The sequence below is a fragment of the Streptomyces sp. NPDC104313 genome, assembly GCF_055583985.1.
In genome coordinates, this window is sequence record NZ_JBVJMW010000002.1 from 286,498 (window position 1) to 514,943 (window position 228,446).

General features: G+C 72.1%; 193 protein-coding genes and 9 pseudogenes (2 of these 202 only partly in view). 102 read left to right on the forward strand and 100 right to left on the reverse strand.

The window, feature by feature from the left end:
- Positions 1-538: the 3' portion of a TetR/AcrR family transcriptional regulator gene (locus ACZ60Q_RS05195; RefSeq protein ID WP_469628635.1), read on the forward strand. 104 nt of this gene lie to the left of the window's left edge; only the last 538 of its 642 coding nucleotides appear in the window; its start codon lies off the left edge, out of view; the stop codon is at positions 536-538.
- A gap of 147 nt (positions 539-685) precedes the next feature.
- Here ACZ60Q_RS05195 and ACZ60Q_RS05200 read toward each other — a convergent pair whose 3' ends face one another.
- The 3 genes from ACZ60Q_RS05200 to allB all read right to left on the reverse strand — a co-directional run bounded on the left by ACZ60Q_RS05200 (position 686) and on the right by allB (position 3,698).
- Positions 686-1,009: a putative quinol monooxygenase gene (locus ACZ60Q_RS05200; protein ID WP_469628638.1), complete on the reverse strand. Its 324-nt coding sequence runs from the start codon at positions 1,007-1,009 to the stop codon at positions 686-688.
- 161 nt (positions 1,010-1,170) lie between these two features.
- Entirely contained in the window at positions 1,171-2,292 is a 1,122-nt protein-coding gene (gene alc / locus ACZ60Q_RS05205) for an allantoicase (protein ID WP_469628639.1), read from the reverse strand.
- 62 nt (positions 2,293-2,354) lie between these two features.
- Positions 2,355-3,698: an allantoinase AllB gene (gene allB, locus ACZ60Q_RS05210; protein ID WP_469628642.1), complete on the reverse strand. Its 1,344-nt coding sequence runs from the start codon at positions 3,696-3,698 to the stop codon at positions 2,355-2,357.
- Between the two features lie 350 nt (positions 3,699-4,048).
- Between allB and ACZ60Q_RS05215 the strand changes: the two genes are divergently transcribed.
- Positions 4,049-4,852: an IclR family transcriptional regulator gene (locus tag ACZ60Q_RS05215; protein ID WP_032793662.1), complete on the forward strand. Its 804-nt coding sequence runs from the start codon at positions 4,049-4,051 to the stop codon at positions 4,850-4,852.
- A gap of 48 nt (positions 4,853-4,900) precedes the next feature.
- On the opposite strand, the gene ACZ60Q_RS05220 is transcribed toward ACZ60Q_RS05215, so the two are convergent.
- Both ACZ60Q_RS05220 and ACZ60Q_RS05225 read right to left on the reverse strand, forming a co-directional pair.
- A complete protein-coding gene (locus ACZ60Q_RS05220; protein ID WP_469628645.1) occupies positions 4,901-5,581 on the reverse strand; it encodes an ABC transporter ATP-binding protein in 681 nt (226 codons plus the stop codon).
- Positions 5,578-6,033: pseudogene (locus ACZ60Q_RS05225) on the reverse strand (FtsX-like permease family protein); the annotation flags it as partial. The pseudogene ACZ60Q_RS05225 and the gene ACZ60Q_RS05220, both read right to left, overlap by 4 nt.
- Between ACZ60Q_RS05225 and ACZ60Q_RS05230 the strand changes: the two are divergent.
- Both ACZ60Q_RS05230 and ACZ60Q_RS05235 read left to right on the forward strand, forming a co-directional pair.
- Entirely contained in the window at positions 5,944-7,026 is a 1,083-nt protein-coding gene (locus ACZ60Q_RS05230; RefSeq protein ID WP_469628647.1) for a sensor histidine kinase, read from the forward strand. The pseudogene ACZ60Q_RS05225 and the gene ACZ60Q_RS05230 overlap by 90 nt on opposite strands.
- Entirely contained in the window at positions 7,023-7,682 is a 660-nt protein-coding gene (locus tag ACZ60Q_RS05235) for a response regulator (protein ID WP_469628649.1), read from the forward strand. The genes ACZ60Q_RS05230 and ACZ60Q_RS05235 overlap by 4 nt, the downstream gene beginning before the upstream one ends.
- 22 nt (positions 7,683-7,704) lie before the next feature.
- Here ACZ60Q_RS05235 and ACZ60Q_RS05240 read toward each other — a convergent pair whose 3' ends face one another.
- A complete protein-coding gene (locus ACZ60Q_RS05240; protein ID WP_469628652.1) occupies positions 7,705-8,007 on the reverse strand; it encodes a DUF5955 family protein in 303 nt (100 codons plus the stop codon).
- A gap of 260 nt (positions 8,008-8,267) precedes the next feature.
- Between ACZ60Q_RS05240 and ACZ60Q_RS05245 the strand changes: the two genes are divergently transcribed.
- Together ACZ60Q_RS05245 and aceB are read left to right on the forward strand one after the other, a co-directional pair.
- Entirely contained in the window at positions 8,268-8,873 is a 606-nt protein-coding gene (locus ACZ60Q_RS05245) for a nucleotidyltransferase family protein (protein ID WP_469628654.1), read from the forward strand.
- A 262-nt stretch (positions 8,874-9,135) separates the two neighbouring features.
- A complete protein-coding gene (gene aceB, locus ACZ60Q_RS05250) occupies positions 9,136-10,755 on the forward strand; it encodes a malate synthase A (RefSeq protein ID WP_469628657.1) in 1,620 nt (539 codons plus the stop codon).
- A 253-nt stretch (positions 10,756-11,008) separates the two neighbouring features.
- On the opposite strand, the gene ACZ60Q_RS05255 is transcribed toward aceB, so the two are convergent.
- From ACZ60Q_RS05255 to ACZ60Q_RS05265, 3 genes are all read right to left on the reverse strand, one after another.
- Complete coding sequence (locus tag ACZ60Q_RS05255; protein WP_469628660.1) at positions 11,009-12,541, reverse strand: YfcC family protein; 1,533 nt, start codon at positions 12,539-12,541, stop codon at positions 11,009-11,011.
- Positions 12,538-13,200 (reverse strand): hypothetical protein, encoded by a 663-nt coding sequence (locus ACZ60Q_RS05260; protein WP_469628663.1) that lies wholly within the window; start codon positions 13,198-13,200, stop codon positions 12,538-12,540. The genes ACZ60Q_RS05255 and ACZ60Q_RS05260 overlap by 4 nt, the downstream gene beginning before the upstream one ends.
- A 90-nt stretch (positions 13,201-13,290) precedes the next feature.
- The gene (locus ACZ60Q_RS05265; protein WP_469628665.1) at positions 13,291-14,283 is read right to left on the reverse strand and encodes a fibronectin type III domain-containing protein; all 993 of its coding nucleotides are present in this window, start codon (positions 14,281-14,283) and stop codon (positions 13,291-13,293) included.
- A gap of 142 nt (positions 14,284-14,425) precedes the next feature.
- On the opposite strand from ACZ60Q_RS05265, the pseudogene ACZ60Q_RS05270 reads away from it, so the two are divergent.
- Positions 14,426-14,802: pseudogene (locus ACZ60Q_RS05270) on the forward strand (DinB family protein); the annotation flags it as partial.
- A gap of 234 nt (positions 14,803-15,036) precedes the next feature.
- Positions 15,037-15,651 carry a YdeI/OmpD-associated family protein gene (locus ACZ60Q_RS05275; RefSeq protein ID WP_469628668.1) on the forward strand — a complete coding sequence of 205 codons (615 nt, stop codon included), beginning with the start codon at positions 15,037-15,039 and terminating at the stop codon, positions 15,649-15,651.
- A gap of 72 nt (positions 15,652-15,723) precedes the next feature.
- On the opposite strand, the gene ACZ60Q_RS05280 is transcribed toward ACZ60Q_RS05275, so the two are convergent.
- Positions 15,724-16,704, reverse strand: a complete 981-nt coding sequence (locus ACZ60Q_RS05280; RefSeq protein WP_469628671.1) for a helix-turn-helix transcriptional regulator — start codon at positions 16,702-16,704, stop codon at positions 15,724-15,726.
- 116 nt (positions 16,705-16,820) lie between these two features.
- Here ACZ60Q_RS05280 and ACZ60Q_RS05285 point away from each other — a divergent pair, with 116 nt between their 5' ends.
- Positions 16,821-17,762 carry an alpha/beta fold hydrolase gene (locus tag ACZ60Q_RS05285; RefSeq protein ID WP_469628673.1) on the forward strand — a complete coding sequence of 314 codons (942 nt, stop codon included), beginning with the start codon at positions 16,821-16,823 and terminating at the stop codon, positions 17,760-17,762.
- Positions 17,763-18,087: 325 nt separating this feature from the next.
- Positions 18,088-18,531: a DUF6228 family protein gene (locus ACZ60Q_RS05290; RefSeq protein ID WP_469628676.1), complete on the forward strand. Its 444-nt coding sequence runs from the start codon at positions 18,088-18,090 to the stop codon at positions 18,529-18,531.
- A gap of 37 nt (positions 18,532-18,568) precedes the next feature.
- Here ACZ60Q_RS05290 and ACZ60Q_RS05295 read toward each other — a convergent pair whose 3' ends face one another.
- The 11 genes and pseudogenes from ACZ60Q_RS05295 to ACZ60Q_RS05345 form a co-directional block, all read right to left on the reverse strand.
- Positions 18,569-19,042 carry a site-specific integrase gene (locus ACZ60Q_RS05295; protein WP_469628679.1) on the reverse strand — a complete coding sequence of 158 codons (474 nt, stop codon included), beginning with the start codon at positions 19,040-19,042 and terminating at the stop codon, positions 18,569-18,571.
- A 38-nt stretch (positions 19,043-19,080) separates the two neighbouring features.
- Positions 19,081-19,294: pseudogene (locus ACZ60Q_RS05300) on the reverse strand (Tn3 family transposase); the annotation flags it as partial.
- Complete coding sequence (locus ACZ60Q_RS05305) at positions 19,294-19,977, reverse strand: alpha/beta fold hydrolase (protein WP_469628682.1); 684 nt, start codon at positions 19,975-19,977, stop codon at positions 19,294-19,296. The pseudogene ACZ60Q_RS05300 and the gene ACZ60Q_RS05305, both read right to left, overlap by 1 nt.
- 63 nt (positions 19,978-20,040) lie before the next feature.
- A complete protein-coding gene (locus ACZ60Q_RS05310) occupies positions 20,041-21,498 on the reverse strand; it encodes a nucleobase:cation symporter-2 family protein (RefSeq protein WP_469628685.1) in 1,458 nt (485 codons plus the stop codon).
- Between the two features lie 357 nt (positions 21,499-21,855).
- Positions 21,856-23,244: an 8-oxoguanine deaminase gene (locus tag ACZ60Q_RS05315; protein ID WP_469629521.1), complete on the reverse strand. Its 1,389-nt coding sequence runs from the start codon at positions 23,242-23,244 to the stop codon at positions 21,856-21,858.
- A 48-nt stretch (positions 23,245-23,292) separates the two neighbouring features.
- Positions 23,293-24,109, reverse strand: a pseudogene (locus tag ACZ60Q_RS05320) (solute carrier family 23 protein); the annotation flags it as partial.
- A 68-nt stretch (positions 24,110-24,177) separates the two neighbouring features.
- Positions 24,178-25,110: a factor-independent urate hydroxylase gene (gene pucL, locus ACZ60Q_RS05325; RefSeq protein WP_469628688.1), complete on the reverse strand. Its 933-nt coding sequence runs from the start codon at positions 25,108-25,110 to the stop codon at positions 24,178-24,180.
- Positions 25,111-25,117: 7 nt separating this feature from the next.
- Entirely contained in the window at positions 25,118-25,507 is a 390-nt protein-coding gene (gene uraH, locus ACZ60Q_RS05330; RefSeq protein ID WP_469628691.1) for a hydroxyisourate hydrolase, read from the reverse strand.
- Positions 25,508-25,527: 20 nt separating this feature from the next.
- Positions 25,528-26,064 carry a 2-oxo-4-hydroxy-4-carboxy-5-ureidoimidazoline decarboxylase gene (uraD, locus tag ACZ60Q_RS05335; protein ID WP_469628693.1) on the reverse strand — a complete coding sequence of 179 codons (537 nt, stop codon included), beginning with the start codon at positions 26,062-26,064 and terminating at the stop codon, positions 25,528-25,530.
- A 164-nt stretch (positions 26,065-26,228) separates the two neighbouring features.
- Complete coding sequence (locus ACZ60Q_RS05340; RefSeq protein WP_469629523.1) at positions 26,229-26,549, reverse strand: helix-turn-helix domain-containing protein; 321 nt, start codon at positions 26,547-26,549, stop codon at positions 26,229-26,231.
- Positions 26,550-26,644: 95 nt separating this feature from the next.
- The gene (locus tag ACZ60Q_RS05345) at positions 26,645-26,896 is read right to left on the reverse strand and encodes a YkoF family thiamine-binding protein (protein ID WP_097867580.1); all 252 of its coding nucleotides are present in this window, start codon (positions 26,894-26,896) and stop codon (positions 26,645-26,647) included.
- Between the two features lie 433 nt (positions 26,897-27,329).
- Between ACZ60Q_RS05345 and ACZ60Q_RS05350 the strand changes: the two genes are divergently transcribed.
- From ACZ60Q_RS05350 to ACZ60Q_RS05360, 3 genes are all read left to right on the forward strand, one after another.
- Complete coding sequence (locus tag ACZ60Q_RS05350; protein ID WP_469628697.1) at positions 27,330-28,169, forward strand: TIM barrel protein; 840 nt, start codon at positions 27,330-27,332, stop codon at positions 28,167-28,169.
- A gap of 80 nt (positions 28,170-28,249) precedes the next feature.
- A complete protein-coding gene (locus ACZ60Q_RS05355; RefSeq protein ID WP_469628700.1) occupies positions 28,250-29,143 on the forward strand; it encodes a 2-hydroxy-3-oxopropionate reductase in 894 nt (297 codons plus the stop codon).
- 187 nt (positions 29,144-29,330) lie between these two features.
- Complete coding sequence (locus tag ACZ60Q_RS05360; RefSeq protein ID WP_469628703.1) at positions 29,331-30,788, forward strand: catalase; 1,458 nt, start codon at positions 29,331-29,333, stop codon at positions 30,786-30,788.
- A gap of 385 nt (positions 30,789-31,173) precedes the next feature.
- On the opposite strand, the gene gcl is transcribed toward ACZ60Q_RS05360, so the two are convergent.
- Positions 31,174-32,958, reverse strand: coding sequence for a glyoxylate carboligase (gene gcl / locus ACZ60Q_RS05365; protein WP_469628706.1), 1,785 nt, complete (start codon positions 32,956-32,958; stop codon positions 31,174-31,176).
- 260 nt (positions 32,959-33,218) lie between these two features.
- On the opposite strand from gcl, the gene ACZ60Q_RS05370 reads away from it, so the two are divergent.
- The 3 genes and pseudogenes from ACZ60Q_RS05370 to ACZ60Q_RS05380 all read left to right on the forward strand — a co-directional run bounded on the left by ACZ60Q_RS05370 (position 33,219) and on the right by ACZ60Q_RS05380 (position 35,037).
- Positions 33,219-33,929 carry a hypothetical protein gene (locus ACZ60Q_RS05370; RefSeq protein WP_469628709.1) on the forward strand — a complete coding sequence of 237 codons (711 nt, stop codon included), beginning with the start codon at positions 33,219-33,221 and terminating at the stop codon, positions 33,927-33,929.
- A 142-nt stretch (positions 33,930-34,071) separates the two neighbouring features.
- Positions 34,072-34,689, forward strand: a pseudogene (locus tag ACZ60Q_RS05375) (GNAT family N-acetyltransferase); the annotation flags it as partial.
- 150 nt (positions 34,690-34,839) lie between these two features.
- Entirely contained in the window at positions 34,840-35,037 is a 198-nt protein-coding gene (locus ACZ60Q_RS05380; RefSeq protein ID WP_469628711.1) for a hypothetical protein, read from the forward strand.
- Positions 35,038-35,067: 30 nt separating this feature from the next.
- Here ACZ60Q_RS05380 and ACZ60Q_RS05385 read toward each other — a convergent pair whose 3' ends face one another.
- Both ACZ60Q_RS05385 and ACZ60Q_RS05390 read right to left on the reverse strand, forming a co-directional pair.
- Positions 35,068-36,675, reverse strand: a complete 1,608-nt coding sequence (locus tag ACZ60Q_RS05385) for an AMP-binding protein (RefSeq protein WP_469628713.1) — start codon at positions 36,673-36,675, stop codon at positions 35,068-35,070.
- Positions 36,672-38,348 (reverse strand): AMP-binding protein, encoded by a 1,677-nt coding sequence (locus ACZ60Q_RS05390; RefSeq protein ID WP_469628716.1) that lies wholly within the window; start codon positions 38,346-38,348, stop codon positions 36,672-36,674. The genes ACZ60Q_RS05385 and ACZ60Q_RS05390 overlap by 4 nt, the downstream gene beginning before the upstream one ends.
- 131 nt (positions 38,349-38,479) lie before the next feature.
- Between ACZ60Q_RS05390 and ACZ60Q_RS05395 the strand changes: the two genes are divergently transcribed.
- The gene (locus ACZ60Q_RS05395; protein ID WP_469628718.1) at positions 38,480-39,322 is read left to right on the forward strand and encodes a response regulator transcription factor; all 843 of its coding nucleotides are present in this window, start codon (positions 38,480-38,482) and stop codon (positions 39,320-39,322) included.
- Positions 39,323-39,341: 19 nt separating this feature from the next.
- On the opposite strand, the gene ACZ60Q_RS05400 is transcribed toward ACZ60Q_RS05395, so the two are convergent.
- Complete coding sequence (locus ACZ60Q_RS05400) at positions 39,342-40,493, reverse strand: winged helix DNA-binding domain-containing protein (RefSeq protein ID WP_469628721.1); 1,152 nt, start codon at positions 40,491-40,493, stop codon at positions 39,342-39,344.
- A gap of 154 nt (positions 40,494-40,647) precedes the next feature.
- Here ACZ60Q_RS05400 and ACZ60Q_RS05405 point away from each other — a divergent pair, with 154 nt between their 5' ends.
- Complete coding sequence (locus ACZ60Q_RS05405) at positions 40,648-41,520, forward strand: DMT family transporter (protein WP_469628723.1); 873 nt, start codon at positions 40,648-40,650, stop codon at positions 41,518-41,520.
- A gap of 9 nt (positions 41,521-41,529) precedes the next feature.
- On the opposite strand, the gene ACZ60Q_RS05410 is transcribed toward ACZ60Q_RS05405, so the two are convergent.
- Positions 41,530-42,564 carry a glutathione S-transferase family protein gene (locus ACZ60Q_RS05410; protein ID WP_469628726.1) on the reverse strand — a complete coding sequence of 345 codons (1,035 nt, stop codon included), beginning with the start codon at positions 42,562-42,564 and terminating at the stop codon, positions 41,530-41,532.
- Positions 42,561-44,060 (reverse strand): MFS transporter, encoded by a 1,500-nt coding sequence (locus ACZ60Q_RS05415; protein ID WP_469628729.1) that lies wholly within the window; start codon positions 44,058-44,060, stop codon positions 42,561-42,563. The genes ACZ60Q_RS05410 and ACZ60Q_RS05415 overlap by 4 nt, the downstream gene beginning before the upstream one ends.
- A 128-nt stretch (positions 44,061-44,188) precedes the next feature.
- Between ACZ60Q_RS05415 and ACZ60Q_RS05420 the strand changes: the two genes are divergently transcribed.
- From ACZ60Q_RS05420 to ACZ60Q_RS05430, 3 genes are all read left to right on the forward strand, one after another.
- Entirely contained in the window at positions 44,189-44,584 is a 396-nt protein-coding gene (locus ACZ60Q_RS05420) for a VOC family protein (protein WP_469628732.1), read from the forward strand.
- A 201-nt stretch (positions 44,585-44,785) separates the two neighbouring features.
- Positions 44,786-45,865, forward strand: coding sequence for a glycoside hydrolase family 5 protein (locus ACZ60Q_RS05425; RefSeq protein ID WP_469628734.1), 1,080 nt, complete (start codon positions 44,786-44,788; stop codon positions 45,863-45,865).
- 306 nt (positions 45,866-46,171) lie between these two features.
- Positions 46,172-48,580, forward strand: a complete 2,409-nt coding sequence (locus ACZ60Q_RS05430; protein WP_469628736.1) for an endonuclease/exonuclease/phosphatase family protein — start codon at positions 46,172-46,174, stop codon at positions 48,578-48,580.
- Positions 48,581-48,643: 63 nt separating this feature from the next.
- Here the strand turns inward: ACZ60Q_RS05430 and ACZ60Q_RS05435 are convergent, their stop codons facing one another.
- Genes ACZ60Q_RS05435 through ACZ60Q_RS05445 form a run of 3 tightly spaced genes read right to left on the reverse strand, consistent with a single transcriptional unit; the run spans position 48,644 to position 51,070 of the window.
- Positions 48,644-49,552 (reverse strand): alpha/beta fold hydrolase, encoded by a 909-nt coding sequence (locus ACZ60Q_RS05435; protein WP_469628739.1) that lies wholly within the window; start codon positions 49,550-49,552, stop codon positions 48,644-48,646.
- 22 nt (positions 49,553-49,574) lie between these two features.
- Positions 49,575-50,840, reverse strand: coding sequence for a beta-ketoacyl-[acyl-carrier-protein] synthase family protein (locus ACZ60Q_RS05440; protein WP_469628742.1), 1,266 nt, complete (start codon positions 50,838-50,840; stop codon positions 49,575-49,577).
- Positions 50,837-51,070: an acyl carrier protein gene (locus tag ACZ60Q_RS05445; RefSeq protein ID WP_469628745.1), complete on the reverse strand. Its 234-nt coding sequence runs from the start codon at positions 51,068-51,070 to the stop codon at positions 50,837-50,839. Before ACZ60Q_RS05445 ends, ACZ60Q_RS05440 begins: the two co-directional genes overlap by 4 nt.
- A 248-nt stretch (positions 51,071-51,318) precedes the next feature.
- Between ACZ60Q_RS05445 and ACZ60Q_RS05450 the strand changes: the two genes are divergently transcribed.
- The 3 genes from ACZ60Q_RS05450 (at position 51,319) to ACZ60Q_RS05460 (ending at position 54,437) form a co-directional block, all read left to right on the forward strand.
- Complete coding sequence (locus tag ACZ60Q_RS05450; protein WP_469628747.1) at positions 51,319-51,777, forward strand: nitroreductase family deazaflavin-dependent oxidoreductase; 459 nt, start codon at positions 51,319-51,321, stop codon at positions 51,775-51,777.
- A gap of 129 nt (positions 51,778-51,906) precedes the next feature.
- A complete protein-coding gene (locus ACZ60Q_RS05455) occupies positions 51,907-52,638 on the forward strand; it encodes a nitroreductase family protein (protein ID WP_469628750.1) in 732 nt (243 codons plus the stop codon).
- Positions 52,639-52,883: 245 nt separating this feature from the next.
- Positions 52,884-54,437 carry a peptidoglycan-binding protein gene (locus tag ACZ60Q_RS05460; protein ID WP_469628752.1) on the forward strand — a complete coding sequence of 518 codons (1,554 nt, stop codon included), beginning with the start codon at positions 52,884-52,886 and terminating at the stop codon, positions 54,435-54,437.
- Positions 54,438-54,684: 247 nt separating this feature from the next.
- Here the strand turns inward: ACZ60Q_RS05460 and ACZ60Q_RS05465 are convergent, their stop codons facing one another.
- The 8 genes from ACZ60Q_RS05465 to ACZ60Q_RS05500 form a co-directional block, all read right to left on the reverse strand.
- Entirely contained in the window at positions 54,685-55,356 is a 672-nt protein-coding gene (locus tag ACZ60Q_RS05465; RefSeq protein ID WP_469628754.1) for a hypothetical protein, read from the reverse strand.
- An 89-nt stretch (positions 55,357-55,445) separates the two neighbouring features.
- Complete coding sequence (locus tag ACZ60Q_RS05470; protein ID WP_469628757.1) at positions 55,446-56,144, reverse strand: DUF1326 domain-containing protein; 699 nt, start codon at positions 56,142-56,144, stop codon at positions 55,446-55,448.
- A gap of 165 nt (positions 56,145-56,309) precedes the next feature.
- On the reverse strand, positions 56,310-60,068 hold the full coding sequence (locus tag ACZ60Q_RS05475) for a S8 family peptidase (protein WP_469628760.1): 3,759 nt from the start codon (positions 60,066-60,068) through the stop codon (positions 56,310-56,312).
- Between the two features lie 105 nt (positions 60,069-60,173).
- Positions 60,174-61,316, reverse strand: coding sequence for an XdhC family protein (locus ACZ60Q_RS05480; RefSeq protein ID WP_469628763.1), 1,143 nt, complete (start codon positions 61,314-61,316; stop codon positions 60,174-60,176).
- A gap of 72 nt (positions 61,317-61,388) precedes the next feature.
- Positions 61,389-62,846, reverse strand: coding sequence for an NCS2 family permease (locus tag ACZ60Q_RS05485; RefSeq protein WP_469628766.1), 1,458 nt, complete (start codon positions 62,844-62,846; stop codon positions 61,389-61,391).
- Between the two features lie 316 nt (positions 62,847-63,162).
- The gene (locus ACZ60Q_RS05490) at positions 63,163-65,580 is read right to left on the reverse strand and encodes a xanthine dehydrogenase family protein molybdopterin-binding subunit (protein WP_469628769.1); all 2,418 of its coding nucleotides are present in this window, start codon (positions 65,578-65,580) and stop codon (positions 63,163-63,165) included.
- On the reverse strand, positions 65,577-66,176 hold the full coding sequence (locus ACZ60Q_RS05495) for a (2Fe-2S)-binding protein (RefSeq protein WP_469628772.1): 600 nt from the start codon (positions 66,174-66,176) through the stop codon (positions 65,577-65,579). The genes ACZ60Q_RS05490 and ACZ60Q_RS05495 overlap by 4 nt, the downstream gene beginning before the upstream one ends.
- A gap of 2 nt (positions 66,177-66,178) precedes the next feature.
- Complete coding sequence (locus ACZ60Q_RS05500) at positions 66,179-67,069, reverse strand: FAD binding domain-containing protein (protein ID WP_469628775.1); 891 nt, start codon at positions 67,067-67,069, stop codon at positions 66,179-66,181.
- A gap of 333 nt (positions 67,070-67,402) precedes the next feature.
- On the opposite strand from ACZ60Q_RS05500, the gene ACZ60Q_RS05505 reads away from it, so the two are divergent.
- Complete coding sequence (locus ACZ60Q_RS05505) at positions 67,403-69,148, forward strand: PucR family transcriptional regulator (protein WP_469628778.1); 1,746 nt, start codon at positions 67,403-67,405, stop codon at positions 69,146-69,148.
- 170 nt (positions 69,149-69,318) lie between these two features.
- Positions 69,319-70,101: a hypothetical protein gene (locus ACZ60Q_RS05510; RefSeq protein WP_469628781.1), complete on the forward strand. Its 783-nt coding sequence runs from the start codon at positions 69,319-69,321 to the stop codon at positions 70,099-70,101.
- Positions 70,102-70,146: 45 nt separating this feature from the next.
- Here ACZ60Q_RS05510 and ACZ60Q_RS05515 read toward each other — a convergent pair whose 3' ends face one another.
- The gene (locus ACZ60Q_RS05515; protein ID WP_469628783.1) at positions 70,147-70,983 is read right to left on the reverse strand and encodes a GntR family transcriptional regulator; all 837 of its coding nucleotides are present in this window, start codon (positions 70,981-70,983) and stop codon (positions 70,147-70,149) included.
- 145 nt (positions 70,984-71,128) lie between these two features.
- On the opposite strand from ACZ60Q_RS05515, the gene ACZ60Q_RS05520 reads away from it, so the two are divergent.
- Positions 71,129-71,977 carry a (2Fe-2S)-binding protein gene (locus ACZ60Q_RS05520; protein WP_469628786.1) on the forward strand — a complete coding sequence of 283 codons (849 nt, stop codon included), beginning with the start codon at positions 71,129-71,131 and terminating at the stop codon, positions 71,975-71,977.
- Positions 71,978-72,169: 192 nt separating this feature from the next.
- Positions 72,170-73,270 (forward strand): DUF2637 domain-containing protein, encoded by a 1,101-nt coding sequence (locus ACZ60Q_RS05525; protein ID WP_469628788.1) that lies wholly within the window; start codon positions 72,170-72,172, stop codon positions 73,268-73,270.
- A gap of 23 nt (positions 73,271-73,293) precedes the next feature.
- On the opposite strand, the gene ACZ60Q_RS05530 is transcribed toward ACZ60Q_RS05525, so the two are convergent.
- From ACZ60Q_RS05530 to ACZ60Q_RS05540, 3 genes are all read right to left on the reverse strand, one after another.
- Positions 73,294-73,659: an ATP-binding protein gene (locus tag ACZ60Q_RS05530; RefSeq protein ID WP_469628791.1), complete on the reverse strand. Its 366-nt coding sequence runs from the start codon at positions 73,657-73,659 to the stop codon at positions 73,294-73,296.
- Between the two features lie 523 nt (positions 73,660-74,182).
- On the reverse strand, positions 74,183-75,925 hold the full coding sequence (locus ACZ60Q_RS05535; protein ID WP_469628794.1) for a pyruvate dehydrogenase: 1,743 nt from the start codon (positions 75,923-75,925) through the stop codon (positions 74,183-74,185).
- Between the two features lie 110 nt (positions 75,926-76,035).
- Positions 76,036-77,778, reverse strand: a complete 1,743-nt coding sequence (locus tag ACZ60Q_RS05540; RefSeq protein ID WP_469628796.1) for a protein phosphatase 2C domain-containing protein — start codon at positions 77,776-77,778, stop codon at positions 76,036-76,038.
- Between the two features lie 406 nt (positions 77,779-78,184).
- Between ACZ60Q_RS05540 and ACZ60Q_RS05545 the strand changes: the two genes are divergently transcribed.
- Positions 78,185-79,177, forward strand: coding sequence for a helix-turn-helix domain-containing protein (locus ACZ60Q_RS05545; protein ID WP_469628799.1), 993 nt, complete (start codon positions 78,185-78,187; stop codon positions 79,175-79,177).
- A gap of 80 nt (positions 79,178-79,257) precedes the next feature.
- Positions 79,258-79,740, forward strand: coding sequence for a DUF456 domain-containing protein (locus ACZ60Q_RS05550; protein ID WP_469628802.1), 483 nt, complete (start codon positions 79,258-79,260; stop codon positions 79,738-79,740).
- On the opposite strand, the pseudogene ACZ60Q_RS05555 reads toward ACZ60Q_RS05550, so the two are convergent.
- Both ACZ60Q_RS05555 and rsgA read right to left on the reverse strand, forming a co-directional pair.
- Positions 79,665-81,138, reverse strand: a pseudogene (locus ACZ60Q_RS05555) (DNA-3-methyladenine glycosylase 2 family protein). The gene ACZ60Q_RS05550 and the pseudogene ACZ60Q_RS05555 overlap by 76 nt on opposite strands.
- A 72-nt stretch (positions 81,139-81,210) precedes the next feature.
- A complete protein-coding gene (gene rsgA / locus ACZ60Q_RS05560) occupies positions 81,211-82,362 on the reverse strand; it encodes a ribosome small subunit-dependent GTPase A (protein ID WP_469628805.1) in 1,152 nt (383 codons plus the stop codon).
- 363 nt (positions 82,363-82,725) lie between these two features.
- Between rsgA and ACZ60Q_RS05565 the strand changes: the two genes are divergently transcribed.
- On the forward strand, positions 82,726-83,226 hold the full coding sequence (locus tag ACZ60Q_RS05565; protein WP_469628808.1) for a DUF5949 family protein: 501 nt from the start codon (positions 82,726-82,728) through the stop codon (positions 83,224-83,226).
- A gap of 198 nt (positions 83,227-83,424) precedes the next feature.
- Here ACZ60Q_RS05565 and ACZ60Q_RS05570 read toward each other — a convergent pair whose 3' ends face one another.
- The 6 genes from ACZ60Q_RS05570 to ACZ60Q_RS05595 all read right to left on the reverse strand — a co-directional run bounded on the left by ACZ60Q_RS05570 (position 83,425) and on the right by ACZ60Q_RS05595 (position 86,333).
- The gene (locus ACZ60Q_RS05570; protein WP_469628811.1) at positions 83,425-83,832 is read right to left on the reverse strand and encodes a rodlin; all 408 of its coding nucleotides are present in this window, start codon (positions 83,830-83,832) and stop codon (positions 83,425-83,427) included.
- Positions 83,833-83,950: 118 nt separating this feature from the next.
- The gene (locus ACZ60Q_RS05575) at positions 83,951-84,184 is read right to left on the reverse strand and encodes a hypothetical protein (RefSeq protein WP_469628814.1); all 234 of its coding nucleotides are present in this window, start codon (positions 84,182-84,184) and stop codon (positions 83,951-83,953) included.
- Between the two features lie 188 nt (positions 84,185-84,372).
- Complete coding sequence (locus ACZ60Q_RS05580; protein ID WP_469628817.1) at positions 84,373-84,783, reverse strand: rodlin; 411 nt, start codon at positions 84,781-84,783, stop codon at positions 84,373-84,375.
- Between the two features lie 68 nt (positions 84,784-84,851).
- Positions 84,852-85,142 (reverse strand): hypothetical protein, encoded by a 291-nt coding sequence (locus ACZ60Q_RS05585; protein WP_469628819.1) that lies wholly within the window; start codon positions 85,140-85,142, stop codon positions 84,852-84,854.
- Between the two features lie 254 nt (positions 85,143-85,396).
- Complete coding sequence (locus ACZ60Q_RS05590; RefSeq protein WP_469628821.1) at positions 85,397-85,630, reverse strand: chaplin; 234 nt, start codon at positions 85,628-85,630, stop codon at positions 85,397-85,399.
- A 301-nt stretch (positions 85,631-85,931) separates the two neighbouring features.
- Positions 85,932-86,333 (reverse strand): rodlin, encoded by a 402-nt coding sequence (locus ACZ60Q_RS05595; RefSeq protein ID WP_469628824.1) that lies wholly within the window; start codon positions 86,331-86,333, stop codon positions 85,932-85,934.
- A gap of 545 nt (positions 86,334-86,878) precedes the next feature.
- Between ACZ60Q_RS05595 and ACZ60Q_RS05600 the strand changes: the two genes are divergently transcribed.
- The gene (locus ACZ60Q_RS05600; RefSeq protein ID WP_469628827.1) at positions 86,879-87,559 is read left to right on the forward strand and encodes a chaplin; all 681 of its coding nucleotides are present in this window, start codon (positions 86,879-86,881) and stop codon (positions 87,557-87,559) included.
- A gap of 311 nt (positions 87,560-87,870) precedes the next feature.
- Here ACZ60Q_RS05600 and ACZ60Q_RS05605 read toward each other — a convergent pair whose 3' ends face one another.
- Positions 87,871-89,091, reverse strand: coding sequence for an acetyl-CoA C-acetyltransferase (locus ACZ60Q_RS05605; protein ID WP_469628830.1), 1,221 nt, complete (start codon positions 89,089-89,091; stop codon positions 87,871-87,873).
- A 33-nt stretch (positions 89,092-89,124) separates the two neighbouring features.
- Positions 89,125-90,141 carry a LysR substrate-binding domain-containing protein gene (locus ACZ60Q_RS05610; RefSeq protein ID WP_469628831.1) on the reverse strand — a complete coding sequence of 339 codons (1,017 nt, stop codon included), beginning with the start codon at positions 90,139-90,141 and terminating at the stop codon, positions 89,125-89,127.
- 196 nt (positions 90,142-90,337) lie between these two features.
- Here ACZ60Q_RS05610 and ACZ60Q_RS05615 point away from each other — a divergent pair.
- The 3 genes and pseudogenes from ACZ60Q_RS05615 to ACZ60Q_RS05625 all read left to right on the forward strand — a co-directional run.
- Positions 90,338-90,502, forward strand: a pseudogene (locus ACZ60Q_RS05615) (3-oxoadipate--succinyl-CoA transferase subunit B); the annotation flags it as partial.
- A gap of 63 nt (positions 90,503-90,565) precedes the next feature.
- Positions 90,566-92,116: a 3-hydroxyacyl-CoA dehydrogenase gene (locus tag ACZ60Q_RS05620; protein ID WP_469628834.1), complete on the forward strand. Its 1,551-nt coding sequence runs from the start codon at positions 90,566-90,568 to the stop codon at positions 92,114-92,116.
- A 95-nt stretch (positions 92,117-92,211) separates the two neighbouring features.
- Positions 92,212-92,607 (forward strand): VOC family protein, encoded by a 396-nt coding sequence (locus ACZ60Q_RS05625; protein WP_469628837.1) that lies wholly within the window; start codon positions 92,212-92,214, stop codon positions 92,605-92,607.
- Here the strand turns inward: ACZ60Q_RS05625 and ACZ60Q_RS05630 are convergent.
- Positions 92,544-93,377: a DUF6597 domain-containing transcriptional factor gene (locus ACZ60Q_RS05630; RefSeq protein WP_469628839.1), complete on the reverse strand. Its 834-nt coding sequence runs from the start codon at positions 93,375-93,377 to the stop codon at positions 92,544-92,546. The two genes, ACZ60Q_RS05625 and ACZ60Q_RS05630, sit on opposite strands and share 64 nt — an antisense overlap.
- Positions 93,378-93,395: 18 nt before the next feature.
- Positions 93,396-94,580, reverse strand: a complete 1,185-nt coding sequence (locus tag ACZ60Q_RS05635; protein WP_469629526.1) for a YihY/virulence factor BrkB family protein — start codon at positions 94,578-94,580, stop codon at positions 93,396-93,398.
- 74 nt (positions 94,581-94,654) lie between these two features.
- On the opposite strand from ACZ60Q_RS05635, the gene ACZ60Q_RS05640 reads away from it, so the two are divergent.
- The 15 genes from ACZ60Q_RS05640 (at position 94,655) to ACZ60Q_RS05710 (ending at position 108,831) form a co-directional block, all read left to right on the forward strand.
- Positions 94,655-96,292, forward strand: coding sequence for an acyl-CoA dehydrogenase family protein (locus tag ACZ60Q_RS05640; RefSeq protein WP_469628842.1), 1,638 nt, complete (start codon positions 94,655-94,657; stop codon positions 96,290-96,292).
- Positions 96,293-96,535: 243 nt separating this feature from the next.
- The gene (locus ACZ60Q_RS05645) at positions 96,536-97,831 is read left to right on the forward strand and encodes a helix-turn-helix domain-containing protein (protein WP_469628845.1); all 1,296 of its coding nucleotides are present in this window, start codon (positions 96,536-96,538) and stop codon (positions 97,829-97,831) included.
- A gap of 84 nt (positions 97,832-97,915) precedes the next feature.
- Positions 97,916-98,536, forward strand: a complete 621-nt coding sequence (locus ACZ60Q_RS05650) for a GNAT family N-acetyltransferase (protein ID WP_469628848.1) — start codon at positions 97,916-97,918, stop codon at positions 98,534-98,536.
- 190 nt (positions 98,537-98,726) lie between these two features.
- A complete protein-coding gene (locus ACZ60Q_RS05655) occupies positions 98,727-98,810 on the forward strand; it encodes a putative leader peptide (protein ID WP_316944184.1) in 84 nt (27 codons plus the stop codon).
- Positions 98,811-98,924: 114 nt separating this feature from the next.
- Positions 98,925-100,622 carry a nitrite/sulfite reductase gene (locus tag ACZ60Q_RS05660; RefSeq protein WP_469628850.1) on the forward strand — a complete coding sequence of 566 codons (1,698 nt, stop codon included), beginning with the start codon at positions 98,925-98,927 and terminating at the stop codon, positions 100,620-100,622.
- On the forward strand, positions 100,619-100,798 hold the full coding sequence (locus tag ACZ60Q_RS05665; protein ID WP_469628853.1) for a hypothetical protein: 180 nt from the start codon (positions 100,619-100,621) through the stop codon (positions 100,796-100,798). Before ACZ60Q_RS05660 ends, ACZ60Q_RS05665 begins: the two co-directional genes overlap by 4 nt.
- Positions 100,795-101,511: a phosphoadenylyl-sulfate reductase gene (locus ACZ60Q_RS05670; protein WP_469628856.1), complete on the forward strand. Its 717-nt coding sequence runs from the start codon at positions 100,795-100,797 to the stop codon at positions 101,509-101,511. The genes ACZ60Q_RS05665 and ACZ60Q_RS05670 overlap by 4 nt, the downstream gene beginning before the upstream one ends.
- A complete protein-coding gene (gene cysC / locus ACZ60Q_RS05675) occupies positions 101,511-102,080 on the forward strand; it encodes an adenylyl-sulfate kinase (protein WP_469628858.1) in 570 nt (189 codons plus the stop codon). The genes ACZ60Q_RS05670 and cysC overlap by 1 nt, the downstream gene beginning before the upstream one ends.
- Complete coding sequence (gene cysD, locus ACZ60Q_RS05680; RefSeq protein WP_469628861.1) at positions 102,077-103,012, forward strand: sulfate adenylyltransferase subunit CysD; 936 nt, start codon at positions 102,077-102,079, stop codon at positions 103,010-103,012. The genes cysC and cysD overlap by 4 nt, the downstream gene beginning before the upstream one ends.
- A 2-nt stretch (positions 103,013-103,014) precedes the next feature.
- Positions 103,015-104,352 carry a sulfate adenylyltransferase subunit 1 gene (locus tag ACZ60Q_RS05685; protein ID WP_469628864.1) on the forward strand — a complete coding sequence of 446 codons (1,338 nt, stop codon included), beginning with the start codon at positions 103,015-103,017 and terminating at the stop codon, positions 104,350-104,352.
- A 246-nt stretch (positions 104,353-104,598) separates the two neighbouring features.
- Complete coding sequence (locus ACZ60Q_RS05690; protein ID WP_469628867.1) at positions 104,599-105,714, forward strand: aliphatic sulfonate ABC transporter substrate-binding protein; 1,116 nt, start codon at positions 104,599-104,601, stop codon at positions 105,712-105,714.
- Positions 105,715-105,762: 48 nt separating this feature from the next.
- Positions 105,763-106,554, forward strand: coding sequence for an ABC transporter ATP-binding protein (locus tag ACZ60Q_RS05695; RefSeq protein ID WP_469628870.1), 792 nt, complete (start codon positions 105,763-105,765; stop codon positions 106,552-106,554).
- Positions 106,541-107,467 (forward strand): ABC transporter permease, encoded by a 927-nt coding sequence (locus tag ACZ60Q_RS05700; protein WP_469628873.1) that lies wholly within the window; start codon positions 106,541-106,543, stop codon positions 107,465-107,467. Before ACZ60Q_RS05695 ends, ACZ60Q_RS05700 begins: the two co-directional genes overlap by 14 nt.
- An 8-nt stretch (positions 107,468-107,475) precedes the next feature.
- On the forward strand, positions 107,476-108,240 hold the full coding sequence (locus ACZ60Q_RS05705; protein ID WP_469628876.1) for a sirohydrochlorin chelatase: 765 nt from the start codon (positions 107,476-107,478) through the stop codon (positions 108,238-108,240).
- Positions 108,241-108,354: 114 nt separating this feature from the next.
- Positions 108,355-108,831, forward strand: a complete 477-nt coding sequence (locus tag ACZ60Q_RS05710) for a hypothetical protein (RefSeq protein ID WP_469629529.1) — start codon at positions 108,355-108,357, stop codon at positions 108,829-108,831.
- Positions 108,832-108,942: 111 nt separating this feature from the next.
- Here the strand turns inward: ACZ60Q_RS05710 and ACZ60Q_RS05715 are convergent, their stop codons facing one another.
- From ACZ60Q_RS05715 to ACZ60Q_RS05755, 9 genes and pseudogenes are all read right to left on the reverse strand, one after another.
- Positions 108,943-110,742 (reverse strand): ABC transporter ATP-binding protein, encoded by a 1,800-nt coding sequence (locus ACZ60Q_RS05715; RefSeq protein ID WP_469628879.1) that lies wholly within the window; start codon positions 110,740-110,742, stop codon positions 108,943-108,945.
- Positions 110,739-112,430: an ABC transporter ATP-binding protein gene (locus ACZ60Q_RS05720; RefSeq protein WP_469628882.1), complete on the reverse strand. Its 1,692-nt coding sequence runs from the start codon at positions 112,428-112,430 to the stop codon at positions 110,739-110,741. The genes ACZ60Q_RS05715 and ACZ60Q_RS05720 overlap by 4 nt, the downstream gene beginning before the upstream one ends.
- Positions 112,431-112,875: 445 nt before the next feature.
- Positions 112,876-113,283: a nuclear transport factor 2 family protein gene (locus tag ACZ60Q_RS05725; RefSeq protein ID WP_469628885.1), complete on the reverse strand. Its 408-nt coding sequence runs from the start codon at positions 113,281-113,283 to the stop codon at positions 112,876-112,878.
- Entirely contained in the window at positions 113,276-113,824 is a 549-nt protein-coding gene (locus tag ACZ60Q_RS05730) for a DUF1697 domain-containing protein (RefSeq protein WP_469628887.1), read from the reverse strand. Before ACZ60Q_RS05730 ends, ACZ60Q_RS05725 begins: the two co-directional genes overlap by 8 nt.
- 206 nt (positions 113,825-114,030) lie before the next feature.
- Positions 114,031-115,233 carry a S8 family peptidase gene (locus ACZ60Q_RS05735; RefSeq protein ID WP_469628890.1) on the reverse strand — a complete coding sequence of 401 codons (1,203 nt, stop codon included), beginning with the start codon at positions 115,231-115,233 and terminating at the stop codon, positions 114,031-114,033.
- Positions 115,234-115,808: 575 nt separating this feature from the next.
- Positions 115,809-117,045: pseudogene (mgt, locus tag ACZ60Q_RS05740) on the reverse strand (macrolide-inactivating glycosyltransferase).
- Positions 117,046-117,063: 18 nt separating this feature from the next.
- Entirely contained in the window at positions 117,064-118,377 is a 1,314-nt protein-coding gene (locus ACZ60Q_RS05745) for an ABC transporter substrate-binding protein (RefSeq protein WP_469628893.1), read from the reverse strand.
- A complete protein-coding gene (locus tag ACZ60Q_RS05750; RefSeq protein WP_469628896.1) occupies positions 118,377-119,246 on the reverse strand; it encodes a carbohydrate ABC transporter permease in 870 nt (289 codons plus the stop codon). Before ACZ60Q_RS05750 ends, ACZ60Q_RS05745 begins: the two co-directional genes overlap by 1 nt.
- A gap of 86 nt (positions 119,247-119,332) precedes the next feature.
- Positions 119,333-120,382 (reverse strand): carbohydrate ABC transporter permease, encoded by a 1,050-nt coding sequence (locus ACZ60Q_RS05755; RefSeq protein WP_469628899.1) that lies wholly within the window; start codon positions 120,380-120,382, stop codon positions 119,333-119,335.
- A 142-nt stretch (positions 120,383-120,524) separates the two neighbouring features.
- Here ACZ60Q_RS05755 and ACZ60Q_RS05760 point away from each other — a divergent pair, with 142 nt between their 5' ends.
- The 7 genes from ACZ60Q_RS05760 to ACZ60Q_RS05790 all read left to right on the forward strand — a co-directional run bounded on the left by ACZ60Q_RS05760 (position 120,525) and on the right by ACZ60Q_RS05790 (position 127,352).
- Positions 120,525-121,391, forward strand: a complete 867-nt coding sequence (locus ACZ60Q_RS05760) for a phosphotransferase enzyme family protein (protein WP_469628902.1) — start codon at positions 120,525-120,527, stop codon at positions 121,389-121,391.
- 49 nt (positions 121,392-121,440) lie between these two features.
- A complete protein-coding gene (locus tag ACZ60Q_RS05765; RefSeq protein ID WP_469628904.1) occupies positions 121,441-122,538 on the forward strand; it encodes a CdaR family transcriptional regulator in 1,098 nt (365 codons plus the stop codon).
- Positions 122,539-122,715: 177 nt separating this feature from the next.
- Positions 122,716-123,843, forward strand: coding sequence for a glycerate kinase (locus ACZ60Q_RS05770; RefSeq protein ID WP_469628907.1), 1,128 nt, complete (start codon positions 122,716-122,718; stop codon positions 123,841-123,843).
- A 175-nt stretch (positions 123,844-124,018) separates the two neighbouring features.
- Complete coding sequence (locus ACZ60Q_RS05775; protein ID WP_469628910.1) at positions 124,019-125,446, forward strand: GntP family permease; 1,428 nt, start codon at positions 124,019-124,021, stop codon at positions 125,444-125,446.
- A 50-nt stretch (positions 125,447-125,496) separates the two neighbouring features.
- Positions 125,497-125,703 carry a DUF1214 domain-containing protein gene (locus ACZ60Q_RS05780; protein WP_469628911.1) on the forward strand — a complete coding sequence of 69 codons (207 nt, stop codon included), beginning with the start codon at positions 125,497-125,499 and terminating at the stop codon, positions 125,701-125,703.
- Between the two features lie 330 nt (positions 125,704-126,033).
- On the forward strand, positions 126,034-126,594 hold the full coding sequence (locus tag ACZ60Q_RS05785) for a hypothetical protein (protein WP_469628914.1): 561 nt from the start codon (positions 126,034-126,036) through the stop codon (positions 126,592-126,594).
- 404 nt (positions 126,595-126,998) lie between these two features.
- Entirely contained in the window at positions 126,999-127,352 is a 354-nt protein-coding gene (locus ACZ60Q_RS05790; RefSeq protein ID WP_469628917.1) for a DUF4333 domain-containing protein, read from the forward strand.
- A gap of 79 nt (positions 127,353-127,431) precedes the next feature.
- Here ACZ60Q_RS05790 and ACZ60Q_RS05795 read toward each other — a convergent pair whose 3' ends face one another.
- Together ACZ60Q_RS05795 and ACZ60Q_RS05800 are read right to left on the reverse strand one after the other, a co-directional pair.
- Positions 127,432-128,145 carry an exonuclease domain-containing protein gene (locus ACZ60Q_RS05795; RefSeq protein ID WP_469628920.1) on the reverse strand — a complete coding sequence of 238 codons (714 nt, stop codon included), beginning with the start codon at positions 128,143-128,145 and terminating at the stop codon, positions 127,432-127,434.
- A 77-nt stretch (positions 128,146-128,222) separates the two neighbouring features.
- Positions 128,223-129,458, reverse strand: coding sequence for an SAV2148 family HEPN domain-containing protein (locus ACZ60Q_RS05800; RefSeq protein ID WP_469628923.1), 1,236 nt, complete (start codon positions 129,456-129,458; stop codon positions 128,223-128,225).
- Positions 129,459-129,862: 404 nt separating this feature from the next.
- Between ACZ60Q_RS05800 and glgX the strand changes: the two genes are divergently transcribed.
- On the forward strand, positions 129,863-131,992 hold the full coding sequence (gene glgX, locus ACZ60Q_RS05805) for a glycogen debranching protein GlgX (protein ID WP_469628926.1): 2,130 nt from the start codon (positions 129,863-129,865) through the stop codon (positions 131,990-131,992).
- Between the two features lie 82 nt (positions 131,993-132,074).
- Positions 132,075-134,465 carry a malto-oligosyltrehalose synthase gene (gene treY, locus ACZ60Q_RS05810; protein ID WP_469628929.1) on the forward strand — a complete coding sequence of 797 codons (2,391 nt, stop codon included), beginning with the start codon at positions 132,075-132,077 and terminating at the stop codon, positions 134,463-134,465.
- Positions 134,466-134,495: 30 nt separating this feature from the next.
- On the opposite strand, the gene ACZ60Q_RS05815 is transcribed toward treY, so the two are convergent.
- Complete coding sequence (locus tag ACZ60Q_RS05815; protein WP_469629532.1) at positions 134,496-135,518, reverse strand: cytochrome P450; 1,023 nt, start codon at positions 135,516-135,518, stop codon at positions 134,496-134,498.
- A 46-nt stretch (positions 135,519-135,564) separates the two neighbouring features.
- Positions 135,565-136,527, reverse strand: coding sequence for a LysR family transcriptional regulator (locus tag ACZ60Q_RS05820; RefSeq protein ID WP_469628931.1), 963 nt, complete (start codon positions 136,525-136,527; stop codon positions 135,565-135,567).
- A 112-nt stretch (positions 136,528-136,639) separates the two neighbouring features.
- On the opposite strand from ACZ60Q_RS05820, the gene lpdA reads away from it, so the two are divergent.
- The gene (gene lpdA, locus ACZ60Q_RS05825) at positions 136,640-138,079 is read left to right on the forward strand and encodes a dihydrolipoyl dehydrogenase (protein WP_469628933.1); all 1,440 of its coding nucleotides are present in this window, start codon (positions 136,640-136,642) and stop codon (positions 138,077-138,079) included.
- Between the two features lie 165 nt (positions 138,080-138,244).
- On the opposite strand, the pseudogene ACZ60Q_RS05830 reads toward lpdA, so the two are convergent.
- A pseudogene (locus ACZ60Q_RS05830) lies at positions 138,245-138,805 on the reverse strand (DUF1707 and FHA domain-containing protein); the annotation flags it as partial.
- 511 nt (positions 138,806-139,316) lie between these two features.
- Between ACZ60Q_RS05830 and ACZ60Q_RS05835 the strand changes: the two are divergent.
- Positions 139,317-140,228, forward strand: a complete 912-nt coding sequence (locus ACZ60Q_RS05835) for a GNAT family N-acetyltransferase (protein ID WP_469628936.1) — start codon at positions 139,317-139,319, stop codon at positions 140,226-140,228.
- A gap of 203 nt (positions 140,229-140,431) precedes the next feature.
- Here the strand turns inward: ACZ60Q_RS05835 and ACZ60Q_RS05840 are convergent, their stop codons facing one another.
- Positions 140,432-141,862: a GH1 family beta-glucosidase gene (locus ACZ60Q_RS05840; protein WP_469628939.1), complete on the reverse strand. Its 1,431-nt coding sequence runs from the start codon at positions 141,860-141,862 to the stop codon at positions 140,432-140,434.
- A gap of 195 nt (positions 141,863-142,057) precedes the next feature.
- Here ACZ60Q_RS05840 and treZ point away from each other — a divergent pair, with 195 nt between their 5' ends.
- Positions 142,058-143,818: a malto-oligosyltrehalose trehalohydrolase gene (gene treZ / locus ACZ60Q_RS05845; RefSeq protein WP_469628942.1), complete on the forward strand. Its 1,761-nt coding sequence runs from the start codon at positions 142,058-142,060 to the stop codon at positions 143,816-143,818.
- 152 nt (positions 143,819-143,970) lie between these two features.
- On the opposite strand, the gene ACZ60Q_RS05850 is transcribed toward treZ, so the two are convergent.
- Both ACZ60Q_RS05850 and ACZ60Q_RS05855 read right to left on the reverse strand, forming a co-directional pair.
- Positions 143,971-145,116, reverse strand: coding sequence for a M24 family metallopeptidase (locus tag ACZ60Q_RS05850; RefSeq protein WP_469628945.1), 1,146 nt, complete (start codon positions 145,114-145,116; stop codon positions 143,971-143,973).
- A 212-nt stretch (positions 145,117-145,328) separates the two neighbouring features.
- On the reverse strand, positions 145,329-145,979 hold the full coding sequence (locus tag ACZ60Q_RS05855) for a nucleoside/nucleotide kinase family protein (RefSeq protein ID WP_469628947.1): 651 nt from the start codon (positions 145,977-145,979) through the stop codon (positions 145,329-145,331).
- A 99-nt stretch (positions 145,980-146,078) separates the two neighbouring features.
- On the opposite strand from ACZ60Q_RS05855, the gene ACZ60Q_RS05860 reads away from it, so the two are divergent.
- Positions 146,079-146,507 (forward strand): VOC family protein, encoded by a 429-nt coding sequence (locus ACZ60Q_RS05860; protein WP_469628949.1) that lies wholly within the window; start codon positions 146,079-146,081, stop codon positions 146,505-146,507.
- Here ACZ60Q_RS05860 and ACZ60Q_RS05865 read toward each other — a convergent pair.
- Entirely contained in the window at positions 146,497-147,162 is a 666-nt protein-coding gene (locus ACZ60Q_RS05865; RefSeq protein WP_469628951.1) for a LuxR C-terminal-related transcriptional regulator, read from the reverse strand. The genes ACZ60Q_RS05860 and ACZ60Q_RS05865 overlap by 11 nt on opposite strands.
- Entirely contained in the window at positions 147,150-148,382 is a 1,233-nt protein-coding gene (locus ACZ60Q_RS05870; RefSeq protein WP_469628954.1) for a sensor histidine kinase, read from the reverse strand. The genes ACZ60Q_RS05865 and ACZ60Q_RS05870 overlap by 13 nt, the downstream gene beginning before the upstream one ends.
- Positions 148,383-148,561: 179 nt before the next feature.
- On the opposite strand from ACZ60Q_RS05870, the gene ACZ60Q_RS05875 reads away from it, so the two are divergent.
- Entirely contained in the window at positions 148,562-149,260 is a 699-nt protein-coding gene (locus tag ACZ60Q_RS05875) for an ABC transporter ATP-binding protein (protein ID WP_469629535.1), read from the forward strand.
- 8 nt (positions 149,261-149,268) lie between these two features.
- Positions 149,269-151,989 (forward strand): ABC transporter permease, encoded by a 2,721-nt coding sequence (locus ACZ60Q_RS05880; RefSeq protein WP_469628957.1) that lies wholly within the window; start codon positions 149,269-149,271, stop codon positions 151,987-151,989.
- Between the two features lie 147 nt (positions 151,990-152,136).
- Here the strand turns inward: ACZ60Q_RS05880 and ACZ60Q_RS05885 are convergent, their stop codons facing one another.
- From ACZ60Q_RS05885 to ACZ60Q_RS05915, 7 genes are all read right to left on the reverse strand, one after another.
- A complete protein-coding gene (locus ACZ60Q_RS05885) occupies positions 152,137-153,060 on the reverse strand; it encodes a LysR family transcriptional regulator (protein WP_469628960.1) in 924 nt (307 codons plus the stop codon).
- Positions 153,061-153,106: 46 nt separating this feature from the next.
- The gene (locus tag ACZ60Q_RS05890; RefSeq protein ID WP_469628962.1) at positions 153,107-154,306 is read right to left on the reverse strand and encodes a glycine C-acetyltransferase; all 1,200 of its coding nucleotides are present in this window, start codon (positions 154,304-154,306) and stop codon (positions 153,107-153,109) included.
- A gap of 66 nt (positions 154,307-154,372) precedes the next feature.
- Entirely contained in the window at positions 154,373-155,401 is a 1,029-nt protein-coding gene (gene tdh, locus ACZ60Q_RS05895) for an L-threonine 3-dehydrogenase (protein ID WP_469628965.1), read from the reverse strand.
- Between the two features lie 378 nt (positions 155,402-155,779).
- Complete coding sequence (locus ACZ60Q_RS05900) at positions 155,780-158,002, reverse strand: bifunctional serine/threonine-protein kinase/ABC transporter substrate-binding protein (protein ID WP_469628968.1); 2,223 nt, start codon at positions 158,000-158,002, stop codon at positions 155,780-155,782.
- A gap of 1 nt (position 158,003) precedes the next feature.
- Positions 158,004-160,181, reverse strand: a complete 2,178-nt coding sequence (locus tag ACZ60Q_RS05905) for a bifunctional serine/threonine-protein kinase/ABC transporter substrate-binding protein (protein ID WP_469628971.1) — start codon at positions 160,179-160,181, stop codon at positions 158,004-158,006.
- A gap of 9 nt (positions 160,182-160,190) precedes the next feature.
- Complete coding sequence (locus ACZ60Q_RS05910; RefSeq protein ID WP_469629538.1) at positions 160,191-160,949, reverse strand: hypothetical protein; 759 nt, start codon at positions 160,947-160,949, stop codon at positions 160,191-160,193.
- A gap of 50 nt (positions 160,950-160,999) precedes the next feature.
- The gene (locus tag ACZ60Q_RS05915; RefSeq protein WP_469628973.1) at positions 161,000-161,239 is read right to left on the reverse strand and encodes a hypothetical protein; all 240 of its coding nucleotides are present in this window, start codon (positions 161,237-161,239) and stop codon (positions 161,000-161,002) included.
- A 183-nt stretch (positions 161,240-161,422) separates the two neighbouring features.
- Here ACZ60Q_RS05915 and ACZ60Q_RS05920 point away from each other — a divergent pair, with 183 nt between their 5' ends.
- The 8 genes from ACZ60Q_RS05920 (at position 161,423) to ACZ60Q_RS05955 (ending at position 172,205) form a co-directional block, all read left to right on the forward strand.
- Positions 161,423-163,666 carry a hypothetical protein gene (locus tag ACZ60Q_RS05920; RefSeq protein WP_469628976.1) on the forward strand — a complete coding sequence of 748 codons (2,244 nt, stop codon included), beginning with the start codon at positions 161,423-161,425 and terminating at the stop codon, positions 163,664-163,666.
- A 1-nt stretch (position 163,667) separates the two neighbouring features.
- The gene (locus tag ACZ60Q_RS05925; RefSeq protein ID WP_469628979.1) at positions 163,668-164,927 is read left to right on the forward strand and encodes a TRAFAC clade GTPase domain-containing protein; all 1,260 of its coding nucleotides are present in this window, start codon (positions 163,668-163,670) and stop codon (positions 164,925-164,927) included.
- Positions 164,924-167,389, forward strand: coding sequence for a GTPase-associated protein 1-related protein (locus ACZ60Q_RS05930; RefSeq protein WP_469628982.1), 2,466 nt, complete (start codon positions 164,924-164,926; stop codon positions 167,387-167,389). Before ACZ60Q_RS05925 ends, ACZ60Q_RS05930 begins: the two co-directional genes overlap by 4 nt.
- Positions 167,386-169,020 carry a TRAFAC clade GTPase domain-containing protein gene (locus ACZ60Q_RS05935; protein ID WP_469628985.1) on the forward strand — a complete coding sequence of 545 codons (1,635 nt, stop codon included), beginning with the start codon at positions 167,386-167,388 and terminating at the stop codon, positions 169,018-169,020. Before ACZ60Q_RS05930 ends, ACZ60Q_RS05935 begins: the two co-directional genes overlap by 4 nt.
- Positions 169,021-169,081: 61 nt before the next feature.
- On the forward strand, positions 169,082-169,240 hold the full coding sequence (locus ACZ60Q_RS05940; RefSeq protein ID WP_469628987.1) for a hypothetical protein: 159 nt from the start codon (positions 169,082-169,084) through the stop codon (positions 169,238-169,240).
- 81 nt (positions 169,241-169,321) lie between these two features.
- Entirely contained in the window at positions 169,322-169,984 is a 663-nt protein-coding gene (locus ACZ60Q_RS05945; RefSeq protein ID WP_469629541.1) for a vWA domain-containing protein, read from the forward strand.
- Positions 169,981-170,877, forward strand: a complete 897-nt coding sequence (locus ACZ60Q_RS05950; RefSeq protein ID WP_469628990.1) for a protein phosphatase 2C domain-containing protein — start codon at positions 169,981-169,983, stop codon at positions 170,875-170,877. Before ACZ60Q_RS05945 ends, ACZ60Q_RS05950 begins: the two co-directional genes overlap by 4 nt.
- Positions 170,874-172,205 carry a protein kinase domain-containing protein gene (locus ACZ60Q_RS05955; RefSeq protein WP_469628993.1) on the forward strand — a complete coding sequence of 444 codons (1,332 nt, stop codon included), beginning with the start codon at positions 170,874-170,876 and terminating at the stop codon, positions 172,203-172,205. Before ACZ60Q_RS05950 ends, ACZ60Q_RS05955 begins: the two co-directional genes overlap by 4 nt.
- A 70-nt stretch (positions 172,206-172,275) precedes the next feature.
- Here the strand turns inward: ACZ60Q_RS05955 and ACZ60Q_RS05960 are convergent, their stop codons facing one another.
- Positions 172,276-172,605: a hypothetical protein gene (locus ACZ60Q_RS05960; RefSeq protein ID WP_469628996.1), complete on the reverse strand. Its 330-nt coding sequence runs from the start codon at positions 172,603-172,605 to the stop codon at positions 172,276-172,278.
- Positions 172,606-172,654: 49 nt separating this feature from the next.
- On the reverse strand, positions 172,655-174,172 hold the full coding sequence (locus ACZ60Q_RS05965) for a hypothetical protein (protein ID WP_469628999.1): 1,518 nt from the start codon (positions 174,170-174,172) through the stop codon (positions 172,655-172,657).
- Between the two features lie 191 nt (positions 174,173-174,363).
- On the opposite strand from ACZ60Q_RS05965, the gene ACZ60Q_RS05970 reads away from it, so the two are divergent.
- The 3 genes from ACZ60Q_RS05970 (at position 174,364) to ACZ60Q_RS05980 (ending at position 179,889) form a co-directional block, all read left to right on the forward strand.
- Entirely contained in the window at positions 174,364-176,913 is a 2,550-nt protein-coding gene (locus tag ACZ60Q_RS05970) for a GTPase-associated protein 1-related protein (protein ID WP_469629002.1), read from the forward strand.
- A 134-nt stretch (positions 176,914-177,047) separates the two neighbouring features.
- A complete protein-coding gene (locus ACZ60Q_RS05975; protein WP_469629005.1) occupies positions 177,048-179,327 on the forward strand; it encodes a DUF6571 family protein in 2,280 nt (759 codons plus the stop codon).
- A 13-nt stretch (positions 179,328-179,340) separates the two neighbouring features.
- On the forward strand, positions 179,341-179,889 hold the full coding sequence (locus tag ACZ60Q_RS05980) for a hypothetical protein (RefSeq protein WP_469629007.1): 549 nt from the start codon (positions 179,341-179,343) through the stop codon (positions 179,887-179,889).
- A 189-nt stretch (positions 179,890-180,078) separates the two neighbouring features.
- On the opposite strand, the gene ACZ60Q_RS05985 is transcribed toward ACZ60Q_RS05980, so the two are convergent.
- A complete protein-coding gene (locus ACZ60Q_RS05985; RefSeq protein WP_469629008.1) occupies positions 180,079-180,540 on the reverse strand; it encodes an ATP-binding protein in 462 nt (153 codons plus the stop codon).
- Positions 180,541-180,694: 154 nt separating this feature from the next.
- Here ACZ60Q_RS05985 and ACZ60Q_RS05990 point away from each other — a divergent pair, with 154 nt between their 5' ends.
- The 4 genes from ACZ60Q_RS05990 (at position 180,695) to ACZ60Q_RS06005 (ending at position 183,708) form a co-directional block, all read left to right on the forward strand.
- A complete protein-coding gene (locus ACZ60Q_RS05990; protein ID WP_469629544.1) occupies positions 180,695-181,573 on the forward strand; it encodes a helix-turn-helix domain-containing protein in 879 nt (292 codons plus the stop codon).
- The gene (locus tag ACZ60Q_RS05995; protein WP_469629010.1) at positions 181,570-181,815 is read left to right on the forward strand and encodes a DUF397 domain-containing protein; all 246 of its coding nucleotides are present in this window, start codon (positions 181,570-181,572) and stop codon (positions 181,813-181,815) included. The genes ACZ60Q_RS05990 and ACZ60Q_RS05995 overlap by 4 nt, the downstream gene beginning before the upstream one ends.
- Before the next feature lie 115 nt (positions 181,816-181,930).
- Complete coding sequence (locus tag ACZ60Q_RS06000) at positions 181,931-182,980, forward strand: erythromycin esterase family protein (protein ID WP_469629013.1); 1,050 nt, start codon at positions 181,931-181,933, stop codon at positions 182,978-182,980.
- 245 nt (positions 182,981-183,225) lie between these two features.
- The gene (locus ACZ60Q_RS06005; protein WP_469629016.1) at positions 183,226-183,708 is read left to right on the forward strand and encodes a hypothetical protein; all 483 of its coding nucleotides are present in this window, start codon (positions 183,226-183,228) and stop codon (positions 183,706-183,708) included.
- Positions 183,709-183,809: 101 nt separating this feature from the next.
- Here ACZ60Q_RS06005 and msrB read toward each other — a convergent pair whose 3' ends face one another.
- The 4 genes from msrB to ACZ60Q_RS06025 form a co-directional block, all read right to left on the reverse strand.
- Complete coding sequence (msrB, locus tag ACZ60Q_RS06010; RefSeq protein WP_469629019.1) at positions 183,810-184,217, reverse strand: peptide-methionine (R)-S-oxide reductase MsrB; 408 nt, start codon at positions 184,215-184,217, stop codon at positions 183,810-183,812.
- Positions 184,218-184,267: 50 nt separating this feature from the next.
- Positions 184,268-185,668, reverse strand: a complete 1,401-nt coding sequence (murC, locus tag ACZ60Q_RS06015) for a UDP-N-acetylmuramate--L-alanine ligase (RefSeq protein ID WP_469629022.1) — start codon at positions 185,666-185,668, stop codon at positions 184,268-184,270.
- Positions 185,669-185,731: 63 nt separating this feature from the next.
- Positions 185,732-186,184 (reverse strand): indole-3-glycerol phosphate synthase, encoded by a 453-nt coding sequence (locus ACZ60Q_RS06020; RefSeq protein ID WP_469629025.1) that lies wholly within the window; start codon positions 186,182-186,184, stop codon positions 185,732-185,734.
- Between the two features lie 163 nt (positions 186,185-186,347).
- Positions 186,348-187,166, reverse strand: a complete 819-nt coding sequence (locus ACZ60Q_RS06025; protein ID WP_469629027.1) for a pyrimidine reductase family protein — start codon at positions 187,164-187,166, stop codon at positions 186,348-186,350.
- A gap of 37 nt (positions 187,167-187,203) precedes the next feature.
- Here ACZ60Q_RS06025 and zapE point away from each other — a divergent pair, with 37 nt between their 5' ends.
- From zapE to ACZ60Q_RS06045, 4 genes are all read left to right on the forward strand, one after another.
- On the forward strand, positions 187,204-188,295 hold the full coding sequence (zapE, locus tag ACZ60Q_RS06030) for a cell division protein ZapE (protein ID WP_469629030.1): 1,092 nt from the start codon (positions 187,204-187,206) through the stop codon (positions 188,293-188,295).
- 220 nt (positions 188,296-188,515) lie between these two features.
- Positions 188,516-188,941, forward strand: coding sequence for an OsmC family protein (locus ACZ60Q_RS06035; protein WP_073803852.1), 426 nt, complete (start codon positions 188,516-188,518; stop codon positions 188,939-188,941).
- A gap of 139 nt (positions 188,942-189,080) precedes the next feature.
- Positions 189,081-190,454 carry an alkaline phosphatase PhoX gene (locus ACZ60Q_RS06040; protein WP_469629033.1) on the forward strand — a complete coding sequence of 458 codons (1,374 nt, stop codon included), beginning with the start codon at positions 189,081-189,083 and terminating at the stop codon, positions 190,452-190,454.
- A 242-nt stretch (positions 190,455-190,696) separates the two neighbouring features.
- Positions 190,697-191,413, forward strand: a complete 717-nt coding sequence (locus ACZ60Q_RS06045) for a polysaccharide deacetylase family protein (protein WP_469629036.1) — start codon at positions 190,697-190,699, stop codon at positions 191,411-191,413.
- 220 nt (positions 191,414-191,633) lie between these two features.
- On the opposite strand, the gene ACZ60Q_RS06050 is transcribed toward ACZ60Q_RS06045, so the two are convergent.
- Genes ACZ60Q_RS06050 through ACZ60Q_RS06065 form a run of 4 tightly spaced genes read right to left on the reverse strand, consistent with a single transcriptional unit; the run spans position 191,634 to position 194,180 of the window.
- Positions 191,634-191,837, reverse strand: a complete 204-nt coding sequence (locus tag ACZ60Q_RS06050; protein WP_469629038.1) for a hypothetical protein — start codon at positions 191,835-191,837, stop codon at positions 191,634-191,636.
- 14 nt (positions 191,838-191,851) lie between these two features.
- Positions 191,852-192,520 carry an ABC transporter gene (locus ACZ60Q_RS06055; protein WP_469629041.1) on the reverse strand — a complete coding sequence of 223 codons (669 nt, stop codon included), beginning with the start codon at positions 192,518-192,520 and terminating at the stop codon, positions 191,852-191,854.
- Positions 192,517-193,503, reverse strand: coding sequence for an ATP-binding cassette domain-containing protein (locus ACZ60Q_RS06060; RefSeq protein ID WP_469629044.1), 987 nt, complete (start codon positions 193,501-193,503; stop codon positions 192,517-192,519). Before ACZ60Q_RS06060 ends, ACZ60Q_RS06055 begins: the two co-directional genes overlap by 4 nt.
- A gap of 2 nt (positions 193,504-193,505) precedes the next feature.
- Positions 193,506-194,180 carry an AIM24 family protein gene (locus tag ACZ60Q_RS06065; RefSeq protein ID WP_469629047.1) on the reverse strand — a complete coding sequence of 225 codons (675 nt, stop codon included), beginning with the start codon at positions 194,178-194,180 and terminating at the stop codon, positions 193,506-193,508.
- A 71-nt stretch (positions 194,181-194,251) separates the two neighbouring features.
- Here ACZ60Q_RS06065 and ACZ60Q_RS06070 point away from each other — a divergent pair, with 71 nt between their 5' ends.
- The 4 genes from ACZ60Q_RS06070 to ACZ60Q_RS06085 all read left to right on the forward strand — a co-directional run bounded on the left by ACZ60Q_RS06070 (position 194,252) and on the right by ACZ60Q_RS06085 (position 199,248).
- A complete protein-coding gene (locus ACZ60Q_RS06070) occupies positions 194,252-194,980 on the forward strand; it encodes a peptidyl-tRNA hydrolase (protein WP_469629049.1) in 729 nt (242 codons plus the stop codon).
- A gap of 156 nt (positions 194,981-195,136) precedes the next feature.
- The gene (locus tag ACZ60Q_RS06075; protein ID WP_469629052.1) at positions 195,137-196,477 is read left to right on the forward strand and encodes an MbnB/TglH/ChrH family RiPP precursor modification enzyme; all 1,341 of its coding nucleotides are present in this window, start codon (positions 195,137-195,139) and stop codon (positions 196,475-196,477) included.
- 6 nt (positions 196,478-196,483) lie between these two features.
- The gene (locus ACZ60Q_RS06080; protein ID WP_469629055.1) at positions 196,484-197,557 is read left to right on the forward strand and encodes a TIGR04222 domain-containing membrane protein; all 1,074 of its coding nucleotides are present in this window, start codon (positions 196,484-196,486) and stop codon (positions 197,555-197,557) included.
- Between the two features lie 128 nt (positions 197,558-197,685).
- On the forward strand, positions 197,686-199,248 hold the full coding sequence (locus ACZ60Q_RS06085) for an alpha/beta hydrolase (protein WP_469629057.1): 1,563 nt from the start codon (positions 197,686-197,688) through the stop codon (positions 199,246-199,248).
- 156 nt (positions 199,249-199,404) lie between these two features.
- Here the strand turns inward: ACZ60Q_RS06085 and hemQ are convergent, their stop codons facing one another.
- Positions 199,405-200,133: a hydrogen peroxide-dependent heme synthase gene (gene hemQ / locus ACZ60Q_RS06090; protein ID WP_469629060.1), complete on the reverse strand. Its 729-nt coding sequence runs from the start codon at positions 200,131-200,133 to the stop codon at positions 199,405-199,407.
- Between the two features lie 4 nt (positions 200,134-200,137).
- Positions 200,138-201,625: a protoporphyrinogen oxidase gene (hemG, locus tag ACZ60Q_RS06095; protein WP_469629063.1), complete on the reverse strand. Its 1,488-nt coding sequence runs from the start codon at positions 201,623-201,625 to the stop codon at positions 200,138-200,140.
- 126 nt (positions 201,626-201,751) lie between these two features.
- Here hemG and ACZ60Q_RS06100 point away from each other — a divergent pair, with 126 nt between their 5' ends.
- Positions 201,752-202,741, forward strand: coding sequence for a DUF4349 domain-containing protein (locus tag ACZ60Q_RS06100; protein WP_469629066.1), 990 nt, complete (start codon positions 201,752-201,754; stop codon positions 202,739-202,741).
- A 67-nt stretch (positions 202,742-202,808) separates the two neighbouring features.
- On the forward strand, positions 202,809-204,203 hold the full coding sequence (locus ACZ60Q_RS06105; RefSeq protein ID WP_469629069.1) for an FAD-dependent oxidoreductase: 1,395 nt from the start codon (positions 202,809-202,811) through the stop codon (positions 204,201-204,203).
- A gap of 37 nt (positions 204,204-204,240) precedes the next feature.
- On the opposite strand, the gene hemE is transcribed toward ACZ60Q_RS06105, so the two are convergent.
- Positions 204,241-205,338 (reverse strand): uroporphyrinogen decarboxylase, encoded by a 1,098-nt coding sequence (gene hemE / locus ACZ60Q_RS06110; protein WP_469629072.1) that lies wholly within the window; start codon positions 205,336-205,338, stop codon positions 204,241-204,243.
- Between the two features lie 92 nt (positions 205,339-205,430).
- Here hemE and ACZ60Q_RS06115 point away from each other — a divergent pair, with 92 nt between their 5' ends.
- The 5 genes from ACZ60Q_RS06115 to ACZ60Q_RS06135 all read left to right on the forward strand — a co-directional run bounded on the left by ACZ60Q_RS06115 (position 205,431) and on the right by ACZ60Q_RS06135 (position 211,987).
- Complete coding sequence (locus ACZ60Q_RS06115) at positions 205,431-206,087, forward strand: DUF3000 domain-containing protein (protein ID WP_359617737.1); 657 nt, start codon at positions 205,431-205,433, stop codon at positions 206,085-206,087.
- Positions 206,088-206,300: 213 nt separating this feature from the next.
- On the forward strand, positions 206,301-206,963 hold the full coding sequence (locus ACZ60Q_RS06120; RefSeq protein WP_469629073.1) for a LuxR C-terminal-related transcriptional regulator: 663 nt from the start codon (positions 206,301-206,303) through the stop codon (positions 206,961-206,963).
- 114 nt (positions 206,964-207,077) lie between these two features.
- Positions 207,078-208,349 (forward strand): HRDC domain-containing protein, encoded by a 1,272-nt coding sequence (locus ACZ60Q_RS06125; RefSeq protein ID WP_469629075.1) that lies wholly within the window; start codon positions 207,078-207,080, stop codon positions 208,347-208,349.
- Between the two features lie 285 nt (positions 208,350-208,634).
- Entirely contained in the window at positions 208,635-209,861 is a 1,227-nt protein-coding gene (locus ACZ60Q_RS06130; protein WP_469629078.1) for a thiolase family protein, read from the forward strand.
- Complete coding sequence (locus ACZ60Q_RS06135) at positions 209,858-211,987, forward strand: 3-hydroxyacyl-CoA dehydrogenase NAD-binding domain-containing protein (protein WP_469629080.1); 2,130 nt, start codon at positions 209,858-209,860, stop codon at positions 211,985-211,987. The genes ACZ60Q_RS06130 and ACZ60Q_RS06135 overlap by 4 nt, the downstream gene beginning before the upstream one ends.
- 77 nt (positions 211,988-212,064) lie before the next feature.
- On the opposite strand, the gene ACZ60Q_RS06140 is transcribed toward ACZ60Q_RS06135, so the two are convergent.
- From ACZ60Q_RS06140 to galE, 6 genes are all read right to left on the reverse strand, one after another.
- The gene (locus ACZ60Q_RS06140) at positions 212,065-213,456 is read right to left on the reverse strand and encodes a hypothetical protein (protein WP_469629083.1); all 1,392 of its coding nucleotides are present in this window, start codon (positions 213,454-213,456) and stop codon (positions 212,065-212,067) included.
- 45 nt (positions 213,457-213,501) lie between these two features.
- A complete protein-coding gene (locus tag ACZ60Q_RS06145; protein WP_469629086.1) occupies positions 213,502-216,375 on the reverse strand; it encodes a stealth conserved region 3 domain-containing protein in 2,874 nt (957 codons plus the stop codon).
- The gene (locus ACZ60Q_RS06150) at positions 216,372-217,328 is read right to left on the reverse strand and encodes a hypothetical protein (protein WP_469629089.1); all 957 of its coding nucleotides are present in this window, start codon (positions 217,326-217,328) and stop codon (positions 216,372-216,374) included. The genes ACZ60Q_RS06145 and ACZ60Q_RS06150 overlap by 4 nt, the downstream gene beginning before the upstream one ends.
- Complete coding sequence (locus tag ACZ60Q_RS06155; protein ID WP_469629091.1) at positions 217,325-219,124, reverse strand: stealth family protein; 1,800 nt, start codon at positions 219,122-219,124, stop codon at positions 217,325-217,327. The genes ACZ60Q_RS06150 and ACZ60Q_RS06155 overlap by 4 nt, the downstream gene beginning before the upstream one ends.
- 231 nt (positions 219,125-219,355) lie before the next feature.
- On the reverse strand, positions 219,356-220,471 hold the full coding sequence (locus tag ACZ60Q_RS06160; RefSeq protein ID WP_469629094.1) for a PLL family lectin: 1,116 nt from the start codon (positions 220,469-220,471) through the stop codon (positions 219,356-219,358).
- Positions 220,472-220,675: 204 nt separating this feature from the next.
- Positions 220,676-221,686 carry a UDP-glucose 4-epimerase GalE gene (gene galE, locus ACZ60Q_RS06165; RefSeq protein WP_469629097.1) on the reverse strand — a complete coding sequence of 337 codons (1,011 nt, stop codon included), beginning with the start codon at positions 221,684-221,686 and terminating at the stop codon, positions 220,676-220,678.
- Positions 221,687-221,866: 180 nt separating this feature from the next.
- On the opposite strand from galE, the gene ACZ60Q_RS06170 reads away from it, so the two are divergent.
- The 7 genes from ACZ60Q_RS06170 to ACZ60Q_RS06200 all read left to right on the forward strand — a co-directional run.
- Positions 221,867-222,946: an LCP family protein gene (locus ACZ60Q_RS06170; protein WP_469629099.1), complete on the forward strand. Its 1,080-nt coding sequence runs from the start codon at positions 221,867-221,869 to the stop codon at positions 222,944-222,946.
- Positions 222,947-222,985: 39 nt separating this feature from the next.
- Positions 222,986-223,381: an NYN domain-containing protein gene (locus tag ACZ60Q_RS06175; RefSeq protein ID WP_469629102.1), complete on the forward strand. Its 396-nt coding sequence runs from the start codon at positions 222,986-222,988 to the stop codon at positions 223,379-223,381.
- 387 nt (positions 223,382-223,768) lie between these two features.
- Positions 223,769-223,891 carry a hypothetical protein gene (locus tag ACZ60Q_RS06180; RefSeq protein ID WP_469629105.1) on the forward strand — a complete coding sequence of 41 codons (123 nt, stop codon included), beginning with the start codon at positions 223,769-223,771 and terminating at the stop codon, positions 223,889-223,891.
- 301 nt (positions 223,892-224,192) lie between these two features.
- A complete protein-coding gene (locus ACZ60Q_RS06185) occupies positions 224,193-225,389 on the forward strand; it encodes a glycosyltransferase (protein WP_469629108.1) in 1,197 nt (398 codons plus the stop codon).
- Positions 225,364-226,356: a DUF6895 family protein gene (locus ACZ60Q_RS06190; protein ID WP_469629111.1), complete on the forward strand. Its 993-nt coding sequence runs from the start codon at positions 225,364-225,366 to the stop codon at positions 226,354-226,356. Before ACZ60Q_RS06185 ends, ACZ60Q_RS06190 begins: the two co-directional genes overlap by 26 nt.
- A complete protein-coding gene (locus tag ACZ60Q_RS06195; RefSeq protein WP_469629114.1) occupies positions 226,353-227,543 on the forward strand; it encodes a radical SAM protein in 1,191 nt (396 codons plus the stop codon). The genes ACZ60Q_RS06190 and ACZ60Q_RS06195 overlap by 4 nt, the downstream gene beginning before the upstream one ends.
- Before the next feature lie 2 nt (positions 227,544-227,545).
- Positions 227,546-228,446: the 5' portion of a DUF6895 family protein gene (locus ACZ60Q_RS06200; RefSeq protein WP_469629116.1), read on the forward strand. The gene runs 32 nt beyond the window's last position; the window shows 901 of its 933 coding nt (coding positions 1-901); its start codon is at positions 227,546-227,548; its stop codon lies beyond the right edge, outside the window.

Below are 228,446 nucleotides of genomic sequence, written 5' to 3' on the forward strand. Positions count from 1 at the left end.
CCTGTCGCTGGGGCGGCTGGCCACCGAGCTCGGGCTGAGCAAGAGCGGGGTGTTCGCTCTCTTCGGCTCGAAGGAGGGGCTCCAGCTGGCCACCGTACGGGGGGCGGTGGCCATATACGTCGACCATGTACTGCGACCCACCCGGTCGGTGCCGCCGGGCATCGGGCGGGTCTGGCGGCTGTGCGAGGCGTGGATCGCCTACTCCCGCGAGCGGGTGTTCCGGGGCGGCTGCTTCTTCTACGCCGCCACCGCCGAGTTCGACGCCCGCGGCGGCAGGGTGCACGACGCCCTGGCGTCCGCGCAGACGGGCTGGGTCACCTTCGTGGAGCAGACGATCGAGGATGCCAGGTCCGCCGGGGAGCTGGCCGGGGACACCGACGTGTGCCAGCTTGCCTTCGAGGTGATCGCCCTGTTGGAGCTGGCCAACGCCGAGTCGGTGCTCCAGAACAACAACCTCGGCTACGACAAGGCGGCGCGGGCCATCCAGGTCCGGCTGCGGGCGGCGGCGACGGATCCCACGCTGCTGCCTTCACGGTAGGCGGCCGGGCGGCGCCAGGCCCCGGGCGGCCGTGGCGCCGCGATCGCGCCGCGGCTTGCCCAGAAGGGCGCGGACGTCGCCGTCATCTAGGTCCGGGACGAGGCGGCGACCCGGATTCCCCCAAGGAGTTCCAGCGTGACGTGCCGGTCAGCGCTTGCGCGGGGTGACCTCCGCCATCCGGGACCAGCCGGTGCCCTCCACCTCGACGTTGATGATCTCGGGGACCTCGGCCACCAGCTCCGTCATCGTCGCGATCGCCGCCTTGAAGTGGTCGGAGTTCACGTGCGCCTCGCCCGCCGCCGCGTCGGCGAAGGCCTCCAGCAGGACGAACTCGTCGGGGTTCTCCACACTGTGCGACCAGTCGAAGAAGAGGTTGCCGGGCTCGCCGCGGGTGGCGGCGGTGAAGTCGCCCAGCCGCGTGAGCCATTCCTCGGGGTCGAGGGCGGTGAACTTGACGGCGATGAAGATCATGGGGGCTCCTGGTCGTGGACGTCGGAAGGTGCGGCGCCCGGCCCTCAGGGCTGCTCGCCGCACCTCGACCAGGGTGACACACCCTCACGTAACGGGACTGCCCGGGCACACCGCGGTCCCCCTGCGACCGCGGTGCACCAGGTGCCGGGCGTGTTCGGGGATCAGCCGCCCAGTTCCCGGTGACGGGCCGCCAGGGCGGCGGCGCCCTCGTCGGTGAGCGATCCGAACAGCCGGAGCCGGGAGATGCCGCCGTCCGGGAAGATATCGATCCGTACACGCGTGGCCCGAACGGCCCCGTCCAGGACGAAGCGGTGGTTGGTGTCGGGCTGGAGCCGGGTCCGGGGAAGGGCCTCCGTCCAGTCGCCGTCCTCGCCGTCCCGTACCGAAAGGCTCGCCCAGCCGGCGGAGTTGCCCTTGAGGTAGGCGGTGTCGATTTCGACCGCCCGGATCCCGGACCGTGCGGCGAGACGGTAGCTGATCCAGTCGTTGCCCTTGTCGCGTCGGCGGCGGGTCTCCCAGCCGTCGTCCATCTTCCGCGAGCGGCCCGGCTGGACGGTGTTGGTGGCCGGGGAGTAGAAGCGGTCGGAGGCGTCCTCGACCTGGCCGCCGTTCTCCAGGGCCGCGAGGTCGAACGTACCGAGCGCGGCGAGCCAGGCGGGGTCGGGGGCGACCTCTCCGTACACACGCAGCCGGGCGATCCCGCCGTCCGGGTGCTGGTTGACCCGCAGGTGGGTGAAGCGCTGCTCGGCGTCGACGGCGAACCCGTTGGCCGCGTGGCCGCCGACCGCTGTGCGGGGGACGAGCGTCGTCCACTTCACGTCGGGGGCGAGGAGGTCCTCGGGCGACGGGGAGCCGGGCAGTGCGACCGCCTCGACGGAGACCGCCTGCGGGTAGTTGCCGCGGAAGTGGGCGGTGTCCAGGACGATGCCCCGGATGACGCCGGGCGCACCGAGCCGGATGAGGGCCCAGTCGTGGTCGGCGGCGGTGGGGTGCGGTTCGGTGGCACTGACACCGCGTCGGCGACGGGTCTCCCAGCCGTCCATGATCTTGCCCTTGTGCCCGAAGTGCTCCGGGTCGAAGACGGCGGGCCCGGGCTTGAGAAGGTTCTCGCGCTCGGCGAAGAACTCGTCGTTGGCGGCGATGACCCCCGCCCCGAGTCGGCGGTCGGCCAGGTCGACGAGGTGGGTGAAGGGGAAGCCTGCGGTGCGGTGGTCGGCGTACGGGTCGCCGCCCGTGTAGGGGCTTGCGTCGCCGGTGAAGCGCGGTAGCGCGGCGTCCGTCATGGTCAGGAGTTCCTTTCGGAAACGGTCATGGTCGCGTTCGAGGAGCAGGCCGGTGAGCTCGGTCAGCGGTCGCGTTCGATGAGGCGGCCGACGGGTTCGGCGAGGACGCCGCCGGAGGCGATGCGGACACCGCGCAGCCAGCTGGAGCGGACCACACCGTGCAGGGTCTTCCCCGCGTAGGCGGTGACCTGGTTGCGGTGGAAGAGCTCGGCGGGGTCGACGGTGAAGGTCGCGTCGGGGGCGAGGACCGCGAAGTCGGCGTCGCGTCCGGCCTCGATGGCGCCCTTGCGGGTCAGCCCGGCCAGCGCGGCGGGGGCGGCGGACATCCAGCGGGCGACGTCGTCCAGGCAGTGGCCGCGCTTGCGGGCCTCGGTCCAGATGGCGGGCAGGCCGAGCTGGAGGGAGGAGATGCCGCCCCAGGCGGAGGCGAAGTCCGGGGTCTTCAGGTCGGTGGTGCACGGGGAGTGGTCGCTGACGATGCAGTCGATGGTGCCGTCGGCGAGCCCGGCCCAGAGCGCGTCCCGGTTGGCGGCCTCGCGGATCGGCGGGCAGCACTTGAACTCCGTCGCACCGTCCGGCACTTCCTCGGCGGTGAGGGTGAGGAAGTGCGGGCAGGACTCGACGGTGACGCGGACGCCCTCGCGCTTGGCGGCGGCGATGAGCGGCAGGGCGTCGCTGGAGGAGAGGTGCAGGACGTGGACGCGGGCGTTCAGCCGCTCGGCGTGGGCGATGAGCCGCTGGATCGCGGTGTTCTCGGCGTCGCGCGGCCGGGAGGCGAGGAAGTCCGCGTAGGCGGGTCCGGGCCGCTGCGGGGCCTCGGCCAGGTGGTGCGGGTCCTCGGCGTGCACGATGAGCAGCCCGCCGAATCCGGTGACCTCCGCCATGGTGCGGGCCAGCTGCTCCTGGTCCAGCTCCGGGAACTCCTCGACGCCGGAGGGCGACAGAAAGCACTTGAAGCCGAAGACCCCGGCCTCGTGGAGCGGGCGCAGGTCCTTGACATTGGACGGGATCGCCCCGCCCCAGAAGCCGGTGTCGACGTGCGCCTTGGGGGCGGCGACCTGCTGCTTGATCCGCAGGTGTTCGACGGTGGTGGTCGGCGGGAGGGAGTTGAGGGGCATGTCCAGGAGCGTGGTGATACCGCCCGCGGCGGCCGCGCGGGTGGCGGTGTGGAAGCCTTCCCACGCGGTGCGGCCGGGGTCGTTCACATGGACGTGGGTGTCGACCAGCCCGGGCAGCAGGACATCGTCGCCGAAGTCCTCCAGGCGGGCGCCCGCAGGCGTCCCGGTGGCGTACGGCAGGACCGCGTCGATCGTCCCGCCCGCGACGGCGACCGCCGCCGGGCGGGTCCCCTCCGGGGTGACGACGCGCGTCGAGCGCAGTATCAGGTTCACGTCCGGACCGGGCACCTGTGCTCCTTCACTCCAGGAATGACCACGACAGGAATTCAACGAACTGTTGAAGCTCTGATGGAGTCTTCACTCGGGAATCGCCCTCGTCAAGACCTGACGTCTCGCGCGGGGCCCGCCGGCCCGACGGTCGCCGCCCGACTGGAGGTTTCCACAAAGTAAAAGTCATCTTTCGAATCGCGGAACGTAGCATGGGCCAGGAGGGGCGGCGCCGAGTCGCCCGCACCAACCGTCGGCACTCGGACAAAACAGCCCCTGACCGGCACCGACGCCGCCCGTGGAGCTGTGGGCCGATCGGGAACCGCCCGGTAGGCTGCTGCCTTGCCTTCCGCTTCGAAAGGACCGTTGACGTGCCGCCGTCCCACGCCAGCACAGCCGACTCCAAGCCCTCCGGTTCCAGCGGTGGGGTGCAGTCCCTCGAGCGCGCCTTCGATCTGCTGGAGCGGATGGCCGACGCCGGGGGCGAGGTCGGGCTGAGCGAGCTCTCCGCGAGCAGCGGTCTGCCCCTGCCGACCATTCACCGGCTGATGCGCACCCTGGTCGTCTGCGGTTACGTGCGCCAGCAGCCCAACCGCCGCTACGCGCTGGGCCCCCGGCTGATCCGGCTCGGCGAGTCCGCCTCCCGGCTGCTGGGCACCTGGGCCCGCCCCTACCTCAGCCGACTGGTGGAGGAGACCGGCGAGACGGCGAACATGGCGCTGCTGGACGGGGACGAGATCGTGTACGTCGCCCAGGTGCCGTCCAAGCACTCCATGCGGATGTTCACCGAGGTCGGCCGCCGGGTCCTGCCGCACTCCACCGGCGTGGGCAAGGCGCTCCTCGCGCACACCCCCGCCGACGAGGTCCGCGCGCTCCTGGCCCGAACCGGCATGCCCGCCGCCACGGAGAAGACGATCACCACCCCGGAGGGCTTCCTCGACGCCCTGGAGCTGGTGCGCCGCGCCGGGTACGCGGTGGACGACAACGAGCAGGAGATCGGCGTGCGGTGCCTCGCGGTCTCCGTGCCGAACTCCCCCACCTCCGCCGCGATCTCCATCTCGGGCCCGGCGGGGCGGGTGACGGAGGCGGCGACGGAGCGGATCGTGCCGATCCTCCAGCAGGTCGCGGGAGAGCTGTCCGACGCGCTGGCGAGCAACGGCACGAACGGCGGCTGAGAGGGGGAGCGGCGGGACCCGGTGTTCCGGGCCCCGCCGCTCCCCCTCTCAGACCCCGGCCGGGACGGTCAGCCGCCCGTCGCCCATCGTCACCGTCCGGTCCGTCCGCTCCAGGTGCGCCAGGTCGTGCGTGACCAGCACCGTGGCGGTGGCGCGCTCCCGGGTCAGGGTGACCAGCAGGTCGAGCACGGCCGCGCCGCGCTCGTGGTCGAGCGCACTGGTCGGCTCGTCGACGAGCAGGACCGCCGGCTCGTTCATCAGGGCCCGCGCGATGTTGACGCGCTGGCGCTGACCGCCCGAGAGCTGGTGCGGCCGCCGGTCGGCGCGGTCGGACAGACCGACCGCGTCCAGCAGCTCCAGGGCCCGGCGGCGGGCACCGCGGGCGGAGCCTCCGGACAGATGGCGCATCACCTGGAGCTGTTCGACGGCGGTCAGCGCGGGCAGCAGGCTGGGCTGCTGGAAGATGATGCCGATGTGCTCCCTGCGCAGGGCCGCCCGCTCGGGCCCACCGAGGCCGGCCGTCGGCGTCCCGGCCACCACGACCTCGCCGGAGTCCGGGGTGACCAGGGTGGCGCCGGCCGCGAGGAGGCTCGACTTGCCCGAGCCGGACGGCCCGACGACGGCGGTGAGCGTACCCGGGGGCACCTCCAGCGAGACCCGGTCCAGGGCGGTGAGCCGCCCCTCGCCGTCCGGGTAGGTGAGGGTGACGTCGGTCAGGGTGAGCGTCATCGGGCACTCCCGAGTGCGGTGAGCGGGTCGACGGCGGTGATCCGCCGGATGGACAGGGCGGCCCCGAGCGCGCCGAGGGCGATCATCACGGCGGCCGGGACCAGGACGGTCGCCGCGTCCAGGACGAACGGCACGGCTCCTCCGCCGATCAGGGCTCCGGCCCCGGCGGCGAGCACGGTGCCCAGTCCCGTACCGAGGGCGAGCATCACCACGGCCTGTCCCAGCGCGTCGCGCAGGAGGTACGGGGTCGACGCGCCGAGCGCCTTCAGCACGGCGACGTCGCCGCCGCGCTGGATCGTCCAGACGGTGAAGAACGCGCCGATGACCAGCGCGGAGATGGCGAAGAGGAAGCCGCGCATCAGTTGCAGCGAACCGTTCTCCGCCCGGTAGGAGCCGATGGCCGTAAGGGAGTCGTCGAGCGTGAGCGTGCTGGTGCCCGCCGCCTCGTCCCCCGGGCGCTGTGGCTGGCGGGCCTCGGCGCCCTGTGGGCAGCGCTGCTGGTCCTGTCGCCGGACGCCCTGTGGCTGGCCTTCCCGCTCTACTTCCTCCAGCTCCACATCCTGCCGGTGCGCTGGGCACTGCCCGCCGTCGTGGTCACCGCGGCCGCCGCGATCACCGCTTTCGTCGTGCACCGGCAGGAGATCGAGCCCGGCGCGTTCATCGGGCCGCTGATCGGCGCGGCGGTCGCCGTCGCCACCGTCCTCGGGTACGACGCGCTCTTCCGGGAGAGCGAACGGCGGCGCGAGCTGATCGTGGAGCTGGTCGCCACCCGCGCGGGCCTGGCCGAGGCGGAACGTACGGCCGGGACCCTCGCCGAGCGCGAGCGGCTCGCCCGGGAGATCCACGACACGCTGGCCCAGGGCCTGTCCAGCATTCAGTTGCTGCTGCGCGCCGCCGAGCGCTCGCTGCCCACGGACGCTCCCGCCACCGCGCATGTACGGGCCGCCCGCGAGGCAGCGCAGGCGAATCTCGCCGAAGCCCGGTCCTTCGTCCGCGCGCTGACGCCGCCGGACCTGGAGGAGCGTTCGCTGGCCGCCGCGCTGGAGCGGCTCTGCGCCCGCACGACCGCACCGGACCTGACCGTACGGTTCGCGGTGAGCGGCACCCCGGTGGAGCTGCCGACGCCGTACGAGGTGGCGCTGCTGCGGACCGCGCAGTCGGCGCTGGCCAACACGGTGCGCCACGCACGGGCCGGGCGGGCGGAAATCACCCTGAGCTTCATGGACACCTCGGTGGCGCTGGACGTCGTGGACGACGGGCAGGGCTTCGACCCGTCGGGGGCGCCGGTCCACGAGCGCGGCGACGGCGGCTTCGGCCTGCCGGCGACGCGGGCGCGCGCCGGGTCGCTGGGTGGTGCGCTGAGCGTGGAGTCGGCACCGGGACAGGGCACGGCGGTGGCGGTCACCCTGCCGCTGCCCGTCGCGGAAGCGGAACGTGCGGCATGAGCGGAAGCAAGAGTGGAGGCGGAGGCGGGGACGCGATCCGGCTACTGCTGGCGGACGACCACCCGGTCGTCCGGGCGGGGCTGCGCGCGGTCCTGGACACCGAGCCGGACTTCCGGGTCGCCGGTGAGGCCGCCACCGCCGAAGAGGCCGTCGCCCTGGCCGCGGCGGGCGAGTTCGACGTGGTCCTGATGGACCTCCAGTTCGGTGCGGGCCTGCACGGCTCACAGGCAACGGCGACGATCACCGCCGCGCCGGTCGGCCCCCGGGTCCTGGTCCTCACCACCTACGACTCCGACGCGGACATCCTGGCGGCGATCGAGGCGGGTGCGAGCGGCTATCTGCTCAAGGACGCGCCGCCGCAGGAGCTGGCGACCGCGGTGCGCACGGCGGCCGCGGGCCGCTCCGCGCTCGCGCCGTCGGTGGCGCACCGGCTGATGAGCCGGATGCGCACGCCGGCAGAGGCGCTGACCCGGCTGGAGCTGGAGGTGCTCCAGCTGGTCGGGGAGGGCCTGTCGAACCTGCGGATCAGCAAGAGGCTGTTCCTGAGCCAGGCGACGGTGAAGTCCCACCTGGTGCACATCTACGCGAAGCTGGGCGTCGACTCCCGTACGTCGGCGGTCGCGGCGGCCACGGCCCGCGGGCTCATCCGCCGCTGAAGCCGGGCTCGCGCGCCGCGGGTCAGCCGCGCGGGGGCTCCCCGAAGAGGTCGACCGCGTTGCGCACCTCGCGTAGAGCGGCGGCCACCGCACTGACCGAGCCGATGGCCCCCGCGATCAGCAGCAGGGAACGGCGCATGCGGGGGATCTCCGGCACACCGCTGCCGGCCATCGCGTCCAGGGCCGACAACTCGTCCTCGGCGATCGGCCGGTCCGGGAAATCGCTCCGGACACCGGCCAGTTCACGGCGGAGCCGGGAGACGGCCATCCGCAGCTCGTCCACCCTCGGGTCCTCGTCGCTGCCGGTCAGGCGCTTCTGCCCCACGCTTCGCAACACAGCACTCCCCCTCGCACGTTCTTGTGCCGGTGTGACCCCCGGACCCGGGCTGTGGCCAAGTCTCCGGGTGTGCGCGCAAGTTAACGCCATGACAGGCCGTGTGCGCCAGCCCACGGAAAGAAATCAGGGTTACCCCTGAGGGTGACATGCGTGTCGTGTGTGCGAAGCGCCCGGTGGTATCCAGGCCCCATGGTTGCCCCATGGTTACGGACACGACTACGGGCACGGCTACGGAGAGGACCGCGGACATGGCTTCCGTCGCGAAGAACCCCAAGGTCGCGGGGGTACTCCTGGCCGCCGGAGGGGGCCGCCGGCTCGGCGGCCGCCCGAAGGCGCTGCTGGAGCACCGGGGCCGCCCGCTGATCGAGCACGCGGTGCGCTCCCTGCGCGACGGCGGGTGCGGCCCGCTGCACGTGGTGCTGGGCGCGGCGGCCCGGGAGGTGCGGGCCCACGCGGATCTCGCGGGCTGCGCGGTGACGGTGAACCCCGACTGGGAGGAGGGCATGGGCTCCTCGCTCCGGCTGGGCCTGGCCGCCCTCAGCGCGACGGACGCGGACGCGGCGCTCGTCCTTCTGGTCGATCAGCCCGGGATCGGGGCGGAGGCGGTGGCGCGGGTGCGTCTCGCGCACCGCTCGCGGGCGAGTCTGGCGGCCGCCTCGTACGGCGGGGAGCGGGGCCATCCGGTGCTGTTCGGGGCGGACCGGTGGGCGGACATCGCGGCCGGGGCGGTGGGCGACCGGGGTGCGCGGGCATATCTGCGGGAGCACCGCGCCGCGATCACGCTCGTGGAGTGTTCGGATGTGGCCGAGGCGTACGACATCGACACCTCGCAGGATCTGAGGCACCTGGAGTGACAGGGAGGACCCGCTCACGGGGAACAGTCCGTGGCCGCGCCGGCCCGCCGCGCCGCCATCGGCCCGCTTCTGTCGACCCGGAGAGTCTCGACATCAACAAAACATTGAACTTCCACCATGAGGAAACTACTATCCACTGCTCAGAAGCCCTCTGAACCTCAGACGGCGCCCACAGCCGTATCTCGGAGCCATGGCACGCCGTGCCGTCTCAGGCGACCCGGCGGCCATGAGACGCCGCCGCCCGCTGAAGGAGTGACCGCTCATGTCCGCACCAGCGCCGTCCACGCTGGCCATCGTCGACGCCGAGACCCTGCCCCGGCAGGAAGAGGTCCTGACCGACGCGGCCCTCGCGTTCGTGGCCGAACTGCACCGGCGGTTCACCCCGCGCCGCAATGAGCTTCTCGTCCGGCGCGGTGAGCGCCGCGCCGAGATCGCCCGCACCTCCTCACTGGACTTCCTGCCCGAGACGGCGGCGGTCCGCGCGGACGGCTCCTGGCAGGTCGCACCGGCTCCGGCCGCTCTGCGCGACCGCCGGGTGGAGATCACCGGTCCGACCGACCGCAAGATGACCATCAACGCCCTGAACTCGGGCGCGAAGGTCTGGCTCGCCGACTTCGAGGACGCGTCCGCCCCCACCTGGGAGAACGTGATCCTCGGCCAGCTCAATCTGACCGACGCCTACGAGCGCCGCATCGACTTCACCGACCCGAGGTCGGGCAGGTCGTACGCGCTGAAGCCCGCCGAGGAGCTCGCCACCGTCGTCACCCGCCCCCGCGGCTGGCACCTGGACGAGCGCCACCTCCAGCTGGACGGCACCCCGGTGCCCGGCGCGCTGGTCGACTTCGGCCTCTACTTCTTCCACAACGCCCAGCGCCTGATCGACCTGGGCAAGGGCCCGTACTTCTACCTGCCGAAGACGGAGTCGCACCTGGAGGCCCGCCTCTGGAACGACATCTTCGTCTTCGCCCAGGACTACGTCCGCATCCCGCGGGGCACCGTCCGCGCGACGGTGCTGATCGAGACGATCACCGCCGCCTACGAGATGGAGGAGATCCTCTACGAGCTGCGCGACCACGCCTCCGGGCTCAACGCCGGCCGCTGGGACTACCTCTTCTCCATCATCAAGAACTTCCGTGACGGCGGGCCCAAGTTCGTCCTCCCGGACCGCAACGCGGTGACGATGACCGCACCGTTCATGCGGGCGTACACCGAACTTCTGGTCCGCACCTGCCACAAGCGCGGCGCGCACGCGATCGGCGGCATGGCCGCCTTCATCCCCTCGCGCCGCGACGCCCAGGTCAACAAGGTGGCCTTCGAGAAGGTCAAGGCGGACAAGGACCGCGAGGCGCACGACGGCTTCGACGGCTCCTGGGTCGCCCACCCCGACCTGGTCCCGATCGCCCTGGCCTCCTTCGACGCGGTCCTCGGCCAGAAGCCCCACCAGAAGGACCGGCTGCGGGAGGACGTCTCGGTGGCCCCGGGCGACCTGATCGCCATCGACACCCTCGACGCCGAACCGACCTACGACGGCCTGCGCAACGCCGTCGCGGTCGGCATCCGTTACATCGAGGCCTGGCTGCGCGGCCTGGGCGCGGTCGCCATCTTCAACCTGATGGAGGACGCCGCCACCGCGGAGATCTCCCGCTCGCAGATCTGGCAGTGGATCAACGCGGACGTGGTCTTCGAGAACGGCGAGCACGCCACAGCGGACCTGGCCCGCAAGATCGCCGCCGAGGAACTGGCCGCGATCCGCGAGGAGATCGGCGAGGAGACCTTCACCACCGGCACATGGCAGCAGGCCCACGACCTTCTGCTCCAGGTCTCCCTGGACCAGGACTACGCGGACTTCCTGACCCTGCCGGCGTACGAGCAGCTCCGCTGACCTTCCCGCACGAGCACCGCCCCCGGCACCGCACGGCGCCGGGGGCGGTGGTGTGCCCGAGGTCGTCAGGACCGTCACCCTGACCGGCGCGGTCCGGCGTGCCGAGTGCGCCCGCAGGCGCCGCGGGCTTTCGCCGCGCGGTGACGCCTGTGCGCCTCGCTCATCCGATCGGGGTGCCTCCTGCGGGCACGATGCTGATCCGGCCCGGCCCGCCCTGGAGGCGGCCCTGCCGGTACACCGACGGACCATCCCCCTACGTCAGCACCGCCCCCAGCGCCACGAACCCGCAGATGAGGACGGACAGGATCGCCAGCAGCGGCCAGACGAACCGCAGGTACCTGTCGTAGCCGATCTTCGCCAGGGCCACCCCGCCGATGGTGACCGCTGTCGTCGGGACCCAGAGGTTCATCCAGCCGCTCGCCGCCTGCCACGCCGTGACCACCACGGCGCGGGAGACACCGGCGAAGTCGGCGAGGGGGGCCAGGATCGGCATCGCCAGGGTGGCGTGGCCGGAGGTGGAGGGGATGAGAAAGGCGAGCGGCAGGTTGACGATGAAGACGAAGACCGCGAACAGCGCCGACGAGGTGCCCGAGACCACGCCCTCGATGGAGTGCAGCACGGTGTCGGTGATCTGCGAGTTGTTCATGATGACCGTGACGCCGCGCGCGAGGACGATGACCAGGGCCGGGGAGATGAAGTCCGCCGCGCCCTGGATGATCGTCGCGCTGAGTCTCTGCTCGCCGAACCGGGCGACGACGCCGACCAGGACCGCGGCGACCAGGAACAGTGCGGCCAGATGGGGGAAGGACCAGCCGAGTTCGAAGCCGTACGGGGTGGCGTCGGCGTCGCCCGTGAGGGCGCTGGACCAGGGGACGACCGAGAAGATCATGAAGCTGAAGACCAGGGCGACCAGGACGAGAACGGTCCGGTGGAGCCCGGTCAGCTCCGGGGGTTCCTCCGCGTCCGCCGCGTTGTGCTCGCGGTCGCCGGGCAGGAAGCCGGAGAGCGAGCGGTCGGGGTTCTTGCGGACGCGGCCCGCGTACCGGATGACGTAGGCGATCGTCACCGCCGTCAGGACCACCCACATGATCGCGCGCAGCACGATGCCGTCGCCCAGTGAGATGTCGGCGGCGGAGGACGCGACTCCGGTGGCGAAGGGGTTCACCGTGGAGCAGAGCACGCCGATGCCCGCGCCGAGGATGATCGTGCCGGTGGCCACCATGCGGTCGTAGCCGAGGGCCAGCATCAGCGGGATGATCAGGCCGTAGAAGCCCAGCGTCTCCTCCGCGAACCCCTCGACGGTGCCGAGGAGGGAGAAGACCAGCATCACTCCGGCGATGAGCAGCGCTCCCCGGTCACGCAGTCGGTGCGCGAGGCGGCCGATGCCCCGGTCCAGGGCGCCGGTGGCGAACACCACGGTGATGAACGCGCCGATGGCGAGGACGAAGAGGAACACGCCGGCGCTGCCGTACAGTTCGCCGGCCAGGTCCGGGCCGACCTCGCCCGTCTTCGCGTCCTGGAGACCGTAGAGGCCGTTGACCGGGGAGAGGAAGAGGTCGTTCAGGCGGTCCACGAAGCTCTGGCCGGAGTCGACCCGGTGATACGTGCCCTGGACCGGGGCACCCTCCTTGTCGCGGTCGTACGCCCCGGGCGGGATCAGGAAGGCCAGCCCCCAGACGGCCAGCGTGACGACCGCCAGGATCGTGAGGGCGCTGGGGAAGGTGAACCTCCGCCTCTCCGGGGGCTCTTCCTGCGGGGCGGGTTTCGTGTCGGCCGCGCTGCTCATGCCGTGCTCCCGCCTGTCGCGGTCCCGTACGTCTTCGCGTACTCGAGGGCCGGTTCGCTCCCCCAGCCATCCCGGAGCGTGGTACGGGCGGCGCGGTACGCGGGAGCGCCGGTCGCGGGTTCGCAGCCGGGGCCCCCATCGCCCGACGTGACGGTGAGCGGGACACCGAACGGACGCAGGGACCCCGGATGGGTGACGAGGAGGTCCCGGCCCTCACGCGGCTCCCGCTCGGGGTGCGGGCGCAGGTTCGGTCCGGCACGGGCGTACGGGACGACTGCGGAGGCCGTCCCTTCCTCGCGGCGCGGGCCCTCCACCGCCAGATCGCCGTGGACGTCGTGGAGGGTGGCCAGGGCCTTGAGGAGGACGAGCAGGGCGTCGGGGGCCGCGCCTCCGAACCCGCCGCCGTGCCGGGGTCCGGCGAGGGTGCGAACCTCGACGAAGACCTCCGCCCCACCGCGCGGCCCCGCGGTGGGACCCGGGCTGCCGGAGCGGAGGCCACCCAGGTCCGCGATGACCATCGCGTCGCAGGCGAACCGGTCCGGGTCGGTGGGCGGGTGGTCGTCATGGACGCTCCCGTGCTTCTCCTGGCCCTCCAGGTCGGCGACGAGACCGTCCATCAGAGTGTCGACCCGTGTGCTCAGGTCGTCTCCCAGATCCATGGTTCAGCCCCTTCGGTCCTCCGGCCTTCTGGGACCAAGGGACCATGGGGGGCGGCGCGCCGCACGCCTGGGAACGGCGGTCGGGGGGCCTCAGTCCGTCAGGACGACCGTCCGCTGGGCCGAGAAGTCACCCCACTTGCCGTCCGGAAGCTTGGCCCTGAGCTTCACCGAATAGCGGGTGCCGGCCGGGTCCGAGAGGTCCAGCCGGTAGGTGGCGCGGCCTTGGGGAGGCGTACCGCCCCAGACGATGGTCGTGGTCAGCTTGCCATTCAGATGGAGCTCGTAGGCGGGGATGACTCCCCCTGTGTCGGGCTGATCCCAGGACAGGTCGAGGATGAAGTCGGCGCCCTCCTTGCCGGCCTCGGTGCGCAGACCGGTGGGGGCGGTGCTCGCGGGGGCGCCGGGGGCGGACTCGGTGGTGAGGTCGAGCGTGGTGCTGTCGGCCGAGGACTTGTCGGAGGCGTCCCGGGCCCGGACGGTGAAGGTGTAGACGGTCCCCGGGCGCAGGCCGGTGAGTTTCGCCGTGGTCTCGGAGGCCGGAACGCTGTGGATCCGGGAGTCCTCCTGGTAGATGTCGTACGAGGTGACGCCGACGTCATCCTTGGACGCCCCCCAGGTGAGGGTGGCGGCACGCTTTCCGTCGGCGTTGCCCGTCAGCTTCGCCGGGGCGGTGGGGGGCGTGTCGTCCTTGGGCGGGGTGGCCTGGGTGGTGACGGGTACGGCCTTGCTGGGCGCCGAGAGGTTCCCGGCCGTGTCCTTGGTCCGGACGCTGAAGGTGTAGTCCGTCGAGGCCGTCAGCCCGTCGACGTCGATCATGGTCTTCGTCGCCGGAACGCTCTTGACCTTGGCCTTTCCACGGTAGATCTCGTATCCGGCGACCTTCTTGTTGTCGGAGGCGCCTTCCCACATGACGTGCACCGAGGTGGAGCTGCCGGCCTGGGCGGTCACGCCCCTGGGGGTGCCGGGAGGCTGCGTGTCGGCTTCGGCGGTGCCACCGCAGGCGGAGAGGAGAGGGGTGAGAAGCAGAGCGGAACAGATCAACGCGGCAGATATGTGGGGGCGTTGCACGGTGGTGCCTTCCATCCGGACAGCAATGGTCCAGACCTGTATGCCACGGCGTGGGGGTCGCAGACAAGAGGACGGCGAGGAACCATCCGCTATGTGGCGGTGTGCGCCGCCCGCCCGTTCCGGACAGCGCATGCGGCATGCGGCATGCGGCAGGGGCCTCGGCGACGACTGGCGTGAGGTGCTGCCCCGACGGCTGGACGAGATGGCGGCGGCCTGGTGCTCGCCCGACGCCTGGACGGGCATGACCCGGGCGGGGTGGAGCTGCCGGGCGAGGTGGCGGAGGTCGTCGCGCTCAACGAACTCGTCGCCCACGGCGGGGACCTGGCCCGGTCGACCGGGCAGCCGTACGCGGCGGGCGAGGCCGAACTGCGTTCCTGCGAGGCCGTGCCCGCCCCGGCGGAGGACGGCCCGGAAGATGCCGGCGACTCCGGCCTCTTCGGGCCGCCGGTCCCTGTGCCGGACAAGGGGGTTGATACTGGAGGGCTCGTCTGTTCAACTGTCGCCAGTTCCGCCTGGGGCCCACCCTGCTGGTGACCGTACGTGGTCGTCGGCGTAGCGACTCCAGCCTTCTCCGGCCTCGGATGCGAGGCGGGTCGCGATGACGTCGCTCGTGACCGCCCGTACCCGGCGCCTGCATCGCCGAGCACGGTGATGAGCACGGCTGCCGGTGGGTGGCGTCGGCGAGGGCGAGCCAGGCCGACATCGACGCCGCGCGCTCAACGAGTCACCCCGACAGGTCGCGACACCTGGTTGCGGCACTAACCTGCGGTGGTGACCGGAACCGAGCTGGATGAGTTGATCGTTGCTGATGGCGCGGCGCTGCGCGCGTGGCTGCTGGACAACCACACCGCCTCTCCTGGCGTGTGGCTCGCCCTGACCAGGAAGGGCGGCTCCGTTACCACGCTGACCTGGCAGCAGGCGGTCGACGAGGCACTGTGCTTCGGCTGGATCGACGGGCAGGCCCGCAAGCGCGACGAGGGGAGTTCCTGGAGGCGGCTCACCCCGCGCCGACCGCGCAGCGTCTGGTCCCAGCGCAACGTCGCCAACGTGGCCCGGTTGGAGGCGGCCGGCCTGATGCTGCCCGCCGGCCGCGCCGCGGTGGACGCCGCGAAGGCCGACGGGCGGTGGACGGCCGCCTATGCGCCGTCATCGGAAGCGGAGGTGCCGGCCGACCTGCGCGTCGCGATCGCCGCCGACCCAGCGGCGCAGGCGATGTTCGAGGTACTCACCAAGACCAACCGCTTCGCCCTCATCAGCCGGGTCAATGCCGTCAAGCGGGCCGAGACGCGAACCCGGAAGATCGCCGAGTACGTGGCGATGCTGGTCCGGCACGAGACGATCCACCCGCAGAGAGCCAGGCCGGCGGACCCGCCGGCGTCGTGACCGGGCTCCTGCCGGAACGGACAGACCCAGCCTATTGAGCGGAACTGTTCTCGAAGCCCTGCCTCGTCCGCTTCAAGAAGGGTGGAGGTCTCCGCTGGTACGCGGCCGGCTGTACCGTTCGACGAGGGCGTTGCCGATCGAGGCCAGGTGGTCTCGGACCCCCGGAGGGCCGGTCACCTCGACCCATTCGACCAGCCCGGAGAGCTCGCCGGCGAGGATGTACTCATCGGGGCCGCGGATCACGACCTCGATGCGGCCATCGGTCGTGGAACCTCCCACGTCGAGCCGGTCGCCGAGCGCCATCCGGAGTATGCCTATCCCTTCGGGTGTGCATACCGCCCGGACCTCCAGCGGCGTTCGTTTGCGATCGACCTCTTTGGCGATCTCATTCCAGCTCTCGGCAAGCTCGAAGTCCCCGGGTCGGTGCACAGGGTCGCCGGTCGGGTCGGCGGACGACACGCGGTCGATCCGGAAGATCCGTCGGCCGGTCTCGGTGTTGGAGACGAGGTACCAGACAGGACCTTTGGCGACGATGCCCAGCGGGTGGACGGTTCTCCGGGTTCTGGCGCCTTTGCTGTCGACGTAGCCGAGCGATACCTGGACGCCGCTGATCACCGCGTCCTGGAGTTCGTCGAGGAAGCGAGGCGGCCGGTGCTCGATCCGGCTCGCCCCCCATCGCTGCGGGTCTACGACCAGCGACGCCGCCGCTGCCTCGGCCTGCACCTGGAAGGGCTTCGGTAGAGCATGGACAAGTTTGCGCAGAGCCGCTTTCATCGCCGGCGTCGCATCCGAGGCCGGACCGAGAGCCAGGAACAGGGCGCGTGCCTCGCCGGCGGTCAACCCGGACAGGTCGGTACGAGCGCCGCCCACGAGGCGCCAGCCGCCGCCTCGGCCCTGCACGGAGTACACGGGCACCCCGGCCATGGCCAGGGCGTCGAGGTCACGGCGGGCGGTGCGCTCGGAGACGTCCAGCTCTCGGGCGACCTCTGCGGCTGTCACCTGCTCGCGCCGTTGGAGCAAGAGGAGTATGGCCACCAGTCGATCGGATCGCATGCTGACAAAACTCTCATAAAAACCGGTCATGGGGTGACCGGTTTGGGTAGCAAGGTGGCGGCATGGCCTCATCGAGGAGGTCGACCGCCGGCGAACGCCCCCAGAGAGGAAACGCAGTGTTCAATCAAGCAGAATTTCCCGAGCCCACCCTCATCCAGGTCAACGGTGTGGAGCTCGAAGTCTTCGAGGCAGGCCGGGAAAACAAGGGCAAGCCCATCGTGCTCTGCCACGGCTGGCCGGAGCACGCCTTCTCCTGGCGTCACCAGATGCCCGTCCTCGCAGCGGCCGGCTACCACGTCATCGCACCGAACCAGCGGGGTTATGGCAACTCATCCCGCCCGACCGAGGTGACGAACTACGACATCGAACACCTGACGGGTGACCTCGTCGCGCTCCTGGACCACTACGGCTACGAGGACGCCACCTTCGTCGGCCATGACTGGGGTGCGTTCGTCGTCTGGGGACTGACCCTGTTGCACCCCGACCGGGTGAACAAGCTGATCAACCTGAGCCTGCCTTACCAGGAGCGCGGAGAAACGCCGTGGATCGAGGTCATGGAAACCTTCCTCGGCGGCGACTTCTACTTCGTCCACTTCAACCGGCAGCCGGGCGTCGCGGACGCCGCATTCGATGCCAACACCTCCCAGTTCCTCCGCAACCTCTACCGGAAGAACGTGCCCCCCGCACCCCCTGAGCCGGGCATGGCATTCATCAACCTCGCCAAGGCGGAAACACCACTCGGTGAGCCCATCATGAGCGACAGCGACCTGGCCGTCTACGTCTCCGCGTTCGAGACGTCGGGATTCACGGGCGGCATCAACTGGTACAGGAACCTCGACCGCAACTGGAACCAACTGGCGGACGCGGACCCGATCATCAAGCAGCCCGCCCTCATGATCTACGGCGACCAGGACTTCGCGATCCCGAGGTTCGAAAGACTGGCGGAGTTCGTGCCCAACGTGGAAGTGGTCGGACTGGACTGCGGTCACTGGGTCCAGGAGGAAATGCCAGAAGAGACCAACCAGGTGATTTCTCAATGGCTGGAACGACAGGGCTAGTGTCCTGTGATCCGGTTCGTAACACCTGAAAGCCGAGTTCTCGCATCACACCGATGACAGCCGGACGTGGGGGCGGGCCAGGTCGCGCGGCCTCCTCGTCAGGGCTTCAAGGTCATCTGGTAGCGGGTTTCAAGCTCACCCGGCCTCGGTACTGGTGGGCTCGCGTATTCAACTGTCACCAGTTGATCAATCTGGCTCCGGAATCACTACTGCCCGTGACGCTCCTGGAAGGGATCTGGGTGTGGAGCCCCCAACAACGACGGGACGTAGCACCACGTCGTAAAGGGCGATGACCGGGCCGTGTTGGCGTCCCTATCCTCAGTGGGTGAGTCTGATCGAGGTGGTTCCTGGGCAGGTCGAGCTCGTCGTTCGGGGGGTGGGGTCGCAAGCACCCTCTATCCGGTTGTTCGACTGGTCGCGGACAGATGAGTTCGAGGTCGTATTCGCCGTGGAGGCTGTCGATGACGGCCTGCGCGCACGGATCGGGGCCGTGACCGTGTCTGCCTGGGACGGTGCGGGATACCTGACCGAGTTTCTCGACGGTCTTGCGCGCGACTTCCGCGGTTGGGAGGGCGAGCGGTCCTGGGTCAACAACGAGCTGGTCGTGGCAGCGACGTTCGGTTCGGGCGGTCACGTGTATCTGAGCTGGACCCTGCGAGCCGACGTCTTCTCCAGCGGCTGGGAGTGCACTGTGACGACCGTGATTGACGCCGGCGAAGAGCTGACGACTGTCGCTGCCGACGTGCGGGAATTCTTCCGCCAGGGATAGCCGTCCCAGTGGCCCCGAAGCAAGCACTCATGTGCGCTCAGGCTCTCGGAATTGCAGGGCACCCAACTCCGCTGGTTCCGCGAGGAACCCAGCCTGTTGGTGATCTTGCGTGAACTCCTGGGGCGTATCGGCTCCAGGTTCCTCCGGTCTCGTTGCGGAGGCGGCTGGTGGTTGTCGTGGTAGCGGAGAGCGTCCGCGACGACGGGTGCGGGGAGTTCGAGGAGTTGCCGGCGTGCTCGTGACCGACTTGCTCCTGGACGAGGCGAGGGTCCCAGCCGTCCTCGATCAGGTGGGTGACGTAGGACCTGCGGAAGGAATGGAAGTCGAGCCCGTCGTCCAGGCCGAGGGCCTGGCGGTAGGCGATGAAGCGGGAGTTGAGCCGCCGACAGCCGATCCGCAGCCCCCGCTCGGAGGGCCAGGCCGCTGGGTTGTTGTCGGTGCCGAACAGCGGGCGGACGTCGGTAGCCCACTCATCCAGGACGCCCGGGGTCCAGTCGAAGACGGTCAGCACCCCGCGGCGTTTGGGCGGCGACCCCTTCTTGACTTCGGGGTCTTGGCGGTCCGCCCGTAGTGCGCGATCGCGTCGCCGGGCGGGGCCGGGCGTCCGTCCCGCGACAGCATGCGGATCACGTCGTACGCCCGCACAGCGCCCGTGTGGACGGAGCCGATGATCCGCAGGGACGTCCTCCCACTGCCGCTCGATCCGGTCCAGGTCGACCCGGCCGCGGGCAGCGTCGGTGAAGGCGCCGTGGTGCAGGCGCCTCAGCTGGTGAAGAACTCCGTGATGTGCGCGGCCACCTGGTCCGCCCGGGTCTCGTGCATGCGGTGTCCGCCCGGGACCGTGATCAGCCGACAGTCCGGAATCAGGGAGGCCACGTCGGCCTGGCGGTGCTGTTCCATCGTGCTCTCCGGGCCACCGGTGATGATCAGCGTCGGGGAGACGATGTCGCCGAGGGCCTCGTCGGCGTCCGGGCCGGGGTCGGTGAGCTGGTCGCGTACGGCGGGCACCGCGTTCTCGTCGTAGTCCACCGGGCCCTCGGCCCGGCCCGCCGGGCCCGGGTCGCCGGGGAACGGGGCCGGGGTCTCCACCAGCACCAGCCGCTCCACCCGGTCGGAGTGCTCCTGCGCCACCAGCCGGGCGACGACGCCGCCCATGCCGTGGCCGACGAGGCCGACCCGGTCCAGTTCCAGTTCGTCGAGGAAGCCGACGACGTCCTCGGCCATCAGGTCCAGGGCGTAGTCGTCGGGCCAGTCGCTCTCGCCGTGGCCGCGCAGGTCCAGGGCGAAGACCCGCCACTCCTGGCCCAGCAGGGGGCCGGCCGCCTCCCAGTTCGCGGCCGAACCGCCGAGGCCGTGCAGCAGCACGACGGGCGAGCCGAACGCGTCGCCCCAGGTCCGGTACGCGAGGCGCACATCGCCGACATCCACAACAGACTGATCTTCCATGCCCCTGACGCTACAGGCGACCGGCGCCGACCGACTCCAGGGGCCCGGCCCGGCCGGCCCGGGTCAGTGGACTCCGACCCCGGCGGCGGCCGGCACCACGTGCGCTCCCGGCGTCTGCTCCTCGTCCGCCGTGTCGGACTTGCGGCCGAAGTGGTTGAAGGCGAGGTTCAGCACGATCGCCACCACGCAGCCGGTGGAGATGCCCGAGTCGAGGACGACCAGCAGGCTCTCCGGGAAGGCGTGGTAGAACCGCGGCGCCGCGATCGGGATCAGGCCGATGCCGATGGCCGCCGCCACGATGAGGGCGTTCTCGCCCTTCTCCAGGGCGGCGGTGGCCAGGGTCTGGATGCCGCTGGCCGCGACCGTGCCGAACAGGACGATGCCCGCGCCGCCGAGCACCGGCAGCGGTACGAGGGCGATGACGGAGGCCGCGACGGGGACCAGGCCGAGCACGATGAGGATGCCGCCGCCCGCCGCGACAACAAAGCGGCTGCGGATCCTCGTCATGGCGACGAGGCCGACGTTCTGGGCGAAGGCGCTGCACATGAACCCGTTGAAGATCGGGCTGATGGCGCTGCCGAGGGTGTCGGCGCGCAGGCCGCCCTCGATGATCTTCTCGTCGGCCGGGCGGCCGACGATCCTGCCGAGGGCCAGCATGTCCGCGGTGGACTCGGTCATGCAGACCAGCATCACGATGCACAGGGAGATGATGGCGGCGATCTCGAACTGCGGAGCGCCGAAGGCGAACGGCGTCGGGAAGCCGACCACGTCGGCCTCCTTGATGGCGCCGAAGTCGGTGATGCCGGCCGGGACGGCGATGAGCGTGCCGATGACCAGGCCGAGCAGGATCGCGATCTGCTGGAGGAAGCCGCGCAGGAGTTTACGCAGGGCCAGCACGATGACCAGGGTCACGGCGGCCATGGTGATGTTGATCATCGAACCGTAGTCGTCGGCCGCGGCGTTGCCGCCCTGGGACCAGTTGAAGGCGACCGGGAGGAGCGAGACGCCGATCAGGGTGATCACGGTGCCGGTGACGACGGGCGGGAAGAAGCGCACCAGTTTGCAGAAGTACGGGGCCAGGACGAATCCGAGGATGCTCGCGACGATGATCGCCCCGAATATGACGGCTATCCCGTCGTGTCCCCGGTCCTTGCCTATCGCGATCATCGGGGCGACCCCGGCGAACGAGACGCCGTTGACGAAGGGCAGTCGGGCGCCGACCTTCCAGAAGCCGATGGTCTGGAGCAGGGTGGCGATGCCCGCGGTGAACAGGCTCGCCCCCATCAGGAAGGCGGTCTCCTTGGCGGTGAGGCCGACGGCCGGCCCCACGATGAGCGGCGGGGCCACCACGCCCGCGTACATGGCGGCCACGTGCTGGAGTCCGCTGGTGAACATCTTCAGTGGGGGAAGGGTTTCGTCGACCGGGTGTTTCCGGTCGTCTCCCGTATCTGCGGCGTTGTCGGCCGTCGTGTCGGGGGCGGCGGCATCTGCGTCTTTGCGAAACCTGGGCTTGGCGGCCACGGCGGTTCCTCCGGTCGGTTACACGTCGTCGGCGACGTGGGGTTCAGGGAGGTGATGCGTAAGTGGTGCGGTGGTGCGGCTCTCTCAGGTGGTGCGGGTGGGGCAGGCGATGCAGGTCGGGCAGGAGGGGGGCGGGTGGGCTCGCGCTGGGGGTGTGTGCGGGCAGCGTTCATCACCGGTCCGGCGGGCGCGCACCATGCGCGCGTCCGCCGGACCGGCTGCCGTGGACCCCGCTCGGGTCCACGGCGGCCGGTCTCGGGCCGTCCCCCTCGACCGGCCGGTCGGGGATGTCGCGCGGAGTCGGGCTCCGGCGGGCATGCCGCGCGGAGTCGGACTCCGGCGGGGTACCGCTCGGAATCAGGCTCCGGCGGCGATCCGCGCGAGGCGGCGGGCCTCGTCGCGGGTGACGCGGGCGATCGCTTCCTCGTCCACCGTGGCGAGGTGGTTGCCCTCGACGACCGGCTTGCCGTCGACGAGGGAGAGGGTCACCGGAGCGGCCGCGCCGAAGATGAGCGCGGTCACCGGGTCGGCGATCGAGGAGTGGGCCAGGGTGTCCAGCTTCCACAGGACGAGGTCGGCGAGCTTGCCTGCCTCCAGGGAGCCGATCTGATCGGCGCGGCCGAGCACTTGGGCTCCGCCGAAGGTCCCGAGGCGCAGGGCCTGACGGGCGTTCAGGGCGGACTCGCGGTGGGCGCCGAGGCGATTGATGAGCAGGGCGTTGCGCAGCTCGGTGTGGAGTTCGCCGGACTCGTTGGAGGCGGTGCCGTCCACGCCGAGGCCGACGGGGACGCCGGCGGCGAGCATGTCGGGGACCCGGGCGATGCCCGCGGCGAGGCGGGCGTTGGAGGACGGGCAGTGGGTGACGCCCGTTCCCGTACGGGCGAAGGCGGCGATGTCGGAGTCGTTCATGTGGACGCAGTGGGCCATCCACACATCGCCGCCGAGCCAGCCGGTGGACTCGAAGTAGTCGGTCGGGCCCATCCCGAACAGCTCCTTGCAGAACTGCTCCTCCTCGACGGTCTCCGAGCCGTGGGTGTGCAGCCGTACGCCCTTGCGGCGGGCCGACTCGGCACCCTGACGCATCAGTTCGGTGGAGACGGAGAACGGCGAGCAGGGCGCGACGGCGACCTGGGTCATGGCGTCGAAGGACGCGTCGTGGTGGGCGTCGATGGTCGCCTCGGTGGCGGCGAGCGCGCCCTCCAGGGTCTCGACGGCGAAGTCCGGGGGCAGGCCGCCGTCCTTCTCGCCGCGGTCCATGGAGCCCCGGGCGAGGGTGAACCGTACGCCCATGTCGCGGGCGGCGCCGATGATCGCGCCGGAGAGGTCGCCGGAGCCCCGGGGGTAGACGTAGTGGTGGTCCATGGCGGTGGTGACGCCGCCGCGGGCCATCATGGCGAGCGAGCCCTGCGCGGCGGCGCGGACCATCGGCTCGTCGATGCGCGCCCAGGTCGGGTAGAGGGCGACCAGCCAGTTGAAGAGGTTGTGGTCGGTGGCCAGGCCCCGGGTGATCCACTGGTAGAAGTGGTGGTGGGTGTTGACCAGGCCGGGTGTCGCGAGGTGCCCGGTGGCGTCGATGCGCCGGACGACTCCGGCGAGACCCTGGGGCGCCTTGCCGGCGCCGACGGATTCGATGCGGTTGTCCGCGACGACGATGTGCCCGGACGCGTACTCCGTGTCGTGGGCGTCGACGGTGGCGATCGAACAGTTCTCGATGATGATGCGCTGAGGGTCTGCCGAAGCTGCCATGGTGCTTCCTTCTTCTTTCTCTGGCGATGCGGGCACGGCAGGACCCCAGGAGGATTTGAGTGCCACAGCCGTGCGGCTGTGGGTGCCGAGATGGTGGAAGAACAGATGGAGCACGACCGCGACCAGTGCTCCCGCGCTGATCCCGGAGCCGAGGGCGGTCGGCGCCCAGGCCGGGAATCCGGCGTAGAAGGTGGGCGCGGCGAGCGGGATGACGCCGGCGACGACGTACCGGCCGCGTACCTCGGGAGACGACGTGGACGTTCTGGGCGAAGGCGCTGGTGGGAAAGGAGCCGAGGACCGGGCCGAGGAGGGGCGCGATGCCGTCGGTGCGCGGTCCGCGGTCCGCGGTCCGCGGGTGATGGTGCGGCCGTCGGGTGACCACGCCGGTGACGAGCGGCGGGAAGAAGCGCGGCAGTCTGCCGGAGAAGGGGCCGGCGGTCAGGCAGAGACCTCCGGCGACGATCACCGCCCGGTGGATCGTGGGGAGTTGGCGGCCGGGTGCGCCGGTCTCGGCGATGGCGAGCATCGGCGCGATTCCGGCGGAGGGGGCGGCGTCGACGAAAGGAGGCCGGTCGCCGGCGAAATGGCCGAGACCGGTGGTCTGCGGGATGGTGGCGAGTCCGCCGCTGGGGAGGCTCGCCACGATGGGCCGGGGCATGCCGGCGGTGTCCAGGCCGACGGCCTGGCCGATGATCGGCGCGGGTGGGACGACGCCCGCGTACATGGCGGCCACGTGCTGGAGCGCGGCGGGGACGGGCCGCGCGGGCGGAAGCCTCTCGTCGACCGGGTGAACTGCCGTGTCAGCAGCGGTGATCGTCGAGCTCTTGCCTGGGCCTTCTGCCGGCCCCGTTGCAGGCTGTGCCATGGGTGTTCCCTCCGGGATGACCGACCCCCGCCCGTCGGTGGGCGGGCGGAGGCCGGTTCAGTGCCGCGTCAGAGGTTGGTCATGTCGACCGGGATCTTCGGCTCGACGCCGTCCCGGAGCACGGTGGCCTCGATCAGACCGTAGGGACGGTCCGCCGCGAAGTAGACAGCCCCGTCGGCGGTATCGTTCTTCAGCCCGAACGGTTCGAGGTCCACCAGGAAGTGGTGGTTGTTCGGCAACGAGAAGCGGATCTCGTCGATCTCGCTCCGGCTGTTGATGATGCGCGAGCCCATCTGGTACAAGGTCTGCTGGAGCGAGAGGGAGTACGTCTCGGCGAAGGCGTGGAGCATGTGCTTGCGCGCCTGCTCGTAGGACTTCTCCCAGTTCGGCATGGGCTGCTCGTCGCTGGTCCAGTTGTAGCGCCAGCGGGCCGAGACGTCCGTCGCCAGGATGCGGTCGTACGCCTCCTTGAGCGTCGTGTACTTGTCCTTGACGTAGCCCCAGAACTCGGAGCTGGTCGAGTTCATCACGGTCAGGTCCTTGAGGCCCGAGATGACCTCCCAGTTGTCGCCGTCGTAGGTGATCTGGGAGACGCGGGTCTCCTGGCCCTTGCGGACGAAGGAGTGCTTGACCTCGTCGGCGCCGATGAACCTGGAGTTGCCGTCGGAGGTCGCGATGCGCTCCCAGCTGTACTCCTCGATCCGGATCCGGGCGCGGTGGATCGGCTCCTGCGTGGAGACGAAGTGCCGGGCGAGGTGGATGCCGAACTGCTCGGCGGACTGGATCCCGTGCTCCTTGGCGAACGCGAACACCGTGTTCTTGGTGGTGTCGGTCGGCAGGACGTTGGCGTTGGAGCCGGAGTAGTGGACGTCGTCCATGTCGCCGGAGAGGGCGACCGAGACGTTCAGGTCCTTGATGTGATGGGTGTCGCCCTCCCGCACGATCTTGACGACGCGGTTCTCTGCTTTGCCGTATTGGTTCTGGCCGAGAATCGTGGGCATGTCGGTGCTAGCTCCCTCGGTAAACGGAGTAGCCGAACGGGTTGAGCAGCAGCGGTACGTGATAGTGCTCGCCCGGGGCGACCGCGAACGCGATGGTCACCTCCGGGAAGAACGCGCCGCTGTCCCTTACGCGGGGGGCGTCCTGCTGCGCCTCGGCTTGCTTCTTGGAGAAGTACGTCTCGGTGTCGAAGTCGAGACGCACATGGGTGGTGCCCTCCGGCAGCGCCGGGAGGCCCTCGCAGCGCCCGTCCGCATCGGTCGCGGACGCTCCGAGTGTCACGTACGGCGCGTCCCTTCCGCCTCGGGCGGCGAGCGAGACGGCGACGGACGCGGCGGGGCGGCCGATGCTGGTGTCCAGGATGTGGGTGGACACCGTCGCGGTCGTGTCGGTACTCAAGACCGTCACTCTCCTAGATCTCAGGAGTCCCGTGCGGGAGCGCCCTCCGCGAGGGTCTCCGTCACGAGACGGGTCAGCCGGATGCGGTTGATCCTGCCCAGTTCGGTGCGCACGATCTCCTGCTCCCGCTCGGGCGGGTTCCCGGTCCGGGACTTCACCGCGTCGCGCATCTGCTCACCGGTGGCGCCGGTGGCGCAGATCAGGAAGACGTGTCCGAACCGCTCCTGGTAGGCCAGGTTCAGTTCGAGCATCTCGGCCTTGAGCTCCTCGGAGGCGCCGGTCATCCCCCGCTGTTCGCGGGAGGAAGCCGGGTCGCCGGGGATCGGGCGGCCGATCGGCGGGTGGCCCGCCATGGCCTCGGCCAGGTCCTCCGGGGTGAGCTGCGCGATGGTGGCGTCGCTCGCGGAGAGCAGGGCTTCTTCGGTGGCGTACGGGCGCCCGGCGAGGATGGTGCTTCCCCAGGTCGCACTGGCACACACCTCGTGCAGTGCGGGAGTGGCCGCACCGTCCGTCAGGGTGTTGAACCGGGTGAGGCCCGGTGTGGAGCTCGAAGTCACGGGAGCCTCCGTGGCTGTTTTTCGCTGTGCTTTGTTCGGGCTGCGGATAGCTAACGCCCTCCACAACACGACGTCAACACTTTGTTGAAATCTCGCGAACGAAGAAAGCCGCCGTCCCGGCATACGGACGGCGGCTTGCCTGTTTGTTCGGCGGGTTCGGCCAACTACTCACCCTTGGAAGCATGTTCCCGGTTCAGGTAGTTGTACACAGTGAACCGGGAGACGCCCAGCGCGCCCGCCACCGTCTCCACTCCGTGCCGTACGGAGAAGGCACCGCGCGCCTCCAGCGTCCGGACCACGCTCTGCTTGGTCTTGCGGTCCAGCCCGGCGAGCGGCATCCCGTGCCGTCGTTCCATCGCGGCGAGGATGTGGTCGAGCGAGTCGGAGAGCTGCGGAAGGCGCACGGCTATGACGTTCCGCCCCTCCCAGGCGAGCACGACATCGTCCGGCTGGGCCCGATCCGGGCTCAGCAGCTCCGCGCCCATCGCGTCGACCAGCGGCTTCACCGCGGACACGAGAGGGTGATCGACCGTTGCCGCGAGATCATCGGCCGTCGCCGGTTCGCGATCGACGGGTTCGGTCACGGTGCGTCCCCCTCGACCACGTTCACCTGGAGCGAGACGCGGGTGGCGCCCGAGGCCAGGGCCCGTCGCAGCAGGGAGTCCACGGCGGTGAGCACCTCGTCCGCGCCCCCTTCCGCGGTGTTGCCGAAAGGTCCGACGTCCACGGCGTCGAGCCCGGCGCCCTGGATCACCTCGCGGGCGACCACCGCATGGGTGGGCGCCTCGTCGAGATCGAACGGCTCGGTGGTGAATTCCACCCTCAAGCGCACTGTGCCTCCAAGATGTCCTCGCCCCGGGTGCGGGCTCCCACGGCTCGGCCACGACTGTAACCGCTGGACGGGGCCCCGCTCAGCGCTGGCCGGGACCCCGCTCCGGTGCGCTCGGGACCCCGACCGCCGGGCCCGCGGGAGCGGCAGGACACAGACCGCGACCGGTGCCGGGAAGGGGCGCCCGCACCGGCCGGGGAGCCGTCGGGGCACGGAGAAAGGACGAACCTCCTGGCCACGAGGTCGAGGGCGCGGGGAGGCCCCGTGCGACCCACGGGTCGTCGCGGACGCCCGGAGGCGCCCGTGCCACCGATTCCGCGCACCGCCGACCGGGGCGAGTTTTCCGGCACCCCCTTGACAGCCTCGCAACCCTCCGGGCAATCTTCCGATAAGCAGAAACTAACTTCCGCAATACGGAAGGAGCGTCGACATCCTCATGGGATACCCGGACCAGCGCTTCGATGTGAACCTTTCGATCCTCTTCACGGAACTCCCTCTCCTGGAGCGTCCCGCGGCAGCCGCCGCGGCGGGCTTCACAGCGGTCGAGCTGTGGTGGCCCTGGATCGAGACACCCACCCCGCCGCAAGCGGAGCTCGACGCCCTCAAGAAGGCGCTCGACGACGCCGGCACCCAGCTGGTGGGGCTGAACTTCTACGCCGGACAGCTGCCCGGCCCCGACCGCGGCGCGCTCTCCGTGCCCGGTACGGAGTCGGACCGCTTCCGGGCCAACATCGAGGTGACGGCCGACTTCGCCGCCTCGGTCGGCTGCGCGGCGCTCAACGCGCTGTACGGCAACCGTGTCGAGGGCGAGGACCCGGTGGCGCAGGACGCGCTCGCCCTGGAGAACCTGGTGCTGGCCGCCCACGCGGCGGACCGGGTCGGGGCGATCCTCCTCGTCGAGACCCTCAACAAGCCGGAGTCGCCGCTCTATCCACTGGTCAGCGCACCGGCCGCGATCGAGGTCGTCGACAAGGTCAACGCGGCGACGGGCCTCGGGAACGCCAAGTTCCTGCTGGACCTGTACCACCTCTCGATGAACGGCGAGGACCTGAGCCAGGTGATCAAGGCGTACGCCGCGAAGACCGGCCACGTCCAGATCGCCGACACCCCGGGACGCGGCGCGCCGGGCACCGGCTCGCTGCCGCTGGAGCGACTCCTGGACGAGCTGAAGGACGCCGGATACGCGGGCCGGGTCGGACTGGAGTACAAGCCGGGCGACCGGCCGAGCGCCGAATCCCTCGACTGGCTCCCGGCGTCGGCCCGAGCCGCCCGCTGACCGGCCTCGGGCGGGCCGGGCCGACCTCCGGTCGAGCCCCAACCCCCTTACGTACAAACGTTTCCCAGGAAGGCACCCTCATGAGCAGCACCCTCCCCAAGGTTGCGTGGATCGGCCTCGGCATCATGGGCTCCCCCATGTCCGAGAACCTGGTCAAGGCCGGTTACGACGTCACCGGATACACCCTGGAGCAGGACAAGGTCGACCGGCTGGTCGCGGCCGGCGGCAAGGGCGCCTCCTCGATCGCGGACGCGGTCAGGGACGCGGACGTCGTCATCACGATGGTGCCCGCCTCCCCGCAGGTCGAGGCCATCGCCTACGGCCCCGACGGCATCCTGGAGAACGCCCGACGCGGCGCGCTGCTGGTGGACATGTCCTCCATCACCCCGGGGACCTCCGTGGACCTCGCCAAGAACGCCGCCGAGAAGGGCATCCGGGTCCTGGACGCGCCGGTCTCCGGCGGCGAGGCCGGCGCCATCGAGGCGGTCCTGTCCATCATGGCCGGCGGCGAGCGGGCGGACTTCGACGCCGCGAAGCCGCTGCTGGACGCGCTCGGGAGGACCATCGTGCTCTGTGGTCCGCACGGCTCCGGCCAGACGGTGAAGGCGGCCAACCAGCTGATCGTCGCGGTCAACATCCAGGCCTGCGCCGAGGCCGTGGTCTTCCTGGAGAAGTCCGGCGTCGACCTCGCCGCCGCGCTGGACGTCCTCAACGGCGGCCTGGCCGGCTCGACGGTACTGACCCGCAAGAAGGACAACTTCCTGAAGCGGGACTTCACCCCCGGCTTCCGGATCGACCTGCACCACAAGGACATGGGCATCGTCACGGACGCCGCCCGCGACGTCGGCGCGGCCCTGCCCGTCGGCAGCGTGGTCGCCCAACTGGTCGCCTCGCTGCGCGCCCAGGGTGACGGCGGCCTGGACCACTCCGCACTGCTGCGCTCGGTCGAGCGGCTGTCCGGCTCCCAGGTCTGACCCCCTCGCTCCGCAAGGAGCCCCTGATCTCCGGGCCGCGGTGGCGCTGACACCTGTCCTGTCGCGCCCAGGCGCTGCCGCGGCCCGGAACCACACCCTTCGATTTCAACAAACTGTTGACGCTTCTTCCCGGCGAATCTACGCTCCTCAAGCCGTCAGCAGCTCGTCCGAAAGGTCATCCCGCCACATGGCTAAGCGTGTGCTCACGACCGAGTCAGGCGCCCCGGTCGCCGACAACCAGAACTCCGCCACCGCCGGTGCCGGTGGACCGATCCTCCTCCAGGACCAGCACCTCCTGGAGAAGCTCGCCCGCTTCAACCGTGAGCGCATTCCGGAGCGCGTGGTGCACGCCCGCGGTTCCGGCGCGTACGGCTACTTCGAGGTCACCGACGACGTCACGGGCTTCACCAGCGCCGGCTTCCTCTCCGGGGTGGGCAAGCGCACCGAGACGTTCCTCCGTTTCTCGACCGTCGCCGACTCGCTCGGCGGTGCGGACGCGGTCCGCGACCCGCGCGGCTTCGCCCTCAAGTTCTATACGGACGAGGGCAATTACGACCTGGTCGGGAACAACACCCCGGTGTTCTTCATCAAGGACCCGATCAAGTTCCCCGACTTCATCCACTCGCAGAAGCGCGACCCGTTCACGGGTAGGCAGGAGCCGGACAACGTCTGGGACTTCTGGGCGCACACCCCCGAGGCGACGCACCAGATCACCTGGCTGATGGGCGACCGCGGCATCCCCGCCTCCTACCGTCACATGAACGGCTACGGCTCGCACACCTACCGGTGGACGAACGCCGAGGGCGAGGCCTTCTTCGTCAAGTACCACTTCAAGACGGACCAGGGCGTACGGTCCCTCTCCGCCGACCAGGCCGCCGAGCTCGTCGGCAAGGACGCCAACTCGCACCAGACGGACCTGCTCCAGGCCATCGAGCGCGGCGTCAACCCCTCCTGGACGCTGCACGTCCAGGTGATGCCGGCCGCCGACGCCGCCGACTACCGGTTCAACCCGTTCGACCTCACCAAGGTGTGGCCGCACAGCGACTACCCGCTCCGGCGGGTCGGCCGCCTCGTCCTGAACCGTAACCCGGACAACGTCTTCGCCGAGGTCGAGCAGGCCGCCTTCTCCCCGAACAACTTCGTGCCCGGCATCGGCCCGTCCCCGGACAGGATGCTCCAGGGCCGGCTGTTCGCCTACGCGGACGCGCACCGCTACCGCCTGGGCGTCAACCACACCCAGCTGCCGGTGAACGCCCCGAGGACAGTCGTCGTCGACAACTACGGCCGCGACGGCGTCCACGCGACCCGCAACGGCTCACGCCACGACAAGAACTACGAGCCCAACTCGTACGCCGGTCCGGCGCAGACCGACGCGGCGCTCGCCGCCCCGCTGGCGATCCACGGCTGGACGGGCACGCACGAGGCGCCCGCCCACGCCAAGGACGACGACTTCTTCCAGGCGGGCGAACTCTTCCGGCTCATGTCGCAGGACGAGAAGGTCCGCCTGGTCGCGAACATCGCCGGAGGCCTCTCGCAGGTCACCCGTGACGACGTGATCGAGAAGAACCTCGCCCACTTCCACGCCGCCGACGCCGACTACGGCAAGCGCGTCGAGGCGGCCGTCCGCACCCTGCGCGAGGACTGAGCCTCCCCCTGGACCCTGCCCGTACCGCGCACCCGGATGAGGGGTGCCGCGCGGCACGGGCAGGACGACGAGGCCGCGGCGGTCGAGCGATGCCAGTGCGGTGGTGAAGGACCCGGGGACCGTCTCCTGACCTGAAGGAGACGCCCTCCCCGGGCCGATCGCCGCCGCCGCGGTCCCTGTCACCCCCTCAACGAGGGCGCGGAGTACGGATACGGTCCCGCACTCCGCGCCCTTGCGCGTACCCACGCCCTGACGGGTGCCCGGAGTTCAGCCCGTCCGGCGGCTGAGAACGTCTTCGGCGAGGACAGAAGGGGCCCATCACAGCGACTGGCCCCCGCCCCGGAGAGGAATCCGGGGCGAGGGCCGGTCGCTGTGCGCGGGTGCGTCAGGACGCCGCCAGGAGGCGGATCGCGGTGGGCGCGTGGGACGGATCCGTGGCGATGTCCTCGAACTCGTTGACCGACGCGATGTCACTCCCGCTCATCGCGATGTTCGTGACCCGCTCCAGGATCGCCTCGACGACCACCGGCACCCGGAACTCCGCGGCGAGCTTCTTCGCCTCCTCGAAGGCCGGCAGCAGCTGGTCCGGCTCGGTGACCCGGATCGCCTTGCAGCCGAGCCCCTCGACGACCTTGACGTGGTCGACGCCGTAGACGCCCAGCTCCGGGGAGTTGAGGTTCTCGAACTCCAGGTTGACCTGGAAGTCGATGTCGAAGTTGCGCTGCGCCTGACGGATGAGCCCCAGGTAGGAGTTGTTCACCAGGACGTGGACGTACGGGATGCGGTGCTGCGCGCCGACGGCCAGCTCCTCCAGCATGAACTGGAAGTCGTAGTCGCCGGAGAGTGCGACGACCGTGCCCTCCGGGTCCGCGGTGGCGACGCCCAGCGCGGCCGGGATCGTCCAGCCGAGGGGGCCCGCCTGGCCGCAGTTGATCCAGTGGCGCGGCCTGTAGACGTGCAGCAGCTGCGCGCCGGCGATCTGCGAGAGCCCGATCGTGGTGACGTAACGGGTCTCGGGGCCGAACGCCCGGTTCATCTCCTCGTACACGCGCTGCGGCTTGAGCGGGACGTTGTCGAAGTGGGTCCGCCGCTGGAGGGTCGCCTTGCGCTCCTGTGTGGAGGCGGCCCAGGCCGAGCGGTCCTTCAGCCCGCCCGCGGCCTTCAGCTCGCGCGCCACCTCGACGAAGAGCGTCAGCGCGGCCTTGGCGTCGGAGGCGATGCCGAGGTCCGGGGCGAAGATCCTGCCGAGCTGGGTGGGCTCGATGTCCACGTGGACGAAGGTGCGGCCCCGGGTGTAGACGTCCAGCTTGCCGGTGTGGCGGTTGGCCCAGCGGTTGCCGATGCCGAGGACGAAGTCGGACTCCAGGAAGTTGGCGTTGCCGTAGCGGTGCGAGGTCTGGAGACCGACCATGCCGGCGTTCAGCTCATGGCCGTCGGGGAGGATGCCCCAGCCCATCAGGGTCGGGATGACCGGGACACCGGTCAGCTCGGCGAACTCCACGAGGAGTTCGCAGGCGTCGGCGTTGATGATGCCGCCGCCCGCGACGAGCAGCGGGCGCTCCGAGGCGTTCAGCATCCGGATCGCCCGCTCGATCTGCTTGCGGGAGGCCGCGGGCTTGTGGACCGGGAAGGGCTCGTACAGCTCGGGGTCGAACTCGATCTCGGTGAGCTGGACATCGATCGGCAGGTCGATGAGGACCGGGCCGGGGCGGCCGGTGCGCATCAGGTGGAAGGCCTGCTGGAAGACGCCGGGGACCTGCGCGGCCTCCAGGACGGTCGTCGCCGCCTTGGTGACCGGTCCCGCGATCGACGCGATGTCGACGGCCTGGAAGTCCTCCTTGTGCAGGACGGCGGTCGGGGCCTGGCCGGTGATGCACAGGATCGGGATGGAGTCGGCGATGGCGGAGTACAGACCGGTGATCATGTCGGTGCCCGCCGGACCCGACGTGCCGATGCAGACGCCGATGTTGCCGGCCTTGGCCCGGGTGTAGCCCTCGGCCATGTGGGAGGCGCCCTCGACGTGCCGGGCCAGGGTGTGCCGCACCCCACCGGAGGCCTTGAGGGCCGCGTAGAAGGGGTTGATCGCCGCACCCGGCACACCGAACGCGTTGCTGACGCCTTCGCGCTTGAGGATCTCAACTGCCGCTCGGGCAGCGGTCATACGAGGCATTGAGTGCTCCTGCTCGGGATCGGTGGAGTCGGGCTCTGTCGCGCCACCTGAGAGCACCAATTCCGCATTACGGAAATTGAATTCTGCTATACGGAAGCAATCTAAAACGGGGAGTGACCCCCGTCAAGGGCGCGGACGGTCGCCCGCCCCGGCGAAGTCCGCCAATCCCCTCCCCAGAGCCTTGCTCTTGGTGGACGATGGAGTGACGAGGGAGGCACGGAGCGCAGTCGGCCGCGCAACCGTGCCGGAGGGAGACAATCGTGGAGTCCGTGCCGGTACGGTGCCCTGTCTGCGGCCGGGACCACGCCTACAGCACACCGGCCTACCCCTGCCCGTGCGGGACGCACACCGCCCCACCGCTGCTGCGGGACGCCCCGGCGGTCCAGGTCACCCACCGCAGCTGGAACGACATGTGGGTCACCGTCCGTTGTCCGTACTGCGCCCGGGAGAACCAGTGGCCCCAGCCCGAGCTGTCCTGCCCGTGCGGGACCGTCCTGCGGATTCCGGTGCGCCCGGTGACCGCCGCACCGGCCCCGGCACCGCCGGTCACCCCCGCCCACATCCCCCTCCCGCGCACCGCCGCGCACCCGCGCCCGGCGTTCCGGCCGATGGCGATCCGCACGGGCCACGACGCGGTGGGCGCGGCGGGCCTCTATCTGACCTGGCTGGGCTTCCGCGACGTCGGCCGGCCCGGGGCGGGCCCGGCCTCCGGGATCGACCTGCGGGCCGACGGGCTGATCGCACGGGTCGACTCCAGCACCCGGCCGACGGCACTGCGCGCGGTCGAGACCCTCTGGCTCGACGCGTTGGGCACATCGGCGACCGGGGTGTTCTTCTCGCTCGCGGGATACGCGCCTGACGCCCGGGCCCGCGCGGACGGCGTCGGACTCCCCCTCTTCGTCATGGATCTCACCGGGACCCCGCAACCGGTGAACAGCCCCGCGGAAGAGCTGGTCAGCACGGGCGCCTGACAGGCCGGGCGTGAGGGCCCCGGGGAGGGTGGGGCTCCGGTGACCGCGTGTCCGGTGAGCACGGGTCCGGGGACCATCGGCCGGACATCTTGAAACCGACCACCGCGTACCGGTCCGCCGTCCGGCGCGGCACACTGAGTACATGCGTATCCGCTCCGCCAGACGCTCGGATCTCCCGCTGCTCCAGGACATCGAGCGCACCGCAGGGGAACCGTTCCGGGCCCTGGGCATGGCCTTCGTGGCCGACGACGATCCGCCCCCGCTCGACCTGCTGGAGGACTACCGGCTGGCAGGCCGCTGCTGGGTGGCCTGCGACCCCCTCTCCGCCACCGGCGACCGGCCGCTCGGCTATGTGCTCGCCGATCCCGTCGACGACGCCCTGCACATCGAGCAGGTCTCGGTCGACCCCGCCGCCGCCCGCCGGGGCATCGGCCGGGACCTGATCGCCCACCTCGCCGCCCTGGCCTCGACCCGGGGCATGGCGGCACTCACCCTGACCACCTTCACCGATGTGCCGTGGAACGCCCCGTACTACGCCCGTATCGGCTTCCGGATCCTGACCGATCGGGAACTCACCGACGGATTGCGCGCGATCCGGGCCGAGGAGGCCCAGCACGGCCTGGACCGCTGGCCCCGGGTCTGTATGCGGCGCGAACTGGCATCCGCCGCCCGACCGTCGGATGCCCGGCCGTCCGATGCCGTGGCGTCGGCCATGGCGTCGGATGCCGTGGCGTCGGCCGTGGCGTCGGATGCCGTGGCGTCGGATGCCCGGATGCCTGATGCCGTGCCGTCGGGCGCCCCTCCGTCGAATGCTCCGGGAACCGTGAATCCCCCGCGTATCCGGGATACTTCGGCGGCCTCGGACGCTTCGGAAGCCGTGGCTGTCAGTGGTGGCGCATAGGCTGTGCGCATGGCTTCGCTCCCGGACAGTTCCCTCCCCGCAGACCGCCCCGCCCCCGCCGCCGAGCATGCCAACGAGGCCATCCGCGCCCTCGTCGACGCCTCCGGGCAGGACTGGTCCGAGGTGGAGACGGCGACGTACGAGGTACTGCTCATCGAGTGGGCGGCGGCGACCCGGGGCGACCCCGTCATCATCGAAGCCGCCTGAGCCGGCGCCCCGCCCCTCCACCACACCCGCTCAGTCCGTGTAGGCCTCGCGCAGTTCGATCTTGCGGACCTTTCCGCTCACCGTCATCGGGAAGGTCTCCAGGATGCGCAGTCCGCGCGGGATCTTGTAGTGCGCGAGCCGCTCCCGGCAGTACGCGGAGATCTCCGCCAGGGTGGGTGGGTCGGCGGGGTCCCGGGGGATGACGCAGGCGAGGATCTCCTCGCCGTAGCGCTCGTCCGGCACCCCGACCACCTGGACGTCGGCGACCTTCGGATGGCCGTACAGGAACTCCTCGATCTCCCTCGGGTACACGTTCTCGCCGCCCCGGATGATCACGTCCTTGATCCGGCCGACGACCTGGACGTACCCGTCCTCGCGCATCACCGCGAGGTCCCCCGTGCACATCCACCGCCCGGCGTCGACGACTTCGGCGGTGCGTTCGGGCTGGTCCCAGTAGCCGAGCATCACGCTGTAGCCCCGGGTGCGCAGTTCGCCGACGCCGCCGCGCGGCAGCGTGACGCCGGTGACCGGGTCGACGACCTTGACCTCGATGTGCGGCAGTACGCGGCCCACCGTGCCGGTGCGGCGGTCCAGGTCGTCGTCGCGGCGGGTCTGGGTGGAGACCGGGGACGTCTCCGTCATCCCGTAGCAGATGGACACCTCGGCCATGTGCATCTCGGCGACGACCCGCTTCATCACCTCGGCCGGGCAGGGGGAACCGGCCATGATCCCGGTGCGCAGCGAGGAGAGGTCGTACGCGGCGAAGTCCGGCAGGTTCAGCTCGGCGATGAACATGGTGGGCACGCCGTACAGCGAGGTGCAGCGCTCCTGCTGGACGGCGGTCAGCACGGCCGCGGGCTCGAAGGACGGCCCCGGGATCACGATGCAGGCGCCGTGCGAGGTGCTGGCGAGATTCCCCATCACCATGCCGAAACAGTGATAAAAGGGCACGGGGAGGCAGACCCGGTCGGCCTCCGTGTACGCGATCGTCTCCCCGACGAAGTACCCGTTGTTGAGGATGTTGTGGTGGGAGAGCGTCGCCCCTTTGGGGAAGCCCGTGGTGCCCGAGGTGTACTGGATGTTGACCGGGTCGTCGCAGGACAGCTCCGCCTCGCGGGCGGCCAGTCGCTCCCGGGTGACGGCGGCCGCGGCGGCCATCAGTTCGTCCCAGGACGGGTCGCCGATGTAGTGGACGGCGCGCAGGTCGGGGCAGTCGGCGCGGACCTGTTCGACGAGGGCGCGGTAGTCGCTGGTGCGGTGGGAGAGGGAGGCGACCAGCAGGGAGATGCCGGCCTGCTTGAGGACGAACTCCACCTCGTGCGCGCGGTAGGCGGGGTTGATGGTGACCATGACGGCACCGATCCGGGCCGTGGCGTACTGGACGAGCACCCACTCCGGGCAGTTGACCGCCCAGATGCCGACCCGGTCGCCCTTCGCCACCCCCGATGCCATCAGGGAGCGGGCCAACGCGTCGACGTCCGCGACGAATTCGGTGTACGTCCAGCGTCGGCCCGAGACCACGTCGACCAGCGCCTCGCGGTCGCCGTGCGCCGCGGCCGTCCGGTCGAGGTTGCCGCCGATGGTCTCGCCGAGCAGCGCGGTGTCGCCGACGCCGTGCGCGTAGGACGGTTCGCTCACTTCAGGTCCCCCTCGTCGAACTCGGCTCCTGAGCCCAGGGCGGTGCGTTCGCGCAGCTCGATGCGGCGGATCTTGCCGGACACGGTCTTGGGCAGGTCCGCGAACTCCAGTTTGCGGATGCGTTTGTACGGGGCGAGGACCGCCCGGGAGTGCTCGAAGAGGACCTTCGCGGTGTCCGGCCCCGGCTCCCAGCCCGCCGCGAGCACGACGTACGCCTTCGGGACGGAGAGACGGAGCGGGTCGGGAGCGGGCACGACGGCGGCCTCGGCGACCGCCTCGTGCTCCAGCATGGCGCTCTCCAGCTCGAACGGGGAGATCTTGTAGTCGGAGGCCTTGAACACGTCGTCGGCGCGGCCCACATAGGTGATGTAGCCGTCCGCGTCGCGTGCGCCGATGTCCCCGGTGCGGTAGTAGCCGCCCGCCATCGCCTCGGCGGTGCGGTCCGGGTCGCCGTGGTAGCCGGTCATCAGGCCGACGGGGCGGTCGGCCAGATCGAGGGAGATCTCGCCCTCGGTCGCCCCGGGCCGGCCACTGACCGGGTCGAGCAGTTCGACGGTGAAGCCGGGGCTCGGCCGACCCATGGAGCCGGCCTTGAGGAGCTGGCCGGGGGTGTTGGCGACCTGGACGGCGGTCTCCGTCTGACCGAACCCGTCCCGGATGGTGACGCCCCACTCACGCCGGACCGTCTCGATCACCTCCGGGTTCAGCGGCTCACCGGCCGCGACGACCTCGCGCGGCGGGACCTTCAACCGGCTCAGGTCCGCCTGGATCAGCATGCGCCAGACGGTCGGCGGGGCGCAGAAGCTCGTGATGCCCGAGCGGTCCATCTCGGCCATCAGGCGGCCCGCGTCGAAGCGGGTGTAGTTGAAGATGAAGACGGTGGCCTCGGCGGTCCACGGGGCGAAGAGGTTCGACCAGGCGTGCTTGGCCCAGCCGGGCGAGGAGATGTTCAGATGGACGTCGCCCGGCCTGAGCCCGATCCAGTACATCGTCGACAAGTGGCCCACGGGGTAGGACACATGGGTGTGTTCGACCAGCTTGGGGCTGGCGGTGGTGCCGGAGGTGAAGTAGAGCATCAGTGGCTCGTCCGCGTCCGTCTCCCGGCCCGGTGCGAACGCCGCGGGCGCCTCGGCCACTCCCGCGTACGGCAGCCAGCCCGCCACCTCCTCGCCCACCGCGATCCGGGTGTAGTCCCCGGGGACCTCGTCGAACTTCGCGGTGTCCGCGTCGCGCACCAGCACATGGCGCACCCGGCCGCGCTCCACCCGGTCGCGCAGGTCGGCGGGGCCAAGGAGTGGGGTGGCGGGGATGACGACGGCACGCAGCTTCATCGCGGCGAGCGCGGTCTCCCACAGCTCGACCTGGTTGCCTAGCATCACGAGGACGCGGTCGCCCTCCCGTACTCCCTGTCCCTTCAGCCAGTTGGCGGCCCGGTCGGAGCGCTCCGACATCGCCGCGAAGGACACCTGGGTGCGCCGGCCGTCCTCCTCCACGATGTGCAGGGCGGTGCGGTCGTTGTTCTCGGCGATGACGTCGAACCAGTCCAGGGCCCAGTTGAAGTGGTCCGCCCGGGGCCAGCGGAAGCCCGCGTAGGCCCGCTCGTAGTCCTCACGGTGTTCCAGCAGGAAGTCCCGGGCGGCCCGGAAGGTCTCGGTAGCGCTGGTTGCCGACATTTGTCCTCCTCATTACGGACCGGTCAGCTGACATCATGTAAACAGTGACCCAGGTCTCACCACCCCCGGACGGGGGTGGTCCGCTCCCCCGGTGCGAGGGAGCGGCACGGGCCGGGTGGGAGGACGTCGGAGTGCCGGAACCGGTCGATGCGGTCGAGATGCAGGCAGCGCTGTTGAGGCTGCGCCGCACGAGCGGGCTTCCCGTGGTGTTCGGCGGCCTGCTGTCCGACGCGCGCCATGCGCGGATCGCCGAGCTGAACGGGGCACAGACCAGCGCACTGCGGGGCCTGGTCATCTCCGCCGGGAGCGGCCTGGGCGGCAAGGCGATCGCGCTGTCCCGGCCCTGTGCGGTGACGGACTACGCCTCTTCCCGCCACATCAGTCACGAGTACGACGCGGCGGTGGCGGCGGAGGGGCTGCGCTCGGTCGTCGCGGTACCCGTCGTCGTACGGCGTGCGGTGCGGGGTGTGCTTTACGGGGCGCTGCGTACGCCGGTGACGCTCGGCGACCGGACGTTCGGCGCGATGGTGGCGGCGGCGCGTGATGTGGAGCAGTCGCTCGCGGTACGGGACGAGGTGCGGCAGTTGCTGGCGGCGGGCCGGGACCAGGTGTGCGATCCGGACTTGGCGCCCGGCGTCTGGGAGGACGTGCGCGAGGCCCACCGCGAACTGCGCGCACTGGCCCCGAGGGTCCTCGACCCGGCACTGCGTGACGAGCTCCTGGATGTCTGCGGGCGGCTGGCCTCGGCCGCGGGGGCCAAGGCGCCCGCGGCCCGGGAGGTCCGGCTCGCGCCGCGCGAGGTGGACGTGGTGGCGTGTGTGGCGGCGGGCGCGACGAACGTGTCGGCCGCCGAGCGGCTGGGGCTACGGCCGGAGACGGTGAAGGGGTATCTGCGCTCCGCGATGCGGAAGTTGGGGGCGCACACGCGGCTGGAGGCCGTGGTGGCGGCCCGCCGGGCGGGGCTGCTGCCCTGACCTGCGGGCCTCGGGGGTCTCAGTCCCCGTAGTCCAGGAACGTGCCGAACCGAACGTCGTGGTCGGTCGTGTCCGTCATCGCGGTCAGCATCCGCGCCGCCTCCTCGGTGATCTCCGTACGCTCGTCGCGGACCAGGTTCCGCAGCGGCTGGACGGTCAGGATCGCGGTGTCCCGCTCGCGTTCGACGCGCCAGACCGCGTCGAAGAACCCGTCGATCAGCACGGACCCGTACGACTGGTTGCCCACCCCGTTGCGCCCCTTGTTCACCGCGGGGATCACCCGGCTGCGGTCGGCGTGGCCGAGGAGCAGGTTGTCGAACTCGGGCAGGAATCGCGGCGGGGCCGGGGTGCCGGGGTCGGGGCGCGGGGCGTCCGGGAGGTCGAAGAGCTCGACGCCTCTTTCGTCCCGGAAGGTGAGCAGCCGGGGCCTGAGCCGTTCGAAGACCTCCTTCGTACGGGTGAGTCCCGCCCATGACTGGAAGTCCATCACCGAGGCGGGGCCGAACGCGCCCAGGTAGCGCAGCACGGTGGTGTCGGGTGCGGGCACCGGTTCGGCGGGCCGGCCCAGCCAGTGCTCCACGGTGGTCAGGGCGACCTGACCGCCACGTCCCCACAGGCCACGCGGGGTGACCTGGACCAGGGGCAGGAGACAGCGGGCGGCGACGGTGAGCGCGAGGGGGTCGGCGTCGGGCCAGCGGGAGAGGAGTTCCTCCCGCAGCTCCTTCACCGGGCGCGGGCGCTCCACGACCAGTTCCCCGGCCACCGCCGCGAGCCGGTCCAGGTCCACCCCCTCGAGCCCGCGCCGGAAGCTCTTCAGCTCCCGTTCGCGTGCCGCCTGCACCAGGGGGCGCAGGGTGAGCGCGTCGTCCGCCGTATGGGTGTGGAGAGTGGAGCGGAGGGTGACGATCCGGACCACCTCGCGGGACTCCATCAGGGCGGACAGCTCTTCGGGGTCGAAGTCCGCCAGCCGGGCGTACAGCTGGAAGTACGGGGGCTTGGTGTTCTGGGCCTGGAGCCCGAGGAGGTGGGCGACCGCGTCCTTCGCGGACATCGTCGATCGGCGCAGCAGGAGCTGACGGTCCAGGGTCGCCCGGTTCAGTGCCCGTGCGGAGAGGACGGCGGGTTGTGCGGCGGTGCGGTGTACGGCGGTGCGGTGCGTCTTCGCTGCCATGGTCCGCACGTTACCGGGGGTTGCCGACAGCCGTGGTCCGCACGTCACCGGGGCCCCCGGACAGCCGTGGTCCGCACGGGGCGGCGGGCGCGCGTTGCGCTCACCGGACCCGTGCGCCGAGCGCCCAGGCAGGGGCCGGCTCCATGATGAACCGGTGATCAGTGTCCTGTTCGCCGTCCTCACCGCGCTCAGCAACGGATCCGCCTCGGTGCTCCAGCGCCGGGCGGCGATGAGGGTGCCCGACAGCGAGGCGATGCGGCTCTCCCTGATCGGTCATCTGCTGCGTCAGAAGGTGTGGTCGGCGGGGATCGGACTGGTGATCGTGGCGGCGGTCTGTCAGGCGGTCGCCCTGGCCACCGGGCCGATCGCGGTGGTCCAGCCGATCTTCGTGATCGAGCTGCCGGCGTCGCTGCTGATCGCCGGGTACGTGATGCGGGCCCGGGTGGACCGGGCGGTCCGGTACGGGGTCGGGGCCGTCACGGTCGGCCTGGCGCTCGGCATGGCGTCGGCCGCGCCGGTCGCGGGCAGCGACACGGTGCGGGGCGCGGCGTGGATTCCGGCGCTGGTGCTGACCGGGCTGTTCGAGGCGGGGCTGATCGGGGCCGCGGCGCGGACGCGCGGCAGTCCCCGGGCGGCCCTGCTGGGGCTGGCCGCCGCGTGCGGCTATGCGTTGACGGCCGCTCTGATGAAGGATGCGATGGCGCGCCTCGACGACGGCGGGGCGCTCGCTCTGCTGGCGTCCTGGCAGTTGTACGCCACGGCGGTGGTCGGGGTGGGTGCCCTGTTCCTGCTCCAGAACGCCCTTCAGGCGGGCAGTCTGGTGGCCGTGCAGCCGATGCTCACCCTGGGGGACGCGCTGATCAGCATCCTGTACGGGGTGACGTTGTTCGGCGAGGAGTTGCGGACCGGCTGGTGGCTGCTGCCAGAGCTGGCGGCGCTGGCCCTGATCGCCGCGGGGTGCGTGCGGCTGGCCCGTACGCCGCTGGCGGCGGGCACGCTCGCTCCGCCACCCTCCGCCTCCCGGTGAACGCCCGGGTCAGGCGACCGCGGGGGTGACCCGCTCGCCCGGCGGCACGGGGCCCGGGGGTGTGCCGTCTCCGAACGGGCGCCCGCCGAGCTGTTCGCGGTGGTGCGGGGTCCTCCAGCCGGAGAGGTCGGGGCCGACGGGGACGATGCCGGTGGGATTGATGCCCGTGTGTACCTGGTAGTAGTGCCGCTTGATGTGGTCGAAGTCGACCGTGTCGCCGAATCCGGGCGTCCGGTAGAGGTCGCGGACGTAACCCCACAGGACGGGGTCCTCGGTCAGCTTCGTACGGTTGCACTTGAAGTGGCCGTGGTAGACGGCGTCGAACCGGACCAGCGTGGTGAAGAGGCGGATGTCGGCCTCGGTGATGGTGTCGCCGACCAGGTAGCGGCGGTCCGCGAGGCGGGCGGAGAGCAGGTCGAGGCGGCTGAACAGGGCGGCGTACGCCTCCTCGTACTCTTCCTGGGAGCTGGCGAACCCCGCACGGTACACGCCGTTGTTGACGTCCCGGTAGACGCCCTCCATGACCTCGTCGATCTCGCCGCGCAGCGGTTCGGGGTAGAGGTCCGGCGCCCCGGGCCGGTGCAGGGCGGTCCATTCGGTGGCGAGGTCGAGGGTGATCCGCTGGTAGTCGTTGGTGACCAGCCTCCCGCTCGGTACGTCCACGATCGCGGGCACGCTGACGCCTCCGGGGTAGTCGCGCTCCCGGGCGTCGTAGGCCTCGCTCAGATAGCGGATGCCCAGGACCGGGTCCTTGCCGCCCGGGTCGAGGGTGAAGCGCCAGCTGCGGTCGTCCTGGATCGGGTCGGTGACGGCGAGCGGGAGGGCGTCCTCCAGGCCGAGGAGCCGCCGGGAGACCAGGGCGCGGCTCGCCCAGGGGCAGGCCCGGCTGACGACGAGCCGGTAGCGGCCGGGCTCGACGGGCCAGCCGTCGCGGCCGTCCGCCGTGATCCGGTCGGGGAAGTGGCTGCGGGACCGCTTGAACGGCTTGTGGCCGTAGGAGTCGTTGCCTTCGCTCCCCGCGCTGTCCGCTGTCGTGTCGTTCATGCCGCGCTCCTCGATGCGTCCGTCGGTCTACCCGCTGTACGTCGTCTGCCCCGTCGGCCGGCTCCTACGTCGGCCAGCGCCACGATCAGCGCGGCCAGCACGAAGGCGACGGACACGATGAGCCCGTGGTCGTACGCTCCGGCCCAGCCGTCGGGGCCGACCCGGGCGAAGAAGACCGAGCCCACCGCGGCGATCCCGATCGCGGAGCCGACCCGCTGGCCGGTCTGCAGGGTGCCCCCGGCGCTTCCGGCCCGGTTCACCGGCACCTCCGCGAGGGTCAGCGTCTGGTTCGGGGCGATGACCAGGCCGCTGCCGAGACCGGCGAGCAGCAGTGGGGCGGCCATGGCCCAGCCGGATCCGGCGCCGGGGACCAGATGCACGGCGAGGGCGGTGCCGGCCAGGCCGAGCGCGACCATGGTCAGACCCGCCACCACCAGGGGGCGGCCGAAGCGGCCGACGAGCCGGCCGCCGATGAATGCGGCCAGACCGGAGCCGAGGGCGAAGGGCGTGACCGCCAGGCCGGCCTGGAGGGCGGAGTATCCCAGGCCGGACTGGAGGTAGAGGGTCGTGATGAAGAAGATCGAGGTGAACCCGGAGAAGTAGAGCAGGATCAGCAGGCAGCCCAGCCAGTAGGAGCGCAGCCGGAACAGCGACAGGTCCAGAACGGGGTGGGTGCGTCCGGCCGTGCATCGGGACTCCCAGGCCACGAACGCGGCGAGCAGGGCCGCGGCCAGGACGAGGAGCAGCCACTTGGTGTCGCCCTGCCACTGCTGCGTCTGGACGAACGGCAGGAGCAGGGCCAGCACTCCGGTCCCGAGCAGGGCGACGCCCACCGGGTCCAGGTCGCGTGGGCGGACCCGGCTCGCGGAGGGGGTGTCGGGCAGGAGCCGCCGGGCGAGCAGCAGGCAGACGATGCCGAGCGGAAGGTTGACGTAGAAGACCCAGCGCCAGCCGTGCTCCGGTCCTGCGGCCTGGATGAGGAGGCCACCGAGCAGGGGGCCCACCGCCATGGAGATGCCGACGACCGTGCCGAACATGCCGAAGGCCCGGCCGCGCTCGCGACCGGAGAACATCTGCTGGATCAGGGCGGAGATCTGCGGGGAGATCAGTCCGCCCGCGAGGCCCTGCACCAGACGGGCGATCACCAGCCAGAGGCTGGACTGGGCGGCTCCGCAGGTGGCGGAGGCCAGGGTGAAGAGGACGAGTCCCGCCATGAAGACCGCCCGGCGGCCCCGCGCGTCACCCAGGCGCCCGGCGGGGATGAGGAAGAGGCCGAAGGCGAGGGCATAGCCGGAGAGCACCCATTGGAGGTCGGATTCCGGGGCGTGCAGGCCCTCCCGGATGGAGGGGAGGGCCACCGTGACGATGGAGACGTCCAGCAGGGCCATGAAGCCCGCCACCAGGCAGACGGCGAGCGCCTTCCAACGTCTGGGGTCGGGGGCGCCGGCGGCGGGATCGCCCTCGGCCGGCCCGGGGTGCGCCGCACTCTGTGCCATGGTTCGCACCTTAGGACGCGTGGGGTGTTTCCTCACCCGGGACGCGTCCGCACCGGTGGTCCGGACTCCGGATCGCCGGACGGGTCCATCGCGGCGTGTCCGGGGCCTTCGGGGGTACTCGTTCCCGCATGACTGTGGAGAAGACGAGTGTCCTCGTCCTTGACTGTGCCGAACCCATGGAGCTGGCCGAGTTCTACGCCGGTCTGCTCGATGCGGAGATACGGATCGGCTCCGACCCCGATTTCGTCGAGATCGTCGGCAACGACGGCGTCCGGCTGGCGATCCGCCGCGACCACGGCTACGCCCCGCCGAGCTGGCCGCGCCCGGAGGACTCGCTCCAGGCGCATCTGCGGATCCTGGTCGGCCCCGAGAACATCGACGAGGCCGAGCGGGAGGCGATCGGGCTGGGGGCGCGGCCCGTCGACACCGGCGACAGCAACAGCGGCCCCCGGGACGTGAGGGTGTACGGGGACCCGGCGGGCCACTCGTTCTCGCTGGCGGTCTATCCACTGCCGCAGGTCTGAGCGGTCCGGGAGGGCCGGGCGGCACACCGGCGTACCAACGCACAGGGACGGACGCTTGGTGGAAGGGCACCAACAGGCCCTTCCGCCAAGCGCGTTAATAGGCAGGAAAGTTTCCCAATGCTGTTGACGACAATTGGAAGGAAGCTTTACTTTCAGTTCTGCCGACATGGCGCCTCCCACCCCTCCGAAGGGAGCACCACCATGCACCAGCGCACCACTCCCCCCACCGGCTCCGCCCCCACGACCGGCCGCCGAGGCATGGCCCGCAAGGCCCTGCTGGCCGCGTCGGCGCTCGGTGTCGTCACCGCACTGATGGCTCCCGTCCGGGCGGGAGCCGCACCGGCCCCCGTCTCCCCCACCGCCGCCACCCCGCTCGCCGCCAACGGACAGCTCTCCGTCTGCGGCCGTCAGCTCTGCAACGACTCCGGCCAGGCGGTCGCCCTCAACGGGATGAGCACGCACGGCACCCAGTGGTACGCCCAGTGCGTCACGGACGGATCGCTCAACGCCCTGGCCCAGGACTGGCGCGCCGACGTACTGCGCGTCTCCACCTACGTACAGGAGGGCGGGTACGAGACCGACCCGGCCGGATTCACCGCGCGTGCGCAGAAGTTCGTCGACGCGGCGCACGCACGCGGCATGTACGCGGTCATCGACTGGCACATGCTCTCCCCGGGCGACCCGAACGCGAACCTGTCGCGGGCGAAGACCTTCTTCACGGCGATGGCGAAGAAGTACAAGAACCACCCGGGCGTGCTCTACGAGATCGCCAACGAGCCCTCGGGGGTGAGCTGGTCGGGCATCAAGTCGTACGCCGAGCAGATCATCCCGGTGATCCGGGCCCAGGACCCCGACGCGGTGGTGCTCGTCGGGACGCGCGCCTGGTCCTCCTTCGGGGTGTCCGAGGGCTCCGACGAGAAGGAGGTCGTGAACAACCCCGTCCGCGCCTCGAACATCATGTACACCTTCCACTTCTACGCGGCCTCGCACCGCGAGGAGTATCTGAACACTCTCGACCGGGCATCCGACAAACTGCCCGTGTTCGTCACCGAGTTCGGCACACAGAACTACTCGGGTGAGGGCGCCAACGACTTCACCATGTCGCAGCGCTACCTCGACCTGATGAAGCGCAAGAAGATCTCGTGGACCAACTGGAACTACTCCGACGACCACCGCTCCGGCGCCGTCTTCAAGACCGGCACCTGTAACGGGAGCAACTGGACGGGAACCGGAGTCCTGAAGGAGGCCGGGGTCTGGATCCGCGACCGCATTCGCCAGTGACCCCGGCCCGCTCCCCGCGCCGTCAGGCCGAACGGCGTCGCGGGGAGGCATCGGTGATGACCGCCGGAGTGTAGCCGGGGTCCAGCGTCCTCAGGTTGACGCCGGGCGGGACGGCCGAGCCCTTGGGGCCCGGCGGTCCCCACCCGGCACACGGCGGGCGTGCGAAGCGGGAGCCCGGCGAGCCGTGCGGGGCCCGTAGGCCCGCCCTCCATCCGGACGATGCCGGGAATTAACCGATGATGCCTTGTCACACCCTGTTCTACGCGCATAGTTTCTTCCCCTACTACTCAGTTGGGGGCACCTCCCGTGCAGATACACAGATCCGGTTCCGTTCTGCTGACCGGCGCCGTCGCCGTCGCTCTCGCGGTGACCGCCCTGCCCGCCGCCCAGGCGGCCCCGTCGGCCACCGCCGTCATCTCCGAGGTGTACGGCGGCGGGGGCAACTCCGGCGCGACACTGACCCGGGACTTCGTCGAGCTGGCCAACGCCGGTTCCGCGCCCTTCGAGGTCGGCGGCCTCAGCGTCCAGTACCTTCCGGGCAGCCCGTCGGCCGGCTCGCAGTGGCAGATCTCCGAGCTGTCCGGGTCGATCGCGCCCGGTGGCCGCTATCTGGTCGCCCAGGCCGCGGGCACCGGCGGGACCGTCGCTCTGCCCACCGCCGACGCCACCGGCACGGTCGCCATGGCGGCGGGGAGCGGCACCGTCGCCCTGGTCTCCGGAACGGCCCCGCTCACCTGCAAGTCGGCGGCGGACTGCGCGGCGGACACCCGGATCGTCGACCTGGTCGGCTACGGTTCCGCGGTCGTCCGGGAGGGCGGCGGCCCGGTCCCCGGCGCGTCGGCCACCGCGTCCGTCGCGCGGGCCGCCTCGCTCGCCGACACCGACGACAACGCCGCCGACCTCGCCGCGGGCCCCCCGACGCCGTTCAACACCAAGGGCGAGACGTCCGGCGGCGGACAGGAGCCGGAGGAGCCCGGCCCCACCGAGCCCGGCGACGTACGGATCCACGACATCCAGGGCACCACGCGGGTATCCCCGCTCAACGGCACCGCGGTGACCGGTGTCCCGGGCGTCGTCACCGGTGTGCGGGCCAGTGGCTCGCGGGGCTTCTGGATCCAGGACACGGCCCCCGACGGCGACCCGCGCACCGGCGAGGGCCTGTTCGTCTACACCGGCTCCACCGCGCCGGCCGTGAAGGCCGGCGACGCGGTCCTGGTCAGCGGCAAGGTCGCGGAGTACTACCCGGGCACCAGCACCCAGTCCCTCACCCAGATCACCGCGCCCCGCGTCACCGTGCTGTCCTTTGGCAACGCGCTGCCCGCCCCGGTCGTCCTCGACGCACGTTCGGTGCCCGGCCGTTACGTGCCCTCGGCGGACGGCGGGGCGATCGACGCGCTGCCCCTCGACACGTCCCGGTACGCCCTGGATCTGTACGAGGCGCTGGAGGGCTCCCGGGTCGAGTTCGCCGACACCCGGGTGACCGGGGCCAGCACCGCGTACGACGAGATCTGGGTGACCGTGAAGCCCCGGGAGAACCCGACCCGGCGCGGCGGCACGCTCTACGCGTCGTACGAGGACCAGAACACCGGACGGCTCAAGGTGATGTCGCTGGACCCGGCGCGGCCGGTGCCGACGGCGAACGTCGGGGACGTGCTGAAGGGCCGCACGACCGGCGTACTGGACTACGCTTCGTACGGCGGCTACAACGTGCAGGCCACCGAGCTGGGCACCGTCGTCGACAAGAAGCTGCGGCGCGAGGTGACCCGCAAGCAGAAGAAGGACGAACTGGCGGTCGCCACGTACAACGTGGAGAACCTCGACGCGGGCGACGACCAGGCCAAGTTCGACACCCTGGCCGAGGGCGTCGCGGTCAACCTGTCCTCCCCCGACATCGTGTCGCTGGAGGAGATCCAGGACGACAACGGTGCGGTGAACGACGGCACGACGGGCTCCGAGGCGACGCTGAAGCGGTTCACCGACGCGATCGTCGCGAAGGGCGGACCGCACTACGCCTGGCGCTACATCGCCCCCGAGAACAACAAGGACGGCGGCGAGCCCGGCGGCAACATCCGCAACGTTCTCCTCTTCAACCCGAAGCGGGTCTCCTTCACCGACCGGCCGGGCGGTGACGCCACCACGCCGGTGCGGGCCGTCGACACCTGGAAGGGCGTCCGGCTCTCCGCCTCGCCGGGCCGGATCAACCCGGCGAGCCCGGCGTGGGAGAACAGTCGAAAGCCGCTGGTGGGCGAGTTCGTCTTCCGGGGCCAGCCGGTCTTCGTCATCGGCAACCACTTCGCGTCCAAGGGCGGCGACCAGCCGCTGCACGGCCGCTACCAGGAGCCGGCGCGTTCCTCGGAGACGAAGCGGATCCAGCAGGCCGCCGAGGTCAACACCTTCGTCACCTCGTTGCTGAAGGCGGACAGGTCCGCAAAGGTCGTCGCGCTCGGGGACTTCAACGACTTCGAGTTCTCCCCGACGATGAGCGCCCTGACCAAGGGCAGGGTGCTCGAGCCGCTGATCACGACGCTCCCCTCGTCGGATCGGTACAGCTATGTCTTCGACGGCAACTCGCAGACGCTGGACCACATACTGACGAGCCCCGGTGTCCGGCGCACCGACTACGACGTGGTGCACATCAACGCGGAGTTCGCCGACCAGGCGAGCGACCACGACCCGCAGGTGGTGCGGATCAAGGTCGGCGGCTTCTGGCACTGATGTACTGAGCCACCCACCCGGCGGGGCGGACCGACTCTCCGGTCCGCCCCGTCCATGCCCCCCTCAGCTCCGCCCGGCCGGGGCGCCCGCCTGGCGCGGCAGGGTGACGGCAGCGGCCTCGCCGGCCACCGGCTCCCGCCCGGTGAAGAACCGGGAGACCAGTGCGGCCACTTCGTCGGCCCGCTCCAGGACCACCCAGTGGTCGGACTCCCCGATCGTCAGGAACCGGCTGCCCTCGATCGTCGCGGCGAACTCCCGCTGCCGTGCGGGCGACGTCACCGTGTCGTGCTCACCCGCGAAGACCAGCGCCGGTACGCCGCTGAGGCCGCCGGAGAAGTCGGGCCGGTCGGTCAGCGCCCGGTACAGCGAGTCTGTCGCGTGCGGCGAATGGGTGAGTGCGTGGAGGAAGGAGCGCCGCACATAGCGGCGGGCCAGTTCCCTCCGGTGTACCGGGCGTTCGGGGTCGAGGCACATCAGCGCGTCGGCGGCCGTCGCGGCGAACCCCTCGCGGTCCCCGGCCGCCAACTGCTGTCGGGCCCGCTCCCAGCAGGCGACCTGGACCGCGTCGATGTGGACCGGGACGCCGCCGAGGGCCAGCCGGGCCACCCGCTCCCGATGGCGGCGGGCGAAGCCGAAGGCGATGGCGGTGCCGTAGGAGAAGCCGAACACGTTGAGCCGGGGCGCCCCGAGGTCGTCGGCGATGCCGAGCACGGCCCGGCGGAGCAGATCGGCGCTGGGGCCGGGCGGCAGCGGGTCGGCACTGCCCATGCCGGGCAGGTCGGCGGTGACCACGTCGGTCGCCGGGCCCAGGTGGTCGTCCATCTGGGGCCAGCCGAACATGCCCTGGAGCGCGCCGCCGAGAATGAGCGCCGGTTCGGTGGCCGGGGGCTCGCCGGGGTGGGCGCCCGGCAGGACGCGGTAGCTGTAGCGCACTCCGTCGACCGCCAGGGTCCGGATGATCTCCTCGGGCATGTGCTCCTGCGTTCCCTTCCGCTCAAGCCCTGGTGAGGACGAGTGCCGCGTTGTGGCCGCCGAAGCCGAGCGAGGTCTTGACGGCGCAGTCGAAGGAGGCGCCGCGGGCTTCCTTGGCCACCACGTCGATCGGGATCCGCGGATCGGGTGCGTCCAGATTGACGGTGGGCGGGACCAGTTGCCGCTGGAGGGCGAGCACGGTGAGCGCGGTCTCGATGCCGCCCGCCGCGCCGAGGGTGTGGCCGGTCATCGCCTTGGTGGAGGTCACCAGGGCGCTCTCACCGAGTACCCGGCGGAGCATCGTCGCTTCGATCAGGTCGTTGGAGAGCGTCGAGGTACCGTGCGCGTTGACGTGGCCGACGTCGGCCGGGGAGAGACCCGCGTCGGCGAGCGCGGTGCGCAGGGCATGTTCGATGCCGAGGCCCTCGGGGTCGGGGGCGACGGCGGAGTGGGCGTCGCTGGAGGCCCCGTAGCCACTCACGTGGGCGCGGACGGCGGCGCCCCGGGCGCGGGCGTGGTCCGGGTGTTCCAGGACGATCAGCCCGGCGCCCTCGCCGACGACGAAGCCGTCGCGGTGGGTGTCGAAGGGACGGCAGGCGCTCGCGGGGTCCTCGCGGCGGGTGGAGACGGCCTTGAGACTGCAGGCGCTGGCGATCAGGAGGCGGGTGCAGGTGGATTCCGCGCCGCCCGCGATGACGATGTCGCAGGCCCCGGAGCGGAGCATCTGGTGGGCGGTGCCGATCGCGACGGTGCCGGAGGAGCAGGCGGTGGAGACGGCCTGACTGGGCCCGTGGACGCCGAGGTCGAGGCTGACACTGCTGGCCGCGCCGTTGACGACGCTGAGCGGGGCGAGCTTCGGGGAGACCCGGCGGGGCCCGCGCCCGGCGAGCGCGGCGTGCTGCTCGTCGTAGAAGGGCAGCCCGCCGTGGGCGGAGCCGATGACGACGCCGACGCGACCGCTGTCCCAGACGGCCGGGGCGAGACCGGCGTCGGTGACGGCCTCGCGGGCGGCGATGACGGCGAGCTGGGCGAATCGGTCCATCAGCCGCTGGGCGGCCACCCCGAGAATCGCCCCCGGGTCACAGTCGGTGACGGAGTAGAAGAAGTCGCAGGGCAGACCGTCCAGTTCGGGCCGGCGACCGACGGACGGCACGAGGCCCTCGGTGACGCCGTGCCAGGCGGTGTCCGCTCCCGTACCGGCCGCGGTGACCAGACCGACACCGGTGACGGCGGCGGCGAACGGGGCGAGCGGCGCCCGCCGGTAGGGCCGACCGGTGGCCGCGCTCACGCGGAGACCTTCCCGTGGACGGCCTCGATGAGGCGGCCGACGGTGTCGCGCGAGGTGAGCGCGACGTCCTCCAGGTCCACGTCCAGCCGGTCCTCGATGAGCAGCCGCAGCTCCTCCAGCGCGAGGGAGTCCAGTCGCAGCCGGTGCAGTGGAACATCGGGGCGGATGGCCCCGGGGTCGGTTCCGAACTTCGTCACCAGCAGCGTGCTGATCTCTTCCGATGTGCTCATTCGGCTCTCCTGGGCTCGGTGACGCGGTGACGCCGGCCGCGTTGTGAGGGGAGGTGGGGGGAGGGGCCATCGGAGGACGCCGGCTGCTCCGGAAGGACCCTTTATACGCCTTCCCGGGCGGGTTCCCGGTCCGCGTTCCCCCGTGCGGTGGGAGGGCTGTCCAGGTGTACGAATCCCGGGTGCGGCTCGGGTGGATGCCAGGATGGGGGCGCAGCCCGTACGGGACGGCACGAGAGAGGGAGAAACCCATGACGGCCGCGCAGGACGGCAATCAGGACGGTAATGCGGAGGTCGCGCCGAGCCCCGCCGGCTGGGTCGCCCGGCAGGCCGAGCTGTACGAGTCCTCCGGCGGCACGAAGGGCACCACCCAGCTGGGTGTGCCCTGCCTGCTGATGGACTACGTCGGCCGGCGCAGCGGGACGGTGCGGCGCACGGTGCTGATGTACGGGCGGGACGGCGAGGACTATCTGATCGTGGCGTCCAACGGCGGCTCGGACCGTCCGCCGCTGTGGTATCTGAACCTCCAGGACAACCCGGAGGTCGAACTCCGGGTGAACACCGAGCGGTTCGGGGCCGTCGCGGCGACGCTGACGGCAAAGGAGAAGGCGCGGGTCTGGCCGGGGCTGGTGGAACTGTTCCCGCGCTACGGGCAGTACCAGGCGGGCACCGAGCGGGACATCCCGGTCGTCCGGCTGACGCGGCGCTGAGGCGGCATCGGGCGGGCGCGGCGGCGCCGGGACGAGGGCGCGGCGGCGGTTCACACGGCGGCGAGGGGCCACGGGCCGGCCGCCGGGAGCCCTTCTGGTACGCCGCCGCGGACCGTAAACTCCGCGGCCATGACCACGGAAACGGCACAGGCCGACCCGTCCGCCCCCGGCGGCCCCGCTCTCTTCGACACCATGTCCACGATGCGCGCCATGCGCCGTCTCAAGCCGGACGCGGTGCCGGACGAGATGGTAGAGCAACTGGTGCAGGCCGCCGTCTGGGGGCCCAGCGGCGGCAACATGCAGTGCTACGAGTACGTGGTGGTGACCGACCGCCAGGTGATGGCGCGGCTCGCCCCGCTGTGGAAGCGGTGCGTCGACGCGTATCTGGCGACGATCGGGAAGTACGCCCCCGCCGGCATGGACGAGGCGGCGTACGGCCGGATGGTCGCGGCGATCGGGTATCAACGCGACCACTTCGCCGACACCCCGGTGTTGATCATCCCGTGCTACCGGTTGCCGGAGTCGCGCGTGGACGAGGAGGGTCTCGCCGCCTCGGCGCGGGCGCTCGGCCCCGGGGGCACGCAGCACATGATGGACACACAGACGCGCTTCCGGACGCTGGCGGAGGGCTCCTGCGTCTATCCGGGGGTACAGAACCTGCTGCTCGCGGCCCGGGGGCTGGGACTCGCGGCGAACATCACCATCTGGCATCTGCTGCTGGAGACGGAGTGGAAGCGGGAGCTGGGCGTTCCGGAGGACATGGCGACGTTCGCCGTCGTGCCGGTGGGGTGGCCCGCGGGCAACTTCGGCCCGGTCCGGCGGCGGCCGGTGGCGGACGTCATCCACCGCGACCGCTGGTAGCGCCCGGCCCCGCGTCAACCCATGACGACACCCCGGTCGGGTGACGCTCGACGTCACCCGACAGGGCTAGCCCGGCCGGCAACTCCCCGAGTTCCGCAGGATGTTGCCAGCAGACTCACCCCTGCGACACTTTGTCATGCTCACTTCATATCGATAGCCTGACGGTGCCCGGCATCCCTCTGGCCCACTCCGGGCCCGGGGGCTTCTCCTTCCCCCCACGCCCACCCCGCAGAGCAGGAGCCCTCATGCCCCTACGCACCGCCGCCCGAGACCGGGCCCGTGCCTGCGCCGTGGCGGCCCTCACCGCTACGGCCCTCCTCGCGACCGGGCACCCGGCGACCGCCGCCCCGCGAGCGGACACGCCCGACCCGATGAACCGCGCGTTCGCCGAAGCGGCGCACGAGTACGGCGTACCGCGCGATCTGCTGGCCGCCGTCGGCTACGGCGAGAGCCGTCTCGACGGCCACCCGGGCACACCCAGCCAGGCGAACGGCTACGGCGTGATGCACCTGGCGAGCAATCCGGCCAACCGCTCCCTGGAGAAGGCCTCCGAGCTGACCGGCGAGAGCGCGGCCCGGCTGCGCCGGGACACGACGGCCAACATCCTCGGCGGCGCGGCCGTCCTGCGCGACCACGCCGACACGCTGGGCATGGACGCCTCCGAGCGCCGGGACGTGAACTCCTGGTATCCGGCGGTGGCCCGCTACAGCGCCGCCGAGGGGCCTGCCGCCGCGCTCTACGCGGACACGGTCTTCATGTTCCTCGCCGAGGGGGTGTCCGTCACGACGCCCGGCGGCGAGGAGGTACTCGTGCCCTCCCGGCCGGTCGCCCCGGAGAAGCGCGGGGTGCCGGAGTCCGACGTCTACGTACAGAGCGCGGACTATCCCTCGGCACGCTGGGTGCCCGCGTACTCCGGGAACTTCGTCGTCGGCCGCAAGGCCGCCGTGGACAAGGTGGTCATCCACACCACCCAGGGGTCGTACGCCGGTTCCATCAGCTGGTACCAGAACCCGGCCTCGAAGGTGAGCGCCCACTACACGATCCGCTCCTCGGACGGTGAGGTCACCCAGTCGGTGCTGGAGAAGGACACCGCCTGGCACGCCGGCGGCACCAACTCCTCGTCCGTCGGGATCGAGCACGAGGGCTATGTCGACAACCCGGCCTGGTACACGGAGGCGATGTACCGGTCCTCCGCCGCCCTGACCAAGCACCTCGCGGCGCGGTACGGCATCCCGAAGAACCGGTCGCACATCATCGGGCACAGTGAGGCGCCCGGTGCCGACCACACGGACCCCGGCCCCAACTGGGACTGGAACCACTACATGCGGCTGATCGGCGGCGAGACGGGCAGCGGCGGCGACGGGCTGACCTTCCCCACGTACACGACCCAGCAGCCGGGCTCCACCGGCCCCCAGGTGAAGGCCGTCCAGAGCCTGCTCAACGCACAGGGATACGAGGCGGGCACGGCGGACGGCAGCTTCGGGCCCACCACGAGGAGCGCGGTGCGGACGTTCCAGGGAGCCCGCTCGCTGGAGGCCGACGGCACGGTCGGCCCGAAGACCTGGACGGCCCTGCTGTCGGCCGGCACGACCCCGGCGCTGACGAAAGGCGCCTCGGGCGAGGCGGTGAAGCGGCTCCAGCGGGCCCTGACGGCGGCACTGGGCACCACGGTGAACGCGGACGGCAGCTTCGGCCCGGCCACGGAGACGGCGGTACGCGACTACCAGACCAGCCGCAAGCTCTCGGTCGACGGCAAGATGGGCCCGGCCACCTGGGGGGCCGTGCAGAGCGGGAAGTGAACGCGGACCCGGGGCGGGGCTTCTCCTCGGCGGAGAGGCCCGCCCGGCCCCGGACGTGCCGGGAGGGGGCCGGCCCGCGCCACGAAGGCAGGGAGCCGTGCGGTTGCGGGGAGCACCCCGCGCTCTCACCCGCGCACCGGCACGGAGGTCCGGGCCCACCCGACCGTGGCGACCCGGACCGGGGCGCCGGTGGCCGGGGCGCCCGCCCGCCGCGATCCGGCGGTCCCGGTGGCGGACCGGCCCCGCGTCACTCCACCGCGTCGGCCGGGTACCCGATCTCCTTGATGTCCTCGGCCAGTTCGGCGGGGATCCGCTCGGGGTGGAGGGCCACGACCACCGCGTCGGTCAGTGGTCGCAGCGCGTAGACGTGGCGTACGGCTTCCAGGTCGACGGAGACCTCGAAATAGTCCTCGGCCCACTCCTGGTAGGACTCGGCGGTTCCCGTGACGAGGAGCTGGAAGAGCCAGTCGGCCCCGTCGGAGTCCTCACCGTCCTCCGGGAAGTCGATGGACCCCGCCCGCCAGCGGTCGTCGTCGCTCGCTCGCCAGAGGCAGGCGGTGACGACGGGCAAGCCGAACTCGTCGGTGAACGAGGGCTCGTCGACGTAACGGCGGAACACGGCGGGCACCTCGTCGAGCACCCCGGGCCAGGGAGCGTCGTCCACGTACGGGCTCATCGGCGACTCGTGGTCGAAGCCGCGCGCGTACGCCCCGGCGGCGGAGAAGACCACGGAGTACTCCCCGCCCGACCCGTCCCGCATCGAGGCCATCGCCTCCGTCGGCGACCACTGCGCGTCGAAGCTGTGCCAGCGGTGGTCCCACTCGGGACACAGAATCGCGTCGAGCATCGCCAGGGAACGGCAGAGATCGGTGAGGGCGGATATGCCCGGCAGCCCGCGGGCCACGTCGTGAACGCTCATGGGCATATCCAACCGCACGGGCCCGGCGGGATCGTCCACGCGCTCCCCCCGAACGCCCGCCGGGCGGACGGTGGCCCCTCGCCCCGCGGTCAGGGTCGCCAGTCGAAGGGGAAGTGCTTGCTGGATCCACCGCGGTACTCATGCGAGAAGTCGAAACCTTCCGCGTGATCGCTCTCGACGACGCCCCACGTGGCGATCTGGCCGGGGCCGACCTCGGCGCCCGGAGCGTTGACCAGCTGGACGCGGCGGGTGGGGTCGGCCGTGGGGCCGGTGAGGGCGGTCGCGCCGACCTCGACCCTGCCCTCGACCCGGGCCCGCCAGTACGAGAGATCCTCGGCGGCGTCGAAGTGGATCGGTGCGTGCCGCACCTCGCGCAGTTCGCTGATGAGCGAGCCGAACTGGCCCGGCCAGCCGCCGGCATGGCCGACGAAGATCTGCTCCAGCGCGTCACGCTGGGCCCGGTCGCCCTTGGCGTCGATGTAGAGCATCGCCTTCATCGTGGCCTCCGGGTCGCCGACCCACATGTTCCCGGCGAACTCGCCCAGCGCCACCACGCCCAGGCCGTCCAGGGACACCTCCCCGAAGTGCCCCTCGTGAACCTGCCAGACCAGCGTGAAGAGGCAGTCTCCGTGCGTCGGCGTCTGGGCGAACGTACAGGGGCAGGGCAACGCACAGCTGCACACGTCGAACCACTCACCCCGCAGGTGCCAGTCGGGCAGCGTGCCGTCGTTCGTTCCCGCCCGGACGACGACGGGGGTGCTCTGCGATGCGGCGGAAGTGGTGCACATGGAAGACCTCCGGGATTCGTATACCCCTTGGGGGTATCTTGCCTACAGGAGGAGACTAGAGCCCGGCCGACCTCTGGGTCAACTACCCCTACGGGGTATACAGATCGACTCGCCGACGCACGTGGTCCCGCACCCCCGAGGGAGTGCGGGACCACGTGCGTCAGGTCACTTCAGGCCGAAGGCCCGGATGATCTCCTGGTCGACGACGAGCCCGCCGGGGCCCTCCGCGTGCGCCTTGAGCGAGACCGAGGTCGCGCCCTTCGACGGAGTGCGGAACGTGGCGGCCCACTCGCCGGTGTTCTTCTTACGGAGGTCCACCTTCGACCAGTGCTCTCCGTCGTCGTAACTGACCGACAGCGAGGCCTTGTTCGCCTTCACCGCGCCCGCCAGCCATTCCTGGGTGGTGGAGGAGAGGCCGATCTCCGTCCACCGGCCGGCCCGGACGTCGCCGGCCAGGTCGGTGTCGACGTCGTAGTCCAGCTGGAGCATCGGGATGTCGGCCTGCTCGGGGCCGCCCTGCTCCAGCGCGCCGGAGACGAAGCCCCACTCGGAGTGGGTGCGGGTCGACGTCTTCCAGGTCTCCGCGTCCCGCTCCGAGTCGATGACCAGGCGGTACGGGAGCTTCTCGGCGGCGAGGTCACCGAGGTAACCGGCCCTGCCCGCGCCCTTCTTCAGCTCCGTGTCGCCCTGGTAGAAGGCGTAGGAGGTGGTGTCGTACTCGTTCTCGGGCATCGAGCCGGAGTGGCCCGCGCCCGCGTCCGTCCACGGGGTGATGTTGAACTGGACGTCGTTGTTCACGGTGCGGAACGGACCCCAGTAGCCGGTGCCGAGCCGGGGGCGGGTCACCGGGGCGAACCACTCGGCGCGGTAGTCCTCGCCCGCCCGGTAGTCCAGTTCGGCGCTGCGCATCTCGTGCGCCCGGTCGGACTGCTCCGCGTTGAGAACCGAGTGGTTCTCGTACCAGAACGAGTCGCCCGGCAGCGGATTGACCCATTCCGTGCGGACGCCGGGGAACTGCTCGTACTCCTCGAAGCCGAGGCCGGGCCCGTATTCGGGGATGTCGTAGCGGTAGCCGCCGCCGAGCGTCTTCTTGTGGCCGTAGAAGGTGTTCTCCACCTTCGCGAGCCGGCGGGTCGAGGGGGCGAACGCCAGCGAGCGGTCCGGGATCGTGCCGTCGTGGCGGTCCACCAGGTCGTACAGGTAGTCCGCGAACCTCTTCTGGTCTACCTGGACCTTCTCGCCGCGCTGCGCGGCCCGGGTCAGCGTCCTGCCCGCGGAGGCCTGGACGGAGGCGACCGGGATGGTGGTCTCCTCGCCGTACGGGGTGTAGTTCTCCATCGCCACGCCGCGCTCGTCGTTGACGACGAACAGGGCCTTTGCCCCGGCCGCCAGCGCCGCCGCGAGGCGTTCGGCGGGGGCGACATCGGCGCTGCGGGTGATGACGACCGCCTTGCCGCGCGCGTTCACACCCCGGTAGTCCCCCGGCGCGCCCTTGCCCGCGTACACCGCCCTCAGCTTCTGCCTGCTGTCCTCGGCGACCGCCGTGCCGCCCTGGACGAAGACCGGCACGTCACGGCCGTCGGCCTCGACGTCGATCAGCTCCTCGCCCTGTCGCCAGCGGGTCAGGAAGCTGAAGCCGCCCCGGGTGACCTTCTTGGTGGGGCTCGCCCACAACTGGTCGTAGGTGAGGGGTATCTGATACGCGTCACGCTGGACGGTGCCGTCCGGGGCGGTGCGCGCCATGTCGTAGCGGAGCTGGCGGGTCTCGGTCTCCTTCGGAGTGCGCACGTCGACCTTGCGGGCCTTGGAGGCGTCGAGGGTCACGGTGGCGGCGCCGGTCAGGATCGTCTCGGGGGCCGCGAGGAACGCGAGGGCCCTGGAGTCGGGGCGGTCGCCGTCGATGTCCACGGAGGCCCAGGAGGTGTAGTTTCCGGGCGGCAGGCGCAGCGTCCTCTCGCCTCCGCTGACCTGGACGAGGCCGAGCTGTGGGTCGCCCAGTTCGGCGAGGACGACCAGGCCGTCCATCGGCTTGCCCGACCGGTCCCGGAGCTTCAGCGTCAGGTCGTGGAGCTCCTTCTCCTTGGTGAGCGCGAAGCCGGTGTGCGCGACGATCGTTCCCGCCGCGTCGGTGGCGACGACCTGGCCGGAGAAGGTGGTGTCGTTGGCGACCTTCGCCGGGTCCAGGGACAGGACCGCCTCGGCGGTGCCCCCGGCCGGGACGGTCAGGGTGTCGGTGGAGAGCGTGTACGCCGCCTCGTCCGTGTCGGTGGCCAGGCTCAGGGTGACGTCCGTGTCACCCGAGTTGCGGTAGGTGACAGCACGCTCGGCGACCTGGTCGGACGGGCTGTGCGGCCAGTCGTAGGAGGCCACCCGGACCGAGCCGGTGGCCTCGATCGTCGTGTCGATCGCCGTCTTCACGTCGAGCCGGCCGGTGCCCTGCTCGTACGGGGTGTACGCGTCGAGCTTCGTGGACGAGGTCATCAGCGCGTCCTTGACGCGCTGACCGGACCAGTCGGGGTGACGCTGCTTCAGGATCGCCGCCGCGCCCGCGACATGCGGCGTGGCCATCGACGTACCGGACATCGACTGGTACATGCCCTCGATGCCGGGGACGGACTGCGAGGCCGCGGCGTTGATGGCGACGCCGGGGGCCGACAGATCGGGCTTCAGACCGTGCGAGCGGACCAGCGGGCCCATCGAGGAGAAGGCCGCACGGCCGTCCCGCTTGTCGACGGCGGCGATGGTGAGCGCCTGCTCCGCCGAGCCGGGCGAGCCGATGGTGCCCGCCCCGTACGCGTTGCCCGCGGCGATCACGAAGAGCGGACCGCCGTTGGCCGAGAGGGAGTTCACCGCCTGGGACATCGGGTCGCTACCGTCGTCGGGCACCGGGGAGCCGAGGCTCATCGAGACGACGTCGGCGCCTTCGGCCTTGGCCCACTCCATGGCCTCGATGATCCCGGAGTCCGCGCCCGATCCCTCGTCGCTGAGGACCTTGCCGACGAGCAGGCCGGCCGCCGGGGCGACGCCCTTGTTGGCGCCCCCGGAGGCGGCGCCGGATCCGGCGATGGTGGAGGCGACGTGCGTGCCGTGACCGTTCCTGTCGTCGACCTCCTCGCCCGGGACGAAGCTGCGGGCGCCGACGATACGGTCCTTGACGTCCGGGTGGCCGGCGTCGATGCCGGTGTCCAGGACGGCGACCTTGGTGCCCTTGCCGTCGAAACCGCTCGCCCACGCCCGCGGGGCGCCCACCTGCGGCACCGACTCGCTCAGCAGCGCCTCGGAACGGCCGTCCAGCCAGAGCTTCGCGATCCCGCCGTCGAGTGAACGGGCCTTCCCGGTACGGGTGATGGCGCTCCAGAACGTCCGCGCCTCGTCCTTGTCGGCCGCCAGGGCCGCCCCGTTGACGGATTCGAGGGTGCGGACCCTCTTCGCGCCGCGCGGGGCGGCGGGCAGCGCCTCGGCACGCGCGGGCGGGTAGGTGGCGATGAGCGGGACGGAGCCGCTGCTCCCGTCGTCATAGCCCATCCGCACCAGGGCCGAGACGTTGAACAGCCGCCGGTCCAGGACGCCCGCCGCGATCAGCCCGGTGGCCTCGTCGGGCAGGACGTACACGTCCTCGCCCGCCTGCTGGATGCGGACGCCGCCGCTCGCGCCGTCGGGGCGGTCCACGGTGACGGTGTCCCGGTCGCCGGGGCCGTCCACGTAGCGCACGACGTCGCCGGTGACCAGGGTGACGGTGTGGCTCTCGGTGCGTACGTCGGAGCGCGGGGTCTCGGCGCGCGGTGCGGGGGCGGCGCCGGCGGTGCCCGCGAAGGGGACCAGCACGCCGCCCATCAGGGCCGCCGAGGTCGCCAGGATCAGTGCTCCGCGTCCGGGGCGAGCGGATCTCGCCCGGCCGGGAACGGAGAAGGGGGAAGAAGTCATGCAGCTGATCTACCGGTAAATCCGGGGCGACCGCGGCGTTCCAGCCGGGCGGGAAACCGCCGTGGCGGCAACCCGCCCGGGGTGGACGGGGTGTTGACGGACGTCTCAGGCCACCGAGGCGAGCGGCGTGCCGCCACTGTCGTGATGAATGGGGGTATGGGCCCCGGTGAGCGGTACGCCGCTGCCACCGCGCCGGACCGCGACGATCTCCGCGGCGATGGACAGGGCCGTCTCCTCCGGCGTACGGGCGCCGAGGTCGAGGCCGATCGGCGAGTGCAGCCGGGCCAGTTCGCGGTCGGTGAGGCCGGCCTCGCGCAGCCGGTCGTCGCGGTCCAGGTGGGTGCGGCGGGAGCCCATCGCGCCGACGTAGGCGACCGGGAGGCGCAGGGCGGCCTCCAGCAGCGGAATGTCGAACTTGGCGTCGTGGGTGAGGACGCAGAGCACCGTACGCGCGTCGGTCACCGCCCCCGCGAGGTAGCGGTGGGGCCAGTCGACGACGATCTCGTCGGCCTCGGGGAAGCGTGCCGCGGTGGCGAAGACCGGCCGGGCGTCGCAGACGGTGACCCGGTAGCCGAGGAACTTCCCGGCGCGGACCAGCGCGGCGGCGAAGTCGATGGCGCCGAACACGATCATGCGGGGCGGCGGAACGCTGGACTCGACCAGCAGCTCGATGGGCCGGCCGCAGCGGGAGCCCTCCGCGCCGATGGCGAGCGGCCCGGTGCGGCCCGCGTCCAGCAGGGCGCGGGTCTCGGCTGCGGCGGTCCGGTCGAGCGCCGGGTGGCCGCCGAGCCCGCCCTCGTGACTGCCGTCGGCGCGGACCAGGAGCGGGAGTCCGAGCAGCTCACCGGGCCCGTCCGTGACGCGTGCCAGCGCGGCCGCCGTCCCCTCGGCGGCGGCCGCGAGCGCGGCGGCGAACACCGGACGGGCGGGGTCGTCCGTCCGGACCGGTGTCACCAGGATGTCGATGACACCGCCGCAGGTCAGACCGACCGCGAAGGCGTCCTCGTCGCTCCAGCCAAAGCGCTCGCGGACGGATTTCCCGTCGTCCAGGGCCTGTTGGCACAGTTCGTAGACGGCACCCTCCACGCATCCGCCGGACACCGAACCGATGGCCGTGCCGTCGCGGTCGACCGCGAGGGCGGCTCCTGGCTGCCGGGGCGCGCTGCCGCCGACCGCTACCACGGTGGCGACGGCGAAGTCGCGTCCCTGGGAGACCCACCGGTGCAGCTCTTCGGCGATGTCCAGCATGGCGTATCTCCTCAGGTGTGAAGGGGGTCCGGGGGCGGACCCGGCCATGATCGCGAGACCGCCCCCCGGGCGTCAGTGGACGCCCAGCCAGCTCTCGATCGGGTTGAGGGCGAAGAAGACGATGAAGATCACCGTCAGCCCCCACATGAAGGCCCCGACCTCGCGGGCCCGGCCCTGGGCCAGTTTGATGGCGCTGTACGCGATGACACCCGCGGCGACACCGGTGGTGATGGTGTACGTGAAGGGCATCAGGACCACGGTCAGGAAGACCGGGATCGCGACCGAGCGGTCGCTCCAGTCCACGTGCCGGGCGTTCTGCATCATCATCGCGCCGATGACGACGAGGGCGGCGGAGGCCACCTCGGTCGGCACGATCGCGGTGAGCGGGGTGAAGAAGAGGCAGGCGGCGAAGAAGAGGCCGGTGACGGCGGAGGCGAGCCCGGTCCGGGCCCCTTCGCCGACGCCGGTGGCCGACTCCACGAAGACCGTCTGGCCGGAGCCCGAGGCGACACCGCCGATGACGCCGCCGACGCCGTCGATGAACAGCGCCTTGGACAGGCCCGGCATGCGGCCCTTGTCGTCGGCGAGCCCGGCCTCGGTGCCGACGCCGATGATGGTGGCCATCGCGTCGAAGAAGCCGGCCAGCACCAGCGTGAAGACGATCATGCCGACCGTCATCACGCCGACGTCTGCCCAGCCGCCGAACTCGACGTTCCCGAAGAGCGAGAAGTCGGGGGTGGCGACCGCGCCGCCCTCCAGTTCCGGGGGGCCGCTGCTCCAGGTCCTGGGGTCGATGTCGACGATCGCGTTGATGACGATCGCGACCACGGTGCCGACGGCGATGCCGATGAGGATCGCGCCGGGGATGTCGCGCGCCTGGAGCATGAAGATGAGGAGCAGGGTCACGCAGAAGATGAGGACGGGCCAGCCGGCGAGTTCACCGGCCGGGCCGAGGGAGACGGGGGTCGCCTTGCCCTGGTGGACGAATCCGGCCTTGTAGAGGCCGATGAGGGCGATGAAGAGCCCGATGCCCATGGTGATGCCGTGCTTGAGCGCGAGCGGGATCGCGTTCATGATCATTTCGCGGAGGCCGGTGACCACCAGGAGGCAGATCACCACACCGTAGATCACACACATGCCCATGGCCTGCGGCCAGGTCATGCTGGGCGCGACCTGCGAGGCGAGCACACCGGAGACGCTGAGCCCGGCGGCGAGCGCCAGGGGCACCTTCCCGACGAAGCCCATGAGCAGAGTCGTCGCGGCGGCCGCGAAGGCGGTCGCGGTGATCAGACCGGGCTGGCTGAGGAGGTTGCCGTCGACGTCCTCCCCGCCGAGGATCAGCGGGTTGAGCAGGAGGATGTACGCCATGGCCATGAAGGTCGTGACACCGCCGCGCAGTTCGCGCGCGAGGGTGGATCCTCGTTCGGATATGTGGAAGTACCGGTCGAGCCATGATCTTCCGGCGGGGACGTGCGAGCCGGGGCCCGCGGCCTCCGGGCTGGTCGTCGGTTCCACTGACTGCTGGGTCATGATGCCTGACTCCCAAGGTTCACAGGGGCACCCGCTTGGAGATTCCTGCATGCGGGATTTGGGATGACTGCGTCGGCCGCACGACCCGGGGACGGCCGGGACGGACTGGAGAAGCAGAACGGATGTGCCGGCGGCACGGAGGGTCCGTGATGCGATGCCGTGCGCTCGGCACGGCGAAGAACCGCGAGCGGTGCGGTACTCAGTGCCTCCGGACGGTGCGGGGTGGGGAACGTGTGACGTTCTCGGCTCCGCACACCGCCCGGAGAGTTCGGGGAGCGCCTGGGCGAGGACCGGTGGGACATCGCCCGGCGGACTCTCAGGTGCCGGTGAGGTGTTCGGGCCGCACCGGTGTCCTGTTGAGCTCAAGACCCGTCGCGTTCCGGATCGCCGCGAGGACGGCCGGGGTGGACGACAGGGTGGGGGCCTCGCCGACGCCGCGCAGCCCGTACGGGGCGTTCTCGTCGGCGAGTTCGAGCACGTCGACGGGGATGGTCGGCGTGTCGAGGATGGTGGGCAGGAGGTAGTCCGTGAAGGACGGGTTGCGCACCTTCGCGGTCTTCGGGTCGACGATGATCTCCTCCATCACGGCGACGCCCATGCCCTGGAGGGTGCCGCCCTGGATCTGGCCGAGGACGGAGAGCGGGTTGAGCGCTTTGCCGACGTCCTGGGCGCAGGCCAGTTCGATGACCTTGACCAGGCCCAGTTCGGTGTCGACCTCGACGACCGCGCGGTGCGCGGCGAAGGAGTACTGGACATGGCCGTTGCCCTGTCCGGTGCGCAGGTCGAACGCCTCGGTGGGCCGGTGGCGCCACTCCAGCTCGATGTCGATCGCCTCGTCCTCCAGGACATCGGCGAGATCGGCCAGCACCTCGCCGCCGTCGGTGACGACCTTGCCGCTCTCCAGGAGGAGTTCGGCGGTGGCCCAGGCCGGGTGGTAGGTGCCGAACTTGGTTCGGCCCAGCTCCAGGACCTTCTCCCGTACGGCTTCGCAGGAGTTCTTGATCGCGCCGCCGGTGACGTACGTCTGGCGGGAGGCGGAGGTCGATCCGGCGGAGCCGACCCTGGTGTCGGCGGGGTGGATGGTGACCTGGTTGACGCCGAGTTCGGTACGGGCGATCTGGGCGTGGACGGTGACGCCGCCCTGGCCGACCTCGGCCATCGCGGTGTGCACGGTCGCGACGGGTTGCCCGTTGATGACCTCCATCCGGACCCGTGCGGTGGAGTAGTCGTCGAAGCCTTCGGAGAAGCCGACGTTCTTCAGGCCGACCGCGTACCCGACACCCCGCACGACGCCTTCGCCGTGGGTGGTGTTGGAGAGCCCGCCGGGCAGTGCGCGGACGTCGACGGAGGTGCCCTCGCTGCCCGCGGTCAGCCACTGCTGCTCGGGCGGCAGCGGCCGGGACTTGACCCGGCGCAGCAGTTCGGCGACCGGGGCCGGCGAGTCACAGGGTTGTCCGGTGGGCAGCAGGGTGCCCTGTTCCATGGCATTGAGCTGCCGGAACTCCACCGGGTCCATGTCCAGCTTCGCGGCCAGCTTGTCCATCTGCGCCTCGTAGGCGAAACACGCCTGGACCGCACCGAAGCCGCGCATCGCGCCGCAGGGCGGGTTGTTGGTGTAGAGCGCGATCGCCTCGATGTCGACGTCCTCGATGACGTACGGGCCGACCGAGAGCGAGGAGGCGTTGCCGACGACCGCCGGGGAGGCGGAGGCATAGGCCCCGCCGTCCAGGACGATACGGCACTTCATGTGGGTGAGCTTGCCGTCCTTGGTGGCGCCGTGCTCGTAGTGGAGCTTCGCCGGGTGCCGGTGGACGTGTCCGAAGAAGGACTCGAACCGGTTGTAGACGATCTTGACCGGCTTACCGGTGCGGAGCGCCAGCAGGCAGGCGTGGATCTGCATCGAGATGTCCTCGCGGCCGCCGAAGGCCCCGCCGACGCCGGAGAGCGTCATGCGGACCTTCTCCTCGGGCAGGCCGAGGACGGGGGCGATCTGGCGGAGGTCCGAGTGCAGCCACTGGGTGGCGACGTACAGTTCGACGCCGCCGTCCTCGGAGGGCACCGCGAGACCGGACTCGGGGCCGAGGAAGGCCTGGTCCTGCATGCCGAAGGTGTAATCGCCGGTGACGATGGTGTCGGCCCGCTTCGCGGCCTCGTCGGCGTCGCCGCGGATGATCGGCTGGCGGTGCACGATATTGGGGTGCGGGACGTGACCGATGTGGTGGTCGTCGCGGCCCTCGTGGACGAGTACGGCGTCGGGAGCGGTCGCCGAGACCTCGTCGGTGACGATCGGCAGCTCGCGGTACTCGATCCTGATCCTGGCGGCGGCGCGCCGCGCGGTCTCCGGGTGGTCGGCGGCCACGATGGCGACCGGCTCACCGTGGTGACGGACCTTGCCGTGGGCGAGAACCGGGGTGTCCTGGATCTCCAGACCGTAGTTCTTCATCGCGGCGGGCAGGTCGTCGTAGGTCAGCACCGCGTAGACGCCGGGCGTCGCGAGCGCCTCGGAGGTGTCGATGGAGACGATCTCGGCGTGCGCGACGGTGGAGCGCAGCGTCTGGCCCCACAGCATGTCCTCGTGCCACATGTCGGAGGAGTACGCGAACTCACCGGTGACCTTGAGCGTGCCGTCGGGGCGGAGCGTGGACTCGCCGACGCCGCCCCTGGTGGGCGAAGCCTGGGTGATCCTGGTAGGCGTGCCGGCCGGTGCGGTCCGGGCCCTGGGGGTCGTCGTCATGACTGGGCCGCCTCTTCCTGACGGGCGGCCGCGAGGCGGACCGCGTCGAGGATCTTCTCGTAGCCGGTGCAGCGGCACAGATTGCCGGAGAGTGCCTCACGGATGTCCTGGTCGGACGGCGAGGGGGTGTTCTCCAGCAGCTCGTCGGCGGCGACCAGCAGGCCGGGGGTGCAGAAGCCGCACTGGACGGCTCCGGCGTCGATGAACGCCTGCTGGACCGGGGAGAGTTCGACGGCCTCGCCGGTCTTGCCGTCAGCGGGTTTGGACTGCCAGTGCTTGGCGGCGTCCAGGGTGGTGCCGCAGGCGCCGGAGGCACAGCCGCCGCCGGGGTGGGCGTCCTCGCGGTGCTTGGCGTAGTTCGCCAGGCCCTCGACGGTGACGACCTCGCGGTCCTGGACCTGGCCCGCGGCGACGAGGCAAGCGCAGACCGGGACGCCGTCCAGGCGGACGGTGCAGGAACCGCACTCGCCCTGCTCACAGGCGTTCTTGGAGCCGGGCAGGCCCATGCGCTCACGCAGGACGTACAGGAGGGACTCGCCCTCCCACACGTCGTCGGCTTCCTGCTGACGGCCGTTGACCGTGAAATTGACTCGCATGGTTACGCGGCTCCTTCCAGCGTGCGGCCCGCGCCGCGGTACTGCTCCCAGGTCCAGCCGAGCGTGCGGCGGGCCATGATGCCGACGGCGTGCCTGCGGTACTTCGCCGTGCCGCGCACGTCGTCGATCGGGTTGCAGGCGCCGGACGCGAGGGCGGCGAACTGCTGGGCGATCGCAGGGGTGATGATCTTGCCGTTCTCCCAGAACCCGCCCTCTTCGAGCGCGGCGTTCAGGAACTCCTCGGCCACCCTGGCCCGGACGGGCGTCGGGGCGGCGGAGCCGATGCCGGTGCGCACGGTGCGGGTCTCGGGGTGCAGCGCGATACCGAACGCGCAGACGGCGATGACCATGGCGTTGCGGGTGCCGACCTTGGAGTACTGCTGGGGTCCGTCGGCCTTCTTGATGTGCACGGCGCGGATCAGCTCGTCCGGCTCCAGGGCGTTGCGCTTGACCCCGGTGTAGAACGCGTCGATGGGAATCAGCCGCGTGCCGCGTAGGGATGCGGCCTCGACCTCGCAGTCGGCCGCGAGGAGGGCCGGGTGGGCGTCACCGGCCGGCGAGGCGGTGCCGAGGTTGCCGCCGACGCCGCCGCGGTTGCGGATCTGCGGGGAGGCGACGGTGTGCGAGGCGAGCGCCAGACCGGGCAGCTCGGTGCGCAGGTGCTCCATGATGCTGCTGTACGGCACGGAGGCGCCGAGCCGCACGCTCTCCTGGCCCACCTCCCACTCGGACAGCTCACCGATGCGGTTCAGGTCCAGGAGGTGCTCGGGCCGCCGGTGGTCGAAGTTGATCTCGACCATCACATCGGTGCCGCCCGCGATGGGCACAGCCGTGGGGTGCTCGGCCTTGGCCGCGAGCGCCTCCTCCCAGCTGGCGGGGCGAAGGAAGTCCATGAGTGGCTCTCTTCTCCTCAAGGGGGTCGTTCGCCGGGGCTGGGGACGGCCGGCCCTCGACTGGCTCGTTCCTATGGCGTTCACGTGGTGTGGCCCAGTACACAAGCCGCGCTCCTACCGGTGCAGTCACCGAAACACTGAAGGAGTTGGCTGGTGTCCGTCCTCGTCTTGTAGATTCGAACGAATAGCGGGAACCAGTGACCTCGCCTCCCTTCACCGATACCCGTTCGCCTCACGACTCCCCCGCCCCACGACCTCCTTCACCCACTTCCACCCCACCTGCTCCTTCACGACCTTCACCTGCTCCCCTACGGAAAGATCGGCGGCGACGAGATGCGGCTGCGCGCACTGCTGGAAAATGACGCGCTGGGCCTGCGGCTGCTCGGCGGCGCGGACGAGCTGGACCGCTCGGTCCGGGGCGTCATGACGACCGACCTGCGCGACCCCAGCCGCTATCTCTCCGGCGGAGAGCTGGTGCTCACAGGCCTTGCCTGGCGCCGGGACGCGACGGACACCGAGCCGTTCGTCCGGATCCTGGCGGGCGCCGGGGTGGTCGGTCTCGCGGCCGGCGAGGCGGAGCTCGGCGACATCCCCGCCGATCTGGTCGAGGCGTGCCGGCACCACCGCCTCCCCCTCTTCGCCGTGAACGAGACCGTGGCATTCGCAACGATCACCGAGTACGTCGTACGCCAGGTCTCCGGCGAGCGGGCGGGCGATCTGGCGGCCGTGGTGGACCGGCACCGGCGGCTGATGACCTCGGGCCCGGCGGGCGGCGGCCCCGAGGTGGTCCTGGACCTCCTCACGTCCGACCTGGACCTGCGGGCCTGGGTCCTGTCCCCCACCGGCCGCCGGATCGCCGGGGCGGGCGCCCCGCTGCCCGGACCGCTGGGGACGGCGCTGGCCGGGCACCACCTGGCCGCGACCCGCACCGGCCGTCGGGGCCCGCACCGGGCGGTGGTGGCCGGCACGACGTATTCGCTCTTCCCGATCCGGAACACCGGCCGGGGCGCGGGACCGGCCGCCCGCGACATACGCGAGTCGGTGCTCTCCGACTGGCTGCTGGCGGTCGAGGCCGACGCCTCGGACTGGCCCGCCGCCCGGCTCGATCTGCTCCAGGGCGTCACCCAGCTGATCGCGGTCGAACGCGACCGCCGCGACGCGGCCCGTACCGTACGCCGCAGGCTCGCCCAGGAGGTGCTGGAGCTGGTCCAGGCGGGCGCCGCACCGGCCGAGATCGCGGCCAGGCTGCGGGTCGCCGCACCGGTCCTGCTGCCCGGCCTCGGGGTGGCCCCGCAGTGGCAGGTCGTGGTGGCCCGGGTCGACTGGAGCGTCGCGGGCCGGGCGGCCGACGCGGGCGACATCGCGAGCGGCCCGGTGGCCCAGGCGCTGCTGGAGGAGATCCTCGTCGACCCGGTGGTCGGCGGCCCCGACTCGGCCGACCGGATCGCCGTCGCCCACACGGGCGAGGAGGCCGTCGCGCTGGTGCCGCTGCCCGCGCTCACCACCGCGGCCGCGGAGGCCGGGGAGAGCGCTGCGAGCGATGCCGCGCGGGCGGGCGGCGAGGACACCCTCGACGCGGATCCCGGGCTGCACGCCGACGCGCTGCTCGCCTCCGTGCGCGAACCGCTCTCCGCGGGACTCGCCGACGATGGCCGGCTGACACTGGGTGTCAGCGCGGCCGTGCATTCCGCCGAAGGACTGCGCGGCGCGCTGGAAGAGGCCCGGCACGCCCGCCGGGTGGCCGCGGCCCGTCCGGGGCGGGTCTGCGCGGCCGGTCACCACGAGCTGGCCTCGCACGTGCTGCTGCTGCCGTTCGTTCCCGACGACGTCCGGCGGGCGTTCACCGCCCGGCTGCTGGACCCGCTGCGGGACTACGACCGGCGTCACCGGGCGGAGCTGATCGAGACGCTGGAGGCCTTCCTGGACTGCGACGGGTCCTGGACCCGCTGCGCGGCCCGGCTGCACCTGCACGTCAACACGTTGCGCTATCGCGTGGGGCGAATCGAGCAGTTGACGGGGCGTGATCTCTCGCGCCTGGAGGACAAGCTCGACTTCTTCCTCGCCCTGCGCATGAGCTGATCTTCGGCCGCGCACGGGGCCCGGCGGGCCCCGTCGTACTCCGGTCGATTGTGAAATCTTTCACCTGACATTGCCCGGACCCCTTGGCCCGGCGTGCCATTCCGTGCTGAGATGCGCCGTACCAACAGCACAATGGCGCGCTCGGGGAGGGCAATGTGGCGCATACCGCCATGTCTGGTTCCGGAACGACAGCAGATGACGATCCGCCGCTCCAGACCGCGGTATGGCGGCTGCGGTCACGCGCCTGCTGGACGGACGCGGCCGCACTGCTGGAGCATCACGCGAGCACCGATCCGGCCTCCGCCCTCCAGCGCACCGCGTTGCTGACCGAGCGGTGTCTCTACACCGGACAGGGCTGGACCGACGCCGAGGACGCCCTGCGCACGGCGGAGGCCATCGCCCGCAGCGACGACGAACGCGGTTCGGCCGCTTCCGAGCGAGGCCATCTGGCCTACGCCTCGACCCTCCTGGCGGTACGGGACCGGGCCGACGAGGCGAGCGTGGCGCTGAGCCGGTCGGCGGCGCTGCTGGCGCCCGCCTCCCCGGCCCGGCCGCTGCTGGACTTCCGGCGCGGGCTGATCGCCCAGAACATCGCCGAGTCGCCACAGTCGGCGCGCGCCGCGTTCCGCCGGGCGCACGCCGGTGCGTCAGCCCGGGGAGACGAGCTGCTGCTGTCGTCCACCTGGCGGCATCTGGCGGCGCTCGCCCTGCGCGAGGGGGAACTGGCCGAGGCCCGGCACGGCTTCGCGGAGTCGCTGCGGATCAGGGAGGAGCTGGGGTTCCTGGTCGGCACGGCCCCGGCGCTGATCTCCCTCGCGGAGGCGGAGGAGGAGCCGAAGGCTGAGCGGCTGCGCGCCGAGGCCGGCCGGCTCTTCCGTCTGCTGGGCGGCGTGCCCACCTGGCTGGCCCCCTACCTGGGGCCCCCGGCCCCGCGCACCGCCGAGGCGAACTGAGGCGGGGTGTCCGCGGCCCCCTGGGGGTCGCGGACACCGCCCCGCTCAGCCGTCGGCGCCGGCGAAGTGTTCGAGGACCAGGGCCTTGACGACGGCCAGGTCCTGGGAGATCAGGGCGTCCAGCAGGGCGGTGTGCTCGGAGGCGTCGGCCAGCAGGTCGGCCCGGCGGATGGCGGGGCCCGCGACCAGCGGCCACTGGGAACGCCGGTGCAGTTCGTCGGCGACGGTCACGAGCTGCTCGTTGCCCGACAGCATGAGGACCGCGCGGTGGAAGGCCCGGTCCGACTCGGCGTAGCCGGCCCGGTCGCCGACGGCCGCCGCCGTGACCGTGGCCTCCGCCAGCGGGCGCAGGCCGCTCCAGCGGTGAGCCGGGACCGTACGGGCCAGGCTCAGCATCACCGGGACCTCGATCAGCGCCCGCACCTCGGCCAGTTCGGCCAGCTCGCGGGGGCCGCGTTCACTGACCCGGAAGCCGCGGTTCGGCACGACCTGGACCGCGCCCTCGACGGCCAGCCTCTGCATGGCCTCGCGCACCGGCGTGGCGGAGACCCCGAAGCGGGCGCCGAGCGCGGGGGCGGAGTACACCTGGCCGGGCACCAGCTCGCCTTCGACGAGGGCGGCGCGCAGGGCGTCCAGGATCTGGCCACGGACGGAGTGGCGCCGGACGGCACGCGGCGCGGGCGGCTCACTGTGGGTGTGCTCGCCCCGAGCGGCCTGGTCCCCCTCGGCCGGTCGCCCCCCGGCCCGCTCGAACCCGGCCCGCTCGAACCGGGCCTGTTCCGGCACCCGGTATCCGGGCATCCGGCCTTCCGCCGGAGTACGCGGGAACGCTCCCAGGGCGTACGCCGCACGTGCGTCCTCATGCGCGCTGCCCTGCTCCACCCGGACCTCCTCCGCCAGCCGCGGGCCGACTCGCGTGCGCCGGACCTCCTGTGCACGATAGAGGCAGGAGGCTGCGGTTCAAACATCGATGACATCGGGTAAGGTAAACCTTACCTGCGACGATCCCGATTCGGTGGTCCCCTGCATGACCCTCTCCCCGCCGTTCACCGGCACCGCGACGTCCCCCGTGACCGCCGCGTACGCCCGCCTGACCGAGGTGTTCCCCGGTCTGCGGGCCGACGTGCTCGACGGCGACGCCGTAGCCCCGTCCGGAGCGGGCTGGGTCGGCGCGGCGGAGCTGGCCGCCGGCGATCACGCCCTGGACGCCTTCCTCGCCTGGGACAACGCCCAGGTGCTGCGCGACTACGGGCAGCAGGCCCGTCCCGACGTGGTGGCGAGCTTCGGTCTGCACCGGTACGCCTGGCCCGCCTGCCTGCTGGTGACGGTGCCGTGGTTCCTGCACCGCCGGGTGCCGAGGATCCCGGTCGAGGACGTGGCCTTCCAGCGGGCACTGGGGCATCTGACCGTGCGGGTCCGGGAATTCGCCTGTCTGCCGGACGACCCGGCCGCCGCGCTGCCCGGGGCCCGGGTCGTCGCGGACGAGGCGGCGCTGCGGGCCGAGGTCCTGGCCTCCCTGACCGAGCACCTCGGTCCGGTGCTGGAGGGTTTCGGGCCGCGCATGCGGCGCGGGAAGCGGGCCCTGTGGGGAATGGCGACGGACGAGATCGTCGAGGGCCTCTGGTACATCGCGCATCTGCTGGGCGAGGAGCGCCGTGCGATGGCCGAGTTGGAGCTGCTGCTCCCCGGCACGACGAAGCCGTACGCCGGCGGGGCCGGTTTCCGCGAGCTGACCGGACCCGACGGCCGGTCGCTGCCGACCCGGGACCGGGCGAGCTGCTGCCTCTTCTACACCCTGCGCCCCGAGGACACCTGCGTGACCTGCCCGCGTACCGGTGACGCGGACCGGGTGCGGAAGCTCGCGGCAGCTTCCTGATCCACACCGCCCGTCCGGATGACGTGGAATCGAACGCGACTCGGCTTGACCGGGCGTTCGTTCGAGAAGATTCCACCCATCGATAGCCTCTCCCACCCCCATGGCGTGCTCTTGTCCCGAAACCACCGGAGCGGGACGGGAACTCCGTCACGATGGCGCACGAAACGCCCTACGTGACGCAAGGGACCGCGCATGAGACTGACCGACATATCGCTTGACTGGCTGCTTCCGGGCGCCGTACTGCTCGCGGGAGTCATGGCGGCGGTGACGGTGGTCGCACGCGGCAAGCGTGCCGCCGGCAAGGCCGCGGCCGACGACTCCTGGGAACGCAGCGAGGATCGCCGCAGACGCAAGGAGGCGCTGTACGCCACCGCCAGTTACGTCCTGCTGTTCTGCTGCGCGGCGGTCGCCGCCGCGCTCTCCTTCCACGGCCTCGTCGGCTTCGGCCGACAGAACCTGAACCTCACCGGAGGCTGGGAGTATCTGGTCCCGTTCGGACTGGACGGGGCCGCGATGTTCTGTTCCGTACTGGCCGTACGGGAGGCGAGCCACGGAGACGCGGCGCTCGGCTCCCGGCTGCTGGTGTGGACGTTCGCCGGGGCCGCCGCCTGGTTCAACTGGGTGCACGCCCCCCGGGGCATGGACCACGCGGGCGCACCGCACTTCTTCGCGGGGATGTCCCTCTCGGCCGCGGTGCTCTTCGACCGCGCGCTGAAGCAGACCCGCCGCGCCGCGCTGCGCGAACAGGGCCTGGTGCCGCGCCCGTTGCCGCAGATCCGGATCGTCCGCTGGCTTCGGGCGCCCAGGGAGACGTTCGGCGCCTGGTCGCTGATGCTCCTGGAGGGCGTCCGCACCCTGGACGAGGCGGTGGACGAGGTGCGGGAGGACCGCAAGGAACGTGAGCAGGACCGGCTGCGCCGACGCGACCAGGAGAAGCTGGACCGGGCCCGCATCAAGGCCCTGAACCGGCAGAGCCGGGCCTGGGGACGCGGTGGACGGGGCGAGCGGCAGGTGGATGTGCCCGCCCTCGCCCCGGCATCGGGCGGCACGGCGCCGGCCGTCGCGGAGCCCGCCATAGCAGAGCCGGGTCAGCTGCCCCTGCGACCCCGGCCATCCCTGCAAGCGGTCGGCCCGAAGCAGGCGGACGGTTCGAGCTCGAAGAGCCTGGACGCTTCGAGCCGGGGAAGTGACCCGCGGACCGTCGACCTCACAGCCGAGGACGATACGCAGACGCTGCCCCGGCTCGACTCGCTGGAACAGAAACTGAAGGATCTTGAGCGGCAGTTCGGCTGAGCGCGCCTCGCGGCGGAGGGCCCTCAGGGTCCTCCGCCATGCAGCTCGAACCAGACGACCTTGCCCAAGGACTGCGCCTCCACGCCCCAGGCGTCGGCCAGGCTCCGGACCAGGATCAGGCCCCTGCCATGCGTACCGTCGTCGGCGTTCGGTACGTACGGTGCGGGCAGATCCTCCGACGCGAAGTCCTGGACCTCCACACGCAGTCGGGCGGGCGTCGCCGTGGCGGTGACCACGGCCCCGTGCCGGGTGTGGATGAGAGCGTTGGTCACCAGCTCGCTCACCAGCAGCTCCGCCGCCTCGGTCTGCTCCTCGTCGGAGCGATGCCGGAGGAACTCCCTGAGCTCCCGGCGCACTTCGCGCACCGCTGACCGTTCGGTGTGGCCCACCCTCCGGCGCATTCGGGCCGGCGGTGGCGGCTCGCCCGGTCTCCGGCCCCGGGGGCCACGCCCCTCGATGACCGCGGTCTTTCTCTGGCGCTTCGTCATTTCCCCCGCCCGCACAGTGAACCGACCTCCTTGGATCCGGCCGCCCGTCGAACAGCCTCACGGGATGCATGCCCCTGTACGTACACGGTCACGCTTGTCGGCCCATCACTGGATGAACGGTCAGAAGCGGCGAGGGGCGCACGGAACAAGCCACCCGCGCACGCCATCACCACATAGGCGCAGCTCCGGTTGACGTCCGGCGGGAACACCTGAGTCCCGCGTTGACGACCCGACTTCTCCGCGCGTCATCATGACGGCATGCGCATCCCCCCACGCACTACTCGGCTCGGCTCCTCGGCCGCCCTCCTGTCCGTCGTCCTTGGTCGACCGAGGCTGCTGAGCCTCCGCACGATGGGCGGGCGGGCACGGACCGGCCGACGGTGCGCCTGACCCCGGCGTGAGAGTGGCAGGCGCGCCCGCGGACTCAAGGACGGGGCACGTTGCGGAGGTTGGAGCGGGCCATCTGGAGCATCCGGCCCACTCCGCCGTCGAGCACGATCTTGCTGGCGGAGAGCGCGAAGCCGGTGACCATGTCGGCGCTGATCCTCGGCGGGATGGAGAGCGCGTTCGGGTCGGTGACCACGTCGACGAGCACGGGCCCCTTGTGCTTGAAGGCCTCCTTGAGCGCACCCTGCAACTGCTTGGGCTTCTCCACGCGCACGCCGTAGGCGCCGGCCGCACGGGCGATGGCGGCGTAGTCGGTGTTCCCGTTGGTCGTCCCGTACGACGGCAGGCCCGCCACCAGCATCTCCAACTCCACCATGCTGAGCGAGGAGTTGTTGAACAGCACGACCTTCACCGGCAGGTCGTGCTGGACCAGGGTGAGGAAGTCGCCCATCAGCATGGAGAATCCGCCGTCGCCGGACATCGCGACGACCTGCCGGCTCAGATCGGTGAACTGGGCGCCGATCGCCTGCGGCAGAGCGTTGGCCATCGAGCCATGGCTGAAAGAACCGATCACCCGCCGCTTGCCGTTGGGTGTCAGATAGCGGGCCGCCCACACGTTGTTCATGCCGGTGTCGACGGTGAACACGGCGTCCTCGTCGGCCATCTCGTCCAGCACGGAGGCAACGTACTCGGGGTGGATCGGGATGTGCTTCTCGACCTTTCGGGTGTAGGCCTTGACCACGCCCTCCAGGGCGTTCGCGTGCTTCTTCAGCATCCGGTCGAGGAACTTGCGGTCGGACTTGGGCTTCACCCGGGGCGTCAGGCAGCGCAGCGTCTCGCGCACACCGCCCCAGACCGCGAGGTCGAGCTTGGAGCGGCGGCCAAGGTGCTCGGGGCGCACATCGACCTGGACGATCTTCACATCGTCCGGGAGGAAGGCGTTGTACGGGAAGTCCGTACCGAGCAGGACGAGGAGGTCGCACTCGTGGGTCGCCTCGTACGCGGCGCCGTAGCCGAGCAGCCCGCTCATCCCGACGTCGTACGGATTGTCGTACTGGATCCACTCCTTGCCGCGCAGCGCGTGCCCGACCGGGGACTTGATCTTCTCGGCGAACTCCATGACCTCTGCGTGCGCCCCGGCCGTGCCGCTGCCGCAGAACAGCGTCACCCGTTTGGCCTCGTCCACCATGCGGCAGAGCTTGTCGATCTCATCGTCGCCGGGCCGTACCGTCGGCCGGGCGGTGACAAGGGCGTGCTCGATGCTCTTCTCGGGGGCGGGCTTGGAGGCGATGTCGCCCGGCATCGAGACGACACTGACGCCGCCGCGCCCGATGGCGTGCTGGATCGCCGTCTGGAGCAGCCTCGGCATCTGCTCCGGGTTGGAGATCATCTCGTTGTAGTGGCTGCACTCCTGGAACAGCAGCTCCGGATGGGTCTCCTGGAAGTAGCCGAGGCCGATCTCGCTGGAGGGGATGTGCGAGGCGAGGGCCAGCACCGGGGCCATCGAGCGGTGTGCGTCGTACAGGCCGTTGATGAGGTGCAGGTTGCCCGGACCGCAGGAGCCGGCGCAGGCCGCGAGTGAGCCGGTGACCTGTGCTTCCGCACCGGCCGCGAAGGCTGCGGTCTCCTCGTGGCGGACGTGGATCCAGTCGATGGCCGGGTTACGCCGGATGGCGTCCACGACGGGGTTCAGGCTGTCGCCGACGACGCCGTACAGGCGTTTGACGCCTGCCCTGGCGAGGATGTCGACGAACTGCTCCGCCACGTTCTGCTTGGCCATGGGTGCGCACCCTTCCTTGCCCGTGCTCCGTGTACTTCGGCTGTCCGGACTCCGGGCCCGAGACACCGTTTCGCCGGGCTCCGCAGTCCATCAACCCACGGCGTGCGCGGTCACGCCTCCCAGACGGCGGCGCACGTGCGGTCGTCGGCGTACCCCTTGATCCGGAGCTGGGTGTCGGCGAGGAAGGCGGGCAGTCCTGGCGGTCCGGCGCTCCCCCAGCGCTCGGCGAGCTCGCCGGGGAGCGCCGCCTCGCCGCGCATCGGCTCGGCGAGTCCGTTGCTGCACAGCAGCAGCGTGTCGCCGGGGAGCGCCACGGAGGCCCGGAAGCGGAAGGGCTCGGCGGGCTGCCGGGCCGGGCCCTCGGCGTTCGGGGACGGCGGCGCGGCGATCCGGAGGTCCGTCGTCAGCCGGTCCCCGTCCGTTGCCTCCTCCTGGTCGTCGCCCGTCAGCGGATCGCCGCCCTCCGGGACGAAGGGCTCCAGGTCCTGCCAGTGTCCGTCGCGGAGGCGGAAGAGGCCGCCGCTGCCGACGCCGAAGAAGACCCGCGTGCGGCAGCCGGGGTCGGCGGACAGCAGCAGGCACCGGAGGCTCACGGTGTACGCGTCCGGTGTGATGCCGAGTTCGGCGGCGCGGGCGCGCAGCTTGCCGTACGTACGGTCGGTGAGCCGGTGCAGCCCGGCCTTCAGGTCGCCCCGGCGGCCCGCCCTTATGTCCTCGGAGAGCCGGATGTGGCTGCGGGCGACGGCCCCGCCGATCCAGCGGCAGGCGTCGGCCGCGGCGAGGTGCGCCGCTTCGCCGGCCCGGTTGCCGCCCGCCACGGCGACGAGGACGAGGGCGCTCTCGGCGGCCCCGAAGCGAGCGGTGAGCAGCCCGTCGCGCCGGGGTTCTCCGCGGAAGCGGGCGGAGTCGCCGCGTACGGAGGCGGTGCGCAGGGTGTACGTCCCGTACCGCGCGCCGTCCAGGACGGTGTCGGGGGCGAGGCCGTCCAGATTCTCCGAGGTGGCGGAGGGCAGGGCCGCGGGCTCGGCGTCGTAGGTGGGCGGCCGGTCCCCGAGGTGCCCGACGGACGGCCGCCCGTCGGCCGCGTCGGCGGCGAGGTCCGGCGGAGGCGCGTGCGCGGCGGTGAGGTCGGGCGCGAGGTCGGGCTCAGGCACTTCCGGCACGCGCGGCGCGGCGAACGTCCGGGGCCCCCGCTGCCCGGCGGGCGCCTCCCAGGGGGCGGGAAAGACGGTGGTGCGGAGAGCGACCGAAGGGGAGGACGGGGGCGGCGGCGCTACGGGCGGTGCCGACGGAGGTACGGGCGGGGCGGCCGACGCCCCCGGTCCGGGCGGCTCGGGGCGGACAGCCCGTTCGGGACCGGCCTGGGGCTCCGGCTCCGGCTCCGGCTCCGGCTCCGGCTCCGGCTCCGGCAAGGCGTAAGCAGCTTGCTCCGGCGGCCGGTCGCGCTTCGCGTACGGGTCCCGGGCCGGCCGCGGGATCGGCATGACGTCCGGAGCCGTTGCCGGATCCGGGACGGGACCCGGGACCGGCTCCCGCTGGGTCACCACGGACCGGCTCTGCCCGGGCGGCCGGTACGCATGCGCGTACGGATCCTCGTAGCGGTCGGCGTCCGGCTCCTCGTACCGGTCGGCGTAGGGGTCCTCGAACGCGTCCCCGTACGGGTCCCGGACACTCTCGCGCACGGTGTCCCGCCGGTCACCCACCGGGGTGCTCACCGTGTCCGACACGGAGTCGAAGCGGTCGTCGAGGCTGTCGGCCGCACGGCCGGGACCGGTGTCCGGCACGGTCTCGTCGTACAGCTTGCGCCACCAGTCGTCCTCATGGGCGGCGGGCTTCTCCCCCTGCTGACTCATGCCCATATTGTCCACCGCCGGGGCGGCCCGAGAACGGGACATCGGGAAAATGTGGTCCGCCCGGCGACCGCGCTCCCGGTGATCGGTCCCTTCGGGTCCCGCTCGTCCGATGGCACGGCCACCGACGGCGCGATCACGGTGGCGGCGAGCACGGAGACGGTCACCGCTCCGCGTGCCGTATGCGATATCGGGCGCATCACTCTCCTCAGGTCAATCCGGAATGAAGCAACCCAAGACGCCGCACCCCGGGCGTTGTTGGTACTGCGGTGGCGCCACCGTGGCAGAGGCGTCGGGGGTACGGGGGATGATGGGGGCGGCAGGTATACGCCGTGGCCTCTTCCCGCCACCGGGGACCCGCCGCAGGTGCGCCTCGATGCGCGATCACCACACCCGGGGAGGTCGGAGAATGCTGGGCGCCATAGGTCTCGACGAGAGACAGGAAACCGCATACCGCGCGCTCGTCGCGGCGGGAGCCGCGGAGCTCGCGGATCTCGCGCACCGGCTGGTACTTCCCGAGGCGGACACCGAACGGGTCCTGCGGCGGCTGGAGCAGCAGGGCCTGGCCGCGCAGTCCTCGGCCCGGCCGGGCCGCTGGGTGGCGGCGCCGCCCGGCGTGGCGCTCGGGGCGCTGCTGATCCAGCAGCGGCACGAGCTGGAGCAGGCGGAGCTGGCGTCCGCGCTGCTCGCCGAGGAGTACCGGGCCGAGGCGAGCGAACCGGCGGTGCATGACCTGGTGGAGGTGGTGACGGGGGCGAGCGCCGTCGCCCAGCGCTTCCACCAGCTACAGCTGGGCGCGGTGTCGGAGGTGTGTGCCCTGGTGACGGGCAAGCCGATCGCGGTGACCGGGATGGAGAACGAGTCCGAGGAGCGGGCGGCCTCGCGCGGGGTGAGCTACCGGGTGGTGGTCGAGCGTGAGGTGCTGTCGACGCCGTTCGGGATCCTGGAGCTGTCGGCGGCGCTGAGCCGGGACGAGCAGTGCCGGGTGGTGGACCGGGTGCCGACGAAGCTGGTGGTGGCCGACGGGAGCCTCGCGATGGTTCCCCTGACCGGGCGGGGCGCGGAGCCCGCCGCTCTGGTCGTGCACGCCAGCGGTCTGCTGGAGTCGCTGATGGGCCTCTTCGAGGCGGTGTGGCGGGATGCGATGCCACTGCGGCTGGGCGAGGGCGGCGGCGGGGTCCGCGAGTACGGGGTCGGGCCGGATCCGACGGATCTGGAGATCCTGTCGTTGCTGCTGGCGGGGCTGACGGACGCCAGCGTGGCCAAGAACCTGGATCTGGGGCTGCGGACCGTGCAGCGCCGCGTCAAGGGCCTGATGGAGCTGACCGGGGTCTCGACGCGGCTCCAGCTGGGCTGGCAGGCGTACGAGCGTGGCTGGGTGGCCCGTACCGAGCCGGCCTGAGGCGGCGTCGGCGCAGGTCGACGCGGGTGGGAGGGGTGCGCTGACGGGCGGAGTGGGGCACTCTCCGGCAGGCTGGTCAGATGAGTGTGTGGCAGCTCGTCGCCGTGGGCCTGGTCATGCTGCTGGGTCTGGTCGGGGTGCTGGTGCCGGGTGTGCCGGGTCAGGCGATCGTCTGGGCGGCGGTGCTGTGGTGGGCGCTGACGGACATGACGACGGCCGCCTGGGTCGTCCTGATCGGCGCGACGGCGCTGATGCTGCTGAACCAGGCCCTCAAACCGCTGCTGCCACCGCGTCGCCCGGGCGATTCCGGGGCACCGGTCAGGACCTTGATGATCGGCGGGGTCGCGGGGATCGTGGGCTTCTTCGTCGTGCCCGTGGTCGGCGGGATCCTCGGGTACGTGGGGGCCATCTTCGGCGCGGAGCGGCTGCGGCTGGGGAGCCGCGGCGCGGGCTGGGCGTCGGTGCGCTCGGTCATGCGGGCGACGGGCTACGCGGTACTCGTGGAGCTGTTCTGCTGCCTGCTGGTGACGGGCGCCTGGCTGGGCGCGGTGCTCCGGGGCTGACCGGAGCGCCCTCGGCGGCCGGAGTCAGCTCAGGACCGCCGCCCCCACCGCTTCCAGATGGCGTACGGCGTAGGAGCGCCAGGGCCGCCACCGCTCCGCGCCCGGCGTTCCGTACGGATCCACGTCGGGGTCGCCGAGCGCCCGCATCCGGATCAGGGCGGCGGTGCGCCGACCGACCCCGGGCAGCGTCAGCAGCGTCCGTTCCGCCTCGTCGCGGTCGGCCCCGGCGTCCAGCCGCAGCCCGCCGTCGGCGAGCGCGGCGGCCAGCGCCGCGAGGGCCGGGTCCTCGGCAAAACCGGCGAGCACCTCCGGCTCCGGGAACACATGGGTGAGCCCGCCGCACGGCACGTCCAGCGCCTTCCCGTACCGCTCGACCAGCTCCCCGGCGGCCTCGCACCCCACCAGGGTCCGCACCGCGGCCTCCTCCGGGTCGGCCGCGCCCGGCGACCGCAGCCCGGGGCGGGCGGCGACCAGCGGGGCGAGCCGGGGGTCGGCGGCCAGCGCCTCGTCCACGGCGTAGGGGTCGGCGTCCAGGTCGAACAGACGGCGCACCCGCTGGACGGCGGTGGTCAGGTCGCGGAGGTCGGTGAGCTGGATCCGGGCCTCCAGCCAGGGGCCGCCGGTCGGGGCCTCGTCGACCGCGACGAGTCCGGCCCCGTACGGCAGTCGCAGGGTGCGCCCATAGATGCGGCGGCCGAGCGGGCCCGTCACCTCCTCGACCCGGGCGACCGCTCCCGCGGCCAGCAGGTCGAACAGGGCGGCGGTGGCGTACGGGCCCCGATGGGCGAGCCGCAGCGGAACCCCGGCCCGAGTGCCCTCGCGGTGTCCGCCGCCGAGCCCCGTGCCGGCCTCGGCGCGCAGGGCGCTGGGCGTGCGGGCGTAGACCTGCCGGATGGTGTCGTTGAACTGCCGGACGCTGGCGAACCCCGCGGCGAAGGCGATCTCGGTGACCGGGAGCCCGGTGGTCTGGAGGAGCACCCGGGCGGTGTGGGAGCGCTGGGCCCGGGCGAGCGCGACGGGTCCCGCGCCCAGCTCGGCGTTGAGCTGGCGCTGGACCTGCCGGGCGCTGTAGCCGAGCCGCCCGGCGAGTCCGGGAACGCCTTCGCGGTCCACCACGCCGTCGCCGATCAGGCGCATGGCCCGGCCGACGACGTCCGCGCGGACGTTCCAGTCGGCGGAGCCGGGCACGGCGTCCGGCCGACAGCGGCGGCAGGCCCGGAAGCCGCCGGCCTGGGCCGCCGCCGCGGTCGGGTAGAAGCGCACATTGGCGCGTTTGGGCGTGACGGCGGGGCAGCTCGGCCGGCAGTAGATGCCGGTGGTCACGACGGCGAAGAAGAACGCGCCGTCGAACCGCGCGTCGCGGCTGCTGACCGCCTCGTACCTGGTTCTTTCGTCCATCACACCGTCCAGTGTGCGGCAGCCGGGACCGCCGCACTCGCGGTTGTCGGACGTCGAACCGGTCGCCCCGGGCTACCGCACCCGGCCGCGCTTGGCCTGCATGGCCGCGCGCCCCTCCGCGCCCTTGCGCTTCCAGTCCCGCAGGATCTCGGAGCGCAACCGGGCGTCGGTCTTGGCGACGATCCGCTGGTTCTCGCGGACCAGCTTGCGGTAGCTGTCCAGCCGTCGTTCGGGCAGGACCCCGTCCTCCAGTGCGCCGAGGACGGCGCACCCCGGTTCGGCCTGGTGGGCGCAGTCGTGGAACCGGCATCGGGTCGCCAGCTCCCCGATCTCGGAGAACACCTCGCCGACCCCGGCCCCCGCGTCGTACAGGCCCACTCCGCGGAGCCCGGGGGTGTCGATGAGGACGCCCCCCTGCGGCAGGACGAGCAGATTGCGGGTCGTCGTGGTGTGCCGCCCCTTGCCGTCGACGTCCCGTGCGGCCCGCACCTCCAGGACATCCATGCCGAGCAGGGTGTTGGCCAGGGTGGACTTGCCCGCTCCGGAGATGCCGAGCAGCACGCTCGTGCCACCGGAGACGACGGCGCCGAAGACGTCGAGCCCCTCACCCGTGGTGGAGCTGACCGGCAGCACCTGGACGCCGGGGGCGATCGCCTCGACGTCCTGGACGAGGTGGGACAGGGTGACCGCGTCGGACACCAGGTCCGCCTTGGTGAGCAGCACGATCGGTTGGGGGGTGTGGGCCGCGTCCCGGCCGCCGCCGAGCAGGGCGGCACCGCTGGAGCTGGACAGGGCGAGCGCGAGGAAGCGCTCGAGGCGGCCGAGGTCCAGTTCGACGGCGAGCGAGACACAGATGGCGATGTGGTCGATGTTGGTGGCGAGCACCTGCCCGTCGGACCGCTGGGAGGAGGTGGAGCGGACGAAGGCGGTGCGGCGGGGCAGGAGCGTACGGACGAAGCGCGGATCGCCGTCCGCGTCGAGCGCCACCCAGTCGCCGGTGCAGACGATCCGCATCGGGTCACGGGGCACGACGAACGCGGTGTCGGCGCGGACGGGGCCGGCGACGGTGATCACGTCGCACTGACCGCGGTCGACCCGCACGACGCGCCCCGGCACGAGCCCCTGCTCGGCATACGGGGAGAAGGCTGCCGCCCAGTCCTCGTCCCAGCCGTACGGAGTCAGCGGGTGCGAGGAGGAGGAAGCGGGAAGGAACGAGAAAGACAAGGGAAACCCTTCACAGGGTGGCCCCGGCACGCGCGCTCGGCGCGGGAATGAGGGAAGTCGGTCAGCCGGTGGCCACGGGGATGAGGACGGTGCTCTTCCGGTTGTGGGCAGTGCCCATCGCAACGACAGCCATCAATGTCCTCACCTCCTGGTTCTCTTCCGTTTCCGTGCCGCACACGTCATCGCGGCGCCCGGAGCAGTGGCCAGATTAGCCGGGCCCCCGGGAGCGACGTCAACAGCTTTTCCGCACACCTCCGATGGAGTCGGCCTGACCGGGGCGTTCGCCGGAGTTGGCAGCAGATCTCCCCCGATCGGGTGATACGCATGCATAGAGCCCGGTCCGGGGCCGTTAGGGTGCCGAGCATGACCACACCCCAGGCCTCCACCGGCACGTTCACCCAAGCCCAGTTGGGCACGCAGATCCTGATCGGCTGGAGCGGCCGGCAGCCCGACGCGGACCAGGACACCGCTTTCCTCCTCGCCTACTCGCTGGGCGACGGGCAGGACGGTCCGGACGTCGGCCGCGAGGCCATGCGCGCCGCGCTGGAGCGCGCGGGGCTCCACGTCGGCGGCCCGATCCAGGACGCGGCCGAGAGCCCGGGCGTCCAGGCGAAGCTCCTCGTCCAGGCGGGGCGGGCCGTCCTGACGCTGCCTCACCTCTCGGCGCAGTATCCCGCCCCCGCGGAGTGGCTGGCCGCCGCGGGGGCCCAGGGCCGGGTGTACGGGATGTTCGCCACCAGCCCGTGGCCGGACGCCGTGCCCGGGCAGCCGGTCAGCGAGGACCGGCTGCGGGCCTTCGCCACCGATGTGGAAGTCGTCCGCACCGCCGCCCACTGCCTGCTCCCGGTCCGCTCCCTGGGCTGAGGAGCGCTTCCGCCGCCCCGGCACGCGACGAGGCCCACCACCCCCCGTGGAGTGGTGGGCCTCGCCCGTGCTGTGCTGCGCGCTGCGCGCTGCGCGCGATGTGCGATGTGCGATGAAGCTGTACCGCGAGAACGAGGACGGGCGGCCCGGAGTGTGATCTCCGGACCGCCCGCACTCAACACCTCAGGCGGTGCTGCGTCAGTTGTTGCCGACGCCGTTGCCCGAGAGGACCGGGATGTCGTCCAGGATGTGCGACAGCGGCTCGTCGCCCTTGGCCTGGGTGGAGTTGTCGGCGCACTGCTGGTTCTGCGGGTTGGACAGGACGTTGATGTCCTGGACCGCGATCGGCACGATGCCGACGAGCGAACCGACATTGGCCTTGAGGGGCAGGCCGACGCAGAGCTTGTTCAGGGTGCCCTGGACGAGCTGGTTCTGCGGGCTCCAGTTGCCCTCCGTCTCGGCGTTGCCGATCTCCGACTCGGCACCGTTGCCGTTGACGGTGGTGGTGCCACCGTCGTTGCCGATCGCCATGGCCGTGGGAGCCGCGACTGCGGACAGACCGAGCAGGGACACGGCCACTGCAGCGCCGGCCATCATCTTCTTCATCAACTTCACCTTTCGGAGCGTCCCGTTGTGGAACGTACTGATCAACTGCCTCCACCCCTGATCGGTTGCGCAGCACCACTCAAATGGGTTCGTTCCGGCGCAAGGTCGACGCCACTCCTCAGTCCTCAGGGGCCTCACCCTCCGGGGCCTCGGGCCCGAATCCCTCGTTGGAGGTGCGTGCCGCCGGCACGAAGCCGCCGCACCGGGGTGCCTGATCCTGGTGCGGTTCCGAGAGGGGGTGACCGCCTCCGGCCGCCTGCCACTCGGCGACGAGCCGGTCGTAGATCGGTGTGCCGCCCGACGCGGGCCACCGCTCTCCGCCCTGCGGGGTCTGACTGTCGTACGGATCCATACAGAGGGCCTACCCAGCCCGGCACGGATCGTCAGCCGGGCCTACGGCATCCGGCCCAACCCGACAACCCGGCCGGAGAGGACCGCACATGACGAAGGGCCAGTCCGGCCGGTCCGGCGAAGAACGATCGCCGTACGGATGGACTGGCCCCACGCGGGTCGGACGGAGCGGACCCGAGCTACCCGGTCTCAGCTGTTGCCGGCGCCGTTGCCGGAGAGGATCGGGATGTCGTTCAGCAGGTGCGACAGGGCCTCGTCACCCTTGGCCTGGGTGGAGTTCTCGGTGCACTGCTGGTTCTGCGGGGAGGACAGGACGTTGAGGTCCTGGACCGAGATCGGCACCAGGCCGACGAGCGAACCGAGGTTCGCCTTGGCCGGGAGAGCGATGCAGGGCTTGTTCAGCGAGCCCTGGATGAGCGCGAACTGCGGGCTCCAGTCACCGTGGGTCTCGGAGTTGCCGTAGGCCTGCGAAGCACCGTTGCCGTTGACCGTGGTGGTGCCGCCGTCGTTGGCGATGGCCATGGCGGACGGGGCGGCAACGGCGGAGACACCGACGACCGAGGCGGCGACGGCAGCCGAGGCCATGATCTTCTTGAACATGAAAGAGCCCTTCTGGGGAGTAATACGGATCGGTGAAAGAACCGGGTGGAACGGTCGCGCTGCGGCGGTCAGCCGCCGAGGGGAACCCCGCCGAGCAGCGGAGCAGCACCCTCCACCGCACCGGTTGCCTGGCCCGCCAGCTTGCCGACCGTGCCGTCCTTCGAGACCGTCTCGGCGGTTTCGGCGACCGCGCCCACCACCGGGTCCACGACCTGCGGGGCACTGGCCATCACCTGGTTGAGGCCGCTGTCGAGGCTGAAGTTGGGGGCCGTGGGCGTAGTAGCGGCGAAGGCGGGAGCGGCCGCTCCGAGGGCAGCCACGGAACCGGCAACAAGGGCGGCGGTCTTCGCGTACTTCACTTTTCTGGTTCCCTTCTGCGCGGCATCTGTTTCGGTCACGTTCCCGTGCCGCACACAAGCGTTCTTTACCTGTGACTTCTGCCGCTTTCTCCCTGATCAACGATCCGGCCGCTTTCGGGAAACTGTGGAGCGGCGTTTTTCTCCGGCGCCCTTCGCGATTCCGGCCTGCGGAGCCGGGCCGCGAAAAGGCCCCGGACGGCATCCGCCGCCCGGGGCCCACCGGTTACGGGCACGCGGCCCGGTCGGTCAGAGGGTCACTTGTTGATGCAGGTGTTGCCGAACGCCGGGTTCAGCAGGCCGATCACGTTGACGGTGTTGCCGCAGACGTTGACCGGAATGTGGATCGGGACCTGGATAACGTTACCGGACAGCACGCCCGGGGAGTGCGCGGCAATGGCCTCGGCACCCGCGTCGGCCATGGCCGGCGCGGCGGAGCCCATCGCCATGAGCGTACCGGCGGCGACTGCGGCAACCTTGGTGAACTTCACTGTTTTTCCCTTTTCTAGGCGGAGTCAGATGCGGTCACGACGATCGTGCCCGCCCGAGCTGGATCCTGATCACTCGTGACTCCGGCACTGTCCTACGTAACGATGAATGTCCGGGATGGGAACTGTTCGACGGGCGGATTCCCGGATGTCCGCCCGAATGCCGCAATTCCCGTGAGGACGGCGGCGGGGAACGCGGGCGAGAAAACCACACACGTGTTCCGGAACAGCCGGGACAGCGACGGGCCCGAGCCGCTCGTTGGAGGAACGCCGAGGGCTCGGGCCCGAGTAGGGCGGCTGCGGATCAGTTGTTGGCGACGCCGTTGCCGGAGAGGATCGGGATGTCCTCCAGGATGTGCGACAGGGCCTCGTCACCCTTGGCCTGGGTGGAGTTCTCGGTGCACTGCTGGTTCTGCGGGGAGGACAGGACGTTGATGTCCTGGACCGAGATCGGCACCAGGCCGACGAGCGAACCGAGGTTCGCCTTGGCCGGGAGAGCGATGCAGGGCTTGTTCAGCGAGCCCTGGATGAGCGCGAACTGCGGGCTCCAGTCACCGTGGGTCTCGGAGTTGCCGTAGGCCTGCGAAGCACCGTTGCCGTTGACCGAGGTGGTGCCGCCGTCGTTGGCGATGGCCATGGCCTGCGTCGAGCCGAGACCGAGGATGGAGGCGGCGACAGCGCCCGTAGCCAGAACCTTCTTGATCACGATTAACCCTTCTCGTACCGATCGCCCCGTAAGCGGAGCCCCCTGGTCAACTCGCTGCCCGGTGTTAGGTTCCGCCCGTTCACCCGAATGCCGGACACGGGGGTCCGGCCCCCCTCTCTGTTCGTACGCCCGCACGTTCGTAAAGGAATGACGCACACCCTTCCGGCGTTCTTCGCCCGAACGGGTGGACGAGGGCGAACGGCTCCGCGGTCGCGTCACATCCCGAGCAGGAAACTCCTCGCCGTCAACTACCTGCGACAGCGAGTTCAGTTGAGGGCGAATCGTTTTTCTCTCTCTGTGAAACGGGGTGCCTGACACTGAACGGCACCACCCGTTCGGGTGATTACACAATTTCCACGCGACTCCGAGTTTCCCGCATGGACCTGAGTCGTTATGGCAGTCGTCCAGCGCGCACGTTTTCACCACTTTCACCATGGCTTCGCCGCAGGGTCCGGCTGTGCCGCGGCTCCGCCCGACGGCTGCCCGTCTCCGCTCGCGAAGCACCCATGCGAAGTCCTCGCGAATGTCCTAAGAAAGGGCAAGTAATGCGACAGGTCTTGAACAAAAGCATTATCGTCATTGCGGCCGCATCGGGCCTCCTGGCGGCGGTCGGCGGCACTGCGCAGGCCGACGCGTCGGCCGAGGGCGCGGCCGTCGGTTCGCCGGGGGTCGGTTCGGGCAACGCGGTGCAGGTGCCGGTGCACGTCCCGGTCAACGTGTGCGGCAACACCGTCAATGTGATCGCTCTGCTGAACCCGGCCTTCGGCAACAAGTGCGTGAACGCCGACGGCCCGAAGCACAACCACCCGCCGGTGGACAAGCCCCCCGTGGACAAGCCCCCCGTGGACAAGCCGCCCGTCGACAAGCCCCCGGTGGACAAGCCGCCCGTGGACAAGCCGCCCGTCGACAAGCCCCCGGTGGACAAGCCGCCCGTGAACGAACCGCCCGTCAACGAGCCCCCGGTCAACGAACCGCCGGTGAACGAGCCGCCCGCCAACGAACCGCCCGTCAACGAACCGCCGGTGGACCAGCCCCCGGTGGACCAGCCGCCCGTCGACGAACCGCCGACCGACACGCCCGGCTCGGGCACGCCCGGGTCCGACACCCCGGACGCGCACCTGGCCGACACCGGTGCCGCCGACCTGGGCCTGGCCGCCGGCGCGAGCGCCGCGCTGCTGCTCGGTGGTGCGGTGCTGATGCGCCGTAGCCGCGACGCGCGGGACTGATAGACCTCCCGCGGGAGAACGAGGTCCGGCCGGACAGCGGGGACTGTCCGGCCGGACCTTTCTGTGTGCGCCTGCGGCCGTCGCACCGACAGATTCGGGCTACGGCCGCGGACTTCGGAGAAGGGCGTGCGACTCGTCGGGGCCGGGCCCCAAGACGCCCTGCACCGGCCGCCGTTCAGCGGTGATCTTCGCGCACCGTACCTGAGGGCCGTCCCGTAATCCCTGGCGGGCGATGACGAAGGATTCCCGCGTACCGCGTGGTGAGCCGCATGACGGCGACCCCTTCGAAGAGGAGGTCCACTCCACCGCCTTCAGGCCGCGATGCGCTCGAAGACCGCGGCGAGGCCCTGGCCGCCCCCGATACACATCGTCTCCAGGCCGTACCGGCCCTCCCGGCGCTGGAGTTCGCGGGTGAGGGTGGCGAGAACACGGGCTCCGGTGGCGCCGACCGGGTGGCCCAGTGAGATACCCGAGCCATTGACGTTGATCCGCTCGTCGTGGTCCTTCTCACCGAGACCCAACTCCCTGGTGCAGGCGAGCACCTGGGCGGCGAACGCCTCGTTCAGCTCGATCAGGTCGAGATCGGCGAGCGTGAGGCCCGCCCGGTCCAGGGCGGTGCGGGTGGCAGCGACGGGGGCGATGCCCATCGTCGTGGCGGGAACCCCCGCGCGGGCGAAGGAGACCAGGCGGACCAGGGGGGTGAGGCCCATGCGTTCGGCGGTTCCGGCGCTGGTGACCAGGCAGGCGGCGGCCGCGTCGTTCTGGCCGCTCGCGTTGCCCGCGGTGACCGTGGCATCCGGGTCGGACTTCGCCATCACCGGTCGGAGTGCGGCGAGTTGTTCCGCGGTGGTGTCGGGGCGGGGGTGCTCGTCGGCGGTGACGACGCTCTCGCCCTTGCGGGTGCGTACGGTCACGGGGACGGTCTCCGCGGCGTAGCGGCCCTCCGCTGCGGCGCGGGCGGCACGCTGCTGGGACCGCAGGGCCAGGGCGTCCTGGTCGGCTCGGCTGATCCCGTACTCCCGGCGCAGGTTCTCCGCCGTCTCGATCATGCCGCCGGGGACCGGGTGGTTGACGCCTCCTGCGGTGACACGGCCCCGGGCGAGCGCGTCGTGGAGTTGGAGGCCGGGGCCCTTGATGCCCCAGCGTCCGTCATGGGTGTAGTAGGGGGCGGCGCTCATCACGTCGACGCCGCCCGCGATCACCACGTCGCTGAATCCGGCCCGGATCTGCATCGCCGCGTCCAGCACCGCCTGGAGTCCGGAGCCGCAGCGGCGGTCGATCTGGGAGCCGGTGACCGTGGTGGGCAGCCCGGCGTCCAGGGCGGCGACCCGGCCGATGGCGGGGGCCTCGCTGGTGGGGTAGGCGTGGCCGAGGATCACCTCGTCGACCCGGGCGGGGTCGATGCCGGTGCGGGCGACGATCTCCGCGATGACACATGCGGCCAGCGCGGCCGGGGTCTGCTGGGCGAAGGCCCCACCGAACCGGCCGATGGGGGTACGCAGGGGTTCGCAGATGACGACGTCGAGCGGCACGGCGGGGCCTTTCCTTCAGGGCGACCAGGGCGATCAGGGCGACGGGCGGGGCGCGGGTGGTGGGGTGACCTTCGCATCCGGTGGCTGAGCGGGTCCAGTACCGGATGTGCCCGCCATGGAGAGGCCCGGCGTCTCGGTCGGCCCTCCGCCCGCTCCACGTACGGGAGTCGGCAGGGCGTCCCGGGCGACGGCGAGCACGGCGTGCAGGGCGGCGGAGGGGTTGTCGGCACGCCAGGCGAGGGCTGCCTGGCGGCGGATGGGCGGTCCGGTGAGGGGCCGGTAGACCAGTCCGCTCTGCTTGATGTGGCGTACGGAGGTGACCGTGAGGGTGATGCCGACCCCGGCGGCCACGAGCGCCATGATCGTGTACGAGTCGGGGGCCTCCTGGACGACGCGTGGGGTGAACCCGGCGCTCTCGCAGGCCTCGGTCATGGCGTCGCGCACGGTGGAGCCGGTGTTGGCGGGGAAGGATACGAACGGTTCGTCCGCCAGCTCGCCGAGCGGCACCGCCTCGTGCCGGGCGAGTGGATGGTCGAACGGCAGGGCGCACAGCAGCTCCTCCTCGTCGATGACCCGGTGGTCCACGCCGGGCCGGGTCACCGGCAGCCGGACGAAGCCCAGGTCGAGAGAGCCGTCGGCGACCCGGGACAGCGCGACGTTGGCGTACGTCTGGCCGGTCATGACCAGTTCGAGGCCGGGGTGTGCGGCGCGCACGGCACGGGTGAGGCGGGGCAGCGTCTCGTGGCTGGAGGCCCCGGCGAAGCCGATGGTCACCCGGCCGTACTCGCCCCGGCCCGCCGAGCGGGCGGCCCGGACGGCGGTGTCGAGGTCCTCCAGGACGGTCCGCACGGGGGCGAGGAAGGTCTCCCCCGCGCCGGTGAGCCGGACGGAGCGCGTGCTGCGGCGGAACAGCTGGACGCCGAGTTCCTTCTCCAGCTGCCGGATCTGCCGGCTCAGCGGTGGCTGTGCCATCTGGAGGCGCTTGGCGGCCCGGCCGAAGTGCAGCTCCTCGGCCACGGCGAGGAAGGCCTTCAGGTGGCGCAGTTCCATCGGGACCCCTCTTCCCTGGGACACCTCTCGCGTCATTGATATGTCCTGTGTCCGGATCCGACCTTAATTCGGTATTGGACAGCCATCAATGGATGCTGACACCGTGGGATCCGCGTATGCGGACGATGAGGAGGACCGTGGACCGGACGGCCGGCAAGGTCATGTCGATGAGGGAGGCCGTCGCCGCCTTCGTCCGCGGCTGGTCGCCGTCCAGCCCGGGGGCACCGTCGAGCAGGTGCGGGCCGCGACCGGCTGGGATCTGAAGACCGCCGGCACGGTGGCGACGACGGCCCCGCCCACCTCCGCCGAGCTGCGGCTCCTGCGGGACGATGTCGACCCCGACCGTGTCCACCTCCGCTGATGAACCGTGTGCGCCGCCGCGTGTACCGGCGTACTCACCTCCGCTGAAAGGGCTTCCACCGCCATGCGTATCAGAATCGTCGGAGCCGGGGCCATGGGCCGCGGCATCGCCCAGTGGGCGGCGAGCGCCGGACACACCGTCGAGCTCGGGGACGTACGGCCCGAGGCGGTGACGGACGCCCTGGACTTCGTCGCCTCGATGCTGGACCGGGCCGTCGCCAAGGGCCGGATGCGGGTCGCCGAGCGGGACGCGACCGTGGCCCGGCTGGTGCCGCTCGCCGAGCCGTGGGCGGCGGGTCCGGAGGTGGAGCTGGTGATCGAGGCCGTACGGGAGGACCTGGCGACCAAGGCCGAGGTGTTCGGGAAGCTGGAGCGGGCGCTGCCCGCCTCCGCCGTCTTCGCGACCAACACCTCCTCGCTGTCGGTGACCCGGATCGCCGCGACGCTGAAGGACCCCGCGCGCCTGGCCGGGCTGCACTTCTTCAACCCGGTGCCGCTGATGCGGATCGTCGAGGTGGTGCCGGGTGCGGCCACCCGCCCGGAGATCCCGGCCCTGCTGACCGAGCTGGTGGAGGGCTGCGGCCACCGGGCGGTGACCGTCGCCGACACCCCCGGCTTCCTGGTCAACCACGCCGGGCGGGGGCTGGTGACCGAGGCTCTCGCGCTGCTGGAGGAGTCGGTGGCGGACCCGGTGGAGATCGACCGGATCGCCCGGGACGTGCTGGGGCTGCGGATGGGACCCTTCGAGCTGATGGACCTGACCGGTCTCGACGTGACGGCCGCGGTGATCGACTCGATCTGGGAGGGCTTCCGGTACGAGGACCGGCTGCGACCGTCCTTCCTGACCCCGAACCGGGTGGTGGCGGGGCTCCACGGCCGTAAGACGGGCCGGGGCTGGTACGCCTACGGCGACGGGGTCTTCGGCCCCGCGCCGGAGAGCGCGGTCACCGGGAACGCGGAGCGCCCGGTGTTCCTGGTCCCGGGCGGGCGCCCGGAGACCGCCTCGTACGAGGAGGCCCTGGCCCGGTCCCTGGAGGCGGCGGGGGTCCGGGTCGAGCGGGGCGCGGGGCCGTCCGCGCGGGCCGTGGTGCTGGTGCCCGTCTGGGGGACGCCGGTGTCGGCGGCGGTCGCGGAGGGCGCGGGGCCCCAGGAGCGTACGTTCGGCGTGGAGGTACTGCCCCCGGCGGGGCGGCGGCGGGTCCTCGCGGTGACGGCGGCCGGTGACCCGGCGGCCGCCCGGGACGCGCGCGCGGTGCTGGCGCGGGCCGCCGAGGGCGATGAGCCGTACGCGGTGTCGGTGGTGCGGGACACCGCGGGCACGGTCGCGCAGCGGCTGCTGTCCTCCGTCGTCGCGGTCGGCTGCTCGATCGCGGAGCGCTCGCTCGCCGCGCCCCCCGATATCGACCTGGCGGTGACCACGGGGCTCGGCTACCCGTACGGGCCGCTGGACTGGGGCGAGCGTGTCGGGGCCGCGAGGATGCTGGAGCTCCAGCGGTCGCTGCACGCGACGACGGGCGACCCGCGCCACCGGCCGACGCGGTGGATCACCGAACGGGCCGCCCTCGGCCTCGCGCTCACCGATCCGGGGACCTCGCCCGCCGACTGCCTGGGCTGAGGGGCGCGCGACTGCCCGGGGCCGAGGGGTCGCCACGGACCCGGGCGTCCGATTCCTGCAAGACGGCCGGGGTGCCGTGTGCCTACGGTCGGAGCATGACTCCACGATTCGACGCCATCAGCATCATCACGACCGACCTGGCCGCCTCGCTCGCCTTCTACCGGCGGCTCGGCCTGGACATTCCCGCGGGGGCGGAATCCGCGCCCCATGTCGAAGTGGCCCTGCCGGGCGGGCAGCGGCTGCTGTGGGACACGGAGGCGGTCATCGCCTCGTTCGATCCGGCGTGGCAGCGGCCCTCGGGCGGCGAGCGGCTCGGGCTGGCGTTCGTCTGCGACAGTCCGGCGGAGGTGGACGCGGTGTACGCGGACCTCGTCGCCGCCGGGTACACGGGCCACGCGAAGCCCTGGGACGCGGTGTGGGGGCAGCGCTACGCCATCGTGCTGGACCCGGACGGCTGCGGGGTGTCGCTGTTCGCGGCGGCGGACGCGTAGGTCCCGTTCGCGGATGCCGGGGTCCAGGTCCCGGTTCCGTTCACGGGCGTCGGGGCCTCGGCCCTGAAGTACGCGCCGAGCGTCGTCCCGGCGAGGGCGCGCATCTCTCGGGCCAGGTGCGCCTGGTCGACGCAGCCCGCCGCGCAGGCCGCCTCGGCGTACGGCAGGCCGGCGCGGACGAGGGCCAGGGCCCGCTGGAGGCGGAGGATCCGGGCCAGGGTCTTGGGGCCGTAGCCGAAGGCGGCCAGGGAGCGGCGGTGCAGTTGTCGGGCGCCGATGCCGACCTCGGCGGCCGTCGCCGCGACGGAGCCGCCGCGCCGCAGCCGGTCGGCGACGGCCGCTGTGAGCGGGTCCGGCGGTCCGGTGTCGGCGGCCAGGCCCAGGGCGAGGTCCTCCAGCGCGGTGGCGGGGTCGGCGGCCCGGTCGACGCGGCCGGTGAGTTCGCGGACGGCGGTACGCGACCAGAGGTCGGCGAGTTCGACCCGGTGGTCGCGCAGTTCGTGCGCCGGTACGCCGAGGAGTACGGGGGCGGTACCGGGCGCGAACCGGATCGCGGCGCAGGAACCGCGGTCGCGGGGGTCGACGTGGAAGGCGCGGGTGTCGGGCCCGGCGACGACCAGGCGTCCGGCGGTCCAGATCAGATCCATGCAGCCGTCCGGCAGGACGGGCCGGGAGGGCTGCCGGGGGCCGGGAGGGGCGTCCAGGGTCCAGACGACGGCCCCGTCCAGCCGGGACGGCCGTTCCTGGTACCGCTGGTGTTCCCGGGGCATGCTTCCACGCTAGCGCGGTCAGCGGGAAGGTGGCTCCTCGGCCGGCCCGGACGCCCTGGGCTCCGTGGTCCTCCCGGTCTCCTTGGGTTTCCTGGGCTCCTTGACGTCCTTGGGGTCCTTCGGGTCCTTGTGGTCCTTCTCCCAGGTCGCGTGCAGCCGGGACTTCACGTCGTCGGGCGGCAGGAAGCGGGACCAGCGCTCGGGGAACTCGGAAGGCATGTACGCGGGGCCGTCGTCCTCATCGTCGTCGTCCGTTCCGGCGTAGGCGGCCGAGCGGGTGCGGGCGACGAACTCGGCGGCCTGCGCGGCCCGGACGCGTTCGGTGGCCTCACGGGCGGCGGCCGTGGCGAGCGAGGGCCACACCCGGTCGATGGCCGCGTTGACCGCGGCGCCGACCAGGACCGCGAAGGCGGAGATGCCGATCCACAGCAGGACGGCGATCGGCGCCGCCAAGGAGCCGTAGATGGTGGGGCCTTCGACCGTGTTGGTCAGATAGATCCGGAGCAGGAAGCTGCCGAGGACCCACATGCCGAGCGCCACCAACGCCCCGGGGACGTCCTCGATCCAGGGCGAACGCACCGGTACGGACACGTGGTAGAGCGTCGTGAGGAACGCGACACTCAGCAGTATCACGAGCGGCCAGTACAGGACGGCTATGAGTTCGGTGCCCCACGGCACCAGCTCGACCACCCGGTCCGGGCCGACGACCAGCAGCGGCAGCACCACCGCACCGAGCAGCAGGGCGACGACGTACAGCAGGAAGGCGAGCAGCCGGGTCTTGACGATGCCGCGGTGGCCGTCGAGTCCGTACATGACGGTGATGGTGTCGATGAAGACGTTCACCGCGCGGGAGCCGGACCACAGGGCGATGGCGAAGCCGATGGAGATGATGTCGGGGCGGGCCCCGGTCGTGACGTCGGCGAGCAGCGGTTCGGCGAAGTCGTTGACCCCGCGTTCGGACAGCACCGTCCGGGCGGCGGAGAGGATGTTGCGCTCGATGGAGGCGACGGTGGTGGTGGTCGTCCACTCGTCGACGTAACCGAGCAGTCCGATCATGCCGAGCAGCAGCGGGGGCAGCGAGAGCAGGGTGAAGAACGCCGCCTCGGCCGCGAGTCCCAGAATGCGGTACTCGATGCACGAGTTGACGGTGTCCTTGAGCAAGTGCCATGCCATCCGTCGTTTGGAGACGTTGCGGTAGAGCACTCGCGCCCGGTGGAGCCGGCCCGGTGGCCGCTCGGGTGTTTCCTTTGCTGCCTGCACCTCCTTACCGTATCGGCATGGCAGCCACCACCCACACAGTGACCAACCAGGTTCCGCCGCTGGTCGGCTATGACGTCTTCGCCGCCGACCGGGCCCTGTCCGAGGCCGTGGAGCGGCATGTCGCGTCCGGGGTCCTGCCCGTGGCGCTGGAGGAGCTCGGCGAGCTCGGCCGGGCCGCGGGCTCCGCCCAGGCCCAGGAGTGGGGTGCGCGGGCGAACACGTATCCGCCCGTACTGCGCACCCATGACCGTTATGGGCATCGCATCGACGAAGTGGAGTTCCATCCGTCCTGGCACCGGCTGCTGGGCCACGCCGTGTCGGCCGGGCTGACGGACGCCTGGGGGCGTCCGGCCGGTCATGTCCGTCGCGCGGCGGGGTTCCTGGTCTGGACGCAGGCCGAGGCGGGGCACGGCTGTCCGTTGTCGATGACGCATGCCGCGGTGCCCGCACTGCGGACCGATCCGGCGCTGGCCGCCGAGTGGGAGCCGCTGCTGACCTCGCACACGTACGAGGAGGGGCTGCGGCCCGCCGGGCAGAAGAGCGGTGTGCTCTTCGGGATGGGCATGACCGAGAAGCAGGGCGGCACCGACGTGCGGTCCAACACGACCCGGGCGGAGCCGCTGTCGGGTGAGGACGAGTATCTGCTCACCGGGCACAAGTGGTTCTGTTCGGCGCCGATGTCGGACGGCTTCTTGGTGCTGGCGCAGGCGCCGGGCGGGCTGACCTGCTTCCTCCTGCCGCGCGTGCTCCCGGACGGCACGCGCAACGTGTTCGCGATCCAGCGGCTGAAGGACAAGCTGGGCAACCGGTCCAACGCCTCCGCCGAGGTCGAGTTCGACGGGACCTGGGCCCGCCGGCTGGGTGAGGAGGGGCGCGGGGTGCGCACCATCATCGAGATGGTGGCGGCCACCCGGCTGGACTGTGTGGTGGGTTCGGCGGCGCTGATGCGGCAGGCGGTGGCGCAGGCGGTCCACCACAGCGCGTACCGCGGTGCGTTCGGCGGGCCGCTGATCGACAAGCCCCTGATGCGCAACGTGCTGGCGGATCTGGCGCTGGAGTCGGAGGCGGCGACGGTGCTGGCGATGCGGCTGGCCGCCGCGTACGACACGGATACGGCCGAGGAGCGGGCCTTCCTGCGGATCGCGGTGCCCGCCGCGAAGTACTGGGTCACCAAGCGCTGCTCCGCCGTGGTGGGCGAGGCGTTGGAGTGCCTGGGCGGCAACGGGTACGTGGAGGAGTCGGGGATGCCCCGGCTGCTGCGCGAGGCACCGCTCAACTCCATCTGGGAGGGCTCGGGCAATGTGCAGGCGCTGGACGTGCTGCGGGCGTTGCGGCGGGAGCCGTTGGCGCTGGAGGCGTATCTGCGCGAGGTCGGCCACGCGCGCGGGGTGGATCACCGGCTGGACGCGGCGATCAAGGGCCTGCTGACGGAACTGGCCGATCTGGAGGGCATCGAGGCGCGGGCACGGCGTGTGGTGGAGCGGATCGCGCTGGTGCTCCAGGGTTCGCTGCTGGTCCGCTGGGCTCCGCCGGAGGTGTCCGACGCGTTCTGCGCCTCGCGGCTCGGCGGGGACTGGGGCTCGGCGTTCGGGACGCTGCCGCACACTCTGGACCTGGCGTCGGTGGTGGCACGGGCCCGGCCGGACGGCGCGTAGCGACAGCGGGCCGGGGAAGCGGCGGAGGGTGATGCTGCGCCGACACGGCACCACCCTCCACGCTTCTGCCACACCGGGCAGCCGGGACAGGCCCGGCGCACAGTGTTCCTGCCACTGTTGTACGGACCCGCGGGACATCGCCAGAGTTGCAAAGGGTTGCAACCCTTGTGTGGACTGATCGCGGTCCGGCCGGGTGAACGGCAGGATGGGCCGGTCGGGAAGCGTTCGGGGGGAACGGGGACCATGACGGACACAGGTTCTGCGGGAGTGGTGCGGGTGACGGGCCAGGGGGCGGGCCGGCAGGAGACCCGGTCGCTCCACCGGGCGCGGGAGGCGCGGCTGGCGGGGACACGGTCCGCGGTCGCGCCCCGGGCGGAGATCGACGCCTCCTGGGACCGGGTGGTGCGCAGCGGCATCGACCCCGACCAGTCGCCGGAGAGCGAGCTGCTGCAGGCGGACGAGATCGAGCACCGGCGCCACAGCACGGCGCTCGGCGAGCTGATGCCGTTGCTGCGGGCGGGGCTGGCCTCGATAGCGGATGCCGCACAGCAGATCATGGTGGTGACCGACACCGAGGGCCGGGTGCTGTGGCGGCAGGGCAACACGGCGGTGCTGCGCCGGGCCCACGACATCTGTCTGGAGGAAGGGGCGGCCTGGGCCGAGTCGGCGACCGGGACGAACGCGATCGGGACGGCGCTCGCCGCCCGGGTCCCCGTCCAGGTCCACTCGGCCGAGCACTTCATCCGGGCGTTGCACGGCTGGACCTGTGCGGCGGCCCCGGTCCGGGATCCGCGCGACGGCCGGCTGATCGGGATCGTGGACATCAGTGGGCCGGCGTCCACGTTCCACCCGGCGACGCTGGCCCTGGTCGACTCGGTGGCCCGGCTCGCCGAGGGTGAGATCCGCACCCGTCACCTGGCGGAGATCGAGCGGCTGCGCGCGGTGGCCGCCCCGATCCTGTGCCGGATCGGCGGGCGGGCGCTGGCGGTGGACGCGCACGGGCGGCTGGCGGCGGTGACCGGGATGGCTCCGGTGGACCGGCTGCCGCTGCCGAAGTCGCTGGAACCGGGTCCGGTGTGGCTGCCCTCGCTCGGCATGTGCCGGGTCGAGCCGCTGCCGGGCGGCTGGCTGGTGCAGGTGGACGACGGCGGTACGGAGGGGGCGCCGCGACGGGTGGTGCTGGATCTGAGCCGGCCCCGGGCGCTCGCGGTGCATCTGACCGGGCCGCTGGGAAGCCGCACCGAGCGGCTCTCGCCGCGCCACGCGGAGCTGCTGTACTCGCTGGCGGTGCACCGGCAGGGGCGGTCGGCCTCGGAGCTGGCGCGGGACCTCTTCGGGGACGCGGCCCGGACCGTGACGGTCCGGGCCGAGGTCTCCCGGCTGCGGCGCCGTCTGGCGGAGGTGCTGGCGCACCGCCCGTACCGCTTCGGCGACGGGGTGGAGGTGGAGGTGATCCACCCGGAGGACCGCGCGGATCTGCTGCCGCACTCCAGGGCGCCGGTGGTGGCGGAAGCCCGCAGGACGGCTCCGCCCGCCTGAGGGGCAGCCGTGCCGTACGTCCTCGGCCGAGCCGAGGAGGGGCCGCCGTGCGCGGGCGGGCGGGCGCATGGTTTTCTGGCCGTCATGAGCGACACCCCGCAGCCCGCAGCCCAGACCGCCGAGGTCACCACCGAGGTGACCAGCGAGGTGACCGTCTGGTCGCTGGAGCAGACCTCGCCCGACGATCTCCGCCCGGCGCACGCGCCGGAGGGGGATGTGCGCATCGTCCGGTCCGGGACCCCGCTGCCGGAGTTCAGCCGGTTCCTCTACACGGCCGTGGGCGGGGACATCCGGTGGACCGACCGGCTGGGCATGACGTACGCCCAGTGGCAGGAGGCTCTGGAGCGGCCCGGGGCGGAGACCTGGGTGGCGTACGAGAACGGCACGCCGGCCGGGTACGTCGAGCTGAACCCGCACGACGACGGCGTGGTCGAGATCATGTACTTCGGGCTGATCCCGGCGTTCCGGGGGCGGCGGATCGGCGGTCACCTCCTCAGCTACGGGGTGGCGCGCGCCTGGGATCTGGCGGAGCGCTGGCCGGAGCGGCCGACGACGAGGAGGGTGTGGCTGCACACCTGCTCGAAGGACGGCCCGCACGCGATGGACAACTATCTCCGTCGCGGCTTCCGGCTCTGCGACACGAGGACCGAGGTGGAGCCGGACGTGGCGACGCCCGGTCCGTGGCCCGGGGCATACGCCTCCTGATCACCCGTGAGCTCTGAGGGCGATGGAGCGGTCGCTCCACCGCCCTCAGGGCTGCCCAGTGGGCGTTTTGTCGCCAATGTCGACGCCGCATTCCATGATGAGCGGGGCATCGTCCCACCCTTCGAGACCGATGCGTCCACATAGCGGATAGTGGTGGACTGCCCCGAGATGCGCGTGACACGCTTCCGCCATGTCTGGAACTGGAATTGCCTTGGTGAGTCGACGCCACGTCGATCTCTGCCGCATGTCCAGCGCCATCTGTCCGGCGAGCTGAGAGTCCCAGCGCCGCCGCCCCCTCTTCCCTCTGAACCGCCCTGCGCACTGCCGCGCCTCAGCGCGAGTGTGCCGCTCAGAGCCGCCCTCCCGCAGTCCCGAAGGACGTATTGTCATGGCCGCTACCCCGGAACAGCCTGCGACCGCCACGCCCCGCCGCAAGGCCGGACGCCACCGTGGTGAAGGTCAGTGGGCCGTGGGCCACCACACGCCCCTGAACGGGAACGAGCAGTTCAAGAAGGACGACGACGGTCTCAACGTACGGACACGTATTGAGACGATCTACTCCCAGCGCGGTTTCGACTCCATCGACCCGAACGACCTGCGTGGACGCATGCGCTGGTGGGGGCTGTACACCCAGCGCAAGCCCGGCATCGACGGCGGCAAGACGGCCGTGCTGGAACCGGAGGAGCTGGACGACAAGTACTTCATGCTGCGCGTCCGCATCGACGGCGGCCGGCTGACCACCGGGCAGCTGCGGGTGATCGGGGAGATCTCGCAGGAGTTCGCGCGCGGCACCGCCGACCTCACCGACCGGCAGAACGTGCAGTACCACTGGATCCGTATCGAGGACGTGCCGGAGATCTGGCGGCGGCTCGAAGAGGTGGGCCTGTCCACCACCGAGGCCTGCGGTGACACGCCCCGCGTGATCCTCGGCTCCCCCGTCGCGGGCGTCGCCGAGAACGAGATCATCGACGGCACGCCCGCGATCGACGAGATCCAGCGCCGGTTCATCGGCAACCCCGACTTCTCCAACCTTCCCCGCAAGTTCAAGTCGGCGGTCTCCGGCTCCCCGCAGCTGGACGTGGCGCACGAGATCAACGACATCGCGTTCGTCGGCGTGAACCACCCGGAGCACGGCCCCGGCTTCGACCTCTGGGTCGGCGGCGGCCTCTCCACCAACCCCAAGCTCGGGGTGCGGCTCGGCGCCTGGGTGCCGCTGGAGGAGGTGCCCGACGTGTACGGCGGGGTCATCGGAATCTTCCGCGACTACGGCTACCGGCGGCTGCGCACCCGCGCCCGGCTGAAGTTCCTGGTCGCGGACTGGGGCCCGGAGAAGTTCCGCCAGGTCCTCCAGGACGAGTACCTCAAGCGTGAGCTGGTCGACGGGCCCGCGCCCGAGCAGCCCGCCCAGACCTGGCGCGACCACCTCGGGGTGCACCGGCAGAAGGACGGCCGCTTCTACGTCGGCTTCGCCGCGCGGGTCGGCCGGGTCGACGGCTCCACGCTCACCAAGATCGCCGAGCTGGCCGACGCGCACGGCTCCGGCCGGGTGCGGACCACCGCCGAGCAGAAGATGATCGTGCTCGACGTGGCCGAGGAGCAGGTGGAGTCCCTGGTCTCCGGGCTGGAGGCGCTCGACCTCAAGGTCACCCCGTCCCCGTTCCGGCGCGGCACGATGGCCTGCACCGGCATCGAGTTCTGCAAGCTGGCCATCGTCGAGACGAAGGCGCGCGGCGCCTCCCTCATCGACGAACTGGAGCGCCGCATACCGGAGTTCGACCACCCGATCACCATCAACATCAACGGCTGCCCGAACGCCTGCGCCCGTATCCAGGTCGCGGACATCGGCCTCAAGGGCCAGCTGATGCTGGACGAGAGCGGCAACCAGGTCGAGGGCTACCAGGTGCACCTCGGCGGGGCGCTCGGCCTGGAGGCCGGCTTCGGCCGCAAGGTCCGCGGCCTGAAGGTCACCTCGGCCGAACTGCCCGACTACGTCGAGCGGGTGCTCGGCCGCTTCCAGGAGGAGCGCGAGGACGGCGAGCGCTTCGCGACCTGGGCGGCCCGCGCCGGTGCGGAGTCGCTGTCATGAGCGAGCGAGCCGCCCCGTTCTACTGCCCCTACTGCGGCGACGAGGACCTGCGCCCCAACGAGACCGGTCACGGCGCCTGGGAATGTGCTTCCTGCAACCGTGCGTTCCAGCTGAAGTTCCTGGGTCTGCTGACCCGGGGCGTTCAGCGCGACAACGGCGAAGGGGGCGGGATATGACGGACACTCTGCTGAGCGGAGAGCTGACCGAGAAGGAGCTTCGGGAGCTGGCCGAGCGAGCCGGACGGGAGCTGGAGGACGCCCCCGCGACCGACATCCTGAAGTGGGCGACCGACACTTTCGGACCACGCTTCTGCGTCACCTCCTCGATGGAGGACGCCGTGGTCGCGCACCTGGCCTCCCGGGTGCTGCCGGGCGTGGACGTGGTCTTCCTGGACACCGGCTACCACTTCCCGGAGACCATCGGGACCCGGGACGCGGTGGACGCGGTGATGGACGTCAACGTCATCACGATCACTCCCCGGCGGACGGTCGCCGAACAGGACGCCGAGCACGGCGAGAAGCTGCACGACCGCGACCCCGACCTGTGCTGCGCGCTGCGCAAGGTGAAGCCGCTGGAGGAGGGCCTGACCGCGTACGCCGCGTGGGCGACGGGACTGCGCCGCGATGATTCGCCGACCCGGGCGAACACCCCGGTCGTCGGCTGGGACGCCAAGCGCCGCAAGGTGAAGGTCTCCCCCATCGCCCGCTGGACCCAGGACGACGTGGACGCGTATGTCGCGGAGCACGGGGTACTCACCAACCCGCTACTGATGGATGGTTACGCCTCCGTCGGCTGCGCGCCCTGCACCCGCCGGGTGCTGGAGGGCGAGGACGCCCGGGCCGGCCGCTGGGCCGGACGCGGCAAGACGGAATGCGGGCTGCACGGCTGATGACGACCGATCAGGAGAGTTCGATGAGCGTGACGGAGACGGGGGCCACGATCTGGCTGACCGGTCTGCCGAGCGCGGGCAAGACCACCCTCGCGTACGAGCTGGCGGGCCGGCTGCGGACCGAGGGACACCGGGTGGAGGTGCTCGACGGCGACGAGATCCGCGAGTTCCTCTCCGCGGGCCTCGGCTTCTCCCGCGAGGACCGGCACACCAACGTGGCCCGGATCGGCTTCGTCGCCGAACTGCTCGCCGCCAACGGCGTGAAGGTGCTGGTCCCCGTCATCGCCCCGTTCGCCGACAGCCGCGAGGCCGTCCGCAAGCGGCACGCCGCCGAGTCCACCGCCTATCTGGAGGTGCACGTCGCGACGCCCGTCGAGGTGTGCTCCCTGCGCGATGTGAAGGGGCTGTACGCCAAGCAGGCGGCCGGCGAGATCAGCGGTCTCACCGGGGTCGACGACCCCTACGAGGCCCCCGAATCGCCCGACCTGCGGATCGAGTCGCACCAGCAGACCGTGCAGGAGTCCGCAGCGGCGCTCCACGCGCTGCTCACCGAGAGGGGCCTGGCGTGAGCACCGTCGCCACCGTGCCGGAAGGCAACGTCAACCCGTACACGCTCAGCCACCTGGACTCCCTGGAGTCGGAGGCGGTCCACATCTTCCGTGAGGTGGCGGGTGAGTTCGAGCGGCCGGTGATCCTGTTCTCCGGCGGCAAGGACTCCATCGTGATGCTGCACCTGGCGCTCAAGGCGTTCGCGCCCGCGCCGGTGCCGTTCACGTTGCTGCACGTGGACACCGGGCACAATTTCCCCGAGGTCCTGGAGTACCGCGACCGCACGGTGAAGAAGTACGGGCTGCGGTTGCACGTCGCCTCCGTGCAGGAGTACATCGACGCCGGGAAGCTCCGCGAGCGCCCCGACGGCACCCGCAACCCCCTCCAGACGGTCCCGCTCACCGAGGCGATCCAGCGGCACCGCTTCGACGCGGTGTTCGGCGGCGGGCGGCGCGACGAGGAGAAGGCACGCGCCAAGGAGCGGGTCTTCTCGCTGCGCGACGAGTTCTCCCAGTGGGACCCGCGGCGTCAGCGCCCCGAACTGTGGCAGCTGTACAACGGCCGGCACGCCCCGGGCGAGCATGTGCGGGTCTTCCCGATCTCCAACTGGACCGAGCTGGACGTCTGGCAGTACATCGAGCGCGAGGGGATCGAGCTTCCGGAGATCTACTTCGCCCACGAGCGTGAGGTCTTCAACCGCGACGGCATGTGGCTGACCGCCGGGCACTGGGGCGGGCCCAAGGAGCACGAGTGGGCCGAGACCCGTCTGGTGCGCTACCGCACGGTCGGCGACATGTCCTGCACCGGGGCCGTCGACTCCGACGCCACCACACTGGACGCCGTGATCACCGAGATCGCCGCCTCCCGGCTCACCGAGCGGGGCGCGACCCGCGCCGACGACAAGATGTCCGAGGCCGCGATGGAAGACCGCAAGCGCGAGGGGTACTTCTAACCATGACCACCACAGCTGAGCAGCTGTCGGCCACCACCCTGCTGCGGTTCGCCACCGCCGGGTCGGTCGACGACGGCAAGTCCACCCTCGTGGGACGCCTGTTGCACGACTCCAAGTCGATCCTCACCGACCAACTGGAGGCCGTCGAGCAGGCCTCGCTGAACCGCGGCCAGGAAGCGCCGGACCTGGCGCTGCTGACCGACGGGCTGCGGGCCGAGCGCGAGCAGGGCATCACCATCGACGTCGCCTACCGCTACTTCGCCACCGCACGCCGCCGGTTCATCCTCGCGGATACCCCGGGCCATGTGCAGTACACCCGCAACATGGTGACCGGCGCCTCCACCGCCGAGCTGGCCGTGGTCCTGGTCGACGCCCGCAACGGGGTCGTCGAGCAGACCCGCCGGCACGCCGCCGTCGCCGCCCTGCTGCGCGTCCCGCACGTGGTGCTGGCGGTCAACAAGATGGACCTGGTCGACTACGCGGAACCCGTGTTCGCCGCGATAGCCCAGGAGTTCACCGCGTACGCCGCGTCGCTCGGCGTCCCGGAGATCACCGCGATCCCGATCTCGGCGCTGGCCGGGGACAACGTGGTGGAGCCGTCCGCGCACATGGACTGGTACGGCGGGCCGACCGTCCTGGAGCACCTGGAGACGGTGCCGGTCAGCCATGACCTCACCGCCTGCCACGCGCGCTTCCCCGTGCAGTACGTGATCCGTCCGCAGAGCGCCGAGCACCCCGACTACCGGGGCTACGCCGGTCAGATCGCGGCCGGGGTGTTCCGGGTCGGCGAGTCCGTCTCCGTGCTCCCCTCGGGGCGCACCACGACGATCACGGGCATCGACGCGCTCGGGGAGAGCGTCGACATCGCCTGGGCCCCGCAGTCGGTGACGCTCCGGCTGGCCGACGACATCGACATCTCGCGCGGTGACCTGATCGCCCCTGTCGACGATTCCCCCGCCGTCACGCAGGACGTCGAGGCGACCGTCTGCCATGTCGCCGACCAACCGCTCTCGGTGGGCCAGCGGGTGCTGATCAAGCACACCACCCGTACGGTCAAGGCGATCGTCAAGGACATCCCGTCGCGGCTCACCCTGGACGACCTCTCCCAGCACCCGGACCCCGGACAGTTGGTCGCCAACGACATCGGCCGGGTCCTCGTGCGCACCGCCGAGCCGCTGGCGCTCGACGCCTACGCGGACTCCCGGCGCACCGGCTCCTTCCTCCTGATAGACCCGGCGGACGGTACGACGCTGAGCGCCGGCATGGCGGGCGCCTCGTTCGCCGCGGTCGCCGAAGCCACCGCCCCGGCCGCCGACGCCGACGCCGCGTGGGACTTCTGATGGCCACCGACTTCTTCTCCACCTTCGCGAAGGAGGGCGGCAGGGTGGGCAGCGGCGCCCTCGGCAGCGGTCAGGGTGGGGTCGGGCGATGTGCGTGATGACGTACGCGCACTGCTCGCGCGCCCTCCCGTACCACCCGCACCACCCGCACCGTCCGCACCGCCGAAGATCTGCCGACCTCCCGGCCGCGCCCCCCTGACCAGACAGCGGGACGTGAGCGCCGGGCCAACGAGAGGAAAGCCTCCCGTGCCTGCCCCCCGTTCCACCGTTCGCCGCTCCATCGCCGCCGTCGCGGCGCTGCCGCTGCTCACCCTGGCGGCCACCGCCTGCGGCTACGGCTCCGAGGCCAAGGACGACGACGCCAAGAAGGCGAACGTCTCCGCCGGAGGGAAGAAGCTCTCCACGGACACCGTGAAGATCGGCTACTTCCCGAACCTCACGCACGCCACCGCCCTGGTCGGTATCCAGGAAGGCACCATCCAGAAGCAACTGGGCGGCACCAAGGTCGAGTCCACGACCTTCAACGCGGGCCCCTCCGAGATCGAGGCGCTGAACGCCGGTTCCATCGACATCGGCTTCATCGGCCCCTCCCCCTCCATCAACGGCTTCAGCAAGTCCCAGGGCAAGGGGCTGCGGATCATCTCCGGTTCGGCCTCCGGCGGGGTGAGGCTGGTCGTCAACCCGGACAGGATCAAGACCCTGGACGACCTCAAGGGCAAGAGGATCGCCACCCCGCAGCTCGGCAACACCCAGGACGTGGCCTTCCTCAACTGGATCTCCGAGAAGGGCTGGAAGGTCGACGCCCAGAGCGGCAAGGGCGACGTCTCCGTCGTCCGCTCGGACAACAAGGTGACGCCCGACGCCTACAAATCCGGTGATCTGGACGGCGCCTGGGTGCCCGAGCCGACCGCGTCCAAGCTGGTGTCCGAGGGCGCGAAGGTGCTCCTCGACGAGAAGGACCTGTGGCCGGACAAGAAGTTCGTGATCACGAACATCATCGTGTCGCAGAAGTTCCTCGACGAGCATCCGGACGTGGTCGAGGCGGTGCTGAAGGGTTCGGTGGCCACCAACAAGTGGATCAACGCCAACCCGGAGGAGGCCAAGGCTTCCGCCAACAAGGCGCTGGAGACCTTGAGCGGCAAGGCGCTGCCCAAGGAGATCCTCGACCCGGCGTGGGAGTCCATCGAGATCACCGACGACCCGCTGGCCGACACACTCAAGACACAGGCCGGATACTCGGTGAAGTCCGGTCTGCTCAAGGAGCCGAACCTTCAGGGCATCTACGACCTGGGCCCGCTGAACAAGATCCTCAAGGCCGAGGGCAGGCCCGGGGTCGCCGACGCCGGTCTCGGCGTCAAGTAGCCCCGCCCATCCGTACCAGGACGTAAGGATCCCCAGGAGGTGACGACCATGGCGACCACCACCCTCACCAAGGCCGAGGACCGTACGACGGTCGGGCACGCCGCCCGTCTCGCGCACGTCTCGAAGTCCTTCGCCGGACCCACCGGTCAGCAGCTCGTCCTGGACGACATCACGCTCGATGTCGCTCCGGGCGAGTTCGTCACCCTCCTGGGAGCCTCCGGGTGCGGAAAGTCGACGCTGCTCAATCTGGTGGCCGGACTCGACCGCCCGTCGAAGGGGTCCATCGAGACCCCCGGCGGGCGGCCGGCCCTGATGTTCCAGGAACACGCCCTCTTCCCCTGGCTCACCGCGGGCAAGAACGTCGAACTGGCCCTGCGGCTGCGCGGGGTGCCGAAGTCCGAGCGCCGCACCGAGGCGGAGCGGCTGCTCGAACTCGTCCGGCTCGGCGGAGCGTACGGCAAGCGGGTGCACGAGCTGTCCGGTGGTATGCGGCAGCGCGTCGCGATGGCCCGCGCGCTCGCCCAGGACAGTCAACTGCTGCTGATGGACGAGCCGTTCGCGGCGCTCGACGCCATCACCCGTGATGTGCTGCACGACGAGCTGACCCGGATCTGGCGGGAGACGAACGCCTCGGTCCTCTTCGTCACGCACAACGTACGCGAGGCCGTACGGCTGGCGCAGCGCGTCGTGCTGCTCTCGTCCCGGCCGGGCCGGATCGCCCGGGAGTGGACGGTCGACATCGAGCAGCCGCGCCGTATCGAGGACACCGCCGTGGCGGAGTTGTCCGTCGAGATCACCGAAGAACTGCGTGGGGAGATCCGCCGACATGGCCAGCACTGACATCACGCCGAGTCGGAGACGGCCGGACGGGACGGCCGGACCGGACGGGGCGAAACCCGACGATCTGGCGGGCCTGGAGGCCGGTCTGGACGCCCTGGACGCCGTACAGATCGACCGCACCCCGGTGCGCGAGGTCCTGCTGCGCAAGGTGCTGCCGCCGGTCGTGGCGGTGGCGCTCGTCCTGGTGATCTGGGAGCTGCTGGTCCGCGCCCAGGTCACGGAGGTCTACAAGCTGCCGCCGCCGTCCGCCGTGTGGGACAGCGCACGGGAGATGTGGCTGGCGGGCACCCTGCTGGAGGTCGTCTGGACCAGCGTCTCGCGCGGTCTGCTCGGCTTCCTGCTCGCGGTCGCCATCGGTACGCCGCTGGGGCTGCTGGTCGCCCGGGTGAAGCTGATCCGGGCCGCGATCGGCCCGATCCTGTCCGGCCTCCAGTCGCTGCCCTCGGTGGCGTGGGTGGCCCCGGCGGTGATCTGGCTCGGGCTGAACGACCAGATGATGTTCGCGGTGATCCTGCTGGGCGCGGTGCCCTCGATCGCCAACGGGCTGGTCTCCGGCGTCGACCAGGTGCCGCCGCTGTTCCTCCGGGCGGGCCGCACGCTGGGCGCGACCGGGCTGCGCGGGACCTGGCACATCGTGCTTCCGGCGGCGCTGCCCGGCTATCTGGCGGGCCTCAAGCAGGGCTGGGCGTTCTCCTGGCGCTCACTGATGGCCGCCGAGATCATCGCCTCCTCCCCGGAACTAGGCCTGGGACTCGGTCAGTTGCTGGAGAACGGTCGCAGCAACTTCGACATGCCCGGGATCTTCCTCTCGATCCTGCTCATCCTGTTCGTCGGCATCGCGATCGAACTGCTCATCTTCAGTCCGCTGGAGCGGTGGGTGCTGCGCAGCCGCGGCCTCCTCGTCAAGAACTGAGCTCTCCCATGACGCACCCCACTCTCCTCGTCATCGCCCACGGCAGCCGCGACCCGCGGCACGCCGCGACCGTGCACGCGCTCACCGAACGGGTCCGGGCCGAGCGGCCGGGGTTGCGCGTGGAGACCGCCTACCTGGAGTTCAACGCCCCTTCCGTGCCCAGGGTGCTGGAGCGCCTGGCGGCGGAAGGGGCGGGCGAGGTCGTCGCCCTGCCCCTGCTGCTCACCCGGGCGTTCCACGCCAAGACCGACATCCCCACGGTCCTGCGCGAGGCCCGCGCCCGGCTGCCTCGGCTGAGCATCCGGCAGGCCGACGTGCTCGGCCCGTCCCCGCTGCTCAATGCCACGCTGGGGCGACGACTGCGAGAGGCCGGGATCCGTCCCGGCGACATCCCCCGGACCGGGCTCGTCCTGGCCTCGGCGGGATCCAGAGACCCGGAGGCGATCGCAGTGATCGCTGAAATCGCGCGGGAGCTGCGGCACACCGGTTGGTGCGCCGTGCGGCCTGCGTTCGCCTCCGCTGTTCATCCCGGTGGTATCCCCCGCACCGAGGACGCTGTACGGGCCCTGCGCGCCGCCGGTGTACACCGGGTGGCGGTGGCCCCGTACGTCATCGCGCCCGGCCGGCTCCCCGACCGCATCGCGGCGGGCGCCGAGGCGGCCGGGGCGGACGTGCTGGCCGATGTACTGGGCCCCGCACCGGAGTTGGCGCGGCTGCTGCTGACCCGCTACGACGATTCGCGGGTGACGGAGCGGGCCTCGCTGTCGGCCTAGAAACGCCCTGCCGAACAGGCGCCGTTGACGGACGCCGGACCGCGTGTCAGCGTCGCTCCGCACGGAGCGACCGTGCGCGGGCCCGCCGGCACAGCGGGCCACCGGGAGGCAATGATGATGAGAAGACGCAGATCCGCGGCGTTACCGGCGATGGCGATCGTGCTGTCCGGAGCGCTTCTGACCGCCGGCGCGGCCGCACCGGCCCTGGCCGTCGGCAACGGGCCCGCCGAAGCACCGGCCTCGGCCCCGCTCCGGGTCCTCGCCGAACCGACGCCCGAGGAGCAGGAACGCCTGCGGGAGATCGCGGGCGTCATCTGGACGCCCCAGCTGGCCGCCGGCTGGAACATGAACGCCGAGGTCGCCGACGTACTCTCGCAGGCCACCGAGCGCATCCTGCGGTGTTCCGAGGCGTTCGCGCTCGTGCCCCGGCCGCCGGGCTTCGTCCCGGGCCTCGGCTATCTCGTCCAGTACTGGAAGAACCTGCGCGACTACTTCCTCGTGGTGAAGGACAACCGCACCTACCGCGCCTGCGTGGTCTCCACCGCGGCCTACTACCGCTCCATCATCGAGATGGCTTCGGCGGGCATCTGAGGCAGGGCCGCTCGGGCGGGCTGCCGTACGACGAAGAGGTACGGCAGCCGTCAGGCGAGGATCCTGCCCGGTTCCTCGGGGCCCGGGAGGTGGCGGGAAGTACCGTGGGGTTCAGGGGTGCGGTGCGGTGCGGCTGCCGGACCAGGCACTCCACAGGGCGGCGTACGGGCCGTCCGCGTCGCGCAGTTCGTCGTGGGGGCCGCTCTCGACGACGCGGCCGGCCTCCAGGACGACGACCCGGTCGGCGGCGACGGCCTGGGTGAGGCGGTGGGCGACGATCAGGGCGGTGCGGCCGGACAGGGCGGCCTCGGCGGAGCGTTCCAGGACCCGGGCGCCCGCGCTGCCCGCCTCGGCGGTCGCCTCGTCGAGCACGGCGAGGGCGGGATCGGCCAGGACGAGCCGGGCGAGGGCCAGTTGCTGGGCGCGGGCCGGGTCGAGGCGGTGGCCGCCTCCGCCGACGACGGTGTCGAGCCCGTCCGGGAGCGCTTCGGCCCAGTCCAAGGCGTGCACCGTGGACAGGGCTCGGCGCAGGTCGGCGTCGGTGGCGTCGGGGCGGGCGAGCCGGAGGTCCTCGGCGAGGGCGCCGGTGAACACATGGACCTCCTGGGTGACCAGGACGACCGACGGTTCTCCGGCGCCGGCCGGTGCGGTGGCCGTGCCGGTGGTGGGCTGCTGGACGCCCGCGACGATCCGGGCGAGGGTCGACTTCCCGGCCCCGCTGGTCCCGACGAGCGCGACGTGTTCGCCGGGCCGCAGGGTGAGGGAGACCTCGTGCAGCACGGGGCGGCCGGGTCCGTAGGCGTGGCTGACGGCGTCCACGGTGACGGCGGCGGCGTCGGACGCGGTGCGCTGGGGCGGTACGGGGGCGGGAGCCGCCTTCCCGGCCACCGGCTCCGGCTGCTCCGCGAGGTCGGTCACCCCGACCAGTCGGGCCAGTCCGGCCGCCGCCGACTGGGCGTCGTCGAGCAGCACCAGGGCCGCGTTGACCGGCCCGAAGAGGCTGTGGAAGTAGAGGGCGGCGGCCGTCGCCGTGCCGATCGACACCGCGCCGTCGCCGACCAGGAGGAATCCGGCGACGAGGACGGCGGCCAGGCCGATGTACTCGGCGATGTGCAGCCGTCCGTAGAAGCCCAGCACCAGGTTGACGCTGCGCATGGTCAGTTCGACGGCCTTGCGCGAGCGTTCGGCGCCGCGCTCGGTGTGCTGCCGCTCCAGCCGGTGGCCGCGTACGGTCACGGCCCCGCCGATGGTCTCCAGGAGCTGTTGCTGTTGTGCCCCGTTGGCGACCCGCTGGTCGGCGTAGAGGGTGAGGGCCCGGCGTACGTACCAGCGGGCGGTGAGCAGTTGGACGGGGACGGCGAGGAGTGCGGCGAGCAGGAACCGTACGTCCAGGAGGGCCAGGGCGATCAGGGTGAGCAGGATCGCGAGGACGGAGCGGGCCATCTCGGGCAGCGCGGAGCGGACGGCCTCGGCGACCCGGGCGACGTCGCCGGTGACGCGGGCGGTGAGGTCCCCGGCCCCGGCGCGTTCCAGCCGGTCGGCGGGGAGGTCCAGGGCGCGTTCGACGAACTGCTCGCGCAGCCGGGCCAGTACGGTCTCGCCGAGCCGGGCGACGCGGGTCAGCCCGATCGTCGTGGTGACGCCCTGGACGGCGGCGACCGCGACGAGCAGGACGACCGGGAGGGTCAGGTCCCCGGCGGGGCGGCCGTCGGCGACGATGTCGACGATCCGGCCCAGCAGCGGCTGGACGAGGAGGCCGACGGCGGTGGCCGCGACCAGGACGCCGATACCGGTCAGGGCGAGGCCCCGGTCGGGGCGGATCAGCGCGCGCAGGGCGGCCCGGGTGCGGGCGGGGGTGGCGATGGGGAGCAGTTCGGCGGCCTCGTCGGCCGTGGGCGTGGGAGTGGTCATGTGAGCACCGCCGTGCGGTAGACGGGATGGTCGCGTACGAGGTCCTCGTGCGGGGCCTCGGCGGTGATCGTGCCGCCGTCGACGAGGACGACCCGGTCGGTCTCGGCGAGCAGGGCGGGGCTGCTGGTGACCAGGACGGTGGTGCGGCCGGTGCGGGCGCGCCGGATTCCGGCGGCGATCCGGGCCTCGGTCGCGGCGTCGACGGCGGTGGTCGGGTCGTGGACGACGAGGACGCCGCGGTCGGCGGCGAGGGCTCGGGCCAGGGCGACGCGCTGGCGCTGGCCGCCGGAGAGCGAGCTGCCGCGCTCGCCGATCCGGCCGTTGGTGCCGCCGGACAGGGCGGAGGCCACCTCGTCGACGGCGGCGGCGTCCATCGCGGGGCGCGGGTCGGCCCCGGCGGGGGCGGCGGCGGTGACGTTCTCCAGGAGGGTGCCGTCGAAGAGCTGGGCGTCGTGCTCGGCGACGAGCAGCGCGGAGCGCAGGGCGGCGGGGGCCAGTTCGGTGAGGGGTACGCCGTCGAGTTCGACGCTCCCCCGGACCGGGTCGCAGCGGCGGGCCAGGCAGTGCAGCAGGGCCTGGGCGTCGGCCGGGTCGGTGACGACGATGCCGATGTGTTCGCCGGGGCGGACGGTCAGGTCGAGGGCGTCGAGTCCGGCGTGGCCGAGTCCGTTGAGGCGCAGTTCGCCGGGGGCGGGGGCGGCCGGTTCGCCGGTGCCGCCGGTGGTCTCGCCCAGGGCGGCCAGCACGTCGGCGATCCGGGCGGCGGAGGCGCGTCCCTTGGCCAGCTCGGCGCCGACCCAGGCCAGGGCGCCGATCGGGCCGGGGAGGAAGAGGGCGAGGCCGACGGCGGAGACGAGGGCGCCGAGGCCGATGGAGCCGCTGAGGACCAGGCGGCCGCCGACGAGGGCGACGAGCGCGATGAACGAGCCGGTCAGGGTGAGCATCAGGCCGGTCTGGAGGGCGGCGGCGCGGGCGGCCCGCACATTGGCCTCGCGGGAGGCCTGGCTGGTGGCGCGGTAGCGGTCGACGGCGGCGCGTTCGGCCCGCAGGCCCTTGAGCACCCGGACCCCGGCGACCAGGTCGGCCGCCACCCCGGAGGCGTGCGCGGCCTGTTCCTGTTCGGCTTCGCTGCGGTGCTCCAGGGGGCGGGCCAGGAAGTGGCCGAGTGCCATCAGGACGGGGGCGCCGATCAGGACGAGGAGCCCGAGGGGCAGGGAGGCGCGGAGCAGGAGCACCGCTCCCGCGACGACGCCGACGACGGCGGCGATGCCGAGGGTCAGTGCCATGTTGACGGCCCCCACCCGGCGGGCGTCCTCGGTGGCCACGTTCACCAGCGCGCCGGGCGGACGGCCCGTCTCCGCCCCGCCGTGCGGGTCGAGGACCCGGCGCAGGACGTCGAGGCGCAGGTGGTGGGCGGCCTGCTCGGCGGCGCGTTCCCCGGCGCGGGCGCCGAAGCGGAAGCCGAGGGAGAGCAGGGTGTAGACGATGGCGAGGACCACCAGCCAGACCGTCAGCGCACCGCCGTCGGGGCGGACCACAGCGCGGTCGACGATCAGTCCGATGAGTACGGGGACGAGCGCCTCGCCGATCTGGTGGCAGGCGCCCAGGAGCGATCCGACGGTGACGTCCCGTCGCTGGCCCGCGACGGCTCGGCGCAGGACGCCGCGCCCGGCGGTATCAGCCCCCATTTCATCTGCTCCTCAGCGTGTCACGGACAGCGGAGGTGGCGACTTCGGGCCACCCATCGCCAGCCAAGCAAAGGCAAGGCTAACCTGCGTCTGCCGAGGCCGGGCGCCCGGCCCCCGGACCGCCGGATCCCGGCGTCGGCGCCCCGGCCCGGGGGTGATTCGGCGGGCGTACGCGTCGACCGCCCCGGGAGGCGTGAGGCGTGACCGGAGGGGCCGGCCGGTTCGAGGAAGCCTCGGCCCCTCCGGACGACGCCCTGAACCTGCCCCGCGCGGCCAACGACCGCACGGGGCAGGCCCGGACCCACACGGAGCCGGCGGCCCCGGCTCGCGTCCACGGGGACGAGGTCGGGCCCGTCGCCGCGAGACCGCCGCCGCTTCGGTGCTCGGGCGGAGCGACGGCACCCGGCTCGGCGGCGCACCGGTGTGTCCGGCCTCCCCGGAAGGCTCAGGTCTCGGAGAGAGGGCCGGCGAAGGGGTCGTCGGGGGGATCGTCGTCGAACGGGGTCCCCTGGTGGAAGTAGAGCCGCCAGCCCTTCGGGGTCAGCCGCCACAGGGAGCTGCGGTGCGAGCGGAGCCCCTTGGACTCCGTGTCGAAGGTGAGGTGCACCAGGTCGGCGCCGAGCCGCGCCCCTCGCATCCGGGAGGCGGTGAGCGGGGCGGGGCGCGGGGCGGCGTCCGCGGTGAGCGAGGCGATGATCGCCTCCCGGGTCCAGAGTCGGCCGCTGGTACCGATCTCCCGGAACTCGGGGTGCAGCAGCGAGGCGAGGAGCTCGGCGGAGGCCCGTACCACCGGGTCCAGCAGGCGCAGCTCGCCCTCGATGGCCGCGGCCACGGCGGGCGACGGCTCAGCCACGGGTCATCTCCACGAGTTTCGCCACGGTGTTCCAGTTGCGGCTGGTGGCGGTGAGGTCCTTGACGTGGCGGGGGCGTCCCAGCGCGACGGCCAGCTTGGAGCGGCCGAGCCCGTCGGGGGCGTACAGGTACAGGCAGCGGTCGCCGAGCCGGAACTCCTCCGGCAGGAAGTCCCCCGCTTCCAGGCCCGCGAAGCGGTCCGCGTCGACGGGCCGGTCGAAGAAGGTGACGTGGAGCTGCTTGCCCTCCAGCTCGGCGGCGGGGAAGGGGCAGGCCGCGGTGACGGCGGCGAGATAGCCGGCGTCACGGACGAGACAGTCGACGGCGAACCCGAACCGTCGGCGCAGGGCCTGTTCCAGGGCGGCGGCCAGCGCGTCCTCGTCGTCACCCTCGCTCCGGAAGACGGCGTTGCCGCTCTGCAGATAGGTGGCGATGCCGGTGTGTCCCAGCTCGGTGAGCACCGTACGCAGTTCGGGCATCGGGACTCTCTTGCTGCCGCTCACGTTGATCCCCCGCAGCAGCGCCGCGTACGTCGTCGTCATGGCCACCCACCCTAGGCCCTCACGCGCGAATCGGGCGGATCGGCCGGATCGGGAGCGGAGCTCGGCGTCCCGGCCGATCCTCGGATCCGGCCGGGAGACGGCACAGCCGCCGCGCCCCGTGGGGGAGAGCGCGGCGGCTGCTGTGCGCGGGGCCGGACGGCGGAGGCATGACCACCACCGCCCGGCGGCCGGTCGGAACCGGGGTACTACTCGATGACCTTGAGGAGCTTGTTGGCCGTGCCCTCGGTGGCGTTGCTGATGGCGTCCGGGGTGGCTCCCTCGGTGAGCGCCGCGGCGACGGCCTCCGGGGTCGCGTCCTGGTTGCCGGCCAGATGGACGGCGGCCGCACCGACGACGTGCGGGGTGGCCATGGAGGTACCGGAGATGGTGTTGGTGCCGGTGTCGCTGTCGTTCCAGGCGGACGTGATGTCCGAACCCGGGGCGTAGATGTCAACGATCGGACCGTAGTTGGAGAACGAGGACTGCTCGTCGGCCTCCGTGGACGAGGCGACGGTGATGGCCTCCGGGACGCGGGAGGGCGAGCCCTGCCCGGCGTCGCTGGACTCGTTGCCGGCGGCCACACCGAAGGTGATGCCCGCGGCGATGGCCTGCTGGACGGCCTCGTCGAGGGCCGGGTCGGCGCCGCCGCCGAGGCTCATGTTGGCGACGGACGGGCCCTTGGCGTGGCCGGCGACCCAGTCGATCCCGGCGATGACCTGCTCGGTGGTGCCCGAGCCGTTGTCGTCCAGGACGCGGACGGCCACGATGTTCGCCTTCTTGGCGACGCCGTGCGCGGCCCCGGCTATGGTACCCGCCACGTGGGTGCCGTGCCCGTTGCCGTCGTCGGCGTCGTCGTCGTTGTCGACGGCGTCGAAACCGGAGGTGGCCCGGGCCTCGAAGTCCTCGTGGGTGACGCGGACACCGGTGTCGATGACGTACGCGGTGACGCCCTCGCCGCCGGCGTCCGGGTAGGTGTAGGCGTTGTCGCCCGCGGTCCCGGTCTGGTCGATCCGGTCCAGACCCCACGACGGCGGGTTGTCCTGGGTGGCGTCGATGCTGAACTTCTTGTTCTGCACCACCTTGGCGACGGCCGGGTCGGCGGCGAGGCGCCCCGCCTCGGTCTCCGAAAGGCCGCTGGCGGAGAAGCCGTTGATGCTGGAGGAGTAGGTGCGCTTGAGCTTGCCGCCGTACTCCTTCGCGAGCTCGGACTTGTCGGCCTTCTTCTCGTCCAGCATCACGATGTAGCTGCCGGACACCGCGGTCGCGGCGTCCGCTCCGTAGACCGTGCCCAGGGGAGCCGGCGCGGCTCCGGCGAACGAGGTTCCGAGAAGGGTGACTCCGGCGGCGGCCGCCACGGCGGTGATCGCGGCGGTCAGCTTGATGCGACGGGTGCGCTGGTGCTTGGCCATGAAGAGGGAGCTCCTCGTCATTCTTTGTGGGGGGATTGGCCCTCGGCCGGAAGATCTCCGGGGGCTGGCTCGAAACCCTGACCGATTGACGAGCGCAGATCAAGGCCTTCATGAGGGTGCGACGTGACCAACACGGTTTCGTCATGAGAAATCGGCCCTGGCCGGTCACAACACCCGCGGAGAGCCGGCCGATGTCCGGCCCGCCCGGATCGATCGGATCGACCGGTAGGGCGCTGTCCCTCGAGAGCACGCTCCCTCACATATCGCCTGCTCAGAGCCGTATTTGAAGGACCGGACACCGCCCGTCGGGCCGCCGCCCGGGCACCCCCGGGGCCGGTGAGGCGGGAGTGACCACAGGTGAAGACCCGTGGAGGCCCGTGGAGGTGCGCGCGCGAGAGGTGAACACCCGGCCCCTGGTGTGAAATCGCGAGGGCGTGCGTGCAGATGCGTCGACCGGACCCGGCGCGACAGGAGCTTCACGGAGCCGGAACACGGACGCCCCGCACCGGGAAGCCGCTGGGCGCGGCACACGGGGCGGGGCGGAGAACGTCCGGATGGCAGTCAGGCGATTTCGCTCAGCGCGGCAGTTCGGCCTCGATGAGGTCGGCGGCCCGCGGGGTGCCGCCCTCCCGTGCCATCTGCTCGCTCAGCCGCTCGCACCGGGCGGCCACTTCGGGGTCGTCCACCAGAGCGAGCACGGCCTCGCGCAGGCTCGCGGCGCCGGCCTCCTCCATCGGGAGGTGCCGGGCCACGCCCAGCGACTGGAGCATGTCCGCGTTGCCGAACTGGTCGACGGCCTGGGGGACGGCGACCATCGGGGTGCCGGTGGCGAGCCCCTCCTGGCTCCCGCCCGCGCCGGCGTGGGTGATGAAGGCGTCGGCCTGCTTGAGAACGGCCAGCTGCGGCACCCAGGTGCGCACCTCCACGTTGCCCGGTACGTCTCCGAGTTCGGCGGGGTCGACGTGCGCGCCGATCTGGAGCACCACATGCCAGCCGGGCAGCCCGCCGAAGGCCTCGACGCACTCCCGGTAGAAGGCGGGCTGCTTGGTGAACGAGGAACCCAGCGACACCAGCAGCACCTTCTCCGCCCCCTTTGGCCGGGTCCACTCCCCCTGGTCGGCGCGGTCGCCCTGACAGGCCCCGACGAAGGTGTACATCTCGCGGTTGACCCGGTCCGCGTTCGGCTGGAGCGCCTCGGGGATCAGAACGAGGCCGAGGCGCGGGCGGGACACGAAGTCGTCGCTGGAGACATCGCCGAGGCCGTTCTCGGCGAGCCAGCCGTCGAAGCGCGCGTAGTACGCCCTGCCGCGCTCGGTCTGCTTCAGCTCGGCGGCCATCGGCTCACCGATCTCCTCCTCGTACCCGTCCCAGGGGACCAGGTTGGGCCAGAGGGAGACGGCGGGGACACCCCAGCGGTGGGCGAGGACCCGGGCGGGATAGGAGGTGATGTCGTGCAGGACGAGGTCGGGCTCGTCGCCCGCGAAGGCCTCGACGAGCTGAGGGAACGCCTGGAGCGCGTCGGCGAGGAAGGGCTCGATGTTGTCGATCAGCTCGGTGCCCCAGGCATCGGGGTCGTCGTCGGTCGGCAGGGTCGAGGTGTAGATCACCGGCCGGGCGCCGGTGGCGGCGACCTTGTCGGCGAAGGAGGCCGGGATGGCGTAGCTGACGCGGTACCCACGGTCGACGAGTTCGCGGATGACGTCGAGGCTCGGGTTCACATGTCCGTGGGCGGCGATGGAGAACATGGCGATGTGGGCACGCGGGGATTCCGTCATGCCGCCCACCGTAGACGAGACGAGACGTCTCGTGCAACTTCTTTCCGGGCCGGGATCAGCGCTGGTAGCGGGCCAGCACCCGGTTCCCGTCGTCCACCAGTCGTTTCCGCAGCTCGGCGGTGTCGATCGCGCCGCTGTAGTACTCCTGGAGCGCGGGGGTCGCCACCTTGTCCTTCCACTCGGGGTAGCCGCGCACCGACTGGGCGGGCGCCGGACGCAGCCCCCGCGCGAGCGCGGTACCGACGGCCCAGCCGTGCTCGGCCGTGCTCAGCGATGGATCGGCCAGGGCCTCCGTACCGGTGGGCAGCATCCAGTCGCCCCGGGCGAGGCGCACCATGTTCGGGGGGCGCAGCAGGAAGTCGATGAACGCGACGGCCTCCTTCTTGTGCGGGCTCTCCTCGGCGACCGACAGCGTCTGCGGGCTCACCCCCTGGACAGCGCCGCCCGCGCCGCCCGCGCCGCCCGCGCCCGCGGGCATCGGCAGAACCGTCCATTCGAACCCCTCGGGGGCCTGCTGGATGATCTGCTGGCGGTAGGAGAAGCCGAGCGGGAGCATCGCGTACTTACCGCCGAAGAACCCGGGCAGCGCGTCCGACCCGCCCATCCCCAGAGCACTGCGGGCCGCACTGCCGTCGGTGTTGACCTGGTCGCGGATGGTGCCGGGCACCACGCCGTCGCCCTGCTCGAAGCGCAGGACCGCCCTGCCGTCACCGTCGCGGTGGAAGAGCTGTCCGCCGCCGGACAGGCCCAGATTGAGGGTGACGGAGACCGGCTCCTTCAGCGGCCAGGCGACCCCGTACCGCCCCTTGACCGTCAGTTCGTCGGTGACCTGCCGGAACTCCTCCCAGCTCCAGGGGTGCTCCGGGGTGGGGATGCGCACGCCCGAGGCCTTCAGCAGCTTCGTGTTGGCGATCAGCACCCGGGGCTCCTGGAGGAAGGGCACCCCGTGGACACCCCCACCGAACGTGGTGGTGCGCCAGGACTGTTCGGGGATGTCGGCCTTGAGCCGGTCGGAGAGGAGGGGGCGCAGATCGGCGAGGTAGCCCCCGTACGCGAAGTCGGCGAGGTCGTCGGAGGCGTCGTGGATGACGTCGGGGGCCTCACCGCCCTCGAAGGAGGTGAGCAGCTGGTCGTGGACGCTGTCCCAGCTGCCCTGGACGTAGTCCACCTGAACGTCGGGGTGGGCCTCGTTCCACTCCTTCACGAGTTGCCTGTTGGCGTCGACGGACTCCTTCTGCCAGGCCAGCGACTGGAACCTGAGCCGGATCGTGCCGTCCGCGTCCCGCCCGTCGCCGCCGCCGGAACACCCGGTGAGCAGCAGGGCCAGCACGACGGCCGCGGTCGCCGCCCGCCGGGCCGAGGCGCGCATCAGCTCTTCACCGCCCCGGCCGTCATCCCGCCGGTGATCCGCCGCTGGATGAGGGCGAAGAGGACGAGGGAGGGGAGCGTGGCGAGGAAGGCGGCGGCGGCGAGCGGGCCGAGGTCGGCCACGCCCTCCGCGCCGAGGAAGTGGGTGAGGACGACCGGCAAGGTCTGCTTCTCCGGGGTCTTGAGCAGGACGAGCGCGAAGAAGAACTCGTTCCATGCGGTGATGAACGCGAACAGCGCGGTGGCGACGATCCCGGGGGCGAGCAGCGGGGCCACGACCGAGACCAGCGTCCGTACCCGGCCCGCCCCGTCGACGGCGGCGGCCTCCTCCAGCTCGGCCGGCACGGCCCGTACGTATCCGGCGAGCATCCACAGCGCGAAGGGCAGCGACCAGACGACATAGACCGTGATCAGCCCCCACAGGGTGTTGATCAGATGCAGGTTCTTCAGGATCAGGAAGAGCGGGATGATCACCAGGACGAACGGGAATGCCTGGCTGACCACCACCCAGCCGGTCGCGGCGGTGGCGAGGCGGCCCCGGTGGCGGGCCATCACATAGGCCATCGGGGTGGCGATCACCACGGCGATCACGGCCGCGCCGACGGCGGCGATCAGGGAGTTGGCCGCAGCCTGGAGCAGCGGCTGCTCGTCGAAGGCCTGCCGGAAGTTGTCCAGGGTGGGCTGCTCGGGGATCCAGGTGGGGTGCAGCGAGCCCAGTTCGCGGGCGGGCTTGAAGGCGGTCGAGATCAGCCAGACGAACGGGAACGCGAGGAAGACCAGGTACGCCAGGAGCGCCAGGTACTGAGCGGCCCGCGCGGGCCTGCTGGTGCGCAGCCCCGTCGATTCGCGCCCCGCCGGCCTTCGCCCCATCGCTCCTCCTCCCCTCCCCCCTCGTCCCCCAGCCCCTCTTGTCCTTCCCCCTCGTCCCCCAGGTCCTTGTCCCACCGGTCCTCGCCTCATCGGTCCTCGCCTCCCCTGAGCCGGCCGACGAGGTAGAGGGCGAGGAGCACGGAGATCACCGCGACCATCACACAGCCCATCGCCGCGGCGTAGCCGAACTGTCCGTAGCGGAAGGCCTCCTCGTAGGCGAAGAGCATCGGCAGCCGGGTCCGGCCACCGGGTCCGCCGCTGGTCAGGACATAGACCAGGGCGAAGGAGTTGAAGTTCCAGATCAGGTTGAGCGCGGAGATCGCGAGCGCGATCGGTTTCAGGGCGGGCCAGGTGACCGTGCGGAAGCGGCGCCACGCGCCCGCTCCGTCCAGGGCGGCCGCCTCGTGGAGTTCGCGCGGGGTGTTCTGGAGTCCGGCGAGCAGGGCCACGGTGGTCTGGGGCATGCCCGCCCAGATGCCGACGAGGATCACGGCGGGCAGCGCGGTGGCGAGGCCGGTCAGCCAGTCCCGGCCGTCGCCGAGTCCGAGGTCGCGGATGGTCTCGTTGAGGATGCCGGCGTCCGGGTTGTAGACGAGCCGCCACATGATGCCGACGACGACCTCGGGCATCGCCCAGGGAATGATCGCCAGCGCCCGGGCCAGCCAGCGTATCCGCAGGTTCTGGTTGAGCAGCAGGGCGAGACCGAGTGCCAGCAGGAACTGCGGGACGGTGACGCCCACGGCCCAGAGCAGGCCGATCCGGAACGAGTCCCAGAACAGCGTGTCGTGCAGCAGGTCCTGGAAGTTCAAGGTGCCGATCCACTGGGTGGAGCGGGTGCGGCCGGACTGCGCGTCGGTGAAGGCGAGAGCGATGCCGTAGAGGAGGGGGCCGACGCTGAGGATCAGGATCGGGATGAGCGCGGGCAGCACCAGGAACCAGGTGTCCCTGTCCCCGAACGCCTTGCGTTCCGGACGGCCCGACCGCCCCGGACGGCCGGATCCCCCCGCGCGCCCGCCCCGCCCGCCCGGTCCGTCGCGCCCGCCCTGCCCGTCCGGTCGGTCCGGTCCGTCCGGTCCGTTACGCCCATGGTGCGGGCCGTCCGGTCCGGACTGCTTCGCCACAGTCACCGATGTCACGAAGAAGACACCTCTGTCCCGTATCTCACTGATGCGCCTGAGACGGACTTCACCCCGTTCCGGCTGCCCGGGAGGCCTCCGTCATCGTGCTGACGGGTCATCGGTTCGTCAAGGTGGCCTGCGGGGATGCAAAATCGCACCCATGGACGAAATGCGAGCGCGCGAGGTGCTGACGGCCGCCGGCTTCCCCGGCGCGGCGGAGCTGCTCGCGCTGGGCGAGAACGCGGTCTTCGCCACCGGCGACCTGGTGATCAAGGTCGGCCGGGACGCCACCGGCCACCCCGAGCTGCGCGAGCGGGCGGAGCGGGAGGTGGCCCTCGCCGACTGGCTCGCCACGTCCGGCGTCCCGGCCGTCCGCGCGGCCGAGCGCCGGCCCCGACTGACCGAGGGCCACCCGGTGACGGTGTGGCACCGGCTTCCCGACCCCGTACGCCCCGCCGAGCCGCGCGACCTCGCCCCCCTGCTCTCCCTGGTGCACGCGCTGCCCGCCCCGGCCGGCTTCACGCTGCCGCGCCGCGAGCTGCTGGGCGGCGTGGAGCGCTGGCTGAGCCTGGCGGGAGACGCGATCGACCCGGCGGACGCCGACTACCTCCGCGAGCGCCGCGACGGCTTCGCGACCGCGGCCGCCGCGCTCGTCCCGCAGCTGCCGCCGGGGCCGATCCACGGCGACGCGCTCCCGCGCAACGTCCACATCGGGCCCGACGGCCCGGTCCTGGTCGACCTGGAGACGTTCTCCGCCGACCTGCGCGAACACGACCTGGTCGTCCTCGCCCTCTCCCGCGACCGCTACGGCCTCGACCCCACGGCCTACGACGCCTTCACCTCCGCGTACGGCTGGGACGTCCGGGAATGGGAGGGATGCGCGGTGCTCCGCGGCGCCCGCGAGACCGCCAGCTGCGCCTGGGTCTCCCAGCACGCCCCGGCCAACCCGAAAGCACTCACCGAATTCCGCCGCCGGGTCGCCTCGCTGCGCGAGGGGGACACGGCGGTTCGGTGGTATCCGTTCTAGGGCCTGGAGGTTCCCGTGGTTCCGGCCGGAGCGGCGATAGGGTGACCAGGTGATTGACGGCGCCGCGGCTCAGGCCATCGTGGACGACATCGTCGATCGGCTCGGCGTCCGGGTGAACGTCATGGACGATCACGGCGTCATCATCGCCAGCAGCGACCGGTCCAGGGTGGGCGGCCTCCACGAGGGCGCGCTGCGTGTGCTGCGGACGGGGCAGCTGTTCGCTGTCACCAGCGAGGAGGCGCACGGCCTGACGGGGACGCTCGCCGGAGTCAATCTGCCACTGCGGCTGGGCGACGAGGTCGTGGGCGTCGTCGGTGTGAGCGGCGAACCCTCGATCGTGGGCGAGATCGCCCAGGCCATCGCGAGGATGGCCGAGCTCATGGTCATACAGCAGGCGTTCCTCGGAGAGGCGAGCTGGCGCCACCGTGTGCGACTGCAGATGATCGAGGATCTCCGGGCCGGAGGTCTGACCGAGGCCGGCTGGCGACAGCGGCAGCAGCTCGCGGGCTGCCGGGTGGAGCCTCCCTACCACCTTTTCGTGGTCGACGGGGTGACGTCACGGCCCGGCCGCGGCCCCCTGGGCGACCCGAAGGACCCCTCGGAGCGATACCGCTGGATGGAGGCGGACGAAGCGGCCACCATCATCGCGCCGGACACGAACGGTGTCCTGTGGGTGGTGGCGGGCGGGTCCACCGGGGTCGGACTGCGGCACCGCATCTCGGTGCTGTGCCAGGCGGAGGGGGACATCGGCTTCCTGGACGCGGGCCGTGCCGACGACTTCCCGACGCTCCTCGAACGGGCCGCGCAGGCCCGGTTCGCACTGCGGCGGCGGCTGCGCGGTGCGGTGCACCTGTCGAATCTGGAGCTGCCGGTCCTCCTCGCCAGGCTCGACCCCGGGACACGACGTGACGCGGCGGCACGCATCGTGGGGGCGCTGCCCGAGGAGCTGCGCCACACCCTGCGGGTGTACTTCTCGCACGACCGGAACGTGGGCGACGCCGCGACCGCGCTGAATGTGCACCGCAACACCCTGGCCTACCGCCTCGGACGCGTGGAGCACCTCACCGGCCGCGACCCGCGCGCCTTCCAGGACGCGGTGGTCCTCCAGGTCGCGCTGCACCTGCAGGAGCTCTCCGAGCCGGAGTGACCCGGCCCTCACGCGGCTTTCCACAGGCGCTTGTGCAGGTGCACAGAGTCGCCCGGCGAAGACCGGGAGAACTTCGTCTGCCGAGCCAATGTCCTTCACGTGCGGCGATTCCTACAGTGCTCTCACGGCTCATTCGTTTCCCGAGTGTTCCGGTTCCCCTCGAAGGGCCTGATCCCCGTGCGTGTCGTCATAGCTCCCGATTCCTTCAAAGGCAGTCTCCCCGCGGCGGCCGTCTGCGCCGCGATCGAGGAAGGCGTACGCCGGGCCCGTCCGGACGCCGAGGTCGTGCGGGTGCCCATGGCTGACGGGGGCGAGGGCACCCTGGACTGTGTCCTGGAGGCCGCCGGTGGCCGCGAGGTGTCCCTGTCGGTGACGGGCCCGCTCGGGCGTACGGTTCCGGCCCGCTACGTACGGTCGGCGGACGGCCGGTCCGCCGTCGTCGAGCTCGCCGCCGCGTCGGGCCTCCCGCTGGTGGAGCCGGATGCTCCCGACCCGCTGCGCGCCCACACCCGTGGCACGGGTGAACTGATCGCCGACGCGATCGGCCGGGGCGCCCGTGACGTACTCGTCTGTGTGGGCGGCAGCGCGAGCACCGACGGCGGTTCCGGGCTGCTCCGTGCGCTGGGCTTCCGCTTCCACGCCGACGACGGGTCCGAACTGGCCGAGGGCGGCGCGGCACTGGCGGGTCTCGCCCGGATCGACGCGAGCGCCGTGCCCGCCGCGGTCCTCTCGACCCGGCTCCGGATCGCCTGCGACGTCACCAATCCGCTGCTCGGAGCGGAAGGCGCGGCCGCGGTCTTCGGACCGCAGAAGGGCGCCTCCGCGGAGCAGGTGCGCCAACTCGACGCCGCGCTGCGCCGGTACGCGGACGTGCTGGCCGACCGGTTCGGCGTACGGGTGCACGACCTGCCCGGCGCCGGGGCGGCGGGCGGCACCTGCGGCGGCCTGGTCGCGGCGCTCGGCGCGGAACCCGTGCGGGGCTGTGACCTGGTGGCGGAGACCGTCGGGCTGGCCGAGGCCCTGAAGGGGGCCGACCTGGTCATCACCGGCGAGGGCCGGCTGGACCGGCAGAGCGCCTCGGGCAAGGTCGTCTCCGTCGTGGCGCGGCTCGCACGCCGGGAGGGCACCGCCGTCGTCGCTCTCGCCGGCCAGGTGGCGCTCCCCGTCGGGGAACTGCACCGGGCCGGACTGACGGCGGCCTTCAGTATCGCCGACGGCCCGCGGACGCTGACCGCGATGACCGAGGCGGCGGAACCTCTCCTGTCGGACGCCGCCGAACAGGCCGTGCGGCTCCGCTTCGGCTGACCGTCCCCGCTCGCACCCCGGCCCGGCCTCTCCGCCCCGGCCTCTCCGCCCCAGGCGCTTTCCGACCATCACGCGCTTCCCCCGTCCCCGCACCATCCGCCCGCACACACCCTGGCGAGGCTCTCCTCGCCCAGGACCTCCCCTCGGGCGGCATGCCCCGCACGCAAGGAGCCCCATGAGCACCGCAGGACCATCCCTGCTCGTCGCACTCGCGATAAGCATCGTCTTGATCGTCGTTCTGTGCGGCCGGTTCCGGCTTCACCCCTTCCTGGCCATCGTCATCGCCACGTACGGCTTCGGTCTCGCGGCGATGGGCATCGGCGCCGCGACCGGTGCGGACAAGCCCTTCGTCGAGGACCTCGGAGCCACCATCGCCGAGGGGTTCGGCTCCATCCTGGCCAGCATCGGCCTGGTGATTCTCTTCGGGACGATCATCGGCAAGGTCCTGGAGCGCACGGGCGCCGCGGTCACTCTCGCCGAGGCCGTGCTCAAGGTCGTCGGCAAACGGCACCCGGCGCTCGCCATGTCGGTCATGGGCTGGGTCGTCTCCATTCCGGTGTTCTGCGACTCCGGCTACGTGGTCCTGTCCCCGCTCCAGCGGTCGATCGCACGCAAGACCGGCAAGAACCCGGTCGTCCTGGGCACGGCGCTGGCCACCGGCCTGTACGCGTCGCACACCTTCGTGCCGCCCACCCCGGGCCCCATCGCCGCCGCGGGGAACGTGGGCATCGGGTCGGACGGCCTGGTGTGGGTCATCCTCTTCAGCATCCCCGTCTCGTTGGTCGCCGCGCTGGCCGGGCTGCTCTGGGCCCTGCGTCGCACCCAGGACCTGCGGAGTTCGCTGCCCGACATCGAGGAGTCCTTCGAGGAGTACAAGGAGCAGTTCGAGCGACTGCCGGGAATCGGCCGGGCGCTGGCGCCGATCCTGGTCCCGATCGTCCTGATGGCCACCGGCTCGGTCGCGGCCTTCCCGTCAGGTGACTCCACCCTGGTCGACGGCGCCCTCGGAGCCCTGCTCACGGACCTGGGCTCCCCGGTGAACGCGCTGCTGATCGGTGTCGTCCTGGCACTCGCCCTGCTGCCGCCCAAGCGGGACGCCAAGGCGCTCACCACCTGGGTCGCGGAGGGGCTGGTCGACGCGGCCCCGATTCTCGTCATCACGGGTGCGGGCGGCGCGTTCGGCGCGGTGATCAAGGGCACTCCGCTGGCCGACTACATCGGCACCCTCATCGGGGACGGCTCGGCGCTGAAGGGAGTGACCGCCCTCCTGGTGCTGTTCGGCATCGCGGCGCTGCTCAAGACCGCCCAGGGCAGCAGTACCGCCGCGCTCATCATCACCTCCACCCTCGCCCAGCCGCTGCTGCCCACGCTGGGCCTGGACGGAACACTCGGTGCCGTTCCCATCGGTCAGGTGATGGCGGTGCTGGCGATCGGCGCCGGTGCCATGGTGGTGAGCCATGTCAACGACTCGTACTTCTGGGTCGTCACCCAGTTCTCCGGAATGGACGTCAAGACCGCGTACCGGGCGCACACGGCGGCCACGTTGGTCCAGGGCCTCAGTGCGCTGGCCGCCGTACTCGTCCTCGGCGCCGTGCTGCTCTAGCCGGAGGCGGTACACCGACGCGCGGAGGCCACCCGCTCACCAGCGGCCCGGTGGCCCCGCGCTCCTTCACCCTGCACATTCACAACGAGAACACCGGTGCCGACATCCCTGCGGGCAACTGGCTCCCTATCGCGACCACCGACGAGTTCTCCGTCACCCTGCGCCTGTACACACCGCAGATGGACAGGATCGCCCCTCCTGAAGGTGACAGCCGGCAGCTCCCCGCCCTTACCCCGGTCACCGCAACCACCAGGTGAACCCCGGCCTGTCCACAGCCGACCTTCTCTCCGGTGCGGTGCCGGCCCGTCACGGCGTATTCCCTCTCATCACCTTCACCCCGTGGACCGCCGTGCTGGACACCGCGAGCAGTTGACGCCGCTCCGACCCATTGATGGTTTTCATCCCGTGTTACAGAGGGATTCTCGTACAAGCGCTCCACGGTGCCCCGGGGCGGGTGAAAACGCCGCAGATGTACTGGACCGACGGGCTGAGACGAGGATCATGTGAGGTGCTCGGCGAAGTCGCCGCGTCCGGTGTGGTTGTTGTCCCGCCGCAGGTTCCTTCCCTCTTGTCTATGGAGCGCCCCCATGCCCCTTTCCTCTCTCTCCGTCCGGCCGCTGCGGGCCGTCGTCGCCGGTGCCGCGGCGGTAGCCGCCGCGTTCGCCGTCCTTCCCGCGTCCGCCTCGGCCGCCGCCGGTGCGGGCACACCGGCGGTCCGCGCCGCCGCCGCGGAGGCGGTCAAGAAGTGCTCGGGTGAGATCTGGAGGTACCCCAAGACGTACGCCGAAGCGGTGTCCGCGGCCTGCCTCTGGGTCGAGGGCGGCAAGGTCTGGGCCCAGCAGTACAGCCGCTGCCGGTTCGACCCCGACGGCAACGGTGCGTTCGTAGCGGCCTACTGCACCGCCTACGACCTGGACTACACCCTCACCGCTCCCAGCGGTCAGCAGTACACCGGCACCCTGCCGAAGAACCGCAACACCGAGTTCACCATCAGCGCGAGCGAATCAGTCACCTGTGAGAAGGGAAGCTGGAAGCTCGACCTGCCCAAGGCCAAGCACGCCATCGAGTTCACCACCTTCTGGGGCAGGAACTACCTGGAGACCGCCGAAAGCCACCAGACCGCGACCATCGACGTCGCGGGCTGCTGACGGCACCTGTATGAGGTCCGGTCACCAGCCCGGACCTCACCCCTGAGGTCCGAGGCATATGCCGGGCCATCCAACGTTGGGTGAAGTCCTCGTCCAGCCGGACCAGGTGCCCCTTCTGGGCCATCGCCCGGCATCGGTGCCGGGGCCAGAGAAAGCGGGGAATTCGGATCGATTCCAGACTGTGGCGGGTTGAGGGAGAGCATGGCGATCCCTGTGGAGCTCGGCGTCGTGGTTGACGGGCCGACCGTCCTCGCTGCCCTTCTTCCTGCGGTTGGCGGCCTGGTCGACCTTCTCTGGAAAGACGGCCTCTGAGTGGCCCGTCGGTACTCTCCGGCGACATACCGGCGGCACGGTGCCGCGTATGCTTCCGCCGACCGTCTCGCATCATTCGAAATGGAGCCTCGATGCCCATAGCCCGCTTGACCGCAGTGACGTGGAGCCTCTCGGCCGTGGCAGCCGGCGCGCTGCTCGCCGGCTGCTCGGGGTCGGTCAGCGTCGGGGACTCGGAGCCGAAGCTGTCTTCGGACGAGCTCGCCACGACAGTCTCCGAGAAGCTCGCGGCCACCATGAACCAGCCGAAGCCGGACATCACCTGTCCCGAGGACCTTGCCGGGAAGGTCGGCACCACCACCCGCTGCACACTCACGGCGAAGGACGGCAGCACGCTGGGCGTGTCGGTCAAGGTCACCTCGGTCAAGGGAAAGCAGATCAACTTCGACATCAAGGCCGACAACACGGCTTCCCCGGCCCCGAACTGACATCCGGGCCTCCTCGGTCACGGTGTCGGATCGCCTCTCCGACACCCAGGCTCTCTCCCGGATGCGCTGACCGATCCGGTCAGCGCATCCGGGGGATGAGCGGCCAGGCCGTCTCGACGATCGCCGCCGGATCGCTGGTGCGCCGCAGATACGCCTGCAAGGACAGCGACTGCTCGGCTGCCGCGTGCACCTGTAGGCCGTGCAGGTCCTCCAGGGACATCACTCCGACGGGCTGGTGCTTCTCCCCCATGCGTCGCACCACGCGCGCGGCGGCCACGGCGTCCGCCCTCGCGTCATGCGCGTCGTCGAGCGAAACCCCGTAGTGGGCGCACAGGGCGTGGAGGGCACGCTTCCCCTTCCGGTACTTGTCGACATGCTTGTCGATCACCAACGGATCGACGACGGGCGAAGGCGCGTTGCCCAGCCGCTCACTGACCGACTCGACCCCGTGACGCCGGCACTCACGGTCCAGCAGGGACAGGTCGTAGCGTGCGTTCATCACCACCAGCGGCATCCCCGAGCGCAGCCCCTCGGCGACCGCGCGGGTGATCTCCTCGATCGCGGAGGCGGCCGGAAGCCCGTGCTCGCGGGCACGTTCCGTCGAGATACCGTGGATCGCCGATGCCTGCTCGGGTATGGCCACACCGGGATTCAGCAGCCAGCTCCGCTCCTCGGACACGAGTCCGTCCGCCTCCAGCCGGACGACCGCCGCCGCCACGATGCGGTCGGACTCGATATCCGTCCCCGTCGTCTCCAGGTCGAACGCCATCAACGACCCGCTGATCCAGCTCATCCCGTACCTCCGTCTGTGGTGCTTACCTCCAAGTGATGAACACCTTCGCACGGACCACTGACAACGGAGGCGGCGCGTCAGGAGACCGGCCTGGAGTCCGTCCAGACCGATTCGAACTCCTCGCGGTAGGTCTCGAAGAGGCCGTGCTCGCTGTCCTGGCCCGCCCGCACCACCGTGCGCCGGCCCCCGCCACGCAGCACCAGCACCGGCGCCTCCATGCCCCGGGCCCGGCGCAGATAGGGCTGGACGACGCCCACCGCGTCCGGGCCGTCGCCGTCCACCAGGTAGGCGGTGAAGCGCGGGGTCTCGTCGAAGACCTGGATCTCGAACGCGCCCGGGTCGCGGAGCTTGGAGCGCACCCGGCGCATATGCAGGATGTTCATCTCCACCGAACGGCTCAGCTCGCCCTTCTTGAGGCCGAGTTCCCGCTCCCGCCGCTTGACCGCGCTGCTGGCCGGGTTGATGAACAGCAGCCGGACCCGGCAGCCCGATTCGGCGAGCCGGACGAGCCGGCGGCCGGAGAAGTTCTGGACCAGCAGGTTGAGGCCTATGCCGATGGCGTCGAGCCGCCGCGCCCCGCCGAACAGGTCCTCGGCCGGCAGCTGGCGCTGGAGCCGCACCCGGTCGGGGTGGACGGAGACCACGTCCGCGTAGCGGTCGCCGACCAGCTCCTCCACCGCGTCCACCGGCAGCCGGTCCGCGGAGGGCGCCCCCGCCCCACTGCCGAGGATGTCCAGGAGCCGGGCGGAGGCGCGTTCCGCCTGGGCGAGGACCGCTTCGTTCAGCGCGCGGTTGCGGGAGACGACGTTGCGCGCGACCTCCAGTTCGTCCAGGGCCAGCTCGACGTCGCGCCGGTCGTCGAAGTACGGCTCGAAACAGGGCCAGTGCTGGACCATCAGCTCACGCAGCTGCGGCAGCGTGAGGAAGCTGAGGACGTTGTCGTCGGCCGGGTCCAGCAGATAGCCCTTGCGGCGCGAGACCTCGCGTACGGCGACGGCGCGCTGGACCCATTCCTGCCCGGCCGGTCCGGCCGCGGCCACCACCCACTCCTCGCCGTGCACCGGCTCGTAGATCGGGCGGAGTACCGCGGCGACGACAGCCCGCAGGCGTTGTTCGACCAGATTCAGCCAGATATAGGCGCGTCCGGCCCGCTGGGCCCGGGTGCGCACCTCGTTCCAGGCCTCCGAGCCCCAGCCCAGCTCGGCGCCGATCTCCATGGGCTGCGCGAGGGACACCGCCCCGGGCGGAGCATCGGTCGATTCCCCCTCGTGACCTGCGTCACCTGGGGGTAGCTCGAACCCTCCCGAGCTCACCCGCGTACCGCCTTCCACTCCCCCACCCAACGATCAAGGAAGGGTACTCCGGGAGCATGATCCGACGCAGCCCGATGCGCAGGCGACTTTCTCAACTCCCCCGCGTCCGAGGCTTGTTCCTTTCGGCGGGATCGGGCGGAGTGAGCGGATTCATAGTGATTAGGCCCTCTGTGGCGGGCGGGAACCGGACGCACACCGGGTGACGGGGGCCGGAAGCACGTCCGGGGCGGCACGGGAGTGTCCGAAGTTGACCGCTGCGGCCCGGACCGGACGACGGGACCCGGCCGCACCGCGCGACGTCCTAGGTGAGCGCCTCGTCTTCGGGGAGTATTCGGGAGGTATTCGAGGACCATCGGGCCGAGGAATGCCACCGCACCCGGATCAGAAGTGGAAGAGTCTTCATCATGCAGGTCTGGCCGGGACACGCTTACCCCCTCGGCGCCACGTACGACGGCGCCGGCACGAACTTCGCGGTCTTCTCCGAGGCCGCACACCGGATCGAACTGTGCCTGTTGCACGAGGACGGCTCGGAGACGGCGGTGGAACTCCGCGAGACCGATGCCTTCGTACGCCACGCCTATCTGCCCGGGGTGATGCCGGGTCAACAGTACGGCTTCCGGGTGCACGGCCCCTACGAACCCCAGCGCGGGCAGCGGTGCAACTCCGCGAAGCTCCTGCTGGACCCGTACGCCCGTGCGGTGGCCGGAAGGATCCAGTGGGGCGAGGAGGTGTACGGCTATCCGTTCGGCAGGCCGGACGCCCGCAACGACCTGGACTCGGCCCCGCACACCGTGAGCTCGGTGGTGGTCAACCCGTACTTCGACTGGGGCGACGACCGCCGCCCCCGGACGGACTACCACCGCACGGTGATCTACGAGGCCCATGTGAAGGGCCTGACGATGCTGCACCCAGGCCTCCCGCCCGAGCTGCGCGGCACGTACGCGGGCCTCGCGCATCCGGAGGTGATCGCCCACCTGACCGAACTGGGCATCACCGCACTTGAGCTGATGCCCGTTCACCAGTTCGTGCAGGACCATCGGCTTGCGGACATGGGGCTCGCCAACTACTGGGGCTACAACACCATCGGCTTCTTCGCCCCCCACAACACCTACGCCTCGTGGGGCGACCGCGGCGAACAGGTGCTGGAGTTCAAACAGGCCGTGAAGGCGCTCCACCAGGCGGGGATCGAGGTCATCCTCGACGTCGTCTACAACCACACGGCCGAGGGCAACCACCTCGGGCCCACGCTCTCCTTCCGCGGACTCGACAACGCCTCCTACTACCGCCTGACCGACGACCAGCGCTACTACATGGACACCACGGGCACCGGGAACTCCCTGCTCATGCGGTCCCCGCACGTCCTCCAGATGATCATGGACTCGCTGCGGTACTGGGTGACCGAGATGCATGTGGACGGCTTCCGCTTCGACCTCGCGGCGACACTCGCCCGGCAGTTCCACGAGGTGGACCGGCTCTCCTCGTTCTTCGACCTGGTGCAGCAGGACCCGGTCGTCAGCCAGGTGAAGCTGATCGCCGAGCCGTGGGACGTCGGCGAGGGCGGCTACCAGGTGGGCAACTTCCCGCCGCTGTGGACCGAGTGGAACGGAAAGTACCGCGACACGGTCCGCGATCTGTGGCGGGGCGAGCCGCGCACGCTGGCGGAGTTCGCCGGGCGGCTCACCGGCTCCTCCGACCTCTACCAGGACGACGGCCGCCGGCCGCTCGCCTCGATCAACTTCACCACCTGCCACGACGGCTTCACCCTGCACGACCTCGTCTCCTACAACGACAAGCGCAACGACGCCAACGGGGAGGACAACCGGGACGGCGAGAGCCACAACCGGTCCTGGAACTGCGGCGCGGAGGGCGACACCGAGGACCCGGAGGTCCTGGAGGTGCGGGCCCGCCAGATGCGGAACTTCATCGCCACGCTGATGCTCTCGCAGGGCGTGCCGATGCTGAGCCACGGTGACGAGTTCGCCCGTACGCAGAACGGCAACAACAACGCCTACTGCCAGGACAACGAACTGGCCTGGGTGCACTGGCCCGATCCTGACGAGGAGGCAGACGCCCCCGCCTCGACGCTGCTGGAGTTCACCCGGGCCATGGTGTGGCTGCGCCGCGACCACCCCGTGTTCCGGCGCCGCCGCTTCTTCCACGGACGGCCGGTGGAGGGCACGCACGACGAGCTCTCCGACATCGCCTGGTTCACCCCGAAGGGCGAGGAGATGACGCAGCAGGACTGGCAGGCGGCCCACGCCAAGGCGATGACCGTGTTCCTGAACGGGCACGCGATCTCGGAGCCGGGGCCGCGCGGCGAGCGGATCTCCGACGACTCGTTCCTCCTGATGTTCAACGCGGGCGCCGAGACACTGGAGTTCGCCGTCCCGGTCGACCACGGGGAGCAGTGGCTGGTCATCGTCGACACCGCGCGTCCTGGCGGGGTGGAGCCGGGGACGGGACCCAAGGTCGCCGAGGGCGAACGGGTCACGCTGATCGGGCGCAGCCTGACCGTGCTGAAGCGGCCCGCCTGAGAGGTGGGCGGGGAGAAGCACGAGGAGTGAGTGTTACGCCCGGGGTGACACGGACCGCCCCGGGCGGGGTACGTAGGAGTCCATGACGCCCACCGCCACGTACCGGCTTCAGCTCCAGCCCGCGTTCCCGTTCGCCGCCGCCGAGAAGGCCGTGCCGTACCTCGCCTCGCTCGGTGTCTCGCACCTCCACCTGTCGCCCGTCCTGGAGGCGGTCCCCGGATCCCCGCACGGCTACGACGTGGTCGACCACAGCAGGGTCCGGGCGGAGCTGGGCGGCGAGGAGGGGCTGCGCTCGCTCGCCTCGGCCGCCCGGGAGCACGGGCTCGGACTGGTCCTGGACATCGTGCCCAACCACATGGCGGCCTCGCCCCGGCACAACCGCCGGCTGTGGGACGTGCTGCGCGAGGGCCCGGCGTCCCCGTACGCCCGATGGTTCGACATCGACTGGGCGGCGGGCGGGAATCAGGTGCTGCTGCCGGTGCTCGCCGGGCCGCTCGGCCAGGAGCTGGAGCACCTCACCGTGGACGGTGAGGTGCTGCGCCACCACGACCTGGAGTTCCCGCTCCGCGCCGGCACGGCGGACCTCCCGCTGCCGGAGCTGCTGGACGCCCAGCACTACCGGCTCGGCTGGTGGCGCCTGGCCCGCACCGAGCTGAACTACCGGCGGTTCTTCACCGTATCGGAGCTGATCGGGGTCCGCGTCGAACACCCGGAGGTCTTCGAGGACACGCACGCCAAGGTCCTCGAACTGCTCCGCGACGGGGTGCTGGACGGGCTGCGCGTCGACCATCCCGACGGGCTCGCCGCCCCCGCCGCCTATCTGGAACGGCTGAACAGGGCCACCGGCGGCCGATGGACGGTGGTGGAGAAGATCCTCACCGGTGACGAGCGCCTCCCTGCCGACTGGGCGGTCGCGGGCACCACCGGGTACGACGCGCTGCACCGGATCGACGGGCTGTTCACCGATCCGTCCGGAGCCGGGGAACTGCTCCGCCGCTACCGGGAGTTCGCGGGCCCGCCCGGCGACCGGGGTGGCGACTGGACGGCGACGGTGCGCCGTGCCGCCTACCGGGTGGCGACGCATGAGCTGGCGGCCGAGACCGCGTGGCTGACCCGGATCGCGGCCGGGATCTGCGGCCGGGACCCCGCGCTGCGCGACCACGCGCCCTGGGCGCTGCGGATCGCGGTCCGGGAGCTGCTGGTGCGGGTCCCGGTCTACCGCCCGTACATCACGGTGGGCGAACCGCCGACCGGGATCGCCGAGGAGACCCTGTCCGACGAGGCGGTACGGGACGCGAAGGCGGTGTTCTCCGTGCCGGAGGAGGCGGCGGCCGTCGACGTCGTACGGGACCTGGCGCTCGGGCGGCTCGGCGTCGGGGAGGAACAGGCGGCGTTCTGCGCCCGGTTCGCGCAGACCGCGTCCGCGCTGCACGCCAAGTCGGTGGAGGACACGGCGTTCTACCGGTACGTCCCGCTGGTCTCGGCGACCGAGGTGGGCGGGGACCCGGGGCGGCCCGCGGTGTCGCCGGAGGAGTTCCACGCCTTCGCCGCCCGGATCGCCCGCGACTGGCCTTCCACGGGCACGGTCCTGACCACGCACGACACCAAGCGCAGCGCGGACGTGCGGGCCCGGATCGCGGTGCTTTCCCAGTGCCCGGAGCGGTGGGCGGCGCTGGTGGCCGAGCTGACGGCGGCGACCGGCGTGGCGGCCCCGGATCCCCAACTGGCGTGGGTGGCCTGGCAGTCGGCGTACGGCTGCGCGGAGCTGTCGGCCGGTGAGCTGTCCGCGCGGCTGGAGCCGGCGCTGCTGAAGGCGGTGCGGGAGGCCGGCCTGTTCACCAGCTGGACGGAGCCGGACCCGGGGTACGAGCGGGCGGTGACGGATTTCGTCGCCGCCGGTCCGGGCAGCGGGGCGGGCGCGGTCCGGGCGTCGGTCGCCGAGTTCGCGGACGCGCTCGCCCCGCATGTGCGGGCCCAGGTGCTGGGGGCGGCGCTGGTGCATCTGACGATGCCGGGGGTGCCGGATGTCTACCAGGGCACGGAGAGCGAGTACCTGGCCCTGGTCGACCCGGACAACCGGCGGCCGTTCCGGCGGCCGGAGGCCCCGGACGAGAAGCAGGCGCTGACGGCGACCGCGCTGGGGCTGCGGCGGGAACTACCGGCCGTGTTCGGGGAGTCGGCCACGTACGCGCCGCTGCCGGCCCGGGGCCCGGCCGCCCCGCATCTGCTGTCCTTCTGCCGGTCGGGCGAGGTGGTCACGGCGGTGACCCGGCTGTCGCTGCGACTGGCCGAGGGCGGGGGCTGGCGGGACACGGTGCTGGAGCTGCCGGGCGGGGGCCCCTGGCGGGACCTGCTGTCGGCCTCGCCGGGCCGGGAGTTCACGGGCGGTGCGGTGGCGGCGGCCGAGCTGTTCGCCGAGCGGCCGGTGGCGCTGCTGCGGCGGGTGCGGGACCGAGGGGCCGCAGGGGTGTGACGGGTGGGTCCTCGGCGGCTGCCCGGGCGCTCAGGACGGGCGTACGAGGAGGGCCCGCGGGCCGCGGGTGAGCAGGCCGCCCGCCGCCGGGCGGAAGCCGTCGGCCCAGCGGATGCGGGGCATCGCCGTCAGCAGGGCGCGCAGGCCGTGTTCGGCCTCCAGTCCGCCGATGACGGCCGCGGGGCAACCGGCCGGACCGATGAGCAGCGGGTCGGCATCGGTGCGCAGCGGGTCGAAGCGGTCGGGCGCGCCGAAGCGGGCCGGGTCGCGGCCCGCCGCGCCGATGAGGCAGGCGACGGGCGCGTCGGCGGGGAGCGTGCCGCCGCTGACGGCCACCTCGGTACGGGTGCGGCGCAGCACGATCTGGACGGGTGGATCGCGGCGCAGCGTCTCGGCCCAGGCCCGCCCGAGCAGCGTCCCGGCCCCCTCGCCGGCGGTCGCGGCGGCCAGCAGGTCGGGGGCGTCGAGCATGTTGGCGAGGAACGAGGCGAGGGCGTGCTCGCGGAGTGCGGTGGACCCGGCGCAGTCACCGGCTCCCCCGCCCGCCCGCCGGTGGAGGGCGCCCCGGGGCAGGGTGCTCAGGTCCGGGTAGGAGAGCCCGGCCGCCGCCGCGGCGGCGCCGGCGGGCAGCCAGCGGCAGAAGTCGGCGACCAGGTCCGCCCGGTCGCGCCGGGCGATCCGGCGGGCGAGGACGTACGCGGTCCGCTCGACGGCGGGTTCGACGGTGCGGTACGGCACGGCCGGCGGTACGCAGACCAGGCGGCCCCGGCAGAGGCCGAGCGGCATGGGGCCCCGGCCGCGCGGGGCCTCGTCGTGCGGGTATCCGGTGAACCGGGGGTCGGTCAGGGCCAGGGCCACATCCGCGTACCGGCTCAGCAGCCAGGCGTCGAGTCCCGGGTCGTAGCCGAGGGGGTAGTCGGTGCGCAGCAGGCGGTAGAGGCGCAGCCGGCACGGATCCGTCGTGGCCCCCGGCGCCAGCAGACCCGGCTGCCCGCCCGTGAGCCGGTACGGACGGCGGGCGGCGGGCAGGGCGTCGGGGCGGTCGGCCGGCATCCCGCGCCCCCTGGAGTCGGTGCGCCGGCTGTCGGCGCGCACCCTCTCAGCGGACCACCGCCGGGGGCGCACCGCAGTCGGCGTACAGCCGTTCGGGTGAGAGTGCGGCGGGGCGGAGGGGCCGGATACCGGCGGTGGGCAGGGAGCCGAGCAGCTCCGTGAAGGCCGCCGCCGCCCCGGTCAGCGCCACTCTGGAGAAGACGCCCATGGGTCGCAGCCAGGGCGGGTCGACGCCGAGCACCGCGCAGTCCTCGCCGATCGCGCTCCGGACCAGGTGGGCGGAGGCCGTGGACACACCGACACCGGCCGCCGCCATCCGGACGGCCGTGGAGGTGTGCTCGGTCCACACCGCCGTACGGGGCACGAAGCCCGCCGCCTCGCAGACCCCGTCCAGGAAGGGGCGGCCCTCGATGACCGGCTCCATGGCGCACCGCACCCAGAACCGGTCGGCGAGCTCGTGGAGACCGACCGAGGAACGCCCGGCCAGCGGGTCGTCGAACGGGACGACGAGGACGATCTCCTCCTCCCCCACCGGGACGACGGGTCCGGTCCAGCACGCCGGCAGCGGTCCGACGGCCAGGTCGGCGACGCCGCGCTCCACCTCGTCCTCCAGTGCCTCGGTGCTCGCGTACTCGTGGAGGACGAGGCGCACGCCCGGGTGGGCAAGCCGCCAGTGGGCGAAGACGTCGGGGAGGATACCGACGGCCACCGAGTGCACGGTGGCGATGTGCAGTTCGCCGCCCTCGGCCCCGGCGGCGGCGCGGGCCGCGCGGCGGGCCTGGGCGGCGCTGCGGACGGAACGTTCGGCGTGCGGCAGAAAGGCCCGGCCCATCGGAGTGAGCAGGACACCGCGCGGCAGCCGTTCCAGCAGCTCGCCCCCGACGGTCCTCTCCAGCGCCTTGATCTGGTGGGAGAGGGCGGGCTGGGTGACGTGAAGCCGTTCGGCGGCCCGGGTGAAGGAGGACTCCTCGACCACCGCGAGGAGGTACTCCATCTGACGCAGGCTCATCCACCGCACCTCCCGCAGGACTTCACGCACCGCGCCCCATGAGCGTTGTGCATCGACTCCACACGCATTCTGCCTTGGACGTATGACCTGGGCCGGGGCGAGGGTGGGGTCCATGAAGCCGACGAACGCGCAGAAGATCCACATAAGCGAGAACACCACGGACGTACTGGTCATCGGCGGCGGTACCGGCGGCTACTCGACGGCGTTGCGCGCGGCGGCCCTGGGGCTGCGCGTCGTGCTCGCCGAGCGGGACGCGGTCGGCGGGACCTGTCTGCACCGCGGCTGCATCCCGAGCAAGGCGATGCTGCACGCCGCCGAACTCGTCGACGGCATCGGCGAGGCCCGGGAGCGGTGGGGGGTGCGGGCGACGCTCGACGCGGTGGACTGGCCGGCCCTGGTGGCGACCCGGGACGACATCGTGGCCCGCAACCACCGCGGGGTCGAGGCGCGGCTCGCGCGGGCCGGAGTCGCGGTGGTGCGCGGCAGCGCCGAGCTGACAGGCCCGCGTTCCGCCCGGATCGACGGGTTCGGGGAGGTCGTCGCCCGGCGTGGCGTGGTGCTGGCGACCGGCTCGCGGCCCCGGATGCTGCCGGGGCCGGCGGCGGACGGGCGGCGGGTGGTGACGAGCGACGACGCACTGTTCGCGCCGGGGCTGCCCGGATCCGTGCTGGTGGTCGGCGGTGGGGCGATCGGAGTCGAGTACGCCTCGTTCCACCGGTCGATGGGGGCCGAGGTCACGCTCGTGGAGGCAGCCGACCGGCTGGTGCCGCTGGAGGACTCGGAGGTGTCGCGGCACCTGGTGCGGGGGCTGAGGAAACGGGGCGTCCGGGTGGAGACGGGGGCGCGGTTGCTGGAGTGGGCGGTGGTGGAGGCGGGGGTGCGGGCCGTCATCCGGACCTCCCGGGGCGAGACGGTCACGGTGGCGGCCGAACGGCTGCTGGTCGCGGTCGGCCGGGACCCGGTGACGGAGGGACTGGGGCTGGCGGCGGCGGGGCTGGCCACGGACGGGCGGGGCCATGTCGTGCCCGCCGACTGGTCGCGGCTGGAGACGGCGGTGCCGGGCATCCACGTGGTCGGCGACCTGCTGCCGCCGCCGTCCTTGGGTCTGGCCCACGCCTCCTTCGCCGAGGGGCTGTTGGTCGCGGAGACGCTGGCCGGGCTGCGTACCTCCCCGATCGACTACGCCACCGTTCCCCGGGTCACGTACTCCTCGCCGCAGACGGCCGCGGTGGGGCTGACCGAGGCGCAGGCCCGGGACGCGGGGTACGACGTGGTGGTGAACACCCTGCCGCTGACCGCCGTCGCCAAGGGCATGGTGCACGGCAGGGGCGGCCTGGTGAAGGTGGTGGCGGAGCGGGCTGGCCGGGTGCTGGGCGTTCATCTGGTCGGCCCGCACGTCTCGGAGATGATCGCCCAGAGTCAGCTCGTGGTCGGCTGGGACGCCGAGCCCGCCGATGTCGCCCACCACATCCATCCGCACCCGACGCTCTCGGAGGCCGTCGGCGAGGCGTTCCTGACGCTGGCCGGGCGCGGGCTGCACCAGCAGCACTGACCGCAGGGCTCAGCCGGGAGGAAGGCCGGCGGTGGGGTTGGGGCCGGGCGGCGAAGGCTCGGGAGTGTCGGGCGGCAGCTCGGGCCGGCGGTGGGCGGGGCCGGGGCCCGGCGGCGGCAGCTCGGGCGGGTGGGCTGAGCGCCGGGGCGCGTGCGGCGGAAGTTCGGGCGGGCGGAGTGCCGGGGCGGTGAGGCGGAAGCTCATCCGGCCGAAGCTCACCTGGTCCCCGTCCCGCACCGGTATGGAGCCGACGAGCCGCTGGCCGTTGACGCAGGTGCCGTTGGTGGAGCCGAGGTCGCGCAGCGCCCAGCGGCCGTTCCGCGCGGAGAGTTCGGCGTGCAGCCGGGAGACCGTCTCATGGTTGAGGCGCAGTCCGTTGGCCGGGTCGCGGCCGATGAGCAGCGGGTGCGGGCCGGGCGCGGGGAGCAGCAGTCTGGGGAGCCGCTCGGTCTGCCAGGCCCGGCGCAGCCGCCCGGGGAAGGCGGAGATCCCGCCCACCGCGCGGACCAGTCCCTGGGACCAGCTGCCGCCGGCTTCCAGGTCGGAGGTGAGGGCCGCCAGCTCCTCCGGGCGCCGGGCGACAAGGGCGAGCTCCATGCGCCGTATGAAGGTGTCGTGCGACAGCTTGCCCTGTGCCGCACCGTCTCTGAGCACACCGAGGACACGGTCTCGCTGGGCGTCCGACAGCCGCGCGGGACTCGTGTGGAACTCGAAGGAGGACGTCACGTTGACGATTGTCGGGCCGAGGGGCCCGGGGTGTCCAGATGAGGCCGCGTTTCCTGCCGCGCTGACCTGCGCCGCTCCCCGGCCGGGCCCTTGGCGGGGTCTGCCGCTCATTCATCACGGGGAGCCCCTGTGACCTCTGTTCGCCCGCGGCTGACGGTCCGTCCGCTGTCCGGACCCGATGAGCTCGACCTGTTCTGCGCCCTTTCGTATGTTCTCGATCACGAGCCGGCCCGGTGACCTCACCTCCGGGCGCCGTGTCCCCGGCGGGCGCTCCTGGTGTTCGGAGGGCGCGCCGGGGAGGGCCCTCCTTTTCGGTGGACGGCGGGCGCGGGGGTCCGCTATGGTCGGCACCGACATCGGCACCGGTCGTGGAAGGAGGCGGGAAACGTGCGCAGGAACAGCCGCAACACCATTCGCAGTACGTCACTTTCGCGCTCCCGCCCCGTCCGCCGGGCGGTGTCGGACCTCGTCTGACCGGGAGCGCGGCATTCCGTCCCCGGAGGACACTTCCATGACCGACACGGTCATCCGCGCGCTCACGCCGAGCGACGCCGCACTCTTCACCACGTTCCAGGGCACTGCCCTCGTCGGCCGTGCCGCCTTCGGCCACGGCTACACGTTGACGGCCGACGGCGGCGAGTACCGCCCCGAATGGTCCTGGGTCGCCCTGCGCGAGAACACCGTGATCGCCAGGGCCGCCTGGTGGGGCGGGCCCGACGACACCGAGCCCGTCGTACTCAACTGGTTCGACTTCGCGGACGGGGAGGCTGAGGCGGGCGCCGAACTCCTGCGCCACGCCCCGTTCGACAAGGAGTACGAGCTGATCGCGCCCGCCGGCTGGCGGGACGACCCGGCGGTGCGGGCCGCCGTCGAAGTGCGGGTCGCCGCCGCGACGGCGGCCGGCATGAAGCCGCTGGTCGAGCGCTACCGCTACCGGTGGACCCCCGGCTGCCCGCTGCCGGAGCGGACCGGGCGGCTCACCTACCGCCCCGAGCCGGACGACGCGGTCATCCTCGATGTGCTGCGCCGCGTGCACTCGGCCACGCTGGATGCCCACGCCCGCAAGGCCATCGAGGGCCCCGGAGGTCTGGAGGCCGCTGCCCGGGAGGAGTTGGACTTCTTCCACTGGTGCCCCTCGCCGAGGGAGTGGTGGCAGCTCGCGTACACGCCGGACGGCGAGGTGGCGGGCATCCATGTGCCCGCGCACAACCCGTCCGGGCCGTGCGTCGGCTTCATCGGGGTGGTTCCCGAGGCGCGCGGGCACGGCTACGGCTACGACCTGCTGGTGGAGTGCACGCGCTTCCTGGTCGAGCAGGGCGCCGAGTTCATCGCGGGTGCGACGGACCAGGGCAACGTGCCGATGGCCGCCGCGTTCGCCCGCGCCGGTTACCCGATCACCCAGGAATGGGTCCATCTGGTGTGAGGGCCCCGGCCTCCTCGGCCGGCCAGTCCAGGCGGAGCCACTGCTCGGCGGGGATCGTCGCGTCCTCGCCGCGCGGCCCCACGTTGAGCAGGACGTTTCCGCCGTCGGCCGCGGTGTCGCGAACCGGTGAGGTGAGGGCTCGCGGCCGATGGAGGCGCCCGGGCCCGGGACCAGCGTGAAGCGACCATGGCGGGAAGCGCCGATCACTCGGGGGGCGTCGCGTCAGGGGGGTGTCCGGTGGATCCACCGGACACCCCCTCGGCCCGCTGCGGGGCCGGATTCCGCTCCTGCCTCTTCTGGGCGCGGATCAGGTCCCGGTACCAGGCGTAGGACTGCTTCGGTGTACGGGTCAGCGTCTCGTAGTCGATGTGGACCAGCCCGAACCGCTGCGACGCGCCCTCCGTCCACTCCACGTTGTCGGTGAGCGACCAGGTGAAGTAGCCGCGCACGTCGACCCCGGCGTCCATCGCCGTTCGCAGGGCGCCCAGATGGCTCTCCAGGTACGCGATGCGGCGGTCGTCCGCGTGGGGTTCCTCCAGGGCGCAGCCGTTCTCGGTGATGTACAGCGGCGGGAGGCGGTCGCCGTAGCGGGTGTGGAGCGCGGTGACGATCTCGGTCAGCCCCTCGGGGACGACGGGCCAGCCGAAGCCGGTCTTCTCGTACCCCTCGATCTCCCTGATGCCGAAGGGGAGTTCGGCGGGCATCGCGAAGCCGGAGAAGGTGTCCAGCGCCTGCGGCCTGGGCGCTCCGACGAGGGTCGGGTTGTAGTAGTTGACGCCGTACCAGTCGAGCGGGGTGGAGATGACCTTGAGGTCGTCGGCGACCGGGCCCGGCATCAGGGCGGCGAGGTTCTCATCCGGGTAGCGGCCGGTGAGAACCGGGTCGGCGAAGAGCCAGTTGGTCAGCGTGTCGTACAGCTCCGCGCCGAGGCGGTCCTCGTCGGTGTCGCCCGCCGTCCAGACCGGGGCGTGCGAGAGGGCGACGCCGATGTTGTCCGCGCCCGCCGCGCGCAGGGCGCGGACGGCGAGGCCGTGGGCGAGGAGTTGGTGGTGGGCGGCGGGCAGGGCGTCGAAGAGGAGGGTGCGGCCGGGGGCGTGCGCGCCCAGCGCGTAGCCGAGCAGTGTGACCTCGGCGGGCTCGTTGACCGTGATCCACATGGGCACGCGGTCGGCGAGGCGTTCGGCGACGATGCCCGCGTACTCGGCGAAGCGGTAGGCGGTGTCCCGGTCGAGCCAGCCGCCGGTCTCCTCCAGGGGGAGCGGGGTGTCCCAGTGGTAGAGGGTCGGGGCGGGGGTGATGCCGTGGGCGCAGAGCTCGTCGACGAGCCGGTCGTAGAAGTCGAGCCCGTCGGCGTTGACGGCTCCGCTGCCGCCGGGCACCACGCGGGGCCAGCTGACGGAGAACCGGAAGGCGTCGGCGCCGAGTCCGGCCAGCAGGGCGACGTCCTCGCGGTAGCGGGCGTGGAAGCCGGTGCCCCGGGTGGTGTCGGTGCCGTCCTTGATCCGGCCGGGCAGGGCGGCGAAGGCGTCCCAGCCGGAGGGGCCCTTGCCGTCCGCGTCCACCGCCCCCTCGGTCTGGAAGGCGGAGGCGGAGGCTCCCCAGAGGAAGCCGGGAGGGAACATCGGCAGGGTCATCGCGGCCTCCAGCAGCCGTACGTATGAGCAGAACCAGTACGTGTGAGCAGAACCTGTATGAGCGGGAACCTCGCCGGGCAATGATCAGGACCAGACCTTAATCGCCGGTGGCGGGCGGCAACAGAGCCTGCGGCGTGGATCGTGGAGCCCGCCCGCGGGCGGTCGCGCGCCCCGCCCAGGGACGAGGAGTGGTGGATGCGGTTCGAGGTGTGGGCCCCCGAGGCGGACTCGGTCGTGCTGGAGGCGGCGGACGTCCGGTGCCCGATGGAGCGCGACGCGGGGCGCGAGGGATGGTGGACGGCCGAGGCGGAGGCCTCGCACGGGGACCGGTACGGCTTCCGGCTGGACGAAGGACCCCTGCTGCCGGACCCCCGTTCACGGCGTCAGCCGGACGGGCCCGACGGCCCGAGCGCGGTCGTCGACCAGGAGGCGTACGCCTGGCGCGACGCGTGGGCGGGCCGGCGGCTGAACCGCGCGGTGCTGTACGAGCTGCATGTGGGGACGTACACGACCGAGGGCACCTTCGACACGGCGGCGGCACGGCTGGGCCATCTGGCCGAGCTGGGCGTCACCCATGTGTCGCTGATGCCCGTCTGCCCGTTCCCGGGCGTCAACGGCTGGGGGTACGAGGGCGTCTCGCTGTGGGCGGTGCACGAGCCGTACGGCGGACCGGAGGGGCTGAAGCGCTTTGTCGACACGGCGCACGGGCTGGGGCTCGGGGTGCTCCTGGACGTCGTCCACAACCACCTGGGCCCGTCCGGGAACCACCTGCCCGCCTTCGGCCCGTACTTCACCGACACCCACCACACCCCGTGGGGTGCGGCGGTCAACCTGGACGCGCCGGGCTCCGACGAGGTGCGGGCCTTCCTGCTGGGCAGCGCGCTGGCCTGGCTGCGTGACTACCGGCTCGACGGGCTGCGGCTCGACGCGGTGCACGCACTGGCCGACACCCGGGCACTCACCTTCCTGGAGGAGCTGTCGACGGCGGTCGACGCGCTGGCCGTCGAGGTGGGCAGGCCGCTCGGGCTGATCGCCGAGTCCGATCTCTGCGACCCGCGCACCACGACCCCGCGTCCGGCCGGCGGCCTCGGTCTGCACGCCCAGTGGAACGACGACTTCCACCACGCACTGCACACCGCGCTCACCGGCGAGTCCCAGGGCTACTACGCCGACTTCGCCCGCGCCCCGCTCGCCGCCCTCGCCAAGACGGTGACGTCCGTGTTCTTCCACAACGGGACCTTCTCCAGTTTCCGGGGCCGCACCCACGGGCGGCCGGTCGACGTGACGCGCAGCCCGGCCCACCGCTTCGTCGGCTACGCGCAGACGCACGACCAGATCGGCAACCGGGCTCTCGGCGACCGGCTGGCCGCCTCCCTGTCCCCCGGCCTCCGGGCGTGCGCCGCCGCCCTCGTACTGACCGGCCCCTTCACCCCGATGCTCTTCATGGGTGAGGAGTGGGGGGCGCGCACCCCCTGGCAGTTCTTCACCGACCACTCGGACCCGGAGCTGGCCGCGGCCGTACGCGACGGCAGGCGGCGGGAGTTCGGCGCGCACGGCTGGGCCCGGGAGGAGATCCCCGACCCCCAGGACCCCGCGACCCGGGACCGTTCCTGTCTCGACTGGTCGGAGCCGGAGCGCGAGCCGCACGCACGGCTGCTCGCCTGGTATCGCGAACTGGTCGCGTTGCGAAGGACGTTGCCAGATCTGCACGACCCCGACCTGGCCTCGGTGAAGACCGCGTTCGACGAGGAGGCGCGGTGGTTCGCCTACCGCAGGGGGGACCTGCGGATCGTGATGAATCTGGCCGAGGAGCCGGCGGCGATCCCGCTCGGCCTCGGGCGTCACCGCCGGTCCGGGGGAAGGACATTGGCGGCCTGGGGGCCGGTCCAGGCCCCTGGGGCGGACGGTGTACTGCGTCTGCCGCCGGAGTCGTGCGTGGTGCTGGCCGACGACTGAGCCTCATCGACGGCACGTCGACCTGCGTGCCTTCCTCCCGCACCGCTTCCGTGACCGGGAGCCGCGCGAGCACCGAGCCGGGCCGGGGGCCGGTGCCCCGGCAGGCCCCGTGGGCCCGGCGGACCCGGCGGACCCGGCGGACCCGGTGAGGTCTACTCGACGACGGCCAGTTCGCGGGCGGTGGTGTTGAGCCGCCGCCCGCCGTCCTCGGTGACGGCCACGATGTCCTCGATCCGGACGCCGAAGCGGCCCGGGAGGTAGATGCCCGGCTCCACGGAGAAGCACATGCCGGGCACCAGTTGCCGCTCCTCGCCCTCGATCATGTAGGGCGGCTCGTGGGTGGTGACGCCGATACCGTGGCCGGTGCGGTGGATGAACCGTTCGCCGTAGCCGAATTCGGTGATCACCGCACGGGCCGCCCGGTCGATCTCCTGGCAGGCGACGCCGGGCCGGACGGCGGCGCAGCCCGCCTGCTGGGCCTCGCGGACGATGTCGTGGACCCGCTGCTCCTCGGCGGTGGGCTCGCCGACGTGGACCGTACGGGAGGTGTCGGAGCCGTAGCCGTGCTTGAGGCCGCCGAAGTCGAGGACGACCATATCGCCGCGCTCGATGGTGCGTGTCCCCGCCTCGTGGTGCGGGTTGGCCCCGTTCGGACCGGAGCCGACGACGGTGAAGTCGACCTGGGAGTGCCCGAACTCGCGGAGCAGGGCGGCCAGATCGGTGGCCAGGTCGACCTCACGGCGGCCGGAGAAGCGCACCTTGAGGATCTCCTCGTACGTGGCGTCCGCGGCTGCCCCGGCGGCGGTGAGCCGTTCCAGTTCGGCGGCGTCCTTCACCGCGCGGAGCATCGGGAGCACCTCGGTGAGCGCGGCGTAGGAGGTGCCGGGCAGCTCCCGCTGGAGGCCGAGCAGATGCATCGCCCAGGCGTTGTCGCTGACGCCGAAGCGGCCCTCGGCGTCCAGCAGCGGGGCGGTCACCGCGTACGGGTCCTTGCCGTCGGTCCAGTCCCGCAGGGTGAGGGCGGGCGCCCCGGTGGCGGCGGCCGCGTCGGGGGCCTCCAGGGTCGGGACCACCAGGACCGGGTCCTGGCCGGCCCGCAGCACGAGGAGCGTGAGGCGTTCGGTGCTCACGGGGCGGTAGCCGGTGAGGTGGACGAGGTCGGGGCCCGGCGCGACGATCACCCCGGCGAGCCCGGCCTCGGCGGCGGACTCGGCGGCACGCGCCATCCGGGCCCGGTAGTCGTCGGCGGTGAAGGGCGGCGGGGCGGACTGCTGGGCGGACGGGCTCGGGCTGGACATCAAGGCCTCCTGGCGGGTGCGACACGGCACACAGCATCCTGCCCGCCCGGCGGGGCGTGCGCGAGCGGCTTGCCGGAGTGTGCCGGGCGTCGGCGACGACCCGGCGGAGCCTCGGAAGCGAGCGGCCGGTCGTCGGGAACGACGGGCCGGCATCGGGAACGACCGGCCGGGCCTCGAGAGCGGGCGGCCGGGCCACGGGAGCGTCCGGCGGGTCAGAGGCGCACGATCAAGTCGGCCCGCTCCCGGCCCCGCTCGACCAGCCGGGCGTTCGCCTCGTCGGACCGGGCCACCCACTCCTCCGCGCGCCGCCGGGGCCGACCGTGGCGGATATGGCGCTCGACAAGCCGGCGCACCCGTACCTCCGGGTCGAGGTCCAGGAACCACACCTCGTCCAGCAGCCCGCGCACCGGGGCCCAGGGCCCGTCGTCGAGCAGCAGGTAGTTCCCCTCGGTGACGACGAGCGGGACATCCGGCGGCACGGGCAGCGCACCCGCGACCGGCTCCTCCAGGGACCGGTCGAAGGCCGGGGCGTAGACCGCGTGCAGCGGGTCCGGGGCGCGCAGCCGCCACAGCAGGGCCACGTACCCGGCCGCGTCGAAGGTGTCGGGCGCGCCTTTGCGGTCGGCGCGGCCGAGGCGTTCCAGTTCGGCGGCGGCCAGGTGGAAGCCGTCCATCGGGACGAGGGCGGCGCGTCCGCCGAGCGCCGCGACCAGCCGTTCCGCCAGAGTGGACTTCCCGGCTCCGGGCGGGCCCGCGATCCCCAGCACCCGTCGTCCTCCGGTCTCCGCGAGGGCGCGGGCCCGGTCCGTCAGCGCGGCCCGGCCGCCGGGGGTCGTACCGTCCAGGATGTCCATGCGGGGCATTGTGCGGGGGCTGGGCCCGAAAGCGTTAGTGTTACGTATAACTTCACCCGAGTGGTGATCGTTCACTACTCGTTCAGTACCCGTGGAAGGGCCCCCGCCATGTCCCACATCGCCCTGGTCACCCTGGTCGTCCGCGACTACGACGAGGCTCTCGCCTACTACCGCGACGCGCTCGGCTTCGAGGTGGTGGAGGACACCGACCGGGGCGACGGCACCCGCTGGGTGGTGGTGCGCCCGCGCGGGTCCGCCCCCGGCACCGGACTGCTGCTGGGCCGCGCGAAGGACGAGTTCCAGAGCAGGGCGGTGGGGGCGCAGACGGGCGGCCGGGTCGGCTTCTTCCTGCACACCGACGACTTCGCGGCCGACCACGCCCGGATGGTGTCGGCCGGGGTGCGGTTCCTGGAGGAGCCCCGGCACGAGACGTACGGCTCGGTCGCGGTCTTCGAGGACCTCTACGGCAATCGCTGGGACCTGCTCCAGCCGGCCGCCCGACCCGCTCGGCCCCGGCGCGGCCCCCTCACGGGGTGAACCCGTCCCGGCCCTCCAGGTAGGCCAGCACCGCGAGGACGCGGCGGTGGACGGTGCCGTCGTCCGGTTCCAGGCCGAGCTTGGCGAAGATCGAGCCGATGTGCTTGCTCACCGCCCGTTCGGAGACGGTGAGTTCGGCGGCGATGGTGGCGTTGGCCTTGCCCTGCGCCATGTGTTCCAGGACCTCGCGCTCGCGGGCGGTGAGGCTCTGGAGCGGGCCCGCCGAGGACCTGCGGGTGAGGAGCTGGGAGACGACTTCCGGGTCGAGCGCGGTACCGCCGGCCACCACCCGGTCCAGGGCCTCCAGGAACTGCTCGACCCGGCCCACCCGGTCCTTGAGCAGGTAGCCGATGCCCCGGGCGCCCCGGGCGAGCAGTTCGGCGGCGTACGTCTCCTCGACGTACTGCGAGAGGACCAGGATCGGCAGGCCGGGCAGTTCGGCGCGGGCGGCGATCGCGGCCCGCAGCCCCTCGTCGCGGAAGGTGGGCGGCAGCCGTACGTCCAGGACGGCGACGTCCGGGCGGTGTTCGAGCAGGGCGGGCAGGATCTCCGGGCCGGCCGCCGCGTCGGCCACCACCTCGTGCCCGGAGCTGGTGAGCAGGAGGACGAGGCCCTCGCGCAGGAGGGCGTTGTCCTCGGCGATCACGATCCGCACGGCAGCTCCACTTCGATGTCCGTCGGCCCCCCGGCGGGGCTGCTGACGCGGGTGGCGCCGTCCAGCGCGGCGACCCGCCGCCGGATGCCCACCAGCCCGCTGCCGGCGCGTTCGTCCGCGCCGCCGCGACCATCGTCGCCGATGGTGACCCGCAGAAGACCGGGGGGCCGGTCGATACGGACCCGGGCGGCGGTGGCGCCGCTGTGCTTGCTGATGTTGGTGAGCGCCTCGGCGACCACGAAGTAGGCGGCGGCCTCGATCGCGGCGGGCAGCCGCCGCCCGTCCTCCACCCCGTCCAGGTCCGCCGTGACGGGTACGGCGACATCGGCGGCCAACGCCCTTACCGCACCGGCCAGTCCACGGTCGGTGAGGACCGGCGGGTGGATGCCGCGCACCACATGCCGCAGCTCGGCGAGCGCGGCTTCGGCCCCGTCCTGCGCCTCGTCCAGACGGGCCCGAGCGGCGGCCGGATCGCGGTCGAGGAGCTGTTTGGCGAGCCCGATCCGCAGGGACAGGGCGACGATCCGGGCCTGGGCGCCGTCGTGCAGGTCCCGTTCGATGCGCCGCAGTTCGGCCCCGTGCGCGGCGACCGCCCCGGCCCGGCTCTCGGTGAGGTGGGCGATCCGCTCGGTGAGTTCGGCGGCGGGCGGCGGGGCGAGCAGGGCCATGGTCCAGCCCGCCGAGAGGTCGGCCAGCACCGGGTGCCAGCGCAGCACCCAGCCCGGCCGCTCGGGCGGTTCGGTGCCGTACTCGTCGGCCCGCCGCCGGTCCACCAGGCCCACGGCGGACAGCGCGATGCCGTCCACCAGCAGAGCGACGGGCCACAGGATCATCGTGAGGTAGCCGAGCCCCATGCCGAACACTGTCTGGAGGGGCAGCCAGAGCGCGAGCCGCCAGGTGGTCCGGTCGGTGAGCGTCCGCCGGACGCGTTCGGGCAACTCGCCGCCGCCCAGCGGCGGATACGAAGCGGGGCGGTGTCCTGGCCCGAGCCGGGCCGCCGCCCTGCGGCTCTGGGCCGAGGCGGCCCGGCGCAGCAGCGTGGCGGCCTCCGGCAGCGCGGGCAGCCCGATGATCGCGACGGCGAACAGGAGGGCCGCCGCCACCATGAAGGCGCCGAGGTAGGTCAGCATCGCGACCCCGATGCCGAGCAGGAGGTAGTGCGAGGCGTCCCAGGAACGCCGGACGGCGACCGTGAGGGGACCGGGCGGTGAGCTGCTCATGGCAGCCCACGGTACGGGGGCGTGCCCACCGCCGGAGGGGGGCGGTCCCCCGGCCGGGGGTGGAGCTGGCTGTACCCCCGGTCCGGTAGTGCGTACCCTCGCCCGGCCGCCTCCCGGCTCATAGCGTCGTAGCAGGTCAAACGGTACGGGGACGGTGGAGGCGAACAGTGGGTACGACGATGGTGGAGCAGGGAGCCGCGCTCGGTCTGGAGGGGGTGAGCCGGAGCTACGGGCGGCGCGGGAGCAGCCGGCGGACGACGGCGCTCGACGCGGTCAGCTGCGCCGTCCCGGCCGGCAGCTTCACCGCGGTCGTCGGGCCTTCGGGTTCGGGCAAGAGCACCTTCCTCCAGGTCGCGGCGGGCCTGGACCGGCCGACCTCGGGGACGGTCAGGATCGCCGGAACGGATCTCGGGGCGCTCTCGGAGGCGGCGCTGACGCGGCTGCGCCGGGACCGGATCGGGTTCGTCTTCCAGTCGCACGCGCTCAACCTGGTGCCGTCGCTGTCCATCGAGGAGAACCTGGTGCTGCCGCTGGTGCTGGGCGGCGCGGACCCGGCCGACCCCGATGTGCTGGCGCGGGGGCGGGAGTTGCTGGCCCGGGTGGGTCTCGCGGGGCGCGGCGGCGACGGGCCCTCGACGCTGTCGGGCGGCCAGCAGCAGCGGGTCGCGGTGGCGCGGGCGCTGGTGACGGAGCCCGAGGTGATCTTCGCGGACGAGCCGACCGCCTCCCTCGACCCGGAGTCCGCGGCGCTGGTGCTGGCGCTGCTGCGGGACGCCGTACGGATCGAGGGCCGCACGGTCGTGATGGTCACCCATGACCCGGTGGCGGCGAGCTGGGCGGACACCGTGCTGACGATGGACGGCGGCCGGCTGCGATGAGGAGACGGATGAGGAAGGGTACGGGCACGGCGGCCCCGGAGTCACCGGACGCACGGAACGGACGTACGAGCACGGCGGCCCCGGCGTCGCCGGACGCGCGGAGTGGACGTACGGGCGCGGCGGCACGGGAGCCGCTGGGGGTACGGCAGGGGTCGCGGCGGGCGTCGGCTTTCCTGGCCCGGCGGTCGCTGGCCACGCACCGGCGTGCCTGGGCGGCGGTGATCGTGGCGACGGGCGCCGCCGCCGCGCTGATCGGCGCGTTCGCGTTCGTGATCGGCTCGCTGCTGGTGGCCGCGCCGCCGGTGCAGCGGTACGCCGGGGCCGACGCGGTGGTGACGGCGGACCAGAAGGTGTCGCACACGGCGAAGCCCTGGGGCAGCGAACCACGGACGGTGACGGCCTACCTCCCCGAACGGGCCCGTCTGGACCGGTCGGTGCTGGCCGCGGTGGCGGGGGCCGACGGGGTGGCGAAGGCCGTCGCGGACGATTCCGTGCCGCTGTCCACGGGCGACGGGCGGCCCGCGGTGGGCCGTTCCTGGCCGTCCGCCGTGCTGACCCGGTACGAGCTGGCCGAGGGCCGGTCCCCGAGGGACGCGACCGAGGTCGTCCTGGACCGCGCGCTCGCGGCACGCGGCCACGCACCGGGCGAGCGGGTCGTGCTACGGGCCGACGGGAGTGCCCGGTCGTACACCGTCAGCGGGATCGCCCGCACCGGACACGGCGGCGACACTCCCCCGGCCGTGTTCTTCACCGAGCCCCGGCTGACCGCCCTGGCCGGGCATCCGGGCCGGATCGACGCGATCGGCGTGGTCGCTGAGGCGGGCGTCTCACGGGACGCGCTGCGGAACGCGATCGGCGCCGTCCTGCCGGAGCGTTCGGGCGTCGCCGGGTCCGACCGGGGGGTGCGCGTGCTGACGGGCACGGAGCGCGGGGAGGCCGAGCGGGTGGACGCGCTCGGCGGACGCGGCGATCAGCTGGCGCTGCTCGGTTCGATCGGCGGGACCGTGCTGATGGTGGCGCTCCTGGTGATCGCCTCGACGTTGTCCCAGGCGATCCACCAGCGGTCCGGGGAGCTGGCGCTGCTCCGGGCGGTGGGGGCCTCGCCCCGTCAGCTCCGGTCCGCGATCGGCCGCGAGGCGGGCCGGGTGTCCGCGGCGGCGGCGCTGCTGGGCGGCATCGGGGCCATGCCCCTGGGTCTCGCGATGCGTTCGCTGCTGACGACCGAGGCCCTGCCGCTGCCGGTGCCGTGGTGGCTGCCGCCCACCGCGGCGCTGGCCGGCGGGCTGCTGGTCGCGCTGCTCGCGCGGCCGGTCGCGATGGTCTCCGCCCGGTCCATCACCCGGCTGCGGCCGGCCGCCGCGCTGGGCGCGGCGACGGCGGACGAGCCGAGCGAGCCGGGACGTTTTCGTACGGTCGCGGGGGTGGTGCTGGCCTTCGCCGGGATCAGCTCGGCGGGTGTGGCGACGACGCAGAGCGGTCAGGCGGCGGGGGCCGCCGCCTCGGGTGCGGCGTTGTCCCTGGTGATCGCGGTCGCCCTGCTGGGTCCCCGGATCGCCCGGACGGTGCTGGGCGTCCTGGGCGCTCCGATGCGCCGGGCGGGCGGGGTCTCGGGGTTCCTGGCCGAGCGGGCGGCCTCGGCGCACACCCGGCGGCTCGCCACCGCGTTCACCCCGATCGTGCTGGTGGTCGCGTTCGTCTGCGTGCAGCTCGCCTCGGGGCCGACGATGGAGCGGGCCTCCGCCCAACAGGCGTCCGGGGCCCTGCGGGCGGACCTGGTGGCGACGGGCGGCGGGGCGGGACTGCCCGCCGGGGCGGCCCGTGCGGTGCGGGAGGCGCCGGGGGTCACGGCGGCGACCGGGGTCCTGCGTTCGGCGGTCGTCCTGGCCGACCGCGAGGCCGGCGAGCCGGTGCTGACCCGGCTGCCCGTACTGGGCGTGGAGGCGGGCGGCCTGTCCGGCACGCTCGACCCCCGCGTCACGGCGGGCGACCTGGACCGGCTCACGGGGCGGGACGCCGTCGCGGTCGGGGCGGACCGGGCGAAGAGCCTGGACATCGGCCCCGGGGACCGGGTCGCGCTGCGGCTCGGCGACGGTACGCGGGTGGAGCCCCGGGTCGTCGCGGTGTACGGACACGAGCTGGGCCTGGGCGAGTTCCTCTTCCCGCGCGAGGCGCTGGCGGGCCATGTCTCGGCCGCGCGGGACCAGGTCGTCCTGATCCGGACCGGGGCCGCGTCCGGTGCGGACCCGGGGGCCGCGGTGCGTCGGGCGCTGGCTCCGTACGGCGGCGGGGTGACGGTGCGGGCCGCCACGGGCGATGACGTGGCGATCGCTCCGCCCGTGTCGGACGAGGACAACGCGATGATCGTCATCGGCGTCGGGGTGATCGGCGGCTTCGCGCTGCTGTCCGTGGTGAGCACCCTTGCCCTGATCACGATCGGCCGCCGGGGCGAGTTCCGGCTGCTGCGGATGGTCGGCACGGGGCGTCGGCAGCTACGGCGGATGCTGGTGCTGGAGACGGGCCTGGTGACGTGTGCCGGGCTGGTGATCGGCACGGCGGTGGCAGCGGTCCCGCTGACCGCGTTCGCCGTCTCGGTGGCGGGCACGGCCCCGTATCTCCCGCCGGCGCACTACGGGGTGATCGCGGGGGCGGTGGCGCTCGCCGCGGCGGCGGGAACGCTGGTCCCGGGCACGGCCGGGGGACGCTTCGTCCTGGGACGCCGGGCTGGGTGAGCGGCGCGGCGGCAGGCCGGGAGGATCGGGGGCGTGCGGGGCGGGTCCGGGCCGGGACCGTCCGGCCGCAGGTGCCCGGACCCCGGCCGCCCCGTCCGGCCGGGGGCCACGTGTCCGGCTCCCGCGCCGTCGTCACGGCGGCGGTGCTCAGCTCCGCGCCAGGCCCGCTTCCCGTACGGCCACGGTCTCCATCGCGTCCAGCACCGGCCGGATCAGCGGATGGCCCTCGGCCCCCTGCCGTACGGCCGCGAAGACGCGGCGGGTGGGGGCGCTCCCCTCGACGGGGCGGACGACCACCCCGGTCAGTTCCATCCCGCGCAGCGCGGACCGGGGGACCAGGGCCACTCCGGCGTCGGCCCCGGCCAGGGCGACCACGGCGCGGAAGTCGTCCGACGAGTGTTCGAGGCGGGGGACGAACCCGGCGAACTCGCAGGCCAGGACCACCACGTCATGGCAGGGGTTGCCGGGGTAGGGCCCGATCCACGGGTCCTTCGCGAGGTCGGCGACCGCCACCTGGTCCTGCTCCGCGAGACGGTGGTCCACCGGGAGCACCGCGTCGAACGGCTCCGAGTACAGGGGGACGCGGGTCAGGCGGCGGTCGTCCTCGGCGGGCGCGCCCCGGTATTCGACGGCCACCGCCACATCGACCTGCCGGTCCAGCACCATCGGCACGCTCGCGTCGCCCTCCGCGTCCTGGACCTTGACCCGGATGCCGGGCGCGGTGCGGGCCAGCTCGGTGAGGGCGGGGGCGAGGACGAGGCCGATGCCGGTGGCGAACGCGGCGACCGTGACCGTACCGGCGACGCCCGCGCTGTAGTCGGCGAGCTCCGCCTCGGCCCGCTCCAGCTGGGCCAGGACCACGTTGGTGTGGCTCAGCAGGATCTCCCCGGCGGCGGTGAGCCGGGCGCCGCGCGCACCGCGTTCGACGAGGCGGTGGCCGGTCTCCTGCTCCAGGGCGGCGAGCTGCTGGGAGACGGCGGAGGGCGTCAGGTACAACGCGGCGGCGGCCGCGGTCACCGTGCGGTGGTCGGCCACCGCACGGAGGATTCGCAGCCGCCGCGCATCGATCATGTGCCCATTGTCCCAGGTCGCGACGTGTGCCCGACCGGGTGAGCGGTTACGCCTGCGCGTCCAGGGCGGCCCGCGCGTCGACGAACGCGTCCACCGCGCGGTTCACGTCGGCGGTGGAGTGCGCGGCGGAGAGCTGGACCCGGATGCGGGCCGCGTCCTGCGGGACGACGGGGAAGGAGAACCCGATCACGTACACCCCGCGCTCCAGGAGCAGTTCCGCCATGCGGCCCGCCTTGCCCGCGTCGCCGATCATGACGGGGGCGATGGCGTGGTCGCCGGGCAGGATGTCGAAGCCCTCCTCGGTCATCCTGGTGCGGAAGAGCGCGGTGTTGGCGCCCAGCTGCTCACGCAGGTCTCCGGCCGACTCCAGCAGGTCGATGACCTTGAGGGAGGCGGCGGCGATGACCGGGGCGAGGGAGTTGGAGAAGAGGTAGGGGCGCGAGCGCTGGCGCAGCAGGGCGACGATCTCCGCGCGGGCCGCGACGTAACCGCCGGAGGCCCCGCCGAGCGCCTTGCCGAGGGTGCCGGTGATGATGTCGACCCGGTCCATGACGCCGTGCAGTTCGGGCGTGCCGCGTCCGCCGGGGCCGACGAAGCCGACGGCGTGCGAGTCGTCGACCATGACCATGGCGTCGTAGCGGTCGGCCAGGTCGCAGATCTCCTGGAGCGGGGCGACGTAGCCGTCCATGGAGAAGACGCCGTCGGTGACGATCAGCCGGCGGCGGGCCCCGGACGCCTCCTTGAGCCGCGTCTCCAGGTCGGCCATGTCCCGGTTGGCGTAGCGGTGGCGCTTGGCCTTGGAGAGCCGGATGCCGTCGATGATGGAGGCGTGGTTGAGGGCGTCGGAGATGACCGCGTCCTCGGGGCCGAGCAGCGTCTCGAAGACGCCGCCGTTGGCGTCGAAGCAGGAGGAGTAGAGGATCGTGTCCTCCTGGCCGAGGAAGGCCGAGAGCCGCTGCTCCAGCTCCTTGTGGACCTCCTGGGTACCGCAGATGAAGCGGACCGAGGCCATGCCGTAGCCCCAGCGGTCCAGCGCCTCGTGGGCGGCGGCGATGACCTCGGGGTGGTCGGCGAGGCCCAGGTAGTTGTTGGCGCAGAAGTTCAGGACCTCGCCGGCGCGGCCGCCGGAGGTGACGGCCACGGTCGCGGACTGCGGGGTGCCGATCACCCGCTCGGGCTTGTGCAGCCCGGCGGCCCGGATCTCGTCGAGGGTGGTGCGCAGGTCGTCGCGTACGGAGTCGAACATGCGGGATTCCTTAAGGGATCAAGACCCACTTCCCTTGCCGGTGGGTCCGGGGATGCGGTCGGAGCGTCAGACGGTCCAGTCGAGGATGACCTTGCCGCCGAGGCCGCTCGCGGCGTCGTCGAAGGCCGTTTCGAAGTCGCGGAAGCCGTACCGGCCGGTGATCACGGGGGCGAGGTCGAGGCCGCCCTCCAGCAGGACGGACATGGCGTACCAGGTCTCGTACATCTCGCGGCCGTAGATCCCCTTGATGGTGATCATCGAGGTGACGATGCGGGACCAGTCGACGGCGAACTCCTCGGCGGGCAGGCCGAGCATCGCGATCCGGCCGCCGTGCGTCATGTTCGCGACCATGTCACGCATCGCCTCGGGGCGGCCGGACATCTCCAGGCCGATGTCGAAGCCCTCGCGCAGGCCGAGTTCCCGCTGGCCGTCCGCGATGGTGCTCTCCGCGACGTTCAGGGCGAGGCTGACGCCGATCTTGCGGGCGAGGGCGAGACGGGCCTCGCTGACGTCGGTGATGACGACGTTGCGGGCCCCGGCGTGCTTGGCGACGGCCGCGGCCATGATGCCGATCGGTCCGGCGCCGGTGATCAGGACGTCCTCGCCGACGAGCGGGAAGGACAGGGCGGTGTGGACGGCGTTGCCGAACGGGTCGAAGATCGCCGCGATGTCGAGGTCGACGGGGACCCGGTGCACCCACACGTTGGAGGCGGGCAGGACCACGTACTCGGCGAACGCCCCGTCCCGGCCGACGCCGAGGCCGACGGTGGAACGGCAGAGGTGGCGGCGGCCGGCGAGACAGTTGCGGCACTTGCCGCAGACGAGGTGGCCCTCGCCGCTGACCAGGTCGCCGACCGCGATGTCCGCGACGTCGGCGCCGGTCGCGGCCACCTCGCCGGCGAACTCGTGGCCGAGGATCAGCGGGGTGGTGACCGCCTGCCGTGCCCAGCCGTCATAGGCGCGGATGTGCAGGTCGGTGCCGCAGATTCCGGTGCGCAGGACCTTGATCAGGACGTCGGTGGGGCCGTACTCCGGCTCCGGCACGTCCATCAGCCACAGTCCGGGTTCGGCCTTCTGCTTGACGAGTGCCTTCACGGCTGCGGCTCCCTGACGTCGGTACGCGAGTGGATACCCCGGGCCTCGGGCCATATCGGAAGAGCCCAGCGGCCCGGGGTGGTTTTCGGATGAGCGCCCCCGAGGCGGGGGCGCGGCGGGACGGGGCGGAGCACGTCGTACGACCGCACGCCGTACGGCTCCACGCGCCATCCTCGGCCGTCACGGAGAAATCTGCCGTACGACGGGGCCCGGGTCCATCGAGGATTTCTTAAGCACGGCCGCAGAAGATCTTCACGCCCGGCCGTGGCCTCACCGACCGCTGGCGTCTCCCAGGCCTCACGGGTCGAACCGCCGTGGCGGTCACACCTCACCGTGGCGGCTACACCTCACCGTGGCCATCGCACCTCGCCGTGGCGGTCACACCTCACCGTACGGGCCCAGGAAGCGGGGGCGGCCCTTCTCGATCCGGTAGAGGAAGATCCCGTCCGCGATCCGCACCTGGCGGGTCGAGGCGTCGAAGGCGAGGGTCCGCACGATCCCCCGGTACTCGGTCCGCACGAGCCGCCGGGCCATACCGCTGCGCACCTCCCCCGAGGCGCTGGTCGTCCCGGCGGCGCGGGCGATCAGACCGACCGCGTCGTACGCCTCGGCGGCCCACGTGGCCGGGGGCTCGCCGAAGCGTTCCCAGTGCGCCGCGATGAACGCCCCCGCCGACGGGAGGGCCGCGGGGTCGGCGTACGCCTCGGCGAAGACCCAGCCATCGGCGGCCCCGCCCGCCCCGTCGAGGAAGGCGGGCCCGAGCGCGGGTCCGACGGCGACCCGGGCTCCGGTGAATCCCTCGCCCGCCAGGGCGGTGGCCAGGCGGGCGGCCCGGGCCGCGTCGCCACCGCCGAGCACCACGGCGTCGGCCCGGCTGGTCACGGCCTTGCGGGCGACCGCGCCGAAGCCCGCGTCGCCCCGGGCGAGGGGGTGTTCGACGAGGGTGACGCCGGCGAGGGGGGCCTCCCGGAAGTCTCCGCCGACCTCCCTCGCGAGCACGGGGTCGGCGGCGTCCTCGACGAGCAGGACACGTTTCACGGGGCGGGTGCGGGTCAGGTAGCTGATGAGGCCGGGCGTGAACATGCGGTCGAAGGGGCGGGTCACGCAGAGGTGGAGGCCGGTGCCGGACTCGACGGTGGTGGAGCCCGCCGCGACGACGACGGTGGCCAGCCGCGCCGTGCCGTACCGCTCGACGACGTCCTCGCGCAGCAGGGCGCCGGTCGGCCCGACGACCGCGATGACCGAGGGGTCCGCCGCCAGCCGCCCGGCCACCCGGAGCGCCGCCGCGGGCTCCCCCGCGTCGTCCTCGGCGCGCAGGGCGAGCCGGAACGCCTTGTCCTCACGGGCGTTGTGGTCGGCGACGGCGAGCCGCATGCCGCGTTGGTGGGCGAGTCCGGTGGCCCGTCCGGGTCCGCCGAGGTCTCCGTGGAGCCCGATCGTGTACGTGGGCGGCTCCCCGGAGCCCGCCGACGGGCCGCCCGCCCCGGCGCCGCTCCCCCGCAGGGCGATCCAGGTCGCGGTGGAGCCGCCGGCGAGGAGGACCGCCCCGGCCGTCCCGGCGAGGAGCAGCCGCCTGCGGGTGGGACCGGACGCGGTGTCGTCCGCGGCCGGGGCGGACGCGGCGGGCAGCGGCTCGGGGTCCGGGAGCGCGAGGGCGGCGGCGGACCGCTCGGCGATCAGCGCGGGGAGCCCGGCGGGCATCCGCCAGGGGGTGGGGGTGGCGGCGGTAGGGGAGGTCTCGTGCGGGTCCGGCCGCACCAGGTACGCGCGCGGGTCCCTCGGCCCGCCCGGGGCCGTCCTCCCCTCCGCCGCAAGGGCCTCGCGGACCCGGCTCGCGGTCGGCCGGCCGGCCGGGTCCTTGGCCAGGCAGGCGCCGATCAGGGGCGCCAGGCCGGGCTCCACTCCCGTCAGGTCCGGCTCCTCGTGGATCGTGCGGAACAGGGCGCCCACCCCGCCGCCCGCGCCGAACGGCGGCCGCCCGGTCGCCGCGTACACGAGAACACAGCCGAGCGCGAACACGTCGCACGGCGGCCCCAGCGGGCCCGCCGACGCCTGCTCGGGGGCCAGATAGCCGGGCGTCCCGATCACCGCGCCGGTGGTGGTCAGCGCGGTGGCGCCCTCATGGCGGGCGATCCCGAAGTCGATGAGGCGGGGGCCGTCGAGGGCGAGGAGCACGTTGCCGGGCTTGACGTCCCGGTGGATCAGCCCTGCCTCATGGACCGCGACGAGGGCCTCGGCGAGCCGGCATCCGAGCGCCCGGACGGTGACCGCGGGCAGGGCCCCGCCGGCGCCCACCACCTCCCCCAGCGAGGGCCCGGGGACGAAGGCGGTCGCCAGCCACGGCTCGCGGTCCTCGGTGTCCGCGCCGAGGACCGGGACCACCCACGGGCCGGTGATCCGGGCGGCGGCCTCGGCCTCACGGCGGAAGCGGGCCCGGAACCCGGGATCGGCGGCGTGCTCGGCCCGGATCACCTTGACGGCGGCGAGCGTCCCGCCCGCCGAGCGCGCCAGGTAGACCACGCCCATGCCGCCCGCGCCGAGCCGCACGAGGGTGCGGTACGGGCCGACAGTGCGGGGGTCCTCGGAGGTGAGGGGCCGCACGTCAGCCCTTCGGCTTCGGGGCCGGGCCGAGATAGCGTTGGCGGCCCTTCTCCACCCGGTACAGGTGGGCGTCCTGGCCGACGAGTTGTCGGCGTTCCCCGTCGAACGCGTAGACGCGGGAGATCCCCTCGTACCGGGCGGCGGCGATCGCGGCGGTGAGCGCGGACCGGGTGGGCCGGCCGTCGCCCCAGGGCGTGGCGCTCGCCGATGCCTTCTTGGCGGCGGCGTCGGTGAGGGCGGCCAGTTCGCGGGCGATGAGCCCCGCCACGTCGTACGCCTCGGCCGACCAGGCGGCGGGCGCGGCGCCGAAGCGTTTGCGGTGGGCGGCGGCGAACGTCGCGGCGGCGGGGGCGCTCGCGTCGGTGAACGGTGCGACGAACTCCCAGCCGTCGGCCGCCGCGCCCGCCTGTCGCAGGAACTCCGGCCCCATGGCGGTGTGCTGGGCCATGCGCGGTCCGGCGAAGGGGAGGCCGGCCAGGACGCGGGCGACCCGGGAGGCGCCGGCCGCGTCACCGGCGTAGAAGAGGGCGTCGCTCCGGTGGGAGAGGAGGTCGGTGACGACCGGGTCAAAGACGGTCGTCCCGGCGGGCACCACCCGGGGGTGGGTGGTGCCGGTGGTGAGTTGGGGCGTCATCAGGTTGGTCGCGTAGCCCGCCTGGTAGGCCGCCTGCCCGCCGGCCCGGTCGATCAGGATGCCCAGCCGCTCGACGTCGGGGCGCAGCAGGAGGCGGTGGACGATGGGGGCGGAGAGCGAGGCGTAGGAGGGGGCGGCCTGGAAGAAGGAGCCGTTGGCCCGGGGCGGAAAGGTGATCTGGAGGGCCGACACCGTCAGGACCGGCAGCACCGCCTCGTCGTACGCCGGCAGGGCCGCCCCGGTCGCTCCGTCGCCCGTGGGGCCGACGACCGCGACGACCTCCGGGTCCTGGGCGAACTCCTCGGCGATCCGGGCGGAGCGATCGGCGTCGCCCTGGTCGTCGAGGACTTTCACGGCGAGCCGGAAGGGCTGGTCGTCGAGGGCGTTGAAGCGGTCGACGGCGAGCCGGACGCCGCGTTCCTGGGCCCGGCCGGCGCCGCTCAGGGGTCCGGTGAGGTCGGCGTGCACGCCGATGATCCAGCGGCGTCCGCCGGGGGCTCCGTCGCCGCCACCGGGTTCGTCGCGGGTGAGGCGTAAGGCGGCGAAGGCGCTCGCGCCGAGGGCCACCGCGCCGCCGGCCGCGAACAGCAGGAAGCGCCGCCGGCCGGGGGCGGGTTCCGCCGGGCCGGGCTGCTCGGCGACGGTGGCGTCGATGTCGGGCAGGGCCAGCACGGCGGCGGACCGGTCCGCGATGATCCGGACGACGTCCTCGGGCAGCCAGTCGGCGGTGGCCCCGGCGGGGACGTCCTCGGCGATCAGGGTGTCGAGGCCGGCGGCGGCCGGACGCTCGCCGGGGTCCTTGGCGAGGCACCGCTCCAGGAGCGCGCGCAGACGGGCGTCGTCGATCCCGTCGAGGTCGGGTGCGTCGTGCACGGTGCGGTAGAGGACGACGTCGACCGCGCCGCCGCCGAAGGGCGGCCGGCCGGTGGCCGCGTACGCCAGGAGGCAGCCGAGCGAGAAGACGTCCCCGGCGGGCCCGGCGGTGTTCCCGGACACCTGCTCGGGCGGGAGGAATCCGGGGGTGCCGACGACGAGTCCGGTGGCGGTGAGGGCGGTGGCGTCGGCGGCACGGGCGATCCCGAAGTCGATCAGCCGGGGGCCGCCCGCCGTCAGCAGGACGTTGCCCGGTTTGACGTCGCGGTGGACGAGCCCGGCGGCGTGCACGGCGGCCAGGGCGCGGGCGAGCAGCCGGCCGAGCACCAGGACACCACGCGCGGGCAGCGGCCCCCGCCGGGCGACGACGTCGAAGAGCGTCGGTCCGGGAACGAACTCCGTGGCGAGCCAGGGGCGTGTCGCCTCGGTGTCGGCGCCGGTGACGGACACGGCCCAGGGGCTGTCGACCCGGCGGGCGGCCTCGGCCTCACGGCGGAAGCGGGTCCGGAAGTCCTCCTCCCCGGCGTGCTCGGGCAGGATCACCTTGATCGCGGCGAGCCCTCCGGTGTCGGAGCGTCCCAGGTAGACGACGCCCATGCCGCCCGCTCCGAGGCGGCCGAGGAGCCGGTGTCCGCCGATCCGGGCGGGGTCGGTGGGTCGCAGATCGTCCATCGCCCGGCCTCAGCTCTGCTTCTCGACGGCGGATTCCAGCCGGACCAGCATGGCGGCCTGCCCCTGGACGACGAGGTCGTCGATCTCCCGCTCGGTGCGCCCCTTCGCCCCCTTGCCGGTCACGGCGACGGTGAACTGCAGGGTCTGCGCCTGCTGCCAGGCGTAGTGGTGCGGTCCGCCGAGTTCGGAGCTCCGGTACTGCCCCGTCTCGCTCAGGAAGTCGTCGGAGGTGATCTGGTCGCCCTCGCCGCCGAACAGCGCCCCCGCGACCAGGGAGCCGATCAGCTCGCCCTCGCGCAACTGCTGGGTGGGGCAGCGCATCGACTCCTCGATCGACTCCGCCACCTCCCAGGCCGCGTCCTCGCGGGTGCGGTGCACGGTCACGACAGCGCTCAGGCGCACCGGCCCCTTTCCCGGCTCGGCGGGCAGTTCGAACGACCGGCTGAGGGTGGCCAGGACGCTGCGGGCGGGTCTGCGCTGCTGCCAGACACAGTCCTCGCCGAGCACGGGCCAGGTCGCGGGGTCACTCTCGTACGGGCTCCGTTTCACCACGCCGGAACCGAAGCTGTCGGTATCGGCGATGACGCGGCCGATGAGGTCGCGTGCCTCGGCGCGGGTCTTCGGGAGCCGGGCGGGGTCGGGCGCGAGCGAGTCCTCGGGGGACGGTTCGGCGCCCGGGTCCGGGCTCCCACTCGCCGAAGCGTCGCGCTTCTCCGCTTTCCCCGGGTCGTCCGCCGTGCCGGAACAGCCGGCGAGCAGCGCGGTCACCAGGGCCAGGGGCAGCGCGTATCGGGCCCCTCCTAACGGCACGTGACAGGTCACAGTGTTTCCCCGTTCCTCCTCGATACCGCGTCGATCATAGGTTCGTCCGGCGTGGTCGGCGGGTGCCGCAGAGGGACTGTTACCTCGTCGGGACCTGCCCGGGGCCGCTCCCGGGCACCGGGCCCGGGTCCTCGGGCGGTCTCGGCCGGGAAGGCGCCGATGTGCTCGACGAGGGCGTCCGGCAGGTCCTGCGGGATCAGCGGGTAGCTGTCGAACGCCTCGCAGGACGTGATCATGAGAGGAAGGCCTCACCTCGCTCATGCGGTCGACGGAGGGCGGGCGTTCGTGGACGTCGTACGGGCCTGTGGCCGACGGTGTGGTGCGGGCCTGTTGCCCGATGAGGGAAAACACCGTCGCCGAGGCCCCGGATCTGCTGGGATGGGGGGTGGCATCATGAGCAGTGAGCACGGGGGCGCACGGTGGGGCTGGAGTTCGGGCACAGACTCGGGCCCCGTCGTGCCCTGCGCGGGCTGCCGCTCGCCCCTCTCGTCCCGGGGTACCGCCACCTCGTCGCCCAGCAGCGAACCTGGGGGCTACGGCACATCGGTGATGCTCTGGTGGAGCGCGGGCAGGTACTGCGGGTGCTCGACGGGGTCTTCGAGGAGCGTGCGGCCCGCCGCTGGCACCACATCGACGCGGATCGGCTCCGTCGGGCGGCCGCCGCACGCGGCGCGACGTACGGGCCGCTCCTCGCCCGGCTGGAGGCGGTGCAACTTCAGGACGCCACCGCCCTGCGCCGCGTCCTTCTGTACCAGCTCGTCGAACTGCTCCAGGCCCACCCGCAGGGCTCCGAGCCCGCGACCGCCGTCTCGCTGGGGGTCTGTCCGCAGGAGGCGAACGCCCTCGTCCGTCGGGCCGCCGCCTGCCACCGGCTGGACGGTGGACAACGGCGCGCGGCAGAGGAGTTGGAGGACGCCTGGGACAGCGGAAGGGTGCGGCGTGCCGCTCGGCTGGCGGCTCTGCTTCCGTCGGAGGGCGACGGCGACGCGCTGCTGCGACGGCGGTTCGCGGACATCGCCGCCCGGGTGAGGGCGGCCGACGACGCCCTCGACGCGGCGCGGGAGGCCGAACGGTCGGGCGACGCGCGCGCGGCCGAGGACCGCTTCCTCCAGGCCGCCCGCCTGGCCTCCGACTGCCCCCGTGCCCGGCTCGCCCTCGTGCGGCTGCGCCGTCCGGCGGACGACGGGAGTGCGGGGTCCGGCGAGGTGCTGACGGCCGGCCACGCGCCCGGGACCGTGGCGGTGTCGCTCGCTGCCTCTCCCCTGTCCGCCGACGCGGCGCTCGACCGTCAGCTCCTCCGGCTGGCCCGGGTGCCGGGCGGACCGACCGGGATCGCCGAGATCGCCGGTGGGTCCACGGAGCTCAGTTGGGTGGACCGGGACCCGCCGTTCGGGCAGGAGGTCCGCTACGCCGTGTTCCCCCTGAGGGACGGTGTGATCGACGGCCCGCCCGTGGTGTCGGACGTCCTGCTCGTCGCCCCGGACGTGTCCGCGGTGCGGTCCACCACGGGTCCGGGCCGGATCGACGCCGCGTGGACCGAACCGTCGAAGGCGCTGGGTGTGCGGGTCGTACTCGAGGGCCCCGGTGGGCAGGTGGAAGGCCACGATGTGCGTACGGGCGCGTTGACCGCGACCGGCCTGGACGTCGGCGTGTACGCGCTCCGCCTCCACTGCCGCTACCGCTCACCGGACGGCGGCGTGATCGAGTCGGAGGGTACGGGCCACCACGTCACCGTCCGCCCCTGGCCGGCCCCCGTGCGCCGGCTCGACGCCACGGCCGGGGAGGGGTCGGTCCGGTTCTCCTGGAGCGGCGGGGAGGGTGCGGAGGTACGCCTGGTCTCCTGGCCGGCCGACCCGCCGGAACCGGGGACGGAACTGCGTCACGACCCGGCTCGGCCCTGGCCCGCGCCGCTGCCCTGGGAGCCGGTGGCGGGCGGCCTCGCGCCGCCCCCGGGTTCGGTCACCCGGGTGTCCGCCCTGTCCGTGCTCGGACCTCATGCGGTGGCGGGGCCCGGCCTCCTGGTCGAGTGCCCGCCCGCGGTGGCCGTGACGCGCGTCGAGCGGGTCGACGGAGGCCGGGCCCGCATCACCTTCGGCTGGCCGGCGGGGACCGGACTGGTCTCGGCCACCGTGGATCAGGACGGCGGCTCCACCGCGCACCGCGTGACCCGCAGCACCTACGTGCGGGAGGGGCTGTACGTGGACGTGACGCCCTCCGTCTTCTCCGTCACCCTCTCCGCCGCACCCCGGGCGACGGACGCGGTGGTCGTCCCTCCGGCCGGGGGCCGGGTCACGGTCCCGGCGGAGATCGCCGTCGGCTACCGCGTCGTCGCCGGCGCCCGCAAGGGCCTGCGCCGAGGGCCCTCGCAGCTGCTGGTCACCCTGTCCTGTCCGGGCGACGTACCGGACGGGCTACCCGAGTTCGTGCTCGTGGCCAGGGCCGGCACGAGGGACGGCCGTGCCCCGGTCCGGCCGCGCACTCCCACGGACGGGACGACCGTGCTGCGGCTCGACGGCGCCGCGCTGCGCGCCGGCCGCCCCGTCGAGCTGCCCGTGCCGTCCGGCCTCCAGCGGCCCTACGTCCTGCGCGGCTTCCTCCTCGGCGACGGGGCGGCCGACGTACGCCTCGACGATCCCTCTCCCACGACCCTGGTGGTGCGCTGATATGACGACCGTCATCTGCCCTTACTGCTTCGACCGCGCACCGGCCGCCCGCCTGCCGTACCGCTGCCTGATGATGGCCACCGGGGTACGCGGCGGCCCCCCGTGCGACGCCGAACCCGACGATCTGTGGGCCGACTTCATGGGACCCGGCCTGCCGCCGTCACGGCGGCTGCGCGGACCGGTCTTCCCCTCGCCCCGCACCCTCGCGACCCTGCGGGGCTCCACCGCCCGGCAGCCGTGCCCCCGGTGCGGGGTGGCCACGTCGGTACGGGTCTGCCGCGGCTGCCACAACGACTTCCCCAGCGAGTACTGCGACCAGGACAGCCGCATCATCGCGCTGGTCGGCGCGAAGGCGTCCGGCAAGAGCACCTATGTGTCGGTGCTCGTCAACGAACTGCGGGGCCGGGTCGGCCGGGAGTACACCGTCTCGCTGCCGGCGATGGGGGCCGGGACCCAGCGCCGCGACCGGGAGATGGAGGAGGATCTGTACGAGCGGCTGCGGCTGCCCGACACGACGCGTCCGGCGGCGATGGGCTTCAACGACCCGCTGCTCTACCGGTTGAGCGTGCCGCGACGGGGCCGGTACGGCATGGGCAGCAGGCACACCACGCTGGTGTTCTTCGACGCGGCGGGCGAGGACCTCAAGAGCGCGGAGGCGATGGCCCGTTACACCCAGTATCTGGCGGCTGCCGACGGGATCATCCTGCTCGTCGATCCGCTGCAGATGGGTTCGGTGCGCGACCGCGGCGCGAGGGCCGACGGTCCGCCGCTCCCCGCGGTCGAGACCTCCCCCCAGCAGATCGCCTCCGACCTGGCCGCCCAACTGCGCTCCCACGGAAGGAGTGTGTCGCGGGGCCGGGTCACCACGCCGATGGCCGTCGCCGTGACGAAGACGGACGCGCTGAGGGAACTGCTCGGCCCGCACTCGCCGTTGCTGCGCAACGCCCCCCACACAGGTGGCGAACTGGACGACGAGGACCGGCTCGCCGTGCACGAGGAGTTGCGGTCCCTGTTGAGCGACTGGGACTCCGGAGTGCTCTGCCGCCAGTTGGAGAACGACTTCGCCGAGCTGTCGTACTTCGGCCTCTCCTCGTTGGGTGCGCCGCCGCCAGCCGACGCACCGGCCGACGCGCCGGAATCGGGCCCGCAGCCGGTGCGGGTGGAGGACCCGCTGCTGTGGCTGCTGGGGCGGCGCGGTCTGATCCCGGTGCGCAAGAGCCAACGGGAGAGCCGGTACCGCACGGGGAAGGCCGACGCATGAGCCTGGGACAGCTGCACTACACCTCGGCGCCGCCCGGCCCGGACGGCTCGGGGTTCCGCTTCACCGCGCTCACCCCGGGGCTTTCGCAGTCGGTGCTCCGGGAGGCGGAGCAGATCATCGGGTACGAGCCGCCGCGGAACGCGCCCTCCCGTCCCTCCGCCGCCGAACTGGACGTGTTTCCACGGGCGTTCAGCTACAGCGAGCTGTCCGACGGAAGCCGCCTGCTGGCCCGTACGGTCTACACGGGCGCCGACTACAGCGGTCGCTGGGGCAACTTCCACGCCCACGCGGTGCACGTGGCCCCGGGGCAGTATCTGCCGGACGGGGCGCTGCCCGTCAGTGCCTGGGAATCCCCCGGGTGGGCCTCGGCCACTCCGGAGGGGAGCGCTCCCGCGGCGCTCGCCGCACTGCCGCCCTCCCCCCTGCTGGACGCGGCCGGGCTGATCTCCTTCGCCGCCGCCCGGGAACCCTGGCTCGCCGCCGTGTTCACCGATCTCCAGCGCCAGATGGAGGACGAGACGGCCCCGCAGGTCGTCCTCGTCGAGCGGGACAGTGCCGATGTGGCCCGCTGGGTGGCCCTGGCGAGCGCGGTGCTGCCCCGGGAAGCCGTGCACCGGCTGACGTTCACCACCTACACCCGGCGCCCGCACCTCGCCGGGCAGCGGATCATCGGCGTCCTGCCGGACGACGCCCATGGGCTCGCCGGTTCGGGGAGCCGCTACCGGATCCACGACTGTGCCGTCCCACCCGCCCCGGACGGGCCGGAGCCGACCCCCTGGGCGGTGGCCGCCGCCCGGATCTGGTCGGCGGGCGCCTTCGAACTTTTCCAGCATGCCCATCGGCTCCCGGGAGAGCCGTTCACCGCAGGGCCCATCTCGGCGCTCGCCCTGTGCGCCGGGATCGACCTGCCGTCGCGGCAGCGGACGGCAGCGGCCCTGTGGGCGTGCGAACACCCCACCGAACTCGACGGGCACGAGCTGGAAGGGCTCGTCACGACGCTGGCGGAGCCCCGGCCAGAAGCGGTCCCGGCGGCGGAGATCGCCGTCCTGGCCGAGCTGTTCGCCCTGGTCGGCGGCGCACTGCGCCCGGAGGCCGCCGCACCGCTCGCCGCCCGGCTCCTGGTCGCCGCCGTCCGCTCGGCCGATCCGGTACGCCCGCCGGGGCGCGAGGCCCTGACCGACCGGCTGGCCCGGCAGCTCGCCGCCGAGCTGGGCCCGGAGCTGCGGGCCGGCATCGAGGAGACGGCGAACGGCTTCGGGCGCCCGCTGCGACTGCTGCGGGTGGCCGGTCTCCTCACGGTGGACTGCTCCGACCTGGTACCGCGGCTCGCCCACCGGCTGGCGTCGGCGCTGCTGGCCGAGCCGTCCCGGTACGGCGGTGAGCTCGACGAGACGCTGACGGACCGGCCCGACCTCCACACCGCTCTGCTGCGGGAGCTCGACGCGGCGGCCCAGGCCGGTCCGGCCGCCGTCACCGTGCTCCTGGAGCGCGCTCCGCTGCCGCTGGAGAGCGGCGAGCCCCTGCCGTATCTGCGCATGAGCGGCTGGGCGGCCCGACGGCCGGCCGGAGGCGGCGGGGACCGCACCGCCGATCTGCGTGCGGTACTGGAGGCGGCGGGGGTCCCCGTCTTCGCACAGCCACCGCTCCTGCGGGTCGCCTTCCGTCTGGTGTGGGGCTCCACCCCACCGACACCGGGGGAGGCCCGGTACGTCCTCGCCGAGCAGGGCCCCGAGCTGCACCGCGCTGCGGAGACCTGGCCCTTCCTCGTCACGGCCGCGTTCAGCGGCCGGCCGGGAGATCCGCAGGCGGACGAGCTGGCGCACGAACTCCTGGCGGCCTTCGGGGAGAAGCTCCCGCCCCGCGACCGGGCGGCGCTCCTGCTGCTGGAGTTGTCGCGCGATGTGCGGGCCGGCGGTGCGCCACCCGGCTGGGTCGACCGGGCCCTCGGGCTGCGGAGGTCCGGCGAACCGGTGGACCCATCGGTGCTGGAACACGTCTTCGGCGCTCTCGCCCGCCGACTGCTGGCCGACCACCGTGAGGGCCGCGAGCTGGACGATCTGACGCGCGCCGGCGACGCCGACCTCTGCGCCGCCTACGAGCGGGCCGCCGGACAGGACGCGGTGCGGAGCCGGCTGCGACGCGACCCGGACTACTTCGCGGACCGTTTCATCGACTGGCACGCCCACCCCCAGGCGGGCGGGGCCTGGGGCAAGGCCCGAGTCGCGCTGCTGGACGGGGTGCTGCGTCCGGCGGTACGGGCGCTGTCCTCCGAGGACCTGGCCGCCGTCGAGTCGTCCCTCTCCCGAAGGGACGCACGGCACGCGGAGGACTTCCGCGCCTGGAACCGGCCCGGCGCGCTGAGCCGGCTCGGGCTGCGGTTCGGCGGGCGGGACGGCCGCCCGGGCAAGGCGCCGCCCCGCCGCGGCTCCGGGGACCGGCACCGGGACGGTGGCGCCCGATGAGCGGGCTGATCACCGCGGCGGCCTGGCTGACGGCGGCCGTCGGGGTGGGGGTGTGCCTGTTCCGTGCCTTCTGGGAGTTCCTCGCCCTGGCACTCGGCGCGTCCGCGAAGGTCCTCGGCCCGCGCACGTCCGGCACACCCGACCCCCGGGTCCTGCCCGTCGGGTCCGAGCCCGCGCAGCGCGCGTACTGGTCGCGGCTCATGTGGGTGGACGCGCACACCTCTACCCGGGCGGCCTTTTCGGCCGTACGGCACCGGCTTCTCGGCCGCTGGATGGCGGTCACCGCACGACGCATGGTGACCGGACGTCAGCCCTCCACCGGCTACGGCGGCCACTGGGTCGCCCGTGGCTTGTTCTTCCTCCTGGCCCCGGGCACAGCGCTGGGCGCTATCGCCGGCGCACTCCTGGCATCGTCCGTCCTGGTGCTGATCCACGGGGTGATGTGGCTGCTGATCGGCCTGGTGGGGCTGGCGGCGGTCGCCGGGGTCGCCGTCCTGCGCGTTGCGGACCGGGTCGGCGCCCTGGTGCGGCGGATCCGGATGAAGTGCCCCTATCCGGGGTGCTACCGCCCCTTTCCGCTCGCCGTGCACCGCTGCCCGGGCTGCGGCGCGGCCCACCGGGAGCTGCGTCCGGGCGGGTTCGGCGTGCTGGGGCACGTCTGCGCGTGTGGACGCCGCGTCGCCACCGTCTCCCTGGCCGGACGCGACCGGCTCGCCGCCGAGTGCCCGCACTGCGACCGGCCGCTCCCGGTCGGGGTCGGCCGGCTGCGCGTGGTGCACGTACCGATCGTCGGCGGGACCTCGTCGGGTAAGACGATGCTGTTGGCGGCGGCGGTCGCCGGGCTGCGCGCGACGGCCGGTACGGGCGCGCTGAAGGTCTCGTTCGCGACGGACGACGACCGGCGTGCCGTCGTGGACCTGAACGGGCAGCTCAAGGGGGCCGGTTGGGTGCGCAAGACCCAGGGCGGCCAGCCCCGGGCCCTGATGCTGCGGGTGTCCCACCGCCGCGGACACCGGCTGCTGTACCTCTACGACCCGATGGGTGAGTCCCTTCACGACGTGGAGTCCACCCGCCGCCAGGAGTATCTGGCCCACGCCGACGGGGTGGTCCTGGCCGTCGACGTCCTGGCCGACCCCCAGGTGCGCCGAAGCCTCTCGGCGGGCGAGCAGGAGCTCGCACGCGCGGCCAGTCCGTCGGATCCCGGGCCGTGGCAGACGTACCAGACGTTCACCGGTGAACTCTCGGCGCTGGCCGGGCGGCGACGGCGCGGCCGGCTGCCGCTGGCGGTGGTGGTCACGAAGCGGGATGTGCTCGACCGCATCGAGCGTCTGCGGGTCCCCGCGACGGGAATCGGCCCCTGGCTGGCCACGATCGGGCTGGACCCGCTGGTCCGGGACCTGGGGCACCGGTTCCGGGTCCGGCGGTTCTGGGCGCTGAGCGCCTATGCCGCCACCGGAACGGGTCCGCTGGTGAGCGAGCAGCAGCGGGCGGCCGAGGCGGTGTTGTGGATTCTCGCCCGGTCGGGACTGCGGGTCGGCAAGCTGCTGCCCAAGGGCTCCGGGGCCGACCCGGCGACCCCGTCCGTGCCGGGTCCGCGCACGGCCCCCGCACAAGATCGTTCAACCCGCTGACGGAGCTGGACCCGGTGGTTAGGGTCGGTCAGGTCCAAGAAGAGAGAGACGGTTCACGGCTGTGCCAGTCGTTACGCCGAACATCGCGCGGGGCCGTCGGCTGCTGCTCACCGTGTTCGTCATCGCCTGCCTGGTGGTCCTCGGCGGGCTGTTGGCCGCGGGTCTGGCCTGGGGCCTGGCGTCCCTCGGCGACCAGCTTGCCCGGTGGTCGAGCAAGTGAGGGCCCTCGCCCACGCACCATACGAAGAGGTGCACAACATGACAAGAAGGGCTTCGAGTGAGTGACATTCCCGGCGGTCCCATGGCGAACCGTCCGGTCCACTTCATCTGGCTGCTGGACTGCTCCTACTCCATGCAGGGCGAGAAGATCGGACAGCTCAACTACGCGATCCGGGAGGCGGTTCCCGAGATGCGGTCCGTCGCCCACGACAACCCCGCGGCCCAGCTCCTGCTGCGTACGCTGACGTTCTCCACCGAGGCGCGGTGGCACCACAAGGACCCGGTGCCGGTCGACGACTTCACCTGGCAGGACGTACAGGTCGACGGCATGACCAACCTCGGTGAGGCACTGGAGGTGGTCTCCCGGGAGCTGCGGACACCGCCGATGCCGCAGCGGGCCCTGAAACCGGTGCTGGCCCTGGTCTCCGACGGGGTGCCGACGGACGACTGGAAGGCCGGGCTGCGGGCCCTGGACGCCACCCCGTGGGGCCGGAAGGCGCTACGGCTGGCCATCGCGATCGGGGCGGACGCCGACCGCGGTGTCCTCCAGGAGTTCCTGGGCAACCCCGAGCTCCAGCCGTTGGACGCCAACAGCCCCAAGCAGTTGGCGGCGGCGATCCGCTGGGCGTCGACCGCTGCGGTCAAGGCCGCTTCGCAGCCGGTGGCGGCGCCGTCCGACACCACGGTCAAGCAGCCGCCGTACGCGCCACCGCAGTTGGACGACGACGATGACGACGTCTGGTGAGCGCTCCTGAGCAACCGCTGTGGGAGACGCTCGAACACAGCGTGCGGGGGGTGAACAAGCGGGTCAACCAGGACTGGTACGCCGCCGAGGGAATCGGCTCGGCAGCTGGTCCGCTGATCCTCTCGGTGGCCGACGGCCACGGCTCGGCCGTCCATGCCCGCAGCCACGTCGGGGCGCGGTGCGCGGTCGACCTGTTCGGCGTCGAGGCCCGTAGGTTCGCCGAACTGGCGCGCACCGACAGGCCGGACGGGACGCACAGCCTCAGTTGGCTGATGAACTACGCGCGCAACGAGCTGCCCAGGCAGCTGGTGGCCGCCTGGCAGGAGAAGGTACTCGCCCACTGGGACCGCTCCCCGGAGACGGTGCGTCCGGCGGCCGAGCCGCCGCGCAAGGGCCAGAAGCTGCTGCTGTACGGGGCCACGCTGGTCGGTGCGGTGCTCACACCTCGGGTGTTCGCGGCCTGGCAGCTCGGCGACGGCGAGCTGACGGTGATCGACGCCGACGGAGCGATCGCGCTGCCGCTGGCTCCGGTGGAGGCTGATCTCGGCGACGAGACGGAGTCCCTGTGCAGCCGCCATGCCTGGAAGATGATCCGGGTCCACTGGGCCCCGGTCGTCGCCCCGGACCGCGCCCCGCGGATGATCGCCCTGTCGACCGACGGCCTGTCCAAGAGCTTCGCGTCCGACGAGGGCTTCGCCCAGTTCATGACCGGTTTCGACGAGCGGCTCTCGAAGGACGGCGGTATCGGCGGCGTACGCGACGCCCTGCCCGGGTGGCTGGCCGAGGCGGCTCGCCACTCCGGTGACGACACGACCCTGGTCGCCGCCCGGCGGCCCCACCTCGTCGCGGCGGACGACAGCGCCGCGGCGGACGAACTACGGAGTGACGCATGACCGGCATGCTCGACGGAGGAACCCGCCTCACCACGGCCGACGGGGAGTCCGTGCACGTCATCGACATGCTCGGCGCCGGTGGCCAGGGGGAGGTCTACCGGGTGGGGACCGACTCCGGTGAACGCGCCTTGAAATGGTACTACCCCGCCTGTGCGACCCCTGAGCAGGACGCGATCGTCAGGGAGTTGGTGGGCCGGGACTTCGACGACGACCGCTTCCTGTGGCCCACGGCCTATGTGCCGTCCGGAGCGGGGGCGTTCGGCTATCTGATGGATCTGCGGCCGGACCGCTTCAAGGGGCTGCCGGACCTCTTCCGCCGCAGGCTGCGGACGACGCCGCGCGCCCTGCTGACCGCCGCCCTCTACACGGTGGAGGCCTACCAGGCCCTTCACTCGCGGGGAATCGCCTACCGGGACATCTCCTGGGGCAACATCTTCTTCGACCCGGCCACCGGTGACGTCCTGGTCTGCGACAACGACAACGCGGTGGTCGAGGGGGACAGCACCGGGATCTCGGGAACCATGGAGTTCATGGCGCCCGAGCTGGTGCGCGGCGACGCGGATGCCCGGCCCGGCACCCAGTCCGACCTGCACTCGCTGTCCGTGCTGCTCTTCATGCTGCTGATGAACCATCATCCGCTGAAGGGGAGAACGGAGTTGGAAATCCACTGCCTCGACGAGGCGGCGGAGAAGCGGCTGTACGGGAAGCAGCCACTGTTCGTCTTCGATCCCGACGACACGGCGAACAGCCCCGACCCCGTGGAGCAGTCCACCGTCCTGCACACCTGGGCGGCGGCTCCCGCGGCCCTCCAGGACCTCTTCACGCACAACTTCACCGTGGGCCTGCGCCAGCCGACCGCCCGGGTGCGCGAATCACAGTGGCGGGACGCGTTGCGGTCCGTCCTGGACGCCGTCGTGGACTGCGCCGACTGCGGCCGACAGAACATGACCCAGCCCGGGGCGACCGCCGCCGGGGCCTGCTGGTCCTGCGGCAGCGCGCTGGTCCTGCCGCCCCGGCTGACCATCATCACGCCCCTGCCCCGGTCCGAGCGCCATGTCCGGCTGCGCCGGGCGGCACGGGTCCACGAACACCATCTGGCGCCGGAGCCGTCCCGCCACGACTACAGCGATGCGACGCTGGTGGCGGAGCTGACCGAACATCCCAGCAAACCGGGGAAGTTCGGGCTGGCGAACCGCTCGTCGACCAGCTGGACCGGCACACGGTCCGACGGCACCTCCCAGGAGATCGCCCCGGGCCAGACCGTCCCGCTCCGCGCGGGCCTGCGCCTCGATCTCGGCGGGGCCCAGGCAGCGGTCCACACGCGGTGAGAGGCGCGGGCACGGCCGCCGGGAAGCCTTCCCTGGCGGCCATGCCCGCACAGACCCGCCGAGAGCGGGCTCAGAGTCCGACCAGCCGCCCGATCTCCTGTGCCAGGGCGACCCCGCCGCTGCCCGCCGCGAGCCCCACCGTCAACGTCTCCAGCGCCTGCCTGATCCGCCCCTGGTCGGCGGGGCGGCCCTCCTGCCCCGCCCGGACCAGCTCGCCGCGCACGGCCTCGGCCTGTGCGGTGAGCTCCGGCCGCGCCGCCTCCTGGCGGACGAGCTGGACGAGATCGGCGGCCAGCTTCAGCGCTTCGGCCGGGGGCGTGCCGTAGGTGACCTGGATCTTTCCGTGGTCGCCGAAGTTACTCGGACCCGAGATGTCGCCGTGGAAGTTGTACGTGCTCATGTCTCTCCTGCTGGTCGGTGGGTGAACGCCGGGCCCCGTGTGCCGCGGCTCAGGGGGTGGGGCCTCCGGCAGCCGCCTGCGTCGGGGCTCCCTGCCCGTAGGCGGCGGAGATCTGCCCGTTGTTGCCGATGTTCGCGGGGCCGGTGATGTCGCCGGAGATGTTGTACGTCTGGGTGTTGATGACCTGCTGGGCCCGGTCGAAGGAACCGGTGTCCACGTTGTGGTCCGTCAGGAACCGCTCGGTCGCGATGAGCACCCCCTGCTGGAGCCGGTGCAGGAAGTCCTGCGAGTCCGTGCGCTCCGAGTGGCCGAGCTGGTCCCATGAGGCGACCCGTTCGCGCAGACTGTCGGTGGCACCGTAGTCGTACAGCGCCTGCTTCTTGGTGATCTCCCTGCGCCACTTCTCCAGCTCACGGGCGCGCCGCTTGTCGGCGGAGTTGCGGCGCGCGATCCGCCCCGGGGCTCCGGTCAGCGCGGACCAGGTGTTCGAGGTGGCGAACCGGAACAGGCTCCACCAGCGTTCGAACCCATCGCGCGGAAGGTAGTCCGCACCGTAGTGGCGGGCGTGCACCGGGGGGATGCAGTAGGCGGCGACCTCCCAGGAGAGGGAGGGGTGCTGGAGCCTGGCCCGCAGGTGCATCGAGACGATGACCCGGCCGCCCTCGCCGACCCGCTCCAGGCTGAGGTAGGTCCGCGCCCCCGCACCGGGCTTGAGCAGACCCGCTCTGACCAGCGGTGGGGGGATCTCGCTGTTGGGCGGGCGCAGCCGGTCCGGCAGCACCTCGTCGCCGAGGTAGTAGACCTGGTGGCCGAGTACGTAGAGCCGGTTCTGCGCCCGCAGCCCTTCGAGGCCGGCGAGGTTCCCCAGCTCCCGGGCCAGATAGGTGTGGAGGTCGACGGCGTCGAAGGGGATCAGGGTCTTCTTGCCGCCGCCCGGGGCGTCCGCGGGGCGGCTGATGTCGATCGGCTGCCAGACCGTCTCCTTGATCCTGCTCCCGCTGCCGACGAAGGGATTGTGCCGCTCGGCGCTCCGCGTGTACGGCATCATGTTCGGGCGCCTCAGCCCGCGCAGCCGCTGCTCGACCTCGTCGGCCACCTCGGGTACGAGGTCCTGGGGGCGGGTGGCGGAGAAGCGTGCTTCGAGGGCCTCGGCACGCCCCTGGGCCTCGGTCCGGCGCACCAGCGACCAGGCACAGCCGAGCACGAGCAGCAGGAAGACCACCGCCCAGGCCGCCCAGGCGGTTGTACCGGCGACCAGGCCGCCGACAGCGGTCAGTACGGCGAGCCACCAGCCCGCGCAGAGCCAGGCCAGTCTGCGTTCGCGCAGCGCCGTCCGCCCGGTCGCGCGGGCCGCGTGGCGTGCCAGCGCCAGCAGGTTCACGCCCAGCGGCAGACCGGTGGCGGTGAGGCGGTCCCCCGAGAGCTCCTGATGCGCGTACCGGGCGAACTCCTCGTCCAGGTGGACGGACGAGCACAGCAGTCTGGTGGTGGCGTCCTTGCCGTACGTCGGCAGATTGGGCACATGCCGCATCTCTTCCCCCTTGCCGGTGCGCACGGTCCGGCGCACCCCACACAGTCTTCTACACGACAGCCGCGCCCACGTCCCGCGACAGCCTTCGGGCCGGCGCCTGACGCAGCGTAGGGATTCGGTCCCCGTCCTTGATAACGTCGCCCCCGCGGCTGCGTACTTCTCCCCCGACCCAGCCGTACGGGGTGGGCACGGGGATTCGGGCGCGGCAGGACGAAGAGGGCCGACAGATGAGCCTTGCACAGGTGCACTACTCCTCCGCCGCGCCGGGGGACGCGGGAACGGCGGGCCGGTTCACGGCGGTCGGCCCCGGGGTGTCGGGGGCTCTGCTGGCGGAGATCGAGCCCTTGGTGCGCTACGAGCTTCCCGGGGGCGTTCCCGATCGGCCGTCCGACGGCGAACTGCGTTCACTGCCGCAGGCGTTCGGGTATTTCGTGCTGTCCGACGGCAGTCGGCTGGTGGCGCGTTCGGCCCCGGTGCGGGACCCGGGCGGCGCGGGAGCGGGCGTCAGGTTCCACGCACACGCGGTGCACCTGCCGCCGGGGGTTCCGCTGCCCGGCGACCGGCTGCCGGTCGAGGCGTGGCGCTCGCCGAACTGGGTGGCGGTGACGCCCGGCGGAGCGATACCGGATCCGCTGGCGCTGCCGCCGGGTCCGGCGGCGGTCTCCGAGGGCCTCGACGACTTCGCCGTCTCACGCGGCCCCTGGCTCGCCGCCGTGCTGGCGGATCTGCGCCGGGCGAGCGACGCGGAGGCGACCGGCGGCCGGCCTGTGGTGCTGATGGAGCGGCAGTGCGCGGACGTGGCCCGGTGGCTGGGGCTCGCGTCGGTCACCTTGCCGAGGGAGAGCGCGGAGCGGCTGACGTTCACCACGTACACCCGGCGGCCGGAGGGTTCGGCGTCGCGGGTGGTGGGGGTGCTGCCCGAGGACGCGGAGGCGGCACGAGCGGCGGGCCTGCGGGTGCACGAGTGCGCGGGGCGGGCCCCGGTGGACGGTACGGGGGACGTGTGGGCGACGACAGCGGCCCGGGTCTGGCGGAGCCGCCTCCCCGAGCTGTTCCGGGAGGCGCGGGAACTGCCCGGGGAGCCGTTCGCCGCTGGCCCGTTGGCGGTGACGGCCCTGTGCGCGGGGGTCGCGCTCGGGCCGGACGGGCGTGCGGCGGCGGCCGGGTGGGCCGCCGAACGGCCCTACGCGCTGGACGCCAGGCGCACGGGCCGGCTGGTGGAGGCTCTCACCTCCCCCGGCATCGATGACCGTACGGGCCCCGAGTTCGACGCCGCGGGACGGCTGTTCGGCGCGCTGGAGGGCCGCTGTCCGGCATCGGTGACCGCCCCGCTCGCGGCGATGCTGGTCACGGAGGCGGTGCGGGGCGGCAACGGCTCGCTGGAACTGCCGCGCCGGGACGCGTTCGCCGGTCCGGAGGGGGCGGAGGTCGCCGAGCGGCTGGGCCCGGAGATCCTGACCGAGCTGGCCGACACGGTCGGATCGCGCTCGGTGGCGCGCACCGTGCAACTGCTGCGGGTGGCCCGGCTGCTGGACGTGGACGGTACGGAGTCTCTGCCGGGGGTTGTGGACCGGCTGGCACCCGCACTGTTGGCGGAGGCGGAGGCGCCTTCGTCTACCTCTTCGTCTGCCTCTGCCTCTGCCTCTGCGTCTGCGTCTGCGTCTGCGTCTGCGTCTGCGTCTGCGGCGCACGAAGGCACCCCGGGCTTCGCACCGGCCCTGCTGGAGCTGCTGGACGAGCAGTTCGAGGTGCGGACGGCGCTGCTCGGCGCGCTGGACCGGCTCGCGCCCGAGGACCCCGGGGCGGTGGCCCGGTTCCTGGAGCGGGTCGCGCTGCCGTTCACGGGCACGCAGGCGCTGCCGCATCTGCGGATGTGCGCCGAGGTACCGGAGGCGATGGCGACCCTGGGCGGTGACCGGTCGGCGGTGTGGCACCGGGTGCTGCGGGCGGCCGGCCTCTCCCCCTTCGCCGAGCCCCTGATCCTGCGCACGGCGGTCGGCCTGGTGTGGGGGGACCGGGCCCCGACGGTCGAGGAGGCCAGGCTGCTGCTGGACGCGGCCACCTCGGACGCGCACCGCGTGGCCGGTACGTGGGCCCGCCTGGTGGACGCGGCGCTCAGCGCGTCGGCCGCCGGGACGCCGGCCGACGGATCGTCCGCTTCGGGCGCCGACGAGGCGGCCTCCCTCGCCCACGACCTCCTGCGCGGCTTCCCCGGGGAGATCGGCGGCCGGGAGCGGGCCGGCCTCCTGCTGCTGGACCTCGTCCGCGAACTACGCACGGGCGCGCCGGAACCCGGCTGGGCGGAGCGGGTCCGCACGCTGTGCGCGCAGGCGGAGCCGGTCGAACCGGCGCTCCGGGAACGGGCGCACGCGGCCCTGGTCGAGCGGCTGCTCGCCCCGGACCGTCCGGGGGCCGAGCTGTACGACTTCGTCCACGGCGAGGACGACGAGCTGATCGCGGCCTACGACCGCACGGCCCGCACCCCGGCGGTGCGAACCCGGCTGCGCACCCAGCCCGCCTACGCGGCGGACTGCTTCACCGTCTGGACGGCCCATCCGCACGCGGGGCGCGCCTGGCCGCCGGTGGCCGCCGCCCTCCTCGACGACGTCCTGCGCCCCGCCGTACGCGGCATGTCGGCCGAGGAGGTCACGGAGGTCGAGGCGACGGTGGGCCGCACGGGCAGCAGCGGCCGGGCCGACGCCTTCCGCGACTGGAACCGGTCGAGCGCCCTGGGACGGCTGGGCCGCCGGATCGCGGGGCGTGTGCGGCGGGGGTGAGCGGGAGCGGAGCGCCAAGCACTCGGCTGGCTCGAAATCGCACATGCATACGTCGCCGCCGCGCGCATTGGATAGGTTGGCGTCTGTGGGGGGTCCGCCTCGCCGCGCTCCGACCAGCCGTTCATGGGGGAACCGTGCTGACTTTTGACGATGTGGTGCACGCGCCCGTCGGCAGGCTGAGGACAGCGGCCGACGACTGGGCGGCGATGGTGACCAAGCTGGAGAGACTCGCGGACGACGCCCGGACCGGCATGAAGGCGAAGGCGGGCAAGGCACGGTGGGAAGGTGTCAACGCCGGGGTCACCAAGAAGTTCATCGGAAGGACGGCGGCGGAGTTCGATGACGCCGTCTCCCAGGCCCGGGGCATCACGTCCCTGTTGGTGGATGCCCACACGTCCTTTGCGTACGCCAAGAAGACGCTGATCAGCATGCGGGACGAAGAGGCCCCCGCGGCAGGCGTGGCGATCAGTGCGCGGGGCAAGGTGTCGGCACGGCACGACCTGGAGGACGACCACGCCGCGCGACGCGATCCGGACTATCCGGAGGCACTGCGCAAGCAGAAGGCCGCGGTCGCGTCCTGGCAGCGGAAGATCGACCGGATCGTCGAGGACTGTTCCGACGCCGACGCATCGTTGAAACGCGCCCTCGAAGCGAACATGAAGAGCAAGCACGACTTCACCGAGCCCGCCTACAAGACCCTCGACGCGGAACAGGCGGGACACGCGGCGGAGCTGCTGAAGACGGTCACCGGAGAGGGCGGCACGGCCCGCAACGTCGAGGCGCTGCGCAAGCTCGAAGAGATCATCGACGACAACCGCGGCGACCCCGAGTTCGCCACGGCCTTCTATCGCGGGCTGGGTGCCGAGGGGACGCTGGAGGCGTACACGCGCATGTCCCTCGACTCCACGTCCCTCGGCCCGGCGGGAGCGGACCGCGTGGGCATGGTCCGCAACATCCAGAGCGACATGGGAGCGATGCTCGGTCTGGCGACGACCCCGTCGGTGCCGCATCACCTGGACGCCGCCTGGACCTCGCAGCTGCTCAAGGCGGGCCGCCAGGAGATCGACGTCTCCGGGTTCGCGGGGGCCGGCGCGAAGGTCTACGGCTACCAGGCCCTCGGGGCGCTGCTGCGGGAAGGAACGTACGACCAGCAGTTCCTGACGTCGGTCGGCCGGGACATGATCGCCATGGACAAGAAGGACCCCGAGATCTGGTCCCGGAACCTGCCGTACAACCAGGCCATGGCGATCAACCTCGACGTGGACGGCGGAAAGGGCTTCAACCCGGTCACCGGTCTCATGGACGCCATGAGCAGGCATCCCCCGGCGGCGGCGGAGTTCTTCAACGAGAACCTGCGGTCGGACACGAACAACGACGGCATCGTCACGCTGCTGGATGTGGAGACCGGCGAGAAGGACGCGCAGAGCGTGGTCGACTACATGCTCGACAAGAAGCCCGCGGACGACTGGTACGACACGACGGCCGGGAGCGGCACCACGCTCGGGCAGTCGGCCATGGGCAACGCCCTGGAGGCAGCGGTCACCGGCCGCGTCCCCGGCGACGACGACGCACCGCCGGTGCGCCACTCCAAGGACATGAGCGGCGTCATGGAGAAGATCGTCGAGAAGATCGGCACGAACCCGGAACTGGTTTCGGCCAAGGCCGGCGACCCGCCCGGCCCGCTGAGCGCCCTGGCCCCGCAGTTCGGCGAGATGGCGGCGGAGTACATGCCGGACCTCCAGGCGACTGCCGAGAACGCGGCGGGCCAGATCAAGCCGTTCGGCGAACCGGCCGAATTCGAGAAGCACCTGATGACCAGATTCCTCGGCTCGGTCGGCCAGGACCCGGACGCCTACGGCGCGATCACCCACGCGCAGCAGGCCTACACGACGGCGCTCGTGGGCGATGCGTTCCGGCATCCCGAGCGCCATGCGGACATGGGTGAGGCGATTCGTAACGCCGTTCATCCGGGCGGGGAGATCGCGGGGATGATGTCCGAGGCGAGGGCACACGCGGTCATCGACCTCAAGACGCACGAGAACGGCGAGTACAACGAAGGCGTCGTGAACAATGCGAAGTGGACGAATCGAATCATCGACCTGGTAGGCGCCAAGTACCTCGAATTGATCCCGGTGGGTGGGGACGTTGTGACCTGGATCCAGGAGGACATCACCGCGACGGTGGTGGAGAAGGCGAACAGGGACAGCACGGACGAGGCCACGCTCGAATCCGGGAGAGGCTACACAGGGGCGGAGGAGGCCGCCAAGGAGGCAGCGGTGGGCGCGGTTTCCGCAGGCGGTAGAGCTGCTGGCCTGACACCCGACGAGTACAGGGACTACCGGGGGTCCGCCTCCGCCGCGACCGCAAGCGCGCACTCCATCGGGCGCGACCTGAATCAAGTCAACCGCCCCTGAGGGAGTTTCAGTCATGCATCGAAGCAGAAGAGTCACCAAATTCCTCGCCCTCTCGACAGCCCTGATGGCCGCTGCGGTCGGATGTTCTCAGGGTGAGAAGAAGACCGCTCCGGAACTTCCCGCGAATTTCTGCTGGAACGCGTTCTCCTCGGAGGACGTACAGCCGCTGCTCCCCCTTGGCGAGACCGTGAAGGAAGATGCCGACCCCTTCCGCTTCTCGGAGCGCAAGCGGTTTGTGAGCTGCTTCCTGTATGTCGATGGGAACAATGGATTTCACGCTTGGGCGAAAACGGAGAACGATGAAACGTTCACCGAACGGAATACGTACGAGTCAGCCGATCCGGACTCGATTCCCATCGGCGAGAGCGGCATCGTCTGGAATACCGGAGCGACTACCCACATCTCCTGTCGGCCCGCCAAAGAATCAGGCCGGTCATCCGGAAATTTCGTTCGCCTCAGCATCGAACTGAGCGGTGCCGCCGGCCAGAACGAACGCAAGACCCTCCCCGGCCTCCTCAAGCAGTTCACCGCCTTCGCCCAGAAGGAACTCAAGTGCACATGACATGACGGGGCCTTTCACCGACCGTCATTGACGCCTGGCCAGCATCGAGGCCGCTGCGCAGGCTTTCCACCTCCCGCCCTGACCGACCGCGAAACCGCAGGAGCCGTGGCCGGTGCCATGGGGGGCGGATCGGGCACGACCGGCACCATCCGGATGACCGTTCGCATCCGACGCCGAACGGCACGGCGGTCAGTACAGCAGGTCCAGCTCCGCCCGGACCGTCTTGCCCGGGTCGCGGTCGAGGACCGCCCAGCGGTCGGCCAGAGCCTCCACGATCAGCAGCCCGCGCCCACTGTCGGAGCTGTCCTCCGGCGCGGCGATCTCACCGGGGCCGGGCGACCGGCACTCGCCCCGGGTGTCGGACACCTCGATCCGCAGGAGGCCGGGCGCTTCCGGGTCGCCGGGCAGGTACGACAGGCGCAGTTCGAAGTTGCGGCCGGGGACGCGGCCGTGGGTCGCCGCGTTGGCCGTCAGCTCGCCGATGATCAGGGCCGCCGACTCCGAGGCGTCACTGAGGTACGGGATGCCCCAGGTGTGCAGCTTGTGGAGGCCGACGCGGCGGGCGAGCCGGGCACCGCGTGGATCAGCGCTGAATTGACGGTGGAACACACGTACGGTTACGGGAGGTTGGGTCTTCGCAGGTGCTTCCATGCCCCCAGATTCCGGGCCACGACCCCTCTCCACCAGGTCAGCCACCCGTACGCTGAGTCAGCGTACGGGTGCGAAGGGTAGACGGTACGGGTCACGTTCCGTGAGCATGGACGGGTTGGCGAACCAGGACAAGCACACGGGGAGGTGGCCGTACATGACACACGACACGGACGGCATCGACAGCATCACGTACGGGACTTTCGGCAACGGCGGTACCCGCAGCACCGAGCCCGAACCGCAGTACATCCTCAAGATGTTCGGAGAGGTGGTCAAGACCTTCCGCAAGCGGGCACGGCTGACGCAGGAGCAGTTCGCCCCACTCGTCGGGTACTCACCCGAGACCGTCGCCTCCATCGAGCAGGGCCGTCGGCTCCCGCCGCCGGACTTCGCGGAGCGCGCGGACAACGTGCTCGACGCGTTCGGGGTGATTCTGGCTGCGGCGAAACATCTGACGCGGCGGAAGGGGCTGGCGAGCTGGTTTCGGCAGTGGGCGCAGTTGGAGCTGACGGCACTGAGCCTGTACACGTACGAGTGCCGTTTGATTCCGGGGCTGTTGCAGACGCCGGCGTACACGCGAACGCTGTTCGCCGACCGGTTGCCGCCGCTCGACGACGAGCAGATCGAAGCGCGGCTCGCGGCTCGGCTGGAGCGCCAGCAGCTTTTGCGGAACAGGCCCAACACTGCGTTCACCTTCATCCTCGAAGAGCATCTGTTCCTCCGGGACTTGGGCGGCGACGAGGTCACCAGGGAGCTGATCGACCACATCCTCGACCTGTCCGAGCTGCGCAATGTCAGCATCCAGATCATGCCGCTGGTACGGCATCACCACGCGGCTATCGACGGGCCCATGCAGTTGCTGGAAACGCCGGATCACCAGTGGCTCGGATACTTGGAGGGGCAGATGTACGGGCAGTTCATCTCCGACCCCAAAGTGGTCAGCGTGATCCAGATGCGGTGTGCCAGTATGCGTTCACAGGCTCTCTCATTGGACGACTCCCAGGGCCTGATGCGGCGGATGCGAGGAGCGAGATGAGCACCACAGACCTGGCCTGGTTCAAGAGCAGCTACAGCGGCGGCGACGGCGACTCCTGCGTGGAGGTCGCCCTGGAGTGGCACAAGTCGAGCTACAGCAGCGCCGAAGGTGACTCCTGCATCGAGGTCGCCACCTGCCCCTCCACCGTCCACATCCGCGACTCCAAGCTCGACGAGAGCCCCCAAATCGCCCTCGCCCCGGCCGCCTGGACCCCCTTCCTCGCGTACGCCGCCCAGGGCTGAGCGGACCCACATCCCGTCCGTCGCACTGCTCCGCGCGATCGGACGGGACCAGCGGTCGGCACGGAGCCCTGGAGGGCCTTGACCTCAAGTGGCCTTGAGGAAGCAACCTGAGGGCATGACTCCGACGGACTGGATCGACCTCACCGCCCACCCCCTGACCACCGAAGCCGATGCACCGCTCGACGACCTTGAGCCGTTGCTCGCCCTGACCGAAGGCGCGTTGGTCGTGGCCGGCGGGGACGGCAGTCGTGCGGCCCACGAGGTGACCGTGCTACAGGCCCGGATGGCTCGCTTCCTGGTGACCCGGGCGGGCTTTCGCACGCTGGCCTTCGACGGTGGCCGGGAGCTGGGCGAAGCCCTGGACACCTTCGTACGCACGGGAGACGGCGATCCCCGCGCGCTGCTGCGCGAGAGCGAGCCGTTCTGGAACATCGCCCCGTTCCTCCACCTCGTACGGTGGTGCCGCGAGTACAACCGCGCACACGCGGGCGACGAGGTGCGCATCCTCGGCGCCGACATGGGCGCGGACGCCGTCGCCGCCTGGGGGACTCTGCCGCCGCCCCCGGACGACCCGCACAACATGCACGCTCTTGAGCGCGGCTTCGCCGAGCGCCTCGCCGCCTGGCACACCGCCACCGGTCACCGCATCTTCTTCTGGTCCACGACCAGCCACGCTTCCAACGGGCCCCGTCGCGCCGTGCACTTCCCGCCGGCGACGCCACGAGGCCAGCGCAATGCGGGCAGTCTGCTGCGGGCAAGATTCGGATCCGGCTACCGGCCGATCGGCTTCACCTTCGGCCGGGGACAGGTGCGGGCGTACGGAAGCGGTGGCGTCCTGGACGTGCCGCCGCCCGTGCGCGCACTGGTCGAGCACACCCTGGACGCGGCAGGACCGCCTGGGGCCGCCTACCTGGTGGATCTGCGCGCCGCCGCCCCACCTTCCGTCGCCGCCTGGCGCGATGCTCCCGCCCGGACCCGGATGGTCGGCCCCGGCTACGACGCCGCACACGACGCCGAGCACTGCATGACGGGCGGCTCGCTCACGGAGTGGTTCGACGCCCTGGTACATGTGCGCGAGGTGGCGCCCTCGCAGACCCTGACCGGAGCGACGGCCGGCGCACCCGAGCCCGAGCCGTCGGAGGCTCCACCCGCTCGCGGGCACTGACAAGGAAGCTGATCACGTCCTCACACGGTCCGGTGGCGGCGGCGGTACCGCCGCGCGCCCCGGCTACGTCGTCCAGGGTGGTCCGCACCCCGCCCGAGCCGGGTCCCGCGCCCGGCACCGGCGCCATGAACCTCAGCGCTCTCCGAGCCCTCGGTCCGTGCCGCCAGTGCCGGGCGGGTACCGTAAAGACGTACGTGACCACTCATGGGCCTCCTGGCGGGCTGCGTGAACCCAGGAGGAGCACCATGACGACCAACCGTGGACGCAAGGACGTCATCCGCGACCGGATGGCCGCCACCGGCGAGTCGTACAACGTCGCCGCCCGCAACCTCAAGGCCATGAAGGACATGGGCGCGACCCGCGAGGCCGTCCTCGTGCAGCGCTGGGCGCCCGCCGAGTCCTTCGACGTTCCGTGTCCGTGCGGCGGGACGTGCGAGCCGGGCGAGACCTGCGACCACTGCCACGCCCGCCACCGGCACGTGAAGCGCTACCCGGGCTCCACCACCGAGGTCGAGACCTGGGCCGACCGCTACGAGTGCACCGGCTGCTCCGCCTCGTACACCCTGACCGTCCACCTGGCCGGGCGTCCCTGGGGCGTCGCCGAGACCGTCGTCCAGGGCGGGTCGGCCGAGGAGATCGTCCGGGCCCGGGTCTTCCCCGGCGTCATCCACCCGCTGCTGCGGTCGGAAGCGGCCGAGGCGGGCGGGAACGGCGACGACGAGGGGTGATCGTCGGGGCCGCGTACCACCGGGCGGGATGACAGCACTGTGCCCCCGTCCCCTCCCGGTCTACGCGGTGAGGGGACGGGGGCACTCGCGAGCCGTGCGGCTCAGCTCTCGTCCGGCGCCAGGGTCAGCGAGATCGAGTTGATGCAGTAGCGCTGGTCCGTGGGGGTGGGGTAGCCCTCGCCCTCGAAGACGTGACCCAGATGCGAACCGCAGCGGGCGCAGCGCACCTCGGTGCGGACCGTGCCGTGGCTGCGGTCCTCGACCAGCTCGACCGCGCCCGTGTCCTTCGGGTCGAAGAAGGACGGCCAGCCGCAGTGGGACTCGAATTTGGTGTCGGAGCGGAACAGCTCCGCGTCGCAGGCCCGGCAGGAGTAGACGCCCGCCGTCTTGGTGTCGGTGTACTCACCCACGAAGGCGGGTTCGGTGCCGGCCTGGCGCAGCACCGCGTACTCGGCGGGGGACAGCTCTTCCCGCCACTGCTCGTCCGGCTTCTCGACGTCGTACGGCACGACTCGCTCCTCAAGCTCGACAGGTGGTCGCCCGGTCGGTCGCCCCTCGGCTACCGGCCGCTCGACAGGTGGTCCAGGATGTGCGGGCCGAGGTCGGTGACATCGCCCGCTCCCATGGTGAGAACGAGATCGCCGGGCTTCGCCATTCCCGCGACGGCGGCGGGGACCTCCGCCTGGTCGTGGACGGCGGTGACCTCGGCTCCGGCCGCCTTGGCCGCGTCGATGATCAGGGCGCTGGTGATGCCCGGGACCGGGTCCTCGCGGGCCGGGTAGATGTCCAGGACCACGGAGGCGTCGGCCAGGGCGAGGGCCTGGCCCATCTCGGTGCCCAGCTCCTGCGTACGGGAGAACAGGTGCGGCTGGAAGACGACCAGGATGCGGGCGTCGGTGGCCGCGCCGCGCATGGCCTCCAGGTCGGCGGTCATCTCGGTGGGGTGGTGCGCGTACGAGTCGATGACCTGCACGCCCGCCGCCTCGCCCTTGAGCTGGAGGCGGCGCTTGACCCCGGTGTACGAACCGAGGGCCGAGGCCAGGTTGTGCGCGGGGATGCCGAGGGCGACCCCTGCGGCGAGGGCGGCGACCGCGTTGTGGGCGTAGTGGCTGCCGGGGACCGAGACGGTGAAGGTCAAAAACCTGCCGTTGAGCAGGACCGTGACCTCGCTGGTCAGGCCGCGCGGGGTCACCTTGTGGACGCGTACGTCGGCGTTCTCGGCGGAGCCGTAGGTGACGACCTTGAGTTCGGAGAGGTCGCGGACCCGGCGGGTCAGCTCGATGGCGCCGGGCTGGTCGGCGGAGATGACCAGGGTGCCGCCGGGGACGACCTTGCCGACGAACGTCTCGAAGGAGTCGTAGATCTCGTCCATCGAGGCGTAGTTCGCGTGGTGGTCCAGCTCGACGTTGAGGACGATCGCGACCTCGGGGTCGTACTTCTGGAAGCTGCGGTCGCTCTCGTCCGCCTCCGCGACGAAGATGGATCCTTCGCCGTGCGTGGCGTTGGTGCCGGGGCCCTCCAGGTCGCCGCCGATGGCGTAGGAGGGGGCCAGGCTCAGCGAGGAGAGGGCTACGGCCAACATCGACGTCGTGGTCGTCTTGCCGTGGGTGCCGGCGACGGCGACGGCACGCAGGCCGCTCATCAGGGAGGCGAGCGCGTCCGAGCGGTGCACCACGGGGATGGACAGCTCGTTCGCCCGGAGCAGCTCCGGGTTGTCGGCGCGGATGGCGCTGGAGACGACCACGCAGGACGCGTCGTCGGCCAGGTGGTCCGCCGCGTGCCCGATGCGCACGGTCACCCCCAGCGCCCGCAGGGACTCGGCGGTGGCGGACTCCTTCGCGTCGCTGCCCGCCACCTTCGCTCCGCGCTGGGCGAGGATCTTCGCGATGCCCGACATTCCGGCGCCGCCGATGCCGATGAAGTGCGGTCGTTCCATGGCGGCGGGAATGCCGGGGGCCATCTGTGCTCCTGCGGTTGGGTGCGTGGGCTGCGGACCGGTGCTTCTCCAGGCCGCGGGGTCAGCCTATTCGCTGTGCGCGAAGAGCTTGAGCACCGGGACGCCGACCTTGTGCCGGGCGCGGGAGGCCCAGTCGCGGTGGAAGAACTCCTCCACGTAGTGCGGGGCCGTCAGGACGATCACCTCGTCGGCGCCCGCGTCCTCGACGACGGTCCTGAGCTTATCGAGGGGGTGATCCTCGATCACCTGTCCGACCGCTTCGGAGCCCGCGTCGCGCAGGGCCCGCAGGGAGTACTCCAGGCCCATCTGCGCGGTCTCGCGGGCCTCGTCACCCTCCGGCTCCTCGCCCTCGCGGACCGCTTCCTTCAGCTCCCCCATCGCCACGTCATCGATCGCGCGCAGCAGGACATCGGCCTGGTCACCGCGCGGCTGCAACAGAACGACGAACGAGATCCGCTCCTCGCCGTGGAGGGTGGTGACGAATTCCACGTCCTCGGGAGTGAGCGGCTTCTCGATCATCAAAACGCTTGTGAACACGACAGGCGCCCTTCCGCTTCTTCGTCTCGTCGACGGCCGGCTCGGCCGTCGGCGGTCGTTTGCTGAAACCATCCTTCCCCGTGCCTCCACGGGGACCGCAGGGGTAAGTGTGCCCAGCCGGAGCTAAGCGGAACGATAAATTCCGTTAACTGTCGGTCCGACGGTACCGAGAGAAGAGGAACCCGGCCTCTTCCAGCAGCGATACCAGGAAAAAACGTTCCGGCACGGCGACCCCGGGCCCTCCGGCGATGCGCTGAGCGTCACCCGCTGTGAGCATCGGGGAGATCGTCAGGCACAGCTCGTCCAGCACGCCGGCCGCCACGAACTGGCCGAGCAGCCGGGGCCCGCCCTCGGTGAGCTGCCGCCGCAGCCCCCGGTCGGCCAGCTCGCGCACGACACGGGCCGGGTCCACCCGGGTGCCCTCGCCCGCGATCACCACCTCGGCGCCCGCCTTCCGGGCCGCCGCGATCCGGTCGGCGGGGGCCCCGGCCCCGGTCACCACGAGGGTCGGGACGAGCGGCTGGGTGAACAGCGGCAGCGAGAAGTCCAGGTCCAGGGAGCCGGTCACCACCGCGACGGCGGGAGCGGGGCCCTGCCCGGCCGCCGCCCGCCGCCCGGCGAACGCCTCCCGGGCGCGGGCCGGACGGTATCCCTCCAGGCGTACGGTCTCGGCCCCGGCGATCACCACATCGGCCAGGCCCCGCAGGGTGCCGAAGATCCGCATGTCGCAGGCGCAGGAGATGCCCTGCGAGCGGCCGTCGTGCTGGGCGGCCCCGTCGAGGGTGGAGACCATGTTGGCGCGCAGCCAGGGCCTCCCGGCCCCTTCGGCCGGAGGAGCCGAGGGGTAGGCGTAGGCGTCCGCCAGCTCGTCGAGGCTCCACTCGCGGTCGGTGAGCGGCCCGGACGGGTCCTCCGCTCCCGAGGCGCTCTTTGTCAGGTCCGTCACAGGGAACAGGCTTCGCATGGGGTGCAGTCTGGCACGGGCCTTAGGGTGAAGAGTTGTGTCGTCATCCACCGCGTTTCCGGGGCAGAGCCCCCTTGCCGAAACGGCCCCGCTGTCCCTGTGCGCCCTCGAGCCGCATGTCCCCGCAGACCGTCTGGTCGCCGAGATGGTGCCTCCGCCGCGCTTCGACTCGGTGCGCTTCGACACGTATGTCCCCGACCCGAACCAGCCCAGCCAGAGCGAGGCGGTCACGGTCCTGGCGGGCTTCGCCGCCGGGCTCGGCGGGGCGCACGCCACGGGCGCCGGGCGACGCAGGTGGTTCAGCAGGAAGCCGCCCGCTCCGGCCGGGCCGCGCGGCGTGTATCTCGACGGCGGCTACGGCGTCGGCAAGACCCACCTGCTGGCCTCCCTCTGGCACGCCACGCCCGCCGAGCCGTCGCTGAAGGCGTTCGGCACGTTCGTGGAGCTGACGAACCTGGTCGGCGCCCTGGGCTTCCAGCAGACCGTGCGGACCCTCGGCGGGCACCGGCTGCTGTGCATCGACGAGTTCGAGCTCGACGACCCGGGCGACACCGTGCTGGTGTCCTCGCTGCTCAGCCGGCTCGTGGAGGCCGGGGTGGCGCTCGCCGCGACGTCGAACACACTGCCGGGCAAGCTGGGCGAGGGCCGGTTCGCCGCCGTCGACTTCCTGCGCGAGATCCAGGGCCTGTCCGCGCACTTCCGCCCGCTGCGCATCGACGGCGAGGACTACCGGCACCGCGGTCTGCCCGAGGCCCCGCCGCCGTACGACGACGAGCAGGTCACCCGGGCCGCGTACGCCACCGCGAACGCGTCCCTCGACGACTTCCCCGGGCTGCTGGACCACCTGGCCAAGGTCCACCCGAGCCGGTACGGCGCGCTGACCGACGACATCGGCGCGGTCTGCCTCACCGGAGTGACGCCCGTCCCCGACCAGTCGACCGCGCTGCGCCTGGTGGTGCTGGCCGACCGGCTGTACGACCGGGAGATCCCGGTGCTCGCATCGGGGCTGCCGTTCGACCAGTTGTTCAGCGAGGAGATGCTGAACGGCGGCTACCGGAAGAAGTACTTCCGGGCGATCTCCCGGCTGACGGCGCTGGCGCGTGACGCGAAGGGGCTGGTGGCGCAGTAGGTTCGGGGGCGTAACGCGATGGGGCACGACGTACGACGGCGCGCCCCGCCTATCCCGTACAACCGCTTATCGCGTACAACCGCGTACCCGTACAACCTGGTATGCGTACAACCGCGGACTCGTACAACCGGCTACGCGTACGACCGCGGACTCGCACCACCGCATATCCGCACCACCACATATCCGGCACCACCGCACACACCGTTCGAAGGGATCCAGCATGGCTACCACGCGTCAGGCGCACACGAACTGGGAAGGCAACCTGATCGAGGGCAAGGGGGTCGTCACCTTCGACTCCTCCGGCATCGGCGACTACCCCGTCTCCTGGCCCGCCCGCTCGGAGCAGGCGAACGGGAAGACGAGCCCCGAGGAGCTCATCGCAGCCGCGCACTCCAGCTGCTTCTCGATGGCCCTCTCCCACGGTCTCGCCGGGGCCGGCACCCCGTCGACCCGGCTGGAGACCAAGGCCGAGGTGACTTTCCAGCCCGGTACGGGCATCACCGGCATCCACCTCACCGTCGTGGGTGAGGTGCCCGGTCTCGACGAGGACGCCTTCGTGAAGGCCGCCGAGGACGCCAAGGCGAACTGCCCGGTCAGCCAGGCGCTGACGGGCACGACGATCACCCTGACGGCCTCGCTCGCCTGACCTTCCGCGTACGGCTGCTCCCATCGGGGTCGGCACAGCGGCAACACGGGGCGCGGGGGCACGCATGGTTCCCTCGCGCCCCTGTGCGTGCTACACACGTGCGGGTCACTTCACCTGTCCGCCAACAGGAAGTCACCTCATGTCATCCGCACCCCACTCCACCGCGACACGACGCCAGGTTCTGGCAGGCAGCGGCGCAGCCGCCGCGATCGCCTTCACCGGGGCCTTCTCCGAGCTCTTCGCGGGCACGGCCGCCGCGCGCGGCCACGACGGCTACGGTCCGCTCGTCCCCGACCCCGACGGTCTGCTCGACCTGCCGAAAGGATTCCGCTACCGGGTGCTGTCCCGGGAGGGTGAACCGCTGCGCTCCGGCGAAGGCCAGGTCCCGAGCCGGCACGACGGCATGGCCGCCTTCGCGGGCCGCCACGGCCGCGTCCACCTCGTCCGCAACCACGAGAACCGGCCCACGTCCAAGATCGGCGTACCGACCGTCGAAGGGCTGACCTACGACCCCGCGGCCAAGGGCGGCTGTACGGCCCTTGAGCTGGACAGCAGGAACAACGTCCTCGGCGAGCGCGTCGCCATCGCCGGTACCGCGGTGAACTGCGCGGGCGGGCCCACTCCTTGGCGGACCTGGCTGACCTGCGAGGAGAACGAGGACAAGGCCGGGACCAACGGGTACACCAAGGACCACGGCTTCATCTTCGAGGTGGACGGCGCCGATCCACGCCGCACCGGGGCCGTCCCGCTGACCGCGATGGGCCGTTTCCAGCACGAGGCGGTCGCCGTCGACCCGAAGTCCGGGATCGTGTACGAGACGGAGGACGCGTTCGACAAGCCGTTCGGGCTCTTCTACCGCTTCCTTCCCGAGAAGCCGCTCGGCGGCACCGGTTCGCTCCGGGCGGGCGGGACGCTGGAGGCGATGCGGGTGCCGGGCCTGCCCGACCTCTCCTCCGTCCAGGAGACCGGTACGAGCTTCGACCGGATCGAGTGGGTCCCCGTACCGGACCCGCTGGCCGCGGAGACCGCGATCCGCTTCCAGGACTTCGGCCCGAAGGGGGTCACACACGCCCAGAAGCTGGAGGGCTGCTACTGGGGCGGCTCGTCCGTCTACTTCGTCTCCAGCTACGCCCGCAGCGACGAGGGCTCGGCGGGCGACCACTACGGCCAGGTCTGGCGCTACGAGCCGAAGAAGCGGCGGCTCACCCTGGTCGTGATCTTCGGCCCGGACACCGACATCCAGCTGCCCGGCGAGTCCCCCGACAACATCTGCCTGGCGGCCGACGGCGGGCTGATGGTCTGTGAGGACGGCGGCGGCGCTCAGCACGTGCTCGGGGTGACCCGGCGCGGCGAGGTGTACACCATGGCGCGCGGGCGGCAGAACATCGGGACGCCCGAGGTGCCGAAGTGGGGCGAATTCGCCGGGGTCGCCTTCTCTCCGGACGCCTCGACGATGTACGTGAACTGCTACACGCCGGGGACGACGTTCGCGGTGACGGGGCCGTGGCACTGAGGTAGCGGTGGCACTCCGCCGGACACCGGAGCGCCACTGCCCGATATAACCCAATTATCAGATATTTTCCGTGAGTGATCACTGCTGCGCGGAACGTGCGAAGAACGACGGCTCTGACAGTCGCGGGGGCGCTGACCGGCGCCGCTCTGACCGGGTGCGGGGGTCCTGCCCCCGCACCCGCTCCCCCGCCCACCCCCGCGGCCTCCGCTCCGGCCTCCGCCGCGCCGGAGAAGCCGCCCACGATGGCCCCAGGACCCGCGGGCCGCACCCCGGTCTTCGAGCGGAGGCCTACGGGCGAGGCCGCTGCCGGCCGCCCGGCGGAGAAGGTCGTGGCACTGACGTTCGACGCCGACATGACGGCCGATCAGGGCCCCCGGGCGGCCTCCGGCGAGCGCTTCGACAACCCGGAACTGGTCGCGCTGCTGCGCCGGCTGAAGGTGCCCTCCACCGTCTTCATGACCGGGCGCTGGGCCGAGGAGTACCCCGCACAGGCGAAGGCCCTCGGAGCCGACCCCCTGTTCGAGGTCGCCAACCACTCCTACAGCCACCACGCCTTCAGCTCCCCCTGTTACGGCCTGCCGGTGGTGGGGAAGGCCGCGATGACCCACGAGGTCGAACGCGCCTTCTCGGCGTTCCGGAAGGCGGGGGTACGGAACGTGGTGCCGTACTTCCGCTTCCCCGGCGGCTGTTACGACGACACGGCGCTGCGCGCGCTGGCCCCGGCGAACGTGACGGCCGTGCAGTGGGACGTGGTCAGCGGCGACGCTTTCGCCACGGACGCGGAGGCGGTGGCCGAGCAGGTGCTGGACGGGGTGCGGCCGGGCTCCCTCGTGGTGATGCACTGCACCCGCAGCGCGGCCCCGGCCACCGAGGCGGCCGTACGCAGGATCGTGCCGGAACTGCGCGAGCGCGGCTACCGCTTCGTGAAGGTGTCGGAGCTGATGGAGGACCGGCCCTGAGCGTCGCGGAAACAAGTCGGCCGCCCCGGTCCTGGTGATCACCGATGGCTGGTGCGACGTGCTGCGGGTCCGCCGCGAGCACGCCTATCTGGTCCCGGAGGGCGCGGGGCTGCCGTTCACCCCGCGCGGACCGGTCTTCCGGGTGCGCTGAGCGGCCGGCGCCGCGCACCGGCACCTCGCGACCCGGGGTCCGCCCCGGGACGGGTCCTCCTGGCCGGAGCTAGCCGGAGCAGGCCGTGCGGCCCGCCTCCTGCCAGGCGCAGACCGGGCACAGCGTGGCGCCCTTCGCGGACTCCGGGTACTCGGTCGGCTCGCGGCACAGCACGCACTCGGCGTACGGGGGACCTTCGGCCGCTCCGGCCGGCGGAGCCGGTGCGACCGGCCCCGGGGTCTCGCCGTACGTGTCGCCCCTGTCCGTGTCCATGCCCGTGAGCCTACTCACCCGCGCCGGGCGGCGATCCGGCACACGAGGAACGCCGCAGCGGCGGCGAGCGCCGCCGCCCCGAGCAGGGGCAGGGCGGGCGGTTGGACCGTCCCCGTACGCTCCCCCGTGACCAGGGCGGTGACCGCGTGGCGCGCCGGGGATCCGGTGGTCACGAGCGCGAGGAGCGACCCGAGCACGGCCGCCGCGACGGACCAGCCCCGGCGACCCAGCACCGGACGGGTGCTCAGCGCCCCCACGGCCGCGCCCAGCAGCACGCAGCACAGGACGGCGAGGAGTCCGGCGAGCGCGGCGGCCGGCCGGGAGACCGCGCGGGCGCCGTCGTCGGTGACGGGGACGCTGATGAGCAGGACGACGGCGGCGCTCACCACGGCGAGCGCCGCCGCACAGCCCGTGGCGGTGAGCAGCGCGGCCAGGTGGACCCGCCGGGGCCCCGCGGCGGCCGAGGCCACCGTCCGGGCGGCGGGTGGCTCCTGGGCGACGCAGAGGTGTACGGCCCACGCGGTGACGGGCAGCACGGCGGCGGCCACGACGCCGAGCGAGCCCAGCACCGGCTGCCCGCTCCGCACGCCTACGGCGAGGACGGCCGCGTACAGCAGGAGGGGCGCCAGCCAACGCTGGGAGCGGACGAGCAGGGCTGCCTGGTAGCGGAGGAGGGCGGTCACGGCGCTTCGACCCCCTCGGCCGGCTCGGGGGACCTGGCCTGCGCGGACGCCTGTGCCGACGCCGCAGCCCCGGCCGGCCCGGCCTCCCGCGCCGACGCCGCCACCGCGGTCTCGGCCGCCTCGACCGGCCCCGCTGCTTGCGCCGGGACGACCCGCCGGATGTGCCAGAGCGGACGGGCCGTGAGCAGGGCCGCCAGCAGCGCGTCGGAGTAGGGCGCGGGGACGGTGAGGCGTACCGGGCCGGAGGCCGCGCCTGCCCCCGGCTCCCGGACCGGGTCGCCCGGCAGCCCCGCCGGCAGCCGTGCGCCGGGCGGGCCCTCGGCCTCGATCAGGACACGGGGGCCGGTGACGGGGCCCGTCGGCGTCGGGGTGGTCGCCCGGTGGACTCCGCCGCCCGCGGTCCGCAGGGTGAGGTCCGCCGCCCCGGCGAGGCGTCGCGGGTCGTGATCGACGAAGACGACGGTGGCGCCCGCCGCGACGCGTTCCGCCACGGCGCGGTCGAGTTCGGCACGGGCGGCGGTGTCGAGTCCGGTCCAGGCCTCGTCCAGGACCAGCAGGTCCGGTGCGGCGAGCAGCGCCTGGGCTACGGCGACCTTCTGGCTGGTGCCCTTGGAGAGTTCGGCGAGCGGGGTACGGGCGTGATCCGCCGCCCCGAACCGGTCCAGCCACTCCCCCGCCCGCCGCTTCGCCTCGGCACCGCGCAGTCCGTGGATCCGGCCGAGGTGGACGAGGTAGCCGGCGGCGGTCAGGGGCAGCGCCGCCGGGAAGCGCTCGGGGACGTACGCCGTACGGGCCCGGCGGCCGGTGATCCGCCCCTCGGCGGGCGCGTCGATCCCGGCGAGCAGCCGTAACAGGGTCGACTTCCCCGCGCCGTTGCCCCCTTCGACCCGGACGAGCGCCCGCCCGGGCAGCGTGAGGTCGACCCCGCGCAGCACCCAGGTGCCGCGGAGGCCGTACCGGTGGCCCACGCCCCGTAATTCCACGGTCAGCTGGAGGTCTTCTCGGGCTTGGCCTCGCTGGGCCGCACGATGACGAAGCCCTCGCCCTGGAGCATCAGCTGGACGGCCTCGCCGGATCCGCCGCGCACCATCGAGCCGACGCTCTGCGAGCGGTTCAGGCTGGAGGTGAGCTGCTGGCTCCAGCCGACGACCGCGTCGGTGTCCACGTACACCGGTTGGGCGGCGGTCACGGGAATCACGATCGGGGTGCCCTCGCACATCAGGCCGAGCTTGCCGTAGCCCGTGAAGACGCTGTTGAAGAGACCGCCACCGACCATTCCGGCGCCCTTCACGGTCTTGATCTCGTAGGAGAGCGTGGGGTCGAAACAGAGGACGTTGCGGCCGTTGATGGTGATGGAGTCGCCCTGGTCGAGCTCGACGATGAAACAGTTGGACGCCTCGTGCGCGAACCACGCCTCGCCCTGGCCCCGGACGGCCATGAGGGCCAGTCCCTCGCCCGTGACCGCGCGCTTGAGCAGGCCGCCGATGCCCTGGCCCTTGCGCTCGAACTGGAGGTCTCCTCGGAAGGCGATCATCGAGCCCTGTCGGGCGTGCATCTCCCCGTTGACGGCGTACTTGATCGATTTGGTGTTCTGCAGGGTCATACCGGGGGCGGTGGCCGGCTGGGCCATGTGCTCACTGGAAAAGAGATCGCTCTTCATGCGGAGCATCCTCACCCGGACCCGGTCGTTCCGCCAAGCGGGTGACCCGTCCCGCCTGACAGAATGGGACGGTGACCAGCGACGACATTCCCGCCCCCGCCCCGGAGAGCCCGTTCCACGACGGCCCGACCGACCGCGACCAGGAGCGGCAGTTCGTGCTGCCGCTGGTGCTCCACCTGGAGAAGACGGAACCGCCCGCCCGCACCGACGCACTGCGGACCGCCGCCCGTGCGGTGCTGACGATCCTCTCCGACGAACGGTCTCTGGGGGACGGCGAGTGGGCCGGGGCGATGCGGGACTGGCAGGACGCCCGGATCCGCAAGGTCGTGCGCCGGGCGCGCGGAGCGGAGTGGCGCAAGGCCGCGGCGCTGGACGGCATCACCGTGACGGGCGAGGACGGCGCGGAGGTACGGGTGTTCCCGCCGATCCCGCTGGACGGCTGGCCCAAGGAGCTGGCCAAGCTCCAGGTGTCGGGCACCGACCTGGAGGACCCCGAGCCGCCCGCCGCGCCCGATCGGTCGGGCCCGGTGCTGTGGCTGAATCCCGAGGTGGACATGTCGGCGGGCAAGACGATGGCGCAGGCGGGGCATGGGGCGCAGCTCGCCTGGTGGGAGCTGTCCGGCGCCGAGCGCAAGGCCTGGCGCGAGGCCGGGTTCCCGCTGTCCGTGGCCACCCCCGGTGCGGAGCGCTGGCGGGAACTGACGGCGAGCGGGCTGCCGGTGGTGCGCGACGCGGGGTTCACCGAGGTCGCCCCGGGGTCCTGCACGGTGGTCGCCGACCATCCGGCGCTGCGCCGCTGAGCGGTCCGGTGCCACCCATGATGATGCCGATGCCATAACGGGGGCGGCGGTCCGGGAACCTCAAATCCAGCTCTGAACGTCCCTCTGGTCGGGTTCATCGCCGGGTGACGGGGCCATGCCCCCTGAACAGGACGAGGTGAGCAGGGGGAGGACACCATGGAACTGGGCATCGGCATCGGCTGGCGGCCGGAGATCGCGGACGAGGTGGAGGCGCTGGCGGGGATCGACTGGGTCGAGGCCGTCGCGGAGAACCTCTGCGCCGACCATCTCCCGGACTCCCTCGTACGGCTCCGGGAGCGCGGCGTGCGGGTCGTACCGCACGGGGTGGCGCTCGGGCTCGGCGGCGCCGACCGCCCGGACCCCGTGCGCCTCGCCTCTCTCGCGGCGCGCGCCGAGCTGCTGGGGACACCGCTGGTGACCGAGCACATCGCGTTCGTACGGGCCGGGGGGCCGCTGACCGCGTCGCCGAGGCTGGAGGCGGGGCATCTGCTGCCGGTGCCGCGCACCTGGGACGCGCTGGACGTGCTGTGCGAGAACGTGCGGATCGCGCAGGACTCGCTGCCGGTGCCGCTCGCCCTGGAGAACATCGCGGCGCTGATCACCTGGCCGGGCGAGGAGCTGACCGAGGGACAGTTCCTGGCGGAGCTGGTCGAGCGGACCGGGGTACGGCTGCTGATCGACGTGGCCAACCTGCACACCAATCACGTCAACCTCGGCCAGGACCCGGCGAAGGCGCTGGACGAGCTGCCGGTGGAGGCCATCGCGTACGTCCATGTGGCCGGCGGCGTCGAGCGGAACGGTGTCTGGCACGACACGCACGCCCACCCGGTGACCGCCCCCGTCCTGGAGGTACTGGCCGAGCTGCGCTCCCGGGTCGACCCGCCGGGCGTGCTGCTGGAGCGCGACGACGCCTTCGGGCCGGCCGCCGAGCTGGCGGGCGAACTGGACGCGATCCGGGCGACGCTGCGGCGGGCGGCTCCCCCGCGTCCCACGATCCGCCCCTCGGCCCGGGACGCGGCACGTGACCGGGCACGTGACGGGGGCGGGGGCGGCGACCGGGACCGTACGCCTGTCGCCTCCGTACCGGCCGGGACCCGTGACCGTACCGCCGTCGCGCAGACCGCGCTGCTCTCCGCGCTGGTGGCCGGGACGCCGGCTCCCGAGGGCTTCGACCACCGGCGGCTACGGGTGCAGAGCCGGGCGCTGGCCGCCAAACGCGCGGACGTCGTCGCCAAGGTCGCGCCGGAGCTGCCGGAGATCCTCGGCGACGGCTATCGCGCCGCGTTCCTCGCGTACGCCGGGAGCCGGCCGATGTCCGGCGGGTACCGGCGCGACGCCCTGGACTTCGCGGAGTACGTGCTCATCGCGGGTGGTCCCGCCGATCCGGTGGCGCGGCGCCGGCTGACGCACTGGTGGCAGGACCGGTCGGGCACCCGGCCCCCGCGTCGTGCCACCCGTCTGGTCCGGGCGGCCCGTGCCGTCCTCGTGAGGAAGTGATCCGCCGTGTACGTACTGGCTCTGCTGCTGACCGTCGTGGTCGTCGTCTCCTCGGTGGCGCTCGTCGCCAGAGCCGTGAACGGGCGGGCCCGCCGCCCCCGCCCGGCCCCCGGCGTCGCGCTCCGCGACCTGTACGAGGTCGCGTTCCTGAACGGCGGCCCGGCCAGGGTCGTGGATACCGCCCTGAGCGCCCTGCACGCCGACGGGCGGCTGGTCGTCGGCGGGCCCGGCGTGGTCGGCATCCGGCGGGCGCGGGCGAACGACCCGGTGGAACGCGCGGTGTTCCAGGAGCTGGCCGCCGCGCCGAGCGGTGCCCTGCACGTCCTGCGGGACGCGGTGATGCGGCACCCGGCGGTGCAGGAGATCGGCGACGGGCTCGCCGCGCGCGGGCTGCTCGTGTCACCCCTGGAGAGCCGGCCGCTGCGGCGCTGGGGGAAGATCCAGGGGCTGGTGTGCGTCGCCGCCCTGCCGGTGAGCGTGCTGCTGACCTTCGTCCAGTTCGCCGTCGACGAGGAGCCGTTCCCGTTCGTCGTGCTGATGGTGCCGCCGATCCTGATCGGCGGATTCAGCGGGCTGATCGTCGCCGTGGCCTCCTCGGGCCGCATCACGGGAGTGGGCCGCCGGGCCGCCCTGGCCTTCCGGAACGTCTACTCCTATGTGGTGACCCCCGCCCATCTGGTCGCGACGCTGGGGCTCCGCGCCCTGCCGGACCCGGTGCTCCGGGCCCACCTGGCCGCGGCGGCAGGCCTGGGCGGTCCGCGCGGGCGGTCGTCGGGGTACGCCACGGGGGACGCCACGGGGAGCGATGCGTCGGGGGCCGCCGCTGTCGGGGTGACGGTCTGGTGCGCCGCCTCCACGCCCGGCGGCTCCAGCTGCGGCGGGGGCGGGGGCGGCGGCGGGTCCGGTTCGAGCTGCGGGGGCGGCTCCAGCTGCGGGGGCGGCTCCAGCTGCGGCGGGGGCGGGGGCGGCGGCGGGTCCGGTTCGAACTGCGGGGGCGGCTCCAGCTGTGGAGGCGGATCGAGTTCGGGAGGCTCGAGTTGCGGGGGCGGGTCGAGCTGCGGCGGGGGCGGCGGCTCCTGAGCCGGGCCCGATGTCCCGGCAGCTGACCGCCCATCGGGGTCATGGTCGCGGACATGCCCGGGCGGTCCTGGACATCACCTCTCGCCCGCCCGATCATCCCTCTCCGCATCCGCAGAGAGGCACCGCGCGTGAGAACTGCTGCGCTGTACACAACGATCGGCTCCCTGGTCCTGTCCGCCCTGGCCGCCGCTCCCGCGGTGGCCTGGGAGGGCCGGGACTCCGCCGAGGCCCGGGGTACCGCGATCGCCGCCGCCCGCGCCACGGCCGCCGGGATCGACTTCGTCTCCTGCCCGGAGAAGGAGATGCTCCCGGACTCCCTGAAGTGCGGCACGGTGAAAGTCCCCCTCGACTACGCCGAACCGGACGGGAAACAGCTCGAACTGACCGTCAGCCGCACCGGGGCCACCGGCCCGGCCGAGAGCCGGCAGGGCGCGTTCGTCTACAACCCGGGCGGCCCCGGCGCGTCCAGCATCACCTTCCCGATGGCCGGGGAGCTGCCGGAGTGGAAGGAGATCGCCGGGGCGTACGACCTGGTCGGCTACGCCCCGCGCGGGGTGAACGGCTCCTCCTCCCCGCTGAGCTGTCAGGACCCGTCGGCCTACACGAAGGGCCCGACCGACGCGCCGACCCACCCGACGCGGGAGTACAAGGAGCGGCGCGTCGCCCGTGCCAAGGCGTACGCGGAGGGCTGCGCGACCCACGCGGGCGAGACGCTGCGGCACTACACGTCGCTGAACAACGCCCGTGACCTGGACGTCCTGCGGGCCGCGCTCGGCGAGCCGCGGCTGACATTCATGGGGGCGTCCTACGGAACGTACTTCGGCGCGCTGTACGCGACGCTGTTCCCCTCCCACGTACGGCGCATGGTCTTCGACTCGGTGGTCGACCCGGACCCGGAGCAGATCTGGTACCGCTCCAACATGGGCCAGTCGCTGGCCTTCGAGTCACGGTGGGAGGACTTCCGCCGCTGGGTGGCCAAGCACGACGACGTGTACCACCTGGGCACCACGCCGGAGTCGGTGCAGGGGCACTACGACGAGGTGCGCGCCGAGCTGGCGGTGGAGCCGGCGGGCGGGAAGGTCGGCCCGGGGCAGCTGCACTCGGCGTTCCTGGGGGCCGGCTACTACGACGACTACTGGGCGATGCGGGCGACGGCGCTCTCCGAGTACGTCCGGGGCAACCCGGAGCCGCTGGTCGCGCAGGCCTCCCCGCGTGCGGTGGCGGCCCCGGACAACGAGAACGCCCAAGCGGTGTACACGGCCGTCGAGTGCAACGACGCGCCTTGGCCCGAGGACTTCGAGGTGTGGGACCGCGACCACACGGACCTGGCGCGCGTCGCGCCGTTCGAGACCTGGGACAACGCCTTCGCCAACCTGCCGTGCGCCTTCTGGCCCGCGCCCCGGCAGCGGCCGCTGGAGGTCGGGACGCGGTGGGGCGAGCTGCCGCCGGTGCTGATCCTGGCGGCGGAGCGGGACGCGGCGACCCCGTACAAGGGGGCTCTGGAGCTGCGGAAGAGGCTGCCCGGGTCGTCGCTGGTGACCGAGAGGGACGCCGGGACGCACGGCATCGGCGGGGCCGGGAACGCCTGCGTCGACGATCATCTGCGCCGGTATCTGCTGACCGGTGAGGTGCCGGGGCGGGGTGCGGACTGTGCCGCGCACCCGGAGCCGAACCCGGTGTCGCTGGACTGATCTCCGGCGGGGCGGTACGGAGCGGGGGCCGCCGCACCATCACGGTGCGACGGCCCCCAGGCCGAACCCGGTGTCGCTGGGGAGGCGGGCGGCACGATCGGTGCCCGGTGCCCGTCTCTCTGATCTTCCGGGTTGGGGTGGTGCGGGACTCGCTGGTTATGCGAGCCCGGCCACCAGGTCTGCGACGCTCTTCCTGCGGCCCGTGTAGAACGGGACCTCCTCGCGCACGTGGAGTCGTGCCTCGGAGGCGCGCAGATGACGCATCAGGTCGACGATGCGGTACAGCTCATCCGCCTCGAAGGCGAGGATCCACTCGTAGTCGCCCAACGAGAACGAGGCGACGGTGTTGGCGCGGACGTCGGGGTAGCCCCGGGCCATCTTGCCGTGGTCCGCGAGCATGCGGCGGCGGTCCTCGTCGGGCAGCAGGTACCAGTCGTAGGACCGGACGAAGGGGTAGACGCTGATGTAGTCGCGCGGCGTCTCGTCGGCGACGAACGCCGGGACGTGCGACTTGTTGAACTCGGCCGGCCGGTGCAGCGCCATGTTCGACCAGACCGGGTCGAGGGCGCGGCCGAGCTTGGTGCGCCTGAAGAGGTTGTACGCCTCCTGGAGCTCGTCCGAGGTCTCGGCGTGCCACCAGATCATGAGGTCGGCGTCGGCCCGCAGACCGGACACGTCGTAGGTGCCGCGGACGGTGATGTCCTTGGCCGCGAGCCGGTCGAACAGCTCCTGGACCTCGTCGGCGTATCCCGCGCGGTCCAGCGGGAGGACATCGCGCAGTTTGAAGACCGACCACAGGGTGTAGCGGATGACCTCGTTGAGGTCCTTGGCCTTCTTGCCGGCGTTCGGACTCTTGCTGGATGTCACAGTCTCAGGAGCACTCATACGGCTATTGTCCCGCCTCGCTTCCCGTGCCCCGAACCAGGGTCGACGTGGCGATGATCTCTCCCACGGTCTTCCCCGTGATCTCCCCCGCGATCTCCTCGGCCGCCCGGCGCCCGCTCGCGACGCAGGCGGGGATGCCGACCCCGTCGTAGACGGCCCCGCAGACCCGCAGGGCGGGGAGTTGGGCCACTTCGTCGCGGATACGGGCGACCCGGGCGAGGTGGCCGACCGGATACTGCGGCAGGCCGCCGATCCAGCGGGTGACCTCGGTGTCCACGGGCCGGGCGGTGAGGCCGGTGGCGGCGGCGAGGTCCCGCAGGGAGACCGCGACCAGCTCGCCGTCCTCGCGGTGGATGTGGTCCTCGTCGCCGTAGCGGCCGACGGAGGTGCGGAGCACGAACAGGTCGGGCGCGGCGTCGGCGACCCACTGCCACTTGTTGCTGGAGAACGTGGACGCCTTGATGGTGTGCCCGTCGACCGGCGGTACGAGGAAGCCGGAACGGCCGCGCAGGGCCTCGTACCGCTCGATGTCGGCCCGTCGGAAGGCGAGGGTGACCAGGGCCATCGAGGCGTACTCGACACCGGACAGTTCGGCGGAGGCGGCCGGGGACTCGGCGGCCAGCAGGGTGCCGGCGGACCAGGCGGGGGTGGCGAGGACGATGCCGTCGGCGGCGATCGTCCGGGTGTCGGTGCGGACGGCCCAGCCCGACTCCGTACGGGTCAGTCCCAGGACGGGGGTCTCGGTGCGGATCTCGCCGCCGCCGGCCCGTACGGCGTCGCCCACGGCGGCCGGGAGGGTGCCGATGCCGCCCTCGATGCCCTGGAAAACGGGCCCGGTCCGCTGCTGGGCGGCGGCTCGTTCCTGGACGCGGCGGACGGCGTCCAGCAGCGGGCCGCCCTCCTGCACGGCCTCGAAGAGCTGGGGGACGGCGGCGCGCATCGAGATCCGGTAGGCGTCGCCCGCGTAGACCCCGCCGAGGAGGGGCTCCACCAGCCGGTCCACGACCTCGCGGCCGAGCCGGTCGGCGACGTACGCGCCGACGGCGACATCGTCGCCCACGGGGGTCGGGGTGAGGTCGCGCTCCTCGGCGATCCGGGCCAGCCCCTCGGGCGACAGCACCTCGCCGAGCACCGCCGGGTCGCCGGGAACGCCCATGACGTGCCCCTTGGGCATGGAGCGCAGCGCGTCGCGCGTCCACAGCGAGGCGGTGGCGGTGGCGGGCGGCTGGAGGCGGTCGGCGAGACCCACCTCGCGGGCCAGGGCGAGGGCCTCGGGGCGCCGGGCGAGCATCGACTCGGCCCCCAGGTCGACCTGGACGCCCGCGACCTCGCCGGTCATGAGCTTGCCGCCGAGCCGGTCCGTCGCCTCCAGCAGGGTGACCCGCAGCCCGGTGGCGACGAGGTGGTGGGCGGCCGCCAGGCCGGCGATGCCGCCGCCGATGACGACGACGTGGCCCGGGGGCGTTTCCGCACGCTGTTGAGGACGCTGCATGGGTCCACTCTCTCAAACCCGTTCCGCGTCCTGACCGTGACCACTTCGAAACCGCCCACCGGCAACCGGTCCCGGAGCGGCCACGTCGAACCGGCACCATCAACCACCGTCCTGGGGGGACCCGTTATGGAATGGAACAGCAGAACCGATCGATCCTTGGCCCGCGGGCGCGCGGCGCTCGTGGCCGGGGTGTTCGGCCTCCTGCTCGCCGTCAGCGGCTGTGGGGCGTCGGGCGACTCGGCGGACAACGGCTCGAAGGCGGCGGACAGCAAGTACGCGCCGCCCGGGGAACAGGAGGGGGCCGGCGCGAACGCGGACGCCGCCGCGTCGTCGGCCGAGGAGCGGGCGGACGGGAAGCCGTCCGGGTCGAAGGCGGCGCCGAAGCCGGGGGCCGCGGCCACGCACGTCATCCGCACGGCCTCCCTGTCCGTCGAGGTGAAGAGCGTGCCGAGGGCCGCGGCCGCCGCGCGCGGTGCGGCGGAGCGCGCGGGCGGCCTGGTGGCGTCGGAGAACACCGAGCGGCTCGACGACGCCCACGAGACCTCGCGCCTGGTGCTGCGGGTGCCGCAGGCCCGGTTCCAGGAGGTGCTGCGGGAGCTGTCCGGTTCCGGGAGGCTGCTGTCGCGCACCTCGAACGCGAAGGACGTCACCGACCAGGTGGTCGACGTGGACAGCCGGATCGCCACACAGCGCGCGAGCGTGACGCGGGTGCGGGAGCTGATGGACCGGGCGGAGAAGATCGGTGATGTGGTCGCCCTGGAGGGCGAGCTGAGCAGCCGTCAGTCCGACCTGGAGTCGCTGCTCGCCCAGCAGTCGAGCCTGAAGGACCGCACCTCGCTGGCGACGATCACCCTGGACCTGACGCCGCCGGACGCCCCGGACGACGACGGGGAGAAGGAGGACGACCCGGGGTTCCTGGACGCGCTGGGCGGCGGCTGGGACGCGTTCGTGACGATGCTGCGGTGGATCGCGGTGGCGTTCGGGGCCGCGTTCCCGTTCCTGCTCACCGGGGCCCTGGCGCTGCTGGTCTGGCGGCTGCTGCGTGCCCGGCGGGCGGCCCGCAAGGCACCGGCGGCGACGGCCGGGCCGGAGGCGGAGGGCGCTCCGACCCCCTGACCGCCGTAGCGTGGGGCTCCGACGTGGTGATTCGCCCGATCGGCGAATCGGCGAAAGGGGACCCGGCATGGCAGCGGAGCGACTGGTGGTCATCGGCGGTGACGCGGCGGGCATGTCCGCCGCGTCACAGGCCCGCAGGCTGAAGGGGGCGGACGCGCTGGAGATCGTCGCCTTCGAGCGTGGCCACTTCACCTCGTACTCCGCCTGCGGCATCCCGTACTGGGTGAGCGGCGACGTCGGGGCGCGCGACGACCTGATCGCCCGCACCCCCGAGGAGCACCGGGAGCGGGACATCGATCTGCGGATGCGGACCGAGGTCACCGAGCTGGACGTGGCCGGGCGGCGGGTGCGGGCCCTGGACCGGGAGAGCGGGAGGTCGTACTGGACGGGCTTCGACAAGCTGGTGATCGCCACCGGGGCCCGTCCGGTGCGCCCGGCGCTGCCCGGTATGGACGCGGCCGGGGTGCACGGGGTGCAGACCCTGGACGACGGGCAGGCGCTCCTGGACTCGTTGGACGCCCTGGGCGGCTCCGAGGACAGCCCCCGCCGTGCGGTCGTGGTGGGCGCGGGGTACATCGGCGTGGAGATGGCCGAGGCGATGCTCAAGCGGGGCTTGGAGGTGACCGTCCTCAACCGGGGCGAACAGCCGATGGCGACGCTCGACCCGGACATGGGGCGGCTCGTCCATGACGCGATGGACGGGTTGGGCATCTCCACGGTCAACGGGGCCGCCGTCACCGGGATCATCACGGGGCCCGACGGCCGGGTGCGCGAGGTGGCGACGGACGCGGGGAGGTATCCGGCGGACGTGGTGGTCCTCGGCATCGGCGTGGAACCGGAGACGGCGCTGGCGCGCGGAGCGGGGCTGCCGGTGGGTCCGCACGGCGGGCTGCTGACCGATCTGTCGATGCGGGTGGCGGGCCACGAGAACATCTGGGCGGGCGGCGACTGTGTGGAGGTCCTGGACCTGGTGGCGGGCCGCACCCGGCACATCGCGCTGGGCACCCATGCCAACAAGCACGGCCAGGTGATCGGTTCCAACGTCGGGGGCGGCTACGGCACGTTCCCGGGTGTGGTCGGTACGGCGGTGAGCAAGGTGTGCGATCTGGAGATCGCCCGGACCGGGCTGCGGGAGAAGGACGCCCGCGCGGTCGGGCTGCGCTATGTCACGGCGACCATCGAGTCGACGGGGCGGGCGGGCTACTACCCGGGGGCGAGGCCGATGACGGTGAAGATGATCGCGGAGTACCGAACGGGCCGGCTGCTCGGGGTGCAGATCGTCGGCCGGGACGGGGCGGCGAAGCGGGTGGACGTGGCGGCGGTGGCGCTGACCGCCGGGATGACGGTGGAGCAGATGACAGCGCTCGACCTGGGCTACGCCCCGCCGTTCTCACCCGTCTGGGACCCGGTGCTGGTGGCCGCACGCAAGGCGGTGGCGGCGGTGCGGGGCGCGGGGAGTTGACGGCGGGTCCCGGGGCGCGGGCCCCGGGACCTCTCGCTCAGCGCGCGGTCTGCTCGTGCACGTACTCCACGAGCCGGGTGAGCGCGTCCGGGTCCATGTTCGGCATGACGCCGTGGCCCAGGTTGAAGATGTGGCCTTCCAGACCGGCGGCGGCGTCCAGTACCTCGCGGGTCTTCTCCTCGACGGCCGGGGTCGGCGCGAACAGCACCGCCGGGTCGAGATTGCCCTGGAGCGCCTTGCCGGGGCCGACGCGGCGGGCGGCCTCGTCCAGCGGGACCCGCCAGTCGACGCCGACGATGTCCGCGCCCGCCTCGCCCATCAGGCCGAGCAGTTCGCCGGTGCCGACGCCGAAGTGGATGCGGGGGACGCCGTAGGGGGCGACGGCGTCGAAGACCTTCGCGGAGGCGGGCAGCACGGCGCGGCGGTAGTCGGCGGGGGCCAGCGCGCCGACCCAGGAGTCGAAGAGCTGGACGGCGGAGGCCCCGGCCTCGATCTGGACCCTGAGGAAGGCGCCGGTGATCTCGGCGAGCCGGTCCACGAGGTCGGCCCACAGCTGCGGGTCGCCGTACATCATGGCCTTGGTGCGCTCGTGGCCCCGCGAGGGGCCGCCCTCGACGAGGTAGCTGGCCAGGGTGAAGGGGGCCCCGGCGAAGCCGATGAGCGGGGTGGACCCCAGCTCGGCGGTGAGCAGCCCGATGGCCTCGGTGACGTACGGGACGTCCTCGGGCGTGAGGTCGCGCAGCCGGGCCAGGTCGGCGCGGGTACGGATCGGCTCGGCGATGACGGGGCCGACGCCGGGCTTGATGTCGAGGTCGATACCGATGGCCTTCAGGGGCACGACGATGTCGCTGAAGTAGATCGCGGCGTCGACCTTGTGGCGGCGTACGGGCTGGAGGGTGATCTCGGTGACCAGCTCCGGCATCATGCAGGAGTCGAGCATCGCGATGCCCTCGCGGACCTTCAGGTACTCGGGCAGCGAGCGCCCCGCCTGGCGCATGAACCAGACCGGCGTGTGGGAGACGGGTTCGCGGCGGCAGGCCCTGAGGAACGCCGAGTCGTGGGTGGCGTGGCGGACCGCGTCGATACTGGCGGAGGTCGTCGTCTGCTGGCCCGAAGGGCCGTCGTTGGCACTCACACACAGAATCTTCGCACGCGCGCCGAAGGAGCCCGGCCCCGCACGGGTGTCTCTCCCTGCGCGAGGCCCGGCTTCCGCCTACTCTTCCCCGCATGGCTCCGGCTCAGGGACAATTTTCCGATCATTCCGATGGCGTTGAGAGCAAGGACCGCGCGGAGGGTCCTTCCGTGCCGCCCGCGTTCCTGGCGGCGGTCGACGCGCTGCGCTCCGCGCGGCTGCGCCCGGAACTGGAGGTGGAGGTGACCAGGCCGCCCCAGCGCCTGGCTCCGCACGCGTACGCCATGGAGGCGGCGGTGGTGGACGGCGAGGACGATCTCGCGGACGGCAGGCTGGTCCTGCTGCACGATCCGGCGGGGCACGACGCCTGGCAGGGCGCGTTCCGGCTGGTCACGCTGGTCCGGGCGGAGCTGGAGCCGGAGATGGCGGCGGACCCGCTGCTCCCGGAGGTGTGCTGGTCCTGGCTGACGGGTGCGCTGGACGCGCGGGGCCTGTCGTACGGGGAGGCCGGCGGGACCGTGACACGCGCCGGATCGCACTACTTCGGTGCGCTGTCCACGCGCCGCCCGGCGACGCAGATCGAGATCCGGGCCTCGTGGACCCCGAGGGAGTCGCGCGGCGGTGTGCCGGACACGGCGTCGCACCTGATGGCCTGGGGCGATCTGCTGTGCCAGATCGCGGGACTGCCGCCGTCGGATCCGGCGGACGCGGCGGTGGTGACGTTGCCGCAGCGGCGCGGGCCGCAGGTTTAGTAACACTCCGTCACCCGTTTCGCACAAGCACCGGCTCTCTTTTCGTACAATCGATCGCGCGTCCTATTTGCCCGAATTGTTACTCACCAAATCGCGATCTTCCCCTAAAGGAGGGCGGGTCCGCTGCCGAAGAGGTCAATGACCCTTCAAGCACGGTTCGCCCCCGGCTTCACCCCCGAGCCGGCCCGTTCCGCCACTCCCCCAGGAGGCCTGGTGTCCGTTCTCCTCGAGCAGCCCGCAAGCCTGGTCGCCTACCGCCCGAACAAGCCGACGGCCATGGTCGTCGTGGCCGACCCGCGCGTCCGTTCCACCGTCACCCGCCATCTGTGGGCCCTCGGAGTACGTGACGTCATCGAAGCGTCGTCCATCGCGGAGGCACGCCCCCGCGTCGGCAACCCGCGCGACATCTGCATTGCCGACGTCCACCTGCCCGACGGTTCCGGGCTGACCCTGCTGTCCGAGACCCGCGCCGCCGGCTGGCCCAACGGTCTCGCCCTCTCCGCCGCCGACGACATCGGCGCCGTTCGCAACGCCCTCGCGGGCGGCGTGAAGGGCTACGTCGTCACCGGCACCCGAAACAACATCGGCCACCCCACCCGCCCCGGCGTCGCCCCCATCGGCGCCAACGCCGCCCGTATGCACCGCAGGCCCCCCGGTTCCCCGAGCCACCCGGGCGGCTACCGCGAACTGTCCGGACGTGAGGTGGAGGTGCTCCGCCTGGTCGCCGAAGGCCAGTCCAACAAGGCCATCGGGGTCTCGATGGGCCTCTCCGCCCTGACCGTCAAGTCCCACCTGGCCCGCATCGCCCGCAAGCTCGGCACCGGAGACCGTGCCGGAATGGTCGCGGTCGCCCTGCGGACGGGCATCATCCACTGACCGCACCCCGCCGGGACGTGCACCGATGCGCCTCCGGCTGGAATACGCGCATGGCCGCCCGTCGACGGAACGTTCCGTCGACGGGCTCCGTGCATACACAGATACCCTTGACACGTGACCGACGCCCAAGAGACCGCAGCAGACACTTCACTGCGAACCACCGGGGGCGCCCCCCCGGACGACGTCGCCCCGGCGCCGATCCCCTTGCTCGAACCGCGCGAGGGCATTCCCCCGGTGGTGACGTCCGACGACGCCCTCGCCGGGGTGATCGCGGCCTTCGCCGCGGGCACCGGCCCGGTGGCCGTCGACGCCGAGCGCGCCTCGGGGTATCGCTACGGCCAGCGCGCCTACCTCGTACAGCTGCGCCGCGAGGGCGCGGGCAGCGCCCTCATCGACCCGGTCGGCTGCCCCGACCTCTCCGGCCTCGGCTCCGCGCTGTCCGGCACGGAGTGGATCCTGCACGCGGCGACCCAGGACCTGCCGTGCCTGCGGGACATAGGCATGACGCCCACCTCGCTGTTCGACACCGAACTGGCCGGAAGGCTCGCGGGCTTCCCGCGCGTCGGCCTCGGCGCGATGGTGGAGAACGTCCTCGGCTACGCCCTGGAGAAGGGCCACTCCGCGGTCGACTGGTCCACCCGCCCGCTGCCCGAACCCTGGCTGCGCTACGCCGCGCTCGACGTGGAGCTCCTGATCGACCTGCGCGACGCGCTGGAGGAGGAGCTGGAGCGGCAGGGCAAGCTGGCGTGGGCCCGGGAGGAGTTCGACGCCATCGCCTCCGCGCCGCCCGCGCCGCCCCGCAAGGACCCCTGGCGCCGCACGTCGGGCATGCACAAGGTGCGCCGTCGCCGTCAGATGGCCGTCGTCCGGGAGCTGTGGACCGCCCGCGACCAGGTCGCCCAGCGCCGCGACGTCTCGCCGGGCAAGGTGCTCGGCGACGCCGCGATCATCGAGGCCGCGCTCGCGCTGCCGGTCGACCTACAGGCCCTGACCGCGCTGCCGGGATTCGGCCACCGCATGGGGCGCCGTCAGCTGGAGCAGTGGCAGGCGGCCGTGGAGCGGGCCAGGTCACTGCCCGAATCGGCGCTGCCGCAGCCCGGTCAGCAACCGGCCGGACCGCCTCCCCCGCGCTCCTGGGCCGACAAGGACCCGGCCGCCGCCGCCCGGCTCTCGGCGGCCCGTACCGCCGTCTCCGAGCTGGCCGAGCGCCTCCACATGCCCCAGGAGAACCTGATCACCCCGGACACCGTGCGCCGGGTCTGCTGGGAGCCGCCGAAGGACCCCACCCCGGGCGCCGTCGAGGACACCCTCGCCGGATACGGGGCGCGGAACTGGCAGATCCAGCAGGTCGCCCCGCTCCTGGTGCGGGCGCTGGACGCCTCCTGATCCCGTGACGCAGCGAACACCCCCGGTCACCGGCCGGGGGTTTTCCGCTTTCCGGACCCTGTCCGCGGCCGAACCCATGGTCGAAATCACGCCAGGTTCAGGGCCCTTTCCACCGTCGTGCGACGACTTCGGCGGCCGGTACCGGGCGCCGGGGCGGTGTGACCTTCGACGCTCCGGTCGCGAGGGGTGGGCAGCCTGGTTACCCGCAAGTAGCATGAGGGCAGGCGTGCGCCCCCGTGGCGTACCCCGCAGCAGTGCCATCCCGCACCCTGGAGGAGAGCCACCGTGCCTCGTACCATCCGGGACGTCGTCTTCGTCGACGGCGTCCGCACCCCGTTCGGCAAAGCGGGCCCCAAGGGCATCTACCACGAGACCCGCGCCGACGACCTCGTCGTGAAGGCCATCCGGGAGCTGCTGCGCCGCAACCCGGACCTGGACCCCAAGAAGATCGACGAGGTCGCCATCGCCGCGACCACGCAGATCGGGGACCAGGGCCTGACGCTGGGCCGTACCGCCGGAATCCTGGCCGGTCTGCCGCAGTCCGTCCCGGGCTACTCGATCGACCGCATGTGCGCGGGCGCGCTGACCGCCGTCACCTCGACGGCCGGCTCCATCGCCTTCGGCGCGTACGACGTCGTCGTGGCCGGTGGAGTCGAGCACATGGGCCGCCACCCGATGGGCGAGGGCGTCGACCCCAACCCACGGTTCGTGTCGGAGAAGCTGGTCGACGAGTCCGCCCTGTTCATGGGCATGACGGCGGAGAACCTGCACGACCGCTTCCCCACGATCACCAAGGAGCGCGCCGACGCCTACGCGGTGCGTTCGCAGGAGAAGGCCGCCAAGGCGTACGCCAACGGCAAGATCCAGCAGGACCTGGTGCCGGTATCGGTGCGCCGCACCAACGCCGAGGCCGGTGAGACGGGCTGGGGCCTGGTCACCGCCGACGAGCCGATGCGCCCCAGCACCACGATGGAGTCCCTCGCGGGCCTGAAGACCCCCTTCCGCCCCCACGGCCGCGTGACGGCCGGTAACGCCGCGGGGCTCAACGACGGCGCCACCGCCTCCCTGCTCGCCGCCGAGGACGTCGCCCGCGAGCTGGGCCTCCCGGTCAGGATGCGCCTGGTCTCCTACTCCTTCGCGGGCGTCGAGCCGGAGGTCATGGGCTACGGTCCGATCCCGGCGACCGAGAAGGCACTCGCCCAGGCCGGCCTGTCCATCGAGGACATCGGTCTCTTCGAGATCAATGAGGCGTTCGCCGTCCAGGTGCTCGCCTTCCTGGAGCACTACGGCATCGCCGACGACGACGCCCGGGTCAACCAGTACGGCGGCGCGATCGCCTACGGTCACCCGCTGGCCTCCTCCGGTGTCCGGCTCATGACGCAGCTGGCCCGGCAGTTCGAGGAACAGCCCGAGGTCCGCTACGGCCTGACGACCATGTGCGTCGGCTTCGGCATGGGCGCCACGGTCGTCTGGGAGAACCCGCACTTCAACGCCGACGGAGGCAACAAGTGAGCTCCACCACTGAGCTTCTGAAGGGTGCGGCCGAGCTGTTCCCCGGCGAGGTCGTCACGCAGGCGCACGTACGCCACCTGGACCTGCCGGGCGGCGCCGGGCGGTTCGCGCTCATCACGCTGGACAACGGCCTGGACCACACCAAGCCGACCACCTTCGGACCGCAGTCGCTGGCGAACCTGAACGCCGCGATCGACCAGGTCGAGAAGGAGGCGTCCGAGGGCACCGTCACCGGTGTCGGCATCACGGGCAAGCCGTTCATCTTCGCGGTCGGCGCGGACCTCAAGGGCGTCGAGCTGCTGGGCCGTCACGAGGACGCGCTGGCCATCGGCAAGGGCGGCCACGATGTCTTCCGCCGCCTGGCCGGCCTCGCCGTCCCCAGCTTCGCGTACTACAACGGCGCGGCCATGGGCGGCGGTGTCGAGGTCGGTCTGCACTGCACCTACCGCACCGTCTCCCAGGCACTCCCGGCGTTCTCGCTGCCCGAGGTCTTCCTCGGCCTGGTCCCCGGCTGGGGAGGCTGCGCACTGCTGCCGAACCTGATCGGCGCGGACCGCGCGGTCACGGTGATCATCGAGAACTCGCTGAACCAGAACCGTCAGCTGAGGGGCAAGCAGGTCTTCGAACTCGGCATCGCGGACGCGCTGTTCGAGGGTGCGGACTTCCTGGAGCAGTCGCTGATCTGGACCGCGAACGTCCTCAAGGGCTCCGTCGCGGTCGAGCGCGCCGAGGTCGACCGCGGCGACGCCTGGGACAGGGCCGTCGCCCGCGGCCGGGCCATCGCCGACTCCAAGGTGCACGGCGCGGCCCCGGCCGCGTACCGCGCGCTGGACATCATCGCGGCGGCCAAGGACGGCGACCTGAGCGCCGGCTTCGACGCCGAGGACCAGGCGCTGGCGGACCTGATCATGGGAGGCGAGCTGCGCAGCGGCATCTACGCCTTCAACCTGGTCCAGAAGCGCGCCAAGCGCCCGGCCGGCGCCCCGGACAAGAACCTGGCCCGCCCGGTCACCAAGGTCGGCGTCGTGGGCGCCGGCCTGATGGCCTCGCAGCTGGCGCTGCTGTTCCTGCGCCGCCTGGAGGTCCCGGTCGTCCTCACGGACATCGACCAGGAGCGCGTCGACAAGGGTGTGGGCTACGTCCACGCCGAGATCGAGAAGCTGCTCGGCAAGGGCCGGATCAACCAGGACAAGGCCAACCGCCTCAAGGGCCTGGTCTCCGGTGTCCTCGACAAGGCCGAGGGCTTCGCGGACGCGGACTTCATCATCGAGGCCGTCTTCGAGGAGATCGGCGTCAAGCAGAAGGTGTTCGCGGAGGTCGAGGCGGTCGCCCCGGCGCACGCGATCCTCGCCACCAACACCTCCTCGCTGTCGGTGACCGAGATGGCGTCGAAACTGAAGAACCCCGAGCGGGTCGTCGGCTTCCACTTCTTCAACCCGGTCGCGATCCTCCCGCTGCTGGAGATCGTCCGCGGCGAGCAGACCGACGACGCCTCCCTGGCGACGGCGTTCGGCGTGGCCCGCAAGCTGAAGAAGACCGCGGTCCTGGTGAAGGACGCCCCGGCGTTCGTCGTCAACCGCATCCTCACCCGTTTCATGGGCGAGATCCAGAACGTCATCGACGAGGGCACCCCGGTCGAGGTCGCGGAGAGGGCCGTCGAGCCCCTCGGCCTGCCGATGTCCCCGCTGGTGCTGCTGGAACTGGTCGGCCCGGCCATCGGCCTGCACGTTTCCGAGACCCTGCACCGCGCCTTCCCGGAGCGCTTCACGGTCTCCGGGAACCTCGCCGCGGTCGTGAAGGCCGGCAAGCGCGGTTTCTACGTCCACGACTCCGGCGCGCCGGTCCTCGACCCCGAGGTCGCCGCCCTCCTCGAGCAGGGCGACACCGTCCTCACCGAGGAGCAGACCCGCGAGCGCGTGCTCGACGCGGTGGCGCAGGAGATCGGCCTGATGCTGGACGAGGGCGTCGCCGCCGAGGCCCAGGACATCGACCTGTGCCTGATCACCGGTGCGGGCTGGCCCTTCCACCTGGGCGGCATCACGCCGTATCTGGACCGTGAGGGCGTCTCCCAGCGGGTGAACGGCAAGCCGTTCCTCGCGCGGGGCGTGGCGAGCGTGCCGGCGTAGCCGCTCCGCTCGGAACAACGTGCTCGGGCCGTACAGGATTCATCTCCTGTACGGCCCGAGCACGTGTACGACCCGACTTACCAGCGGCCGGCGAAGGGGAGGTGCTCGCACTTGTCCGAGCAGGGCTCCCTCGACATGGTCGACTCCCTGATCCAGTTGCCCTCGGGAATCCCGTGCACCGTCAATACGTGCGGGGCCGGGGGAGAGTGCAGTGCGCTGAAGATCGCGACGAACTCCAGTGTGTGCGTACCGGGCTTCCAGTCGTGGGCGTGGGTGACCTTCCACGTTCCGTCCTTCTGCACGTCGGTGCTCGCGATCAACCGGCCCCCCTCCATGAGCATCACTTGGGTGACCCCACGCACGGCGGTTCCGGAGAACCGGGGTCGGGGACCGCTCAGCCGGTCCTCCCGCGGCCCCAGGACGACAGGGGGCTCCACCGTGTCCAGCACGGTGAAGTTCAGCCCGGCGACCGGTGAGGCTCCCTGCCCGGTGAGGCCGACGGCATGGATCAGGTGATCTCCGGCGATCCACTTGACGGATCTGCGCCACACCCATTTCCCCTCGGCGTTGACCCGCGTACCGCCGATGTAGGAACCCTGCTCGAAGAACAGGAGGTAGGAGGTCCCGGGGTCCGCCGTCCCCCAGAACTTCTGCAGCCCGCTGACGGCCTGCCCGTCGCGGGGGCCACCGAACACCGGTGCCGCGCCGACCCGCGTCGCGCTCCCGAGGGCGTACTCGGGCGATTCGACCGTGAACTCGGTGAGGACCGGCGGATACGCGGACAGGACGGCGACCGCTTCACGGTCGACCATGCCGTAGGGCAGGCCCACCGCGTTGTCCAGGCCGATCGCCACCAGCCGGGCCACTTCGCGCGCACCGAGCTCGTTGAAGTGCGAGGCGTCGATGAGGCCGTCCGGGTGGTTCGGGTGCTCCCCGGCGTCGACCCAACGGTAGAACTGCCGAGCCCGCTGCGGACCCAGCTCCTGGAGCATCCCCGTGGTGAAGTGGTTCAGGTCCACGAGCGGGGCGCCGGTCTCGGCCGCCACCTCCCGGACGAGTTGCGGATAGCCGTCCCGCGTGTCGGCGACTGATCCGTCCGGCTCGAAGACGCAGCGCGCGGCGGGCGTCAGGAGTATGGGGAACGCGCCCTCCCGCTGGATGGCGGAAAGGTAGAGGTAGAGGAACTCCTTGAACTCGCGGGGCCCGTGGTAGAGACCGGGCTTGTCGATACGCTGCTCGACACCGCCGAAATCGACGGCGACGACGTCTCCCGGACTCAGGAGATTCAACAGGGATACGAACTTCTCGTTGTAGTAGCTGCGGGCCGTCATGGCATCGCGCGCATAGTTGCGCACTTCGTAATGCGGCGTCAGGAATTCGCCGAGAAACTGCCCCCAGCCGGCGAACGGCCCCTCTTTGGCACTACGGGGCGCGGCCACAGAATTGCCGATGATACAGAACTTGCCCACAACTTCTCCCACTCGGACGACCGCTGGTTGATGCCTGCACGCCTTCTAGAGCGGCCACTCCGGAAGCTGCCCGGCATGGTATCGCTGATTGCGGGGCGAGCCGTACTCGAATTGGCTCGCGACGGGGAAATAGCTCGGAAGGAAAGCCGCCAGGATGGCGTCCTGCTCGTCCTCGGGCACGTCACCGTCGTGGAAATCGTTCAGGCAGAAGACATCGTTCGGGCGGCTGGTCAGCAGCCTGCTGAGCCTGGTGCGGTGTTCGCTCAGGCCCACGTTGACGAATCCGCAGGAGATGGGCCCGGGCACGCTTCTGCCGGTGTGGAAGGCGAAATAGTGGTGGAGCGAGGAGGCGATCGACACATCGCTGTGGCTGCGCAGCCTGCTCGCCGAGGTGGCGGCGACCTGCTGCGGATAGGCGCGTTCCAGATCCTCCATGACACTTCTGCGCAGCACGTACGGTGCGTGGAGGAAGGAATGGGTGAGGGTCTGCCCGAAACTGTTGGCGATCAGCGCCCGGTTGTTCTTCGCCGCGCTGATGTTGAAGTCGTCGGTGGCGAGCGGCGGCACCATCGGTACCGCGGTGGGCGACTGGAAGTGCTTGGCCTGGCCGTTGCCGAGGAAGAACAGGCTCGGCAGAACGGTGCGGCCGATGAAGAAGTCGTCGTTGAAATAGAGGAAATGCTCGGAGAGGCCCTCGATGTGGTGGAGCCGGCTCTCGATCGCGTGCGAGTTGTACGTGGGCAGTGCGCCCTGGTTGCCGAAGATCTCCGTGTGGTCGACCACCCGGACTCGATGATGCGCGTTGTCCAGCCAGGACGGGACCTGCCGGTCGGTGACGATGTAGATGTTCCGGATCCACGGCGCGTACATGTCGATGGACCGGAGCGAGTAGCGGAGTTCGTCGCGGCTGCGGAAGCGGGCGGCGCTGGCGGCGGCGTCCACCGTCTCCAGCCCCAGCATCGCGAGCACCTGGTTCTTTCGTTCCAGCCACTGGACGTCGGACCCGTCGACCCAGGTGTACACGGCGTCGATGGGAAAGCGGACGTCCCCGTGGAGCGGCTGGGCGAAGGCGTTGATGGTCGGGTAGGTCCGGCCGGAGAGGACCATGGAGGCGCGTCCCATGGAGTGCTGCGAGATCCGGTCGCCGATCAGGGTGCGGGTGGGCGCGACCATCATGTCGCTCTCCTCGGGATCGTTTTCCCAGAAGGAGATCGTGCAGCCGTACACCGCTCCCAGCCGCATGGTGCGCGAGGTCGACACCGCGTTCCGATAGACGCGGACTCCGGAGCACGGCTGGTCGAGGTGGTCCCCGAGGAGGCCCGCGAGCACGGTCGTGACGGGGTTCTGCCGGTCGTTGAGGAGGGCCGTGTACACGGCTTCATGCCGGTACATTCCGCTCAGCGACTTGAGGACCGCCTCCCGGTACGAGGCGTGCACGGCGACGGTCCGCCGCACCATCGTGTCCCGGACCACGAGATACGGCACATCCGCGGCCTCCAGCGCCGAGGCGGCGAGCGCCAGGTTGGCCTGCACGATGTCGAACGGCGACTCCGAGTCCACGACCCGGCACAGCTGGCCGCCGTCCTTGACCAACTCGGGCCGCCGCTTGGCGACTTGCTGCTCAAGCTGTCGATGTGCGCCAGAACGCACCTGACTCGACGGAGCGGCGGTGGCCGCGGTCGCGGCGCCCTCCAGTCCGCTGTAGGCGGCGTGCAGGGCCAGCCTGTCCGCCTTCGCCGCGCCTCGTCCGCCATGGTCCCGGTCATCGACCAAGCCCTGGAAGAACGACTCCCACTGCGCGGTGACAAGGGGCGGCGCGAACCGAGTGATGGACTCTGCCGCCGCCGCACCCATGCGGTGCCGCAACGGGCTGTCCGACATCAACTGGTTCAGCCGGCCGGCCAACGCCTCCACATCGCCCGGCGGAACGAGGATGCCCGACTGCCCGTCCAGCACGATCTCGCGTGGGCCGTTGGGGCAGTCGTAGGAGACCACGGGCACCCCGGCCGCCTGTGCCTCCATGAGCACCAGGGGAAACGCCTCGTTCTTCGAGGTGAGCAGGGCGATGCTCGCCTTGGCCCACTCCTCCGCCAGATGGGGCGAGTTCCCGTTCAGCTGGACACTGTCGTGCAGGCCCAGCTGTGCGATCTGACGGCGCAACGCGCCGCTCAACGGCCCGTCGCCGAAGATCCTCAGCGTCCAGGTCGGGTGGTACGGCGCCAGCAGCGCCCACGCGTCGAGGGCCTGGTCGAGCTGCTTCTCGCCGACGAGGCGGCCGGCACACACCACGGTCCGGGTCTCCAGCGTCGAGCGGGGCCGGAACCCCGCGGGAAGCGCGTTCGGCACCACCTCGATGCGCGGTGCGGTGGCACCGAGGGTCTCCGCGAACCAGTCCCTCGTACGGTCGCTGAGCACGGCCAGGGCGTCCAGCCTCGCGGAGTAGCGGAGCAACGGCTCCCCGCTGGTGCCGCGCAGCTCCGAGACCCGGTGCTCCTGGTGCACCGTGATCACCTCGGCCGGTGCGAGCTGGACGGCCAGCGCCATGAGAGCCGGCGTGGTGGTGATCAGGACATCCGTGTCGGTGTGTTCGAGGGCGAGGCCGAGTTCGATGTCGGAAAGCCGGTTGAACGCGGCCTCCCAGGCGCGGTCGACCAGGCTGCTCGGCTGCTCGGCGAGGGCCCCGTACACGGACTCGTCGAGCTCCGCGCGGCGCATGGGCCGCTGCACCTGGCCGGTCATGTCGACGAGGTAGTCGACACGTACCCGCTCGTCGGGGGAGAAGAAGAGCTCGGACTTGCTCTTGAAGACGCTCAGGACTCGCACGTCATGGCGGTCCGCGAGCTCGGCGGCCTGGTTGAACACCGCCCGTTCCGTGCCGCCCACGGCGTCGGCGGTGGTCAGCAGAAAGGTGATCTTCATCGGAGTCTCCGCCCGGCTTCGGGCATGCGACTGCACGTCACACGGAAATTACCCGCGGGCGTGTAGCGGGGGTGGACCAACAAGGGCGCTTGCCCTCGGGGAGCGACACTGGCCTGGTTCATGGTGAAGACGCGCAGCGGATTGCGGACGTCGTGCATCCTCTTGCCCAGCCTCATCGGGCGGCCGGCGGCCGAGCAGCAGGCGACGTCCCAGTGCTCCGTGGCCCTGCGCTGCGGTGTCATCTCCTCCAGCGGCACGACGGCACGCCACATCCCGCCGCCCGCGTCGCGCAGGGGGCGTCGGATGTTGCGTCCGGTGGCAGTGAACTCCGCCCAGGGCTCGGCGACTTCGGTGCCCACAACGCGGAAGTCGACGACGAGTCCGGTGTGGGACAGATCGACCTTCATCACCTCGGCGGACGGCCGCGCCCGCGAGCTGACCACCCGGAGGTTGCCGGTCACGGTGCGGCCGAGGCGGTGGCGCCGGCCGCTGAGCGGTGACACCTCCATGGGCATGGTGGGTCCGCCGTAGGGCTGGGGCGGCTCGACGAGGAGCAGCGGGAATCGCGCGGACCGGCGCCCCGAGCGGGTCGAGAGGACGACTCGCCAGCGTCCGTCGCCGAGCGGTATGCCGCCCACCTCCGCGCCCAGCAGCACGGCGGCGTCCATCAGCAACCGCCCGTCCCGGCCCTCGTACACGCGGGCGGGACTCTCGTACCGTCGGCGGCCGCGCTGGATCACCAGCTCGGCCTCCTCGGGAAGCCGCGCCGAACGGGGGAGTACAGCATGCAGGTTGACCGTCTGGCCGTCCAGGACGGCCGCGTAGAGCAGGCGGGCGACGCGCCCGGAACGCCGGGGCAGGAAGAAGCGCTGCATCAGCCAGGACCGCAGCGGAACGGCGCGGGCCGTGAGCCGCCGCCGGGCGGCTGCGAGGTGTCTGCGTCGCGGGATCATATGACTGCCGCTCCCAGTTCTGCTGTACGTCGTGTCGGGGTGCCCTCGGCTCCGGGAAGCTCGAAGGGGCTGGGCACGGGGAAGTAGTCGTTGAGGAACTTCCGCACCATGCGTTCCTGCGCCTGCGGGTCCTCCGGCACGACGGTGTCGTTGATGCAGAAGGTGTCGAAATCACGTTTGGCCACGAGCCGGTCCAGCCGGCGCTGGGCCAGGGTGTCGCCGATGTCGACGTAGACGTACCGCAGGTTGCCGAGCGTCGCCCGTGCCTGGTGGTAGGCGTAGTAGTGGTGGAGCGAGGAGGCCACCGGGATGTCGTGCGGCGACCTGAACTTCGAGTTCTGGGTGACCCAGTGGGCGCGCTCGTAGGTCTGCTCGATCTCCGCGAGCACCGTTCTGCTGAGCGCGTGGGGCGTGTGCTTCATCTTCTGGGAGATGACCGTGCCGAACTGCTGGGCGATCAGACCGCGGCTGTTCTTCCCTGCCGCGTCCACCGGCAGATCGTCCGGGGTGATCTGGCCGGAGGGAATGAGCGCCTTCGATGTGAAGAACTTCGTCAGCCCGTTGGTGTGGAAGAAGTGCTCCTGTGTGACGGGCCGGCCGAAGAACACGTCGTCGTTGAGGTAGAGGAAGTGCTCCGAGAGCTCGGCTATGTGATGCAGCTGGCTCTCGATGGCGTGGGAATTGAAGGTGGGCAGCGCACCGGGGTCGGAGAAGATCTCGCGGTGGTCGACCACGCGCAGTCCCGGGTGGTCCGTGTTCAGCCAGCCCGGCGCCTGGCCCGCGGTGACGAGAAAGACGTTCCGCACCCAGGGCGCGTACTGGTGGATCGAGCGCAGGGAGTATCTGAGCTCGTCACGGCTGGTGTAGCGGGCCCCGTTGTCCGCCTGCTCGTGCAGGTCCTCCGCACCGCCCGTGAGGGAGCGGCGTACCGCGTCCTTGCCCGCGCGCCACACGGGATCCGCGTCGTCCACCCAGGTGTAGACGACGTCGATCGGAAAGGCGTGGTCGCCGGGGAGCCGCGCCGTGAAGTCGGCGACCGTGCGCGCGTAGCCGGTGTGGTACTGGCTCGGCACCGGACTGAACAACTTCTGTTCGGCCGTACGGAGTTCCGTGCCGACCGGCAGTTGGGTCACGACGGCGTTGGGCCGGGGTGCGACCAGCATCCCGTCCGTCTCCGACCAGAACTCCAGGTCGCATCCCGAATCGGGGCCGAAGACGAGCTGCCCGGTCGGGTCGCAGACATTCCAGGCCAGCCGGAGCACACTGCTGGAGCGGAGCCTGCTCCAGGTCTTCGACGACGCCCCGGTCCGCAGCTGTCCGCCGGCCACATCGCGGACGTAGCCCGGATTGCGTCCGAAGGCGATCTGGAGCACTTCCTCGGCGTCGGCGCGATGGCGCGAGGAGACAGCGACACAGGGAACGGTCTTACCCGTACCGCGGACCGCGAAGTAATCGATCTCCGCGCCTTCCAGTACGGCCACCACGATATGCAGATTCCGCGCACGCGCGGCCCACTCCGTCGCGCCCCTGACGACGACGGCCTTGGCGTGCTTGCCCTCGATCTTGATGACGCGCAGGGACGCCTCCGCGCTGTGCTTCGCGGGATTACGTCGGCCGCCCAGAGCCCGCACGACCACGGCGGAGCGCGCGGAGTCGAAAACGGCCAGCAGGTGCATGACCATGTTGCGCAACGGGGCCGGCACACGACGCACGATGCGGCGACGCGCTCTGACGGGCAGCAGTGACCGATAGACGGAGACGAGCGAACTGGTCTCGGGATTACTGACGCTCACCACTGAATTTCCGCACCATCCATACGCCCATGGGGCCTCGGCCAACTCCCGCGCTTTCGCCTGGCAAGTAGCTCCACTCGCCGACGCCATCACCGGAGACAGATGGCCGCCACGAAATCTTCACACTTTGGACACTCTGTGTCCATCTCTGATCGTTGAAATCCACATCTGTTACACAGGTGCAATAGTTCGGTCAGGGGGAAAGAAACATGCGGTCCAGATCTCCCGACGGAGTCACACACGCACGGAAGGCCCCATGACGAGGCCCGGCTCACCGGACTGACCGGCAATCCGCAATGCGCCGTCCGAACCGAGCGTGGCCATGACCACCCGGCCGTACACATCACGGGCCAGGGCCGGGGGGCCCGCACACCTCTCGCCCGTCGGCGCCCACCAGAGTCCGGCGGCCTCGTTCTCCGTCGCGCAGGCGGCCACCATCACGTCGCCGTCGACGCCGCGGTGGGCCAGCACGGTGCAGTCGTACCCGTCGAGCGCCACCCGAAGGGCCGCGATACGGCCGCTGACCGGTCCCCCGCCCAGCGGAATCACCCACTCACCCGGGCGGTGAGCGAAGACGCCCCCCGTCGCGAGGTCCGACCAGTAGTAGGTGACGCGGTCCGGGGCCGTCTCCAGCCCGACGAGACTGCCGGGTGCGGGAGCTATGTGGATATTGGGGCCACGCTCCATATCGCCGTCCGGCTCGCTCTGACGCCAGTGCATGGCCCGCCCACTGGTGTCCGGAACCAGCAGCTCGATCCGGCCGGAGGACGAGGCCACGGCCACGATGTCCCCCTCGGCGAGCTGCCCCTTGAGCCCGCGCCAGGGCCGCCACGGACCCTTGGCCCCCTCCTGGCGCACCGTGACCCCGCCCCCGGTCCTGGCCACGAAGACGTGGGCGAGCCCCGAGCCGCTCACAGCGACCCCCGGCACGGTCACCGATCGGGCCCACTCCGGATCCTTGTGCGGGTTGCCGATGGAATGCCACTGCGTGAGCGGGCGGCCCGTCTGGTACTGGACGGCCTGCACCACGGTGAGCGAGGCCTCTCCGTCGGAGACCCGCCGGCCGACGAAGTGAATGAACCCGTCCGCCCCCTGGGTCAACGACAGACCGGTGAGCCGAGGAGCGGGGATCAGCTCGGGCCCGTCCCAGTCGGGCCCGTTCGGCCGGCGCTGCGTCCACCGCAGCAGGCCGTCAGCGGTCCGGGCGATCGCGGTGAAACGGTGATCCCTGCCCAGAAGAAGCCGTACGCCTTCGCCGGCCAGTGGCCCGGACGGCTTCGCACTCCCCCTGAGCCCGGCGCCCCTGGGGCTCTCCGCCCTCGTCGCGCCACGCCCGTACTTCGCCCCCATGCCCGCCCCTCATGCTCCCCGTACCGCAGCCCAGTCGGCCGTTCCCCCGCTTGGCGCGCCTCCCCCGGAGCGTGTCGGCGACAACGCCCGAGGGTCGCACAAGTGGACTACAAGTGAAATCTCTATCGAAGAGTTTGCCATACGTGACCCACAGCCTTGGCAGGGAGAGGGTGCGGCGGGCCGGGTTCCACCGTGCGAAACCGCTCAGGCCGACGGGGCCCCGGCGAGGTCGCGCCGCGCGGCCGGATGCCGCAGGCACCAGCCCGCCCAGGCCGACTCCACCATCCGCCGGGCGTCATGGGACGCCGACCAGTTCAGCTCCTCACGGATCCGGTCCGCCGAGGCGACGACACGGGCCGGGTCGCCCGGTCGGCGCGGGGCGGAAACCGGCTCGGCGGCCGGGCCGTACCCGGTCACCTCACCGATCAGCGCGATCATCTCGCGCACCGAAACACCCTCCCCACGGCCGATGTTGAGCGTCAGATCCGATCCGGAGCCGCGACCGAGGAGCGCTCGGGCCGCCGCCAGGTGAGCCGAGGCGATGTCATCGACGTGGATGAAGTCGCGGACGCAGGTGCCGTCGGCGGTGTCGTAGTCGTCCCCGAAGACGACCGGAGCGGCGCCCTGGGTGAGCTTCTCGAAGACCATGGGCACGAGGTTGAAGACGCCGACGTCGGCAAGGTGGGGTGCTGCCGCGCCCGCCACGTTGAAATAGCGCAGTGAGGCGGTGGCCATGCCGTACGCCTGTCCCACCGCACGCACCATCCACTCGCCGGCGAGCTTGGTCTCACCGTAGGGGTTGATGGGCGCACAGGGAGTGTCTTCCGTCACAAGCGCCATGTCCGGCATTCCGTACACGGCCGCGGACGACGAGAACAGGAACGCGTCCACCCCACCGCCGGCCGCGGCTTCCAGGAGCGTGCGGAGCCCTTCGACGTTCTCGCGGTAGTAGTGGAGGGGGCGCTCCACCGATTCAGCCACCTGCTTCTTGGCCGCGAGATGCACCACGCCGCGTACCGACAGGTCCGCCATGACACGTCGCAGACCGACGGCGTCGAGCGTCGAACCGTGCACGAAGGGCACATCGTCCGGAACGCGCCCGCGGTCTCCGGTAGAGAGGTCGTCGTAGACGGCGACCGCCTCGCCGGCCGCTGTCATGGCGCGTACCACGTGGGACCCGATGTAGCCCGCTCCGCCTGTGATCAACCAAGTCATGAGCGAATAATAGTTCGATATGCTCGTCGCCCATTACCCGTATCGGTTCACCAGTTCCCGCGCTCGTCTGTTCTATAGTGCTCGGTCAGTCGAACATTCACGGACCGGTTCACGCCCCCCACCCGAGTCCCGCGTACTCCCCTGCCCTCATGGGCAATGAGATTTGAGGACTCGAGCACGATGAGCAACGACCAGACGGCACCGGGCCCGCGCGCCTCCCGACGCTCGGCCAAGCCCCGTAAACGCCGCCGCGGGCTCAAGATCACGCTCGGTGTCCTGCTCGTCCTGCTGCTCGCCGGCGGCGGAACCGCGTACTGGCTCTTCAGCCAGCTCGACGGGAACATCAAGGGCGTCGACATCGACAAGGCGCTCGGTGAGGACCGCCCGGAGAAGCTGCCCACCAGCGGGCAGAACCTGCTGGTCCTCGGCTCGGACTCGCGGGCCGGGGCGGAGAACAAGGAGCTGGGCGGCGGCGGGGGCGTCAGCGGTGCGCGCTCCGACACCGCGATGGTGGTGCACATACCCGAGGGCCGCTCGAAGGCCATCGCCGTCTCCATCCCGCGCGACACCCTGGTGACCCGGCCCGAGTGCGTCGGGGACAACGGATCCACGGTGTCCGCCAAGGAACGTGTGATGTTCAACTCCGTCTACTCGCAGGTCGGTCCGGCCTGTGTGGTGAAGACGGTGGAGAAGATGTCCGGCGTCCGGATCGACCACTACCTGGAGATCAACTTCGCCGGGTTCAAGGACCTGGTCGACGCCATCGGCGGGGTCACCGTCGACGTACCGAAGGACATCGACGACAAGGCCTCCGGGCTGAAGCTCACCGCGGGCCCGCAGAAGCTGGACGGCACCGAGTCCCTGGCGTACGTCCGGACCCGGCACGGCATCGGCGACGGCAGCGACCTCGGCCGCATCGGTCTCCAGCAGCAGTTCCTGATGGCCCTGCTGAGCGAGGTCAAGTCGCAGGACCTGCTCGGCAGTCCGGCGAACTCGTTCAAGATCGCCAAGTCGGCCACCAAGTCACTCACGACCGACTCGGGGCTCGCCTCGCTCAGCTCGCTGGCGGAGTTCGCCCGCTCGATGAACGGCGTCGACCCGGCCTCGATGGAGACGATCATGCTGCCGGTGGCCTACGACAAGATCGACAGGAACCGGGTGATCTCGGCCCAGCCGCAGGCGGATCAGCTGTGGAAGGCGATCCGCGAGGACACCGCGATCCCCGAGGACGCGAAGAAGTCCCCCGCCACCGGGGGCTGACGACCCGTCGTGCCGCGCCGCCCGTGACACCCTGCCGGGATGAGCGAGGACGATGCGGTGCTGGTGATCGTGGACGCCGCCAACGTGGTCGGTTCCGTTCCCGACGGGTGGTGGCGTGACCGGCGCGGGGCGGCGACCCGGCTGCGCGACTCGCTGATCCCGTACGCGGCGGCCGGACTGCCGGGGCTGCCCGGCCCCGTGGAGCTGGTGCTCGTCGTGGAAGGGGCCGCCCGGGGCGTCGCCTCCGTGGCCGGGGTCCGGGTCGACTCGGCCCCCGGCAGCGGCGACGACCTGATCGCCGAGCTGGCGTCCGGTGCCGCCCCGGGCCGGGACTGCGTCGTCGTCACCGCCGACCGCGCACTGCGACAGCGGGTCGAGGCGTACGGAGCCCGCTGCGTGGGACCCCGTACGGTACGGCCGTCGCCGGACGCGTAGCACTCCCCCGGTCCGTACCGGCCGAGGCCACTCCCCCGGTCCGTACCGGCTGAGGCCACTCCCCCGGTCCGTACCGGTCAAAACCACTCCCCCGGTCCGAGGCGCGGCGGCCCTTGTCCCGCGCGGCTGTCCGAACCCCCGCGCCCGGCCGCCCTTCGCGGTCCTCCCGGCCGTGCGCCGACGTCCGCGGACGTCCGCCGACGTGCGGTGAGCCGACACGTGTCCACGGTCCACCGCCGGGCCCCCGCACCGGAATCCGGTGCTGCCGTGTGCCCGTGTCATGGGCCGTATACCGGCGTCGGGCCGACGATCAGGCGTTCCCATACCGCGCGTTCGTAGGTTTCTTCTCAGCCGGTGCAACCGACACCGTCGACAGAGGAGAAGAACATGCCTGAGAACCAGAGCCAGGAGCCGACCGAGGCCGAAGAGTTCGAGGTTGTCGCGCACAGCGAGGACGGCGAGGACGAGGCGGGCAACTGCCTCACCAACAACAGCGACATGCTGCAGTAGCTCGCCCCGTCGAGTTCTGTGCGTCGCACGGGCCTCCGGCGCTCGGAGATCGTTCCGAGTGACGGAGGCCCGGCCGCCGTCACGCCCAGCCACTCTGAGGCCCGCCCCTGTCGGCCCTCCCGCCCGGTCGGGCCCGCCACGCCACGAGGGAGCACCGAGTGACCCCCGCCGCCCCGCCGGCACAGCGCCGGCACCCGCACCGGGCCCCGCGACACGTGGTGCGGGTACTCCCGGTATCGACCACTCCGCTCCCGCACACCTCGTCCGGCATCCGACCGGTCCGTCCCGGCCGGGGGGCGTCGTGAGAATCCTGTTGTGCCCGCTCAGTGACGGCGGCTACCTCTACCCGACGATCGCGGCCGGCCGTGAGCTCCGGCGCCGCGGCCATCACGTCAGCGTGCTGGGCAGGTCCGGCGCCGCGCCGGTCGCCGCCGCCGCCGGACTGCCGTTCGCGGCGACGGAGGACTTCGGCGAACGGCGCGCGTTCTCCGTCGCGTGGTGGGGCACCTCCGCCATGGCGCAGTACCGGGCGACCGTGCGCGCCGCCCGCGCGGACCGCGCCGACCTGCTGATCACCTCGGTGCTGTGCCACGGCACCCTGCTCGCCGCCGAAGTACTCGGCCTCCCCGTGGTGGTGGTCGGGCTCTCGGTCCACCTGTGGGACTACCGGGCGGGCGGGGACGACGAACCGCCGCTGGGCAGGCCCCGGCGGAACCGGACCCGCGAGATGCGTCAGCAGTACGCCGAGGTGCGGGAACAGGCCGGGCTGCCGGCGCGTGGCTCCCGGTGGGGGGACGACCCACTGCCGGGCGACGTCCTGCTGCTGCGCGGCGACCCGGCGCTGGAGTACCCGGGCGCCGAACTGCCCGACCGGGTCCGGCACGTGGGGCCCCTGCGCTGGGAGCCGACGCCCGGACCGGGCGAGGTCGAAGCGGTCAGGGACCAGGTGGCGCGGTCCGGGAAGCCCGTGGTGTACGTACATCTCGGGCGGGTGTTCGAGGGCGGCAGCCGGTGGCCCCACCTCAACGAGGCCTTCACCGGCGGCCGGTTCCAGGCCGTGGTCGAACAGGGCCGCTCCCCGAGCCCCGAACCCTCGCCGGACGCCGACATCCTGACGGTGCGCAAACCGTGGATGGGCCCGCTGATCGATCTCGCCGACCTGGTGCTGACCAGCGGCACCTCTGCCCCCGTGCTGGCCGCCCTGCTGCGCGGCCGCCCCCTCGCGGCCTCGCCCAACGGCTCCGAGCAGCCGCTGCTCACCGGTGCCTGCATGCGGGCCGGTGTGGGCGTGCACCTGCCGAAGTCCGCGCTGTCGGACTGGCCGGCGCTGCTGGAATCGGCCTGGCGGAACGACGCCCTGCGAGGCCGCGCCCGGACCCTGGGCCGGAGGCTGGCCGCCACGGACGGCGCCGCCCGTGCGGCCGACATCGTCGAGCGAGTGGCTCAGCACTCCGCGATCCCGAAGGAGGACCATGACTACGCGAACGTCAGCCCCTGACGCGGGCGGTGGGACAGCCGCCGCCGAGGAGACCGTCGCGATCCTGTCCGCGGGCACAGGGCGGTGGCTGGGGCTCCACGCGGACCGGCTCGACTCCCCGGCCGGCCGCACCGAACTGCCGGTGACACCACGGGTGAAGGCCCTCCTGCAACTCGCACTGCTCCGCCGCTGCTGGCAGAGGGCCGCGCCGGACGACATCTCCCTGGAGCCCGTGCGCGCGGTCGTGGAACACGCCTGGCGGCGGCCCGACTTCCCACGGCTGCTCGCCCATTCCCCCGCCAGCGCGCGGCCGTTCGGCCTGATCTGGGCCGCCCTGGCACCGGCCGGAGCCGTCACCGACGCCCGACGCGGCGTGCTCGACCGGTTGTCCGCCGACGGCTATCTGACGCCGTGCCGCAAGTCTCCCTACCTCCACCTGGGTACCAGGTTCTACGCCGAACTCGCGGGCCTCCGGCACGAACTGGCCTCGTACGAGGAGCTGTACGCGTGCAGCATGCTGGCGCGCGCCGACGCGGTGCCCGTGGCCGAACTGGACGTCTGCCAGGTGACGGACACCGTGTTCTACCTCTCCGACTACGGCTTCCGCGACACCGGCCTGAACGCGCAGGCCCGGGAGCGGGCGCTGCGCGTGGTGGAGCGGCTCACCGACCACTGCGTACGCGAGGACGCGTGGGAGTACGCGGCCAAGCTGCTGCTCGCCCAGCACTGCCTGGGCTCGGACCCCTCGCGGACGCCTTCGGGGACGGCGGCCCTCGGGATGCTCGCGGGAGCCCGGTCGCCGGACGGCTCGATACCCGGCAAGACCGCCCGGGGGCGGGCCCCTGCCTCCGCCACTGCCCAGCAGTACTTCCGGTGGGCCTATCAGCCGACGCTCGTCACGGCGCTGACGACGCTGCTGCTCGCCACCGGCCGCCGTCCCCACCCCGTTTCGACCACGGCATCACCCACAGCTCGGAGGACGCGATGAGCCTGCAACAGGTCCAACTCCCGGACGGCGCACGCCTCCTCGAAGGCAGACGCAACTGGTGGTTCCTCGGCCGGGGCGGGGTCGTCCGCCTCGGCGGCAGTCACGTCACCCCCGAGGGGGACCTGCGGCCCGGCACGGAGCGCCGGCTGCGCGATCGCGGCATGTTCGCCGCCCCGCCGGTCCGCTCGTACGCGCTGACCGTCCTCACCAGCACCAACTGCAACCTGGGCTGCGGATACTGCTTCCAGAACACCGCCCAGGACACCACGGACGGCAGCCGTCCGCCCAGGATCGCCCGGACCCGTCTCACCTCGGAGACCATCACCTCGATCCTCGGGTTCACCGAGCGGCAGATGGCCGCGGCCGAACTGGACAGGCTGCGGATCCTCCTGTTTGGCGGGGAGCCCCTGCTCAACCCGCGCGGCTGCCTGGAGCTGCTGGAGCGGTCCGCGGGCATCGGGATGACGTCGGCCTGGATGATCTCCAACGCCACGCTGCTCTCCCCGCGGCTCGCACGGCAGCTCTCCGACCTCGGGCTCGACTCCGTCCAGGTCACCTTCGACGGCGACCGCGCCGACCATGACCGTATCCGGGTCAACAGGGCTGACAACGGAGGCACTTACGACAGAATCGTCCGTAACATCGTCGCGGCGGGCGAGGTCACGCCGATCCGGTGGACCCTGCGGGTCAACGTCTCCCAGGAGACCTTCGACGGCGTCGACGCGCTCGTCGAACGGCTGGCGGCGGAACTGGACCCCTCCCGGTGCGCCCTGTACTTCGCCCGGGTCGGCGACGTGGGCATCGGATACGCCAACGACCTGCTGCACACGGGCGAACTCTCGGCCCACTTCACCAGGTGGCAGCGTCGGGCGCTCGAACTCGGCTTCAAGGTGAGCCGCCCCGGCGCCCGGCGGCCCTGCCTCACCTGCGGCCACACCGAAGGCCGCTACGGCGCGGTGATCAGCGCGGACGGGACCCTGGCCAGCTGCTGGGAGACCGCGGGCAAACCCGACTGGGAGGTCGGTACGGCGGCGAGCGGGTACCGGCCCGCCGAGGCGACCCGCGACCGCTGGATCTCCTGCGAGGACCTCTACCGCTACGACGAGGACACCCGCACCCTCGCACGGTTCCGCGACGACGTGGACGCCACCCTGCTCGACTACCTGGACGAGACGGAGCGCCTGTAGCCATGACGCCATCTCTCGACCAGCTCTCCGCCGGCACGCTCGACTGGTTGGGAGCGAACCTGGACCACTTCGACCCGTACGCGGCCGACGCGGGGACGCCGACCCACCAGCAGGCGAAGGCCGTACTGGAACTGGCGCTGCTCCGCCACTGCTCGGCATGGGCCGGCGGACCCCACGTGGAGCGGCTGGACGGGGCGACCACCCTGCTGCGCAAGCTCTGGCAGCGCCCGGAGTTCCCGCGGCTCTTCGACACCCATCCCCCTTCCGCCCCCACCTATGGACTGGCCTACGCCGCGCTCGCCCCCGACGGGATCGACGACACGGTGCCCCGGGCCACGCTCGCGCGGCTCGCTCCCGGCTTCCTCTCGCCGGCCGGCAAGTCGCCGCTCAAGCGCATGGAGACCCGCTTCTACGCGGACAAGGCGGGTGCGGACCACACCATCGAGCCGTACGCCGAACTCGTCGGACAGAGCCCGCTCGTCACCCTGCCGGCCGCCGCGCCGGGGAGCGCGGCGACGGGGGACACGGCACCGCTCACCGACTCCGAGGGATACTCCCTCACCCATGCCGCGTTCTTCCTCGGCGACTACGGGCGGACCGCGACCGGACTGGCCGAGGACACCCTGGCACCCGCGCGGGAGCTGGTCCGCCGGATGCTGGACCACTGCGTCGGGCAGGACCGGTGGGACCTGGCCGCCGAACTCGTCATCACGCAGTTCATCCTGGGGCTGGAGCCGCTGCGCACCCCCTCGGGGGCGGCGGCCGTGGAGTGCCTGGTGCGGGCCCAGCGGTCCGACGGGGCGATTCCCGGGCGGTCCCCCGCGCTCATGGCGTCCCCGTCGGCCCCGGCCGGGGAGTTCTTCCGGAAGGCGTACCACACGACGCTCGTGACCGCTCTCATGA

What these genes read in the sequence shown, in the direction of transcription:
- ACZ60Q_RS06000 (WP_469629013.1), top strand. Translation starts at nt 181,931, where the DNA reads ATGACTCCGACGGACTGGATCGACCTCACCGCCCACCCCCTGACCACC.
- ACZ60Q_RS05705 (WP_469628876.1), top strand. Translation starts at nt 107,476, where the DNA reads ATGACGCACCCCACTCTCCTCGTCATCGCCCACGGCAGCCGCGACCCG.
- ACZ60Q_RS05880 (WP_469628957.1), top strand. Translation starts at nt 149,269, where the DNA reads ATGAGGAAGGGTACGGGCACGGCGGCCCCGGAGTCACCGGACGCACGG.
- ACZ60Q_RS05745 (WP_469628893.1), bottom strand. Translation starts at nt 118,377, where the DNA reads ATGCGCGCCTCGGCCCGGCGGGCGGCGACCGCGGCCGTCGTGCTGGCC.
- ACZ60Q_RS05490 (WP_469628769.1), bottom strand. Translation starts at nt 65,580, where the DNA reads ATGACGACGACCCCCAGGGCCCGGACCGCACCGGCCGGCACGCCTACC.
- ACZ60Q_RS05850 (WP_469628945.1), bottom strand. Translation starts at nt 145,116, where the DNA reads ATGTCCAGCCCGAGCCCGTCCGCCCAGCAGTCCGCCCCGCCGCCCTTC.
- ACZ60Q_RS05340 (WP_469629523.1), bottom strand. Translation starts at nt 26,549, where the DNA reads ATGGGCGCGGAGCTGCTGAGCCCGGATCGGGCCCAGCCGGACGATGTC.
- ACZ60Q_RS05785 (WP_469628914.1), top strand. Translation starts at nt 126,034, where the DNA reads ATGCCCCTTTCCTCTCTCTCCGTCCGGCCGCTGCGGGCCGTCGTCGCC.
- ACZ60Q_RS06100 (WP_469629066.1), top strand. Translation starts at nt 201,752, where the DNA reads ATGGAATGGAACAGCAGAACCGATCGATCCTTGGCCCGCGGGCGCGCG.
- ACZ60Q_RS05255 (WP_469628660.1), bottom strand. Translation starts at nt 12,541, where the DNA reads ATGAGCAGCGCGGCCGACACGAAACCCGCCCCGCAGGAAGAGCCCCCG.
- ACZ60Q_RS05470 (WP_469628757.1), bottom strand. Translation starts at nt 56,144, where the DNA reads ATGTGCACCACTTCCGCCGCATCGCAGAGCACCCCCGTCGTCGTCCGG.
- ACZ60Q_RS05380 (WP_469628711.1), top strand. Translation starts at nt 34,840, where the DNA reads ATGGCTTCGCTCCCGGACAGTTCCCTCCCCGCAGACCGCCCCGCCCCC.
- ACZ60Q_RS05475 (WP_469628760.1), bottom strand. Translation starts at nt 60,068, where the DNA reads ATGACTTCTTCCCCCTTCTCCGTTCCCGGCCGGGCGAGATCCGCTCGC.
- ACZ60Q_RS06115 (WP_359617737.1), top strand. Translation starts at nt 205,431, where the DNA reads ATGGCTCCGGCTCAGGGACAATTTTCCGATCATTCCGATGGCGTTGAG.
- ACZ60Q_RS05750 (WP_469628896.1), bottom strand. Translation starts at nt 119,246, where the DNA reads ATGGGGCGAAGGCCGGCGGGGCGCGAATCGACGGGGCTGCGCACCAGC.
- ACZ60Q_RS05350 (WP_469628697.1), top strand. Translation starts at nt 27,330, where the DNA reads ATGGGATACCCGGACCAGCGCTTCGATGTGAACCTTTCGATCCTCTTC.
- alc (WP_469628639.1), bottom strand. Translation starts at nt 2,292, where the DNA reads ATGACGGACGCCGCGCTACCGCGCTTCACCGGCGACGCAAGCCCCTAC.
- ACZ60Q_RS05885 (WP_469628960.1), bottom strand. Translation starts at nt 153,060, where the DNA reads ATGATCGATGCGCGGCGGCTGCGAATCCTCCGTGCGGTGGCCGACCAC.
- ACZ60Q_RS06190 (WP_469629111.1), top strand. Translation starts at nt 225,364, where the DNA reads ATGACTACGCGAACGTCAGCCCCTGACGCGGGCGGTGGGACAGCCGCC.
- ACZ60Q_RS06175 (WP_469629102.1), top strand. Translation starts at nt 222,986, where the DNA reads ATGAGCGAGGACGATGCGGTGCTGGTGATCGTGGACGCCGCCAACGTG.
- ACZ60Q_RS05945 (WP_469629541.1), top strand. Translation starts at nt 169,322, where the DNA reads ATGGCGAACCGTCCGGTCCACTTCATCTGGCTGCTGGACTGCTCCTAC.
- ACZ60Q_RS05575 (WP_469628814.1), bottom strand. Translation starts at nt 84,184, where the DNA reads ATGGATCCGTACGACAGTCAGACCCCGCAGGGCGGAGAGCGGTGGCCC.
- ACZ60Q_RS05545 (WP_469628799.1), top strand. Translation starts at nt 78,185, where the DNA reads ATGCTGGGCGCCATAGGTCTCGACGAGAGACAGGAAACCGCATACCGC.
- ACZ60Q_RS05915 (WP_469628973.1), bottom strand. Translation starts at nt 161,239, where the DNA reads ATGATCACGTCCTGCGAGGCGTTCGACAGCTACCCGCTGATCCCGCAG.
- ACZ60Q_RS05415 (WP_469628729.1), bottom strand. Translation starts at nt 44,060, where the DNA reads ATGGCACAGAGTGCGGCGCACCCCGGGCCGGCCGAGGGCGATCCCGCC.
- galE (WP_469629097.1), bottom strand. Translation starts at nt 221,686, where the DNA reads ATGACTTGGTTGATCACAGGCGGAGCGGGCTACATCGGGTCCCACGTG.
- ACZ60Q_RS05460 (WP_469628752.1), top strand. Translation starts at nt 52,884, where the DNA reads ATGCCCCTACGCACCGCCGCCCGAGACCGGGCCCGTGCCTGCGCCGTG.
- ACZ60Q_RS05580 (WP_469628817.1), bottom strand. Translation starts at nt 84,783, where the DNA reads ATGTTCAAGAAGATCATGGCCTCGGCTGCCGTCGCCGCCTCGGTCGTC.
- hemG (WP_469629063.1), bottom strand. Translation starts at nt 201,625, where the DNA reads ATGCAGCGTCCTCAACAGCGTGCGGAAACGCCCCCGGGCCACGTCGTC.
- cysC (WP_469628858.1), top strand. Translation starts at nt 101,511, where the DNA reads ATGACGACCGATCAGGAGAGTTCGATGAGCGTGACGGAGACGGGGGCC.
- ACZ60Q_RS05500 (WP_469628775.1), bottom strand. Translation starts at nt 67,069, where the DNA reads ATGGACTTCCTTCGCCCCGCCAGCTGGGAGGAGGCGCTCGCGGCCAAG.
- ACZ60Q_RS05665 (WP_469628853.1), top strand. Translation starts at nt 100,619, where the DNA reads ATGAGCGAGCGAGCCGCCCCGTTCTACTGCCCCTACTGCGGCGACGAG.
- ACZ60Q_RS06035 (WP_073803852.1), top strand. Translation starts at nt 188,516, where the DNA reads ATGGCTACCACGCGTCAGGCGCACACGAACTGGGAAGGCAACCTGATC.
- ACZ60Q_RS05720 (WP_469628882.1), bottom strand. Translation starts at nt 112,430, where the DNA reads ATGGGGGCTGATACCGCCGGGCGCGGCGTCCTGCGCCGAGCCGTCGCG.
- ACZ60Q_RS05980 (WP_469629007.1), top strand. Translation starts at nt 179,341, where the DNA reads ATGCATCGAAGCAGAAGAGTCACCAAATTCCTCGCCCTCTCGACAGCC.
- ACZ60Q_RS06075 (WP_469629052.1), top strand. Translation starts at nt 195,137, where the DNA reads ATGGAACTGGGCATCGGCATCGGCTGGCGGCCGGAGATCGCGGACGAG.
- ACZ60Q_RS05480 (WP_469628763.1), bottom strand. Translation starts at nt 61,316, where the DNA reads ATGCTGGACATCGCCGAAGAGCTGCACCGGTGGGTCTCCCAGGGACGC.
- hemQ (WP_469629060.1), bottom strand. Translation starts at nt 200,133, where the DNA reads ATGAGTGCTCCTGAGACTGTGACATCCAGCAAGAGTCCGAACGCCGGC.
- ACZ60Q_RS05715 (WP_469628879.1), bottom strand. Translation starts at nt 110,742, where the DNA reads ATGACCACTCCCACGCCCACGGCCGACGAGGCCGCCGAACTGCTCCCC.
- ACZ60Q_RS05535 (WP_469628794.1), bottom strand. Translation starts at nt 75,925, where the DNA reads ATGGCCAAGCAGAACGTGGCGGAGCAGTTCGTCGACATCCTCGCCAGG.
- ACZ60Q_RS06195 (WP_469629114.1), top strand. Translation starts at nt 226,353, where the DNA reads ATGAGCCTGCAACAGGTCCAACTCCCGGACGGCGCACGCCTCCTCGAA.
- ACZ60Q_RS06050 (WP_469629038.1), bottom strand. Translation starts at nt 191,837, where the DNA reads ATGGACACGGACAGGGGCGACACGTACGGCGAGACCCCGGGGCCGGTC.
- ACZ60Q_RS05355 (WP_469628700.1), top strand. Translation starts at nt 28,250, where the DNA reads ATGAGCAGCACCCTCCCCAAGGTTGCGTGGATCGGCCTCGGCATCATG.
- ACZ60Q_RS05935 (WP_469628985.1), top strand. Translation starts at nt 167,386, where the DNA reads ATGAGCGGGCTGATCACCGCGGCGGCCTGGCTGACGGCGGCCGTCGGG.
- ACZ60Q_RS05815 (WP_469629532.1), bottom strand. Translation starts at nt 135,518, where the DNA reads ATGCCGGCCGACCGCCCCGACGCCCTGCCCGCCGCCCGCCGTCCGTAC.
- ACZ60Q_RS05870 (WP_469628954.1), bottom strand. Translation starts at nt 148,382, where the DNA reads ATGAGCAGCTCACCGCCCGGTCCCCTCACGGTCGCCGTCCGGCGTTCC.
- ACZ60Q_RS06170 (WP_469629099.1), top strand. Translation starts at nt 221,867, where the DNA reads ATGAGCAACGACCAGACGGCACCGGGCCCGCGCGCCTCCCGACGCTCG.
- ACZ60Q_RS05625 (WP_469628837.1), top strand. Translation starts at nt 92,212, where the DNA reads ATGACTCCACGATTCGACGCCATCAGCATCATCACGACCGACCTGGCC.
- ACZ60Q_RS05265 (WP_469628665.1), bottom strand. Translation starts at nt 14,283, where the DNA reads ATGGAAGGCACCACCGTGCAACGCCCCCACATATCTGCCGCGTTGATC.
- ACZ60Q_RS05360 (WP_469628703.1), top strand. Translation starts at nt 29,331, where the DNA reads ATGGCTAAGCGTGTGCTCACGACCGAGTCAGGCGCCCCGGTCGCCGAC.
- ACZ60Q_RS06105 (WP_469629069.1), top strand. Translation starts at nt 202,809, where the DNA reads ATGGCAGCGGAGCGACTGGTGGTCATCGGCGGTGACGCGGCGGGCATG.
- ACZ60Q_RS05550 (WP_469628802.1), top strand. Translation starts at nt 79,258, where the DNA reads ATGAGTGTGTGGCAGCTCGTCGCCGTGGGCCTGGTCATGCTGCTGGGT.
- ACZ60Q_RS05435 (WP_469628739.1), bottom strand. Translation starts at nt 49,552, where the DNA reads ATGCCCGAGGAGATCATCCGGACCCTGGCGGTCGACGGAGTGCGCTAC.
- ACZ60Q_RS05520 (WP_469628786.1), top strand. Translation starts at nt 71,129, where the DNA reads ATGACCCTCTCCCCGCCGTTCACCGGCACCGCGACGTCCCCCGTGACC.
- ACZ60Q_RS05425 (WP_469628734.1), top strand. Translation starts at nt 44,786, where the DNA reads ATGCACCAGCGCACCACTCCCCCCACCGGCTCCGCCCCCACGACCGGC.
- ACZ60Q_RS05220 (WP_469628645.1), bottom strand. Translation starts at nt 5,581, where the DNA reads ATGACGCTCACCCTGACCGACGTCACCCTCACCTACCCGGACGGCGAG.
- ACZ60Q_RS05400 (WP_469628721.1), bottom strand. Translation starts at nt 40,493, where the DNA reads ATGGCAGCGAAGACGCACCGCACCGCCGTACACCGCACCGCCGCACAA.
- ACZ60Q_RS05835 (WP_469628936.1), top strand. Translation starts at nt 139,317, where the DNA reads ATGACCGACACGGTCATCCGCGCGCTCACGCCGAGCGACGCCGCACTC.
- ACZ60Q_RS05630 (WP_469628839.1), bottom strand. Translation starts at nt 93,377, where the DNA reads ATGCCCCGGGAACACCAGCGGTACCAGGAACGGCCGTCCCGGCTGGAC.
- ACZ60Q_RS05790 (WP_469628917.1), top strand. Translation starts at nt 126,999, where the DNA reads ATGCCCATAGCCCGCTTGACCGCAGTGACGTGGAGCCTCTCGGCCGTG.
- ACZ60Q_RS05445 (WP_469628745.1), bottom strand. Translation starts at nt 51,070, where the DNA reads ATGAGCACATCGGAAGAGATCAGCACGCTGCTGGTGACGAAGTTCGGA.
- ACZ60Q_RS05410 (WP_469628726.1), bottom strand. Translation starts at nt 42,564, where the DNA reads ATGAACGACACGACAGCGGACAGCGCGGGGAGCGAAGGCAACGACTCC.
- ACZ60Q_RS05620 (WP_469628834.1), top strand. Translation starts at nt 90,566, where the DNA reads ATGCGTATCAGAATCGTCGGAGCCGGGGCCATGGGCCGCGGCATCGCC.
- glgX (WP_469628926.1), top strand. Translation starts at nt 129,863, where the DNA reads ATGCAGGTCTGGCCGGGACACGCTTACCCCCTCGGCGCCACGTACGAC.
- ACZ60Q_RS05840 (WP_469628939.1), bottom strand. Translation starts at nt 141,862, where the DNA reads ATGACCCTGCCGATGTTCCCTCCCGGCTTCCTCTGGGGAGCCTCCGCC.
- ACZ60Q_RS06065 (WP_469629047.1), bottom strand. Translation starts at nt 194,180, where the DNA reads ATGAAGAGCGATCTCTTTTCCAGTGAGCACATGGCCCAGCCGGCCACC.
- ACZ60Q_RS05855 (WP_469628947.1), bottom strand. Translation starts at nt 145,979, where the DNA reads ATGCCCCGCATGGACATCCTGGACGGTACGACCCCCGGCGGCCGGGCC.
- ACZ60Q_RS06005 (WP_469629016.1), top strand. Translation starts at nt 183,226, where the DNA reads ATGACGACCAACCGTGGACGCAAGGACGTCATCCGCGACCGGATGGCC.
- pucL (WP_469628688.1), bottom strand. Translation starts at nt 25,110, where the DNA reads ATGCCCACGATTCTCGGCCAGAACCAATACGGCAAAGCAGAGAACCGC.
- ACZ60Q_RS05860 (WP_469628949.1), top strand. Translation starts at nt 146,079, where the DNA reads ATGTCCCACATCGCCCTGGTCACCCTGGTCGTCCGCGACTACGACGAG.
- ACZ60Q_RS06045 (WP_469629036.1), top strand. Translation starts at nt 190,697, where the DNA reads ATGGCCCCAGGACCCGCGGGCCGCACCCCGGTCTTCGAGCGGAGGCCT.
- ACZ60Q_RS05730 (WP_469628887.1), bottom strand. Translation starts at nt 113,824, where the DNA reads ATGACGACGACGTACGCGGCGCTGCTGCGGGGGATCAACGTGAGCGGC.
- treZ (WP_469628942.1), top strand. Translation starts at nt 142,058, where the DNA reads ATGCGGTTCGAGGTGTGGGCCCCCGAGGCGGACTCGGTCGTGCTGGAG.
- ACZ60Q_RS05695 (WP_469628870.1), top strand. Translation starts at nt 105,763, where the DNA reads ATGGCGACCACCACCCTCACCAAGGCCGAGGACCGTACGACGGTCGGG.
- ACZ60Q_RS05465 (WP_469628754.1), bottom strand. Translation starts at nt 55,356, where the DNA reads ATGAGCGTTCACGACGTGGCCCGCGGGCTGCCGGGCATATCCGCCCTC.
- ACZ60Q_RS05670 (WP_469628856.1), top strand. Translation starts at nt 100,795, where the DNA reads ATGACGGACACTCTGCTGAGCGGAGAGCTGACCGAGAAGGAGCTTCGG.
- ACZ60Q_RS05450 (WP_469628747.1), top strand. Translation starts at nt 51,319, where the DNA reads ATGACGGCCGCGCAGGACGGCAATCAGGACGGTAATGCGGAGGTCGCG.
- ACZ60Q_RS05685 (WP_469628864.1), top strand. Translation starts at nt 103,015, where the DNA reads ATGACCACCACAGCTGAGCAGCTGTCGGCCACCACCCTGCTGCGGTTC.
- ACZ60Q_RS05650 (WP_469628848.1), top strand. Translation starts at nt 97,916, where the DNA reads ATGAGCGACACCCCGCAGCCCGCAGCCCAGACCGCCGAGGTCACCACC.
- ACZ60Q_RS05640 (WP_469628842.1), top strand. Translation starts at nt 94,655, where the DNA reads ATGGCAGCCACCACCCACACAGTGACCAACCAGGTTCCGCCGCTGGTC.
- ACZ60Q_RS05925 (WP_469628979.1), top strand. Translation starts at nt 163,668, where the DNA reads ATGACGACCGTCATCTGCCCTTACTGCTTCGACCGCGCACCGGCCGCC.
- ACZ60Q_RS05540 (WP_469628796.1), bottom strand. Translation starts at nt 77,778, where the DNA reads ATGAGTCAGCAGGGGGAGAAGCCCGCCGCCCATGAGGACGACTGGTGG.
- ACZ60Q_RS05610 (WP_469628831.1), bottom strand. Translation starts at nt 90,141, where the DNA reads ATGGAACTGCGCCACCTGAAGGCCTTCCTCGCCGTGGCCGAGGAGCTG.
- ACZ60Q_RS05570 (WP_469628811.1), bottom strand. Translation starts at nt 83,832, where the DNA reads ATGAAGAAGATGATGGCCGGCGCTGCAGTGGCCGTGTCCCTGCTCGGT.
- ACZ60Q_RS05305 (WP_469628682.1), bottom strand. Translation starts at nt 19,977, where the DNA reads ATGGAAGATCAGTCTGTTGTGGATGTCGGCGATGTGCGCCTCGCGTAC.
- ACZ60Q_RS06020 (WP_469629025.1), bottom strand. Translation starts at nt 186,184, where the DNA reads ATGATCGAGAAGCCGCTCACTCCCGAGGACGTGGAATTCGTCACCACC.
- ACZ60Q_RS05970 (WP_469629002.1), top strand. Translation starts at nt 174,364, where the DNA reads ATGAGCCTTGCACAGGTGCACTACTCCTCCGCCGCGCCGGGGGACGCG.
- ACZ60Q_RS05990 (WP_469629544.1), top strand. Translation starts at nt 180,695, where the DNA reads ATGACACACGACACGGACGGCATCGACAGCATCACGTACGGGACTTTC.
- aceB (WP_469628657.1), top strand. Translation starts at nt 9,136, where the DNA reads ATGTCCGCACCAGCGCCGTCCACGCTGGCCATCGTCGACGCCGAGACC.
- ACZ60Q_RS05655 (WP_316944184.1), top strand. Translation starts at nt 98,727, where the DNA reads ATGTCTGGAACTGGAATTGCCTTGGTGAGTCGACGCCACGTCGATCTC.
- ACZ60Q_RS06150 (WP_469629089.1), bottom strand. Translation starts at nt 217,328, where the DNA reads ATGATCCCGCGACGCAGACACCTCGCAGCCGCCCGGCGGCGGCTCACG.
- ACZ60Q_RS05995 (WP_469629010.1), top strand. Translation starts at nt 181,570, where the DNA reads ATGAGCACCACAGACCTGGCCTGGTTCAAGAGCAGCTACAGCGGCGGC.
- ACZ60Q_RS06180 (WP_469629105.1), top strand. Translation starts at nt 223,769, where the DNA reads ATGCCTGAGAACCAGAGCCAGGAGCCGACCGAGGCCGAAGAGTTCGAG.
- ACZ60Q_RS05890 (WP_469628962.1), bottom strand. Translation starts at nt 154,306, where the DNA reads ATGTTCGACTCCGTACGCGACGACCTGCGCACCACCCTCGACGAGATC.
- ACZ60Q_RS05775 (WP_469628910.1), top strand. Translation starts at nt 124,019, where the DNA reads ATGAGCACCGCAGGACCATCCCTGCTCGTCGCACTCGCGATAAGCATC.
- ACZ60Q_RS05565 (WP_469628808.1), top strand. Translation starts at nt 82,726, where the DNA reads ATGACCACACCCCAGGCCTCCACCGGCACGTTCACCCAAGCCCAGTTG.
- ACZ60Q_RS05660 (WP_469628850.1), top strand. Translation starts at nt 98,925, where the DNA reads ATGGCCGCTACCCCGGAACAGCCTGCGACCGCCACGCCCCGCCGCAAG.
- ACZ60Q_RS05260 (WP_469628663.1), bottom strand. Translation starts at nt 13,200, where the DNA reads ATGGATCTGGGAGACGACCTGAGCACACGGGTCGACACTCTGATGGAC.
- lpdA (WP_469628933.1), top strand. Translation starts at nt 136,640, where the DNA reads ATGAAGCCGACGAACGCGCAGAAGATCCACATAAGCGAGAACACCACG.
- ACZ60Q_RS05985 (WP_469629008.1), bottom strand. Translation starts at nt 180,540, where the DNA reads ATGGAAGCACCTGCGAAGACCCAACCTCCCGTAACCGTACGTGTGTTC.
- ACZ60Q_RS05495 (WP_469628772.1), bottom strand. Translation starts at nt 66,176, where the DNA reads ATGCGAGTCAATTTCACGGTCAACGGCCGTCAGCAGGAAGCCGACGAC.
- ACZ60Q_RS05200 (WP_469628638.1), bottom strand. Translation starts at nt 1,009, where the DNA reads ATGATCTTCATCGCCGTCAAGTTCACCGCCCTCGACCCCGAGGAATGG.
- ACZ60Q_RS05820 (WP_469628931.1), bottom strand. Translation starts at nt 136,527, where the DNA reads ATGAGCCTGCGTCAGATGGAGTACCTCCTCGCGGTGGTCGAGGAGTCC.
- ACZ60Q_RS06145 (WP_469629086.1), bottom strand. Translation starts at nt 216,375, where the DNA reads ATGAAGATCACCTTTCTGCTGACCACCGCCGACGCCGTGGGCGGCACG.
- ACZ60Q_RS05420 (WP_469628732.1), top strand. Translation starts at nt 44,189, where the DNA reads ATGACTGTGGAGAAGACGAGTGTCCTCGTCCTTGACTGTGCCGAACCC.
- ACZ60Q_RS05505 (WP_469628778.1), top strand. Translation starts at nt 67,403, where the DNA reads ATGCGGCTGCGCGCACTGCTGGAAAATGACGCGCTGGGCCTGCGGCTG.
- gcl (WP_469628706.1), bottom strand. Translation starts at nt 32,958, where the DNA reads ATGCCTCGTATGACCGCTGCCCGAGCGGCAGTTGAGATCCTCAAGCGC.
- ACZ60Q_RS05905 (WP_469628971.1), bottom strand. Translation starts at nt 160,181, where the DNA reads ATGGACGATCTGCGACCCACCGACCCCGCCCGGATCGGCGGACACCGG.
- ACZ60Q_RS05875 (WP_469629535.1), top strand. Translation starts at nt 148,562, where the DNA reads ATGGTGGAGCAGGGAGCCGCGCTCGGTCTGGAGGGGGTGAGCCGGAGC.
- ACZ60Q_RS05280 (WP_469628671.1), bottom strand. Translation starts at nt 16,704, where the DNA reads ATGCGATCCGATCGACTGGTGGCCATACTCCTCTTGCTCCAACGGCGC.
- ACZ60Q_RS05645 (WP_469628845.1), top strand. Translation starts at nt 96,536, where the DNA reads ATGACGGACACAGGTTCTGCGGGAGTGGTGCGGGTGACGGGCCAGGGG.
- ACZ60Q_RS05955 (WP_469628993.1), top strand. Translation starts at nt 170,874, where the DNA reads ATGACCGGCATGCTCGACGGAGGAACCCGCCTCACCACGGCCGACGGG.
- ACZ60Q_RS05600 (WP_469628827.1), top strand. Translation starts at nt 86,879, where the DNA reads ATGCGACAGGTCTTGAACAAAAGCATTATCGTCATTGCGGCCGCATCG.
- ACZ60Q_RS05735 (WP_469628890.1), bottom strand. Translation starts at nt 115,233, where the DNA reads ATGGCCAAGCACCAGCGCACCCGTCGCATCAAGCTGACCGCCGCGATC.
- ACZ60Q_RS05455 (WP_469628750.1), top strand. Translation starts at nt 51,907, where the DNA reads ATGACCACGGAAACGGCACAGGCCGACCCGTCCGCCCCCGGCGGCCCC.
- ACZ60Q_RS05485 (WP_469628766.1), bottom strand. Translation starts at nt 62,846, where the DNA reads ATGACCCAGCAGTCAGTGGAACCGACGACCAGCCCGGAGGCCGCGGGC.
- treY (WP_469628929.1), top strand. Translation starts at nt 132,075, where the DNA reads ATGACGCCCACCGCCACGTACCGGCTTCAGCTCCAGCCCGCGTTCCCG.
- ACZ60Q_RS05710 (WP_469629529.1), top strand. Translation starts at nt 108,355, where the DNA reads ATGATGAGAAGACGCAGATCCGCGGCGTTACCGGCGATGGCGATCGTG.
- ACZ60Q_RS05930 (WP_469628982.1), top strand. Translation starts at nt 164,924, where the DNA reads ATGAGCCTGGGACAGCTGCACTACACCTCGGCGCCGCCCGGCCCGGAC.
- ACZ60Q_RS05235 (WP_469628649.1), top strand. Translation starts at nt 7,023, where the DNA reads ATGAGCGGAAGCAAGAGTGGAGGCGGAGGCGGGGACGCGATCCGGCTA.
- ACZ60Q_RS05510 (WP_469628781.1), top strand. Translation starts at nt 69,319, where the DNA reads ATGTCTGGTTCCGGAACGACAGCAGATGACGATCCGCCGCTCCAGACC.
- ACZ60Q_RS05525 (WP_469628788.1), top strand. Translation starts at nt 72,170, where the DNA reads ATGAGACTGACCGACATATCGCTTGACTGGCTGCTTCCGGGCGCCGTA.
- ACZ60Q_RS05960 (WP_469628996.1), bottom strand. Translation starts at nt 172,605, where the DNA reads ATGAGCACGTACAACTTCCACGGCGACATCTCGGGTCCGAGTAACTTC.
- ACZ60Q_RS05700 (WP_469628873.1), top strand. Translation starts at nt 106,541, where the DNA reads ATGGCCAGCACTGACATCACGCCGAGTCGGAGACGGCCGGACGGGACG.
- ACZ60Q_RS05390 (WP_469628716.1), bottom strand. Translation starts at nt 38,348, where the DNA reads ATGTCGGCAACCAGCGCTACCGAGACCTTCCGGGCCGCCCGGGACTTC.
- murC (WP_469629022.1), bottom strand. Translation starts at nt 185,668, where the DNA reads ATGGCCCCCGGCATTCCCGCCGCCATGGAACGACCGCACTTCATCGGC.
- ACZ60Q_RS06040 (WP_469629033.1), top strand. Translation starts at nt 189,081, where the DNA reads ATGTCATCCGCACCCCACTCCACCGCGACACGACGCCAGGTTCTGGCA.
- ACZ60Q_RS06025 (WP_469629027.1), bottom strand. Translation starts at nt 187,166, where the DNA reads ATGCGAAGCCTGTTCCCTGTGACGGACCTGACAAAGAGCGCCTCGGGA.
- ACZ60Q_RS05245 (WP_469628654.1), top strand. Translation starts at nt 8,268, where the DNA reads ATGGCTTCCGTCGCGAAGAACCCCAAGGTCGCGGGGGTACTCCTGGCC.
- ACZ60Q_RS05760 (WP_469628902.1), top strand. Translation starts at nt 120,525, where the DNA reads ATGGACGAAATGCGAGCGCGCGAGGTGCTGACGGCCGCCGGCTTCCCC.
- ACZ60Q_RS05795 (WP_469628920.1), bottom strand. Translation starts at nt 128,145, where the DNA reads ATGAGCTGGATCAGCGGGTCGTTGATGGCGTTCGACCTGGAGACGACG.
- ACZ60Q_RS06160 (WP_469629094.1), bottom strand. Translation starts at nt 220,471, where the DNA reads ATGGGGGCGAAGTACGGGCGTGGCGCGACGAGGGCGGAGAGCCCCAGG.
- ACZ60Q_RS05315 (WP_469629521.1), bottom strand. Translation starts at nt 23,244, where the DNA reads ATGGCAGCTTCGGCAGACCCTCAGCGCATCATCATCGAGAACTGTTCG.